Annotated in this window: 201 protein-coding genes, 1 riboswitch and 1 other annotated feature (2 of these 203 cut by a window edge); of the genes, 121 read left to right on the top strand and 80 right to left on the bottom strand. The window is 44.6% G+C overall.

The window, feature by feature from the left end:
• The 7 genes from KI743_RS16770 to KI743_RS16740 form a co-directional block, all read right to left on the bottom strand.
• Nucleotides 1-1,460: the beginning of an error-prone DNA polymerase gene (locus tag KI743_RS16770; protein ID WP_285467351.1), read on the bottom strand. It extends 1,615 nt beyond the left edge of the window; only the first 1,460 of its 3,075 coding nucleotides appear in the window; it begins with the start codon at nucleotides 1,458-1,460; its stop codon lies beyond the left edge, outside the window.
• A 99-nt stretch (nucleotides 1,461-1,559) separates the two neighbouring features.
• Nucleotides 1,560-2,999, bottom strand: coding sequence for a DNA polymerase Y family protein (locus KI743_RS16765; protein WP_285467350.1), 1,440 nt, complete (start codon nucleotides 2,997-2,999; stop codon nucleotides 1,560-1,562).
• 3 nt (nucleotides 3,000-3,002) lie between these two features.
• A complete protein-coding gene (gene imuA / locus KI743_RS16760; RefSeq protein WP_285467349.1) occupies nucleotides 3,003-3,695 on the bottom strand; it encodes a translesion DNA synthesis-associated protein ImuA in 693 nt (230 codons plus the stop codon).
• 160 nt (nucleotides 3,696-3,855) lie between these two features.
• Nucleotides 3,856-4,401, bottom strand: a complete 546-nt coding sequence (locus tag KI743_RS16755; protein WP_150868961.1) for a GNAT family N-acetyltransferase — start codon at nucleotides 4,399-4,401, stop codon at nucleotides 3,856-3,858.
• 80 nt (nucleotides 4,402-4,481) lie between these two features.
• Entirely contained in the window at nucleotides 4,482-5,249 is a 768-nt protein-coding gene (locus KI743_RS16750; RefSeq protein WP_150893998.1) for a peptidoglycan binding protein CsiV, read from the bottom strand.
• A 65-nt stretch (nucleotides 5,250-5,314) separates the two neighbouring features.
• Complete coding sequence (mfd, locus tag KI743_RS16745) at nucleotides 5,315-8,776, bottom strand: transcription-repair coupling factor (RefSeq protein ID WP_285467348.1); 3,462 nt, start codon at nucleotides 8,774-8,776, stop codon at nucleotides 5,315-5,317.
• A 5-nt stretch (nucleotides 8,777-8,781) separates the two neighbouring features.
• On the bottom strand, nucleotides 8,782-9,351 hold the full coding sequence (locus tag KI743_RS16740) for a PilZ domain-containing protein (protein ID WP_285467347.1): 570 nt from the start codon (nucleotides 9,349-9,351) through the stop codon (nucleotides 8,782-8,784).
• A gap of 226 nt (nucleotides 9,352-9,577) precedes the next feature.
• Here KI743_RS16740 and lolC point away from each other — a divergent pair, with 226 nt between their 5' ends.
• Genes lolC through lolE form a run of 3 tightly spaced genes read left to right on the top strand, consistent with a single transcriptional unit; the run spans nucleotide 9,578 to nucleotide 12,715 of the window.
• The gene (gene lolC, locus KI743_RS16735) at nucleotides 9,578-10,786 is read left to right on the top strand and encodes a lipoprotein-releasing ABC transporter permease subunit LolC (protein WP_285467346.1); all 1,209 of its coding nucleotides are present in this window, start codon (nucleotides 9,578-9,580) and stop codon (nucleotides 10,784-10,786) included.
• On the top strand, nucleotides 10,779-11,471 hold the full coding sequence (gene lolD, locus KI743_RS16730) for a lipoprotein-releasing ABC transporter ATP-binding protein LolD (RefSeq protein WP_285467345.1): 693 nt from the start codon (nucleotides 10,779-10,781) through the stop codon (nucleotides 11,469-11,471). Before lolC ends, lolD begins: the two co-directional genes overlap by 8 nt.
• Entirely contained in the window at nucleotides 11,471-12,715 is a 1,245-nt protein-coding gene (gene lolE / locus KI743_RS16725) for a lipoprotein-releasing ABC transporter permease subunit LolE (RefSeq protein ID WP_285467344.1), read from the top strand. Before lolD ends, lolE begins: the two co-directional genes overlap by 1 nt.
• Before the next feature lie 175 nt (nucleotides 12,716-12,890).
• Here lolE and KI743_RS16720 read toward each other — a convergent pair whose 3' ends face one another.
• Entirely contained in the window at nucleotides 12,891-13,400 is a 510-nt protein-coding gene (locus KI743_RS16720; RefSeq protein ID WP_032552060.1) for a DUF2062 domain-containing protein, read from the bottom strand.
• A 16-nt stretch (nucleotides 13,401-13,416) separates the two neighbouring features.
• On the opposite strand from KI743_RS16720, the gene KI743_RS16715 reads away from it, so the two are divergent.
• The 18 genes from KI743_RS16715 to KI743_RS16630 all read left to right on the top strand — a co-directional run bounded on the left by KI743_RS16715 (nucleotide 13,417) and on the right by KI743_RS16630 (nucleotide 36,207).
• A complete protein-coding gene (locus KI743_RS16715) occupies nucleotides 13,417-15,690 on the top strand; it encodes a DNA internalization-related competence protein ComEC/Rec2 (protein WP_285467343.1) in 2,274 nt (757 codons plus the stop codon).
• Between the two features lie 32 nt (nucleotides 15,691-15,722).
• Nucleotides 15,723-17,471, top strand: a complete 1,749-nt coding sequence (gene msbA, locus KI743_RS16710) for a lipid A ABC transporter ATP-binding protein/permease MsbA (protein WP_285467342.1) — start codon at nucleotides 15,723-15,725, stop codon at nucleotides 17,469-17,471.
• A 13-nt stretch (nucleotides 17,472-17,484) separates the two neighbouring features.
• A complete protein-coding gene (gene lpxK / locus KI743_RS16705) occupies nucleotides 17,485-18,492 on the top strand; it encodes a tetraacyldisaccharide 4'-kinase (RefSeq protein ID WP_285467381.1) in 1,008 nt (335 codons plus the stop codon).
• Entirely contained in the window at nucleotides 18,473-18,652 is a 180-nt protein-coding gene (locus KI743_RS16700) for a Trm112 family protein (RefSeq protein ID WP_032552063.1), read from the top strand. The genes lpxK and KI743_RS16700 overlap by 20 nt, the downstream gene beginning before the upstream one ends.
• Nucleotides 18,652-19,398 (top strand): 3-deoxy-manno-octulosonate cytidylyltransferase, encoded by a 747-nt coding sequence (gene kdsB, locus KI743_RS16695; protein ID WP_152469018.1) that lies wholly within the window; start codon nucleotides 18,652-18,654, stop codon nucleotides 19,396-19,398. The genes KI743_RS16700 and kdsB overlap by 1 nt, the downstream gene beginning before the upstream one ends.
• Nucleotides 19,399-19,651: 253 nt before the next feature.
• A complete protein-coding gene (gene cmk, locus KI743_RS16690) occupies nucleotides 19,652-20,332 on the top strand; it encodes a (d)CMP kinase (protein WP_032552065.1) in 681 nt (226 codons plus the stop codon).
• A gap of 107 nt (nucleotides 20,333-20,439) precedes the next feature.
• Nucleotides 20,440-22,110 (top strand): 30S ribosomal protein S1, encoded by a 1,671-nt coding sequence (gene rpsA / locus KI743_RS16685; protein ID WP_032552066.1) that lies wholly within the window; start codon nucleotides 20,440-20,442, stop codon nucleotides 22,108-22,110.
• A 100-nt stretch (nucleotides 22,111-22,210) separates the two neighbouring features.
• The gene (gene ihfB / locus KI743_RS16680; RefSeq protein ID WP_032552067.1) at nucleotides 22,211-22,495 is read left to right on the top strand and encodes an integration host factor subunit beta; all 285 of its coding nucleotides are present in this window, start codon (nucleotides 22,211-22,213) and stop codon (nucleotides 22,493-22,495) included.
• A gap of 128 nt (nucleotides 22,496-22,623) precedes the next feature.
• Nucleotides 22,624-22,896: a LapA family protein gene (locus tag KI743_RS16675; RefSeq protein ID WP_032552068.1), complete on the top strand. Its 273-nt coding sequence runs from the start codon at nucleotides 22,624-22,626 to the stop codon at nucleotides 22,894-22,896.
• 23 nt (nucleotides 22,897-22,919) lie between these two features.
• Nucleotides 22,920-24,095 carry a lipopolysaccharide assembly protein LapB gene (lapB, locus tag KI743_RS16670; RefSeq protein WP_150894012.1) on the top strand — a complete coding sequence of 392 codons (1,176 nt, stop codon included), beginning with the start codon at nucleotides 22,920-22,922 and terminating at the stop codon, nucleotides 24,093-24,095.
• 96 nt (nucleotides 24,096-24,191) lie between these two features.
• On the top strand, nucleotides 24,192-24,902 hold the full coding sequence (pyrF, locus tag KI743_RS16665) for an orotidine-5'-phosphate decarboxylase (RefSeq protein WP_152469017.1): 711 nt from the start codon (nucleotides 24,192-24,194) through the stop codon (nucleotides 24,900-24,902).
• Nucleotides 24,903-25,300: 398 nt separating this feature from the next.
• The gene (locus tag KI743_RS16660; RefSeq protein ID WP_285467336.1) at nucleotides 25,301-26,323 is read left to right on the top strand and encodes an ABC transporter permease subunit; all 1,023 of its coding nucleotides are present in this window, start codon (nucleotides 25,301-25,303) and stop codon (nucleotides 26,321-26,323) included.
• Nucleotides 26,320-27,363 (top strand): ABC transporter permease, encoded by a 1,044-nt coding sequence (locus KI743_RS16655; RefSeq protein ID WP_285467334.1) that lies wholly within the window; start codon nucleotides 26,320-26,322, stop codon nucleotides 27,361-27,363. Before KI743_RS16660 ends, KI743_RS16655 begins: the two co-directional genes overlap by 4 nt.
• An 84-nt stretch (nucleotides 27,364-27,447) precedes the next feature.
• Nucleotides 27,448-29,256, top strand: coding sequence for an extracellular solute-binding protein (locus KI743_RS16650; protein WP_373417844.1), 1,809 nt, complete (start codon nucleotides 27,448-27,450; stop codon nucleotides 29,254-29,256).
• 17 nt (nucleotides 29,257-29,273) lie between these two features.
• Nucleotides 29,274-30,158, top strand: a complete 885-nt coding sequence (locus KI743_RS16645) for an ABC transporter ATP-binding protein (protein ID WP_285467380.1) — start codon at nucleotides 29,274-29,276, stop codon at nucleotides 30,156-30,158.
• Nucleotides 30,159-30,162: 4 nt separating this feature from the next.
• On the top strand, nucleotides 30,163-30,978 hold the full coding sequence (locus KI743_RS16640; protein ID WP_285467332.1) for an ABC transporter ATP-binding protein: 816 nt from the start codon (nucleotides 30,163-30,165) through the stop codon (nucleotides 30,976-30,978).
• A gap of 197 nt (nucleotides 30,979-31,175) precedes the next feature.
• Complete coding sequence (locus KI743_RS16635) at nucleotides 31,176-32,048, top strand: hypothetical protein (RefSeq protein WP_285467331.1); 873 nt, start codon at nucleotides 31,176-31,178, stop codon at nucleotides 32,046-32,048.
• A 28-nt stretch (nucleotides 32,049-32,076) separates the two neighbouring features.
• Nucleotides 32,077-36,207, top strand: coding sequence for a M66 family metalloprotease (locus KI743_RS16630; protein WP_285467329.1), 4,131 nt, complete (start codon nucleotides 32,077-32,079; stop codon nucleotides 36,205-36,207).
• An 83-nt stretch (nucleotides 36,208-36,290) separates the two neighbouring features.
• Here the strand turns inward: KI743_RS16630 and KI743_RS16625 are convergent, their stop codons facing one another.
• Entirely contained in the window at nucleotides 36,291-37,055 is a 765-nt protein-coding gene (locus KI743_RS16625) for a tRNA-(ms[2]io[6]A)-hydroxylase (protein ID WP_285467328.1), read from the bottom strand.
• 128 nt (nucleotides 37,056-37,183) lie between these two features.
• Nucleotides 37,184-37,948, bottom strand: coding sequence for a DNA repair protein (locus tag KI743_RS16620; RefSeq protein WP_150868945.1), 765 nt, complete (start codon nucleotides 37,946-37,948; stop codon nucleotides 37,184-37,186).
• Nucleotides 37,949-38,290: 342 nt separating this feature from the next.
• On the opposite strand from KI743_RS16620, the gene cysB reads away from it, so the two are divergent.
• Together cysB and KI743_RS16610 are read left to right on the top strand one after the other, a co-directional pair.
• A complete protein-coding gene (gene cysB / locus KI743_RS16615; RefSeq protein ID WP_032552078.1) occupies nucleotides 38,291-39,265 on the top strand; it encodes an HTH-type transcriptional regulator CysB in 975 nt (324 codons plus the stop codon).
• Nucleotides 39,266-39,377: 112 nt separating this feature from the next.
• Complete coding sequence (locus KI743_RS16610) at nucleotides 39,378-40,580, top strand: methyltransferase (RefSeq protein WP_285467327.1); 1,203 nt, start codon at nucleotides 39,378-39,380, stop codon at nucleotides 40,578-40,580.
• 108 nt (nucleotides 40,581-40,688) lie between these two features.
• On the opposite strand, the gene ald is transcribed toward KI743_RS16610, so the two are convergent.
• Nucleotides 40,689-41,813: an alanine dehydrogenase gene (gene ald / locus KI743_RS16605; RefSeq protein ID WP_032552080.1), complete on the bottom strand. Its 1,125-nt coding sequence runs from the start codon at nucleotides 41,811-41,813 to the stop codon at nucleotides 40,689-40,691.
• Nucleotides 41,814-41,987: 174 nt separating this feature from the next.
• On the opposite strand from ald, the gene lrp reads away from it, so the two are divergent.
• The 6 genes from lrp to KI743_RS16575 all read left to right on the top strand — a co-directional run bounded on the left by lrp (nucleotide 41,988) and on the right by KI743_RS16575 (nucleotide 49,681).
• Nucleotides 41,988-42,482: a leucine-responsive transcriptional regulator Lrp gene (lrp, locus tag KI743_RS16600; RefSeq protein WP_004734558.1), complete on the top strand. Its 495-nt coding sequence runs from the start codon at nucleotides 41,988-41,990 to the stop codon at nucleotides 42,480-42,482.
• 129 nt (nucleotides 42,483-42,611) lie between these two features.
• Nucleotides 42,612-45,701: a DNA translocase FtsK 4TM domain-containing protein gene (locus tag KI743_RS16595; protein WP_285467326.1), complete on the top strand. Its 3,090-nt coding sequence runs from the start codon at nucleotides 42,612-42,614 to the stop codon at nucleotides 45,699-45,701.
• A gap of 83 nt (nucleotides 45,702-45,784) precedes the next feature.
• On the top strand, nucleotides 45,785-46,381 hold the full coding sequence (gene lolA / locus KI743_RS16590) for an outer membrane lipoprotein chaperone LolA (RefSeq protein ID WP_150894081.1): 597 nt from the start codon (nucleotides 45,785-45,787) through the stop codon (nucleotides 46,379-46,381).
• 104 nt (nucleotides 46,382-46,485) lie between these two features.
• Complete coding sequence (locus KI743_RS16585) at nucleotides 46,486-47,775, top strand: replication-associated recombination protein A (RefSeq protein ID WP_285467379.1); 1,290 nt, start codon at nucleotides 46,486-46,488, stop codon at nucleotides 47,773-47,775.
• A 143-nt stretch (nucleotides 47,776-47,918) separates the two neighbouring features.
• The gene (serS, locus tag KI743_RS16580; protein ID WP_032552084.1) at nucleotides 47,919-49,226 is read left to right on the top strand and encodes a serine--tRNA ligase; all 1,308 of its coding nucleotides are present in this window, start codon (nucleotides 47,919-47,921) and stop codon (nucleotides 49,224-49,226) included.
• 188 nt (nucleotides 49,227-49,414) lie between these two features.
• Nucleotides 49,415-49,681, top strand: a complete 267-nt coding sequence (locus KI743_RS16575) for a DksA/TraR family C4-type zinc finger protein (protein WP_152469006.1) — start codon at nucleotides 49,415-49,417, stop codon at nucleotides 49,679-49,681.
• Nucleotides 49,682-49,788: 107 nt separating this feature from the next.
• On the opposite strand, the gene bioA is transcribed toward KI743_RS16575, so the two are convergent.
• Complete coding sequence (bioA, locus tag KI743_RS16570) at nucleotides 49,789-51,066, bottom strand: adenosylmethionine--8-amino-7-oxononanoate transaminase (protein ID WP_285467324.1); 1,278 nt, start codon at nucleotides 51,064-51,066, stop codon at nucleotides 49,789-49,791.
• Nucleotides 51,067-51,227: 161 nt separating this feature from the next.
• Between bioA and bioB the strand changes: the two genes are divergently transcribed.
• The 4 genes from bioB to bioD are packed head-to-tail and all read left to right on the top strand — an operon-like array spanning nucleotide 51,228 to nucleotide 54,914.
• Nucleotides 51,228-52,280, top strand: a complete 1,053-nt coding sequence (gene bioB, locus KI743_RS16565) for a biotin synthase BioB (protein ID WP_032552087.1) — start codon at nucleotides 51,228-51,230, stop codon at nucleotides 52,278-52,280.
• The gene (gene bioF, locus KI743_RS16560) at nucleotides 52,267-53,430 is read left to right on the top strand and encodes an 8-amino-7-oxononanoate synthase (RefSeq protein ID WP_285467378.1); all 1,164 of its coding nucleotides are present in this window, start codon (nucleotides 52,267-52,269) and stop codon (nucleotides 53,428-53,430) included. The genes bioB and bioF overlap by 14 nt, the downstream gene beginning before the upstream one ends.
• Complete coding sequence (bioC, locus tag KI743_RS16555; RefSeq protein ID WP_285467323.1) at nucleotides 53,431-54,234, top strand: malonyl-ACP O-methyltransferase BioC; 804 nt, start codon at nucleotides 53,431-53,433, stop codon at nucleotides 54,232-54,234.
• On the top strand, nucleotides 54,231-54,914 hold the full coding sequence (bioD, locus tag KI743_RS16550) for a dethiobiotin synthase (RefSeq protein WP_285467322.1): 684 nt from the start codon (nucleotides 54,231-54,233) through the stop codon (nucleotides 54,912-54,914). Before bioC ends, bioD begins: the two co-directional genes overlap by 4 nt.
• 96 nt (nucleotides 54,915-55,010) lie before the next feature.
• On the opposite strand, the gene KI743_RS16545 is transcribed toward bioD, so the two are convergent.
• Complete coding sequence (locus KI743_RS16545) at nucleotides 55,011-55,178, bottom strand: hypothetical protein (protein ID WP_285467321.1); 168 nt, start codon at nucleotides 55,176-55,178, stop codon at nucleotides 55,011-55,013.
• 276 nt (nucleotides 55,179-55,454) lie between these two features.
• Here KI743_RS16545 and htpX point away from each other — a divergent pair, with 276 nt between their 5' ends.
• A complete protein-coding gene (gene htpX / locus KI743_RS16540; RefSeq protein ID WP_032552091.1) occupies nucleotides 55,455-56,318 on the top strand; it encodes a protease HtpX in 864 nt (287 codons plus the stop codon).
• Between the two features lie 245 nt (nucleotides 56,319-56,563).
• Here htpX and purB read toward each other — a convergent pair whose 3' ends face one another.
• The 3 genes from purB to mnmA all read right to left on the bottom strand — a co-directional run bounded on the left by purB (nucleotide 56,564) and on the right by mnmA (nucleotide 59,854).
• Nucleotides 56,564-57,934, bottom strand: a complete 1,371-nt coding sequence (purB, locus tag KI743_RS16535) for an adenylosuccinate lyase (RefSeq protein WP_150894097.1) — start codon at nucleotides 57,932-57,934, stop codon at nucleotides 56,564-56,566.
• 142 nt (nucleotides 57,935-58,076) lie between these two features.
• Nucleotides 58,077-58,694 (bottom strand): high frequency lysogenization protein HflD, encoded by a 618-nt coding sequence (gene hflD / locus KI743_RS16530; protein ID WP_032552093.1) that lies wholly within the window; start codon nucleotides 58,692-58,694, stop codon nucleotides 58,077-58,079.
• 23 nt (nucleotides 58,695-58,717) lie between these two features.
• A complete protein-coding gene (mnmA, locus tag KI743_RS16525) occupies nucleotides 58,718-59,854 on the bottom strand; it encodes a tRNA 2-thiouridine(34) synthase MnmA (RefSeq protein ID WP_285467319.1) in 1,137 nt (378 codons plus the stop codon).
• A 204-nt stretch (nucleotides 59,855-60,058) separates the two neighbouring features.
• On the opposite strand from mnmA, the gene KI743_RS16520 reads away from it, so the two are divergent.
• Nucleotides 60,059-60,328, top strand: a complete 270-nt coding sequence (locus KI743_RS16520; protein ID WP_032552095.1) for a hypothetical protein — start codon at nucleotides 60,059-60,061, stop codon at nucleotides 60,326-60,328.
• Nucleotides 60,329-60,430: 102 nt separating this feature from the next.
• The gene (locus KI743_RS16515; RefSeq protein ID WP_032552096.1) at nucleotides 60,431-61,735 is read left to right on the top strand and encodes an inosine/guanosine kinase; all 1,305 of its coding nucleotides are present in this window, start codon (nucleotides 60,431-60,433) and stop codon (nucleotides 61,733-61,735) included.
• Between the two features lie 674 nt (nucleotides 61,736-62,409).
• Here KI743_RS16515 and KI743_RS16510 read toward each other — a convergent pair.
• On the bottom strand, nucleotides 62,410-62,820 hold the full coding sequence (locus KI743_RS16510; RefSeq protein WP_032552097.1) for an H-NS family nucleoid-associated regulatory protein: 411 nt from the start codon (nucleotides 62,818-62,820) through the stop codon (nucleotides 62,410-62,412).
• 364 nt (nucleotides 62,821-63,184) lie between these two features.
• Nucleotides 63,185-63,362: riboswitch (Lysine riboswitch) on the top strand.
• A gap of 115 nt (nucleotides 63,363-63,477) precedes the next feature.
• Here KI743_RS16510 and KI743_RS16505 point away from each other — a divergent pair.
• From KI743_RS16505 to hisIE, 9 genes are all read left to right on the top strand, one after another.
• Nucleotides 63,478-65,070, top strand: a complete 1,593-nt coding sequence (locus KI743_RS16505; RefSeq protein WP_032552098.1) for a Na+/H+ antiporter NhaC family protein — start codon at nucleotides 63,478-63,480, stop codon at nucleotides 65,068-65,070.
• A gap of 187 nt (nucleotides 65,071-65,257) precedes the next feature.
• Nucleotides 65,258-65,394: a sequence feature (His leader region), on the top strand.
• Nucleotides 65,395-65,447: 53 nt separating this feature from the next.
• Nucleotides 65,448-66,344 carry an ATP phosphoribosyltransferase gene (gene hisG, locus KI743_RS16500; RefSeq protein ID WP_032552099.1) on the top strand — a complete coding sequence of 299 codons (897 nt, stop codon included), beginning with the start codon at nucleotides 65,448-65,450 and terminating at the stop codon, nucleotides 66,342-66,344.
• The gene (hisD, locus tag KI743_RS16495) at nucleotides 66,344-67,648 is read left to right on the top strand and encodes a histidinol dehydrogenase (RefSeq protein ID WP_285467377.1); all 1,305 of its coding nucleotides are present in this window, start codon (nucleotides 66,344-66,346) and stop codon (nucleotides 67,646-67,648) included. The genes hisG and hisD overlap by 1 nt, the downstream gene beginning before the upstream one ends.
• Before the next feature lie 22 nt (nucleotides 67,649-67,670).
• Nucleotides 67,671-68,711, top strand: a complete 1,041-nt coding sequence (gene hisC / locus KI743_RS16490; protein WP_285467318.1) for a histidinol-phosphate transaminase — start codon at nucleotides 67,671-67,673, stop codon at nucleotides 68,709-68,711.
• 91 nt (nucleotides 68,712-68,802) lie between these two features.
• The gene (hisB, locus tag KI743_RS16485; protein WP_032552102.1) at nucleotides 68,803-69,891 is read left to right on the top strand and encodes a bifunctional histidinol-phosphatase/imidazoleglycerol-phosphate dehydratase HisB; all 1,089 of its coding nucleotides are present in this window, start codon (nucleotides 68,803-68,805) and stop codon (nucleotides 69,889-69,891) included.
• A 9-nt stretch (nucleotides 69,892-69,900) separates the two neighbouring features.
• Nucleotides 69,901-70,515, top strand: a complete 615-nt coding sequence (gene hisH, locus KI743_RS16480; protein WP_285467317.1) for an imidazole glycerol phosphate synthase subunit HisH — start codon at nucleotides 69,901-69,903, stop codon at nucleotides 70,513-70,515.
• Between the two features lie 44 nt (nucleotides 70,516-70,559).
• Complete coding sequence (gene hisA, locus KI743_RS16475; protein WP_285467316.1) at nucleotides 70,560-71,297, top strand: 1-(5-phosphoribosyl)-5-[(5-phosphoribosylamino)methylideneamino]imidazole-4-carboxamide isomerase; 738 nt, start codon at nucleotides 70,560-70,562, stop codon at nucleotides 71,295-71,297.
• The gene (gene hisF / locus KI743_RS16470) at nucleotides 71,279-72,052 is read left to right on the top strand and encodes an imidazole glycerol phosphate synthase subunit HisF (RefSeq protein ID WP_032552105.1); all 774 of its coding nucleotides are present in this window, start codon (nucleotides 71,279-71,281) and stop codon (nucleotides 72,050-72,052) included. Before hisA ends, hisF begins: the two co-directional genes overlap by 19 nt.
• Complete coding sequence (hisIE, locus tag KI743_RS16465) at nucleotides 72,049-72,684, top strand: bifunctional phosphoribosyl-AMP cyclohydrolase/phosphoribosyl-ATP diphosphatase HisIE (protein ID WP_032552106.1); 636 nt, start codon at nucleotides 72,049-72,051, stop codon at nucleotides 72,682-72,684. Before hisF ends, hisIE begins: the two co-directional genes overlap by 4 nt.
• Nucleotides 72,685-72,866: 182 nt before the next feature.
• Here hisIE and KI743_RS16460 read toward each other — a convergent pair whose 3' ends face one another.
• From KI743_RS16460 to KI743_RS16445, 4 genes are all read right to left on the bottom strand, one after another.
• Nucleotides 72,867-73,376 carry a YchJ family protein gene (locus tag KI743_RS16460; protein WP_285467315.1) on the bottom strand — a complete coding sequence of 170 codons (510 nt, stop codon included), beginning with the start codon at nucleotides 73,374-73,376 and terminating at the stop codon, nucleotides 72,867-72,869.
• A 100-nt stretch (nucleotides 73,377-73,476) separates the two neighbouring features.
• Nucleotides 73,477-74,694 carry an EAL and HDOD domain-containing protein gene (locus KI743_RS16455; RefSeq protein ID WP_032552108.1) on the bottom strand — a complete coding sequence of 406 codons (1,218 nt, stop codon included), beginning with the start codon at nucleotides 74,692-74,694 and terminating at the stop codon, nucleotides 73,477-73,479.
• A 116-nt stretch (nucleotides 74,695-74,810) separates the two neighbouring features.
• Nucleotides 74,811-75,554, bottom strand: a complete 744-nt coding sequence (lpxH, locus tag KI743_RS16450; protein WP_285467314.1) for a UDP-2,3-diacylglucosamine diphosphatase — start codon at nucleotides 75,552-75,554, stop codon at nucleotides 74,811-74,813.
• A gap of 80 nt (nucleotides 75,555-75,634) precedes the next feature.
• Entirely contained in the window at nucleotides 75,635-76,129 is a 495-nt protein-coding gene (locus KI743_RS16445; RefSeq protein ID WP_032552110.1) for a peptidylprolyl isomerase, read from the bottom strand.
• 191 nt (nucleotides 76,130-76,320) lie between these two features.
• On the opposite strand from KI743_RS16445, the gene cysS reads away from it, so the two are divergent.
• Complete coding sequence (gene cysS, locus KI743_RS16440; protein WP_032552111.1) at nucleotides 76,321-77,703, top strand: cysteine--tRNA ligase; 1,383 nt, start codon at nucleotides 76,321-76,323, stop codon at nucleotides 77,701-77,703.
• A 98-nt stretch (nucleotides 77,704-77,801) separates the two neighbouring features.
• Nucleotides 77,802-78,380 carry a thymidine kinase gene (locus tag KI743_RS16435; protein WP_032552112.1) on the top strand — a complete coding sequence of 193 codons (579 nt, stop codon included), beginning with the start codon at nucleotides 77,802-77,804 and terminating at the stop codon, nucleotides 78,378-78,380.
• 114 nt (nucleotides 78,381-78,494) lie between these two features.
• Here the strand turns inward: KI743_RS16435 and KI743_RS16430 are convergent, their stop codons facing one another.
• From KI743_RS16430 to KI743_RS16420, 3 genes are all read right to left on the bottom strand, one after another.
• Nucleotides 78,495-79,130, bottom strand: a complete 636-nt coding sequence (locus KI743_RS16430; protein WP_285467312.1) for a YdcF family protein — start codon at nucleotides 79,128-79,130, stop codon at nucleotides 78,495-78,497.
• A complete protein-coding gene (locus tag KI743_RS16425; RefSeq protein ID WP_285467311.1) occupies nucleotides 79,123-79,965 on the bottom strand; it encodes an NAD-dependent epimerase/dehydratase family protein in 843 nt (280 codons plus the stop codon). The genes KI743_RS16430 and KI743_RS16425 overlap by 8 nt, the downstream gene beginning before the upstream one ends.
• Nucleotides 79,966-80,141: 176 nt before the next feature.
• Nucleotides 80,142-80,372 (bottom strand): TIGR02647 family protein, encoded by a 231-nt coding sequence (locus KI743_RS16420; RefSeq protein WP_032552115.1) that lies wholly within the window; start codon nucleotides 80,370-80,372, stop codon nucleotides 80,142-80,144.
• A 262-nt stretch (nucleotides 80,373-80,634) separates the two neighbouring features.
• Here KI743_RS16420 and KI743_RS16415 point away from each other — a divergent pair, with 262 nt between their 5' ends.
• Nucleotides 80,635-81,942: an ATPase gene (locus KI743_RS16415; protein WP_285467310.1), complete on the top strand. Its 1,308-nt coding sequence runs from the start codon at nucleotides 80,635-80,637 to the stop codon at nucleotides 81,940-81,942.
• A gap of 362 nt (nucleotides 81,943-82,304) precedes the next feature.
• On the top strand, nucleotides 82,305-83,147 hold the full coding sequence (focA, locus tag KI743_RS16410) for a formate transporter FocA (protein ID WP_285467309.1): 843 nt from the start codon (nucleotides 82,305-82,307) through the stop codon (nucleotides 83,145-83,147).
• A gap of 283 nt (nucleotides 83,148-83,430) precedes the next feature.
• On the opposite strand, the gene KI743_RS16405 is transcribed toward focA, so the two are convergent.
• Entirely contained in the window at nucleotides 83,431-84,225 is a 795-nt protein-coding gene (locus KI743_RS16405; protein WP_152468994.1) for an ABC transporter permease, read from the bottom strand.
• 437 nt (nucleotides 84,226-84,662) lie between these two features.
• Between KI743_RS16405 and torE the strand changes: the two genes are divergently transcribed.
• From torE to torA, 3 genes are read left to right on the top strand one after another with little or no spacing between them, the layout of a single operon-like run.
• A complete protein-coding gene (gene torE / locus KI743_RS16400) occupies nucleotides 84,663-84,845 on the top strand; it encodes a trimethylamine N-oxide reductase system protein TorE (protein WP_032552119.1) in 183 nt (60 codons plus the stop codon).
• 49 nt (nucleotides 84,846-84,894) lie between these two features.
• Nucleotides 84,895-86,076 carry a pentaheme c-type cytochrome TorC gene (gene torC, locus KI743_RS16395; protein WP_032552120.1) on the top strand — a complete coding sequence of 394 codons (1,182 nt, stop codon included), beginning with the start codon at nucleotides 84,895-84,897 and terminating at the stop codon, nucleotides 86,074-86,076.
• 24 nt (nucleotides 86,077-86,100) lie between these two features.
• Nucleotides 86,101-88,563 carry a trimethylamine-N-oxide reductase TorA gene (torA, locus tag KI743_RS16390; protein ID WP_150868913.1) on the top strand — a complete coding sequence of 821 codons (2,463 nt, stop codon included), beginning with the start codon at nucleotides 86,101-86,103 and terminating at the stop codon, nucleotides 88,561-88,563.
• 246 nt (nucleotides 88,564-88,809) lie between these two features.
• On the opposite strand, the gene KI743_RS16385 is transcribed toward torA, so the two are convergent.
• Nucleotides 88,810-89,340 carry a putative manganese transporter gene (locus KI743_RS16385; protein WP_285467308.1) on the bottom strand — a complete coding sequence of 177 codons (531 nt, stop codon included), beginning with the start codon at nucleotides 89,338-89,340 and terminating at the stop codon, nucleotides 88,810-88,812.
• Nucleotides 89,341-89,556: 216 nt separating this feature from the next.
• Here KI743_RS16385 and KI743_RS16380 point away from each other — a divergent pair, with 216 nt between their 5' ends.
• Nucleotides 89,557-90,462 (top strand): manganese-dependent inorganic pyrophosphatase, encoded by a 906-nt coding sequence (locus KI743_RS16380; RefSeq protein WP_150894142.1) that lies wholly within the window; start codon nucleotides 89,557-89,559, stop codon nucleotides 90,460-90,462.
• Between the two features lie 162 nt (nucleotides 90,463-90,624).
• Nucleotides 90,625-91,014, top strand: a complete 390-nt coding sequence (locus tag KI743_RS16375) for a DUF2750 domain-containing protein (RefSeq protein ID WP_285467307.1) — start codon at nucleotides 90,625-90,627, stop codon at nucleotides 91,012-91,014.
• A gap of 6 nt (nucleotides 91,015-91,020) precedes the next feature.
• Here the strand turns inward: KI743_RS16375 and KI743_RS16370 are convergent, their stop codons facing one another.
• The 7 genes from KI743_RS16370 to pspF form a co-directional block, all read right to left on the bottom strand.
• Nucleotides 91,021-91,800, bottom strand: coding sequence for a DUF2927 domain-containing protein (locus KI743_RS16370; RefSeq protein ID WP_285467306.1), 780 nt, complete (start codon nucleotides 91,798-91,800; stop codon nucleotides 91,021-91,023).
• Nucleotides 91,801-91,839: 39 nt separating this feature from the next.
• Nucleotides 91,840-92,622 (bottom strand): ATP-binding cassette domain-containing protein, encoded by a 783-nt coding sequence (locus KI743_RS16365; protein WP_032552125.1) that lies wholly within the window; start codon nucleotides 92,620-92,622, stop codon nucleotides 91,840-91,842.
• A complete protein-coding gene (locus tag KI743_RS16360; RefSeq protein WP_032552126.1) occupies nucleotides 92,619-93,620 on the bottom strand; it encodes an oligopeptide/dipeptide ABC transporter ATP-binding protein in 1,002 nt (333 codons plus the stop codon). The genes KI743_RS16365 and KI743_RS16360 overlap by 4 nt, the downstream gene beginning before the upstream one ends.
• Nucleotides 93,620-94,507, bottom strand: a complete 888-nt coding sequence (sapC, locus tag KI743_RS16355) for a putrescine export ABC transporter permease SapC (protein WP_032552127.1) — start codon at nucleotides 94,505-94,507, stop codon at nucleotides 93,620-93,622. The genes KI743_RS16360 and sapC overlap by 1 nt, the downstream gene beginning before the upstream one ends.
• Complete coding sequence (locus KI743_RS16350) at nucleotides 94,494-95,456, bottom strand: ABC transporter permease subunit (RefSeq protein WP_150894146.1); 963 nt, start codon at nucleotides 95,454-95,456, stop codon at nucleotides 94,494-94,496. Before KI743_RS16350 ends, sapC begins: the two co-directional genes overlap by 14 nt.
• Entirely contained in the window at nucleotides 95,456-97,081 is a 1,626-nt protein-coding gene (gene sapA, locus KI743_RS16345) for an ABC transporter substrate-binding protein SapA (RefSeq protein ID WP_285467305.1), read from the bottom strand. The genes KI743_RS16350 and sapA overlap by 1 nt, the downstream gene beginning before the upstream one ends.
• Nucleotides 97,082-97,183: 102 nt before the next feature.
• On the bottom strand, nucleotides 97,184-98,197 hold the full coding sequence (pspF, locus tag KI743_RS16340) for a phage shock protein operon transcriptional activator (RefSeq protein WP_032552130.1): 1,014 nt from the start codon (nucleotides 98,195-98,197) through the stop codon (nucleotides 97,184-97,186).
• A gap of 241 nt (nucleotides 98,198-98,438) precedes the next feature.
• Here pspF and pspA point away from each other — a divergent pair, with 241 nt between their 5' ends.
• The 9 genes from pspA (at nucleotide 98,439) to KI743_RS16295 (ending at nucleotide 107,206) form a co-directional block, all read left to right on the top strand.
• The gene (pspA, locus tag KI743_RS16335; protein WP_032552131.1) at nucleotides 98,439-99,110 is read left to right on the top strand and encodes a phage shock protein PspA; all 672 of its coding nucleotides are present in this window, start codon (nucleotides 98,439-98,441) and stop codon (nucleotides 99,108-99,110) included.
• A gap of 14 nt (nucleotides 99,111-99,124) precedes the next feature.
• Complete coding sequence (pspB, locus tag KI743_RS16330) at nucleotides 99,125-99,358, top strand: envelope stress response membrane protein PspB (RefSeq protein ID WP_285467304.1); 234 nt, start codon at nucleotides 99,125-99,127, stop codon at nucleotides 99,356-99,358.
• On the top strand, nucleotides 99,351-99,737 hold the full coding sequence (gene pspC / locus KI743_RS16325; protein ID WP_285467303.1) for an envelope stress response membrane protein PspC: 387 nt from the start codon (nucleotides 99,351-99,353) through the stop codon (nucleotides 99,735-99,737). Before pspB ends, pspC begins: the two co-directional genes overlap by 8 nt.
• A 158-nt stretch (nucleotides 99,738-99,895) precedes the next feature.
• Nucleotides 99,896-100,930 carry an efflux RND transporter periplasmic adaptor subunit gene (locus KI743_RS16320; RefSeq protein ID WP_285467302.1) on the top strand — a complete coding sequence of 345 codons (1,035 nt, stop codon included), beginning with the start codon at nucleotides 99,896-99,898 and terminating at the stop codon, nucleotides 100,928-100,930.
• Nucleotide 100,931: 1 nt separating this feature from the next.
• Nucleotides 100,932-102,017, top strand: a complete 1,086-nt coding sequence (locus KI743_RS16315) for an efflux RND transporter periplasmic adaptor subunit (protein WP_152468985.1) — start codon at nucleotides 100,932-100,934, stop codon at nucleotides 102,015-102,017.
• On the top strand, nucleotides 102,010-105,105 hold the full coding sequence (locus tag KI743_RS16310) for an efflux RND transporter permease subunit (protein ID WP_285467301.1): 3,096 nt from the start codon (nucleotides 102,010-102,012) through the stop codon (nucleotides 105,103-105,105). The genes KI743_RS16315 and KI743_RS16310 overlap by 8 nt, the downstream gene beginning before the upstream one ends.
• An 87-nt stretch (nucleotides 105,106-105,192) precedes the next feature.
• Nucleotides 105,193-105,759 carry a DNA-3-methyladenine glycosylase I gene (locus tag KI743_RS16305; protein WP_150894159.1) on the top strand — a complete coding sequence of 189 codons (567 nt, stop codon included), beginning with the start codon at nucleotides 105,193-105,195 and terminating at the stop codon, nucleotides 105,757-105,759.
• Between the two features lie 101 nt (nucleotides 105,760-105,860).
• Complete coding sequence (locus KI743_RS16300) at nucleotides 105,861-106,745, top strand: winged helix-turn-helix domain-containing protein (protein ID WP_285467300.1); 885 nt, start codon at nucleotides 105,861-105,863, stop codon at nucleotides 106,743-106,745.
• Nucleotides 106,736-107,206, top strand: a complete 471-nt coding sequence (locus KI743_RS16295) for a hypothetical protein (RefSeq protein WP_285467299.1) — start codon at nucleotides 106,736-106,738, stop codon at nucleotides 107,204-107,206. Before KI743_RS16300 ends, KI743_RS16295 begins: the two co-directional genes overlap by 10 nt.
• 82 nt (nucleotides 107,207-107,288) lie before the next feature.
• On the opposite strand, the gene KI743_RS16290 is transcribed toward KI743_RS16295, so the two are convergent.
• The gene (locus KI743_RS16290; protein ID WP_285467298.1) at nucleotides 107,289-108,473 is read right to left on the bottom strand and encodes a cystathionine beta-lyase; all 1,185 of its coding nucleotides are present in this window, start codon (nucleotides 108,471-108,473) and stop codon (nucleotides 107,289-107,291) included.
• A 147-nt stretch (nucleotides 108,474-108,620) separates the two neighbouring features.
• Nucleotides 108,621-110,075: a cardiolipin synthase gene (gene cls, locus KI743_RS16285; protein WP_032552141.1), complete on the bottom strand. Its 1,455-nt coding sequence runs from the start codon at nucleotides 110,073-110,075 to the stop codon at nucleotides 108,621-108,623.
• A gap of 366 nt (nucleotides 110,076-110,441) precedes the next feature.
• On the opposite strand from cls, the gene KI743_RS16280 reads away from it, so the two are divergent.
• The 4 genes from KI743_RS16280 to KI743_RS16265 all read left to right on the top strand — a co-directional run bounded on the left by KI743_RS16280 (nucleotide 110,442) and on the right by KI743_RS16265 (nucleotide 115,472).
• Entirely contained in the window at nucleotides 110,442-111,875 is a 1,434-nt protein-coding gene (locus KI743_RS16280) for a sodium-dependent transporter (RefSeq protein WP_032552142.1), read from the top strand.
• A 194-nt stretch (nucleotides 111,876-112,069) separates the two neighbouring features.
• On the top strand, nucleotides 112,070-113,686 hold the full coding sequence (locus KI743_RS16275) for a methyl-accepting chemotaxis protein (protein WP_285467297.1): 1,617 nt from the start codon (nucleotides 112,070-112,072) through the stop codon (nucleotides 113,684-113,686).
• A 131-nt stretch (nucleotides 113,687-113,817) separates the two neighbouring features.
• Complete coding sequence (locus KI743_RS16270; protein WP_285467296.1) at nucleotides 113,818-114,516, top strand: TIGR01621 family pseudouridine synthase; 699 nt, start codon at nucleotides 113,818-113,820, stop codon at nucleotides 114,514-114,516.
• 8 nt (nucleotides 114,517-114,524) lie between these two features.
• Nucleotides 114,525-115,472 carry a class I SAM-dependent methyltransferase gene (locus KI743_RS16265; RefSeq protein WP_032552146.1) on the top strand — a complete coding sequence of 316 codons (948 nt, stop codon included), beginning with the start codon at nucleotides 114,525-114,527 and terminating at the stop codon, nucleotides 115,470-115,472.
• Nucleotides 115,473-115,562: 90 nt separating this feature from the next.
• Here the strand turns inward: KI743_RS16265 and KI743_RS16260 are convergent, their stop codons facing one another.
• The 5 genes from KI743_RS16260 to KI743_RS16240 all read right to left on the bottom strand — a co-directional run bounded on the left by KI743_RS16260 (nucleotide 115,563) and on the right by KI743_RS16240 (nucleotide 120,371).
• Entirely contained in the window at nucleotides 115,563-116,180 is a 618-nt protein-coding gene (locus KI743_RS16260; protein WP_032552147.1) for a CDP-alcohol phosphatidyltransferase family protein, read from the bottom strand.
• Nucleotides 116,170-116,820, bottom strand: coding sequence for an ATP-binding cassette domain-containing protein (locus KI743_RS16255; RefSeq protein ID WP_152468976.1), 651 nt, complete (start codon nucleotides 116,818-116,820; stop codon nucleotides 116,170-116,172). Before KI743_RS16255 ends, KI743_RS16260 begins: the two co-directional genes overlap by 11 nt.
• The gene (locus KI743_RS16250) at nucleotides 116,786-118,486 is read right to left on the bottom strand and encodes a thiamine ABC transporter permease (RefSeq protein WP_285467376.1); all 1,701 of its coding nucleotides are present in this window, start codon (nucleotides 118,484-118,486) and stop codon (nucleotides 116,786-116,788) included. The genes KI743_RS16255 and KI743_RS16250 overlap by 35 nt, the downstream gene beginning before the upstream one ends.
• Before the next feature lie 5 nt (nucleotides 118,487-118,491).
• Nucleotides 118,492-119,655, bottom strand: coding sequence for an ABC transporter substrate-binding protein (locus KI743_RS16245; protein ID WP_285467295.1), 1,164 nt, complete (start codon nucleotides 119,653-119,655; stop codon nucleotides 118,492-118,494).
• Between the two features lie 269 nt (nucleotides 119,656-119,924).
• Nucleotides 119,925-120,371: an META domain-containing protein gene (locus KI743_RS16240; RefSeq protein WP_285467294.1), complete on the bottom strand. Its 447-nt coding sequence runs from the start codon at nucleotides 120,369-120,371 to the stop codon at nucleotides 119,925-119,927.
• A gap of 177 nt (nucleotides 120,372-120,548) precedes the next feature.
• Between KI743_RS16240 and KI743_RS16235 the strand changes: the two genes are divergently transcribed.
• Both KI743_RS16235 and KI743_RS16230 read left to right on the top strand, forming a co-directional pair.
• Nucleotides 120,549-120,812 carry a DUF1289 domain-containing protein gene (locus tag KI743_RS16235; protein ID WP_084181885.1) on the top strand — a complete coding sequence of 88 codons (264 nt, stop codon included), beginning with the start codon at nucleotides 120,549-120,551 and terminating at the stop codon, nucleotides 120,810-120,812.
• A 95-nt stretch (nucleotides 120,813-120,907) separates the two neighbouring features.
• On the top strand, nucleotides 120,908-121,075 hold the full coding sequence (locus tag KI743_RS16230) for a hypothetical protein (RefSeq protein WP_167332348.1): 168 nt from the start codon (nucleotides 120,908-120,910) through the stop codon (nucleotides 121,073-121,075).
• Between the two features lie 106 nt (nucleotides 121,076-121,181).
• Here the strand turns inward: KI743_RS16230 and KI743_RS16225 are convergent, their stop codons facing one another.
• Nucleotides 121,182-121,403, bottom strand: a complete 222-nt coding sequence (locus KI743_RS16225) for a hypothetical protein (RefSeq protein WP_032552151.1) — start codon at nucleotides 121,401-121,403, stop codon at nucleotides 121,182-121,184.
• 306 nt (nucleotides 121,404-121,709) lie between these two features.
• Nucleotides 121,710-122,942 (bottom strand): DEAD/DEAH box helicase, encoded by a 1,233-nt coding sequence (locus tag KI743_RS16220; protein WP_285467293.1) that lies wholly within the window; start codon nucleotides 122,940-122,942, stop codon nucleotides 121,710-121,712.
• 276 nt (nucleotides 122,943-123,218) lie between these two features.
• Between KI743_RS16220 and KI743_RS16215 the strand changes: the two genes are divergently transcribed.
• Nucleotides 123,219-123,575, top strand: a complete 357-nt coding sequence (locus KI743_RS16215) for a hypothetical protein (RefSeq protein WP_032552154.1) — start codon at nucleotides 123,219-123,221, stop codon at nucleotides 123,573-123,575.
• A 118-nt stretch (nucleotides 123,576-123,693) separates the two neighbouring features.
• Here the strand turns inward: KI743_RS16215 and KI743_RS16210 are convergent, their stop codons facing one another.
• Together KI743_RS16210 and KI743_RS16205 are read right to left on the bottom strand one after the other, a co-directional pair.
• Complete coding sequence (locus KI743_RS16210; protein ID WP_285467292.1) at nucleotides 123,694-124,818, bottom strand: M14-type cytosolic carboxypeptidase; 1,125 nt, start codon at nucleotides 124,816-124,818, stop codon at nucleotides 123,694-123,696.
• 73 nt (nucleotides 124,819-124,891) lie between these two features.
• Nucleotides 124,892-125,167, bottom strand: a complete 276-nt coding sequence (locus tag KI743_RS16205) for a nitrogenase-stabilizing/protective protein NifW (protein WP_285467291.1) — start codon at nucleotides 125,165-125,167, stop codon at nucleotides 124,892-124,894.
• A 317-nt stretch (nucleotides 125,168-125,484) separates the two neighbouring features.
• Here KI743_RS16205 and KI743_RS16200 point away from each other — a divergent pair, with 317 nt between their 5' ends.
• The 4 genes from KI743_RS16200 (at nucleotide 125,485) to KI743_RS16185 (ending at nucleotide 131,897) form a co-directional block, all read left to right on the top strand.
• Nucleotides 125,485-126,579 (top strand): NapC/NirT family cytochrome c, encoded by a 1,095-nt coding sequence (locus KI743_RS16200; protein WP_285467290.1) that lies wholly within the window; start codon nucleotides 125,485-125,487, stop codon nucleotides 126,577-126,579.
• A gap of 24 nt (nucleotides 126,580-126,603) precedes the next feature.
• Complete coding sequence (locus KI743_RS16195; RefSeq protein WP_285467289.1) at nucleotides 126,604-129,051, top strand: molybdopterin guanine dinucleotide-containing S/N-oxide reductase; 2,448 nt, start codon at nucleotides 126,604-126,606, stop codon at nucleotides 129,049-129,051.
• 282 nt (nucleotides 129,052-129,333) lie between these two features.
• On the top strand, nucleotides 129,334-131,559 hold the full coding sequence (locus KI743_RS16190; protein ID WP_285467288.1) for a TonB-dependent siderophore receptor: 2,226 nt from the start codon (nucleotides 129,334-129,336) through the stop codon (nucleotides 131,557-131,559).
• 125 nt (nucleotides 131,560-131,684) lie between these two features.
• A complete protein-coding gene (locus KI743_RS16185; protein ID WP_150868887.1) occupies nucleotides 131,685-131,897 on the top strand; it encodes a TIGR02450 family Trp-rich protein in 213 nt (70 codons plus the stop codon).
• 35 nt (nucleotides 131,898-131,932) lie between these two features.
• Here KI743_RS16185 and KI743_RS16180 read toward each other — a convergent pair whose 3' ends face one another.
• Nucleotides 131,933-132,664, bottom strand: coding sequence for an HAD-IIB family hydrolase (locus tag KI743_RS16180; RefSeq protein ID WP_285467287.1), 732 nt, complete (start codon nucleotides 132,662-132,664; stop codon nucleotides 131,933-131,935).
• Between the two features lie 290 nt (nucleotides 132,665-132,954).
• Nucleotides 132,955-133,326 (bottom strand): nuclear transport factor 2 family protein, encoded by a 372-nt coding sequence (locus tag KI743_RS16175; protein WP_285467286.1) that lies wholly within the window; start codon nucleotides 133,324-133,326, stop codon nucleotides 132,955-132,957.
• 110 nt (nucleotides 133,327-133,436) lie between these two features.
• Here KI743_RS16175 and KI743_RS16170 point away from each other — a divergent pair, with 110 nt between their 5' ends.
• Complete coding sequence (locus KI743_RS16170; RefSeq protein ID WP_285467285.1) at nucleotides 133,437-134,306, top strand: LysR family transcriptional regulator; 870 nt, start codon at nucleotides 133,437-133,439, stop codon at nucleotides 134,304-134,306.
• Nucleotides 134,307-134,522: 216 nt separating this feature from the next.
• Nucleotides 134,523-135,872, top strand: a complete 1,350-nt coding sequence (locus tag KI743_RS16165; RefSeq protein ID WP_285467284.1) for a polysaccharide lyase family 7 protein — start codon at nucleotides 134,523-134,525, stop codon at nucleotides 135,870-135,872.
• Between the two features lie 239 nt (nucleotides 135,873-136,111).
• Here KI743_RS16165 and KI743_RS16160 read toward each other — a convergent pair whose 3' ends face one another.
• Together KI743_RS16160 and KI743_RS16155 are read right to left on the bottom strand one after the other, a co-directional pair.
• Nucleotides 136,112-136,675, bottom strand: coding sequence for a hypothetical protein (locus KI743_RS16160; protein ID WP_285467283.1), 564 nt, complete (start codon nucleotides 136,673-136,675; stop codon nucleotides 136,112-136,114).
• 174 nt (nucleotides 136,676-136,849) lie between these two features.
• Nucleotides 136,850-137,734 carry a LysR family transcriptional regulator gene (locus tag KI743_RS16155; protein ID WP_285467282.1) on the bottom strand — a complete coding sequence of 295 codons (885 nt, stop codon included), beginning with the start codon at nucleotides 137,732-137,734 and terminating at the stop codon, nucleotides 136,850-136,852.
• Nucleotides 137,735-138,000: 266 nt separating this feature from the next.
• Between KI743_RS16155 and KI743_RS16150 the strand changes: the two genes are divergently transcribed.
• The 11 genes from KI743_RS16150 (at nucleotide 138,001) to KI743_RS16100 (ending at nucleotide 149,166) form a co-directional block, all read left to right on the top strand.
• The gene (locus KI743_RS16150) at nucleotides 138,001-138,237 is read left to right on the top strand and encodes a hypothetical protein (protein WP_285467281.1); all 237 of its coding nucleotides are present in this window, start codon (nucleotides 138,001-138,003) and stop codon (nucleotides 138,235-138,237) included.
• A gap of 185 nt (nucleotides 138,238-138,422) precedes the next feature.
• Nucleotides 138,423-141,698: a mechanosensitive ion channel domain-containing protein gene (locus KI743_RS16145; RefSeq protein WP_285467280.1), complete on the top strand. Its 3,276-nt coding sequence runs from the start codon at nucleotides 138,423-138,425 to the stop codon at nucleotides 141,696-141,698.
• A gap of 92 nt (nucleotides 141,699-141,790) precedes the next feature.
• The gene (locus KI743_RS16140; protein WP_285467279.1) at nucleotides 141,791-142,387 is read left to right on the top strand and encodes a hypothetical protein; all 597 of its coding nucleotides are present in this window, start codon (nucleotides 141,791-141,793) and stop codon (nucleotides 142,385-142,387) included.
• A 115-nt stretch (nucleotides 142,388-142,502) separates the two neighbouring features.
• Nucleotides 142,503-143,003, top strand: coding sequence for a GNAT family N-acetyltransferase (locus KI743_RS16135; RefSeq protein ID WP_285467278.1), 501 nt, complete (start codon nucleotides 142,503-142,505; stop codon nucleotides 143,001-143,003).
• A 54-nt stretch (nucleotides 143,004-143,057) separates the two neighbouring features.
• The gene (locus KI743_RS16130) at nucleotides 143,058-143,858 is read left to right on the top strand and encodes a PhzF family phenazine biosynthesis protein (RefSeq protein ID WP_285467277.1); all 801 of its coding nucleotides are present in this window, start codon (nucleotides 143,058-143,060) and stop codon (nucleotides 143,856-143,858) included.
• Between the two features lie 277 nt (nucleotides 143,859-144,135).
• Nucleotides 144,136-145,014 carry a 6-carboxytetrahydropterin synthase gene (locus KI743_RS16125; protein ID WP_285467276.1) on the top strand — a complete coding sequence of 293 codons (879 nt, stop codon included), beginning with the start codon at nucleotides 144,136-144,138 and terminating at the stop codon, nucleotides 145,012-145,014.
• A 445-nt stretch (nucleotides 145,015-145,459) separates the two neighbouring features.
• Nucleotides 145,460-145,681 (top strand): antibiotic biosynthesis monooxygenase, encoded by a 222-nt coding sequence (locus KI743_RS16120; protein WP_373417841.1) that lies wholly within the window; start codon nucleotides 145,460-145,462, stop codon nucleotides 145,679-145,681.
• 51 nt (nucleotides 145,682-145,732) lie between these two features.
• On the top strand, nucleotides 145,733-146,098 hold the full coding sequence (locus KI743_RS16115; RefSeq protein WP_285467275.1) for a VOC family protein: 366 nt from the start codon (nucleotides 145,733-145,735) through the stop codon (nucleotides 146,096-146,098).
• 294 nt (nucleotides 146,099-146,392) lie between these two features.
• A complete protein-coding gene (locus tag KI743_RS16110) occupies nucleotides 146,393-147,910 on the top strand; it encodes a hypothetical protein (protein WP_285467274.1) in 1,518 nt (505 codons plus the stop codon).
• A 154-nt stretch (nucleotides 147,911-148,064) separates the two neighbouring features.
• The gene (locus KI743_RS16105; protein WP_285467273.1) at nucleotides 148,065-148,688 is read left to right on the top strand and encodes a DUF4272 domain-containing protein; all 624 of its coding nucleotides are present in this window, start codon (nucleotides 148,065-148,067) and stop codon (nucleotides 148,686-148,688) included.
• A gap of 130 nt (nucleotides 148,689-148,818) precedes the next feature.
• The gene (locus KI743_RS16100; RefSeq protein WP_285467272.1) at nucleotides 148,819-149,166 is read left to right on the top strand and encodes a lipoprotein; all 348 of its coding nucleotides are present in this window, start codon (nucleotides 148,819-148,821) and stop codon (nucleotides 149,164-149,166) included.
• Between the two features lie 384 nt (nucleotides 149,167-149,550).
• On the opposite strand, the gene KI743_RS16095 is transcribed toward KI743_RS16100, so the two are convergent.
• Nucleotides 149,551-149,970, bottom strand: a complete 420-nt coding sequence (locus tag KI743_RS16095; RefSeq protein WP_032552181.1) for a BLUF domain-containing protein — start codon at nucleotides 149,968-149,970, stop codon at nucleotides 149,551-149,553.
• 555 nt (nucleotides 149,971-150,525) lie between these two features.
• Here KI743_RS16095 and KI743_RS16090 point away from each other — a divergent pair.
• The 5 genes from KI743_RS16090 to KI743_RS16070 all read left to right on the top strand — a co-directional run bounded on the left by KI743_RS16090 (nucleotide 150,526) and on the right by KI743_RS16070 (nucleotide 153,384).
• Nucleotides 150,526-150,960, top strand: a complete 435-nt coding sequence (locus KI743_RS16090; RefSeq protein ID WP_285467271.1) for a hypothetical protein — start codon at nucleotides 150,526-150,528, stop codon at nucleotides 150,958-150,960.
• A gap of 39 nt (nucleotides 150,961-150,999) precedes the next feature.
• Nucleotides 151,000-151,476 (top strand): hypothetical protein, encoded by a 477-nt coding sequence (locus KI743_RS16085; RefSeq protein WP_285467270.1) that lies wholly within the window; start codon nucleotides 151,000-151,002, stop codon nucleotides 151,474-151,476.
• Between the two features lie 51 nt (nucleotides 151,477-151,527).
• Nucleotides 151,528-151,860, top strand: a complete 333-nt coding sequence (locus KI743_RS16080; RefSeq protein ID WP_285467269.1) for a hypothetical protein — start codon at nucleotides 151,528-151,530, stop codon at nucleotides 151,858-151,860.
• Between the two features lie 145 nt (nucleotides 151,861-152,005).
• Nucleotides 152,006-152,473: a DUF4476 domain-containing protein gene (locus KI743_RS16075; RefSeq protein WP_285467268.1), complete on the top strand. Its 468-nt coding sequence runs from the start codon at nucleotides 152,006-152,008 to the stop codon at nucleotides 152,471-152,473.
• 590 nt (nucleotides 152,474-153,063) lie between these two features.
• The gene (locus KI743_RS16070) at nucleotides 153,064-153,384 is read left to right on the top strand and encodes a hypothetical protein (protein ID WP_285467267.1); all 321 of its coding nucleotides are present in this window, start codon (nucleotides 153,064-153,066) and stop codon (nucleotides 153,382-153,384) included.
• Between the two features lie 35 nt (nucleotides 153,385-153,419).
• Here KI743_RS16070 and KI743_RS16065 read toward each other — a convergent pair whose 3' ends face one another.
• Nucleotides 153,420-154,388, bottom strand: a complete 969-nt coding sequence (locus KI743_RS16065; RefSeq protein ID WP_285467266.1) for an IS30-like element ISVa6 family transposase — start codon at nucleotides 154,386-154,388, stop codon at nucleotides 153,420-153,422.
• A 234-nt stretch (nucleotides 154,389-154,622) separates the two neighbouring features.
• Here KI743_RS16065 and KI743_RS16055 point away from each other — a divergent pair, with 234 nt between their 5' ends.
• Both KI743_RS16055 and KI743_RS16050 read left to right on the top strand, forming a co-directional pair.
• Nucleotides 154,623-155,054, top strand: a complete 432-nt coding sequence (locus tag KI743_RS16055; protein ID WP_285467264.1) for a hypothetical protein — start codon at nucleotides 154,623-154,625, stop codon at nucleotides 155,052-155,054.
• 56 nt (nucleotides 155,055-155,110) lie between these two features.
• Complete coding sequence (locus KI743_RS16050; RefSeq protein ID WP_285467263.1) at nucleotides 155,111-155,437, top strand: hypothetical protein; 327 nt, start codon at nucleotides 155,111-155,113, stop codon at nucleotides 155,435-155,437.
• A gap of 334 nt (nucleotides 155,438-155,771) precedes the next feature.
• Here KI743_RS16050 and rplY read toward each other — a convergent pair whose 3' ends face one another.
• Nucleotides 155,772-156,050, bottom strand: a complete 279-nt coding sequence (gene rplY, locus KI743_RS16045; protein WP_285407245.1) for a 50S ribosomal protein L25 — start codon at nucleotides 156,048-156,050, stop codon at nucleotides 155,772-155,774.
• Nucleotides 156,051-156,420: 370 nt separating this feature from the next.
• Here rplY and KI743_RS16040 point away from each other — a divergent pair, with 370 nt between their 5' ends.
• On the top strand, nucleotides 156,421-157,149 hold the full coding sequence (locus KI743_RS16040; RefSeq protein WP_032552190.1) for a glycosyltransferase: 729 nt from the start codon (nucleotides 156,421-156,423) through the stop codon (nucleotides 157,147-157,149).
• A 16-nt stretch (nucleotides 157,150-157,165) separates the two neighbouring features.
• On the top strand, nucleotides 157,166-158,422 hold the full coding sequence (locus KI743_RS16035; RefSeq protein ID WP_285467262.1) for an LssY C-terminal domain-containing protein: 1,257 nt from the start codon (nucleotides 157,166-157,168) through the stop codon (nucleotides 158,420-158,422).
• A 7-nt stretch (nucleotides 158,423-158,429) separates the two neighbouring features.
• Here the strand turns inward: KI743_RS16035 and KI743_RS16030 are convergent, their stop codons facing one another.
• The 6 genes from KI743_RS16030 to KI743_RS16005 are packed head-to-tail and all read right to left on the bottom strand — an operon-like array spanning nucleotide 158,430 to nucleotide 163,304.
• Nucleotides 158,430-159,608 carry a tetratricopeptide repeat protein gene (locus KI743_RS16030; protein WP_285467261.1) on the bottom strand — a complete coding sequence of 393 codons (1,179 nt, stop codon included), beginning with the start codon at nucleotides 159,606-159,608 and terminating at the stop codon, nucleotides 158,430-158,432.
• A gap of 3 nt (nucleotides 159,609-159,611) precedes the next feature.
• Nucleotides 159,612-160,271, bottom strand: coding sequence for an energy transducer TonB (locus tag KI743_RS16025; RefSeq protein ID WP_285467260.1), 660 nt, complete (start codon nucleotides 160,269-160,271; stop codon nucleotides 159,612-159,614).
• On the bottom strand, nucleotides 160,243-160,650 hold the full coding sequence (locus KI743_RS16020) for a biopolymer transporter ExbD (RefSeq protein ID WP_285467259.1): 408 nt from the start codon (nucleotides 160,648-160,650) through the stop codon (nucleotides 160,243-160,245). The genes KI743_RS16025 and KI743_RS16020 overlap by 29 nt, the downstream gene beginning before the upstream one ends.
• Entirely contained in the window at nucleotides 160,640-161,152 is a 513-nt protein-coding gene (locus KI743_RS16015) for a MotA/TolQ/ExbB proton channel family protein (protein ID WP_373417840.1), read from the bottom strand. The genes KI743_RS16020 and KI743_RS16015 overlap by 11 nt, the downstream gene beginning before the upstream one ends.
• Nucleotides 161,152-162,558, bottom strand: a complete 1,407-nt coding sequence (locus KI743_RS16010; protein WP_285467257.1) for a MotA/TolQ/ExbB proton channel family protein — start codon at nucleotides 162,556-162,558, stop codon at nucleotides 161,152-161,154. Before KI743_RS16010 ends, KI743_RS16015 begins: the two co-directional genes overlap by 1 nt.
• 2 nt (nucleotides 162,559-162,560) lie before the next feature.
• A complete protein-coding gene (locus KI743_RS16005) occupies nucleotides 162,561-163,304 on the bottom strand; it encodes a DUF3450 domain-containing protein (RefSeq protein ID WP_285467256.1) in 744 nt (247 codons plus the stop codon).
• 518 nt (nucleotides 163,305-163,822) lie between these two features.
• On the opposite strand from KI743_RS16005, the gene KI743_RS16000 reads away from it, so the two are divergent.
• The 4 genes from KI743_RS16000 (at nucleotide 163,823) to KI743_RS15985 (ending at nucleotide 171,328) form a co-directional block, all read left to right on the top strand.
• Nucleotides 163,823-166,153 (top strand): TonB-dependent siderophore receptor, encoded by a 2,331-nt coding sequence (locus KI743_RS16000; protein WP_285467255.1) that lies wholly within the window; start codon nucleotides 163,823-163,825, stop codon nucleotides 166,151-166,153.
• A 77-nt stretch (nucleotides 166,154-166,230) separates the two neighbouring features.
• Complete coding sequence (locus tag KI743_RS15995) at nucleotides 166,231-167,934, top strand: ABC transporter ATP-binding protein/permease (protein WP_285467254.1); 1,704 nt, start codon at nucleotides 166,231-166,233, stop codon at nucleotides 167,932-167,934.
• Nucleotides 167,931-170,753, top strand: a complete 2,823-nt coding sequence (locus KI743_RS15990) for a M16 family metallopeptidase (protein WP_285467253.1) — start codon at nucleotides 167,931-167,933, stop codon at nucleotides 170,751-170,753. Before KI743_RS15995 ends, KI743_RS15990 begins: the two co-directional genes overlap by 4 nt.
• Nucleotides 170,754-170,851: 98 nt before the next feature.
• Nucleotides 170,852-171,328, top strand: coding sequence for a hypothetical protein (locus KI743_RS15985; RefSeq protein WP_285467252.1), 477 nt, complete (start codon nucleotides 170,852-170,854; stop codon nucleotides 171,326-171,328).
• Between the two features lie 84 nt (nucleotides 171,329-171,412).
• On the opposite strand, the gene KI743_RS15980 is transcribed toward KI743_RS15985, so the two are convergent.
• From KI743_RS15980 to KI743_RS15965, 4 genes are all read right to left on the bottom strand, one after another.
• On the bottom strand, nucleotides 171,413-172,759 hold the full coding sequence (locus KI743_RS15980; protein WP_285467251.1) for an ATP-binding protein: 1,347 nt from the start codon (nucleotides 172,757-172,759) through the stop codon (nucleotides 171,413-171,415).
• Between the two features lie 60 nt (nucleotides 172,760-172,819).
• Nucleotides 172,820-173,479, bottom strand: coding sequence for a response regulator transcription factor (locus KI743_RS15975; RefSeq protein ID WP_032552202.1), 660 nt, complete (start codon nucleotides 173,477-173,479; stop codon nucleotides 172,820-172,822).
• 104 nt (nucleotides 173,480-173,583) lie between these two features.
• Nucleotides 173,584-173,985, bottom strand: a complete 402-nt coding sequence (locus KI743_RS15970) for a PepSY domain-containing protein (RefSeq protein ID WP_285467250.1) — start codon at nucleotides 173,983-173,985, stop codon at nucleotides 173,584-173,586.
• Nucleotides 173,986-174,116: 131 nt separating this feature from the next.
• Nucleotides 174,117-175,859, bottom strand: coding sequence for a DEAD/DEAH box helicase (locus KI743_RS15965; protein WP_285467249.1), 1,743 nt, complete (start codon nucleotides 175,857-175,859; stop codon nucleotides 174,117-174,119).
• A gap of 95 nt (nucleotides 175,860-175,954) precedes the next feature.
• Between KI743_RS15965 and rsuA the strand changes: the two genes are divergently transcribed.
• The 3 genes from rsuA to KI743_RS15950 all read left to right on the top strand — a co-directional run bounded on the left by rsuA (nucleotide 175,955) and on the right by KI743_RS15950 (nucleotide 178,649).
• Nucleotides 175,955-176,650 carry a 16S rRNA pseudouridine(516) synthase RsuA gene (gene rsuA, locus KI743_RS15960; RefSeq protein ID WP_032552205.1) on the top strand — a complete coding sequence of 232 codons (696 nt, stop codon included), beginning with the start codon at nucleotides 175,955-175,957 and terminating at the stop codon, nucleotides 176,648-176,650.
• A gap of 125 nt (nucleotides 176,651-176,775) precedes the next feature.
• Complete coding sequence (locus KI743_RS15955; protein ID WP_285467248.1) at nucleotides 176,776-177,987, top strand: Bcr/CflA family multidrug efflux MFS transporter; 1,212 nt, start codon at nucleotides 176,776-176,778, stop codon at nucleotides 177,985-177,987.
• Nucleotides 177,987-178,649, top strand: coding sequence for a DUF2913 family protein (locus KI743_RS15950; RefSeq protein ID WP_285467247.1), 663 nt, complete (start codon nucleotides 177,987-177,989; stop codon nucleotides 178,647-178,649). Before KI743_RS15955 ends, KI743_RS15950 begins: the two co-directional genes overlap by 1 nt.
• A gap of 249 nt (nucleotides 178,650-178,898) precedes the next feature.
• On the opposite strand, the gene KI743_RS15945 is transcribed toward KI743_RS15950, so the two are convergent.
• Together KI743_RS15945 and KI743_RS15940 are read right to left on the bottom strand one after the other, a co-directional pair.
• Entirely contained in the window at nucleotides 178,899-180,377 is a 1,479-nt protein-coding gene (locus tag KI743_RS15945; RefSeq protein ID WP_285467246.1) for a DUF2867 domain-containing protein, read from the bottom strand.
• A gap of 131 nt (nucleotides 180,378-180,508) precedes the next feature.
• Nucleotides 180,509-181,951 carry a cytochrome c peroxidase gene (locus KI743_RS15940; RefSeq protein WP_285467244.1) on the bottom strand — a complete coding sequence of 481 codons (1,443 nt, stop codon included), beginning with the start codon at nucleotides 181,949-181,951 and terminating at the stop codon, nucleotides 180,509-180,511.
• Between the two features lie 449 nt (nucleotides 181,952-182,400).
• On the opposite strand from KI743_RS15940, the gene KI743_RS15935 reads away from it, so the two are divergent.
• The 5 genes from KI743_RS15935 (at nucleotide 182,401) to nhaA (ending at nucleotide 189,578) form a co-directional block, all read left to right on the top strand.
• A complete protein-coding gene (locus tag KI743_RS15935) occupies nucleotides 182,401-183,774 on the top strand; it encodes an MATE family efflux transporter (RefSeq protein ID WP_285467242.1) in 1,374 nt (457 codons plus the stop codon).
• Between the two features lie 122 nt (nucleotides 183,775-183,896).
• Nucleotides 183,897-184,568, top strand: coding sequence for an ABC transporter ATP-binding protein (locus tag KI743_RS15930; protein WP_255230528.1), 672 nt, complete (start codon nucleotides 183,897-183,899; stop codon nucleotides 184,566-184,568).
• Nucleotides 184,549-187,002 (top strand): ABC transporter permease, encoded by a 2,454-nt coding sequence (locus KI743_RS15925; protein WP_285467241.1) that lies wholly within the window; start codon nucleotides 184,549-184,551, stop codon nucleotides 187,000-187,002. Before KI743_RS15930 ends, KI743_RS15925 begins: the two co-directional genes overlap by 20 nt.
• Entirely contained in the window at nucleotides 187,003-188,139 is a 1,137-nt protein-coding gene (locus tag KI743_RS15920) for a lipocalin-like domain-containing protein (RefSeq protein WP_285467240.1), read from the top strand.
• A gap of 275 nt (nucleotides 188,140-188,414) precedes the next feature.
• Nucleotides 188,415-189,578 (top strand): Na+/H+ antiporter NhaA, encoded by a 1,164-nt coding sequence (gene nhaA, locus KI743_RS15915; RefSeq protein ID WP_032548694.1) that lies wholly within the window; start codon nucleotides 188,415-188,417, stop codon nucleotides 189,576-189,578.
• A 158-nt stretch (nucleotides 189,579-189,736) separates the two neighbouring features.
• Here nhaA and KI743_RS15910 read toward each other — a convergent pair whose 3' ends face one another.
• Together KI743_RS15910 and KI743_RS15905 are read right to left on the bottom strand one after the other, a co-directional pair.
• Entirely contained in the window at nucleotides 189,737-190,345 is a 609-nt protein-coding gene (locus KI743_RS15910) for an OmpA family protein (protein ID WP_032548696.1), read from the bottom strand.
• On the bottom strand, nucleotides 190,345-191,652 hold the full coding sequence (locus KI743_RS15905; RefSeq protein WP_285467238.1) for a TolC family outer membrane protein: 1,308 nt from the start codon (nucleotides 191,650-191,652) through the stop codon (nucleotides 190,345-190,347). Before KI743_RS15905 ends, KI743_RS15910 begins: the two co-directional genes overlap by 1 nt.
• 286 nt (nucleotides 191,653-191,938) lie before the next feature.
• On the opposite strand from KI743_RS15905, the gene KI743_RS15900 reads away from it, so the two are divergent.
• The 4 genes from KI743_RS15900 to fabV all read left to right on the top strand — a co-directional run bounded on the left by KI743_RS15900 (nucleotide 191,939) and on the right by fabV (nucleotide 201,600).
• Nucleotides 191,939-196,804, top strand: a complete 4,866-nt coding sequence (locus KI743_RS15900; RefSeq protein ID WP_285467237.1) for a VCBS domain-containing protein — start codon at nucleotides 191,939-191,941, stop codon at nucleotides 196,802-196,804.
• 414 nt (nucleotides 196,805-197,218) lie between these two features.
• Nucleotides 197,219-197,848, top strand: coding sequence for a TetR/AcrR family transcriptional regulator (locus tag KI743_RS15895; protein ID WP_032548700.1), 630 nt, complete (start codon nucleotides 197,219-197,221; stop codon nucleotides 197,846-197,848).
• A gap of 57 nt (nucleotides 197,849-197,905) precedes the next feature.
• On the top strand, nucleotides 197,906-200,188 hold the full coding sequence (locus KI743_RS15890) for an acyl-CoA dehydrogenase (RefSeq protein WP_285467236.1): 2,283 nt from the start codon (nucleotides 197,906-197,908) through the stop codon (nucleotides 200,186-200,188).
• Between the two features lie 209 nt (nucleotides 200,189-200,397).
• Nucleotides 200,398-201,600: an enoyl-ACP reductase FabV gene (fabV, locus tag KI743_RS15885; protein WP_032548703.1), complete on the top strand. Its 1,203-nt coding sequence runs from the start codon at nucleotides 200,398-200,400 to the stop codon at nucleotides 201,598-201,600.
• A 318-nt stretch (nucleotides 201,601-201,918) separates the two neighbouring features.
• Here the strand turns inward: fabV and KI743_RS15880 are convergent, their stop codons facing one another.
• Nucleotides 201,919-203,601 (bottom strand): aspartate:alanine antiporter, encoded by a 1,683-nt coding sequence (locus KI743_RS15880; protein WP_285467235.1) that lies wholly within the window; start codon nucleotides 203,599-203,601, stop codon nucleotides 201,919-201,921.
• A gap of 234 nt (nucleotides 203,602-203,835) precedes the next feature.
• A complete protein-coding gene (locus KI743_RS15875) occupies nucleotides 203,836-204,099 on the bottom strand; it encodes a GrxA family glutaredoxin (protein ID WP_032548707.1) in 264 nt (87 codons plus the stop codon).
• Nucleotides 204,100-204,535: 436 nt separating this feature from the next.
• Here KI743_RS15875 and KI743_RS15870 point away from each other — a divergent pair, with 436 nt between their 5' ends.
• Nucleotides 204,536-205,816, top strand: a complete 1,281-nt coding sequence (locus KI743_RS15870; protein WP_285467233.1) for an iron-containing alcohol dehydrogenase — start codon at nucleotides 204,536-204,538, stop codon at nucleotides 205,814-205,816.
• A 69-nt stretch (nucleotides 205,817-205,885) separates the two neighbouring features.
• Here the strand turns inward: KI743_RS15870 and KI743_RS15865 are convergent, their stop codons facing one another.
• From KI743_RS15865 to KI743_RS15845, 5 genes are all read right to left on the bottom strand, one after another.
• A complete protein-coding gene (locus tag KI743_RS15865) occupies nucleotides 205,886-206,740 on the bottom strand; it encodes a MurR/RpiR family transcriptional regulator (protein ID WP_285467231.1) in 855 nt (284 codons plus the stop codon).
• Nucleotides 206,741-207,110: 370 nt separating this feature from the next.
• Nucleotides 207,111-208,754 carry a pyridoxal-dependent aspartate 1-decarboxylase PanP gene (gene panP, locus KI743_RS15860; protein WP_285467230.1) on the bottom strand — a complete coding sequence of 548 codons (1,644 nt, stop codon included), beginning with the start codon at nucleotides 208,752-208,754 and terminating at the stop codon, nucleotides 207,111-207,113.
• Nucleotides 208,755-208,887: 133 nt separating this feature from the next.
• The gene (locus KI743_RS15855; RefSeq protein WP_032548712.1) at nucleotides 208,888-209,415 is read right to left on the bottom strand and encodes a hypothetical protein; all 528 of its coding nucleotides are present in this window, start codon (nucleotides 209,413-209,415) and stop codon (nucleotides 208,888-208,890) included.
• 207 nt (nucleotides 209,416-209,622) lie between these two features.
• Entirely contained in the window at nucleotides 209,623-210,528 is a 906-nt protein-coding gene (locus tag KI743_RS15850; RefSeq protein WP_285467229.1) for a lysine exporter LysO family protein, read from the bottom strand.
• A 34-nt stretch (nucleotides 210,529-210,562) separates the two neighbouring features.
• Entirely contained in the window at nucleotides 210,563-211,483 is a 921-nt protein-coding gene (locus tag KI743_RS15845; RefSeq protein ID WP_285467228.1) for an HDOD domain-containing protein, read from the bottom strand.
• A 364-nt stretch (nucleotides 211,484-211,847) separates the two neighbouring features.
• Between KI743_RS15845 and KI743_RS15840 the strand changes: the two genes are divergently transcribed.
• Nucleotides 211,848-212,429 (top strand): TfoX/Sxy family DNA transformation protein, encoded by a 582-nt coding sequence (locus tag KI743_RS15840; RefSeq protein WP_150868835.1) that lies wholly within the window; start codon nucleotides 211,848-211,850, stop codon nucleotides 212,427-212,429.
• 118 nt (nucleotides 212,430-212,547) lie between these two features.
• Here the strand turns inward: KI743_RS15840 and KI743_RS15835 are convergent, their stop codons facing one another.
• From KI743_RS15835 to KI743_RS15825, 3 genes are all read right to left on the bottom strand, one after another.
• Nucleotides 212,548-213,090 (bottom strand): hypothetical protein, encoded by a 543-nt coding sequence (locus KI743_RS15835; protein WP_032548717.1) that lies wholly within the window; start codon nucleotides 213,088-213,090, stop codon nucleotides 212,548-212,550.
• Nucleotides 213,091-213,277: 187 nt separating this feature from the next.
• Nucleotides 213,278-213,775 (bottom strand): response regulator, encoded by a 498-nt coding sequence (locus KI743_RS15830; RefSeq protein ID WP_285467226.1) that lies wholly within the window; start codon nucleotides 213,773-213,775, stop codon nucleotides 213,278-213,280.
• Nucleotides 213,768-215,711, bottom strand: a complete 1,944-nt coding sequence (locus KI743_RS15825) for an ATP-binding protein (RefSeq protein WP_285467225.1) — start codon at nucleotides 215,709-215,711, stop codon at nucleotides 213,768-213,770. Before KI743_RS15825 ends, KI743_RS15830 begins: the two co-directional genes overlap by 8 nt.
• Before the next feature lie 185 nt (nucleotides 215,712-215,896).
• Here KI743_RS15825 and KI743_RS15820 point away from each other — a divergent pair, with 185 nt between their 5' ends.
• From KI743_RS15820 to KI743_RS15805, 4 genes are all read left to right on the top strand, one after another.
• Entirely contained in the window at nucleotides 215,897-217,159 is a 1,263-nt protein-coding gene (locus tag KI743_RS15820; RefSeq protein WP_285467224.1) for a DUF945 family protein, read from the top strand.
• A gap of 195 nt (nucleotides 217,160-217,354) precedes the next feature.
• Complete coding sequence (serC, locus tag KI743_RS15815; protein WP_285467223.1) at nucleotides 217,355-218,449, top strand: 3-phosphoserine/phosphohydroxythreonine transaminase; 1,095 nt, start codon at nucleotides 217,355-217,357, stop codon at nucleotides 218,447-218,449.
• A 302-nt stretch (nucleotides 218,450-218,751) separates the two neighbouring features.
• Nucleotides 218,752-219,897, top strand: coding sequence for an extracellular solute-binding protein (locus KI743_RS15810; RefSeq protein ID WP_285467221.1), 1,146 nt, complete (start codon nucleotides 218,752-218,754; stop codon nucleotides 219,895-219,897).
• A 23-nt stretch (nucleotides 219,898-219,920) separates the two neighbouring features.
• Nucleotides 219,921-221,858 carry a GGDEF domain-containing protein gene (locus tag KI743_RS15805; protein WP_285467374.1) on the top strand — a complete coding sequence of 646 codons (1,938 nt, stop codon included), beginning with the start codon at nucleotides 219,921-219,923 and terminating at the stop codon, nucleotides 221,856-221,858.
• Nucleotides 221,859-221,966: 108 nt separating this feature from the next.
• Here the strand turns inward: KI743_RS15805 and KI743_RS15800 are convergent, their stop codons facing one another.
• Both KI743_RS15800 and KI743_RS15795 read right to left on the bottom strand, forming a co-directional pair.
• Complete coding sequence (locus KI743_RS15800; RefSeq protein ID WP_285467219.1) at nucleotides 221,967-222,683, bottom strand: 3'-5' exonuclease; 717 nt, start codon at nucleotides 222,681-222,683, stop codon at nucleotides 221,967-221,969.
• 5 nt (nucleotides 222,684-222,688) lie between these two features.
• On the bottom strand, nucleotides 222,689-224,578 hold the full coding sequence (locus KI743_RS15795; protein ID WP_150868830.1) for a DUF294 nucleotidyltransferase-like domain-containing protein: 1,890 nt from the start codon (nucleotides 224,576-224,578) through the stop codon (nucleotides 222,689-222,691).
• Between the two features lie 149 nt (nucleotides 224,579-224,727).
• Between KI743_RS15795 and KI743_RS15790 the strand changes: the two genes are divergently transcribed.
• A complete protein-coding gene (locus KI743_RS15790) occupies nucleotides 224,728-225,369 on the top strand; it encodes an outer membrane beta-barrel protein (RefSeq protein WP_150868829.1) in 642 nt (213 codons plus the stop codon).
• Nucleotides 225,370-225,475: 106 nt separating this feature from the next.
• On the opposite strand, the gene KI743_RS15785 is transcribed toward KI743_RS15790, so the two are convergent.
• The 3 genes from KI743_RS15785 to KI743_RS15775 form a co-directional block, all read right to left on the bottom strand.
• Complete coding sequence (locus KI743_RS15785) at nucleotides 225,476-226,666, bottom strand: amino acid aminotransferase (RefSeq protein ID WP_285467218.1); 1,191 nt, start codon at nucleotides 226,664-226,666, stop codon at nucleotides 225,476-225,478.
• Between the two features lie 202 nt (nucleotides 226,667-226,868).
• Nucleotides 226,869-228,371, bottom strand: a complete 1,503-nt coding sequence (locus KI743_RS15780; RefSeq protein WP_285467217.1) for an HD-GYP domain-containing protein — start codon at nucleotides 228,369-228,371, stop codon at nucleotides 226,869-226,871.
• Nucleotides 228,372-228,609: 238 nt separating this feature from the next.
• A complete protein-coding gene (locus tag KI743_RS15775) occupies nucleotides 228,610-228,909 on the bottom strand; it encodes a hypothetical protein (RefSeq protein ID WP_032548730.1) in 300 nt (99 codons plus the stop codon).
• Between the two features lie 211 nt (nucleotides 228,910-229,120).
• Between KI743_RS15775 and KI743_RS15770 the strand changes: the two genes are divergently transcribed.
• Both KI743_RS15770 and KI743_RS15765 read left to right on the top strand, forming a co-directional pair.
• Nucleotides 229,121-230,527: a PLP-dependent aminotransferase family protein gene (locus KI743_RS15770; RefSeq protein WP_285467215.1), complete on the top strand. Its 1,407-nt coding sequence runs from the start codon at nucleotides 229,121-229,123 to the stop codon at nucleotides 230,525-230,527.
• A 106-nt stretch (nucleotides 230,528-230,633) separates the two neighbouring features.
• Nucleotides 230,634-230,686 carry the 5' end (the start) of a hypothetical protein gene (locus tag KI743_RS15765; protein WP_285467214.1) on the top strand. Its footprint extends 154 nt past the window's final position, so the window shows 53 of its 207 coding nt (coding positions 1-53); its start codon is at nucleotides 230,634-230,636; its stop codon lies beyond the right edge, outside the window.

Below are 230,686 nucleotides of genomic sequence, written 5' to 3'. Positions count from 1 at the left end.
GAAGAGATCACAAAGCCGCCCACATGTTGAGATAAGTGGCGTGGGAATCCGATGATCTCATCGACCAAATGGATAAACTGTTTCCCTTTGAGAGAATCTGGCTGTAATCCAAGCAGTGTCAGTTGCGCCTGCCAACCTTGATGCTTATCTCGACGGTTGGTGTTTTTAATGAAGTAATCTAGCTGTGTCTCTTGCAGCCCTAGCACTTTTCCTACATCTCGTACTGCACTCTTAAAACGATAGGAGATCACGGTAGCCGCTAATGCTGCACGCTCTCGACCATATTTTTGATAGATATATTGGATAACTTCTTCGCGACGCTCATGCTCAAAATCCACATCGATATCAGGTGGCTCATTACGCTCTTTACTGATGAAGCGTTCAAAGAGTACTGATATCTGACGCGGGTCGACCGACGTTATCTCAAGGCAATAGCACACAACAGAGTTTGCTGCAGAGCCTCTGCCTTGGTAAAGAATGCCTTGTTGTTTGGCAAACATTACGATGTCGTGAATGGTTAAAAAGAAGAAGGGGTAATCGAGTTCTTCAATTAAGTTCAGCTCCTTCTCGATGATCTGTTCAATATCACGGGGTATCCCGTCAGGGAAGCGGCTTTTCTTGCCTTGTTCAACCAAGTTTCTGAGGTATTGGTTTGGCGTTTGCCCTGCAGGAATCAGTTCACTTGGGTACTCGTAACGCAGGCTATCAAGGTCAAACTGGCATAAACTCGCAATGTGGTTGCTCTCATCCAGCCAGGACTTTTGGAATATATGGCTGAGCTTATTAATGCTACGTAAACAGCGCTCTGCATTAGCCAGTAAGTGACTGCCAACTTCGGGCACGGAGCATTGATGCTTTATTGCCGTAAGAGAGTGTTGTAGTGGTAGGCGATTGGCATTATGCATCAGTACGCCACCACAGGCCGTGATAGGAAGTTGGAGGTGCCGAGCAAGTGTCGAGCAGTGAGCTACATACTCTTGATCACCCTGTTTAAGGTGACGCTGAACCCCTATCCAAAGTCGACCTGAGTGATGCTGATTGAGCCAGCTTCCCCAGTGATTATCTTGAGCAGTTTGTTGAGGGAGCCATATCACTAAACAGTGCTTGGCAGACATGATGTCCCACTCAGAGAGTTGGTAATGCCCTTTTTCACTGCGTCTACGAGCGTTGGTAATGATTCGGCATAGCTCTGCATAAGCTTGTCGATCCGGGCATAGTAATAGGAGTTGGCACTCTTCATTGAGCCAAAACATACTGCCGACAATCTGTTTGAGTGCTAACTGGTGCTGTTTTATTGCTGCATGTACTTTCACGATACCAGCAACAGAGCATTCATCGGTGACAGCTAAAGCGTGGTAACGCAAAAAATCCGCTTGAAGAACCAACTCTTCAGCATGGGACGCTCCTTCTAGGAAAGAGTAATTGCTTTGACAAAATAGTTCAGAATAGTGCTGTGCCATAGCGTATTAAGTCCTAATGAAAATGTGTAAGCGGCGGTTGGTCAGTTTTGATTGCTAATGGATAGGTGCGACCGAAAGCGACCCGCTTGTTGAATTCGCTTAACTAAATAATCCATGGATAAACCATGCTTTGCTTGGGGTGCGGAATACCCATAGCCACCGTCCGGTCTCGCAACGGGCGATGAAATAGTCTCGAATCACTTTCTCGCCATCCCACCAACCTGAAATAATACGCTCAGGGCCTTGAGACAACGTCACAGGCGTTGTTAAAGGCTCTGGGGTAGGTAACAAGATGCTTGGCCTTAAGCGCTTGTGTGATGATGAGGAAGTGCCATTAATCATTGAAGTTTCTGTCCCCTTAGCTTGAGGCGCTAAGTTAGGCAATGAGTATTGATTGGCTTTCTCTGGCCTTGGGTCCTGATGCGTGAAAGGCGAGTGAATGGCTGCTTGCCCCAGTTTAGCTTGCAGGAGTGAAAGCAAGTCTAGCGATGCTAGAGTGCCTGTGTTGCCATCAAATAGATCGTGATAAGCCGCCTGAGGCTCTCCATGGCGAACTAAGGTTAAGGTTAACCCCTGCACCGGAGCATTAATTGTGACAGACTCTAAGCTGAGGTGAGTAAGCTGTGCCCATTTAGTGGCAAGGTAGTCTCCCTGTGCAGAGAAAAAAGGCACGCAGTGATCCTCACAGTCTCTCAGGTGCAAAGTGAGTTTGATTTCAAAAGCGACACGGTCACGGAGTTTCAAAAAGGCTTCAAGCTGTGTGAGTAATTTGGTCAGTGGTTTCTCAATAAACTGCAGGTTCTCTATATCAAACAGCAACTCTAGATATTGTTCGAATTTTTCGGGTGGATGATAAAAATCAATAGGATGCTTAAATTGTCCGTTTAGACGTCCAACGTAGTTCACTAGATCAATATCAAATCGGCGCGCAACATCTTGGATCGATAGTTTCAATAAGTCTCCAACCGTATCCATACCAACACGCTGTAAACGCTCGACCTGTTTAAATGGTAGTTCGGTGCTGGTTAAGTACTGCTGTTGAACACGGTGCTTCATTGTCTCTATGTCACTCGTGATTAAGTTAAGTGACTTTTTTCCGAGCAAAATAGCTGCTAGTGGTGAGTAGCCAGTGGCGAAATGGAATTGGACATTTAATGTAGAAAGGTGCTGTTTTAATGTGCTCCAGTAGTTGTCGAGCCCATCATAGAGCGACAACATGTTTGAAGTCTTAATTAAAAGTCCATTTGGTGGCAAGAGAGCCATATCCGAGGTGACTAGATAGGCCCAATGTGCGATCTCCTTGAGGCGATTTTCTTCAAGCTCAGCGCGATGAGGCAGAACTTGGAGTTCATGATTGAGAGCGGCAGCCGAACCAAGCCCCATACCAAGCGTTATTCCTGAGTCCAAAGCTAAGTTATTGGCCTGAATCACCTTATGCGTTTTTTCATCAACGATAATCAACGGGTGTTCGTTTTGCTTGTCACCACTGAATAAGCTATCCAGCTGTAATGATGGAAAATGCAGATAGAGCCACAACATAGATCACCCTTGTTTCGCGATTGGGAAAGGGATGATGGTTGAATTGTCGTGCAGCTCTGCAGGTGCTTGCTCTGTTAAAAGTGGCCACTGTTGCTGCATGTTTATGACCAAGCTGCCGTACGACCAACTGCCTTTGCGCTTGATAACTTCCACTTTTAAACCAAGATGATGCGGTGATAATTTCATGCTCAGTGATACGGGCAAAGAGAGTTGATTATGGCTACCGCTCTTAAAGTGAAACTGCAGGCAACGACCCGTTTCGCTCGCTGCTTGTAAGCGCTTGGTTTGATGAATCTCAAGTTCCGTTCCCCATAAAAGCACAGAGTGACAGGCACCACTTTTTAGACACTGCTCAGCAGCCCATAACGCTTCGATATCACTACTTGGCGTGATCACAAGAATGTTATGAAGGGATAGCCCTTGAGCATCAAAGAACTCACCACATACATGACCTGGAGGATTAATAAATACAGCAAGGCGCTGGGCGTTTTGTTGCGCTAGGTAAGGCGTCAGTAAGCGTATCTCTCCTAAACCAGATTGGGATTCGACCTCTATGACACCGTGCGTAGGAAAGCCCCCATTAAGCTGATTGTCGAGCTCAGGGTATCCTGTAGAGTGAGTTTGCCCTTGTGTACTAGGCTGCAGACCTTTCCAGATAAGTTGGCGGTCTTGTAGATTTTTGATCAGTTCATGCATAGTTAAGTACCTGTATATATATACAGTATATTTGACTCTGAGAATTATGGGAAGAAAAATGAGATAAAGAAGTAAGGCTCGCTCTTAGTTGGTTGTTTTAAAGACAAAAAAAGCCGCATTTAATGCGACTTGATTCGAAAGAGGCTTGGTGGAGGAAACTCTAGTACCCAGGAGGTAGCACAGCGTACACCACACCGTCCTTGGGCTCACCATTGAAGATAAACCGGTTTCGAGCAATGGTCTCACGCTCTGCACCGCATGCTTCGATCAGGTGTTGGCTTGGTAAATTATCAAGATCACATACAACTTCTAGACGAGTGAGTTTGAGCTGAGCAAAACAGAATTCAAACAGCGCTAACATGGCCTCTTTTGCGATGCCGCGTCTTTGGTATTGATCTGCGACCCAATACCCTAAGCTTGCCATATTGAAGGTGTGATAAAGCTCGTTGATGGCCACCATCCCCATTAATTTGTCACTCTCTCGGTCAAATATTCCAAAACCGAACGCATCTGCTTTGACCCAGTTGAGTCGAGTGGCGAGGATGAACTTTTCTGCTTCTTGTTGTGAGTACTCGGTATGACACCAATCAATCCAACGCGATAGGCTCGGTGATTGCTGGATACATTGAGCAAACTCTGGTGCATCAGATGCTTCTATGATTCTGAGGACTAAGTTGCGGGTCACTATGTGAAAATCAGGACTCATATTGCCCTCCTAATAACAAAACGCCCTCACTAGGAGGGCGTATCGATAACATATTAAGTGTAGCTTATTGACAGTTTTGGCTACTGCGCGACGCGACGAACCTGAATGATCATGCCTAGCAGCGGGTGATCTAGGTAGTGGGTTTCGGTACTGCGCATACGACGTTTTTGGTCCATACGGTAGCTCTTTAGGAACTCTTCAACTTTTACTGTTGGAGAGATCTCAGTCAAATTGCCTACCTGGATAGTACTGTCGCCGCCACTGACTGGCGAGTCTAGTTCGATTTGCTGTTCTTGAAGTGTGACTTCACGAACACTTGGTGCTTTCAGATCTAGAGTTGTTTCTGCGTATAGATAGTGCTGAACGTAGATTTGCAGCTTACCATCCAGTTCATACAGAGGCTTATCGATAGTCTCTTCTTTAATGCCTTCCGCATTGGCTGCAACAACGGCACTCTTCTCTGAACCATCAGCGTTAAAAGATTGCGAGTAATCTTTGCCTGCTTGAATACGGAACACTGGCGCTGCATTACGACCTTCGTCACCTTGGCGCCAAGCGGTATGCATTAAGACTTCAAAGCCTGCGTGTTTACGCAGCTTTTCTTTCTCATCGTTTAGCTCATATGCTGAGTAAGGCAACATCTCTACGCCTTTTTGAGCACGAAACTGAGAGTTTTGGAAAGAGCCTGCACGCTCAAGAGAGATTTCAGGAAGGCTGTTTGGCCATGATTCATTGACCTGTTCAGCATCAACAGCACGCTTGAAAATGATCACTTCTATATCAAATTGTCTTTGTGCCAAGCTTGGCATAGAGACTAACAATAGTAGTAGTGGGATCAGTCGTTTCATTTTTACTCCGTATCCCAGCCGGAGATCCGGCTGGATAAATTAAATGCTCAGTGAAAAGAGTGGAATTAGCTTGCAGGTAGCAAGTTTTGTCTAAATTCGCCCAAAAGATCACCGACAAATTGAATTCGCTTCCGTCTGTCTACCAATGGTACCGTAAACTTGAACTTAGTTGGCCCTTCCATTGAAAACTTTTGCGGTTGAGATTGCAATAGTTTAACAAGGTACGCTGGGTTTATGTCAGCGTCTGGGTAGAATTCTAAGAAACCACCTTTATCGTGAGCTTCAATCTTCTTAGCTTTGATTGCCGCCGCCGCCAGTTTCAGTTCAGATACTGACAGTAAGTTCTTGGTCGCATCTGGTAGTGCACCAAAGCGATCGATAAGTTCGACTTTTAGTTCAGCCAATTCGTCATTGTTGGCCACACTAGCGATGCGTTTGTATGTCGACAGGCGAGTGTTGATGTCTGGGATGTAGTCGTCTGGCAGTAGCGCAGGTAGACGCATCTCAATCTCTGTTTGCTCGCGAAGAAGATCATCAAGTGACGGATCTTTACCTTCCTTAAGTGCTTCAACCGCTTGCTCTAACATCTCCATGTACAAACTAAAGCCGACCGATTGGATTTGACCACTCTGCTCATCACCAAGCAGTTCACCGGCACCACGGATCTCTAAATCATGAGTTGCTAGAGTGAAACCAGCGCCAAGATCTTCGAGTGAAGCAATGGCATCAAGTCGCTTAATCGCATCTTTGGTCATCGCTTTAGGATGCGGCGTTAGTAGGTATGCATACGCTTGGTGGTGTGAACGACCTACACGGCCACGTAACTGGTGTAGTTGCGCTAAGCCTAGATTGTCCGCTCTATCCATTAGAATGGTGTTAGCCGTTGGTACGTCGATACCGGTTTCAATGATGGTCGTACACACCAGTAGATTAAAGCGCTGGTGGTAGAAATCATTCATGATGCGCTCTAACTCGCGTTCACGCATTTGACCATGAGCGACCGTTACGCGGGCTTCTGGAATCAGTTTTTGTAGCGACTCTGCGGTCTTTTCTATGGTGTCGACTTGATTATGTAAGAAGTAGACCTGACCACCACGCATGATTTCACGCAGTACCGCTTCCCTTATCACTGCATCATCACTTTGACGGACAAAGGTTTTAATAGCCAATCGTCGAGCCGGTGGTGTCGCGATGATGGAAAGGTCACGCATGCCACTCATCGCCATATTCAATGTTCTTGGAATTGGCGTTGCAGTTAGGGTGAGGATATCTACATCAGCACGCATCGCTTTAACTTTTTCTTTTTGTCGAACGCCGAAACGGTGTTCTTCGTCGACAATCAGCAAGCCAAGGTCGTGGAATTTGATATCACTTGAAAGCAGTTTGTGCGTACCCACCACAATATCGACTTTGCCTTCAGCAACGTCGGCAAGGATCTGTTTCTGCTCTTTCGCTGACTTAAAGCGCGAAAGTACTTCGACACGAATCGGCAAATTAGCGAAGCGATCTCTGAAGTTCTCGAAATGCTGTTGTGCTAGCAGGGTAGTGGGTACCAGCACCGCAACTTGTTTTTCGTTATCGGTACAGACAAATGCTGCGCGCATTGCCACTTCTGTTTTACCGAAGCCCACATCACCACACACCAATCTATCCATAGCCTTTGGTTGACACATGTCAGACATAACAGCATTAATGGCCATCGATTGGTCATCGGTTTCTTCGAATGGGAAGCCCGCTTTAAAGGTGGCGTATTGGCCGCGGTCTAATACAAATTTATAGCCCGGCTTTAGCTCACGTTTGGCGTATACATCAAGAAGCTCTGCAGCAACGTCTCGTACTTTCTCTGCGGCACGCTTGCGCGCTTTCTGCCACGCTTCGCCACCGAGTTTGTGTAGAGGGGCTGTCTCTTCAGCGCCACCTGAGTAGCGACCAATAAGGTTTAGTGAAGCAACCGGAACGTAAAGCTTGGCATCGTTTTGATACTCAAGTGTGACGTATTCGGTTTTCATACCACCGGCTTCGAGAGTTTGTAAGCCAATATAACGGCCGATGCCATGGTCGATGTGAACCACAGGTTGCCCAGGTTTTAGCTCTGCGAGATGGCGAATAACCGTGTCGCTGTTAACGCTCTTTTTGTCTTTCTTGCGGCGCTGAATGACTCGGTCACCAAGGAGATCACTTTCACAGATGAAGGCAAGCTCACGTTGATTATCGATAAAGCCATGCTCAGCAGAACCCAGAACGAGGTTGAATTTGTCTTTCTCTGATAATGATTGCAGTAGTGTCTCGACTTCGACAGGGCGAATCTTGATGCCTTGCAATAGTTCACATAATGCTTCTCGTCGACCTTGAGACTCTACCGAGAATACGATCTTGCCAGAGAATGATTCTGTGAATTTGCGTAGGTTAGCAAGCGGCTCTTTGTTCTGATGTTGGACACTAAGATCTGGCAGTGCTGAAACGGGTAGGTTTGTACGTCCCGCTTTCTCCTCTAAGCTTTCAATGCTAAGCACCACTTGTGCTTTTTGCTTAAAGTGACTGAATAGCTCATCTTTTTTCAGCCAAAGCTGGTCAGGCGATAACAGTGGACGCAATGGATCGACACCGCGCTGCTCGTAGCGATGTTCTACGTCAGATAGGAAGGTATCGACAGCTTGTTCGATATCACCCAGTGCCAAGATTTGTGTGTCGTCGGCGACATAGTCAAACAAGGTTTCGGTTTGATCAAAGAAAAGCGGCTGCCAATATTCAATACCCGCAGGCCATGTACCTTTAGATACCTGCATATAAACAGATTCAGGCTCGCGACGCGCTTCGAATTGCTGGCGCCAGCGAATGCGAAAGTCTTCGATAGCCGAATCTGATGTTGGAAACTCATGAGCAGGAAGAAGGCGAATCTCATCGATATCGGCGATTGAGCGCTGATTTTCCGGGTCAAAGGTACGAATGGTATCGATCTCATCATCAAAAAAGTCGATACGATATGGGTCTTTACTGCCCATTGGGAACAGATCTAAGATCGAGCCTCGACTGGCGTATTCACCCGGACCAAATACCTGATCAACATAACGATAGCCAGATTTTTCAAGCTGTAGGCGCAGTTTTTCTAGTGAGTAAAGATCGCCTGTTTTTACCATCAGGGTGTGTTGAAGCAGGAACTCTCTTGGCGACTGGCGTTGCAATAGCGTGCTGATCGGTACAATCGTGATCCCGTTTTTTAGAGTCGGCAACGCATACAGGTGAGCAATACGGTCAGAAATGATCTCTTGGTGAGGAGAGAAGCTATCGTAGGGCAGAGTTTCCCAATCAGGAAATAGGTTTACTGAATGCTGGGTAAACTGCTCGATCTCGGACTGTAATTTGAGAGCAATTTGTGGGTCGGGTACCGCGAGCAATGTATGGCTGTTATGTTGTTCAGCTAGGCCAGCGATAGAGGCTGCCAGTGAAGAGCCAATTAGATTACCTAAATGTTTTTTGTCCCCTGCGCCGCTTGGCGTCGGTAACGTAAAAATCGATGTATCGGTCATGGGATTTACTTGTTATCTCGATCGAGTGAGCGTTGACGAAGCAGTTTCTGTTGTTGATGCAAGGCTGCTTTGATCAATAGATCTTGGTCTGTGTCGCGCAGGTGCGCATATTTAAATAGAACTTCAAATCCGCCGTCTCTTGGTACTGAACTGCTTACTTGAGCGTAGCAATATACAGCGGCGGCCGGATGTTCAAGGAACAACTTAGCTTTTACATAGCTTCCCTGAGCGATATCCGACTGAGTAAAGCAAGAAAACTGGCTCGCACCAAAACTGTATGTATGTGTACGATAATCGGCTTGGTCTTGTTGAGAGAGCATAAAACTGAGCAGTAAGTTGAGCTTAGAGTTTTGAGCATCAAGCAAGCTAATGACGTTTTTGAGATCGCTGTTTTTCAACTCTTTACGCGCACTGTCTGCCATTAGATCAAGTTGGCTGAATTCACTTGCCACCACAAACGGAGCTGGAATCTCAGATTCGAACTGGATTTGCGATGGGAGAACAAAATCTTCAGCCATCGGCTCGATGTTGGCGGTAAGGCTATGGTGGACGGTGAAAAATTCTTGCTCTGTCATGCTTTAGTTCCTTGAAGTGATCTATTGATTATCGCTATGTGGCTACAGTAATCAAGGTTGGTATTGGCAAAGTAGCAAATAGTTTGTTTTTGAAGCGAAAATGGTGCCTTACAGTGCGTCATCGCCCACTAATTCGGTGAATTCACTCTATATTTGCAGTTGACCCCTACACACCGAAAGTAATTCCCGTTACATTAACCCGCAACTCTACTCGATGGTTCAAAGTATGTTTCATCCTATTTCAATGTTTATCGGTCTGCGTTATCTAAAAGGCCGTTCAGGGGATCGCTTTAGCCGTTTTGTCTCTTATATGTCAACGGCAGGAATCACTATAGGTGTGTTGTCGTTAGTTACTGTTTTGTCAGTAATGAATGGATTCGAAGCGCAGCTCAAAGACCGTATCCTTGGTGTCTTACCTCAAGCGGTAGTCTATGAAAGTGATGCGAAAACACAGCTCACAGATACGCCTCCAGCCTTCGCTCAACAACTTTCGTTGAACGGGCATGTTGAACCTTTAGTCCGCAGCGAGGCAGTGATTCAAAGCCCTGCTCAATTGGCGGCGGGTTTGTTGATTGGTATTGAACCTGCTTCTGATGATCCATTGCAAAACCATCTTATTGCTGGGCGTTTGTCTTCATTGAAGGCAGGCGAGTATCAGTTATTCCTCGGCCATACATTAGCGCGAAACCTCAAAGTCTCGTTGGGTGACAAAGTGCGCCTAATGGTGACTTCAGCCAGCCAATATACGCCATTAGGTCGAATTCCAAGTCAGCGCAATTTTACCGTCGCTGGTATTTTTAATACGGGTTCGGATATCGATGCTCAATTAATGGTGACTCACATTGAAGATGCTGGCCGTTTAATGCGATTTAAGTCGGATACTATCTCGGGATGGAGACTGTTTTTTGAAGACCCATTTGTAGTCGCAGATTTGGCTGACCAGCCTCTACCTGAAGGTTGGGAATGGAGTGACTGGCGTGACCAACGTGGTGAGTTGTTTCAAGCCGTTCGCATGGAAAAAAACATGATGGGCCTGATGCTTGGCTTGATCATCGGAGTGGCCGCTTTCAATATTATCTCTGCCTTGATTATGGTGGTAATGGAGAAGCAATCTGAAGTGGCGATTCTTAAAACACAAGGTATGTCTGATGGACAAGTGATGGGGATATTCATGGTTCAAGGGGCGAGTAGTGGAGTGATTGGTGCTCTCTCTGGCGGTATCTTGGGCGTTGTATTGGCGATGAACCTCAATACTGTTCTAGAAGTTATGGGAGTCGCCCTGTTTTCGTTTGGTGGCAGTTTGCCAATCTTGATTAATCCTATTCAAATTGTCGTGGTCGTTGTTTTAGCGATCGCACTTAGTCTAATTGCGACGGTATTCCCATCTTATCGCGCATCTTCTGTTAAACCTGCTGAGGCTCTTCGTTATGAGTAATTTTCTTCAATGTCGCGACATCCGTAAAACATATCGCGAAGGCTCACTCGATACTGAAGTGCTTAAAGGCGTGAGCTTTGATATTGAGCAGGGTGAACTGGTGTCGATTATCGGAACGTCGGGCTCGGGCAAAAGTACCTTGCTACACATCTTGGGTGCACTGGATGATGCTTCAGCGGGAAGTGTGCACTTTCTAGAGCAGGATCTAGCGGCGCTTAGCTCGAACAAGCAAGCTAAGTTACGTAACAAACATTTAGGTTTCGTCTATCAATTTCATCACTTACTTGCGGACTTCTCTGCCCTAGAAAACGTTGCTATGCCGCTTCTTATTGGTGGCGTAAAACCGAGCCAAGCTAAAAAAGAGGCGGCTGCTTTGTTAGATAAGGTTGGGCTGAGTCATCGAGTCGATCATCGCCCATCGGAATTGTCTGGTGGTGAAAGACAGCGTGTAGCGATTGCTCGAGCTTTAGTGAACAAGCCTTCGCTAGTACTGGCAGATGAACCTACCGGTAACCTTGACCACGCGACGGCACTCTCTATTTACGATTTAATGCGAGAGCTAAATCGTGAATATAATACGGCCTTTTTAGTTGTCACTCATGATGGCGAACTAGCAGCTAAAATGGATCGCCAGCTACATATGCAAGATGGACTGCTGGTGGATGTGAATGAGGAGGTGAATTAGTGTTTGCCTCTTTATCTCTTTTGATTGGTGGACGATTTAGCCGTGCTAAACAGCGCGATAAAATGGTCTCCTTTATTTCACTCTCTTCAACCGTGGGTATCGCAGTGGGTGTTGCGGTGATCATTATTGGTTTATCGGCGATGAACGGCTTTGAGCGCGAGCTTGAATCTCGAGTGCTCTCGGTTATATCACACGGTGAATTTGAAGGCGTTAATGAACCGATTGAGCGCTGGCAGCATGTGATTGACGAATCCGTGAATCATGAAAAAGTATTGGCTGCGGCACCTTACGTAAAAATTACAGCTCTAGCGGAGCGCGGAAAAGAGCTAAAGGCGATTGAAGTTCGTGGTATTGATCCAGAGCTTGAATCACAGGTATCGAGCCTAGGCAACTTTATCGACAAGTCGGTTTGGCAATCATTTAACAGCGGTGAACAAAAAGTCATTCTTGGTTCGGGAGTAGCGGATACGATTGGGGCTAAAGTCGGAGACTACTTAACCTTGATGATTCCAACGGCGAACGGTTCTGTTAAGGTTCAAGCGCCAAAGCGTGTACGAGTAAAAGTAGCGGGGCTATTAACCCTTAATGGACAGATAGACCATAACTTAGCGCTTGTGCCGTTAAAGGATGCACAGAGCTACGCCAAGTTGGGCAATGCTGTAACTGGCGTTTCACTTAAGGTAAATGACGTTCTCAACGCGAATAACATTGTGCGCGAAGTCGGTAACCAATTGGATGTGTATGTATATCTAAGAAGTTGGCAGCAAAAGTATGGCTTCTTGTACCGAGATATTCAGTTAGTACGTACCATCATGTACTTGGTTATGGTCTTGGTTATTGGTGTGGCTTGTTTCAATATCGTATCAACACTGATGATGGCGGTGAAAGACCGAGCTTCAGAGATTGCCATTTTAAGAACCATGGGGGCTTCCGATGGGTTGGTGAAACGTATTTTTGTTTGGCAGGGTGCATTCTCAGGTGTGTTGGGTAGCTTAGTCGGTAGTGTTATTGGTGTATTAGTGGCACTCAATCTCACTCACTTGATAAAAGGCTTAGAGGCGCTTATTGACCACCAGTTTTTGTCTGGGAATATCTATTTTGTGGACTTCTTGCCTTCACAACTAGATATGGTGGATGTGTTAGTGGTGTCTGGCACAGCGATAGTCTTGAGTCTATTGGCGACCCTTTATCCCGCCTCTCGAGCTGCGAAGCTAAATCCAGCAGCAGTGCTAAGTTCAAAGTAATTACTTACTAACGGTATAAAAAAAGGATCCCAATTGGGATCCTTTTTCGTTTTCTTTACTTATTGCTAGCGCTATTACTGAAAAAGCATGCAACAGAGTTTTAATTCTTGCTTCACAGCTCTGCTTTCATTGTTTTATTAACACTGAAGCGAAGCTTATCGTGACAGTCTTATACCTATCTAACTTGTCTTTTCTTCCAGCTTCTAACAACGGAATATCGCCACAGCCCACGGATTCCGAAGTAGCCGATCATTGCGGAAACGATGCCACAGATTAGGCAGCCAAGCAGGAACGGAGGACCAATAGTACTCATTTGAGCAAGAATGAAGTCCCAAGAAAGTTCAAAGTGGAATGGTTGAGGTGGGACATGCATGACGAACGCACCGACCTTGTAAGCAAAATAAAACAGGACTGGCATGGTAACTGGGTTACTTACCCAAACCAAGGCAACTGCCAGTGGCAGGTTTACGCCACACATAACGGCAAGGCCTGCAGACATGATCATTTGGCTTGGTAGCGGAACAAACGCCATAAATAAACCCACTGCAAACGCCCCTGCGGCTGAACGTCGATTTAAGCACCATAAATTGGGGTTATATAGCACGTTGCCAAAAACTTTTAATGCTTTCTGACGCTTGATGAGCTCATGGTCAGGCATAAAACGCTTAATAAACTTTCTTGGCATATAGGAAGTAACTCTTTTGTTTAATACTTGGTTTTTATTGTCTTTTGCTTTGACATTAATGTCAGCAAGCCTATGGCCTGTCATGCCCCATTGGAACTGGGCTTGGGTGATATTGCTCGTTCTATTAGCATCAACCAAGTATAGCGTTTCCCAACCTTTAAGAGGTGTTCTCTGTGGGGTAATGGTGGTTTTAATGGTCAGTGATTTGGTAAAACAGCAAACAACTGTACTCTTTAAGTCCGGGCAGGATATTACCATAAATGCATCGGTTGTTAGCCTTTTTAGTGAAAATAGCCGAGGTTATGAAAGCGTAATTGTAGTTAGATCAATTAACGGTGATAAATTAGACAGGTGGCAATGGGTAAAGGTTAGGCTGTTTACCCCTTTTCGTGTCACTCAAGGCGAAACAATTGAACTGAGTGTCAGGATCAAACCTATTATAGGTAAGCTCAATGAGGCTGGCTTTGATTTAGAAACCTACTCTTTCAGTCAAAAAATAGTGGCTCATGCATCTTACCAGTCCGGCACGCGATATCGTATTCAATCTACTTCATCTTGGCGCGCGATTTGGTTTGATCAAATAACGCGAAACCTTGACTCATTATCGAACCGAGATTTAATCGTCGCGTTAACTTTTGGATATCGAGACTTTATTTCACAACAAAGGTGGTCAGAGCTTAAAAGCAGTGGCTTGATTCACTTAGTCGCGATTTCGGGCTTGCATATTGGTATGGCCTTTGGCATCGGCTATCAATTAGGGCGTGGTATACGATGCTTAACACCGATGATGACTTGGACTCCTTTTGTCGCAGGCTTAACGATAGCGCTTGCCTATAGTTGGTTTTCTGGCTTTACATTACCAACGGTAAGAGCGCTAGTGATGTGTTGTTTAGGAAGTTATTTTATTTGGCAGGGGAGAAGCATTAGCAGTCTCAACTTTATTCTGGTGAGTGTTTGTATTGTTCTCGTTATCTGGCCATATTCGGCACTGACTGGAAGCTTCTGGCTTTCTTTTGGCTCATTAGCGGCCGTTCTATATGCAATTTCAATGTCGAGTTCTGAACATTCTCACATTGGTTTTGTCAGCAAGCTAATCTTGGCTGTCAAAGTTCAGTGTGTGCTTACACTCTTGTTGTTACCCATGACTCTTTATTTTTACCAAGGCTTAAGTGTTGTTTCGATTTTCTATAACTTACTGATGCTGCCTTGGGTAACTTTTCTAGTTATGCCGATGCTTTTTCTAGCCTTATTTGTCCATATCTTTGTATCAGAGCATGTGCAGGTTCTATGGGAATTTATTGATGCTCTACTCGAAGTTATTTCTATTTCGTCTTCTTGGGCGATACCCTTTTGGTGGGAGCTTGATGTACAGATAGCTCAATGGTTGAGCTTGGCTGTAATCATCAGTTTGTTCATCTATCGTTATTTCAGACCTTGGGTGAGCATGTTGCTACTTGTACTGGTCAGTCTTCGAGAAACAGCACCGGAGATGGCGTCTAATGAGTGGAGGATTGATGTACTGGATGTGGGGCATGGATTAGCCGTTATTATCGAAAAAGGTGGGCGAACGCTTCTCTACGATTTAGGTAATCATTGGCAAGGTGGCTCAGTTGTCGCTTCAACATTATTGCCAATATTGCATCAAAGGTCTAATCCGCCTGTTGATGGTGTCATATTAAGTCATCTAGATTCAGATCATGCCGGAGGCTTGGATGACCTCATGGTGTCGAAGTCAGGTTTTTGGGTGCGAAGTAGCCAGGGATTGAGTGAGCAGGTTTCACCTCAAGTGTATACCTGCATAGCTGGTGATGTTTGGCATTGGCAAGGCTTGGAGTTTTATGCTCTTTGGCCGCCCAAGCTGACAAAGCGCGCATATAACCCGCATTCCTGTGTCATACGACTGTTCGACCCGCGTAGTCAATTTTCTATGCTGCTGACGGGTGATATCGAATTAGTCAGTGAGTGGATGTTGTCGAGAAAAGGTTCTGCCTTACAAAGTGACGTCATGCTTGTTCCTCATCATGGCAGCAAAACCTCATCGAGCCGCCGTTTCATTGAATCTGTTTCACCTACATTGGCGGTAGCATCGTTAGCAAAAGGTAATCGATGGGGAATGCCTAATGAAGAGGTTGTTAAAAGATATCAGTCGATTAATGCGAAATGGTTAGATACTGGTGAAAGTGGTCAAATTACCATCAGGGTTAGTGCTGAAGACTGGAATTATCATTCGATTAGACAAGATAGAGCACAGCCATGGTATAGGCAGATGCTCAGGAAGGGAGTAGAATAGATAGATTATTGTGAGAAAAATTAAGCGATTCCATGTCTATAGAAAAAGATGAAAATACTTGGGCTACCTTCAAGCGACTTTGGACTTATATTCGATTGTATAAATCAGGGCTGGCAGTCGCGGTTGTTGCTCTAATTATTAACGCGGTTTCTGACACATATATGATCTCATTATTGAAGCCTTTACTGGATGAAGGTTTCGGTAGCGCAGAATCAGACTTCTTACGAACTCTTCCACTTATTATTTTCGCCATGATGTTCATTCGTGGCGTCAGTGGCTTTGTATCTACCTACTGTTTGAGCTGGGTTTCTGGCAATGTGGTGATGCAAATCCGACGCAAGATATTCAATCACTTTATGCATATGCCGGTGTCGTTCTTTGATAAAGAGCAAACGGGCTCGCTGCTGTCTCGTATTACTTACGACTCTGAACAGGTATCTGCTGCAACAAGCAGAGCTCTAGTTAGTATCGTTCGTGAGGGCGCTAGTATTATTGGCTTATTGGTGCTGATGTTTTGGAACAGTTGGCAGCTTTCGTTGGTGTTATTTGCTGTAGCTCCTGTTGTTGCGTGGGCGATCAGTGTTGTCTCCAAACGATTTAGAAAAATATCAAAAAATATGCAGACCAGTATGGGACATGTTACATCTTCTTCTGAGCAAATGCTCAAAGGACATAGAGTCGTTCTTACATATGGTGGTCAAGGCGTTGAAAAAGAGCGTTTTGATAAAGTAAGTAATCACATGCGACAACAGACGATGAAATTAGTCACGGCACAAGCTGCAGCTAACCCAATTATTCAAATGATTGCGTCGGTAGCTATCGTTGTAGTCTTATTTTTAGCAAGTGTTGACTCAATTAAAGCAGAACTTACCCCGGGTACTTTTACCGTTGTATTCTCAGCAATGTTTGGTCTGATGCGTCCTTTAAAAGCTCTTACAGGAGTAACTGCACAGTTTCAGCGTGGTATGGCGGCAAGCCAAACTCTATTCAGCCTGATGGATTTGGAAACTGAGAAAAACACTGGAACACTGCAGCCTCAAACTGTGAAAGGGGACGTTGAAGTGAAAAGCGTTACTTTTACGTATGAAGGGGCAGAAAAGTCAGCACTTGAAAATGTCAGCTTTGCAATACCAAGAGGTAATACTGTTGCTCTCGTTGGTCGCTCTGGATCGGGCAAAAGTACCATTGCCAACCTTTTCACCCGTTTCTACGATGTTGACTCCGGTACTATCGAGCTTGATGGTCATGACATTCGTGACTACGAACTGAAAAACCTTCGTCAGCACTTTGCATTGGTTTCGCAAAATGTTCATTTGTTCAATGATACCGTGGCGAACAACATTGCCTATGCTGCAGAAGAAGAGTATACCCGTGAACAGATCGAACATGCGGCAAAACTGGCCCATGCAACTGAATTTATCGAGGACATGGAAAATGGTTTTGATACTGTTATTGGTGAAAACGGTGCAAGCTTGTCAGGTGGTCAGCGTCAACGTCTAGCTATTGCTCGAGCACTGTTGAGAGATGCCCCTGTACTCATCTTAGATGAGGCAACCTCGGCTCTAGATACCGAGTCTGAGCGTGCAATTCAATCTGCGTTAGATGAGCTACAGAAAGATAAGACTGTTCTAGTGATTGCGCACCGACTATCAACCATTGAGCAAGCAGATGAGATTCTGGTAGTAGACGGTGGTCATATCGTCGAGCGTGGTGCTCATGCTGAGCTAATTCAGCATGACGGAGCCTATGCTCAACTTCACCGTATTCAGTTTGGTGAATAGGGACGAGTTAACCGTGGTCGAAAAGATTTGGTTTGATAATCACCCTTTAAAGTATCTGCTTTGGCCACTGTTGTGGCCATTGAGTTTACTCTTTAGTTTGATCAGTAAAAGACGTCGCCAAGCGTATCAGCAAGGTACTAAAGCGAGTTATCGAGCACCTGTACCAGTGATAGTCGTAGGAAACATTACGGCGGGTGGCAACGGTAAAACGCCAGTGGTTGTTTGGCTAGTTGAGATGCTGCAATCTCAAGGATATAAGCCGGGTGTTGTTTCACGTGGTTATGGTGCAAAAGCGCCGAGTTATCCACTGGTGTTATCTGAAGATACACCTGCAGCTCACTGTGGTGATGAACCTCGTTTGATTATGAAAAGAACGGGCGCACCTGTCGCTGTAGATCCAGTTAGAGCCAATGCGGTTAAAGCTCTGTTAGATTCTAAAGTCGACGTTATTGTCACTGATGATGGCCTTCAGCATTATGCTTTAGAAAGAGATATTGAGTTTGTGGTGGTTGATGGTGTTCGCCGTTTTGGTAATGAACAAGCGATTCCGTTGGGGCCATTACGCGAGCCAGTATCACGTTTAAGTGAAGTCGATTTTATAGTGACGAACGGTGGACAACCAGAGTTTAATGAAATGGCGATGTCTTTGGTGCCCAGCCAAGTGGTTAACCTGAAGACTGGAGAAAGGACTTCTTTAGAAGCACTGATAAAATTGGTCGCATTTGCAGGAATTGGCCATCCACCACGCTTCTTCAAAACGCTGGAAGACCTTGGTGCTGATGTGGTTCATACTCAAGGTTTCGCTGATCATAAAGATTTTGACCAAGATGAGTTATTCGCTCTTGCTGAAAAGGGTGAGAACATCATAATGACAGAAAAAGATGCTGTGAAATGTGAAGGTTATGCGCAAGATAATTGGTGGTATCTGCCTGTTTCTGCGCAATTTGACCAAGCATCACAAAACAAAGTTATGCAAAAAATTAAAGAGGTTATGGAATACTATGGATCACCGTCTACTTGAAATCGTTGCTTGCCCTGTGTGTAAAGGTAAATTAACTTTTGATAAAGATAAGCAAGAACTGATTTGTAAACTTGATCGCCTTGCATACCCAATAAAAGAGGGTATTCCTGTGCTTCTTGAGCCAGAAGCACGCACAATCTCAATGGATGAGGGCAAATAATGTCATTTACGGTTGTCATCCCAGCTCGTTATCAATCGAGCCGCTTACCTGGAAAGCCTTTAGCTGATATTGGCGGCAAGCCAATGATTCAATGGGTTTATGAACAATCCGTGAAAGCTGGTGCAGATAAAGTCATTATCGCGACCGACGATGCTCGAGTTGAAAAGGCAGCAAAAGCATTTGGTGCAGACGTTTGCATGACATCGCCTAAGCATGAGTCTGGAACAGAGCGTCTTGCTGAAGTGATCGAAGTGATGAATATCCCAGATGATCATATCATTGTAAACGTGCAGGGTGACGAACCTCTTATCCCACCGAGCATCATAAACCAAGTGGCGAATAACCTCGCGGGTAGTGAAGCGCCAATGGCAACATTAGGGGTAGAAATCACTCATGTTGATGAAGTGTTTAACCCTAATGCTGTAAAAGTCGTGACGGATAAAGATGGCTATGCACTGTACTTTAGCCGTGCCACGATTCCTTGGGATCGCGATGCGTACGCTAATAATGGAACAAATGCAGAGTCTCCATTGTTAAGGCACATCGGAATTTACGCGTACCGCGCAGGCTTTATAAATACCTACATTAATTGGGAACCAAGTACACTTGAGCGTATAGAGTGTTTAGAACAGCTACGTGTGCTTTGGTATGGAGAAAAAATCCATGTTGATATTGCAGCAGAAGCGCCTGCTGCTGGTGTAGACACGCCCGAGGACCTCGAAGCGGTCAGAGCAATTATTGGATAATGTGTCCCCTTTAAAACGCAATTTTAAGCCTTATAAAAGCCTCGCAGATTCGCGAGGCTTTTTCATTAAAGCTGCTACAAACATACGAGTTAAACAGAGGGATTTATAAATACTTCGTTATATCAGGCTCACAGGGATTAATGTGAGATTTACCTCGCCCCGACACTGATTTTTCTCTATAATGTGCCGCCTGTTAACGCAGTTGTATTATGCGAGTGCGGAATAAAACTTACGAAGAAACGTGGAGTAAAACATGCCTTCTCAAAGCCCAGTGATTACGGTTGATGGCCCAAGTGGTGCAGGTAAAGGTACCCTATGTATGTTACTAGCTGAAAAGTTAGGTTTTCACTTACTAGACTCGGGTGCTATCTATCGCGTGCTTGCACTAGCTGCAATCCATCATGGTGTAGACACAGAGTCTGAAGATGCTTTAGTTCCTTTAGCAACGCATTTAGACGTTCAGTTTATTGCTGAGGGTGAATTGGTAAAAGTGATTCTTGAAGGCGAAGATGTCTCTGGCGAGCTTCGTAAAGAAGAGACAGGTATGGCGGCTTCAAAAGTTGCTGCACTGCCTCGCGTACGTGAAGCACTGCTGCGTCGTCAACGTGCCTTCAGCGCAGCGCCGGGACTTGTTGCAGACGGTCGTGACATGGGTACTGTCGTATTCACCAATGCTGAAGCGAAAATTTTCCTTGATGCGAGTGCTGAAGAGCGTGCGAATCGCCGCCTTAAACAGTTGCAAGGCAAGGGCTTAGATGTTAAATTTGACGACCTTTTGAGCGAGATCCAAGAGCGAGACGACCGAGATCGTAATCGCCCAGTAGCGCCACTGCGCCCTGCTGAGGATGCGCTTGTGCTGGATTCCACCTCAATGAATATTGAGCAGGTGGTAGAAAAAGCACTACACTATATTGAATCGAAACTGGCTGGGTAACTTTTACCGAGCTGGCAAGAACGTTGGTTGCAAGGATGATAACCGGCGAATTTATCAACCCCATGCGGTAGGATACCCATGGACGTTTAATTATTGAAGATTAAATAATGACTGAATCTTTTGCTCAACTCTTTGAAGAGTTTCTAAACGAAACAGAATTCCAACAAGGCAGCATCGTTAAAGGTACTGTAGTAGCTATCGAGAACGGTTTCGTTCTTGTTGACGCTGGTCTTAAGTCTGAATCTGCTATCCCTGCTGAACAGTTCAAGAACGCTGCTGGCGAACTTGAAGTTGAAGTTGGCGCTGAAGTAGACGTAGCTCTAGACGCTGTTGAAGACGGTTTCGGTGAGACTCAACTTTCTCGTGAGAAAGCTAAGCGTCACGAAGCTTGGATCGTTCTTGAGAAAGCTTGCGAAGAAGCTGAAACTGTTGTTGGTATCATCAACGGTAAAGTTAAAGGCGGTTTCACTGTTGAACTAAACGGTATCCGTGCTTTCCTTCCAGGTTCTCTAGTAGACGTACGTCCTATCCGTGACACTGCTCACCTAGAAAACAAAGAGCTAGAGTTCAAAGTAATCAAGCTAGACCAGAAGCGTAACAACGTTGTTGTTTCTCGTCGTGCTGTTATCGAATCTGAGAACAGCGTTGAGCGTGACGAACTTCTTGAAACTCTACAAGAAGGTACTGAAGTTAAAGGTATCGTTAAGAACCTTACTGACTACGGTGCATTCGTTGACCTTGGTGGTGTTGACGGTCTTCTACATATCACAGATATGGCTTGGAAGCGCGTTAAGCACCCATCTGAGATCGTTAACGTTGGTGACGAAATCCTAGTTAAAGTTCTTAAGTTCGACCGTGAGCGTACTCGCGTATCACTAGGTCTTAAGCAACTAGGCGAAGATCCATGGGTAGCAATCGCTAAGCGTTACCCAGAAGGTCACAAGCTTTCTGGTCGTGTTACTAACCTAACTGACTACGGCTGCTTCGTTGAAATCGAAGAAGGCGTTGAAGGTCTAGTACACGTTTCTGAAATGGATTGGACTAACAAGAACATCCACCCATCTAAAGTTGTTAATGTTGGCGACGAAGTTGAGGTTATGGTTCTTGATATCGACGAAGAACGTCGTCGTATCTCTCTAGGTCTGAAACAGTGTAAAGCTAACCCATGGCAGTCATTTGCAGAAATGCAAGCTAAGGGCGACAAAGTTACTGGTAAGATCAAGTCTATCACTGACTTTGGTATCTTCATCGGTCTTGAAGGCGGTATCGACGGTCTAGTACACCTATCTGACATTTCTTGGAATGTTGCTGGTGAAGAAGCTGTACGTGAGTACAAGAAAGGCGACGAAATCTCAGCAGTTGTTCTTGCAGTAGATGCAGAGCGTGAGCGTATTTCTCTTGGCGTTAAGCAAATGGAAAACGACCCGTTCAACGCATACGTTGCTGACAACAAGAAAGGCGTTCTAGTAAACGGTACTGTAACTGCAGTAGACGCGAAAGGTGCAACTATCGAGCTTGTTGAAGGCGTAGAAGGTTACATCCGTGCTTCTGAAGTTTCTCGTGACCGCGTTGAAGATGCGTCTCTAATCCTAAGCGTTGGTGACAGCGTTGAAGCGAAGTTCACAGGTGTTGACCGTAAGAACCGCGTAATCAACCTATCTATCAAAGCTAAAGATGAAGCTGAAGAGCAAGAAGCAATGGCTTCACTGAACAAGTCTGACGAAGGCGCGTTCGGTAACGCAATGGCAGATGCATTCAAAGCTGCTAAAGGCGAATAATTTAATTTTTCGCTAAGAAAGGGACCTTTGGGTCCCTTTTTTTTTGCTTATTTTTCCGATAGGTCTATAATTTCTAAAAAGAAAACCAACGAGGGTAACTATGACTAAGTCTGAATTAATTGAAAGACTATGCGCTGAGCAAACGCATCTTTCTGCAAAAGAAATTGAAGACGCTGTAAAAGACATTTTAGAGCACATGGCTTCAACATTGGAAAGTGGTGATCGAATCGAAATCCGTGGTTTTGGTAGCTTCTCGCTCCACTACCGTGAGCCTCGCGTTGGCCGTAATCCAAAAACCGGTGACAAAGTAGAGCTGGATGGTAAATACGTTCCTCACTTTAAACCAGGTAAAGAGCTACGCGAACGAGTAAATACAGGAATGTAGATTACTTATCGGAATTTTGAAAAGCGGCATACTACAATGTATGCCGCTTTTTTATGACCATAATATGGTGGTCTGATAAGTAATTTTCCTGCATAATCGTACTGCTAATTAACCAATGAGTGATGAATATGAAAATTATAAAAATAGTCGCTGTTATTGCACTTTTCCTAATTGCACTGGCTTTAGGCTCTCAAAACCAAACTATCGTGAACTTCAATTACCTGCTTGCCCAAGGTGACTTCCACCTATCTACATTACTTGGTGTAGTGTTTGTATCGGGTTTTGTTCTAGCATGGATTGTGTTTGGTAGTATGCACATGAAATCTCAGCTACAGATCCACCGTTTAAAGAAAAAGCTAAACAAGCAATCAAAGCAAGTCGCTGTCGAATCAAAAGCTTGATAGCTGAGAAAGGCTAATACTGAATGTTAGAGTTACTGTTCTTACTTTTACCCATTGCTGCTGCTTACGGCTGGTATATGGGTAATCGTAATGCTCAGCAAGAAAAGCAAAAGCAATCTCATCAGATATCTCGTCAGTATGTGACAGGTCTGAACCTACTTTTGTCAGATCAGTCGGATAAAGCGGTTGACCACTTTATTGAACTGCTTCAAGTTGATAACGAAACGATAGATACACACCTCGCGTTAGGTAACCTATTTCGTTCTCGAGGAGAGGTTGATCGCGCTATTCGTATCCACCAAAATCTTATTTCCCGTTCTGGTCTTACGATTGACCAAAAAAACCTCGCACTGCAGCAACTCGCAAAAGACTATATGGCATCGGGCTTTTTAGACCGAGCAGAGAAAATCTTTGAACAACTCGTCGATGAGCCAGACCATAAAGAGAGTGCACTTCAACAACTGGTTTCTATCTATCAACAGACCCGCGAATGGAACAAAGCCATTCAGTACGGTAATGTGCTAATCAAAATCAGTAAGAAGAAGCTTAAGATGCGTGCCACGGTTGCTCATTTCTGGTGTGAAATGGCAATGCAGGAGCAAGCCGAAGGTAACAAGTCCAAAGCGATACAACACTTTAAGAAAGCACTCAGTGAAGATCCTAAGTGCGTCAGAGCCAGCATAGCATTGTCCAAAATTCATCTGGCAAATGAAGAGTACAAGAAGGCGATAGAGTACCTTGAATCTGTTGTTGATCAAGACATCGACTTTATTAGTGAAGTACTTCCAACTTTAGCTGACTGTTATCACCACTTGGGACAGGAAGCTCAGCTTGTCGAATTCCTTAAAGTTTGTATTCAGAAAAAAGCAGGCGTATCTGCTGAGTTAATGTTGGCCCAGCTAGTTGCACAGCATGAAGATATCGGCTCTGCTCAGGAACTTTTGACCAAACAACTTTTGAAAAACCCAACGATGAAAGGCTTTTATCGATTGATTGATTATCATATTGCAGAAGCTGAAGAGGGGCGAGCTAAGAACAGCTTAACCACGTTACAATCTATGGTTGGTGAACAACTGAAAATGAAGCCTCACTACCGTTGTAGGAAGTGTGGTTTCTCGACCCACTCGCTATATTGGCACTGTCCTTCGTGTAAGGGGTGGGGGACGATCAAGCCGATCCGTGGCCTTGATGGTGAATAAATTTATGGTCAATGTTAGACCAAATTAAATAGTGCAGCTTTCGGGCTGCATTTTTATGAGTAAAATTTAAGACAATAAACTGCGTTAGGAGATGAAATGAACGATCAAAAAATCATTGTAGCCCTGGATTACGACAACCAAGCAGATGCTTTGGCCTTTGTCGATCGAATCGATCCAGCATCTTGTCGCCTAAAAGTAGGTAAAGAGATGTTTACTTTATTCGGACCAGAGTTTGTACGTGAGCTACACAAGCGTGGTTTCTCGGTTTTCTTAGATTTGAAATTCCACGACATTCCAAACACATGTTCTAAAGCAGTTCGTGCAGCAGCGGAAATGGGTGTTTGGATGGTGAACGTTCATGCTGGTGGTGGTGAGCGTATGATGACGGCATCACGCGAGATTCTTGAACCTTACGGTAAAGATCGTCCATTGCTGATTGGTGTGACTGTACTGACAAGCATGGAGCAACAAGATCTTGCTGGTATTGGTCTTGATATTGAGCCACAGAAGCAGGTGATGCGTCTCGCTAACCTAACTAAAAATGCAGGCTTAGATGGTGTTGTTTGCTCTGCGCAAGAAGCGTCATTACTAAAAGGTGAGTTGGGCCAAGAGTTCAAATTGGTGACTCCGGGCATTCGCCCTGTAGGTGCCGATGTTGGTGACCAGAAGCGTATCATGACGCCTTCTAAAGCGATTGAATCAGGTTCTGACTACTTAGTTATTGGCCGCCCAATAACTCAGGCTGCTGATCCAGCTGAAGTGTTAAAGAATATTAACAATGAATTGTTACATATGAATAACAACTAATTATTCTGTAGGTGCATGGTTTATCTCGTTTAATAAAATTAGCAAACGATTAAACTGTGCACCTTGTAGTGATATTCACTATATAACTCCCTTTCTATAACTTTCCTTTCTAAAATATATACTTATCAACATATTCCTTCGATTTTATATTTACTTATTCTAATTATGGTCTAAATAAACCGACACATATTGTGGTTTTACATAACGATTTTCTCAAATTAACTATAATAATATGACTTGAGTCGATTATTTTTAATGTTAATTGGATGTAATTGTTTAATTCAATATTCTTATGAACTAGAGTTTACGAACTAAAATCTCATCGGACCAGTGTACGGGTTGGTGATTGTCCACAGGATGTGGTTTAAATGTAATTAATTGGTATGGAGTACTTCCAATTGTTAGCTTATATATTGAGGCGTTTATTGCTTGTCATTCCAACATTTATAGGAATAACAATCTTGATTTTTGCCATTACTCGATTCGTCCCGGGTGGTCCGGTAGAAAGAATGCTGTCAAAAATGCATTCAGGAACTGACAGTGCGGCAGTAAGCGTTGTGGGTAATAATTCATCACTATCAGATGATCAGATTGCAGAACTCAATGCCTTCTATGGATTAGATAAACCTATATTAGAATCTTATGTTAATTGGCTGTCTAAGATTGTCGTATTAGATTTTGGTGAATCAACTCGTTATTACGAACCAGTGAGTGACATGATTGCTGAACGTTTACCAATCTCGTTGTTTTATGGAGGCATGACGTTCTTTATTAGTTACTTTATATCAATTCCACTTGGATATTATAAAGCGATCAAACATGGTTCAGTATTTGATTCTACGTCTTCAATTTTAATATTTATTGGTTACGCGTTACCCGGATATGTTGTTGGCGTTTTTCTAATCACATTGTTTGCCTATAACCTTGATTGGTTTCCTATGGGAGGATTCGTCGGGGATGATTTTGAGGACTATGAAAATTGGGTAGACCAAGTCAAGGACATCATGTGGCATGCCGTGCTTCCTCTCATTTGTTATTTGATTGGTGATTTTGCGACGCTCACGATGACAATGAAAAATAACCTTATGGAGAACCTCTCTGCTGATTATATTAGAACAGCCATAGCGAAGGGGTTACCGTTCAAGCAAGCGGTTAAAAAACATGCATTACAAAATAGCCTAATTCCGATAGCGAGTCATTTTGGTAACTCATTATTATTCTTTATGTCCGGTTCTTTCTTGATTGAAGTTATCTTTAATATCGATGGTATTGGCTTATTAGGTTATGAATCAATAATGGAGCGAGATTATCCGGTTGTTATGGGAATTGTCGCTATTAACGCTGCGATGTTGATGCTTGGTAATATTGTCTCTGATCTATGTGTTGCTGCTGTCGACCCAAGGGTGAGGTTTGGCGCATGATAAGACTAACCCCACTAACACAGAAAAAGATTAAACACTTTAAAGAGATAAAACGTGGATATTGGTCACTTTTGATCCTGAGTTTCCTACTTATTTTTTCAATCTTCGCTGAGTTTTTTATTAACAGTAAAGCACTACTCGTTAGCTACAAAGGCGAATGGTCATTTCCTGTTGTCTCAGACGTAAGGCCAGGGACGGACTTCGGGCTAAGCTATGCGAGTGAGGCTGATTATAGATATTTGAAACAGATTTTTGAGGATGAAGGCGAGGGTAACTTTGTTATCATGCCCATCGTGCCTTGGAACCCTTATGAGCAGGACTTTTCTGGCGATTTCCCACCACTAGCACCGAGTATTGAGAGTAAACATTATTTAGGCACCGACGCGATCGGGCGAGATATTTTAGCGCGTTTAGTTTATGGCTTTCGTATAGCGATGGGGTTTGCCTTAATGACCATGGCCATCTCTTATGCGATTGGTACTGTGGTCGGGTGTTGTATGGGCTTCTTTGGTGGCAAGTTTGATTTGTTTGTTCAGAGGCTAATAGAGATTTGGTCGATGGTGCCGTTTCTGTACGTGATTATGATCTTAGTATCGATAACCCAGCCAACATTTACCTTGTTTGTCGCAATTAATGTTTTGTTCGGCTGGATGGGAATCACTTGGTATATGAGGACTATGACATATAAAGAGTCTGCTCGCGAATATGTGATGGCAGCCCGAGCGTTAGGTGCTTCGACAACGCGTATTCTAGTGCATCATATCTTGCCCAATACTATGGTTATGATAGTGACTTTAGCGCCATTTACGATTGCCGCTAACATTACCGCACTGACGGCACTCGATTATCTAGGGCTTGGCCTCATGCCTCCTACGCCTAGTTGGGGTGAATTACTACAGCAAGGGAAATCGAATCTAGATGCTCCTTGGATTGTGATCTCAGTTGTCGGAGCCATCGTTGCAGTTTTAGTCATGGTGACATTTATAGGTGAAGCGATACGCTCGGCATTTGATCCCAAAAAGTTCACACGTTACGTATAAGCCTACATTCAGACATTTACAGGAAGTATCCAATTACAGGATGTAATTATGAATAGAACACTCTCAATATGTATTTCAGCGTTGATGGCTGGTTTATCCACATCAGCTTTCTCGCAAACCACTGCTTTACCACAGGGCGTGGAATGGTTGTCTAACAACAATGAACCACTTTTTGCTTCACAAGACGCGATACGCGGCGGCACCTTACGTACATTCATGGCCAGCTTCCCTCAGACCTTGCGTAGCGTTGGGCCAGACGCAAATTCAGGGCTACGTCATTACTTTATGGATGGTGCACCAAAGCTTGCTCAGCGACACCCTAATACGGGTAAGTGGATTCCACAGTTAGCGACTGATTGGGCGTTCTCTGAAGACAACAAAACGGTCTACTTTAAGCTTGATCCCAATGCGACATGGTCTGATGGAGAGAAAATAACGGCAGATGACTATCTGTTTATGCTCACTTATTATCGCTCTAAAGATATCGTTGACCCTTGGTATAACGATTTCTTTTCAACGTCCATTATTGATGTGATTAAAGTAGATGAATACACCATTGCCGTAGAAACCGCTGTTGAGCAGAGCCAAGACGCTCTAATGGTGTTGATCAATATGCCAAGTAACGGCTTTCAACCAAGGCCAAAACACTATTTTGCGGATGAGAAAGATGCAAATAATGACGGTATGGTCGATAACTTTGTCCGTAAATATAACTTCAAGAGTGAACCCACAGCAGGCCCGTATTACTTAGATAAAGTTAAAAAAGGCAAGAGTGTTACCTTCAAACATGTCGGTGAAAAGTGGTGGGGCTATTCAAATCGATATTATCAGAATCGCTACAATGTCGATAAGGTGCGTATTACGGTTATTCGTGACTTTGATATCGCTCTAAAGCACTTTGAAAAAGGTAAATTGGATTATTTCGATTTCGTACTCCCTGAATATTGGCATGGGAAATCTGACTCCCAAGGCTTTAAAGATGGTTACATCCAGAAGTTTTGGGGGTTCAATCAAACACCGCAAGGTGCCGGTGGTTTATGGATGAATACTGCGCAACCATTGCTCGATGATATCAATGTTCGTAAGGGCATAATGCACGCTACCGACTATGACGGAATGATTAAAAACATCATGCGTGGTGACTATTCTCGTAAGCCACATGGGCTCGGGTTTGGACATGGACAGTACGATAACCCAACAAATAAAGCGCCAGAATTTGACCCTCAGGTAGCGGCTGAGCACTTTGCAAAAGCTGGCTTTGACACCATTGGATCTGATGGTATCCGTATCAATAAACAAGGTCAGAGGCTTTCGTTTGCTATCACCTACGGTTACAACGCATGGACGCCAAGAATTGCCTTTCTCCGAGAGCAAGCAAAGTTAGCGGGTCTCGACTTTACTCTTAACTTGGTCGATGGGTCATCGGCGTTTAAATACATTCTAGAGAAAAAGCATCAATTGGCTTTTCTCAATATGGGCTCGGGTGAAATCCCTTCTTACTGGGAGTATTTGCACTCAGACAACGCCAATAAACCGCAAACCAATGCACACACTAACTACAGTAGTCCTGAACTGGATAAATTGATAGAAGCGTATGATGCTGAGTTTGACCAAGCTAAGCGTTATCAACTCTCGTATCAGATTCAAGATTACGTTACACAGGCTAATATCATCGTTCCAGGCTATATGGTGCCGTATTCACGCGCTGCGCATTGGCGCTGGGTCCAGTATCCAGAGAATCCAATGACTAAGCAGACAGAGTCTATCTTCCACCCGATGGATATTGGTAGTTTCTGGATAGATCCTTCACTGAAGAAAGAGACGCAAGCATCGATGAAGTCAGAGAAAACCTATACTCCGGTTTCATTTGTTGATGACCGTTTTAAGTTGTGACGGATGCTTGTATGACTATGGAATATAAACAAGATCCTAATTGCGATGTGGTGTTGGAAGTAAAAGATCTAGAAGTTACTTTTGATACTGACTCGGAAGTCGTTCAGGTACTGCATGGCGTCAGCTTCAAAGTTAAAAAAGGCAAAACTCTAGGTCTGGTTGGAGAGTCTGGTTGTGGTAAAAGCGTCACATCCATGTCGATTATGGGTCTGCTACCTAAGCCTTATGGTCAGATTGTCGGTGGGGAGATTCTTTATAACAATCAGGATCTCGTTACCTTGCCACCCGATTCTATGTATGAAATGCGAGGTAACTCGATCTCTATCATCTTCCAAGATCCAATGACGGCACTTAACCCGGTACATAGTATCGGTAAGCAGCTAATGGAGGTGCTAGCGCTTCATCGACCTGAGTTGAAGAAAGCTGATAGAAGACAATATGCGATCAAGATGTTGGAAAAGGTCAAAATTCCAATGCCAGAGAAACGTATCGACGAATATCCGCATAACCTATCTGGTGGGATGAGACAGCGCGTAATGATAGCTATGGCTCTTGCATGCAAACCAGACGTGTTGATTTGTGACGAACCAACCACGGCTCTAGATGTTACGGTTCAAGCCTCTATTTTAGAGCTGATGAGAGATCTACAACAAGAGACCGGCATGGCGATGTTGTTTATTACTCACGATTTAGGTGTTGTTGCAGAGGTGTGTGATGACGTAGCTGTCATGTATGGAGGGCGAATTGTTGAGTATGCAGATGTATTCGAGCTGTTCGATTACCCGAAACACCCTTATACAAAGCGTTTACTGGGTTTAATGCCAAGTTTGGATCATCCGCCAAAGCAACAAATAGAGATAAAACCTATTGATACTTCATTGTTCCCAGAGTTTAAGGGGTAGCTTAATGTCAGAAGTATTAAGAATCGAAAACGTAACTCAGCATTTTGTCTCTGGAAAAAGGTTGTTCTCAAAAGGGTATGTGATTAAGGCCGTTGACGGCGTCTCTTTTTCTCTGCACCAAGGGCAAACCTTGGGGCTAGTTGGGGAATCAGGGTGTGGAAAGAGCACATTGGGACGAACAATATTGAAGTTGTTTGAACCAACATCTGGACGAATTTTCTTTGAAGGAAAAGACATCACTCATTGGAAAGCTCGGGAGATGAGACCACTTCGTAAAGAGATGCAGATTGTCTTTCAAGATCCGATGGAGTCTCTCAATCAACGACATACCATCGGTATGATTTTGGAAGAGCCCTACATTATCCATAATGTCGGTACCAATAAAGAGCGCAAGCAGTGGGTATTAGAGTTGTTGGATAAGGTGGGTTTGGCCAGAGAGTCGGTTGATCGTTACCCTCATGAGTTTTCTGGTGGACAACGTCAACGTATCGGAATCGCTCGGGCCATCGCTCTAAAACCTAAATTGCTTATTTGTGATGAGTCCGTCTCAGCGTTAGACGTGTCGGTACAAGCACAGATTATTAACTTGCTATTAAATTTACAGAAGGAGATGAATCTAGCAATTATTTTTATTTCTCACGATCTTTCTGTTGTTAAACAGGTTTCGGATGACGTCGCTGTAATGTATTTTGGTAAGATTGTGGAATATAGCTCTGCAATGGAGATATATAATAACCCTAAAAATGAATATACAAAGAAACTACTTTCAGCAATACCAATAACACACCCTAATCGTAGGAAGCGTACAAAGAGAAAATAGCATTAATACAATTCTGTACAAAATAATACAAAGAAAATTTGTAATTCAATTGTAAAGTAATTTGGCAGCAAGGTTCTGTTGCTAAAAAGTCTATCGATATTTAGTGATAAATATTGAGGTGTTTGTTCACTCAAAATTTGATGGATTATTTAAATAAGTTCAATGACTGAACTTAACATTCATGGAAGTTAAAAAGCATGCATAACACAATAAAGTGGAAGGTGAAGCCGATCGCAATATTGTTAAGCACTATGTTTACTTTTTCTGTTTACGCAGAAGGCGATAATAGTGTTGATAATATTAACGATAAAGCTGAATCAACACAAAATGAAAACGATGCATCTTGTATAACTTGTAATATCAGCGGATCCGTTACTGCTGGTTATTCGACAAATATATACAACAAAGATGACTATCGAGCAGATCGAAGCTTCTCATGGGATGGCACACTGAAATATAAACTCTCCGAAAACATGAAGGCATATATATCTTCGGGTGGATATCGAGCACTAGACGATGAAGTAGGGACATACGCTACTGATTCGGTTATAGGGCTAAGCCACTCTAAGTTATATGAGTTTGGGGAGAGTGGAAAAATAGGTGCAAGTGGGCAATTTACTATTCCCACCTCTGAAGCGTCTCGTAACGATAAGTTACAAACCGCATTCAGATTAGCTGTTCCAATCAGTTTCGAACACTGGGGAGTGAATTTTAATATATCGCCCCGACTTAGAAAGAATTTTCATAAATATAAAACTTATGGTGGTAAGTCTCTGACTGAATGGACGTACTCGCTATTTACTGGTGCGAGTTACAGCTGGGACAAATTAACTTTGGGAATTGATGCCTTAGGCGGAAATACCATTAGTTACAAAGGAACTAGACGTGATTCGGTCGACTATGGCGGTTCTATCTATGGAGCGTATGACTTTAACGACAATTGGTCATTTACGCTAGCTGCCGCAACGTCAGGCGCATATGCAGATGCAGAACGAGGCACACTGGGCAATATCGATCTATTCGATGCAGACAAAGCCTCTTACTCAGCAGATATAACATTCTCATTTTAGGGAAATAAAAATAATAAAAGGATTCAATATGGACTTTAAAAAGATTGCATTAAGCTCCGCAATTACGGCTATTTTGGCTGGGTGTGGTGCTGATGACCAAGCATACGAGCTTCAAGAGCGAGATTCTAAGGAAGTTGCAGTACAAGACCTTAAAGACGGTCGTTGGTTTTATGTTCCAACGACAGGTGCTGCTCCGAGATTTGCACTCAACCAATTTCCATTCCTACAAGGTATGGGACGTTATGTAGAACTCTGTTATACCGAACACGGTCTAGAGGTTCGTGCGTTTGACAAGGACTACCCTGAGACTTCGTTACCAAAAGACGAAAACAACTATTGTGAAAACGTAAACGAAGATAATATTGCCAGTGATGATCCTCTCAACTTCGCACAAGTGTTACAAATTCCGGGTGACTTTGCCGCTTACCGCTGTAAGGAAGATGCATACGACGACTGTACTAATACCGAAGAGATAAATGACGATAAAAGCTTAGACTATCGCAAGAAGACTCACTTCACACCTAAACCAGAAGAGCTGATCGTATCTGAGTTTAACTGGGAAGATCTTTATGGCTTGAAGGATGGGATTACTGAGCAAGGTACTGCACAAGTTATATCCTGGGATTTTGACCCTGAAAACGGCATTCTCAATTTCGAGTTAGAGCGCACTTTCCAAGTCGATTTAGATAACCTTTCGGACTACATTAATTTTTCAACTAAGTCTGGCTTAGAAGAAGCATTGGTTGATGGTGCCTTTAAGGCGCGTTTCTACTACTCATTGGTTCATGAAAGCGTGGTTGCTTCTGACAACTACCAACCTGTGATGTATCCGGTCGGTGATGAAAACGATATAGGCTTCTTCACTACACAAACGAAAAAGCTTAACCCGATCACCAACAAGTATGATCGTGATGTTGTTTATCTGAATCGATTTAACCCAGACAACGGTACGATCAAATACTATCTGACGGACAACTTCTTCGAAGATAAGAATAAGCTTTTCTTAGACTCGACTATTCAAACCATCGACAAAATGAACAAAGCGCTGTCTTTGTTTGGTAATGATGCCGGTAAACCAGCGATTGAAATCGTCAACTCATCGGCACCTGCAGGCATCCATCCAGGCGATCTGCGCTATAACATTATTAACTTGGTTGATGAGCCACTAGCGAATGGCCTGCTAGGTTATGGCCCTTCAGTGGCTAACCCGGTGACAGGTGAAATCATAAAAGCACATGTTAACCAATATGCAGGTGTGGCCAGAACAGGTGTGCCTTATTATTGGGATAACCTAGCACGTTTTTACAACCGAAGTGAGTTGTCGCTGAATGGTTTACCAGCACTGCCGACTGAAGATGATTCAGCTCCTGCCGTTGCTGAAGTAGAAAGCCGTATTCAACAGCTATCGACTATGGCAGCAATGTCTAAGTTACCTAAAGTTGATGACGTAGCGCCAGCCTTGACTAAAAAAGAGCTCACGGGTGACCGAACACCTTCGCAAGCTCCGACTATTCTTACCAAAAACTTCAGTGACGATATGGACTTTGAAGATGTCGTAGCGGCTGAAGAGAACCGTCTGGCATTCTGGTCTGAAAACAATGCATACCCAATTGAAGCGTCGTGGGTCTCTTCAACCAGTAAAGCGATGCTTGATAACCTTAAGTTCGATGACGACCGCTACTTTAACATCAAGGTTGATGATAATGGCGTTGAAACATCACGAGAACTACGACGTTGGAAGTACTTACCAAAAGATCTTCAACAAGAGGCTGCTGATGCGATAACCGTTGCAACATACAGCAATACACTTGTTCATGAATTGGGTCATAACGTTGGTTTACGTCATAACTTCAAAGGTTCGAACGACAAGGAAAATTACTACACCCTAGAACAGGCTCATGCTCTTGGTCTAAATAATATTCCAGCTTACAGCTCAACCATGGACTATGCACCAAGCATGTTGGATGAAACGCCAACATGGGGTCTATATGATATTGCAGCGTTTAAGTTTGGTTATGGGCGTAAAGTAGAAACCATTCAAGACTCTTCATCTGCCATGCCAACGGCGGTTGCAAATCCAGGTGATGAAGGTACTGACGAAGAGAAAGCAGCTTATCAACAATACCTTGCGGATCTACAGGCGTATCAGCAAAGCTTTGCCAACCGTTTTGGCAACAATGTGGACAATGACTCATTGATGGTATGTAGCGAAATCATGGCGTTATCGGGCGATCAAGCTGGCAAGTCTCTTTATAACTGTGACTTCAGTCGTTTCGATATTGCCGCGTTAAGTGATGATCCTGAAGATTATGCAAAAACGCGATATGGTGTACTTTACTACTTAGATAATGTACACAATATCGAACGTAAGAGTTACGGTTTCTGTACCGATGGTAACGTTTCTCTTAACAGTGATTGTAACCGTTTTGATGAAGGTACAAGTCTTAACGAGATCGTTGCATATGAATGGCAGAGCTACTTAGACAGCTATGATCGCCGTAACCTTGCAGAATACAGCACCAATGGTTTGTATTCTTCGGATTACCCTGGCTACATTGTTCGTCGTTATCGTGAGATGACATCAATCCGTGACAAGATGGAAGATCTAGAACGCATTGATGATCTATACAATAACCTTGGTTACACATCTTCCACGGATAAGCCGGGTGATTTCTTACTGCGATTAGCTTCTAACGAGACTTACTGTACAACACCAGGCGCTGAAGCAAACTATTGGTTCTGTGACTATGCAGATGGCGCTAAGAACGCAGCAGCATACTTCTTGGATGTGTTAGCGACGCCAGAACATCAGTGTGTGATTCAAAATGCCAGCGGTGATCAAAAAGTAATTTCATTTGGTCAGCTTCTTAACAACAACTCTCACTTGTTACCTGCAAACTACGATTTGATTGATGCGAACTGTTTTGATGAGCAAGCCGCTAAATTCATCGAAGATGCAGATAGTGGTTATGTTGCTGTAGCAGAGACGAAAAATGGTCGCTTCTTGACTTCGATTGGTAGCTTTGATCCTGATTACCCTTGGTCAAATGCAGTATCTGTACTAGGTAGCTGGCCAGACAAAGCGTTAGCAAGCTATTTCCTAGCTCGTCGTTACTCAAATCGTTATACCGATGAAGTGAGTTTCGCATCGCTATTAGATCTTCCTGGAGTGCAAGAGCAATACGAAGATATCATCTCAAACATGATCTCAAACGAAGGTTTAAATACACCGGTAGAGTTGGTTGATGCTGAGGGTAAAGCCTACAACAACCTAAATGGCGTTGATGTAAACCTGCACATTACGGAGAAGATGGAATCACTCCCTCCAATGCCGCGAGGTATTGAGCGATTCTTTGGAATCTCTGGTCGAGACCGTCAACGTATTGGTGACTTGATTTTGAGCATGGGTGTCGATGAAATGCAATCGAATGACTACACGGTGAAATCTTTAGGTAAGGCTCAGTTGGATGCATTCACTAAACAACAAGACCGTTACGGCTTGATTGCTGGAGAAAAAGTTGAGTTTGTGATTGATGGTGAAACTTACGTGGCGACCAAGGCAAACAAGCTGGCTTATGAATATGCCAACCAGCTAGTCAGCTCTGATGGCTACGCTTTGAAAGTCTACCTAGATAACTATGATTCTACGGAACTTGCAACGATTGTGACCAATGTTGAAACAGCATGGGGTCCTTTCAGAACCGATATCCTGCCTCAATATCATGATGCCGTTTTGTTACTTGATGCACCGATGGTGAATGCTATGAAGACGAACATTGATGTTGATATCGCAGCAGGAGTCTTAAGCTTTGCAACGTCGTTTAACAACTTTGTCGACGCAGGTATTGCTTCGGGCGACGTTGTCTACGACGCATCAGCAGGTACTGTTCAGTATAAAGGTGGTGAAGCTCAGCCGGTTTCAAAAGCATATGCTGCATACTCTGATGCGATGATTCTAATCTTTAATGACTTAGGTGATTCTATGATGTCGGCTGTAGATAACCTATATGCGGGCTATGTTGCGGCTTCAGATGCAGACAAAGACCTGTGGGCGAAAGATCTTAATATGATCAAAGCCTACCAGAGTGGTGACATTGCGAGCGTTGCAGGTAAGTATTACGAATTGCTTGATCGCTTGCCAAATGCTGAAGATTTTTAACGGGTAAATTTCCATTAGAAATAACAAAAGGCTCGCATTTGCGAGCCTTTTCTTTTGTACGTTAATATTCCAGTTGAACGTCACTAAGCAGCGATAACTGGAGCGCCACTATGGAATTTAAAGTCGCAGTCTTCTGATGTAATGAGCTCCGCTTCTACACGTGCGAAGTGAGCGACACGCTCGGAAATATCTTTACCTGCAATTTGTTCGGCAAGATCTAGATAATCTTGGTAGTGACGAGCCTCTGAACGAAGAAGAGAAACATAGAATTTTTCCATATCTTCTTCTAAGAAAGGTGCGAGCTTGGCAAATCGCTCACACGAGCGCGCTTCAATAAACGCACCGATAATCAATTTGTCCACTAAGGTGTCTGGCTCATACGTCTTCACATGTTTGATTAGCCCTTTGGCATAGCGACCCGCTTCGATAGGTTGATATGTGACACCTTTCTTTTCCATTAGCTCCATCACTTGGTAAAAGTGGTGCAGTTCTTCTTTGATCAGCAGTACCATTTTGTCGATGAGATCGTCGCCATAAGCACAACCTTCTTTGGCTGTGATCTGCTTTGATGCGTTGCTCTTACCACGCAGCGATTCCAAATCTCCCTTGCGACGGTAGGCGAACTCTTCGTATGGCTTAATCCACTCATTTAGCTGAATTGCACTTTCTTTATCAACCGCATATTTGCGAATCAGAAATAGGGCACTCTGAGCAGCTTTTAGCTCACACAACATGTGATCGCGCAAAATAATATGCAGGTTTTCTGGCTTTTTGGCTTCGTCGATCCAAGAGTCTGGCGTCTCGGCTTTAAGGAAGGAGTGAATAGGAGCTAATAGTTCTTGATACATGCTAGAGCTTGAGTAGTTTTGGAAAAACGAGATATTACCACAGGAACATTAAGGTTAGGAGGGGCTTTCTTGGTGTAAAAAAGGCCGCCAGTGAGGCAGCCTTAGGGAGTTGTATTAGATGAGAGGGATTACCACTTCTTCTTCTGACCAAATAGCGCATCCATATCGTCTTCGCGTTCTTTGGACTCCATTTGTTGAAGCTCTTGTGCGTTGCGATCTTGGCGCTTTTGATCAAGTTCGTTCAGCATCTCTTGTAACTTCTCACGAGCCTGGTTCGAATATGGGTCATTTTTCGTGGTCAGTGCGTCAATACCCTTACGAAGCAGTTGAATAGCTGTACCGGGTTGGCCGCGAGCAATTGAGTCGTTAGCACGTTTAATTACGTTCTCAATGTTGATTCGAATCTGGATAGTCTCTAGGCGAGCATTCTCTGCAACGTAAGCTTGAGTTTCAAAACGACCCTTATTGTGTTCACTGCGAATGGTATCACGTAGGCGTTTAACCAACTTCAACATCATAATGGCTTGCTTGTCACTACTAGGGACGCGGAAAGCAGTGCTTTCACCACCTTGATAGTTCTCTTTTAGCTGAGTGATCTGTTGTTTCACACTCTCAATGCGTTGGGCAAGTTGTTTGTTTTTGGGATCCAACTCATACATGTTTTCAAGCGAATCGAGGATACGTGTGTTTAAGCACACCAGCAGGTCTTGGCTAAACGGCATGTGATGCGCGTTACCAATCAGCTCTTCCGTTCCATCGATAATGGTCAAATAACGAGAAGATTCCTGTTTCTTCGCTGTTTCCACCTTAACTTTGTACTGAAGCATGATGTTGTAGCCCAATACCAACACCAAAAGAATGGCTACTAAGGCAATAATTAAACCAATATTCATATAATTGCGTCTGCTTGTTGTGTTCTATCGCTAACTTCAGAGGATACACGATTCCATAGAGTATCTACACCCGTAAATCGCTTATCTGCCTTGTAAATTTTGATTTGCTATTATCTCTTGTTCATGTTGCTACGTAATCAAAAAGTGAAAACTATTTACTGATAATGAGGGATTGATTACAAAGGAGTGGCGACGGTTTCATATCAGGCTCTATAAAAACTCAATTTTCCTATCATTTTTGCCAGTAAGGCGTTATAACTATTTATTATATTCACTAAGTTTAACTCGCTTACTTTCTTAATAAGTTAGCACTGAAATGAGTAAAGGATTACGAGGTCACCGATGAAGTTACAACAGCTGAAGTACATTGTTGAAGTAGTCAACCATAACCTGAATGTCTCTGCGACAGCTGAGAGTCTTTATACGTCTCAGCCGGGCATCAGTAAGCAAGTTCGTTTGCTTGAAGACGAATTAGGCATTCAGATCTTCGAGCGTAGTGGCAAGCACTTGACTCAAGTGACGCAAGCGGGTGAAGACATTGTTCGAATCTCGCAGGAAATTCTTGCTCGCGTTGAGAGTATCAAAGCGGTAGCTGGCGAACATACTCACCCAGAAATGGGTACTTTGAACATTTCAACTACTCATACTCAAGCTCGCTATGCGTTGCCTGACGTGATTAAAGGCTTCACCGCTCGTTATCCAAAAGTATCACTTCACATGCACCAAGGCACGCCAAGCCAGATGTCTGAAGCTGTGGCGAAGGGTACTGCGAACTTTGCAATTGCAACAGAAGCTCTTCATCTCTATCAAGACGCGATCATGTTGCCGTGTTATCACTGGAATCGTTCAATAGTAGTGACGAAAGACCATCCGTTGGCGCAAAAACAGAACGTAACCATCGAAGACTTAGCCGCATACTCGCTAGTGACCTATGTATTCGGTTTTACTGGTCGTTCAGAACTCGACACTGCGTTTAACAAAGTCGGATTAACACCACGTGTTGTGTTTACTGCAACCGATGCCGATGTAATTAAAACTTACGTGCGTATGGGGATTGGTGTGGGTGTTATTGCGAGTATGGCGATTGATGCGGAGCAAGATACAGACCTAGTGGCGATTGATGCGAGCCACCTATTTGGTGCGAGCACGACCAGTATCGGCTTCCGTCGTGGTACCTTCTTACGTTCGTACATGTTCGATTTTATGGAGCGTTTTGCACCACACTTAACGCGCCCTGTCGTTGAACAAGCGATTTCGTTGAAATCAAATGAAGAAATTGAAGAGATGTTTAAAGACATCGAACTTCCGGTAAGATAGATACTATGACATTCAGGCCTGCTTTTTGAGTGGGCCTGATTACTTCAGATGTCCACCAGTACTTTCTATTTGCATGGCTTCCACCTACAATCCCTCCATTATAGGGGGCCGCATGCAATCCAAATTCCAAATTCTTGATTCCTTTCTTCATCAACACCAGGTTTATTGGCGTTCTGAGCCGTTCCATCTCTGCCAGCAAGATGAGCTTCCTTGGCGTAGCCACAATGAACCTCTGTTTACTTGGTTACAATCGCTTAGTAATGACCAGGTCTTGGCTTTCAAAGAGCAGCCAGCATCTTTAATAGAAGAGTTGAACGCATTTTTCCCAAAATTATCTCAAGTTGTTGAAGCTGTTGAGCTATCGACATTGGAGAGAAAAGGGCTAGATCTCCCTAAAGGGACGGACACTGGAATCCCTGGGCGTAAACTCGATCAGATCATGTCGATGAGTGAAGCAGTATTGGACCATCATAAAGGAACCGAGTGGCTTGAATGGTGCTCTGGTAAAGGGTTTCTTGGAAGAATCTTATCGCAGCAATCACAGCAACAAGTGACCAGCTTTGAATGGCAGCAATCGCTGTGTGACAGTGGTCAAGCGATTGCTGATGCGCAGAAGCTGCCGATGCAATTCGTGCAAGGGGACGCTTTTTCTGAGGACTCCGATAAGGTGTTTAACCACAATCAACATGCGGTCGCACTTCACGCTTGTGGTGATTTGCACGTCACCTTGCTTAATAAGGCGGTGAGCCACTCGCTTCCTGCGGTTACGGTCTCACCATGTTGTTACCACTTGATTCAGTCCGAACGCTATCAAGCCATGTCAAAATTGGCGCAGTCTGCACAACTTTCTCTTTCGAAATCTGACCTGCGAATTCCATTGCAGGAAACTGTCACTGGAGGAGAGCGTGTTAAGAGGCATCGTCAATTGGAGATGAGCTTTCGATTGGGCTTTGGTCAACTGATTAAGCGTGAGCTTGGAGTTGTAGAGTATTTACCAGTTCCGAGCATCAAAAAGTCAGAATTGTCTCAGGGGTTTGAAGCATTTTGCTGGTGGGCAGTGAATCAGAAAGAGATCGTTTTACCTAGCGAGCTAGATTTCGAGTTATATGAAAGGTTAGGTGAGCAGCTTTTCTGGGATATGGAGCGACTGAGTTTGGTACAGCAAGTGTTTAGAAGACCATTAGAGATATGGCTAACTTTGGATAGGGCGCTCTACCTAGAGGAGCAGGGCTACCAAACGTCGATTGAGCAGTTTTGCGAAAGACACATCACGCCACGTAATATTCTGATTCGAGGCTGGAAGTCGGATAGCTAAAGTAGACGCCAACTAGTGTTGCCAGCTATAAGATATAAAAAAGCCAGCTTGAAAAGAATCAAGCTGGCTTTTACATTTCTAGTCAGTCAAAACTGTCTAGCAATCTTCTTAGTTGAACATTGCGATAGCTTCAGCTGGATCTACGTATTCTAGGTCAAAGCTCTCTGCAACTTCTTTGCAAGTTACTTTACCGTGGATAACGTTTAGACCTTCTAGGAAACCTTTGTCTTCTAGAAGTGCTTCACGGTAGCCTTTGTTCGCTAGTTTAACAATGTAAGGAAGTGTTGCATTGTTTAGTGCGAATGTTGAAGTGCGAGCAACGGCACCTGGCATGTTAGCAACACAGTAGTGAACTACGTCGTCAACGATGTAAGTTGGTTCTGCGTGTGTTGTTGCGTGAGAAGTCTCGAAACAACCGCCTTGGTCGATTGCAACGTCAACTACTGCTGCGCCTGGCTTCATCTTAGCGATGTGCTCTTTAGTCACTAGTTTAGGAGCAGCTGCGCCTGGGATTAGTACAGCGCCGATAACTAGGTCAGCCTCAAGAACGTGCTTCTCGATAGCGTCTTCAGTCGAGTAAACCACTTTAGCGCGGCCTTGGAACTCTTCATCTAGGCGACGAAGTGTATCAACGTTACGGTCTAGGATAGTTACGTCTGCACGTAGGCCAACAGCCATACGAGCTGCGTTAGCACCTACTACGCCGCCGCCGACAACAACAACTTTTGCTGGCTCAACACCTGGAACGCCGCCAAGTAGAAGACCACGACCGCCGTGAGATTTCTCAAGAGTTTGTGCACCCGCTTGAATAGACATGCGACCTGCAACTTCAGACATTGGCGCTAATAGTGGCAAGCGACCCATATTATCTGTTACAGTCTCATAGGCTACGCAGACAGCTTTGCTCTTGATAAGCTCTTCAGTTTGTGGAAAATCTGGTGCAAGGTGTAAATAAGTAAATAATATTTGCCCTTCACGAAGCATAGCTCGCTCGACAGCTTGAGGTTCTTTAACCTTTACAATCATATCTGCTTTCGCGAATACGTCAGCAGCAGTAGGAAGAATGGATGCGCCTACAGCGATGTAATCATCGTCTGAAAAGCCGATACCGTTGCCGGCATTGGTTTCAACAAAAACTTGGTGACCATGTGAGATTAGTTCTCTCACGCTAGCTGGGATCATACCAACACGGTACTCGTGGTTTTTGATTTCCTTAGGTACGCCAATAATCATCCTGAATCCTCATTTTATTTTGGTTGTATAATCTATAGTAGTTGTATTAACTGTGTGTAGGGTAATTCTGTCGAATTAATATCTAGTATAGATATGTTGAGATAAAATTTGATACTGAATATTAAAAAGTTGTAGTATATTTTTTTGCAAGGAAGTAATAAGGTGGAATAAAAAATGGCAGACAACTATAAGAAGCCGTCCAAGGAACTAGACCGTATCGACCGCAACATTCTTAATGAGTTGCAAAAAGACGGTCGTATTTCGAACGTTGAACTCTCAAAACGTGTGGGTCTTTCTCCGACTCCGTGTCTTGAACGTGTTCGTCGTTTGGAGCGTCAAGGGTACATTACAGGGTATACAGCGCTGCTTAATCCTCAGTACTTAGATGCATCACTATTGGTGTTTGTTGAAATCACATTGAACCGCGGTGCGCCAGATGTGTTTGAACAATTTAACACTGCCGTTCAAAAACTAGACGACATCCAAGAGTGTCATTTAGTGTCGGGTGACTTTGACTATCTTTTAAAAACACGTGTATCGGATATGGGTGCTTACCGTAAACTTCTAGGTGATACGCTATTGCGTCTACCTGGTGTTAACGACACTCGTACTTACGTGGTAATGGAAGAAGTGAAACAAACCAACCAGCTGGTGATTAAAACTCGTTAATCATCAATGGTCGAACAGCAAGAAAGCGGAACTTAGTTTCCGCTTTCTTGCTTTCTGGAATTGGGTTTTTCCGTTTGATATGGTTAAATCAACAGTAGTTTTTATCAAACACATTTATAAAGCTGGTTTATGTTCAAAGAGAGCGGCAACAAAGTCGAAACAATCATCAAAACGAGTGAAGAGCCTCAGTCTTCTCGTTTGACGGGTACGCAACGCTTAAAAGAGTGCAGCCTGATTCTAGGCGTACTGTTTTCAATTCTTCTTGCCGTCGCACTGCTGACTTTTAATCCAGCAGATCCATCTTGGTCTCAAACGGCTTGGGGTGGCGACATTCAAAACGCAGGTGGCTATGTTGGTGCTTGGTTAGCGGATACCCTGTTTTTTGTCTTTGGTTCTCTAGCTTACCCTCTCCCTATTCTTATTACGTTGGCGGCATGGGTTCTTTTCCGCAAGCGCGACGAAGATGAAACCATCGATTTCATGTTATGGGGTACTCGCTTACTTGGCCTCACGATTCTTCTATTAACTAGTTGTGGTTTGGCAGATATCAACTTTGACGATATCTGGTACTTCTCATCAGGTGGTGTGATTGGTGACGTTCTAACAAGCTTAGCGTTGCCAACGTTAAACATCTTAGGCTCTACATTAGTACTGCTCTTTTTGTGGGGAGCGGGCTTCACTCTGTTAACGGGCATCTCTTGGTTAAGTATAGTTGAGTGGTTAGGTGATTCTGCAATCCGCCTATTTACCGCGCTTGTGAATAAAGTGCGTGGCCACGACCAAGAGGTTATGGAGCCGGAACTGAGAGAAACAGAGCAGCACGACGAGTTACAACTTGAGGCGTCGAATCCGCCAATTGAGGGTGTTGCTGAAGAGATTGAAGAAGCAAATGACCCACTGACGAGCGATCCTAGCCTACACTTCTCGGCAACCGCTGAACCAGAAGTTGAAATGCCTGTGGCAGAAGAGCCTAAGCGCCACTTCAATATTCATATGCCTGAAAAAGCGCCTGAAGCTGCAGTTAAAACATCTCCTACAGAATCAGCTGCGTTTATGCAAGAGATCGTTGAGCCGCAACCAATAGAAGCACCTAAGCCAGTTGAAAGACCTGAGCCAGTTTATCATGCACCGGAAGAGCCATTGGAAGAAAGTGTAGAGCGCTCTAAGCAGCTGAATGCAACAATAGAGCAGCTAGAGCATGCTGCGATGGATGAGGATGACTTAGCCGAGCAGGCGCAAGCAGAAGCTCATCATTCGCAAACAGCTTATCAAGAATATATGCAAGAGCAGCCTGCGGAGCCTCAGGTTACGCCAGAGCCTGTTGTTGAACAAGAACCTGAGCATAGTGTAGATCCGGCACAGAATCTTGAATCAGTAGAACAAGTCTCGTTTACCTCGGACCCAGAGCCAGAAGTTGTTCCAGAACCTATGTTCATTGAGCAACCTGCTGTTGAAAATGAGATTGTTGAAGAAACGGCTTTTGAAGAGACACCTCGTCAAGAATCTGGTATTGACGAAAGTCATTGGAACGAAACGGATACTGAAGTAGATAAAGTTGAAGAGCAGGCGATTGACTTGCCTTGGGAAGATGTAACGGAAGAAGAACCAGCACACCCAGACCAAGATGTTGCAGCGTTCCAGAATATTGTTTCTGAAGCTCAGGCGAATATGGCGGCGGCGCAAAATCCGTTCTTGGTTCAAAAAGAGCCTAATCTGCCTAAGCCGACGTCTCCGATGCCGACTTTAGAGCTACTCTATCACCCTGAGAAGCGTGACAACTTTATTGACCGCGATGCTCTAGAAGATATCGCTCGTCTGGTTGAGTCAAAGCTCGCTGACTACAAGATTAAAGCTGAGGTGGTGGATATTTTCCCTGGTCCAGTTATTACTCGATTTGAACTTGATCTTGCACCGGGTGTGAAAGTGAGTCGAATCTCAAGCCTATCTATGGACTTAGCACGTTCATTGTCTGCGATGGCAGTCCGTGTTGTAGAGGTTATTCCGGGTAAACCATACGTAGGTTTAGAGCTGCCCAACATGAGTCGACAAACAGTCTTCTTCTCTGATGTGGTAGGTAGTCAGCAGTTTATTGATGCTAAATCACCAACAACTGTCGTGATGGGGCAAGACATCGCGGGTGAAGCGGTTATTGCTGATATCGCAAAAATGCCTCACGTGCTGGTGGCAGGTACCACGGGTTCGGGTAAATCGGTGGGTGTGAACGTAATGATTCTGAGTATGTTGTATAAAGCAACGCCTGAAGATCTGCGCTTCATTATGATCGACCCGAAAATGCTTGAGCTATCTATCTATGAAGGTATCCCACATCTGTTGTCAGAAGTGGTTACCGATATGAAAGATGCTTCTAACGCGCTGCGCTGGTGTGTGGGCGAAATGGAGCGACGTTATAAGCTAATGTCAGCGTTGGGCGTACGTAACATTAAAGGTTACAACGATAAGCTGAAAATGGCGGCGGAAGCGGGACATCCAATTCATGATCCATTATGGCAAGCAGGCGACAGTATGGATCCTGAGCCGCCATTGCTTGAAAAACTGCCTTATATCGTTGTGGTTGTCGACGAATTTGCCGACTTAATGATGGTGGTGGGTAAGAAAGTTGAAGAACTCATTGCTCGTTTAGCTCAGAAAGCACGTGCAGCAGGTATTCACTTGATTCTTGCTACGCAGCGCCCATCGGTTGATGTTATCACTGGTTTGATCAAAGCAAACATTCCGACTCGTGTGGCGTTTACTGTATCGACGAAAACTGACTCTCGTACTATCTTGGATCAAGGTGGTGCTGAATCACTACTCGGTATGGGTGACATGCTGTATCTACCACCGGGTTCAAGTCATACCATTCGTGTTCACGGTGCATTCGCATCAGATGATGATGTACATGCTGTCGTTAACGATTGGAAAGCACGTGGTAAGCCGAACTACATCGATGAAATCACCAACGGTGAACAGACTCCAGAAACTCTGCTTCCGGGAGAGAAGATGGAAGGCGATGAAGACGTGGATCCATTGTTTGATCAGGTTGTTGAGCATGTAGTTCAGTCACGTCGCGGTTCCGTGTCGGGTGTTCAGCGTCGATTTAAGATCGGTTATAACCGTGCAGCTCGTATTGTGGAGCAGTTAGAAGCTCAAGGTATTGTGAGCCCACCGGGGCACAATGGTAACCGTGAGGTATTAGCGCCAGCACCGCCGAAAGAGTAATCGCTTAATTGCGTAGATAGGAACTCAACTCTTAATAATCGGTCATAGCTTTATGACCGATTTACCTTGTAACAGGATAATTAATGAAAAAAGCACTCGCACTTCTATTTATGAGTTTTTCCGTTTTCGCTTCACCGAAGGAAGAACTGAGCAACCGACTGGCGCTAAACGCAGGTTTTAGTGCTGATTTCAAACAGGTTGTCACAAGCCCTGATGGCGATGTTGTCATGGAAGGAGAGGGTACAGTAGAAATTGCACGTCCAAGCTTATTCCGCTGGGAAACAACGTTCCCAGATGAAAATCTATTGGTCTCTGATGGTCAAAGTCTCTGGTACTACAGCCCATTCATTGAGCAAGTCAGTATCTACTGGCAAGAACAAGCAACGGCGCAAACTCCATTTGTATTGCTTACTCGCAACCAACAGAGTGATTGGGATAACTACGATGTAACCCAATCGGGTAACCAATTTACACTCAAGCCAACGGCTGTTGATTCGAATCAAGGAGATTTCCAAATTCAGATCAACGACAAAGGCATCGTTCAAGGCTTTAATGTCATTGAGCAGGACGGTCAAAAAGGTGAGTTCACATTCAGTAATGTTGAACTGGGCAAGCCAAGCAGCGATCGTTTTACTTTCGTCGCCCCAGAGGGTGTCGAAGTTGACGACCAAAGAAACTGATTCTTTAGTGTTGTCCAATTTAATAGCGAATCAAGAGATAGCCATTGAGTAACTACAGTTTAGACTTTTCGGGGGACGAAGATTTTCGTCCCCTTGCTGCTCGTATGAGACCAGAAACGGTTGAGCAATACATCGGTCAACAGCATATTTTGGGACCGGGTAAACCACTGCGTCGAGCGCTCGAAGCTGGGCATATTCACTCCATGATCTTATGGGGGCCACCGGGTACCGGAAAGACGACTTTAGCTGAGGTGGCTGCGAATTATGCTAATGCTGAAGTCGAGCGCGTGTCAGCGGTTACTTCGGGTGTGAAAGACATTCGCGTAGCGATTGATAAAGCTCGTGAGAACAAGCAAGCGGGCCGTCGAACTATTTTGTTTGTGGATGAGGTGCACAGGTTCAACAAAAGCCAACAAGATGCGTTTTTACCACATATCGAAGATGGCACCGTTACCTTTATTGGAGCGACAACCGAAAACCCGTCTTTCGAACTCAATAACGCTTTGCTCTCGAGAGCGCGTGTCTACAAACTGACTTCTCTCAACACTGATGATATCTCTCTAGTGATCCGCCAAGCCATTGAAGATAAAAAGCGTGGCCTAGGTGATGTGAGTGCCCACTTTGCAGACAATGTATTAGATCGTTTAGCTGAGTTAGTGAATGGCGATGCTCGCATGTCACTGAACTATCTTGAGCTACTTTACGATATGGCTGAGGATGACGAGCAGGGCCGCAAGTCAATTACGCTTCAATTGCTAGCAGAAGTCGCTGGTGAGAAAGTGGCTCGTTTTGATAACAAAGGCGATATTTGGTACGACTTGATTTCAGCAGTACATAAGTCCATTCGTGGTTCAAACCCAGATGCTGCGTTGTATTGGTCGGCACGTATGATTGCTGCTGGCTGTGATCCCTTGTATATCGTGAGACGTCTGTTGGCGATTGCATCAGAAGATATCGGTAACGCAGACCCAAGAGCTATGCAAGTTGCGATTTCCGCATGGGATTGCTTTACTCGTGTTGGCCCTGCAGAAGGTGAACGCGCAATTGCACAAGCGGTTGTCTACTTGGCCTGTGCACCAAAGAGTAATGCTGTTTACACTGCTTGGAAGCAGGCGCTTACCGATGCACATAACTTACCTGAGTACGAAGTGCCTCATCATTTAAGAAATGCGCCAACAAGTTTGATGAAGGACATGGGCTATGGGCAAGAATACCGTTATGCTCATGACGAACCTGGGGCTTACGCGGCAGGGGAAAAGTATCTGCCACCAGAAATGGGTGAGCGTCAGTACTATTTCCCAACAAAACGAGGCTTAGAGACCAAGATTGGCGAGAAGCTAGATTATCTGGCGGATTTGGACGCAAAAAGCCCACAAAAACGCTATGAAAACTAGCCTTTTTTGGATATCTTAACCTAGTCATAAAATTCAGATTAAATCGTTAAAAAATGGTGAAATAATCATCAATTTTGGCGGTTTAGTGGTGTTTCAGTGGTCAAGCTACTGAATATTCAAATAACTAAAGCATAGGATTAGCAATGCTGGATTCTAAATTACTTCGAGCTGAGCTGGATGAAACAGCGGCAAAATTAGCACGTCGAGGCTTTGACCTTGATGTAGAGACAATTCGTGAACTTGAAGAAAAACGTAAGTCCCTTCAAATGAAAACTGAAGAACTGCAAGCGTTACGTAACTCTCGCTCGAAGTCCATTGGCCAAGCAAAAGCGAAAGGCGATCACGAAGAAGCTGAGCGCATCCTTGCAGAAGTAGGTAACCTAGGTTCTGAACTAGACGCAGCTAAAGTTGCACTAGCAGATCTTCAAGGTGAGCTTGAAGCGATCACAATGGCAATCCCTAACCTGCCAGACGAGTCAGTACCAGCAGGTAAAGACGAAGACGACAACGTAGAGATCTCTCGTTGGGGCGAGCCAAAGACTTACGACTTTGAAGTAAAAGATCACGTTGATCTTGGTGAGCTTTCTGGTGGTCTTGATTTCGCAAGCGCGGTTAAGATTTCTGGCTCTCGCTTCATCGTAATGAAGGGTAAATTCGCGCGTCTACACCGTGCAATTGCTCAGTTCATGCTAGATCTTCACACTGATGAGCACGGTTACACAGAGATGTACGTACCGTACCTAGTGAACCACGACAGCCTATACGGCACTGGTCAACTACCTAAGTTCGGTGAAGACCTGTTCCATACAAGTCCACTAACAGAGCAAGTAAGTGACGTTCCTCTTAAGAAACTATCGCTTATCCCTACTGCAGAAGTTCCAGTAACGAACTTAGTGCGCGATACCATTACGGAAGAAGCGGAACTGCCACTTAAGATGACAGCTCACACGCCTTGTTTCCGTTCTGAAGCAGGTTCTTACGGTCGTGATACTCGTGGTCTTATTCGTATGCACCAGTTCGACAAAGTTGAACTTGTACAGATCACTAAGCCTGAAGATTCAATGGCTGCACTAGAAGAACTAACGGGTCACGCTGAGAAAGTTCTACAACTTCTAGAGCTTCCTTACCGTAAAGTGGTTCTATGTACAGGTGACATGGGCTTCGGCGCTGCGAAAACTTACGACTTAGAAGTTTGGGTTCCAGCTCAAGAGACTTACCGTGAAATCTCATCTTGTTCAAACATGTGGGACTTCCAAGCTCGTCGTATGCAAGCGCGTTTCCGTCGTAAAGGTGAGAAGAAACCTGAGCTTGTACACACACTAAACGGTTCTGGTCTTGCTGTAGGTCGCACCATGGTAGCGATTCTAGAGAACAACCAAGAAGCAGATGGCCGTATCGCAATCCCAACAGTACTTCAGAAGTACATGGGCGGCGTAACGCACATCGGTTAATGAGTTAACCTTTGATATTGAAACCCAGCCACTGCGCTGGGTTTTTTATTGCCTGAATTTGGCTATTGTTACAAAGAGGTAATAGTTATTTGCTCATACACTAGATTATATCCATTAGATGTTGCTCGTATAATGGTCGCCTACCGCGGTAGGAATTGATTTTCTCATAACGATATTGAGGAGGGCATATGGCTGTAGGATGGGCTGGCGACGACAGTGTTAGCCAGCAAATTCAAGATACCATTTCCGATGAGATCTCTCGTGTGAGAGGTAACATCAAGACTGGAGAAAGTGCTCATTATTGCGATGAGTGTGGTGACGAGATCCCAGAGAAAAGACGATTGGCGATGCAGGGGATACGCTTGTGTATTGAGTGTCAGTCAATGTTGGAGCATACCTCTCACCAACACGCCTTGTTTAATCGCCGAGCGAGTAAAGATAGCCAGTTGCGATGAATTGTTTCGAAAAAACAATGAGCTAACAGAAACGAGTTAGCAGTTGATATGAACGGTTGTTTTGACGGACAACCGTTCATACTTTAATGCATGAGTGCATTGCTCGCTTATTGAAAACACTCTGGTCGTTGAAGTGCACTATCTATGGCGGAGACCAATTTCTCGATATGATGCGATTCACTGATAAATGGAGGCATCATATAAATCAGCTTTCCGAAAGGTCGGATCCATACCCCTTGTTCAACAAAGTGAGCTTGTATTGCTTCCATATCAACGGGCGTGTGAGTTTCCACTACACCAATCGCGCCCAACCAACGAACGTCTTTGACCAACTCATGTTGTTTGAGCTTTGGAAGCAGGTCTGAGAAAAGCGATTCGATTTGTTTTGTCTGTAACTGCCAATCACCTTGTTCGATTAATCCAAGACTTGCTGCACCAACGGCACATGCGAGTGGGTTGCCCATGAAGGTAGGACCGTGCATAAAACATCCGGCTTCACCGCCACACACAGTATCAGCAACATCTTTGCTTGCTAGCGTCGCCGAAAGGGTCATATACCCCCCAGTCAATGCTTTACCGACACATAGAATGTCCGGTTGAATATCTGCGTGCTCACAGGCAAACAGCTTACCCGTGCGGCCAAAGCCTGTGGCAATTTCGTCAAGAATTAACAGCACATTAAATTCATCACACAGTGCTCTCACCTGTTTTAGATACTCTGGATGATAGATACGCATTCCGCCGGCACCCTGTACGATGGGCTCTAAGATCACTGCTGCAATTTCTTGATGATGGATGCTGAGTTTTTCTCTGAAGCTGTTGATGTCGCCCGGGTTCCATTTATCCCAGAAACCAGTTTTTGGAGAAGCTGCAAAGATATGTTCCGGCAGGAATCCTTTGTACAGACTATGCATTGAGTTCTCTGGGTCTGTCACTGACATCGCAGCGAAGGTATCGCCATGATAGCCATCTCTTAGCGTTAAAAACTTGGAGCGCGGTTGCCCTTTTGCATGCCAGTACTGCAAGGCCATCTTTAAACTCACCTCAACAGCGACTGAGCCCGAGTCAGCCAAAAATACATGTTCCAAATTATTAGGTGCGAGCTTCAGCAGCTTCTTACATAGGTCGATTGCAGGCTGGTGAGTAATACCACCGAACATAACATGTGAAACCTTATCAATTTGACTGTGCGCAGCTTCATTTAGCACCGGGTGGTTGTATCCATGGATGGTGGACCACCAAGAAGACATACCATCAATTACTCGCTTCCCATCTTCCATTTCTAGTAAAACCCCTTTGGCTCCAACAACCGGATAGCAGGTCAGAGGTGTGAGGGTCGAAGTGTAGGGATGCCAGATGTGCTGGCGATCAAAGGCGAGATCCATAGCGATTTCCATGTTTGATTTGGTTGAAAATTAACCGGTTGTAAACTTTTGTTTTTATCAATGTGTTGACAGTCTAAAGCTTGTCGGTAGACTAGCCAAGCATAAATGCAAAACCTCAAAGTGGATTTGCGCAAAATAAGATAAAAGAAAAGGATCGACACGTGGAAGTTCGTCATAACTGGACAGTAGCTGAAGTAAAGGCTCTGCTTGAAAAACCGTTTATGGATTTGATGTTTGAAGCTCAACTCGTTCATAGACAGTACCAACTGCACAACCACGTGCAGGTGAGTACACTTCTTTCTATTAAAACCGGTGCTTGTCCAGAAGATTGTAAATACTGTCCACAAAGTGCTCACTACCGCACTGATGTTGATAAAGAGCGTTTGATGGAAGTTGAACGCGTGCTCGACGCAGCTCAAAAAGCAAAAAACGCAGGCTCTACGCGTTTCTGTATGGGTGCTGCATGGAAGAACCCGAAAGAGCGTGATATGCCTCATCTAACAGAGATGATCAAAGGCGTGAAAGGCATGGGTCTAGAGACTTGTATGACGCTGGGCATGTTGACGCCGGAGCAGGCGGGTGAATTGGCTGATGCAGGTTTGGATTACTACAACCACAACCTGGATACCTCTCCTGAGTTCTACGGCAGCATCATTACGACTCGTACTTACCAAGACCGTCTAGATACCTTATCTCACGTTCGTGATGCAGGTATGAAGATCTGCTCTGGCGGTATCATTGGTATGGGTGAGAGCACCAATGACCGTGCTGGCTTACTTGTTGAGCTTGCTAACCTCCCTGTTCACCCTGAGAGTGTGCCAATCAACATGCTAGTAAAAGTGAAAGGTACACCGATGGAAAACGTTGATGACGTTGAATCTTTCGACTTCATCAAGCTTATCGCAATTGCTCGTATCATGATGCCGAAATCGGCGGTTCGCCTGTCTGCAGGTCGTGAAAACATGAATGAACAGATGCAAGCGATGTGCTTTATGGCGGGTGCGAACTCTATCTTCTACGGTTGCAAACTGCTGACAACACCAAACCCAGACGAAGATACAGATATGCAGCTATTCAAAAAGCTGGGTATCAATAGCCAAGAAGTGGCTCAAAAGCCAGACGAAATCCAAGAAAACGAACTGTTAGATCAAGTGGTTGAGCGCGTTGCGGCTCGTCCGACGAAAGATGACATGTTCTACGATGCCAGCGTTTAACTCTCGTATTCAAAAAGCCCTTACTGACCGTGTTCAGCAAGGGCTTAACCGCCAGCTAAACGTTCTTAAATCGGTAAGTCGTTCTGAAATTGAGTTCGACTCTAAGATTTACAGCAATTTTTCTAGCAACGATTATTTAGGCTTAGCGAATGATCCGGAGCTGGTTTCTGCTTGGCAAGATGGGTTAAGTCAATATGGGGCTGGTAGTGGTGCTTCACCATTGGTGACAGGCTTTAGCGCTGCACACCAAAATCTAGAGTCCCAGCTATGCGAATGGTTAGGCTATGAGCGTGCAATTCTGTTCAGCTCAGGCTTCAGCGCAAATCAAGCGTTGTTGTTCTCCCTTCTCGACAAAAATGACACTCTCATTCAAGACCGCTTAAATCACGCTTCGCTTATGGAAGCGGGGGCGTTGTCTCCTGCGAAAATGAAGCGCTTCAAGCACAATGATGTTGCTCATTTGGCTTCGCAGCTTTCTGTTTCAGAAAATGCATTAGTGGTCACTGAAGGTGTCTTTAGTATGGATGGTGACCAAGCGCCATTGAATGAAGTCGCTAGAGTGACTGAGCAGGGCGATGCTTGGTTAGCCGTCGATGATGCTCATGGTATTGGCATATTGGGCGAATACGGAGCAGGGAGCTGTGTGGCTGCAGGAGTAAAACCGGAGTTACTCGTAGTGACATTTGGTAAGGCTTTTGGCTTGTCTGGAGCAGCGATTCTTTGTAGCAAAGAGGTCGGGGACTACTTAACTCAGTTCGCAAGGCATCACGTTTACTCAACGGCGATTCCACCGGCTCAAGCTTTCGCGTTAAGTACCGCGTGTCAAATGATACAGACCCAGCAATGGCGCAGAGATAAATTGAATGAGCTACAGGCGATTTATCATGAAGGTGTAAAAGGGCTAACGGGCTACATCGAAACCAATACGCCGATAAAGCCAATTATGGTTGGCCAGTCAGAGCATGCCATTAACATTGCAAACCGAATGAAAGAGAGCGGTATCTGGATGACCGCAATTCGTCCACCGACAGTGCCAGTAGGGACTGCTCGTCTCAGAATTACATTGACGGCCAATCATAGCCCAGAGCAAGTGTCCCAGCTGACTCATTCGTTAAAAAGTGCGTTAGAAACGCAACGTGAGGTAGAGTAAATGTCACAGCAAGCCGTCGTAGATAATTACACTGTCCAAGATAAAAAGGCGATTGCAGATGCCTTCGGAAAAGCTGCTAAAAATTACGACAAACATGCTGAGTTCCAGCGTGACGTAGGTCAGCGCCTTCTCGATAAGTTGCCTAACGATCTAACTGGTTACCAGGCATTAGATCTAGGGTGTGGGACAGGCTATTTCTCCAAACGACTTATTGAGCGAGGAGCTACGGTTGTCTGCGCCGATTTGTCATTAGGTATGTTAGAACAAGCCAAACAGAGATGTGGAGATGGCGTAGCTGTTTATCAGCAAGCGGATGCTGAAGCCTTACCATTTGAGGATGACCGTTTTGATTTGGTGTTCTCTAGCTTGGCTCTACAGTGGTGTGATGATCTCTCCATGCCATTGCGAGAAATGAAGAGAGTGACGCGCCAAGGTGGCTCTATTGCTTTTTCCACCTTGCTAGATGGTTCTCTGATTGAGCTGAAAAAGGCATGGAGTAAAATTGACTCACATCAACACGTCAACCACTTTATTACCGCCAATCAGGTAAAAATTGCGTTAGCGCAATCTAGCTGTGTCCACCATCTACTAGACTTGCCCTCCATCACAGTATGGTACGATTCAGCGTTTGAATTAATGCGCGACCTTAAGGGGATTGGTGCCAACCACGTAAGTGGGCGCTCACAAGGTCTGACCAGTAGAAGAATGCTGCAGCTTGTCGAGCAAGAGTATCGAACATTTCAAAACCATCAAGGTTTCTTACCAGCAACATATCAAGTTTGTTTAGGGGTTATTCAATTATGATTGATGCATTATTTATTGCAGGTACGGATACCGAAGTGGGCAAAACCGTGGTTTCAAAAGCGATCCTACAAGCTTTTGCCGCGAAAGAACTTTCAACGATTGGCTACAAACCAGTCGCTGCGGGTTGTGAGCAATACCCAGAAGGCGCGCGTAATAGCGACGCTCTTCATCTTCAAGAAGCGGCAACTCAAGACATCGAGTACGATGATGTTAATCCATACGCATTGATGCTTCCGGCTTCTCCTCACATCGCAGCTAAGCGTGATGGTGTTGTAATTGATGAAGCGGTGCTTTCTGAAAAACTAGAGCAACATAAGCAGAACTCTGACTTTGTGCTAGTTGAAGGCGCTGGTGGCTGGCGCGTACCGGTATCTGATGACGTGTGCTTGTCTAATTGGGTTAAGAAAGAGCAGCTTCCAGTTGTATTGACTGTGGGTATTAAGCTGGGATGTCTAAGCCATGCTCTATTAACCGCAGAAGCCATTCGTGCAGATGGCCTGAACCTAGTTGGTTGGGTTGCAAACCGAATTAACCCAGGTACTGAGCATTACGCTGACATCATCGCAATGTTAGAAGATAAGTTAGGTGCTCCGAAATTGGGTGAGATCCCATATGTACCAAAAGCGAAATCGAAGAACATTGGTAAATACATTGATGTTCAGCCTCTAATGGCTCTATAAGTCATTCGCTGAAGACTAAAAATTGAAAAGGGCTGCACAATTGCAGCCCTTTCGTTTATCTGTCGATCTCTTAAGCCAGAAGATCGCTAAGCGGTATTAGTGGTCTTTAGTTAGACCCATCAACGCTTGTTGTGTCTCTGTAACATTATTTTGCGCAGCCTCTGGCGTCACGATACCAATCTGTTTCTTTGCTTCTTCTTCAGTGATACCTAAGTGACAACACAGTAAATCAATAGCCATTTGAGTGTTAGTACCTTCAACCATGATCCTTTCCTTTTGTTACTCGGACTAGCCAATAAATCATCTAGGCACACTGTAAACGGATCAGTCGATGTTCTCTATACGACTTAGGTCTAATACCCAAGTCTAAATCGAATACGGTCTAGTAATTAAATGTTGCAATTTAATGCTTAACCTTGTTTTCTAATTCTTAGACTATATGTATAAGTAAATAGAAGTGTTCAAAGCGCGACATTCATCCTGTTGGCTTTGTCTATAATGATAAGTTTTTATAAAACAGCTTTCATGCGGAGATAAGTAATGAAGCGAGTAATGTTGTTCCTTGCAACCAACTTAGCGGTTGTATTGGTACTAAGTGTTGTTCTTAATATTGTATACGCTGTAACGGGGATGCAGCCTGGCAGCCTTTCAGGATTGCTCGTGATGGCTGCCGTATTCGGTTTCGGTGGTTCTTTTATTTCTTTGATGATGTCAAAAGGAATGGCTCTACGTTCTGTTGGCGGTATGGTGATTGAGAGCCCTCGCAATGAAACAGAACATTGGCTGATGGAAACAGTAAGCCGCCAAGCTCAACAAGTAGGTATCGGCATGCCAACCGTCGCTATCTATGATTCACCAGACATCAACGCATTTGCTACAGGCGCTAAACGCGATGATTCACTGGTTGCGGTATCAACAGGTCTACTGCACAGCATGACTCGTGACGAAGCTGAAGCGGTACTTGCTCACGAAGTTAGCCACATCGCAAACGGTGATATGGTGACAATGACTTTAATGCAAGGTGTTGTGAACACGTTCGTTATCTTCCTGTCTCGCTTCATCGCGAACATCGTTGCTTCTAATGACAACGAAGAAGAGGGTGGCAGCAACATGATGGTGTACTTCGGCGTATCTATGGTTCTTGAGCTAATCTTTGGCTTCCTAGCGAGCTTCATCACAATGTGGTACAGCCGTCACCGTGAGTTCCACGCCGATGCAGGTGCAGCGCGCCTAGTGGGTAAAGAGAAGATGATTGCTGCTCTAGAGCGTCTAAAGGTAAGTCACGAGCCACAGCTTGAAGGTTCGATGATGGCATTTGGTATCAATGGCAAGAAGTCTCTGAGTGAGCTGCTAATGAGCCACCCACCACTAGACAAGCGTATTGCATCTCTACGTAACATGTAATCTTAAAGAGATTTGTGATTGAAAGGCTTCCTTCGGGAGGCCTTTTTTATTACTGAAATAAGGAGTTTATTTATTGGTGAATGCACTGCTTTAACGCGCCCGGTTGGTGGTTGTTTAGGCTTACGTCTGTATTAATAGATTAATTCAGTTTAGGTTTGCCACTCACGTCGTTAGCAACTGCTAACAGATACAAAAAAGGCTTCCACAAGGGAAGCCTTCTCATATCATTGTATTCGAATCTTGAATTACAGCTTGTCAGTCAGCTCGATTGCTTGACCGATGTAGTTAGCTGGCGTCATTTCTTTCAGACGTGCTTTCTCGTGCTCTGGAAGCTCAAGACCGTCGATGAAGTTACGCATTGCTTCGCCATCTACACGCTTACCGCGAGTTAGCTCTTTTAGCTTCTCGTATGGTTTTTCGATACCGTAGCGACGCATTACTGTTTGTACTGGTTCTGCAAGAACTTCCCAGTTTTGGTCTAGCTCTGCAAGCAGTGCTTCACGGTTAACTTCTAGCTTGCTGATACCTTTCAGAGTAGAAGTGTATGCGATGATCGCGTAGCCAACACCAACACCTAGGTTACGAAGAACCGTAGAGTCAGTTAGGTCACGCTGCCAGCGAGAGATAGGCAGTTTTTGTGCTAGGTGGCCGAATACAGCATTAGCTAGACCTAGGTTACCTTCAGAGTTCTCAAAGTCGATTGGGTTAACTTTGTGAGGCATAGTTGAAGAACCGATCTCACCAGCAATAGTCTTCTGCTTGAAGTGACCTAGAGCGATGTAGCCCCAAACGTCACGGTCGAAGTCGATTAGGATTGTGTTGAAACGTGCAACTGCATCGAATAGTTCAGCGATGTAATCGTGTGGTTCGATTTGAGTTGTGTACGGGTTCCAAGTTACGCCTAGAGACTCAGTGATGAACTCTTCAGAGAACTGGTGCCAATCAACTTCTGGGTAAGCAGAAAGGTGCGCGTTGTAGTTACCTACAGCACCGTTGATCTTACCAAGGATTTCAACGTTCGCGATTTGCTTGTATTGACGCTCCATACGGTACGCCACGTTTGCCATCTCTTTACCCATTGTTGATGGAGAAGCAGGCTGACCGTGTGTACGAGATAGAAGAGGGATGTCGCGGTACTCAACAGCAAGTGCTTTGATAGCATCGATGATGTTTTGGATTTCAGGAAGAATCACTTCGTCACGAGCTTCTTTTAGCATTAGAGCGTGAGAGGTGTTGTTGATGTCTTCTGAAGTACATGCGAAGTGGATGAACTCGTTTACAGCGTGAAGCTCAGGAACACCAGCTACTTTCTCTTTTAGGAAGTACTCAACCGCTTTAACGTCGTGGTTAGTCGTACGCTCGATCTCTTTGATGCGTGCTGCATCTTCTTCAGAGAAGTTTGCTGCCAGTTCATCTAGAAACTTGTTTGCTTCTGCACTGAATGCCGGTACTTCTGCGATTGCGTCTGTTGCCGCAAGCTTTTGTAGCCAACGAATTTCAACGATAGAGCGGTACTTTAGTAGACCAAACTCACTAAAGATGCTGCGAAGTGCAGTTGTCTTGCTTCCGTAACGGCCGTCTACTGGTGAAACAGCAGTCAATGCTGACAGTTCCATGGTGTTCTCCTGAATTGAGTTTCTAAATTTTGTGAGCTTTATACCAGTAACTTTGCAGTTTGTCACGCATATTGCGCAAACGTTTGCGTGAGGATTGTTTTGGTACAAAGAATAAGCTCGCGACAGTGCGCGAGCTGGTGTATTACATTCTTGCTAAGAGGATTTGAGCTTGCTCAACCATCTTCTTGCGTCCGAAGATTAGGTGGCGACGTTTGCCTCCTACTTGACGCCAAAGAACGGCACTGCGGATCCCAGAAAGAAGCAGGGCACGTACTTTGTGTTGATTTGATGTCTGTTGAAGAACTGAAGGTGTACCTGAGACCTGAATACGTGGGCCAATCGGGCTTACCACGTCAAGATAGATACTCGCTAGGTTGCTTACCATCTGCTCATCAAAAAGATCAAAGTGCTCAGCTTGGCGCTCTGCGGTTTGGATGCGGTCGCCTAGCTGAGACATTGCATCATTGCGACCTGACAGCTTACGCTCAAGTGCCATCAAACTAATGATGTAACGCGTGATGTCGCTGCCTGCAGGAGTACTATCGATACCTTTTACTAGGCACTCTAAACCAAGCTTTAAGTTGGATTCGCGACCAAATACGCCAACAGTATTCGCTGGGTTGGTATTTAAAATCGCACTGAGTGAAGCTTCAAAGGCATCTTTATCACAATAGCCGTCTTTTGCTACCTGTTGAACCAAAGCGACTGCTTGGCAGATTCCAGCGAAAGCGATTGTACGGTCATAAAGTGTGTTGGCCACGTAGTAACTCCTAGTTCTTTTTATTAGATGCGTTTTTCGATGATGCCGCCACCAAGACAAACTTCGCCTTGGTAGAATACTGCTGACTGACCTGGAGTCACTGCAATTTGAGGCTCGTCAAAGATAACCTTGATGTTCTCATCGTCAATTGGAATGATTGTACAAGGAATATCTGTTTGGCGGTAACGAGTTTTTACTGTGCACTTCAAAACATCAGTAATTGGTGCGCGGTCTACCCAGTGCAGTTGCGACGCAACTAAACCCTCAGATTTTAGAAGAGGGTGGTCTTTACCTTGTACCGCAATCAATACGTTACGCTTAAGATCTTTTTCGCCAACGAACCATGGTGCTTCGTTGCCACCGCCGCCTTTAGTGCCACCGATATGCAGGCCTTTACGTTGACCTAGTGTGTGGTACATCAGACCGTTGTGCTTACCAATCACTTTGCCTTCTGGTGTTTCAATATCACCTGGTTGTGCTGGTAGGTACTTGCCTAAGAATTCTGTAAATTTACGTTCACCGATGAAACAGATACCTGTTGAATCTTTCTTCTTTGCAGTGATCAGATCTTGCTCTTCAGCGATCTTACGTACTTCTGGCTTCTCTAACTCACCTACTGGGAATAGGCTGCGCGCAACTTGGTCTGAGCTCAGCGTGTATAGGAAGTAGCTTTGGTCTTTATTGCTATCTAGACCACGAAGCATTTCTGGCTTTTTACCTGCATCTAGCTCTTCTTGAGTTGGGAAAGTACGACGAACATAGTGACCCATTGCAATGTAGTCTGCGTCTAGTACTTCATCCGCAAATTCAAGGAAGGCTTTGAATTTGATTTCTTTGTTACAAAGAATGTCTGGGTTTGGCGTACGACCTGCTTTGTATTCTGCAAGGAAGTATTCGAATACGTTGTCCCAGTACTCTGCTGCAAAGTTAATGGTGTGAAGGTGGATACCTAGCTTGTCACAAACCGCTTGTGCATCCGCAAGATCTTCAGCTGCCGTACAGTACTCTTCGTTATCGTCTTCTTCCCAGTTTTTCATGAAAAGGCCTTCTACCTGATAGCCTTGTTGCTGGAGAAGATACGCCGAAACTGACGAATCTACACCGCCGGACATACCGACAATTACTTTCTTTTGGCTGTTTCCAGAGCTGATATCTGACATGTCTAAACACCGTTACTATTACTTGGTCGCAGATTCTAACAGAAAGAGAAACAACGTGACAGATCCGAGACCGGAATCACAGTTTCTTTTGCACAAGAAGTGCGCTGTATTTCATTAGGAATCTGATGAAAGCGAAGCGAGTCGCTAGGATGTCAGACCTATATGTGGCATAGTCGCTGAAAATCCAAGACCTGAGATGAAAAAATGTCTGAACAAGATGAATTTATGCAAGAAGAGCAGTTGATTGAGATTATTGAGAATCAGCTAGAAGACGGGCAACCGATTAAGGTCAAAGAGACTTTAATGCGTTTGATGATGACCGGGCACTCTCGTGAAGATGCGATTGCAGCGATGGCATGTGCACTTGCTATCGAAGTATTTGATGTCATGAAGAACAACGCTGAATTCAACCAGAAGCGTTACGCAGAACATCTGGATATGCTGCCAGATCTAAGCTTTATGGAAGGCGAATAAAAAAATACCCATGCAAACGTTTGCTATAGTTTGAGTGATTGCCGCGCTAAATATAGCGCGGTAGAATCCGCCCCCTATTTCCCCTTGACTTAGACTAGCCTTATGAAATTTCCTGGACAACGTAAATCAAAGCACTATTTTCCGGTTCATGCTCGTGACCCATTAGTGAGCCAATCTCAGAACAGCAAGAAGATGTCTCGCACTCATATTATTGGTATTGACCAAACTTTGGTGGATATTGAAGCGAAAGTGAGTTCAGAATTAATTGAAAAGTACGGTTTAAGTAAAGGTCATTCTCTAGTTATCAATGACGAAGCAGCAGAGTCTTTATACCAAGAGTTAAAAGAGCAGTGTCTGATTACTAATGAATACGCTGGTGGCACCATTGGTAACACGCTACACAACTACTCAGTGTTAGCGGATGATCGCTCAACATTATTAGGTGTAATGAGCCAAGATATCAAAATCGGCAGCTACGGTTACCGTTACCTATGTAACACATCAAGCAGAATGGATCTGAATCATTTACAAGGGGTAGATGGCGCAATCGGTCGTTGCTTTGCTTTGATCACTGAAGATGGTGAACGCACCTTTGCAATCAGCGAAGGTCAAATGAACCAGCTAAATCCAGACAGCATTCCAGAGAAAATCTTCAAGAGTGCATCTGCTTTAGTTCTAACTGCATACCTTGTTCGTTGTAAGCCGGGCGATCCGATGCCTGAAGCGACAATGAAAGCGATTGAGTACGCAAAGAAATACGATGTACCAGTGGTACTGACTCTAGGTACTAAGTTTGTTATTCAAGACGATCCTGAATTCTGGAAAGACTTCTTAAAGCAGCACGTGACTGTGGTCGCGATGAATGAAGATGAAGCAGAAGCACTAACTGGTGAAAGCGATCCTCTAGCTGCATCAGATAAGACTCTGGATTGGGTAGATTTGGTTCTATGTACAGCAGGTCCAGTAGGTCTATTTATGGCGGGTTACACTGAAGAGGCTGCGAAGCGCGAAACAACACTGCCGTTGCTACCGGGTTCTATTGCCGAGTTCAACCGTTTTGAATTTAGCCGCCCAGCGCATAAAGCGTTGTGTGAATCTCCTATCAAAGTTTACTCGCATATTGCACCTTACATGGGCGGCCCTGAGAAAATTAAGAACACCAACGGTGCGGGTGATGCCGCGTTATCTGCGTTGCTACATGATATGGCTGCAAATAAGTACCATAAAGAGAATGTGCCGAATTCAAGCAAGCATCAGCACTCATTTTTAACTTACTCTTCGTTCTCACAAGTATGTAAATATTCAAACCGTGCAAGTTACGAAGTATTAGTTCAGCACTCTCCACGTTTATCTCGCGGTCTTCCGGAACGCGAAGACAGCTTAGAAGAAGCATACTGGGAACGTTAATCTCTCACTATTGAAAAGCTGATTGTCTAAAAACCTCAAACCTAGTTTGAGGTTTTTTTATTTCTATTAATACTAGATTCGCACATTCAGATTTCGAATAGTCGGTAGTCAAGTAAGTAATAGTAAGGGAGTTTCATCGTAATTTATTTACGTAACACCTTGCCAAAAGGCGCTTGATAAGAGTGTCTCATTATATGGCATGTATAATGTCTCGATGATTATCATGTGCGTGTATATACATAATAATAATGAGACAATTACGCAATAGCGTGGGTTATTGACGCGCTTATTATTCAATATGTTCCCAAATGGAACAGCCTTCACAGGTATATATACTTTAGTATAACGATCGACAAGTTTTAGAGTTTGAGATAATTAGTCGGGTTATCGTGAGTCTGCGGATTTTCCGCTTAGCACTACCACAAAATGTCGTGGTTATCTTTCTATTGAACGGCGTGGCATTACAATATCGTAAAGCGTTAAGGGCGTTGATTTGACTGAAGTACCTGATAACTACAATAGGTGGATGTTATCTATTAAGGAAGGGGAACGTGAAGGAAAGGCCGAAGTGTAACTGCTTAGTTCAAGATTGGTAAGACACAAATAGTTTTGCTCAGATAAAAATAAAGGCCTATCGAAATAGGCCTTTATTATATGAATTTGATTGCTAACTATTAGATAGCGAAATCTTCTAGAGATTTACCAGCGTCAAGCTGTTGTTGGATTGCTGAAGGTGTACGACCTTGACCAGTCCAAGTTTTCTCTTCGCCGTTTGCATCAACGTATTTGTATTTAGCAGGACGTGGTGCACGCTTAGACTTAGTGCCTTTTGCTTTTGACTCACCAGAAAGAGCAGCAATTAGATCAGCAACATCGATGCCGTCTTTAGCAATTTGATCTGCGATTGCAGCTAGTTTTGCTTCTTGTTCTGCACGAGCAGCACGTTCTTCAGCTTCAGCTTCTTGACGCTCTTGTACAACAATAGTCAGTTTATCTAGTGCTTCTTCTAGTTGCTCAAGAGTTAATTCACGTGAGAATGCACGAAGGCTACGGATATTTAATAGAGTTTTTGTTAATTCAGACATGATATTTCCCATCAAGATAAATTAATTAATCCTCCTAATAATAAACAGAGGTATTAAAGAAAACAAACAGTATTTTTTATTAGAACTTAGTTAAATATTGAAAAAGAGGGGAACTTTCAGAAAAACCGATGGAGTCCCAAGTTTAAGATATAATAATTCTAATACTACTCTATAAATGTGATATGTGACTGATGGAGTAGGTGTGGCGATGTTGTGAGCACCTTGATTACTTTACTAACAAAAAAGTTAGTTTTCTCGGAATGATATGTTGCATTGTTGCTTTTGTTGAGTACAATTGCGGCTACCTGATGCGGTACGCTGGTTAAATTGTTGTTAAAACAAACTAACAATAGTTAAAAGTGTTATCGCACGTAGAGGTGCAATTGCAAAGAGTAACTCTCATTGGGGTGATGCCAATGAATGGGAGCAAAAGGTGTAATTGCCGAAGTAAATTGTATATCTAAGCAATTTGCTGGGGTTGTGCTAAATAGGTACAACACTGCCATAGTCTTAATTTTAAACTATGGAGCGCTACTGTAGGGTTGGGTGAAGTGTTCACTTCCCTTTCGCTTAGTTCAACATGAACTTGGTCGTCTGTACCGAGTTTGTCTGCAGTAGATCTCTAGCCAAATAAAAATAAACTGGTTTTTGAAGATCATGAATTTAATAGATTTTGCAACATCGCCTTTATCATTGCTCCCGCCACTGGTGGCATTGAGCCTTGCTATTGTGACTCGTCGTGTTTTAGTTTCTCTTGGTGTCGGTATTGTAATGGGCGCTATTCTACTGGCTGATTATTCAGTTGGTAATGCCGCGAGCTATGTTGCTACTAAGGTATCGGGTGTTTTCATTGAAGACGGCGGTATTAACACTTGGAACATGAGTATTGTCGGGTTCCTTCTTCTTTTGGGTATGATGACGGCGTTGCTAACGCTATCTGGCGGTACTCGTGCGTTTGCTGAATGGGCACAGTCTCGTGTTAAGAGCAAACGTGGTTCTAAACTATTAGCTGCATTCTTGGGTGTATTCATCTTTGTTGATGATTACTTCAACAGCCTAGCCGTTGGTGCGATCTCTCGTCCTGTAACAGACCGTTTCTATGTATCTCGCGCTAAGCTTGCTTATATCCTAGATTCAACTGCTGCTCCAATGTGTGTGATCATGCCAGCATCAAGCTGGGGTGCGTACATCATGACTATCATCGGTGGCATTCTTGTGACTCATGGTATGACAGAGTACTCGGCACTAGGCGCATACATCCGTCTTATCCCAATGAACTTCTACGCAGTGTTTGCACTACTAATGGTATTTGCAGTGGCGTGGTTTGGTCTTGATGTAGGCAAAATGCGTGACCACGAAATTGAAGCATCTCAAGGTCGTGGTTTTGAAGGCGACAATGACAGCCAACAAGCTCACGACCTAAATGAAGAGCTAGACATTGAAGAGAGCCAAAATGGTTCAGTGTCTGATCTAATTATGCCTATCGTATCGCTTATCGTGGCGACAGTAGCAGCGATGCTATACACCGGCGGCGCGGCACTGGCTGCTGACGGCCAAGCGTTCAACTTACTGGGTGCGTTTGAAAACACAGATGTAGGTAAGTCTCTTGTTTACGGTGGTATCTTAGGTCTACTTGTTGCTCTAGCAACCGTGTTTAAGCAAAAACTGCCTATGGCGGAAATCGTTCGTACTATGTGGATCGGTGCTCGCTCAATGTTTGGCGCAATCCTGATCCTTGTATTCGCATGGACAATCGGTTCAGTTATTGGCGACATGAAAACAGGTACCTACCTATCTTCGCTAGCAACGGGCAACATTGATTACCACTGGCTACCAGTGATTCTATTCCTACTTGCTGGTCTGATGGCATTCTCTACTGGTACATCATGGGGTACCTTCGGCATCATGCTACCAATCGCTGGTGACATGGCTGGCGCGACAGACCTTGCACTTATGCTGCCAATGTTGAGTGCGGTACTAGCAGGCTCTGTATTTGGTGACCACTGTTCTCCAATCTCAGATACAACCATTCTGTCTTCAACCGGTGCACGTTGTAACCACATCGACCACGTAGCTACGCAGCTTCCTTACGCGCTGTCTGTGGCTCTAGTATCATGTGTAGGCTTCATCGTTCTGGGTATGACAGCTTCTGTAGCGCTTTCGTTCTCAGCAGCAGCGCTAACATTCGTTGGTGTGTGTTTCGCACTGGGTTACTTCTCGCGTTGCAAAATGGCAACTTGCAAGAGCTAATCAGTGAAATAACCACACTAAAGAGGGAGGCTACGGCTTCCCTTTTTTATTGGCGTTAAATTAATTTTAAAAATCGTGAAAAAAGTTCGAATAAATGGTTGAAAAAGACCACCACCTTAGTTAGTGTGGAGATAAGACAGCAAACAACATAAGAGCTGATAAGTATGCGTAAATTAGTAATGAACATTCATCACCATCATCACCCTATCTAGTCTTTCGGGGAGATATACGCGTACCCGGGAGCAAGATTACTCCCGGAGGTTAAGTCAAAAGAATTTAGATTTAAACCCTCGGGATGACAGAGTCTTCCGAGGGTTTTTTAGTTTTAGCGCTTTAAATTAATTAATAAATTCAAATATTTGCACAGGGATACAGCAATGCAGACACAACGCCTAAGAATCGCAATTCAAAAGAAAGGTCGCCTAAGTAAAGAGTGCCAAGACCTACTAAAAAAATGTGGTGTTAAATTCAACATCATGGGTGAGCGCCTAGTTGTACATTCACTAAATATGCCAATCGACCTATTACTGGTTCGTGATGATGACATCCCAGGTTTGATCATGGACGGTGTCGTTGACCTTGGTTTCATTGGTGAAAATGAACTGGAAGAAGTTCGCCTAGATCGCCTTGCTCTTAAAGAGCCTGCAGAGTTCCAAACACTACGTCGTCTAGATTTCGGTGGTTGCCGTTTATCTATCGCAATCAATAAAGACGAAGAGTACAACGGACCGCAAGACCTAGCGGGCAAGCGTATCGCAACCACTTACCCTCAACTTCTAAAAGCTTACATGGACGAGCAAGGTGTTGATTTCAGCACTTGTATGTTAACTGGCTCTGTAGAAGTGGCTCCTCGTGCTGGACTTGCAGATGCGATTGCTGATTTAGTTTCTACAGGCGCAACACTGGAAGCAAATGGTCTAAAAGAAGCTGAAATCATCTTCCAATCTAAAGCGACACTGATTCAACGTACTGGCGAATTTGACGCAGATAAGACAGCACTGATTGAAAAGCTACTGACGCGTATGCAAGGCGTACAACAGGCGAAAGAGTCTAAGTACATCATGTTACACGCTCCAACTGCTCAGCTTGAACAGATCAAAGCGTTGCTACCAGGTGCTGAAGATCCAACGGTTCTTCCTCTTTCAACGGACAAAGACAAAGTTGCAGTTCACCTAGTAAGTACAGAGAACTTGTTCTGGGAAACGATGGAACAACTGAAAGAGCTAGGTGCGAGTTCAATCCTAGTATTACCAATCGAAAAAATGATGGGGTAATCCGCATGAGAACCGTTGTTTGGCAATCTTTAAGTGAATCTCAGCAAGATTCTGTACTAGAGCGTCCCGCGATTAGTGAGGGCGCAAACATCACCGCGGCTGTTTCTGAGGTTATCGTCAAAGTGCGAAGTGAGGGCGACGCTGCACTGACTGAACTGACCGAAAAGTTTGACCGAGTAACGCCAAAGTCTATCCGCGTTTCGGCGGATGAGATTGAAGAAGCAAGTGCTCGTCTAACAGCAGAAATGAAGCAAGCACTAGAGCAAGCTTACAGTAACATTGCTAAGTTTCACGAAGCGCAAAAACCGCAACCTATTAAGGTCGAGACTCAACCTGGCGTCGTATGTGAGCAGGTGACTCGCGCTATCAATACGGTTGGTCTTTACATTCCGGGTGGTAGTGCTCCGCTTCCTTCAACGGTTCTAATGCTTGGTGTTCCGGCTCAGATTGCCGGTTGTCGTAAAGTGGTGCTTTGTTCACCACCACCGATTGCAGACGAGATTCTATACGTCGCTAAGCTTTGTAAAATTGATGAAGTATACAATGTAGGTGGCGGTCAGGCTGTTGCTGCTATGGCTTACGGCACTGAGACGGTATCAAAGGTAGATAAGATCTTTGGCCCTGGAAACGCTTACGTTACCGAGGCAAAGCGTCAAGTGAGCAACGATTTCCGTGGCGCGGCGATTGATATGCCTGCGGGTCCTTCTGAAGTACTTGTTATCGCAGACGAAACAGCAGATGCCGACTTCATTGCTGCGGACTTGTTGAGCCAAGCTGAACACGGCCCTGACTCTCAAGTGGTATTAGTAACGCCATCACCAGTGATTGCAGACCAAGTAACGGAAGCGGTTCAGAAGCAACTCAAAGAATTGTCTCGTGCAGATATCGCGCAACAAGCGTTGGCGTCGAGCTTAATCATCATTGCAGAATCGATTACGCAAGCGGTCGCTATCTCTAACTTCTATGGCCCTGAGCACTTGATCGTACAAACTAAGAGCGCACGCGAACTTCTACCTCTACTTGATAATGCAGGTTCAATCTTCTTAGGTGACTGGTCACCCGAGTCAGCAGGTGATTACGCATCGGGTACCAACCACGTTCTTCCAACTTATGGTTATACCAAAACCTACTCTAGCTTAGGTTTGGCGGATTTCTCTAAGAGAATGACAGTTCAAGAGCTATCAGCAGATGGCTTGAAAGGTCTCGCGCCAACGGTTGTTACCATGGCAGAAGCCGAAGGTCTTGATGCACACAAACGTGCTGTAACCATCCGAGTTGAAAAACTCAATCGCGCCGAAGTATAGAATTAAAGAGAGTAAGTTGTTCATGGAAAAGCTAGCAAGAAAACAAGTTCAAGCCTTAACTCCTTATTTGTCGGCAAGACGAATCGGTGGCTCTGGTGACGTATGGCTTAATGCCAATGAATCTCCATTTGATAACGAATACACGCTGAATCTTGCGCGTCTAAATCGTTATAGTGAGTGTCAGCCAAAAGAGATGATTGAGGCGTACGCTCAATACGCGGGTGTTAAAGCTGAACAGACCATCACAACTCGTGGTGCGGACGAAGGTATTGAGCTATTGATTCGCGCTTTCTGTGAGCCGGGTGAAGATGCAATCCTGTATTGTCCACCGACCTATGGAATGTACGCGATTAGCGCGGAAACGATCGGTGTTGAGCGAAAGGTTGTTCCATTAACCGCCGATTGGCAACTCGATCTCCCTGCGATCGAAGCGCAGCTTGATAACGTTAAAGTTGTATTTGTATGTAGCCCAAACAATCCGACGGGTAACCTGGTTGAGCGCAAAGACATCATTAAGTTGTTGGAAATGACGCAAGACAAAGCGATTGTAGTGATGGATGAAGCGTACATCGACTTCTGCCCAGAGGCCTCGACGGTGGATCTTTTGGATCAGTACCCAAACCTTGCGATCTTAAGAACGCTTTCTAAGGCGTTTGCTTTGGCTGGTTTGCGCTGCGGCTTCACGTTGGCGAACAAAGAGTTGATTGATGTGCTTCTTAAAGTTATCGCACCTTACCCAGTACCAGTTCCAGTAGCGGAGATCGCCACTCAAGCGCTGTCTCAAGAAGGGCTAGCTCGTGCGAAGTTCCAAGTGCTTGACCTTAACGCAAACCGTGCTTATCTACAGGCAGGTTTAATGGGGATGCCACAACTGACGGTGTTCGATGGTTGGGGTAACTACTTGCTCGTTAAATTCCCTGATGGTGATGCACTGTTTAAAGCTGCGTGGGACAACGGCATCATTTTACGCAATTCGCCGATCGAAGATTGTGTTCGTATCAGTGTTGGTAATCGAGAAGAGTGCGAAAAGACACTTGGTTTTATTCGAAACTTTTACCAATAGAAACAGCGATTGATTACGCGAAGTAAACAGATTGATTTGGCTTAGATGCTATTGTCTGAGCCACAAGATTTAAAATTAAAAGGAAGTTCCAGTGAGTAAACAACAGAAAATTCTATTTATTGACCGTGACGGTACTCTGATCGTTGAGCCGCCTGTCGATTTTCAAGTTGACCGCCTAGACAAGCTTAAGTTTGAGCCGTTAGTGATTCCTAGTTTGCTTGCGCTGCAAGATGCTGGTTATCGTCTAGTGATGGTTACTAACCAAGATGGGCTTGGCACGGATAGCTACCCTCAAGAAGACTTCGATGCGCCACACAACATGATGATGGAGTTTTTCGAATCTCAAGGTGTGAAGTTTGACGATGTACTGATTTGTCCTCACTTTGACGAAGACAACTGCTCTTGCCGCAAACCAAAACTGGGTTTGGTGAAAGAGTACCTGCAAGCGGGTAAAGTCGATTTCCAGAATTCTGTTGTGATTGGCGACCGTGTTACTGACCTGCAGTTGGCCGAGAACATGGCTATTCGTGGCATTCAGTACAACCCAGATCCAAATGCAGAAGGCATGATGAACTGGCCGCAAATCCTAAAAGATTTAACTGTAAAAGCCCGCGTTGCAGAAGTGGTTCGTACTACCAAAGAGACTGACATCAAGGTTGCTGTAAATCTTGATGAAACAGGCGGTAATAAGATTGATACAGGGATGGGTTTCTTCGACCACATGCTGGATCAAATTGCGACACACGGCGGCTTCCAAATGAATCTGTCGGTAAAAGGCGACCTGCACATTGATGATCACCACACGGTAGAAGACACAGCACTGGCTCTTGGCCAAGCACTAAAAGATGCGCTGGGTGACAAGCGTGGCATTGGTCGATTTGGCTTTAGCTTGCCAATGGATGAGTGTCTGGCACAGTGTGCATTAGACCTATCTGGTCGTCCGTACCTAAAGTTCGATGCGAAGTTCAGCCGTGAGCAAGTAGGCGATCTTTCTACTGAGATGGTGGTTCACTTTTTCCGCTCACTAACCGATACGTTAGCGTGTACGCTGCACCTATCTTCAGCAGGTGATAACGATCACCACATCATCGAGAGTTTGTTTAAAGCATTCGGTCGTACTCTACGCCAAGCTATTAAAGTTGAAGGCAACGAGTTACCAAGTAGCAAAGGCGTACTGTAAGGAATGAGCATGAAAGAGCAGAAAGTCGTCATCATCGATACGGGCTGTGCCAATGTTTCGTCGGTAAAGTTTGCCATTGAACGCCTTGGTTATGCCGTTGAGATCTCGAAAGATCCTGCTGTCGTTCTGGCGGCAGATAAACTGTTTTTACCGGGCGTGGGTACCGCAAGTGAAGCGATGAAAAACCTTGCTGAGCGTGATCTAATTTCACTGGTTAAACAGGTTGAGAAACCACTGCTTGGTATCTGTTTGGGTATGCAGTTGCTAGGTAAACTTTCGCAAGAGAAAGGCCAAAAAGCCGATGAGCTAGTCGAATGTTTGGGTCTATGTGACGGTGAAGTTCGCCTAATGGATACTGGTGATTTGCCGCTTCCTCACATGGGTTGGAATACCGTGAAATCAACGCCGGAACACCCACTGTTTAAAGACATCGAAGAGGGGGAGTACTTCTACTTCGTACACAGTTTTGCAATGCCGGTTGGTGATTACACTATCGCACAGTGTGAATATGGAAATCCATTTACCGCAGCGGTTCAAAGCGGTAACTACTTCGGTGTTCAGTTCCACCCAGAGCGTTCTTCTAAAGCAGGTTCTAAACTGATTCAGAATTTCTTGGAATTGTAATAAAGGATTAGGCAGTGGCTAACACTGCCATAAAAGGAATGTAAATGATTATTCCCGCATTAGATTTAATTGAAGGCCAAGTTGTTCGCTTATTCCAAGGCGACTACGGCCAAGTAACAGAATACAAAGTTGACCCAGCTGAACAGTTCAATCTGTATCACCAAGCGGGTGCTAACTGGCTCCACCTTGTTGATCTTACCGGCGCTAAAGACACAACAGCGCGCCAACTTGACCTGATTGCTAAGTTGCTGGCTAGCACACCGGCCAACATCCAGATTGGCGGTGGTGTTCGCAATGAGCAAGATGTTGTCGACCTACTGGATGCTGGTGCTCAACGCGTTGTTGTTGGTTCAACGGCAGTAAAACAGCCTGAACTTGTTAAAGGCTGGATGGAAAAGTATGGTGCCGAAAAAATCGTACTTGCATTGGATATCAACATTGATGAAAACGGCACTCGTAAAGTAGCGATTTCAGGTTGGCAAGAAGACTCAGGTGTGACAATTGAAGCACTGATTGAAGACTACCTGACGGTCGGCCTAAAACACGTTCTATGTACTGACATCTCACGTGACGGTACGTTAGAAGGATCAAACGTAGAACTTTACGTTGATCTTTGTAAGCAGTACCCACAGGTTCAGTTCCAATCATCAGGTGGCATTGGCAGCCTAGCTGATATCGAAGCTCTTAAGGGAAGTGGTGTAGCCGGCGTCATTGTTGGCCGCGCACTTCTTGATGGCAAGTTCACCGCAGAGGAGGCGTTTGCATGCTGGCAAAGCGAATAATCCCTTGTTTAGACGTTCGTGATGGACAAGTAGTAAAAGGCGTTCAGTTCCGTAACCACGAGATCATTGGTGACATTGTCCCTCTAGCACAACGTTATGCGGAAGAAGGCGCAGATGAACTGGTTTTTTACGATATCACCGCATCGAGTGATGGACGTGTAGTTGATAAAAGTTGGGTAAAGCGTGTTGCAGAAGTGATTGATATTCCTTTCTGTGTTGCTGGTGGTATTAAATCGGCTGAAGATGCAGCACGTATTCTTGAGTTTGGCGCAGACAAAGTATCGATTAACTCACCTGCACTGGCTAACCCACAACTCATCACTGATTTAGCGGATAAATTTGGTGTTCAATGTATCGTTGTAGGCATCGACTCTTACTACGATAAAGAGACGGGTAAGTACCAGGTTTATCAATTCACAGGCGACGAAGCACGTACTAAGGCGACTCAATGGGAAACCAAAGATTGGGTTCAGGAAGTGCAGAAGCGTGGCGCAGGTGAAATCGTACTAAACATGATGAACCAAGATGGTGTGCGCAACGGTTACGACCTAGAGCAGCTGAATATGGTTCGTGAAGTGTGTAAGGTACCGCTGATTGCGTCTGGTGGCGCAGGTGCTATGGAGCACTTTGCAGAAGCGTACAACAAAACAAACGTGGATGGAGCTCTTGCAGCTTCTGTATTCCATAAACAAGTCATCAATATTGGTGAACTGAAGCAATATCTAAAACAACAAGGTGTAGAGGTGCGTCTATGAGTTTCGCAGCGACAGAAGTAAATACGCTGGCTGAACGTATCAATTGGGATAAGGTGGACGGTCTCGTTCCTGCAATCGTGCAAGATTTTCAGTCAAGCCAAGTACTAATGATGGGCTACATGAACCAAGACGCCCTGGCTAAAACGGGTGAAACGGGTCAAGTTACCTTCTTCTCACGCACTAAAGAGCGTCTGTGGACTAAAGGCGAGACGTCAGGCAATGTTCTGCAACTGGTGAACATGTCATTGGATTGTGACAACGATACCTTGCTGGTAAAAGTGAACCCAATCGGTCCAACTTGTCACCTTGGGAACACCACCTGCTGGGATGTGGATCCGCAAGAAGAGACACAGATGGTGTGGCTTCATCAACTTGAGCAGCTACTGGCTGCCCGCAAGGACGCGGACCCTGACTCTTCTTACACTGCCAGCCTATATGCCCGTGGCACCAAGCGTATTTCGCAAAAAGTGGGCGAAGAAGGCGTTGAAGTCGCGCTTGCGGCGACGTCGGGCGATAAGGCGGAGCTAGTTTGTGAATCAGCAGACCTTATCTATCACCTAATGGTTCTATTGCAAGACCAAGGTCTATCAATGAACGATGTGGTGAATAAGCTAAAAGAGCGCCACAAGTAAGCTCTTATTAGATTTATTCAACCCAATAAAAGATAGTAAAAAGCCCCGTAAGCAACTATGTTTACGGGGCTTTTTTAGCGTTCTATCCTGTGTATCTCTCTCACCTTTAGGCCTCGTCATTCCGAGGAGCCTAAGTGACATCAGGAATCTCTTCTTCTAATCTGACTTCCTATACGTACGAGTTAGCCACAGCACTTCTTGTATTTCTTCCCACTTCCACAGATACACGGATCATTACGACCGATCTTAAAGCTTTCTACGGTTTGGTTGAGACGAGGGTCGAGCGCCGGCTCAGGTTGGCTCTGTTCTGGAAACTCACCATCGATATAAAACCAAAGGCCATTTTCTCGTACGAAGCGCGAGCGTTCTTGCATGCAATACTGCGCGCCTTCTTCATTGAAATAGGCTTTGAACTCAACGAAACCTTCATCGATATTAGTTCCAGGTTGCGCACTAACCACTTCAAGTCCTGCCCAATCACTGTCAATGGATTCGGCAATACCTTCACGCTGCGCCTCAGCATTGCAGCTAGGGTGATAGGTATTCACTACATAATCCACTAGGCCGAGTACATGAGCGCTGTATCGCGAACGCATTAGCTGTTCTGGAGTTGTAACGTTATGATGGTCTTTATGCGCAACTTCACAGCACATAGCGTAGCTCTGTTTGCTACCGCAAGGGCATTGAGACATTTATCTTATCCTATAAAAATGGCCTCAATTATGAGGCCATTAATCTTGTCTGAATGAACATTGTCGTAAGTCTAACAAAACTCAAGGTGGTGATACACACTTATGTCGTTACTGGCGAAAGTAGCTCTTGTGCCCAGTTGGTTGCTTCGTCATAGGTTTGACCTAATTGAGCTTCGGTTAGCTTCAATAGGTTTCGGATACGTGTTGCTTCATCCCAGCGAGCTTGTTCATAGGCAACAACCATAGCGAGTACCGCGCCAAGCACGCCTTTGCGGTTTACTAAGGCCTGCTTGATCTCTTCGTCGATTGGGACTGCGTTCAGTACTTCTTGTAGCGGTTGATCAAGTAGGGAGTCTAGAAGCGAGAACATGCCTGTTAGGAAGGCTTGTCCGGGTTCCTCTTTAACACGCATTTTTTCGATCAGCAGCTCGCATTGTCGAGCTCGAATTACGGCTAGACCGTATAGGGAATCAGGCTTATCTTCTTTAGCTGATGCAATCGCGACTAATGAGACGAACTTACGCAGTTTTTGTTCACCCAAATACACTAACGCTTGTCGGAAGGAGCGAATGGTCGTGGTCGCACCGCCAGCAGAGTTTACGTAGGTCAATAACTTATAAGATAAGGTCACATCCAAGGTGATCAGTCGCTCGACCTCATTGAAGTCGATCGGCTCGTTGGCGATCTCTTTGCACAATTGAATCGTGGTCAAAAATGCAGGGTTCAACGCGCGCGTTTGAATCATTTCAGGCTTGCTAAAAAAATAACCTTGGAAGTAACTGAAGCCAGCCGCTTTTGCTTGCTCATACTCTTCGTGTGTTTCGACTTTTTCAGCAAGGAATTTAATGTCGAGATCTCGCATCGTGCTCATGAACATTGAAGCCTTGGCGATCGGCACAAGTCGGATATCAAACTTGATGATCGAGACGTAAGGAAGGAAGCGTTTCCAAGCTTTACTTGGTACAAAGTCATCCAGAGCGATGGTGTAGCCCGCGTCGTAGATGGTCTTGATAGCCTCTAGCAGCTCATCAGTCGGCTCACAGTCTTCAAGTATCTCAACAACCAAGCTCTCTTTCGGGAAAAGCGTTGGTACAAGGTTAATTAAGCTGGCATATGGGAAATTAACAAAACCGAGCTTGTCTCCTAACGTATTGTAGTGAGTCGACAAGAAATGGTCTGACAGTAAGCGACTGGTAGCAAGCTCAGGTTCGACTTCTGGAAACGTATTCTTAGGACCGTCTCTAAAAAGTAACTCGTAACCTAAGGTTTTTTTATCAATATCAAGTATTGGCTGGCGTGCTACGTATGAATATTTCACTTAGTATTGCGTTCGGTTTAGTTTTAATAGACTGATGATAGCTAATTCTGAGGAAATTACCATATACAATCATAGAAAGTCTGACGCATCATAATAATCCGTATGAAACGACGGATTTAGTTATGAAATCGGTTGCTAAACTTTCTCGATTGCAGCTCAACCCCGTCTGGTGTCACGACCAAAACAGATCCTTGAGTATACCAATCACCAAGCACTACTCGAGTTTGTTCTTGGTTTTCGGCATTGGTAAAACGATGAACATTTGGTCGATGAGTGTGACCGTGAATCATCAGATCGACCTGATTATCTTTCATCACTTTCTCGACTTCAGATTGGGTGACATCCATGATGTCGAGTGACTTTGTTTGTTTATCGTCTTTAATATCAGACTGCACTTTGGAAACAATCTTCTTCTTAATGAAGAAAGGAATTCGATTGAATACCCACTGTAGCCATGGCTGGTGGACTTTTTCTCTGAATGCAAGGTACTTAACATCCTCAGTGCAAAGTGTATCTCCATGGAGAACCACCGCCTTCTGCCCATAGATGTCGATCACTTCCACTTCGTCGAGAAGCTTTACACCCGTTTGCTTGGCGAATCGCTTGCCAACCAAGAAATCGCGATTACCTTGGGTAAAGTAGCAAGGAACACCTTGAGCAACTAAGTCGATAAATGTCTGGCGAATTGATTTTGCAAAGTCGCTAGTGTCATCATCTCCAATCCAAAACTCAAAAAGGTCACCTAATACATAGAGTGCATCGGCTTCGACGGCTTCATTCTTCATGAATGTAAAAAAGCACTCGGTAATGTCTGGTCGAGAAGGGGTGAGGTGCAGGTCTGAGATAAAATATGTTTTCATACAGTTTTAAAAAAAGGGAGCGAGTGCTCCCTTGTCCTAATTATTGATGTATCAATGGTGAATACGAATCGAAGGCTAGATTAAGCTTCGATTGTTGTACCAGTGATGATCACTTCTTCTAGTGGTACGTCTTGGTGCATACCCATAGAGCCAGTGCTAACACCTTTAATTTGGTTTACTACGTCCATGCCTTCAACTACTTCAGCGAATACACAGTAACCCCAACCGTCTAGGCTTTCGCTACGGAAATCTAGGAATTTGTTGTCATTAACGTTGATGAAGAACTGAGAGCTTGCAGAGTGCGGTTCCATCGTACGAGCCATTGCTAGCGTGCCTACTTTGTTGCTTAGGCCGTTGTTTGCTTCGTTTTTGATAGTCGCGCGAGTTGCTTTTTCTTTAAGGCCAGAAGTCATGCCGCCGCCTTGAATCATGAAACCATCGATAACACGGTGGAATAGTGTGTTGTCGTAGAAACCGTCACGGCAATACTGTAGGAAGTTTGCGCTTGTTTCTGGTGCTTTTTCTTCGTTTAGTTGAACTTTGATGTCACCAAAATTTGTGTGAAGGATGATCATGATTGTTACCTTACTGTCTTTTTTAATATGAAAGGCGATTCTAGCCTAGTTTGATTGAGTTTCAAAATACGAAATCGTCAATAGATAACAAGGAGTTTAGCCGATTTGGCGGTGAAAGGTATTACCTAATAACTAATGACTTGTTATACTGCGAGTCTTATTTCGATTCATCCACAATATAGATAGAGATCATGTTGAAGATATATAACACACTCACAAGACAGAAAGAGGAATTCAAACCAATTACAGCTGGCAAAGTCGGCATGTATGTCTGTGGGGTAACCATTTACGATCTCTGTCACATCGGTCATGGCCGTACCTTCGTCTCTTTTGACGTTGTGTCTCGTTACTTACGTTACCTTGGCTATGACCTAACATTTGTTCGTAACATCACAGACATCGATGACAAAATCATCAAGCGTGCAAACGAAAATGGCGAATCTTGTGACTCGTTAACAGAACGTCTAATCGGCGAAATGCACGCAGACTTTGATGCGCTAAACATGAAGCGTCCAGATGTTGAGCCTCGCGCGACAGAATTCATCACTGAAATCATCGAGTTGGTTGAAACCTTGATTGCTCGTGGTTTCGCGTACGTAGCAAGCAACGGCGACGTAATGTTTGAGGTTAAGAAGTTTGACGAATACGGCAAGCTTTCTAAGCAAGACCTTGATCAGCTGCAAGCGGGTGCTCGTGTTGATGTTGAGTCAGCGAAACGCAGCCCACTAGACTTTGTTCTTTGGAAGATGTCTAAGCCGGGCGAACCAACATGGGAATCTCCATGGGGTCCAGGCCGTCCAGGTTGGCACATTGAGTGTTCAGCAATGAACTCTTCAATCCTAGGCAACCACTTTGACATTCACGGTGGCGGTTCTGACCTTCAGTTCCCACACCATGAGAACGAAATTGCGCAATCTTGTTGTGCACATGGTACAGACTATGTAAACACATGGATGCACAGTGGCATGGTAATGGTCGACAAAGAGAAGATGTCTAAATCTCTAGGTAACTTCTTTACGATTCGTGACGTACTGGGTCACTACGATGCCGAAACGGTTCGTTACTTCCTAATGTCTGGTCACTACCGTAGCCAGTTAAACTACAGTGAAGATAACCTGAACCAAGCACGCTCTGCACTTGAGCGTCTATACACGTCTCTGCGTGGTCTTGACCTAACTGTTGCACCAGCTGGTGGCGAAGAGTACGTTTCACGCTTTACCGCAGCGATGAATGACGACTTCAACACACCAGAAGCTTACTCTGTACTGTTTGATATGGCGCGTGAAGTGAACCGCTTGAAGACAGAAAGCCTTGAGAAAGCAAGCGAGCTTGGTGCTCTAATGCGTGAACTGGCTGATGTTATTGGTATTCTTCACCAAGAGCCTGAAGCTTTCCTTCAAGGTGGTGCGGGCGATGACGATGAAGTGGCTGAAATCGAAGCGCTGATCAAACTGCGTAACGATTCTCGCGCTTCTAAAGATTGGGCTAATGCCGACCTTGCTCGTGATAAGCTGAATGAGCTAGGTATTATCTTAGAAGACGGCCCTGAAGGCACAACTTGGCGTCGTAAGTAATCTTATAAAAAGGGCTGATTTTCAGCCCTTTTTTCTAGCATAAATTCTAGTTTCACCCTTATTTTTATACTCAATTTATATTTAACAGGAATATTTCTGTGGCTCAGATGTATTTTTATTACTCTGCGATGAACGCGGGTAAATCAACAACGCTCTTACAGTCTTCTTTTAATTACCAAGAGCGTGGGATGACTCCCGTAATCTTCACTGCGGCGTTAGATGATCGCTACGGCGTTGGTAAAGTAAGTTCACGTATCGGTCTTCAATCGGAAGCACAGTTGTTCAAAGCGGATACGAACCTATTTCAAGCTATTGCTGCATTGAACGAAGAGGAAAAGCGCCACTGTGTTCTAATTGACGAGTGTCAGTTCCTATCGAAAGAGCAGGTTTATCAACTAACTGAAGTAGTCGATAAGCTGAACATTCCTGTACTGTGTTATGGTTTGAGAACCGACTTCCTTGGTGAGCTATTTGAAGGTAGCAAATACCTGTTGTCGTGGGCAGATAAATTGGTTGAGCTTAAAACTATTTGTCACTGTGGCCGCAAAGCGAACATGGTGATTCGTACCGATGAACATGGTGTGGCGATTGCAGAAGGGGATCAGGTTGCGATTGGTGGCAACGATAAATATGTCTCTGTATGCCGACTGCACTACAAAGAAGCATTGGGCAAATAATCCCGGTTGAACAAATAAAAACGGTGGCTATCGAAAGCCACCGTTTTTTATATCCGAAGGATATTAATCCTATAACGTAATTAGAATGTCTACTTAGGCCTTGAACCCAACGTCTTAAGCTTCAAATCCAACACTCTTAAGCTGTTGATAGGCTGATTCCACATCTTCTGGGACGGGAAGGGCAATCTGGAACCCTAATCTTGGGTACTCTTTGATACGCTCGAAATCCGCTATTAATGCACTTAACACCATCTCCAAGGGCAACTCTTCATTGTAGTAATCAACCCAGTGTTGCCATTGAGAAGTAACCGTAATCTGTGCGTCTTTATCCGGCCACTGTTGTTTGAAGGTGGCGTAGGTTCGCTTCTCCATAAATGGCTTTTGAACTAGGGTCAGTCGCTGAGGGATATCACCTCTATTTTTCAGCAAGTCATAGGTAAAACGTACATTTTCACCGGTATTACTTGCTTGCGTCTCGAGAACAATTGCTGAATCGGGAACACCACAGTCACGGGCTATCGCGGCAAATGTCTCGGCTTCGCTGCGACTGAATTGACCTTCTGTAAATCGCCCAACGCCACCAGAAAAAACGATGTAGGGAGCGATCCCTTGCTTGTACAGTTGTGCAGCGTATTCAGCCACACGAGTGTCGTTGCTACACAAAACAAAGATACAATCGGAGGGTGCTGGTGTATCGCCGACCCTCATATAATCCCACAGAGTGTCAATAGCTCGGTGTAATTTAGTCATCGAGGGCATCCAAGGTAGAGTTGTATTTGAATGAGAAACCTAAGCTAATGATCTTTTCTGAAGAGACTCGTTTATCTGGCGTATCGACAATTGGCGGAAGAGGTTCTTTGCTGTTCGCGCTCTTTAACGCAGCGGCATAGAATTCGGCTTTGCTCACCGTGTTAGGCGTTGTGACATTGACAACTTGGTTGTGGAGTTGTGTGATGGCGAAATCAACACTGCGAATCGCGTCATCTAGGTGCAGCATATTGGCCGGTGCTTGAGAGCTCACTTGTTTTAGCTTGCTTGCAAAACGAGAAGGGTGGCGATTAGGGCCAATCAGTCCACTAAAACGCAGCACAGTGTAATCAATGCCAGAGTCGATAACAGATTGCTCAGCTGTAAGCATGATCTTGGCGTTGTCAGAAAACGAATAAGTTGATGATGTATTTGCGACCGCTAGCGATGCGTCACTTTCATCAATGGTTCCGGGCTTTTCTGGATACACAGTAGTAGAGCTCACCATAATCAGTTTTTTGATATTCGCTTTTTGGCTCGCTTCTACTAACTGCTGCCATTGCTGTGCATACGCTTTCCCTGAGCCCTTTCTAAATCCAGGTGGGAAGCTGCCAATCACGATCTCAATGTTGTTCTCAAGTAACAGTGAATAGAGTTGAGAAACGGTATCTGCATTTTCACTAAAACAAAATTCCAATCCGTGTATTTGTTGCTGTTTAAGTTCTTCCACACCTTGCGAGCTTGTTTTCGTTGCGACAACGTTGTGTCCGTGGCGGGCTAAATGGTCCGCTAAAGGTGCGCCAACCCAACCAGCCCCTAGGACTAATATAGATGCCATAATTTCCTCACTTACTTACTGTAGTTGGTCTTAGCAATATTGATTGGTGATTTGACCTTACAGGAAGTCAAAATCTTTCTTTTAAGCCTAACAAACCTTTGTAAAAAAATGAAAAGTCCATAAACGAAAAAACTCCATTGCCGAAGCGAATGGAGTCTGAATCTGGAAATGTGAACTTATTTTAAAATGCGTAATAGTTTGTCGGCACGCTCTGCGGTTTCAATACCTTCGTCAGTGAGATAACCGCCGTCTGGTTGAGTACAAAGGCCCTTGTCGAACAAACGTTGTACCGCTTCTTTCATTTCAGAAGAAGCTTCTTGATGCACCTTAATGCCGGTCGCGGCACTGCTTACATCAAACTGAAGAAGAAGGTTTAAATCTGCAATGTGTTCAGTGGTGTACTTCATAATTGACCTATTAATTTTAATGTCTTCTGGTTTCACAATAGTGCGCAATGATATTGCAGGCAATAGGAAATCAAGAGAATTGATAACTGATACCAAATTGGGTGTTTAATCAACGAATAGCTTGGTGTCTCTAATTAAATTGGCTGAATTATATTCATTTGGGTAATGGGTGATGTTCATTTTGAGACGCTTGTAATATATTGGACTGACAAAAATCTAATGACACCGAGATGGTGCGAATTATATAAAAAGGAAAAGGTCAGTGAGAGCCAAGAAGATAGCTTTAGTGGTGGGTATGCTATTGGGTGTTGCTGGGTGTCAAAGTACGCCAGCAGATCAAAGTGGTACGAGCCAAGCAACGAATAAGGATGTTCAAGCGTCCAGTGAAGTACGTTCGTTTGATTCAATTCAAACAACCTACACAGAATGGGAAACTAAGCTAGAAGCGCACTCACAATACGCACTGTATGCACCTGAAAACTACAAAGAGTTGTTGGGTGCGTGGGCAGACGCGCAAGAGATTTACGCGGATATCGCAAAAGACCAGACATTGATTACAGATAGCTACTCTATCTTCTCAAGCCAAACATACGCACAGGCGTTTGATGAGAAAATAGAGACGGTGAAATCAAACTACGAAGCGATTCTGGTGCTAAAAGATAAAGCAGACCAAGTACTAGCTGACTCTATAGCCCAAATGGATTACTTGAAGCTATTGGGTGCAGATACGATGTTTAAGTCAAACTACAAACGTCTGTACTCAGAGTACAAAGAGCTATTTAACTATGTGCTAGTGGATGAGTTGGAAGATGCTCAAGAAGCGCAAGTTGAGTTTTTGAATAATGCTCGCGTGCTTGAAGTGAAAGTGGCTCATAAGAAATACATTGTCCCACTAAAAGAGAAGTTAGAGCTGCTTGAAGATGAAGACTTCCATGAGGTGGTGCCACTGACTTTTGCTAAAGCGACTTCACAAATTGAACTCGCTGAAAGCAAGGTTAAGGCAACTCCACGTGAAAAGTCGATCATCCAAGATGCGATTGCAGCAGCAGAGTTTGAGCTGAACCACGTGCGTAGTGTTGCTCACGAAGTAAAACTACTCGCAAGCATTAAAGATGATAAGTTTGAGCAAGCGGTACTGAACGCAGAAAATCAGTTACTTAACATCTCTAAAGCGGTTAATGAGCAAGATTACCGCGATGTTGGACTACGTCTTCAGTCAGAAAAGATTGTTGCTAGCATTAAAAAGCTAAAGAGTTCAGATTTAACTTCAGAGCTTACTCAAGAAATTGAAGCTTTAACGGCGAAGTTAGCGAAACTAGAAACGGAAAACCAACAGCAGGCACAACAGCTTGTGGATACTAATAAGCAGACTGAGTTGCTGACCGAACAGATTTCAAAAAGTGATGCTCACATCAAGAGCCTCGAAGATTTGGTATCGAGCTTGAAGGTGCAGGCGAGTGGAGCTGCAGCTGAGCCAGTGGCACAACCAGCGGTTGAAGCTGTAACTGCGCCGGCAGCCGACGAAGCTGCATCAAAGGTTGAAACTGTCGCAGAAGTTGAAAACTCGTAGCGACCAACAAATACAGTTATATCCAATCCTAAAAGCGCCCTCGGGCGCTTTTTTACTTTCTGTTGATCTGCGTCAAAATTTTCCTTTTGGAGGAGGTTAGGTAGCGAATTAGCGCATGGTATTTTTGTCCAGAATCTCATAAGTTATTGAATTTAATTAATTTATTGTGTTGTTGAGGTTTTTGAGATAATTGAGTGATGACTTCCGGCTAATCCTAAAGTCGTATGTTTTTAGCCAAATTCTATGCATTTTTTGAATGAGATCTGGATCACGATAAATAGCGTGAAAATTAGCACTTGAAATAAAAAATAAAAGAGAGGATTATCGCGCTCCCGATGACATGTTTCAAAATGTAAACAACCATGAACCTAAATCAATTTGACTCATTATTACCGCCTCAAATGGCTGAGCGCGCTGCAGATATCGGCGTAGGTAAAGCAACTAAAGATCCCATTAAATCTTTCTTATTGGCTATCTCTGCTGGTATTCATATTGGTATCGCTTTTGTTTTCTATACCATAGTGACGACAGGGGCTGGTGACTTGCCTTGGGGCATTACTCGTTTAATTGGTGGTCTTGCCTTCAGTCTTGGTCTTATTCTAGTGGTTGTGACTGGTGGTGAACTGTTTACCAGCTCGGTACTGACGTTGGTAGCGAGAGCAAGTGGTAAGATTTCATGGAAAACCCTAGTCAAAAACTGGGCGACAGTTTACATCGGTAACCTGATTGGTGCTCTGTTGTTGGTGGCTTGTATGCTTTTGACCAAACAATACATGTTTGATCATGGCCAAGTGGGTTTGAATGCCATGGCTATTTCTCAACACAAGCTTCACCATGACTTTATTCAAGCCGTTGCGTTGGGCATCATGTGTAATGTGCTTGTGTGTATTGCAGTATGGATGACATTCAGTGGCCGCACTCTCACAGATAAAATTGCGGTTATGATTCTACCTGTTGCGATGTTTGTGTCGGCGGGTTTTGAGCACAGCATTGCCAACATGTTCCAAGTACCATTAGCTATCGGTATTAAGACGTTTGCCCCAGCTGAGTTCTGGAGCATGACTGGAGCCAATCCAGCAGATTACGTTGACCTAAATATGATGGACTTTTTGATCAATAACCTACTGCCTGTGACACTAGGCAACATCATTGGCGGCGGTATCTTTGTCGGCATGTGGTACTGGTTGATCTATCTGCGTGACTGATTTTGACATACTTAATCACAGTTTCTAGCGGCTCACTTCGGTGGGCCGTTTTTAATTGTGGACAAACAACCTCGTAAAGGGCACACAGAAGTCGTCTAAAAAATCATCTGTTCGGTAACGCATCTCTATATATCCTTGAAAAGGGGAGAGATGCACTAATTTGGGTTGTTGATAACTTAAATATGGCAGAGCCACAGGTGTTGCATTTGGTTATCCACAGTTTCTGTGGATAACCTGTCTTAAATTCCGTGAGTAACCCTATCTATAAGGATCAAAATGGTGATCAAGTATTATTTTTGATCTTTGCTTTCACTCGCCCCTCTTTGGTCAGAGCGGCTTTAAGTGAAAGGTTCAAAGCTACCGCAAGCGATGTACTCATCATGATGAAGATGGCGAGCATGATCATTAACTGATATTTAATGGCAATCATAGGGGAGGCGCCCCCTAAAATTTGGCCTGTCATCATACCGGGAAGTGTCACAAGACCTGTCGTCGCCATAGAGGCCATTATAGGAGACATCGCCTTCTGCATTGCATTTCGAACAAACGGCGCTGACGCGTAGGTTGGAGATGCTCCTAGTGCTATTGCCGCTTCATACTCCGACTTTTGAGTTTCAAAGGAACCAAATAAGTTTTGTAGCGCCACAATATTACTACTCAAACTATTACCAAGCAGCATGCCAGCGATAGGTATCAAATACTGCGCGCCAAATAAGGGCGTTGGTTTGATGATATAGAAGCAGATGAAAAGCACGATAGGAATGCAGGTAATGGACAATCCGGTTGCGATGGGTAACAAGAGCAATTTTCTTGGCAGCTTTGCTTTTTCAATAATCGAACTTGCACCCACGACGATCATGATGCTTAGCCAAAGAAGGTTAATCCATACACTGTCGAGCTCAAAGAGGTACTCGAGGTACAAACCTACGAGGAATAGCTGAACAGCCATTCGAACAATGCTGATACTAGCTTCTCTCGCGAGACCGAGTTTGAAGTGGTGATTAATGCCGATGGGAAGAATCAGTAGTGAACTAAAAAGTAATAACTGCCACCACGAAATATCAATAACGTCTTGCATAAAGCTTCCTTATTTAGTCCTCCCATACTATCTGAAACGACGCTCAAATTCATTTTCTCCTGATGAAATTACAGCGTGTTTTTGCAGCAAATATTTAACAAAATTTGCACATAAATCTCGCTGTTTGCGTCTAATTTGGCTACTACTTAGTAGGTAAAAAGTTACAATTGGTTACTGGTTTGTTGGGTTTTTGTGTCAATTTAACAACTGATTAATCTACTTAATTCTTCACATTTGTTAATACTTTTTAATATGTTTCTTTAACTGAAAACAACTCTGGATGAGCTCAAAAAAGTATTGATTAGCAAGGGTTAAGAGCGGTGATTTGATTGAACCCTACTTTGAGTATGGTCTAAAATTTGTTGCTAGATACTGATGAACTTTAGCCCCTTAGAATGGGCTTATCGAAATTACTAAATACAAAATAGGCAAAATGTATGAGTGATGTTAATAAAATTGAAACTGGCGAAAAGCGCTCGTTGGAGTGGAAGTCATTCCTCTTCATCGCAGTGGTTCTCTTTCCTGTGTTGAGTGTTGCTTTTGTAGGTGGTTACGGCTTCCTAGTTTGGGCGCTTCAAGTGTTCGTATTTGGACCTCCAGGTGCTCACGGCGGCATGTAATGCCTCACACAACAACATTTTTTAGAACAGATATTTAAGAGAGCTAATCATGAAGTCATTTTTAGTTAAACTGTGGCGCACTATGACACGCCCTGCAGTACACATCAGCCTTGGTGTACTAACCATGGGTGGTTTTATCGCGGGTGTTATCTTCTGGGGTGGTTTCAACACTGCTTTAGAAGCAACTAACACGGAAGAATTTTGTATCAGCTGTCACACCATGCGTGACAACGTATACGTAGAACTGCAAGACACGGTTCACTGGAAAAACACATCTGGTGTTCGTGCAACTTGTCCAGACTGTCACGTTCCTCACGAATGGACAGCTAAAATCGCGCGTAAGATGCAAGCATCTAAAGAAGTATTCGCACAAGTTTTCGGTGACCTAGATACACCTGAAAAATTCGAAGCACGTCGTATCGAGTTGGCAAAACACGAATGGGATCGTTTCTCTGCAAACAAATCTCTAGAGTGTAAAAACTGTCACAACTACGACTCAATGGATTTCGAAAACATGCGTCCAACTGCTCGTATTCAAATGAAGAATGCAGCAGAGCGTGACCAAAGCTGTGTTGACTGTCACAAAGGCATCGCGCACAACCTTCCACTTGATATGGAATCAGCGAGCGGTATCGTTGGTGAGCTTGAGCAAGTTGCAGGTAGCACTTCTTATGCGAACGGTTCTGACGTGATCTCAATCCGCCACCTACCAATGTACACAGACGAAACAGCGACAGTCGAAGCGGGTCTACTAAGCCCTGCAAGTAAAGTTGCAGTGATCGACGAAAAAGGCGACATGATCAAGGTTCAGATCGACGGCTGGCGTAAAGCGAAAGGCTTCGGTCGTGTAATCCAAGAAGATTTCGGTATGAACATCTCTACTGCAATCTTGACCAAAGAAGTGTCTCAAAGCGACGTTATCACTGTTGGTGAGAAGAAAGAAGATGAGCTAACGGGTCTTCCATGGGAAGAAGTTAACCTAGCACTATGGATGAAGAAAGAGTCTATGGTTGATAACTTCGATCCAATCTGGAATGCAGCAGGTCAGGCTTACCAGTCTAACTGTTCAACGTGTCACTCTCAGCCAGACGAAGCACACTTCAGTGCTAACGGTTGGGTAGGCATGCTAGACGGTATGATCGCATTCGTTAACTTCGACACTGATACAGAAGCACTTGTTCTTAAGTATCTACAGAAGCACTCATCAGATTTTTCTGAAGGCCATCACTAATAAGACGTCAATTGGAGTAACACAATGGCAATTACAAGAAGAAGTTTTCTGAAAGGTGTCGCGACAACAGGTGCGGCATCAGTTATGGGCCCAAGCCTATTAGTGTCGGCTTCTGCATCTGCAGCAGAAACAGACGGCACGTGGAAAGTCTCAGGTTCTCACTGGGGTGCATTCCGTGCACGTGTTTACGCTGGTAAGGTTCAAGAGATCAAACCATTAGAAATTGATAAACACCCAACAGAGATGTTGAAGGGTATCAAAGGCATCATCTACAGCCCATCACGTGTGCGTTACCCTATGGTTCGCCTAGACTGGCTGAAAAAACACAAGTACAGCGCAGATACACGTGGTAACAACCGCTTTATCCGTGTGACTTGGGATGAGGCACTAGATCTTGTTTACCGCGAGCTTGAGCGCGTACAGAAAGATTACGGCCCATGGGCGCTGCACACAGGTCAAACTGGTTGGAGACAAACAGGTCAGTTCCACAGCTGTACTAACCACATGCAACGTGCAATGGCACTTCACGGCTACTCTGTGAAGAAGATTGGTGACTACTCAACAGGTGCTGGTCAAACAATCATGCCTTACGTGCTAGGTTCTACAGAAGTTTATGCACAAGGTACATCTTGGGAACTTATCCTAGAAAACAGTGACAACATTATCCTTTGGGGTAACGATCCAGTTAAGAACCTTCAAGTAGGTTGGACGTGTGAGACTCACGAGTCGTTCGCATACCTAGAACAACTGAAAGAAAAAGTAGCTAACAAAGAGATCAACGTTGTTTCTGTTGACCCTGTGAAAAACAAAACAGGTCGTTACCTAGAAAACGAGCAGTTCTACATCAACCCACAAACTGACGTGGCGTTTATGTTGGGTGTTGCTCACGTGCTTTACAATGAAGGCTTATACGACAAGAAGTTCATCGAGACTTACTGTCTAGGTTTTGAAGACTTCATTAAGTACGTTCAAGGTGAGACGAAAGACAAAGTTGAGAAGACACCTGAGTGGGCTTCTGCTATCTGTGGCGCAAGCGCGGACTCAATCCGTGACTTTGCTAAGATGCTTGTTAACGGTCGTACACAGATTCTTGTTGGTTGGAGTATTCAGCGTCAACAACACGGTGAACAGCCTTACTGGATGTGTGCAGTTATCGCAGCAATGGTTGGTCAAATTGGTCTACCTGGCGGTGGTATCTCTTACGGCCATCACTACTCTGGTATCGGTGTATCTTCAACTGGTTTCTCAGCTCCGGGTTCATTCCCACTGAACATCGACCAAGGTCAGAAGCCGAAACACACGAACACAGATTACAACGGTTACAGCCGTGTAATCCCAGTTGCTCGTTGGGTTGATAGCCTGCTAGAGCCAGGTAAGAAGATCAAGGCAAATGGCGCAACGGTAACACTGCCAGACATCAAGATGATGGTATTTAGTGGTAACAACCCGTGGCACCACCACCAAGATCGCAACAAGATGCGTAAAGCGTTCAAGAGCCTACAAACTGTTGTCGCAGTAGACTTCACTTGGACAGCGACGTGTCGTCACTCTGATATCGTGCTTCCAGCATGTACTCAGTGGGAACGTAACGATATTGATGGTTACGGCGCATACTCTGGTCGTGGTCTGATCGCGATGCACAAACTGGTGGATCCTCTGTTCCAATCTAAGACTGACTTCGAGATTATGTCTAGCCTAACTAAGCGTTGGGGTCGTTACGACGATTACACGCGTGGTATGGATGAAATGCAGTGGATTAAGTCTTTGTACGATGAGTGTCGTGCTTCAAACGAAGGCAGCTTCGAAATGCCAGAGTTTGCTGAGTTCTGGGAGAAAGGTTTCCTAGACTTCGGTAAAGGTAAGCCATGGACTCGTCACGCTTCATTCCGTGAAGACCCAGAGATAAATGCACTAGGTACACCTTCTGGTTTCATCGAAATCACAAGCCGTACTGTGGGCAACATGGGCTACGAGCACTGTCAAGAACACCCAATGTGGTTCGAGAAATCTGAACGTTCACACGGTGGTCCAGGCTCTGACAAACACCCGTACTGGCTACAATCTTGTCACCCAGACAAGCGCCTGCACTCTCAGATGTGTGATTCTGAAGAGTTCCGTGCGACTTACGCGGTACAAGGTCGTGAGCCAATCTACATCAACCCAACAGATGCTAAGAAGAAAGGCATCAAAGATGGCGATGTGGTACGCGTATTCAACGATCGTGGTCAACTACTGGCTGGTGCTGTTCTTATGGATAGCTACGCTCCAGGTGTTGTTCGTATCGAAGAAGGTGCTTGGTACGGTCCAATGAACGAGAAAGTAGGCGCGCTAGATACATACGGCGATCCAAACACACTGACTCAAGATATTGGCTCTTCTGAGCTAGCTCAAGCGACATCGGCAAACACATGTCTTGTCGACTTTGAGAAGTTCACTGGTAAGCTACCTCCAGTTACTTCATTCGGTGGTCCAATCGAAGTCGCTTAATGCACTCGATGTAAACACTGAAAGATAGTTAAAAGCCCCTGTAAGCGATGCTTACAGGGGCTTTTTTACATTTTGAAGTCAGTTGAGCTTACATTATTTGAAATCGTCTACGAGCCTGTGTGGGCATCCTATGAGAAAAAGCAGGCTCTATGGAGAACGCTCCAAGGCCACCAGTAATCCTGACAGGTGACCTCGGAACGAACGGAAACTCGGAAATGGATGATTGATAAGAGAGATTAATTGATTTTAAAGCTTTGTTGGGCGCAGTAAGTCATCAACATGGGACAGATTAATAATTTTTCCCAAAGCGCTGCCCACAATAACACTCAATGCGATCACGGCGATGCCGGTGCTTACGTCGCTGGCAATGAACAAAAAAGCCGCGTTGCCAAGTGTGCTGATTAGGGCTGCGATAAGTGCGCCAATGCCTAGCCTCCCAGAAACAAACTGAGACATAACCGATACCATACCCCCGAAGCCAGGGATTGCGGCCATTACAGAAACACAGACGATTTGATTGGAGCGACATTGATGTGTGAGTAAGTGTTCATTATCGGCGTTAAGCGTTAGCCATTGGTAGCCCACTAAGCTCAATAACGTGTAGAGTGCAGAAGCAAAAGCGAAGTCTGTATAAGTCGTGACCGTAAGATCCACTAGCGATACAGTCACAATCAGAGTGGCAAGCGCGACAGTAAGAAATATTCGCTTACGAAATAGGGATGACGGTATTGATTCTGAATTGTGATGTTCTGATGCGAATTGGATTCTTCGATTCATAGCGATATACCCAGTATATAAAGGCTTAGGTATAACTATATACGAATAAGAATGATTATCAATTGTATTTTGTGGTTTTTATAGCAACTTACCATAGGCAAATAGTCTAACAGGCAGCAACGAAGCGATGATCATTGTCAAAAAATAGGGTAAAGTAAGCGAAATAAAGAGATGCTCTATAGGTAGAGCTGTAATTTTAGTGTAATAGGAAGAAACATGATTTTAGTTGTTGGTCACAAAAACCCTGATAGTGACAGTATTTGTAGCGCGCTAGTTGCAACTGAGCTTCTTAAAGCTCGTGGCGAAGAAGCGACACCAATTCGCCAAGGCGAGATCAACCGCGAAACTCAACACATTCTAGAAGTTGCTGGCGCAGATATGCCAGAGCTTCGTACTTCTGTTGCTGGCGAAAAAATTTGGCTAGTAGACTACTCAGATCTAGCTCAAGCACCTGATGACGTTGCTGACGCAGAAATCCTAGGTATCGTTGACCACCACCGTCTTGGTGATGTGATGACAGTAAACCCAATGGAAGCGTGGATCTGGCCTGTTGGTTGTACAAACACTGTACTATTCAACATGTTCAAGATTGAAGGTCACGAAATCACTCCACAAATCGCTAAGCTAATGATGTCTGCTATCCTGTCAGACACGGTAGGTTTTGCATCTCCGACTTGTACTCAAAAAGACAAAGACGCAGTTGCTGAACTGGCAGAGATCGCTGGTGTAACTGACGTAGACGCGTTCATCAAAGCACTACTAATCGCGAAAACAAACATCGAAGGCCTATCTGCTGCTGAGCTAGTAGAAAAAGACCTTAAAGGTTACCCGTTCAACGGTCGCGACGTAGTAGTTGGCCAAGTTGAGCTAGCAACTCTTGAGCAAGTTGATGGCATGATTGAAGCACTTGAAGCTGACCTAGAAACTCGTTGCGAGAAAGACGGTCTAGCGTTCGCTGCAGTAATGTTAACTGATATCACAACAGCTCAAACTCGTCTTCTTTACAAAGGTGAGTGGGCTGAGAAGCTAGTTAAGCACGAGCAAGATGGTGTATTGATGATGGAAAATACACTAAGCCGTAAGAAGCAAGGCTGGCCTTGGCTTCAAGGTGAGCTTGCTTAATTAAGCTGCTAACGAATTAAACGCCTGCTTTTAGCAGGCGTTTTTCTTTGGCATTAAATTGCACCTTGTTAGACTATTTCTTTGAATAGAAGTATTTGCAGTTCAAAAAGCTCGGCATACACTGTATGAGAGCGAACGCACTGACAAAAGTAGGAAAAGACAATGACTACACCGCTAGACGAGCAAAAAATCGCAGAAGTTAACAAATACACAGGTGAGCAACGCTTTAAATACTGTGTAAAAGAGATCGTGGCTAATCGTGAAGTATGGATCCTAACCGACGAGCACGGTTGTGTGATGCTAAATACTGAAGATGAAGATTGTGTACCAGTTTGGCCAAACAAAGAGTTCGCAGAGTCTTGGGCAACAGGCGAGTGGGCAGAATGTAAAGCTGAAGCGATCTCATTGAATAAGTGGCACAGTCGTTGGACCGTGGGTCTAGAAGACGATGAACTCGCTGTTGTAGTGTTCCCAAATGAGCAGGAAGAGGGCGTAGTACTTTTCCCTGACGAGTTCGATTTCGAACTCAAGAAGCAAGCGGCTAAGCGCTAACTCTTGTTAACGAAACAGTTTATATAAGGGAGCCTGCCTGGCTTCCTTTGTTGCACCTTTCAGTATCCCTTCTCTTTGATATTTCTTTACTAACCGTTTTACAACAGGCTTCACTTCTGAGAGCGTCATCCCTGCTTTTAACTCTGGCTCATAGAGTAGCTTTAACAAAACCACGTCTAAAGGCGCTAGAAGCTCCTCTGGTGTGTGATCATTAAAGATAGAAGGGTAGGCATGCTCCGAATCATTGGGCAGCCCTAACGCTTGTGTGATTTCTTCTACGACGCATGCTAATAACTTGCCTCGACTCCTTGCCAAGTCTACAGGTATTACGATAGCCGCAGAGACAATATGACCAGTGGCATTGGTCTTATAACCTGCGGTGCATATTGCCGTGTTTAAATGTTGAGTTGACCTTAGGTTAAGTGCTGACTTGGCTTCTTTAATCCACTTTGATTCACGTGTGTAAATCCAATGCACGTTGGCTTGTGATTGTTTACTAACAAACTCGATAGATAGGCCGGTGATTTGAGCCAAGTGCTGAACGTGTAATTCGGCAAGTTCTTGATGGAGATCAGCATCGCCGACGCGGTGATCTAACCAAATTCTTATTGGTTGGTTCCATTTCGCCAACGGGTGATTGCCACTTGTATATTCATGCTCCAGAGCAACGCTGTAGAAAGCGCGTTCCACGAAGCTAGGGTCAAGCCAGGTAAGCCCGGTAGCTTGCGTGGGGTTTGAAAATAGAGCAATAAAAAGGGAATAAATGTAGAACAGATACAGTTTCATTTATTCCCTCATCTTCTGACATTAACGCAGCTTCAGTGACTAATAGTTTGGTGCTTTAAAGAAGTGACTCTCAACCAAACGCTGAGTGATTTGGTGAGAAGGGTTAGAGAGCACCTCGTGGGTTTCTCCCGCTTCTACGACATCCCCCTCATGCATTACGATGATTTTATCGGTGATGTGCTTAACGATGCCAATGTGTTGTGAAACGTACACAAACGATACGCCCATCTCTTCCTGAAGCTCCAAGAACAGGTTGATGATCTGAGAGCGCATCGCCATGTCCAAACCATTGAGCGCTTCGTCGGCTACAATGATGGATGGCTGAAGTATCAAGGCACGAGCCAGACAAACCCTCTGCTTTTGTCCAGCTGCTAGCATTTGAGGGTAGAAGTAGGCGTGTTCAGGGAGCAAGCCAACTCGAAGTAGCGTGTCTTTCACTCGCTTCATACGCGCTTCAGGCGGCATGTTGGTGTTTCGTTTAAGTGGCCCTTCAAGAATGCGACCGATCTGAATACGAGGGTTTAACGACGTATTTGGATCTTGGAAGATCATGCGAATTAGCTTACAACGCGTCGAGTAGTCTTTGTGTTCAAGCCTTTCACCATTAACTCGAATCTCACCAGACGTAGGTTCAACCATGCCTGCTAACATGCGAGCAAGCGTTGACTTACCAGAGCCATTTTGTCCAATAAATCCAATGGTTTGTCCCGCTTCTAGAGTGAAGCTCACCGGTTTCACTGCCTGATGAATCTTCTTACGAAAAAGCCCAGAGCGTGTCGTAAAGTCTTTGGAAAGATCACTGACTTCTAATAGTGCACTCATGATTTCTTTTTCTTCTCCATGTTCAGTGGGAAGTGACAGTTAAACTTATGATTCTTTACGCGACTAGTGTGGGGTATTTCCACACATTGCCTTTGTGCGTATGGACATCTCGGACCCAAACGACAACCAATTGGCAAATGCTGAAGAGGAGGAATGGAGCCCGGTAGCGACTGCAATTTCTCTTTATGTGGTATCCAATCATTAAAGTCTGGCATAGCTTTAAGTAGCGCCACGGTATAAGGGTGCTTAGGTGCATCCAAGAGTTTCGGTGTGTCTGCAGATTCAACTGACTGACCGCAATACATAACCGTAATTCGTGTTGCCCATTGGGTAATGGTTGTTAAGTCATGCCCAATCAAAATAATGGTGGTGTTATGCAGCTGATTCATGCGGCTCAGCAGACGCAGAATCTGCGACTGAGTGATTGGGTCCAAGTCATTGGTTGGCTCGTCGGCAATCAATACTTTTGGCTTGGCAGCAATCGCCATCGCAATCATCACTTTTTGACACTCACCATCGGTCAGCTCATACGAGTAACTGTCCATCAGGCGTGAGTGGTCTTTAATACCGACTTTATGAAGTAGGGCAATCGCCTGTTTCTTTCGCCATTTAAAGCGTTGCCACCATTTACCTTCAAAGGCATGAGATGGAATGGCTTCGATCAGTTGGTGTCCCACTTTTTCTGATGGATCGAGACAAGTCGAAGGCTCTTGAAAGATCATCGCGATATCGCGGGCGATGACTCTACGGCGCTCTTTAGGTGTCAGTTGAAGTAGATCGATGTTCCCGAGACGCATTCGGTCTGCAGAAACCTTCCAGTTTTCCTTACATACACCAACGATCGCTTTGGCTACCAAGCTTTTTCCTGAACCTGATTCACCCACTAAGCCGCGAATTTCCCCTTCATTAAGGGTAATACTCATGCGGTCTACTGCTTTAACTAAGCCTTGGGGTGTTTCGATTTCAATGGTCAGATGTCGAATATCAAGTAACGGCATTATTCGATTCCTGCGTTAAGTGCTTGGCGTACGCCTTCACCGACTAAGTTGATGACGATAACGGTAAACATGATTGCCAGACCAGGTAGGGTCACTGTCCAAGGCGCTAAGTAGATTAGCTCTACAGAGTCACCCAGAATGGATCCCCACTCCGTACTTGGTGCTTGAGCGCCCAAGCCTAAGAAGCCTAGTGCGGTAATGTCGAGAATCGCAACAGATAGCGCTAGAGTTACCTCTAGGGCAATAACCGTAAGAATATTAGGAACGATAGAGTTCCAAAGTAGGTAAAAATCGTTCGCACCATCCAAACGTGATGCCATGATGTAATCTTTCTCTACCTCCGCGTGAACCGCGATATAGACAGAACGAATAAAGCGCGGAATCAAGGCAAGACAGATCGCCAGCAAGATGTTGAATTCCCCAAAGCCTAGGAAAGCAACAAAGATAATTGCTAGCAGCAATGATGGGATAGACATGACCGTATCGAGCAGGTGGTTTAGGGTACTTGATAGCAGACCACGAGTCATACCTGCTAATACTCCAATCAAACAACCAATGACAGCCGCAATGAAGGTAATCACCACCGCTGCACCAAAGGTGAGCTGAGAGCCAATAATCAGGCGCGAAAGGATATCTCGACCTAAATCGTCGGTTCCTAGAAAGTATTCAACTGTACCAGCTGGATCCCACGATGGTGGCGTCAACAAGTGGCCCGTTTGCTCTTGAGCATCATGAGGCGCTAGCCAAGGTGCGGTGATAGTGACGAAGATGATTAATACTAAGCACCACAGACCAAACATCGCTAGGTTGTTATTGCGGAAACTGCGCCAAAAACGCTCAAATTGAGTCGGGATGCGCTCTTCTTGGTAAACGTTACTTGTTAGCATACCACTCTTTCCTTACTAGAGGATTGATCATCGCGCCGATCAGATCCGATAGGATATTAGCTGTCAGAACGAGCGTTGCCACCACGATCACACCAGCTTGGATTGATACATAATCTTGGTTCGATAGCGCATCAAGCAGCCAGCGACCGATACCTGGCCAGTTAAAAATAGATTCGGTAATGATGGCAAGCGTCAACATACTTGAAAGCTGTACACCGACCTTAGGAACGATAGGTGGAATCGCATTACGTAGCACGTGTTGAGTGACGATCTCGTGAGTTGAAAGACCTTTAATACGTGCCGCACGGATGTAGTTCTGCGTCATCACTTCAGCAACTGATGCTCGCATAAGACGGATAACTTGTGTAGTTGGCGCTAAAGCCAGTACCAAACAAGGCAGGGCCATATGCTCAATCACACTCTGTAAAGCATGTGCTTTGTAGCGGCCTTCAGCAAAAAATGCATCAATGATTGCAAAGCCAGTGACATGTTCAATCTCGTACAGTAAATCGTAGCGACCGCCAACAGGGAACATCTCAAAATGCAGAGAGAAGACCATGATCATCAGCAGGGCGACCCAGAATATAGGGGCAGAGTACCCTGACATCGATGTAAACGAGATTGTGGTATCTATGAACTTGCCTTGGCGCATACCTGCAATAGTACCCAGCGGGATCCCGATAAGGAGCGCAAGTAGGAAGGCGAAGAAACACAACTCTAGCGTCGCTGGGAAGACAACGGCCAATTCATCATAGATAGGCGCACCATGTTTACTGATACCGAAGTTTAGTGTTGATAATTCGCCAATGTAGCTCAACCAGCCCGGCCAAAACTCTTGAATAGCCCACGGTGACGTTTGGTCTAATCGTAGCAATGAGAAACCAACAATAGTCAGTATCGCGAGCGTGATGACAAATAAATTAACGCGTCTTAACGTATACCAAAACATTACGGCTGTACCTCTCTCGTCACTTGGTCGAAAGGCTGCGCATTAAATGGACTTTGCTTAAAGCCTGTTAATGAGCGGTCGTGTACACGGAATTGCACACCATGAGCCAGAGGGATCACTGGGAACTCTTCGTTAAGAATATTCTGGGCTTGGTGATACAAGTTCACTCGGTGCCTCTGCTGATTGATCTCTAGCGCGAGATCAAGAAGAAAATCGAAATCTGAATTACACCACATCGATACGTTCAATCCTGCGCGTTCTGACTGACAAGAGAGCAGTGGGCGCAAGAAGTTGTCTGGGTCTCCAGTGTGGCCAATCCAGCCTGTAAGCAATAGATCCGTCGACGCGATGGAAGAGAGTTGAGTACGATCGAATCGGTCGTCCGTGTAGAGCTTTAAGCTAATACCGATATCAGCAAGGTTAGCTTGGATAAGCTCCGCCGTCTTACGCGGACTTGGGTTGTAGGCCCTCGGTTCAAGTGGTACCCACATAGAGAGTTCTAACCCGGGCTCAACGCCGGCATCTTTAAGAAGTGCAACAGCATAGTTTCGGTCGTAGCGAACCTGAACTTGGTCTTTTTGATAGGCCCAAGAGGTTGGTGGTAACAGGGTATAAGCCTTGCTGCCTGTCCCGTAATACACCGAATCCAATATATTTTGGCGGTTGATCGCAAGGTTTAGCGCCTTACGTACACGCGCGTCACGCAGTGCGGGATGCTCTGTATTTAGAGCAATGAACGACACGTTTACGGCAGGTGTCGCGGTAATCTCAAGCTCTTCTTGAGCCTGAATGATTGGAATCTGGCTCGAGATAGGCGAATTCAGCACGTCACATTCGTTACGCAGTAGTTTTGCGAGTGTGCCAGTACCACGTTGTGATGTATCAAACACAACTTGGTCCATTTTCACCTTGCTCTTCCAGTAATTCTTGTGTTTTTTCAATCGAACTAAGTCGTTGATTTGAAAATCATCGAGGTAGAATGGGCCTGTACCGACTGGGTGTGAGTCTAAGCGGTTTTTCTCATCTAACTGAATCAGCTGATTGGCGTACTCTTTTGAGTGGATCACTGCATAACTGGTGGCAATGTTGGTCAAAAATGAGTTGTCTGGACGAGTGAGCGTAAACTTAACCGTTAGGTCATCAATCGCTTCAATGCTGTCAATTAGATTCGGGAAATCGATACCCGCAAACCAAGGGTAAAGACCGCCACCCACATAGTGAAATGGGTGAGTGCTGTTGGTGATACGCTCGAAGCTAAAAACAATATCTTGTGCGTTTAGAGCACGTGTTGGCTTGAACCAATCGGTCGTTTGGAACTGCACATTTGGGCGCAATTTGAAGGTATATTCGGTACCCGCTTTGTTCACCGTCCATTCGGATGCGATGTTAGGCTGTGGGCGATATGTCTCAGGGTCGAGCTGCAGCAGAGTATCGAAAATCTGAGGGCTTAGCGACTCCGCAGTAATACCGCTGTCCACCAATTGTGGATTAAAGGTACTCGGGTTTCCTTGGCCGCAATAAATAAAGCCTTTTTCTCGGATCTGGTCGTGATCGACGCTCTCTCCACAGCCAGCTAAAAAGCCTAGCGTGAAGATACCTAGTGACAGTCTTAATAGTGCTTTCATAAAAAGAAATACTTTTCGAAACGAGGCGGAAGAGGGGCCTCAAGATCCGGATAATTTAACATTTTATTTATTGCGCTCCAAATAATAATCCTGTGCTAGCAGCTATTTATCGCTGTTTTGACCAACTATCGAATATTTCCTCACCATGCCTCTTAATTGGTTGTAGGTAAGCCCAAGCAGTTCAGCGGCCTGTTTTTGATTGTATTTGCTTGTTTTCAGGGCCTGATTGAGGAGTGCAATGTCTTGCTCCTCTTGCCACGCCTTGTAATCGAGAGGAAGCGAAAAGCTGCGCTCATTAGAAGTATGGTCGCTTGGTGCAGGATTGTCAGTTTCAGCCTGAGCTTCACTCCATGCTGGCTCGAACGGATTAAATACAAGAGATTCAATCGGCTCTGGATTACGGCCATGTTGGTAGATAGCTCGTTCAATCACGTTTTTCAGTTCACGAACGTTGCCCGGCCACGGGTAATCGATCAATGACTGTTTTGCTTCAGGTGAGAAGCCGACAAACAGCTCTAGTTCAAGTTCGCGGCACATCTTAATCGCGTAATATTCGGCAAGCAGTATGATGTCTTCTTTTCGTTCACGCAGGGGCGGCAGTGTAATCACGTCAAACGCTAAGCGGTCGAGTAGATCCGCCCTAAACTCACCTTTACTCGCCATATCGGGCAGATCGGCGTTGGTCGCACAAACCAGCCTTACATTGGCACTAAGGGCTTTTTGGCCACCAACGCGCTCGTACTGTCCATATTCGATTACGCGAAGTAGCTTTTCTTGAACAGCAAGAGGAGTGGTTGCTAGTTCATCGAGAAACAAAGTGCCGCCTTCTGCACGCTCAAATCGACCCTGATGACGACCCTTTGAGCCTGTAAAGGAGCCTGACTCGTGACCGAAGAGTTCGGAATCGATCAAGCCTTCGCTGAGTGTGGAGCAGTTCAATGAAATTAGGGGTTGGTCCCAGCGCTTTGAGAGGTAATGAAGACGCTGCGCAATCAACTCTTTACCGGTACCGCGTTCACCAATGATGAGGACTGGCCTTTCAATTGGAGCCAATTGAGAGACTTTATCTAGAACAGAGAGAAAACTTGGGGATTCGCCAATTAAATTTTGCTGCATAGGTGGCCTTATCAGTACGATTGTGTGACGCTGGTGGTGAAAAATACCAACACTTGGTTAATTTCATCATAGCATCTGTTGTTATAATCACCACCTAATATTAAGTTGTTGATTTTTAATGAGTATAAAATTGGCATGCAATTTGGATTACTAAGAATAAGTTTATCCGCGAGTGATAACACCATTCGCACAGTATCCATGGTTTAACCATTGGCTAAGTTGATTATTTAAGGAGTTCCTTATGGGTATTTTTTCTCGCTTTGCAGACATCGTAAATTCAAACATCAGCGCATTACTCGATAAGGCTGAAGATCCTGAAAAAATGATTCGTCTTATCATCCAAGAGATGGAAGACACATTGGTAGAAGTTCGCACCAATTCAGCGAAAGCTATCGCTGACAAAAAAGAACTGGCTCGTAAGGTTGAGTCTATCGAAGACCAAATTGCAGATTGGCAACAAAAAGCGACACTTGCACTGACTAAGCAACGTGAAGATCTAGCGAGAGCTGCTCTGATTGAGAAGCAAAAGCTAGAAGACATTATCAAGAGTCTTCACACTGAACAAACTCTAGTTGAAGAGACAATAGAAAAGCTAACCAGCGAAATCGGTAAGCTTGAAACGAAGATCGCTGAGACGCGTGCAAAGCAACAAGCGCTAGCGATTCGTAACAACGCAGCAAGCAACCGTCGTGATGTTCAAAAACATCTTCATTCAAGTAAAACAGATGAAGCGATGGCGAAATTCCAGCAAATGTCACGTAAAGTAGATGAACTTGAGGCGGAAGCGGATCTGTATGCTAAAACAGGTAACGCTAAATCCCTTGACCAAGAATTTGCTGAACTGCAAGCTCAAGATGAAATCGAGAAAGAGTTGGCGAAACTGAAACAGCAAGTTGAAAATCGCGATAAATAACCTAGGAGTTATCTATGTCATCATTTCTAATAGCTGTTCCACTTATTGTCTTTCTGATTTTTGTTGCTCCGCTATGGTTATTTTTGCACTACCGCAGTAAAAAGAAGTCGAGCAACGGTTTGTCTGAGACGGATCTTCAAAGGTTGCACCACCTTTCGCAACAAGCGGAGTCGATGCAAGATCGTGTTAAAACCTTAGAAAAGATCTTAGATGCGGAGTCCCCTAATTGGAGACGAAACTATGAGTAGAGAACTGTATCGCGACCCTATTAATGGCAAGTTATCAGGTGTTTGTGCCGGCCTAGCGAATTTCTTTGGTTTAGAAGTATGGTTAGTACGCATTATGGTTATCTCTGCGGCGCTACTGGGCGGCAGCTTCTTAGTGATTCTTGCTTATTTGGCTATGACGTTCATGATTGAAAAACAGCCAAGACGCTATGTCGATGAACTTAGGTCAAAACAGGAACACACTTTAAAGCAAAAGCCATGGGAGCAAGGTCAAACACCAGAATTCCTGCTCAACACTTTAGAGAGTGATTTCGAGAAGATAGAGCGCGATGTACGCAACATTGAAGCTTATGTCACATCGGATACTTTCAAAGTGAATCGTGAGTTTAAAAATATGTAGCACGTTAACTTGTTAACTTCCTATAACGGCTTGGATGATTATCGTCCAAGCCGTTATTTTTTTTGGATATTTTCTCAAAATAATTCAGGACATTAACTGGTAAGTTAGATGTGATTAATCTATGTTAATAAAATATTTATAGATATGGATGATCTCAAATGTATAAAGCCTCCCTTGTCCTTATGACAGCACTAGCAGGGCTGTCTGGGTGTGGTAAGGAGCTGCCTCCTGTCCCCGAACCTGAATCTCGACCTGCCAAACTCTTCACTGTTTCTGTCGGCAACAACACTTTTAAACGCGACTTTCCAGCCACAACAGAAGCCGGTGATAAAGCAGTCCTCGCATTCCGTGTACCGGGGCTCCTTCAAAGTATTGAGGTCACTGCAGGGCAAGTGGTCACAAAAGGCGACACACTCGCCATTCTCAACCCCGACGAGTATCAACTACTAGAAAAGCAGGCACGAGCTAACTATCTGTTGGCGGATGTTCAGTTCGAACGAGCTAAAAAGCTGCGCAAAGACCGCGTAGTTTCAGAGCAAGATTACGATCAAGCCAAAGCAAACCATAACTCGGCAAGAGCGGTATTAGACCAAGCTAAAGCTAACCTTCGATACACTAACCTTGTCGCTCCTTACGACGGTACCATCTCGATTATTCCTGCCGAAAATCATGAATATGTGGCTGCCAAAGAAGGGATTATGAACATTCAAACCAATCAGATTATGAAGGTTGTGTTCTTGCTTCCGGATCAGTTAATCACGCGCTACTCAGCAGGTTTTGAAACAGAAGCGAACATGGTGTTTGATGCCTTCCCGGATTATTCCTATCCGCTGACGTTCCAAGAGGTCGATACCGAAGCGGACCCTAAAACCGGTTCTTATAAAGTGACTATGGTAATGGAGCGTCCAACGGACATCGGTATCTTACCGGGCATGTCTGGTAACGTATTCCTCTCTTCAAATCGCGGTGCTGCAACCAAGATTCCAACCGCAGCAATGATTACAGAAAACGACGATACCTATGTATGGCGCGTGAACAGCGACGGCATTGTTGAGAAAGTCGCGATAGTGACGGATGAAAAGCGTCATATCGTTTCTGGGTTGAATGATGGTGACCGCATCGTGACATCTGGCGTTAATGAGTTGAAGTCAGGTGAAAAAGTCCGCGAGTGGATTAAAGAGAGAGGGCTCTAATATGAAGAATATTAAAAGAGCTATTGGGCTCTCCTGTCTAGCGTTACTTGCTGGTTGTGAACGACCAGAGGTGACGTCTGAAGTCAATGTGCCTTTGGTTCGAGCTATGGAAGTACAGGTTCTTGATTTTCATGACAAGCTCTACTTCCCAGCAGTCGCCAATGCGGCAGAGAAAGCGCACCTTAGCTTTCGAGTTGCAGGCGAAATTAACCGACTGACGGTAAAAGAGGGTGAGCGTGTCAAAGAAGGTGACGTGATTGCCGAACTCGATCCAACTGACTATCAATTAGAAGTCGATAACGCTCAGGCTCGATATACGGTGGTAAACAGCCAGTACAAACGTTCAAGTCCATTGGTTAAAAAAGGCCTATTGGCCAAGTCCCAATTTGATGAAATTGCAGCGCAGCGTCAAATCGCTTATGCCGAGTTGGAGTTGGCGAAACTGCGTCTTTCATTTACTAAATTGCGTGCCCCTGTAGATGGCATCATTTCTCGCGTAAGCGTCGACCAGTTCGAGAACATTCAGGTTGGCCAACAGATCGTCAATATTCACAGTGTTGAAGACGTTGAGGTGGTGATTCAGCTACCAGATCGTATTTATGTGAATCAACCTACTGAGACACTGGTCTCGGATATTCGAGCTTTGGTTCGTGTCCCTAGCGGCAATGAATATGAATCTCGAATTAAGGAGTTCACCACAGAGCCGGATCCGAGTACTGGTACGTTTACTGTGACTCTTGCGCTACCAATGCCAAAGGATGACCTGATCCTCGATGGTATGGCGGTTGAGGTGACTTCATACGGTCGCGATATTGGCTTAGAGCTCAAAGCAGGGGTGCTGATCCCAATTGAGTCGGTATTCAATGCTGACGGCGATCCTTTAGATAATAAAGACTCTTATGTCTGGGTTGTGAATGATGATAAGACCGTGACCAAACAACAGATCGTTTTAGGCAAAGCCAACCAAACAACCCTGCAAGTAATCAAAGGGTTAGAAATTGGCCAAACCATTGTGACAGCAGGTGTGTCGAAGTTAAGAGATGGGATGACAGTGGAAGTATTGTCTCAGGAGACGAATAATGAGTGAAGTGAATAACAAGCCTCAAAGCGATGATGAAGTAACAGGAGTTGCGGCATATTTCATTCGTAATAAGGTGATCAGTTGGATGCTATCACTTATCTTCTTGATTGGTGGTGTCTCAGCGTTCTTTGGACTAGGTCGGCTAGAAGACCCAGCGTTCACCATTAAAGACGCAATGGTTGTCACTTCCTATCCGGGAGCGACACCTCAACAAGTTGAGGAAGAGGTGACATACCCGCTTGAGAAAGCGATCCAACAACTTACTTATGTTGATGAAGTCAATTCTATTTCAAGTCGAGGACTGTCTCAGGTCACTGTGACCATGAAGAACAACTACGGCCCTGATGACCTTCCACAGATCTGGGATGAATTACGTCGTAAAGTGAACGATCTCAAAGGACAGCTACCTCCGGGGGTGAATGACCCGCAGGTGATCGATGACTTTGGTGATGTGTACGGGATTCTTCTTGCCGTCACTGGTGAGGGTTATTCTTACAAAGAGCTACTGGATTATATTGACTACCTCCGCCGTGAATTAGAACTGGTGGATGGAGTGAGTAAAGTCTCGGTCTCGGGGGCGCAGCAAGAGCAAGTTTTCATTGAAATCTCGATGAAGAAAATCAGCTCTTTAGGTCTTTCTCCAAACACAGTCTTTAATCTCCTTTCGACACAAAACGTGGTCTCAGACGCTGGTGCGGTGCGTATCGGTAACGAATATATTCGTATACACCCGACGGGGGAATTCCAGAATGTTGAGCAGCTCGGAGACTTGATTCTTACCGAAGGTGGCGCACAAGGCCTCATCTACTTGAAAGATGTGGCAGACGTTAAGCGTGGTTACATTGAAGTACCGACCAATATCATCGGTTACAACGGTAAGTTAGCACTTAACCTCGGGATTTCGTTTGCTCAAGGGGTGAACGTCGTGGCTGTTGGAGAGGCGTTTGACCGACGCTTAGCCGAGCTGAAATACCAGCAACCTGTAGGTATCGACATCTCTGAGGTATACAACCAACCGAAAGAGGTAGACAAGTCGGTTAGTGGCTTTGTGGTCAGTTTAGGACAAGCCGTTGCTATCGTTATCGTCGTCCTGCTGTTCTTCATGGGGCTGCGCTCGGGTCTGCTGATTGGATTGATTTTGTTGTTGACGGTACTGGGTACCTTCATCTTCATGCAGTACTTCAAGATCGATTTGCAACGTATCTCACTGGGGGCTCTGGTTATTGCGCTGGGGATGCTGGTGGATAATGCCATTGTGGTGGTCGAGGGCATACTCATAGGCACGCAAAAAGGCCGAACGCGTATGCAGGCCGCCACCGACATTGTTACTCAAACCAAGTGGCCTCTGTTAGGTGCGACTGTGATTGCGGTAACAGCCTTTGCGCCTATTGGGCTTTCAGAAGATTCGACGGGCGAATATTGTGGTACCTTGTTTACGGTGCTGCTTATCTCGTTGATGTTGAGTTGGTTCACTGCAATCTCAATCACGCCGTTCTTTGCTGACTTGTTCTTCAAAGGTCAGAAGGTGGATCCGGATAACGAAGGTAAAGACCCATACAACGGGATGGTTTTTGTTATCTACAAAAAGTTCCTTGAATTCTGTATGAAGCGCGCGTGGCTAACCATGCTCGTTTTGGTGATTGGTCTAGGTGCGAGTGTTTACGGCTTCGGTTTCGTGAAACAAGCCTTCTTCCCATCATCTACTACACCAATGTTCCAAGTGGATGTGTGGATGCCAGAAGGGACAGACATCCGTGCGACAAATACCAAGCTGAAAGTGCTGGAAAACTGGTTATCTGAGCAAGAGGAAGTTGAGCATATTACGACGACCGCAGGTAAGGGTTTACAACGTTTCATGCTGACGTATGCCCCAGAGAAGAGCTACAGTGCTTATGGTGAAATCACAACACGTGTAAAGAGTTATGAAGTCCTTGCTCCACTTATGAAGCGCTTTAGAGACTATGTTGATGCTAGCTTCCCTGAAATTGACTACAAGTTAAAGCAGATTGAATTGGGTCCAGGTGGCGGTGCGAAAATTGAAGCGCGTATCGTAGGTTCTGATCCAACAGTGCTGCGTTCAATTGCTGCTCAAGTGATTGATATTATGCATGCTGATCCGGGTGCATTTAACGTTCGTCATGATTGGCGTAACCGTACTAAGGTTCTTGAACCTCAATTTAACGAAAGTCAGGCTCGTCGTTACGGCATCACTAAGTCTGATGTGGATGATTTCTTGGCAATGTCGTTTTCTGGTAAAGCGATCGGTGTATATCGTGATGGTACGACACTGATGCCTATCGTGGCACGCCTGCCAGAAGATGAGCGTATCGACATCCGAAACATCGAAGGGATGAAGATCTGGAGTCCAGCATTGAGTGAATTCATTCCACTGCAACAAGTGACCCTAGGTTACAAGATGCAATGGGAAGACCCACTCATCATTCGTAAGAACCGTAAGCGTATGCTGACGGTGTTTGCTGACCCTGACTTACTGGGTGAAGAGACCGCTGCAACGCTTCAAAAGCGTCTACAACCACAGATTGAAGCGATTGAGCTTCCATCGGGTTATTCACTCGAGTGGGGTGGTGAATATGAGTCTTCAGCCGATGCACAAGCGTCGCTGTTTACTACGATGCCTCTCGGTTACCTGTTTATGTTCTTGATCACTGTGTTCTTGTTTAACTCAGTGAAAGAGCCGCTGATTGTTTGGTTGACTGTGCCATTGGCATTGATTGGTGTAACCACAGGCTTGCTCGCGCTCAACACTCCGTTTGGCTTTATGGCATTGCTTGGCTTCTTGAGTCTGTCGGGAATGCTGCTCAAGAACGGTATTGTACTGCTCGACCAAATCGATATTGAGATGAAGTCGGGTAAGGAGCCATACATCGCGGTAGTGGACGCTGCATTGAGTCGTGTTAGACCTGTTTGTATGGCGGCGATTACGACCATTCTGGGTATGATTCCGCTTCTACCGGACATCTTCTTTAAGCCGATGGCGGTAACCATCATGTTCGGTCTAGGCTTTGCGACAGTATTAACCTTGATTGTGGTTCCGGTGTTGTACCGCATGTTCCACAAAATCAAAGTTGTCTAACATTTTCATTATTATTTAAAGACTATAGTGCCCCATCAAGGGGCACTATTTTTTGGTCGCTGTATTGACCGTTAGGGAGAATCACAAATGACGACACAACAAGTCGAACAAACCTGTGCATGGGCATTGAAGCACGAGTTGGAAAGGGAGTATCACGATAAGGAATGGGGTATCCCGGTTCATGATGATCAGGTTCTGTTTGAGTTTATTACGCTTGAAGGTGCGCAAGCTGGCTTAAGTTGGATCACAATTTTGAAGAAGCGAGAAGGCTATCGAGCGGCATTTAAAGAGTATGACTTAGAGGCTTTAGCTGCAATGGATGAATCACATGTCGCTGAGATCATTGAAACGTATGATGTGGTCAAACACAAAGGCAAAATTGCTTCAGTATTTAATAATGCGCGTGCCGCAATAGAGTTACAGAAAGAATTTGGTTCAATCTCTAATGCGCTTTGGCAGTTCGTTGACCACCAAGTCGTCATGAACAACTGGCAAGAAATGTCTCAGGTTCCTGCGTCAACTGAACAATCAAAAGCCATGAGTAAATTCCTTAAAAAGCGTGGATTTAAGTTTGTCGGAGAGACGATCTGCTACGCATTTATGCAAGCGGTCGGCATGGTGAACGACCACCTGGTTGATTGCCCAAAAAAGTAGCGATAAAGCGATGGTAATTTAGTCGTTAGTGGAAATTAGACTAGTCTTTTCTATACTTTTCAATATTATATGCGGCCAGTAACATAGATTTATAAAAGAATGTGAAAAGACAGAATTATCAAATATGTGAGGCAACCTATGATCCACTACGTAGGCAGTTTCACTTCAATGATGGTGACATCGAAACGCTCTCTCCGCTTGAAGGCAAAGTCTTTGTTTTCTTATTGCAAAACGTAGGTGATTGCGTTGAGCGCAGTGTGATCTTCAAAGAGTGCTGGGGAGATGTCATTGTTTCTGAGCAAGCGCTGACCAACGTAGTATCAAAGCTGCGAAAAACACTCGCAAAAGTGACATGTGACTGTGCCTCTATTCGAACGGTGAGTAAAACAGGTTATTCACTCGAAGTCTCTTCACTGACTGCTATCGAAACTCAACACGCATCTGAGATGGTTGTTGAAAGCAATTCTGAGCAGGAGACAGAGATGTCTTCTGATGAAGACGCTCAACAAGTGCTCAAAGCGAAGCAAGACAAATTGAGTTCTAACGCCAAGCCTTCATTGATTGAAGGTGGACGAGCCTTCAACGTCGGCTTCTATTTCATTGTCGCGCTTTGTGCCGTTGTTATCGCGTTTAACGTATATCGAGTATTTGATTCTTCACTGCCTTACTTTGCCGACCAAGCAGAGTATTCGTCCAGTTATGTTGATAACAGCAACCACCATTACCTTCATGTCGTGAGAAAGGAACGTTACTCGATTGATGAACTTGAGCTCGCTCTCACAACAATGTTACCTAAGCACTGCCAACTGAGTGTTTTTGTCCGAATCTACCCTTCGGTTGACGAGCCAGAAAATGATGCTTTGAGTATGTTCGTACAGAAAGGAAACGGACAATCATTCAATTACATCGTATCGGTATTCGATCTTAAAACATCGTTTGATTCGTTCAAAAAGTATGTAGCAACGAGAGATTACCTATGCGGATAATATTTTTAGCAGTATTGATATTTGCCGCGGGTATGAGCTTTACGTTGGAGAAAGAGTCGCTTTCTGGTAGTCGCTGGCACTGTAAAACCATGAAAACCGATTTTCTTTCTAGAGCCTTTGAGCCTTATCAGTCACTCTATGAACGGATGATCTTCACGTTCCAGTCGGATGAGACATTCAGTATCAAAGAGTTCGTCACCATAACGGGAAAAGATGATTCAAGCCATGTGGTAGAGAATCTGTATAACGGATATTACAAGCAACAGGGCGACCGCTTATCAATGACCATTGCTGATGTTCGCACTGCGACGAAGCACCCTGACCCAGTAATCAACGCCGAATACAGTGAGTATCAAGGCATCACTATCGATTACAACTATCAAGTGGTGGATGATTACCTTTATCTGTTTAATGATAACCGCTCAGAGATCTTCAATTCGATTTGCTACCAAGTGAATTAATCAAGTGATTGAAAAGTAATTAGATAGAAAACGAAAAAGGCAGCCTGGTGGCTGCCTTTTAGTTAATGTTTGTATCAGTAATCTAAAGAAGCGCGTTGTAGCGCTCAAAGCCAGCTTCAAGATCTGCAATCAAGTCATCGACGTCTTCAAGGCCAATGTGCAGACGAACCAGTGTTCCTTCAAATTTCGGGTTCGCAACGGTACGCAGGCTATCAAAGCTCTTTGGCTCGTTCGCTAGAATCAAGCTTTCAAAACCACCCCATGAGTAACCCATACTGAAGTGTTCCATGCCATCTAACAACGCAGTTGTAGCGCGTGGGTAGCTAGTTTTAAGTACAAACGAAAACAGTCCATTACCACCGGTGAAATCACGCTTGAAGAACTCATGGCCTGGGCAACTTTCTAGTGCAGGGTGACGTACATGGTCCACCTCTGGGCGACTTTGTAGCCACTGAGCGACTTTTAAGCTGTTCTCGGCGTGCTGACGCAGGCGCACATCCAATGTTCGGATACCACGTAAACCTAGGTAAGCATCATCCGGAGATACACATTGCCCCATTAGGTAGCTTTGCTCACGCAGTTGGTCCCAATGTTTTTCATTGGCAACAGCAGTGCCTAGCATCACATCTGAGTGGCCGACAATGTATTTGGTTGCAGCTTGAATTGAGATGTCGACACCATACTCAAATGGCGAGAAGTTAACACCCGCAGCCCAAGTGTTGTCGAGCATAACGATGATATCGTGTTGATGAGCAATACGAGCCAGAGTTGGAATATCTTGAACTTCCATGGTGATGGAACCCGGAGACTCGGTAAATAGTATCTTAGTATTTGGCTGAATAAGATCTTTAATACCCTCACCGATGGTTGGCTCGTAGTAAGTGGTCTCTACACCCATCTTTTTCATGATGGTGTCACAAAAGTCACGCGTTGGCTCGTAACAAGTATCGACCATTAGAATGTGATCGCCCGTTTCTACGAATGAGAGGATGGCATTAGAAATTGCCGCAGTACCACAAGGATAAAGCGCACAGCCAGCGCCGCCTTCAAGCTCGACCATCGCGTCTTGGAAAGCAAAGTGGGTATTAGTGCCTCTACGGCCATAGAATAGAGTTTTGTTGGCACGGTTTACGGTTGCTTTGTGTTTTTCTGCAACCGTATCAAATACAACAGTTGATGCACGTTGAACGGGTGGGTTAACCACACCGTTGGTCCACTTTTTATCGCGGCCCGCTGTGATCAGTTTTGTTGTTTTGCTTTCGGACATACTCTGAATTCCTTATCAATCTATTATCCTTTATTTAAAACATGCCATTGGGTACGAAAGCAAGGGAAGTTAAAGAGTTTTTAGGAATTAACTAGACCCTTTAGTGAAAAAGGGTCTACAAAAGAAATTATCGAGAGGAATCAAAACCTAGAGTAATGGATTGAAGAGGTAAAATAGACGCTCAAAGAAGCGCGATTGAAGGCTTCGTTCTTGCCATTTATCGAGGCTGACTGGATGAGACGTCTCGATGTATGACTCTTGAAGGTCGGCAAGTTGACGCGTAAAGCTCACATCATCGACGGCAAGCGTTACTTCGAAGTTAAGCCAGAAACTGCGCATATCGATGTTCACCGTACCGATTAAGCAGAACTCCTCATCAATTACTACGGACTTGGTATGCAGCAAGCCACCGTAGAACTCGTAGATCTTCACACCCGCTTCAAGCAACTCGGTATAAAAAGCGCGAGATGCCCATTTAACCATGAGTGAGTCGTTGCTGTGTGGGATCACGAGCTCGACATTGACTCCTCGTTGCGCCGTCATTTTGAGGGTTTCTAGTAAATCTGCACTCGGTACAAAGTAAGGCGTTGTTATACGCACTGAGCGATTTGCTTGGTTAATGGCAATGCTCAGCACCTGTAGAATGAGATACTCTGGCATACCGGGACCAGACGGCACCACTTGAACCGGATGTCTGACTTCAGATTCATCAACTTTGCATTCAGGTAAGGCAGGCAAAATGCGTTCACCTGTCTCTACCTCCCAATCCCAACCGTGGATAGCAGACAATACGTTCACTGTTGGACCTGTAACTCGTACCATGACGTCAATCCACTGTCCAACACCTGCACCTTGTTTGAAATGGGCAGGATCGACCATGTTCATTGAACCGGTGTAGGCCACAGTTTCATCAATCACGATGATTTTACGATGCTGTCTAAGGTCTAGGCGTCTTAGGAACATACGCCAAGGGCTTACCTCAAGCGCTTGCACGACTTGCACGCCAGCATCACGCATCATAGAAAGCCAGTGGCTTTTGAAGAATCGCGGAGAACCTGCGGAATCGAGTAGAACCTTCACATCGACGCCGCGCTTTGCCGCACGGATTAACGCTGAAGCGACGGAATCGGTTAGGCCGCCCGGATGCCAGATATAGAAGACCATTTTGATACTGGTTTGAGCGTTTTCGATGTCTTCAATGATCGAATGCAAGATCTCATTGGGAGACGATTGCAAAGAGAGCGTATTGCCACTTAATGCAGGAATACCCATACGGTTGTTACACAGTTCATCGATTTTATGGATTGGCGAACCCACTTTGCCAGGCAGGTGCACTTGGCAGTGGTCCAATTGACGGAACCAATCACCGAAAGGGGTAAACATACGCTGGGCACGTTCTGCTCTTTTTCTTCCCAGATTCAACTCGCCGAAAAGGAAATAGCAGGCAACGCCCACAATTGGGACGATATAGATAACGAGTAGCCATGACAAAGATACGCTCACCGAGCGCCTTTTCAGCACCACTCGAAGCGTTACACCCGCAACCAGCACCCAGTAGAGCACAACGGCGGCCAAAGTTAAGAAATGATAGAGCTTTTCCACATCTAATACTCGAAAAAAGAGACACTTAGATAGTAATGCTATTTTGACAATTTGGGAATTTTACAGAACAACTATTTACAAAATAGAGTAAAGGCTGTAAATAGAGTAAAGTTGTTAAGTTTTAGTTAACTTAAGACGAAAACGATTGTTTTGTATGAAAAGTCGGCATTTAACCATAATATTTTACATTGGTAACGAAATATGTACGGTTCGGGCTTCCAATTTTAATCTTAAACTGGTTTACTTGCTATACAACGAGCGTCAATCAAATTTTTTAGGATGTAAACGAAGATTTACACCTTCTTTTTATAAGACGCCACCCAAAGCAAACACAACATTACACAACATACAAATTTTGGAGTTAAAGTGGCTACTAGTAATACAACCACAACACCTCGTGATACCTGGGGTTCGAAATTAGGATTCGTAATGGCTGCAGCAGGTTCTGCTGTTGGTCTAGGTAATATTTGGAAGTTCCCATACACAGCAGGTGAGAGCGGCGGCGGTGCCTTCGTTGCAATCTACCTATTCTTCGTAATTTTCATCGGTTTCAGTGTGATGCTGACTGAATTTGCTATTGGCCGTCATACGCAAAAATCAGCAGTAGGTGCATTTAAATCAACTGACCGTCGTTGGACGTTCGCTGGTGTTATCGGCGTAGTGAGTGGTCTACTTATCATGGGTTTCTACCCTGTAGTAGGCGGCTGGTCTATTGCTTACATCGGTAAAATTGCTGGTGGTCTTCTAGACGCACCTGAAGCAATCGGTGACAGCTTCGGTGGTTTCATCTCTAACCCAGTTCAACCACTAATGTGGATGGGTCTATACCTTCTTCTTAACGTTGTTATCGTTATGAAAGGTATCTCGGGCGGTATCGAGAAAGCGGGTAAGGTCCTAATGCCACTGCTATTCCTGATCCTTATCGTGGTATCGATCAAAGGTCTGACTCTTCCAGGTTCTATGGCTGGTCTTGAGTTCCTATTTAGCCCTGATTTTTCTAAGGTAGACAGCAACGTAATCCTAGCTGCACTTGGTCAAGCATTCTTCTCACTATCTCTAGGTATGGGTTGTATGTTGACTTACGGTTCTTACCTTAAGAAGAAAGAAAACCTAGTTCAAACTACCGCTATGGTTACAGCAATGGATACGGGTGTTGCTATCCTAGCTGGTGTTGCAATGTTCCCAGCAATGTTCGCATTCGGCATGGAACCAGCAGCAGGTCCTGGTCTAGTATTCGTAGTTGTTCCTCAGCTATTTGCTGAAATGGGCGGCGTAATTGGTCTTCTATTTGCACTTATGTTCTTCATTGGTCTAAGTGTTGCGGCTCTAACATCTTCTGTTTCTCTACTTGAGGTTGTGGTTTCTTACCTAATCGATGAGAAAGGCATGAAGCGTGTAACAGCGGTTATCTCTGCAAGTGTTGTAATGGCTGCACTATGTATCTTCGCTTCTCTATCTCTAGGTGGCGTTGGTCCAACACTGTTCGACACAGGTGCATTTGATATCTTCGATCTACTAACAGATAAGATCTTCCTAGCTGTTGGCGGTATGTTGGTATGTATCTTCGCTGGTTGGAGACTAAACCGTGCAGACCTAGAGAAAGAAATCACTAACGACGGTGAAGTATCTTTCCCACTATTCGGTCTATGGTACACACTAGTTAAGTTTGTAATCCCAGTAGCAATCGCAATCGTTGCATTCATGGGTATCTCTTCTGGCTTCGACAGCGGTAAGGGTGCAATCATGCTATTAGGTATCGGTATCATTGCAGGCTCAGCGTTAATTTCTAAGAAATTGTAATCGCGGTCTTCAAAGCCAAAACCAATAGAAAGCGAGAGTCTTAGGACTCTCGTTTTTTTTGCTTTATTTTTAACCTTTTCTTATTTATAGGGTTTTTCGTACGGTTTTTTCTAAAGTTATTCGTATGTCAGTCGATATATATTCAAGCATAACAATATGTGAAGTGAATATTGACTCCCTTAGGAAGGTGAAATGTGAAACTGTCTGTAAGAAAAAAATTGTATGCAGGCTTTAGCTCTATATTGGCGCTAATGATTGTATTGGTAGCGTTTGTTTGGATCGAGGTAACGGGCTCCCATCGAGTGGCTGACGAGATCCGCATGGATGACGTGCCTGAGCTAGTGAACTATCTTGTATTGGTCGATGAGACAGCAGACGTTTACCGAGATGCAATGGGTGCTGTGACACATGTTAATGGTGCACTTAATGACTACCGTGCAAACAAAGGGCAGTTCTTCGAAGCGGTTAATAAGGTTAAAGCACTAGAGAGCGTGGGTACACCTGACTACCGTCGAATTGAACGCGTTGAGAACCTGATGAAAGAGTTCAATTCTGCGTTTGAAAATCAAATTGCACCTAAGGTGAATCAGGAAGCTGCGTTCTTGGATAATATCCGTGATTTGCGTGCGCTCTATGAACAATATTTAGTGTCGATTGAAGCTCTGCTTGATGAAGCTTCGATGGCCGAAGAAGTGCAAACTGACAAAGCGCTGCTTGCTTTGACAGACTCATTTACAGCAATGGAACGTATGATCATAATCCTAACTGCCATTTCCATTGCGGCGGGTGCAGTGATTGCTTACCTATTGTCGAACTCGATTACCAGTCGCCTAACCAAAGTGGAACAGGTGGCACGTAAAGTTGCGAGTGGCGATTTAACAGCAGAAGACATTGTTGACGATTCGGATGACGAATTGGCACACCTTGGACAGTCGATTAACCAGATGCAGAAGTCACTTGTTGGCTTGATTGGCTCTATTTCGTCTGTAACGAATCAAGTGCAATCAGCAAGTGGTGAGCTTTCGTCGATTAGCCAAGACATTGTTTCAGGTGCGTCCGCACAAGCAGAGAAAGCGACTTTGATTGCCACCGCGGCGGAAGAGCTTAGCTTGACGATTTCAGAAGTTGCTCAGCAGGGTACATCCACCTATGAAGAAGCACGTCGTTCAGAGACTTCAGCAGAAGACGGTCGCTCTGTGATTGTGGAAATGGTGGCGAGCATTCAGCAAGTGTCTGCTCAAATGGGAGATATGTCGGAGCAAATGAACACGCTTGGCTCTCATGGTGAACAGATTGGCAGTGTCATCAAAGTGATTGAAGACATCGCAGAACAGACTAATTTATTGGCATTGAACGCAGCGATCGAAGCGGCGCGTGCTGGCGAATTTGGTCGTGGCTTTGCGGTTGTTGCGGACGAGGTACGAGCGCTTGCTGAACGTACTACTAAAGCGACGCAAGAAGTGTCAGGTATCATTCAAGCGATTCAATCAGGCACACAAGAAGCGGTTACATACACCCAAGACAACTGTCGTTTAGTAGATATTGGCGTTGAGCAAAGCTCTGGTGCGGTTCAAGCACTGGAAGCGATTGTGAACGGAGCAGCCAATGTACAAAGTATGGTTAACTCAATTGCGACAGCGGCGGAAGAGCAGACTGCAGTGACCAAAGAGATCGCAGCGGATATTACAGCGATCAGCGATATCTCAGAGTCTTCTCTACAGCTTGCGACACGCAGCTCTGAGAGTACGATGAGCCTAAACGCTAAGGTTAAAGAGCTGGAAACTTTACTTGGTCAGTTTAAACTTGCTTAAACCATGGTAAAGATGCGGTAAGGCATTATTGAGCCCACGACTGTTGAACATTCAGTCGTGGGCTTTTTCATTACTGGTATCTAGTGTGGGACAAGGTATACTTCTAGCTCGATTACGGAGTAAGCCTTTTCATGTTCGACATTCTTGTAAACCACTCAGATTTTTTACTTATCAATAAACATCCAGGCGTCAGCGTCCATAAAGATGATGGTGATACCATGCTTCTTCAAGAGGTCGCGACATCATTAGACATTGAAAAGCTTTATCTGGTGCACCGCTTAGACAAAATGACCTCTGGAATACTGTTGTTAGCAAAAAACGCGGCTGCGGCGAGTGAGTTGTCTCAGTTGTTTGCTAACCGAGAGGTTGAAAAGTACTACCTTGCGATCGGTTCAAAGAAGCCTAAAAAGAAGCAAGGCCTGATCGTGGGTGATATGGAGCGTTCTCGACGTTCGAGCTGGAAGCTGATTAACAGTAAAGAAAACCCAGCGGTGACTCAGTTTTTATCGGCAGCGGCCGAGCCGGGTGAAAGGCTCCTGCTTTGTAAGCCATACACAGGGCGCACTCATCAAATTCGTGTAGCGATGAAGTCGATAGGTTCGGCGATCGTTGGCGACCCAATTTATAATTCTTCAAGTCAATCTGATCGCGGCTACCTGCATGCGTTTGCGATTCGATTTACCTATCAATCTCAAGCATATCAATACGTGTGTGACCCGAGATCACACCTGTCTCTTGGTCAAAAATGGTCACAAGAGACGGTATCGACAGGTTTGGATACTTGGCTTGAACCTTGGTCACTGGCGTGGCCAAAGCTAAACATTAAGTGAGAGATATAATGGAAGCATCTGCTTTACCGGTATTTTTTGAACATATCGAACAACAGCTAAACGAAGTACCTAACGAGCTACGTCGTATTTTTCATGGCCGTGGTAAATTTTGGCCAGGCCTAGAGCAATTAACGTGTGATTGGGTTGATGGTCAGCTTTTAGTGAACATTTTCAAACAGGTTGATGAAGAGTTTTTATCAAGCTTGAAAGATGGGCTTCTTAAATTGACGGAGCAGCCAATTTGGCAACAGAAGCAGGGCACGAGTGTTGTGCTTCAACATCGCTATGCTGAAGGCAGCCCATCAGAAGTGATTTGGGGAGAGCTAGATTCATCGCCAGTGGTTGTTGAGCACGGTCTTAAGTATCAGTTGAATATCGGTCGCAACCAGAACTTCGGTCTGTTCTTGGACATGCGTAACGGCCGTCAGTGGGTTCAAGAGAACTCTAAAGGTAAGAACGTATTAAACCTGTTTGCTTACACCTGTGGCTTCTCTGTAGCCGCTCTAGCGGGTGGTGCGCGTCAATGCCTTAACGTAGATATGTCACGCGGTTCGTTGAGCAAAGGTCGTGACAACCATCGCCTCAATGAACATGACATGCGCTCAGTGAACTTCCTTGGATACGATATCTTCAAATGCTGGGGAAAAATCAAGAAAGGTGGCCCGTACGAATTAGTGATTATTGATCCACCATCTTTCCAAAAGGGCAGCTTTGCACTGACAAAAGACTATAAGAGAATTCTGCGTCGTCTGCCTGAGCTTCTTAAAGAGGGCGGAGAAGTGATTGCTTGTGTGAACTCTCCAATGGTTTCACCAAACTTCTTGATTGATACCATGGCGGAAGAAGCGCCAAATGTTAAATATCTAGAACGTTTACCGAACCCACCTGAGTTTGTGGATGTTGATGCTGATTCAAGCCTGAAAGTACTCCGTTTCAAGTTAGAATCTGCAGAATAATCATTAGGCATGATCAATTGAAAGCGCCGCATTACTTCATAGTAACGCGGCGCTTTTTTATGAATTCGATATTAGTCGAATCGAAGTGCCTTAGGCTTTGACGTTGTTAAGAGTTTGAAAGCCGAAGTAGATTCGCATAAATGTGGTGAGCCAACACGCCGCGCCAAACGCATAAGCAATGACGGCAAAGTGTTGTGGCCAAATACAAAACGCAATGAAACAAGCGATGGTTTCTGTTCCCTCAGTCAATCCAGACATGTAGTACAAAGATTTATGCTTATAGACAGGGTTCTCGATCCCTTGCTTACCCGCCATAACCGCGAAGGCTAAGAAACTGCTGCCTGTGCCGATGAAAGAGAAAATGAGAAAGGCGCCTGCGACGGCATTGGCGTCTGGGTTAGCAATCACAAAGCCAAACGGTATTAAGGAGTAGAACAAGAAATCGAGGCTGATGTCGAGAAACCCACCGGCATCGGTAATACCCTGGATACGAGCAAGTGCGCCATCAAGCCCATCGCAGATACGATTTAACACCACAAATAGCAGTGCCAAATCATACTGTTGAAAAGCAAGCGACGGGAAGGCTAAACAGCCAATCAAAAAGCCGAAAAACGTAGTTTGATTCGCAGTGACGCCAGCGCTGTTTAGAACTTTAGCGGATTGAGTTAACGGCCAGCGAATGACCTTGATGGAATATTTATCTAGCATTCTCGGTGCTCCATGGCCAATTCAGTACTCGCGCTGCCGGTGGAATATCCGCTTCATCATGGGTCACCATTAATGTCGGAATGTTCGCTTTGCTGAGTTGCTCAAATACCCAATCACGAAATTGAACACGTAGCTCAGGATCGAGTTTACTGAAGGGTTCGTCCAACAATGCAACTTTCGGTTTAGCGAGTAACATTCTCGTCAGACTTACTCGGGCTCGCTGGCCCCCAGAAATTTGGTCTGGGAAAGAGTCGGCAAGTCGTGTCAGTTCGATGTCTTTTAGCGCATCTAACGCTCTCTGTTGGCGCTCTTTTCCTTTGATACTGTTTGGTAGTGCAAAGGCCAGATTTTCCCAAACCTTTAGGTGAGGGAAGAGCAGATCGTCTTGAAACAGGATTCCCACCTCACGTTGGTGCGGAGCGATTTGATCAATTCGCATGTCGTTGACGTGGACTTGTCCTGTGTATTCAAACTCGTTGCTAAGGTGACCTGCGATCACGTCGAGCAGAGTCGACTTGCCACAGCCACTTGGCCCCATTAATGCCAGCACTTCGCCGGATTCTAAATGAAGACTGAGCGATGAGAATAACTCGCTTCCATCGAGCTTATGGATGGCGAGGTCGTTGAGAGATAGACTCATTAGGCAATAAACCTTTGAATGAAAGACGGCGATACTTCACCTGTAAGCGGCTGATAAGAATCGCAAAAGAGAAAAAGAACAGAGGCAACAAGGCTTGCCAAATGGCGTAAATCGCAGTGACCCGACGATCAAATCCGCTGGTTAGTGCAACCGCTTCTGTGGTGATGGTACTGATTCTACCTGCACCTAACATCAAGGTTGGTAAATACTGAGCAAGGCTAACACTAATGCCGACAGCCCATGCAAAAACCATTGCTGGTAACAGAATCGGTAATTTAACCGTGAGCCAGCTTTGAAGTGGCGATTTTCCAAGGCTGAGCGCCGCTTTGATCAAGCCAGGTTCGAAACTGCGCCAAGGGCCGTCCAATGACAGGTAGACGAAGGGAAAAGCAAAAAACACATGCGACCAAATTACCCAAAACTCATAAGCGGTGCTATTGAGGTAGAGAGTGGTAACCTGCAATCCAAATAGTACAGATAGTTGAGGGATAAGCATTGGAATCGCGATAATATATCCCGGAACCTGCCAGCGATGCTTAATACGATATTCATGAGCAATAAGGGCAAGTACTAAGGCGATAGTCGCAGAAATAATTGCAATCCAGAGGCTGGTGCTAATGGTTCCAGTGATCGCATCCCACTCGTATTCCCAAAAGCGGGTACTGTAGCGGCTTGGCAGAAGGTCAGGAAAGCGCCAACGTTGAGCGACACTCCATAGCAACATCAATGGAAACATGACGGCTGTTAGCACTGCCAAGAAAGAGAACAGGCTACGTCCAGGTAGAGCGACACCACGACGACCTGATACCTGCCAGCTTCGGAAATACTTAAGAACGGCCCATTCAACTAATCGAGCAAACGCAATAAGTAGGCTTGCTAAACCAAAGAGAACAATCGCCCCAGCCGCCGCTCTTGGTAGCAAGTTGAGGTCTGGGTCGTTAAACCATTGCCACACTAATACCGCAAAAGTTGGTGGGTTTGTTGGACCGATAATGAGCGCGATATCAACCACTGACAAGCTGTAAGCAAGCACTGCCAGCATAGGGAAGCGCAATTTGTTGAACCATTGTGGGAAAACACATTTCCACCAAATCTGTGAACGACTGTAGCCTAGCGAAGCACTCACTTTGGTGATTTTAGGAACATCTAATTGCTGCAGAATAGAGATACTCATTAACAATAAGAATGGAATCTCCTTCAATGCCAACATCACGATCAATCCAAGTGCATACGGGTCTTTCACCAGTAACGCCAGCTCAGTATTCGTTGATGGTTCCCCTAAGAAACCTTGCAGGGCACGCATGCCAAGACCGCTTGGGCTAAACAGAAAGGCGAATCCGATGGCAAAGGCGACATGAGGAATCGCTAACATAGGTGACAACGTGAGTTCTATTTTACGCCAGAACGGTTTGTCCCACGTTGCTTGGAGAATACAGATGGTCAGAAAGCAGGCAAGGTAGCTACTGATCACTGCTGAACTCAGAGTGAGCCCGATAGAGTGGTAAACGCCTTCCCACGCAAAAACTTGCTGGAAACCTACGATTGAAAACTGTTCTAAACCCAATGGAGGGATATAACTGAGAGATGAAGCAATAACCCCAACTACCCCAGGGATAGTTGGGATGATGCACACCGCTATAACAACAAAATATAGAGCGTGAAGAATCAAACTTAGTTACCGTAGCGTTTTAACCACTCAGACTCGAGTGCGGTTTGCCAGCTTGGGTGTGGCTCGTCTACCGACTTGAACTGCTGAGTATTACGCGCGCTTCCTGTTAGGTATTTGCTGCTTAATACTGATGGGTCGCCCCAGATGTTAAGGTCGCCTTTGCGCGATTGTGCTTCTGGGCTCAGTAGGTAGTTGATTGCGACTTGAGCACCCGCCGATGAATTGGCATTCCATGGGATGGCCAAGAAGTGAATGTTAGATAATGCGCCACTTTCGAAAGCAAACGCTTTGGTGGTTTCCGCCAGTGTGCCATTAGCTTGAGCAGAGAAAACCGCATTCGGGTTAAAGGTGATCGCTAAGTCGATCTGACCATCATCAAGAAGCTGGATGCTTTCAGAAGTACCCGCAGGGAACTGTTTACCACCTCGCCACGCGACTTTATGGAATTCATCAAGGTACGCCCATAGTGGCTGAGTGATAGCCTGGAAGGTTTTCTCATCAACAGGTTTAGACAGTGCTGGGTCGTTTTTAGTCAGTTCAATAAGAAGCGACTTCACGAAGCTGGTGCCATGAAACTCTGGTGGACGAGGGTAGCTTAAGCGGTTTGGATACGCTTGTGCGTAGCTCAACATTTCAGAGAAAGAGTGCGGTGGGTTGTTGAGTGTTTCTTGGTCGTGAATAAAGACCAGTTGTCCAACACCCCAAGGTGCTTCTAAACCCTCAGTCGGTTCTGAGAAATCAACATCGATTGGTAGAGATTTATCGACATATTGCCAATTCGGCAGCGTTTCAGTGAACGGGCCAAACAGTAGAGCGTTGTCTTTCATTGAACGGAAGTTTTCACCGTTGATCCAGACCATATCGACGCTACCACCGCTGTTTTTACCCGCGGCTTTTTCTGCGATTAGGCGTGTGGTCGTCTCTGCGATGTCGGTTACCTTAACGTGCTTAAGTGTCACACCATGGTTTTGTTGCAGTTGTTTGCCTGCCCATTGGATATAGCGATTGATCTCTTGGCTACCACCCCAAGCGTGAAAATAGACAGTTTGTCCTTCGGCTTCACGTTCAATTTGGCTCCACTCTTGAGAGTTCGTGCTGTCTGCATAAAGTGTTGCGCTGTAGGCTGTTGTGGCCAGTAATCCAATCGTACTAACTAATTTGTTCATAAACTTTTCCATATCTTTGTGAACGGGCGAGGGCAGTGCATTTGTTACTTCCTTAAGGTTATTCTATCTGTTTCTGAAATAATTTCTAATTCAATAGTAAATTCAAAGGATTACTCATCGAATTATGTGACCTTATCTATGACCGTGTTTTTGGCTAAATAATTACAGAATAAATCGTGAATTTTTCAAATGATTTAGAAATACCCCTCAGATACGAAAAAAGGAGCCAAATGGCTCCTTTAGAAAACTTGTTCATCACATTGTTAGGATTAGTTTTTCCAATCACTTAGTGTGTAAGTCAGAGTGTGTACGTCGTTCTTAAGTACTAACGTATCTTTAGTTAGAGTTACGTCGCTCCATTCAGCAAGTGTTGCAGATACAGACTGCTCAATGTCCATTGTTGCACCGTGACACATCTTCATTGTCATGCCCATCTGTTTGATGCGGAATTGACCGTCTTTCAGTTCACCCTGACCAAAGAAATTATTACAGCCAGCAATACCGTTAGCTGTTAGCTTCTCACCAATCTCTAGGCGAGGTGCTGCTTGATGTTCGCTTTTCTCAATGTCTTTGCCGTCGATTTGTGCCAGTTCCCAATTATGGTGCTGTAGGTCGGTAGCTGTTACTTGCATTGCGTCATCACCTGTTGTTGTACATGCAGCAAGCATGATAGGTAAAGCGGTTACTGCTAGTAATTTTTTTGAACTAAACTTCATATAATATGGCTCCAAAGGAATAAACGAAGTTACCAAAGATGCGTAACTTGATTGGTGAAAAGTATAGTTAACAAAACGCTATATGTGTCAGTATACGGTCATAGTTTAGTATGTTTTCGTTGGGTTCGATGATTTAATAATCATAGTATCAGGCACATAGAGTACTCAGGAGGAGTCGTGGAGCAGTTAGAGTTTTTTCAAGTTCCAAGCCCCTGTGTGGGAGTATGTTCAACGGATGAAAAAGGCTATTGCAATGGCTGTATGCGAAAACGGGAAGAGCGGTTTAATTGGATGTCGATGACACCCGCTCAGCAGTTACACGTGATCAAACTATGTCGACAGAGATATAGAAGAAAACGCCTTGCACAGTTGAACAATGGATCTAAACCAGAACAATCATCAGAAGAGTCTGTGAGTCCGCAACAAGATCTTTTTGGATAATTGCGACTCATACAGTCTGTTTTTAACAAACTCTTTACATCGGCCGGCAGGTGTAATATTAAAGAGACTACGATGCCAGAAGGGATGATGTTGGTATGAGTAAGAAAGAGAGCAAAATTAAGAGCAAGCCAATAAAATCGCTCGACAAAGAACGCCTAGAAGATAAAGACGACCCAGAAAGAGTCGCGCGTGATTGGCACAGTATGACCGAAGAAGAGCAAATGGAAGTGTTATCTCATCTATCGGATATGCCCTTCCAGTAGTCCTTAAATGAAAGCCAAAGGCAAAGATTATGATTAAGTACTAAAAAGCCACCCAGCGGTGGCTTTTATGCATTTAGGCTCGAGATTATCGCTTTTCGGGTTAAATCTACTTAGATCCCCAGTGATCGCTTACCCATCCACCAATATGCTCATCAAAGTGATTACCACTGAATCGGTGATTACGTTCAACAGAACTATCACTCTCATCTTTATTGTCTAATAGCGTTTGAATGTAGTTAGCCATCGGGTCATTAGAACGTTGACGATCGCGTCGGGTTGCTACTTCTTTAATCAGTTGTAATCGGTATGCAGAGCTAGCACGTTTCATTTCAATGACCTCCTGGTTATAGACACTAATAGAAAAATTTAGTTGGTGGTTTTGTGACCGTCAACGCGATTTTTAAGTATTTTTTTTGACCAACGAGGAATCAATCAGTTGAGTGCTTTATTCATAAAAATGTAATTTAAAACAGCTCTTCGTTAAGCGTCAAAATAAGATGTTTTATATGAGTGGAGGTGACTATTTCTAGAGATTCAGATGTAAAAAAGCCCAGTTCGAAACCAGGCTTTGGGTGAAAGTTCTATTTTTGTTAAAAGTGCGATTTACCGAATCTGGCAGTAACGACTGATCTGTTTAACGTGAGCTCTTACTTTTAAATTGCTTAATACTCTTTTTCTTGGCAGTGCGACGGTTGGCTTGTTTGTCTTTCGGTGGGCGTTTACGTTGTGTCCCTTCAGCTGCAGGCCTGTCTGTTACTGGGAAGCCTTCTAATGATTGAACTGGTAAGGTTCGCTCAGTCAACTGACGAATTGCATTCAAAGCATCCGTTTCGCTGTGGCTTACTAACGAAATAGCATGGCCATTGGCTCCAGCACGAGCGGTACGGCCAACACGATGGACATAACTTGCTGAATGCATCGGTAGCTCAAAGTTGATGACTAGAGGTAGAGCGTCAATATGAATACCACGCGCCATTACATCGGTCGCAACAAGCGTTTCAATTTTCCCGTGTTTGAAATCGTCAAGGATCTGGCTAAGCTCTTCTTGAGTCCTGTTGCCGTGTAGCGCTTCAACGTTGAGTTTGGCTTTTTTGAGCTTCTTCGTTAGAGCATCGGCGTTGTCCTTGGCTCCAATGAAAACCAAAGCCTGGGTGTTTGTGTGCTGTTGCAATAGGCTGATAAGCGCTTGTGGCTTACTGCCTTTGTTGACTAAGTACAGTGTCTCTTGGATGTTCTCGGCCACGCTGTTTTTTGGGTGCACGCTCACTTTCAATGGCTTGAACAGCAGCGTATCAGCTTGTTTCTCGAGTTCTGTCGGTAGTGTTGCCGAGAAAAGTAGAGTCTGATGTTTTGCTGACAAAGATTTCTTGATCGTTTGAACGTCAGGCCAAAACCCCATGTCTAATAGGCGGTCCGCTTCATCCAGCACAAATGTTTGGCACTGCGACAGTGATAGTGAACCCTGTTCAATCAGAGACACTAAACGGCCAGGCGTCGCCACGATCAACTGTGGTCTGCTGTTTAGAGTATCATTGACACTCTCTTCACTCATGCCACCAATTAAAGTTGCAATACGAATGGAGACTGCTCGCGCAAATGGCTCTAAAGAAGAAGTAACTTGGTTGGCGAGTTCACGCGTTGGCACCACAATGAGGCTTTGAACTGTTTCGACGTTACTGTCTAGGTTGTGTAAACCACCTAAGCCAAATGCAAGTGTTTTGCCGCTGCCAGTTTGAGCCAACGCCAGTAAATCTTTTTTCTGCATGATCGCTGGGATTGTTTTCGTTTGGATTTCTGTTGGCTGTTGAAGCGTTTTAGGCAGAGCATCAATAAGCTCAGAGCACAGGTTTAGTGATTTGAACGTCATAGTGTGAACCAGTTGAAAGTGGATGGGGAGTCTAACAGCGGACATTGTCTGAGTGAATCATTTTAGCGAATCAAAGCAACTTGGGTTTGCCTTTGCGTGCAAATAGATGTTGATGAACGGAATGCGAACTCTGTCTCAACACTTGTCGATGTTTTAACTAAAGGTCTGACGAGCGCTGCCGATAATTAATTCTAATGATGATTTGTGCTATGTTCATTTATTAAGTGGATATTGATTTAAGTGCTTGATTGGCACCACGTGTAGGGAGACAGATAAATGAGTGACGGGTCTTTTACCCAAAAGCGCCAGTACTATCGCTTGAAGTACCCAAAAGGTGCGAGGCCGATAATGCGTATCAAAGATGAGCTCTTTCAAGTGAGTGAGGTATCTGAGAAAGGCGTGCGTGTTATGACACGAAATGTCAGTCACTTTTATCGTGGGCTTTCCATGGCGGGTACACTCGATCTGCATGATGAAAAGCGCGTTGATGTATCGGGTGCGGTTTTACGCTTTGATGGCAATGAAGTGATCATTCAGTTGTCTCGTGGCCCGAGCTTTAAAGACATGGTCTCGGAGCAGAGACACATCCGCCAACGCTATCCCGCATTTTTCGCAAGTTTAAGAGCGGCATAGTTGAGTAGATTAAAGTAGTTGAGAACATTAAAAAGCCCGAGAGTGAAATAACTCTCGGGCTTTTTGTCTTTATAACGGCAATAACTTTATAGAGTTATCCGCAAATAGACTAAACGGATTACAGTTTTGGTACTGTTGCCCATACCGCAGCAAGCATATCGTGACCAAATGCCACACTGCGGTCTGGTGACCAGCCGTAAAGCTCATCTGCGTGGCTAATATGATCTTTAAATGGCATTTCAACCGTGTAAGAAAGACACTTGAATTGCTCACCAACCCAATTTGAGCCGACAGTTAGGTTTGCTTTGCCCGGTTCATCTTTATCGTAACCAACTTCGTCTTGGAATTCTGGTGTGATAGTGGACAGTGCTTGTTTGAAGTGCTCTTCTAAACCTTGTAAACGAGCATCATAAGAAGGTATACCTTCACTACCCGCAACAAAGTTGTAAGGGATGGCTTCATCACCGTGAATATCCAAGAACATATCAACGCCGGTCTCTAACATGCGTTCACGAACGAGGTAAACCTCTGGGCTGCGCTCCATTGATGGTGTTTGCCATTCGCGGTTTAGGTTTACACCCAAGCCATTAGTACGTAAGTGGCCACGGATACTGCCGTCTGGATTCATGTTTGGCACCGCGCGAATCACAACCTTGTCGAGTAGGGCACGGCCAACCGTGTCTGTTTCATCAAGCAGGCGCTGCAAGAAGCCCTCAATGAACCATTCAGCCATCGTCTCACCAGGGTGTTGACGACCAATGATCCAGATATTCTTCTTCTCTGGGCTTGGTTCGCCAATAGTCAGTAGGCTAATGTCGTTGTTGTCATTAGTCACACCTAGCGTTTCAAGCTTACAAGCAGGATGCGTTTGAGCACTGTGCAGCAAATCTTGGTGGCGATCATAAGAGTAAGGTGCAAAGTAGGCAAAGAACATGGATTCATGCTCTGGGATGATGTCGAATTTAACTGTATCGCCATCAAACGTTGCTGGAATACGGAACCATTCTTCGCGATCGTAAGAAGCAACAACGTCGTAGTCTTTCCAACCCTCAGGGTAGGCTGACTTTGCTAAGCCTTGGATTTCAAAATGGTGAGAAACTTGTGCTTCACTCTCTAAACGGAAGTGAAACCACTGTGCAATGTCAGTGTGCTTATCTGCTGGGATAGTCAGTTGGATGTTTTGTGGAGCATCTGCGTTAACGACATTGATATTGCCGCTTTCGAAATTACTGAAAATTTTCATTGTAGTTATTATCTCGTGGTTGAGTTGCACTAAGATTAGCACACTTCATTTCAAGCAAACTACTCAGAAAGGCTCAGCGGCGCTGGCAAGATGTACAACCGCGACAAGCGGAGCGTGTATGTTTGTCTAGTTTACTGCGTTGAACCTTACAATACGCATTTTTGAGTGCTCTTCGTCCTGAAAACCAATCATCCGGCTTGGTCAAAATTAGATAGCCGTTAAAGCGTTTCACTAACTCTGTTCGGTTCTCTTCAATGAATCGACTGTCAAATCCGATCTCAAAATACTTCAGCGCTTGCTCAATACGATCAAAACTAGCTATTTTCTGCAAAAGTTCAGGGTGGCTCATGGTCTTCTCATACTATTTCACTGACCGTGAACTCTAGCTCATTTAACGGCTTTTTAACTTGATATCACTACGTGAGTAAGTCGCTTTTTTATGAGGTATGAGTCTAATGTCATTTTGAAATTTTATAGGATGTGAGGGCTTCTATTGATAAATGTGTTGGGTGCGAATTCATGAGGGTGGAAATGTTGAACTTAGCTCTCACTGTACGCCATCTTTATTATCAATAATGATAATTTATGACGCAAATCAATAAGTGTTACCCCTAAAGTATTAGTCTGATCGCAATTGCAACCAATTGTTAAAGATGATTACTAAATATGTCTATTAAAAAACGTTATATCGCTGTTATCGCGGCGATAGGCATAGGAATTGGGTGGTTGACGTTAGGTGGCACGGCTGCGGTCATGCACTACACATCGAGCACAGAATTCTGCGTTTCTTGTCACACCATGCAGATCCCATACGAAGAGTATGAAGGTTCAATTCACTTCAGTAACGCCAAAGGTATCCGCGCTGAATGTTCAGATTGCCACATTCCGTCGGACCCAATTGACTACGTAATCACAAAAATTCGAGCGTCTAAGGACATTTATCACGAATTTGTCACTGGAAAGATCGATACCGAAGAAAAGTACGAAGAGCACCGTATGGCGATGGCCGAAACGGTATGGGCGCAACTGCGTGAAAGTGATTCAGCAACGTGCCGCTCTTGTCACACGTTTGATGCGATGGATAGCTATGAGCAGTCGGAAGATGCAGCCAAAATGCACGCATACGCTCAAGAAAACAATCAAACCTGTATCGATTGCCACAAAGGTGTTGCTCACTTTGCACCGGAACCAGAAATGGACAGCGAAGCGTTCGATAACCTAATGGCGTTCACTGAGAAAACCGACCCTTCAGCGAAGGTGGTTTACCCAGTAAAAACCATTGAGATGGGTGACCTAGGTACTATCAATCCAACTGCAAAACTAGACGTTGTATCAGTTGAAGGCAATGAGCGAACAGTTGAGCTTCACGCTTACCAAATGAAAGGTGCAGAGCAAGTGCTTTACTACGGCGAAGGTCAACGCGCTATCGTCGCAATGCTAACCGAAGCGGGACAAAACGCGGTTGATGCAGGTGAGTTTCATGCTGATGAGTACGGCAATGAGTGGCGTACCGCTGTGATCACCGCGCAGATTGATGCAGATGTATTGGATTCACTTGAACCTATCTGGGATTACGCAGAAGAGCTCGACAACGTCTACTGCTCAACTTGTCACGCGAAGATTCCAGCGGGTCACTTTACTGTCAATGCTTGGGGACCTGTAGCGAAAGGCATGGGCGATCGTACCGATATTTCATCTGAAGACTTAGAACTTCTTACTAAATTCTTCCAGAACCACGCAAAAGATGTGGCTGGCCACTAAATAAGAAACGAAAGGATAACAACAATGACTGATATTACTCGTCGCGGATTCCTTAAAGGAACAGGTATGGCAGCCGGAGCTCTTGCTTTCACGTCGCTAACACCGATGACAGCAGCAGCGGCTAATAAGCGTGGTAAAGGGGTTCTTACTGCTGGTCGCATGGGTCCGATGATCTGTGAAGTGAAAGATGGCAAGCTGGTTTCAACGACCAACGCGCTCGCTCAAACGGTGCCAAACAGCCTACAAACCACAGGCCCAGATCAAGTACATACTAAGGCTCGAATCAAGTACCCAATGGTTCGTAAAGGATTCTTAGAAAACCCTTCAGCACCAACAGGCAAGCGTGGTGATGATGAGTTCGTACGCGTTTCTTGGGATGAGGCTTACAAGCTCATTCATGAGCAACACATGCGTATTCGTAAAGAGAGCGGTGCAGAATCTGTATTTGCTGGTTCTTACGGCTGGCGTTCAAGTGGTGTCCTACACAAAGCGCAAACACTGCTTCAACGTTATATGAGCATGGCAGGTGGTTATTCAGGCCACTTAGGTGACTACTCAACGGGTGCTGCACAAGTGATCATGCCACACGTTATGGGTTCTATCGAAGTATACGAACAACAAACGACACACCCAGTTGTGCTAGAGAGCTCTGATGTTGTGGTTCTTTGGGGTATGAACCCATTGAACACATTGAAGATTGCATGGAGTTCAACGGACTGCTCTGGTCTTGAATTCTTTAACCAACTGAAGAAATCTGGCAAGACGATCATTGCTATCGACCCAATGAAATCAGAGACAATCGAATTCTTTGGTGATGCGGTACAGTGGATTGCACCGCGCCCAATGACCGACGTGGCGATGATGCTGGGTATTGCACACTCACTGGTTAAGAAAGGCAAACACGACGTTGAGTTCTTGAACACTTACACCACTGGCTACGATAAGTTCGAAGCCTACCTAATGGGTAAAGAAGACGGCGTAGAAAAGACACCACAATGGGCAGAAGAGATCACGGGTGTTCCAGCGAAACAGATGGAAGTGCTCGCCGACATCTTCAGCCAAAATCGCACCATGCTAATGGCGGGTTGGGGTATCCAACGTCAACAATTCGGTGAGCAACGCCACTGGATGATCGTAACGCTTGCAGCAATGCTGGGTCAGATTGGTTTGCCAGGTGGTGGTTTTGGCCTTTCTTACCACTACTCTAACGGCGGTAACCCAACGCGCGATGCTGGTGTACTTCCTGCAATCTCTGCTTCTATTGGCGGTGGCTCTTCAGCGGGCAACGACTGGGCAGTATCAGGCGCGGTGAATGCGTTCCCTGTTGCACGTATTGTGGAAGCGTTGGAAAACCCAGGTGCTAAATTTATGCACAATGGTCACGAGTTAACATTCCCAGACATCAAGATGATTTGGTGGGCAGGCGGCGGTAACTTTACTCACCACCAAGACACCAACCGTTTGATTGATGCATGGCAAAAACCTGAGCTGGTGGTTATCTCCGAGATTTACTGGACGGCTGCGGCGAAGCACGGTGATATTGTTCTACCGATCACGACTTCGTTCGAGCGTAACGACATGACCATGACTGGTGACTATTCTAACCAACACTTAGTGCCGATGAAGAAAGTTGTTGAGCCTCAAGGTGAAGCGCGTAATGACTTTGATGTATTTGCTGATATGGCAGAAATGATTAAGGCGGGTGGTCGTGATGTGTTTACCGAGGGTAAAGACGAGATGGCTTGGCTGAAAGGTTTCTACGACGACGCTCAGAAAGCGGGTAAGAAAGCGCGTGTTCGTATGCCGAAGTTCGGTAAGTTCTGGGACGATAACCAGCTGATCGAAATGAAGTTCAACAAGAAAGCAGCTCAGTTCGTACGTCACGCTGATTTCCGTAAAGATCCTGTGATGAATCCACTGGGTACACCTTCAGGTAAGATCGAGATTTATTCGAAAACGATTGAGGGCTACAAACTAGAAGATTGTCCGGCGCACCCAACGTGGATGGAACCGACAGAGTTCTTTGGTAAAGCTAAGGGTGACGAGTTGCAGTTAATGACTGCGCACGCGGCACATCGCCTACACAGCCAGTTCAACTATGCGAAGATCCGTGACGAGTACGCAATTGCTAACCGTGAGCCAATCTCAATTAATACCGAAGATGCAAAAGCGCGAGGTATTAAAACGGGTGACTTAGTTCGTGCATTTAACGACCGTGGTCAAGTTCTTGTTGGCGCACTCGTAACTGATGGTATTAAGCAAGGTGCTGTGTGTATCCACGAAGGTGGTTGGCCAGACTTAGATAAAGAGACTGGTTTGTGTAAGAACGGCGGTGCAAACGTACTAACGCTTGATATTCCAACTTCGCGTCTAGCAAACGGCTGTGCAGCGAACTCTGCACTCGTGAAGATTGAGAAGTACACAGGACCGGCTCTTGAGCTTACAGCATTTGTTCCACCTAAGAACGGTTAGTTGAAATAACTCAATCTGTTGAATCTAAGCCAGCTTAATGCTGGCTTTTTTCTTGTTTTATCTACGGTACTTTTCAAATTTCTTCGCTTGTTTGTGTTGAACCACGCGTAACCTTTAACAGCATAGTCAACTCATTATACGTGCTGTTGATCACTTGTTTCATATCATATTGATTTATAAATTCACATTAATTTTTCTCCTGTTACAATTCGCGATGTGAATATTAATGATAATAATTTGTATTTGCTCGTTGTTTGTATGGATTTAGTTAAGGAGAGAATGATGAAGTGGCAGTTTAAGCTCACCCCACTTTCAATTGCAGTGACTGCATTACTTGGTGGAGGAGCTGTTCATGCAGAAGAGGATGAAACGGTTGTAGTGATAGGTCAGCAGGTCGATGACAATGCGGTAGGACCGGACTTCAGTTATGTTGGTGAGAAAAGTCAAACCGCAACTAAAACGCCGCTTGCCCTGCATGAAACCCCTAGAGCAGTTTCTGTGGTGACACGTGAGCAGATGGATGACCGTGCCTCTATCAGTATCTCTGATGCACTTCAGTATACACCGGGTATTCAGACTAACTATTACGGTGAAGATAATAAACAAGACTGGTTTGTCGTACGTGGCTTCCAACAAGCAGGGACAGGCTTGTATCAAGATGGTACGCGACTGTATTCTGCAGGCTTTTACAGTTGGCAAATTGACCCATTTGGTTTGGAGCGTGTAGAAGTACTCCGTGGCCCTGCATCTGTGCTGTATGGGCAAAACCCACCAGGTGGTCTGATTAATGTTGTTAGCAAGCGCCCACAATTTGATGGTGGTTCAGGTCAAGTAGGCATAGACGTTGGTTCATTTGACCGCACTCAAGTGACACTCGATGTGAACACCGAGGTGAATGATGATGTGGCATTTCGCTTAGTGGCGCTTGGTCGAAAGAATGGCACCAAGGTCGATGACGTTGAGGCGGAACGCTTTATGGTTGCGCCATCGCTGACGTGGAAGATGGGCGATAAAACCGACATCACGTTCTTAGCGAGTTACCAAGAAGATGACTCCGACCCCTATTTGCAGTTCTTACCAATGGAAGGCACGTTAACAGATAATCCAAATGGCAAAATCTCAGACAGTACCGCGGTAGGTAATCCAGATTGGGAAACCTTTGAACGTGAGCAACTCTCGTTAGGGTATGAATTTAATCATGAGTTTAATTCAGCGCTGAGTTTTGGTCAGTCAGCGCGTTACAGTCGTATGGATATCAACTTAAAGCAGATTTACTCGCTAATGTATGCGGCTGATCACCCGACATTTGGTGCCGCTTTAGATCCTACAGGGTCGAGACAAACCGTACTTCGTCAAGCGTCTACAGAAGAGGGGCATTCAGATGCCTTTAACATCGACAATCGATTAGTATTCAACTTTAGAACTGGGGCCATAGAGCACACCTTACTAACTGGTGTTGATTACCAAATGATTGACATTGACAGTAATGATTACGCTGCGGATCCGATTGTCGCTGATGGTAATGTTCTAACTGGTTTAGGTGTTTATGATCCAACGTTCAATGTTTATAACCCAAGCTATACCAACAATATCATCTTGCTTGACCCAAGTTCACCGACCCTTTCTCCTGTGTCTGATGCTGACCTACAAAACTCTGTCACCAAGAACCGCCAGCTAGGCTTATACGTTCAAGACCAAATTCGATTCAATGATTTGATTGTCCAAGCAGGGCTTCGCTACGACGATACCTCTAATGAACAGTCCAACAAGACAACAGGTAGTAATCACAAAGCGGATTACGAGGAATGGACAACTAATTTAGGTGTCGCGTATGTAACGTCGTTAGGGTTTACACCTTACTTTAGTTATGCGCAATCTTTTGAGCCTATCATTAAGACCTCTGTTGCGAATCAGGCGGCGAAACCAGAACGTGGTGAAAGCTACGAAGCGGGTGTGAAATACCTGCCTAAGAGTTTTGAAGGCCAGTTCAACGTTGCGGTGTATGAAGCGACTAAGAAAGACGTGGTGGATGTCATCACTGGTAGTAACCAGGTCAACCAGATTGGTGAAATTCGTAACCGAGGTGTGGAATTGGGTGCTGTGGCTAATGTAACCGAGTCACTTACTCTAATTGGTAACTTAGCGTTCTTAGATTCTGAGATCACCAAAGACCAAGATCAGAATCAAGTGGGTAAAACGCCAGCACAAGTGGCAGACATGATTGGTTCCGCTTGGGCGAAATACCAGTTCTTTGATGGTACGTTAGATGGGTTGAGTATCGGTGGTGGTGTTCGATACATTGGCGAAACTTACGGCGATAACCTCGAGCAAAATAAGGTTCCGTCTTATACCCTCTACGACGCAACGGTAAGCTACCGATTCGCGGATTACAAACTGCAAGTCGCGGCGAAAAACCTGTTTGATAAAGAGTACGTCGCTACCTGTAATTATTACTGTTACTACGGCGACCGTCGCAACGTTATCGCGAGCTTAACTTACGATTGGTAATTTGGGCTTAAAATCTAGCAGGTAATAAAGCATGGTGATGATTGGTCACCATGCTTTTTTTATTTCTAAGTGATCCGAATAACTCCTTGAAGCTTATAGATAAAACTAGAAGAAAGGAGAGTTTTATGAACAGAATCAACCCTAAGAAGCTACTGCACAGTAAGTGGACAGCCGTAACCCCCGTCAATCGTGAAAAGCACTTCATGATTACTGAAATGGAATTTGAAGAAGATGTGGTTGTAAGGTGTGTTCTTGAAGCAGTGATGACAAAGCGTGCTCGTGATATCGACTGGCATGACCTTACCGACAATAGTTTGTGGAAAATGGGTTGGAAGTAACCTTTTTGCTCCGTTTAATTCAGTGCATCTGAGCGTTATCTAGGTTGGTTTTGCCAGTATTGAAGCCCTTCCAATACCCCTGCTGCATGAGTCGCTTTGCTGGTATAAACATTGTCCCTTTGCGAGAGGTGAGCGACTTCTGGGTAGTGGTTGGCCACCAGAATTGAGTTAACGCCATCGATGGTCAGCATTGAGGTATCGTTCGCGGAATCACCCGCCACACACACTTCATCAATAGTTAGGTCGTGTTGTTTCAATAGGTGGTGAATAGCAGAGGCTTTGTTGACGTTCTTCGGGGTGACATCCAAGTACCAATCGTGAGAGTAGGTTAGATCTACCTGTGCACCATGAGCTATGAGCGCACTCGAAATAAGCTGTCTTTGGTGGTCAGTTAATGATCCCTCAAATGTGATTTTATAGTCGCCTTGATGGTTGGGATCCAATTTCCCCATAAAGTCGAAGCCAGACAACGCTTGTTCAACTTTATGTTTATCCCACGTTGCTTTTAGTCGTTGGTGCCAATGTGTATCAGGTTGCTGGATTGGTTGATGATGGTGAATCTGGGTTCCGACGTCGCTGATAATACTGTGTGGTGTTGGGTAGTTATCCGAGGCTAAGCCAACTTTTATGGAAGGTAACGTACGCCCTGTAGCGATAACAAATCGAATGCTAGGCTGATCGCTTAAGTAGTCAAACAATTGGTTGACTCCGTCAGATGAACCACCGTCTAAGGTACCATCAAAATCACACACTAACATCTTAATCATTGTTTTTACTCCATTAAAAATTGCTTTCCTATTAGTTAAGGTTGGCTTACTAAGTTACGAATAACAAGGTCAGATTACGCCACTTTAGAGCAAAAAGATCAGTTTGCCGCGAGTGTCACACTCGGCGAGAGATTAGTCTGCAAGGGACGTAATAGGAAATGGAACAATTGGGAGGAGCGCATTTCACCTAGAAAACATGATGTGAAAAAGGCCGACCACTATATAAGTGATCGGCCTCTTAAACGATTTTGGTCGTTACGCCTATTTTCGTTAGCTCTACCTATTTAAGGTTAGCGCTCGCCTTGTACTTCAAAGTCATCGCTGATCAAGCGTGCGTGACCGTCTTCTTCCACAACCCAATGTTCGCGGTGCACTACGCCAAACGCTTTATTCATTGTCCAGCTCGAAGTCAGAATGTATCCGCCATCTTGGTGCTCTTCCCATTTTACGTCGGTGTAATCGACATCTTTGAAACCTTGGTCAATGATGCCCTGCCAGAAAGCCTGAATTGCTTCGCGACCTTCGAATGTACCAAATGGGCGAGCGTGCATCACGCAATCTTCATTATATTGAGCGGCACAACCTTGCGCGTCTTGGTTGTTGAATGCTGTTTGCCAAGCCGCGATGCCTTTCTTACACGCTTCTAATACTTGATTGCTCATTTTTCTCTCCGATGTGTCGTGTTGGTTAACTAAGACAAAGTTTAGAGCTACTCTTTAATTTGAAAAACAGAGATAATAGAAATAACTGTTTATAAAAAGAGAACAATAAAGTGAATAAGCTAAGACAGATGTCGATCTTTGCTCATATTGTTGAACAAGGGTCGGTTTCCGCTGCTGCCGAGAAGCTCGGCCTTTCAAAATCTGTAGTGAGTCAACATCTAAAAAAGCTTGAGCAAGAGCTCGGTTCTTCACTACTAAAGCGGACAACGCGCAGACAAACCCTTACTCCAATGGGAGAACGGTTTTATTTAAGCTGTAAAGATCTTAATAGCTTAGCGGATTCAGCTTGGGAAATGGCGCAAGCAGAGCAAGAGGAACCACAAGGACGTATTCGCATTACCGCACCTAACGCCTTGATGGACGTGCTGGTGGCTCCAGTGATTGCGGATCTAATGAAACGTTATCCTAAACTGCAGCCAGAGCTAATCAGTGATGATAAACGACTCGATTTCATGAGCAATGATATCGACCTAGCCATTCGTGTCGGCAACTCTCCAGATAGTACGTTAAAGCAAAAACGACTCGGAGGATTTCGAGATCAATTGTGTGGTGTGGCTTCTCTGCAGAGTCAACCCATCGATGAACTACCGTATATCGCTAATGTCTGGCAGGGTAGGCATATCGAGCATAGTTTTACTTCCGATTTTGAAGCGTCAGTGGGTTTCAGCAAACAAGCAAGCTGCGTGACGAACTCCATTCATAGTTGTCTCGCTCTAATAAAAGCGGGGGCGGGAATCGGTGTATTGCCAGATTTCTATTTAAAACAAATAGAACCTGAGCTGGTTAATCTTATGCCGAATCATCAGTTACCCATGAACACGGTTTATGCTCTAAATCCATATACCCACCATACTCCACCATCTGTCTCCCTATGTATTCACTCACTGGAAGAACGTTTGTCACAAGAGCTGTTTAACTGAGGTATCTCAACTTCTAAGTGCAAACATACATGATCTGCTGAGTATAAAGATGAGTGATATCACACATTATAATATTTGTAATACAATAATTCATTATTGTGATGTTTAACCAACTTGTCGTACAAATCTTCATCTATATTATCTTCCGTTGCACAGAGGAAGCTGTGCAATCTATGGAATAAAATAATAAACGTGAAACAAATCATGGAGACTTGTATGATTTTTAAACCCTGCAAACCACTATCTTGTGCTGTCATGTTTGCGCTGCTTTCAGGCTCTGTTGCTGCGGAGCAGCTAAATATTCAATCGGCATCGGACTGGGGTGGGGCACACTCTTCTTATCCTGCTTCAAACGCTATCGATGGTGACACCGATTGGTCGTCACGCTGGGCTGCGCAAAACGCTCCGGTTAATCTGGTACTCGATCTTGGGTCTGTTCAAAATGTTCAAGACGTTAAGATCGCTTGGGGCAAAGGCGAACAACAGACCTATAAATTCGAGATTCGTGCATTGGCTGACGAAAGCTCTAGCAGTTGGGATAAGGTCTACTCCGGGTACAGCGGTGGTAATACATCCGATTTTGAGAGTTATGACGTGCAAGACGTTCAAGCACGTTGGGTTCGCATCAAGGTATTCTCAAACAGTGCTGAGAGTGTGTGGACTAACATTACCGAAGTACAAGTTCATGGCAACGATGGACAAGATTTTGGGTTAGATCCCAATGCACCACCTTCAGACAACTTTGACCTATTGGATTGGTACGTAAGTATCCCGGTCGATGAGGGTGATGGTTATGCGACGTCGATTAAAGAGAACACGCTGGACGCCGGCTACGAAGATGAGTTTTTCTACACCGGAAGTGATGGTGGCTTGGTCTTCTACACGCCAGTTGAAGGGGTAACTACATCAAGCGGTACTAAGTATGTGCGAACTGAGCTACGTGAAATGCTACGTCGCGGTGATACGTCTTACTCAACATCTGGCAAAGAGAATAACTGGGCGTTCTCTTCTATCCCATCCAGTGAGCAAGCGGCATTTGGCGGAATTGATGGACGTTTAAACGCAACGCTAGCAGTCAATCATGTTACGACAACGACTTCTAATACTGAGCAAGTAGGCCGAATCGTGGTCGGTCAAATCCACGCCGAGAAAAATGAACCGATTCGCCTGTACTACCATAAGTTGCCTAATAACGATAAAGGTGCCATCTACTTTGCACATGAAACGTCGAAGTCTACAGGTGGTGATGAAACTTGGTACAACTTATTAGGTAACATGGTTACGTCTGATGGTGATTTGAATAGTCTAAGTGATCCGAGTGATGGTATTGCCTTGGATGAGACTTTCTCATACTCGATTGTGGTGGAAGGCGACAAACTGATCACAACCATCAGTCAGAATGGGACTGAGCTTGCAGCCAAAGAAGTCGATATGAAAAACAGCGGTTACGATGATGCTGATAACTACATGTATTTCAAAGCGGGTATCTACCTGCAAGATAACACCAGTAATGACAGCGATTATGCCCAAGTGACTTTCTATCAGCTTGATAATAGCCACAACTAATCCTCGCACAAGAACGTAAATAGAGGTGATGACACGGCGTCATCACCTCATATTTTAGTATTGGCCTGATGGAAAAGTTGGGGTGTACACTGGGTAGAGTACATTTAACTCGTCTTTAGTCAGATATACCCTTTGTGTATGCGTAACGGTTCCGTCTGTTCGATACACCGCCATTGTGTGTGAAGATACACCAGTTCGAACATTGCAGTATCGAAGTCGGAACAGAACACATGGTCACATTAACGAGGCGAGTGTGTCGTCCAATTGTCAAAGCCCGTTTTCCACCCCAGGAGGGTCGAATCTCTCTTTGCGACTTGGTCGTCTTCAACATAGCTAAACTGGGAAGATAAGCTTTCAATGTCGACATTGGAATGCTGCAACGTTTCGCTATAGAACACATAACTTGGCCAAAAGTCAGGGCGGTTCTCTGACAGAGTGAAAGTGATACGAGCTTTACCTTCAGTCAGTTGTGTTTCACGCTCAATCGTAAAGGTCATTCTTTCTTGGATAGCTCCTAGGTTACAAGTCCAAAGTTGGCACGCATCATACATCTCTTCATAAGTTGTGCCCCAGCGCTGAGCAGCCTCGATGATCAACGGATCTTTAGAAGGGTTCAGGTCGTGATCGCCATCTGGGTCAGTTTGGTCTCCACCTTGATTACCACCGTCATCACCTCCACCAGGAAAAGCGGGTATGCCTGGGTTACCTGGTGTGGTATCACGATCAGGCGATGAGTTGTCTGAACTGTTACATCCAGCTAATAAAGCAACGACAATAGCGGTCAATAAAGCATTCTTTCTCATGTGACTGCACTCTCTGAATTATTTGGCGTCCTTAATCGTGTGAATGAGTGTGTGAAATCAAACTCATTGCTGACGTCCTTTTGATGCGGTCATATTATTGATAAGCTTTATTCGTTACTAAGTAGCTATATGTATATCAGTCATTAGTCATGCTTATTGCTGGTGGTTGAAACTTCATCTCCGATTGTCGGCAATAGTCTCTTTGAGCACTCTGAATAACCATTGGTTCAACGGGTCTTGTTGTTGCGAACGACGACAACTCATCACGTAGCTGATTTCGATATTCAGCGCTTGAGGCAAGTGAATACTCCGACAACCTTCCGGAACGCTGCCGTTGGTTGTGACTCCGAAGTGGTCTGTCTGTAGAACGATATCGTGGACATTTTGTGGATGTGTTACTTCTGCCTTGGGTGTGAACTGAAATCCGATATTACTCAGGCGTTCGATGAGCGGGTACTTATTGTCGTTCCAACCTGCGGTTTTGTGCAGAACAACAGGGTAGTCCGTTAAGCTGTGAACATCAGTGGCAGGGTGGTTGTTACGAACAAAGAAGACCACAGAACCACGACCAAACTCAGTTTGAGCAATAGACTGAGGAAGTGTTTCATCAAAGTAGTGTGCTGCGACGGCATCTTCACCATCAATGATGCGATTTCTCGCATTGGTATCCCAGTGAAGAAATGAAGCCTTAGCGTTGGGCGCCTCTTTCAATAGCTTTAAGTACAACTTATCACCCAGCTGTTGCCAGAAATGGTTGTTGGCGTAAATCTTTATTGAGCCTTGATAGGTTTCAGGGGCAAACCCTTCAGGCTTGATTAAACCTATGCTGCTAATGATACTCTCAAAGTGCTGAATATTCGCTTCTACGAATGAGGTCGGTTCAAACCCTTGCTTGGTCTGAATAAACAATGGGTCGTTTAACTGGGTCTTGAGCTTTGATAGGTTTTTACTGATGGCGCTTGATGTTTTCCCCAAAGCGTCGGCAACCAAACCAACGTGGCGAAGCTCGTACATTTTCTTTAAGACTAAGATATTTTGAATATCGAGGTTGGTGTTCATGTCCTTCTCCGAATACGCATCCATGCGCTCATCTTAATCATAAGTATTAGTCGGAAAGACAAGAGAAGGTCAAAATCTAATTTGGTTAAATCGTTACACAGGGGATAGGGAGTTTCTATTTTGGAAATCTTGGTTTTCCTCGTGACAGCAAAGGGTTAGCGCTAAAGTTCTTTTATCCAAAACGAAGGCATCGAAACGAAATGCATAATTGAAATAACTACTGATGCCGATAGAACGAACCATAGTTAAGAATAATGAGGTGATGTATGAAAAAGCTAATCGCACTAGGTCTAATGGCAATCTCAATGAACACAGCTTTTGCTGCTGACGGTAACTACACGGGTACTATCGATATGACAGCGACCTCAAATAACCAAGTTCAGTCTGAACGCATTACTCCTGAGCCGAAGTTGCAAGGCCGTAATGAAGCATCTGACGGCGGAGTACGCTTTGTATCGCACGCAGATCAACATGAGCCCGTGCTAAATGGTCGTCGTGACTAATAAATGTGTTATTGGGTTAACTGAAAACACCAATCTGTTTGTTAATTCATAGTCTTATCCAGCAGCCTGCACTGAAAATGTGCGGGCTGTTTTATTTTTAGGTAATTAATTGAATTACAAAGCAGAATCGACAAATTATTCCTACACTTAGGTAAGTTTCATTTGCCTAATATAGGGAGAAAGATGTGTTCAATTGGAGGCTAAGTCGACCATTAAACCTCTTGATGTTGTGGATACTGACTTTGTTTATCACGATGGCATCGGTGAATGTTCTGGCGCAAGCACTGCCGGAGCTGGATTACATCGACAGTGAAATCACTAAGCTGAGTGCTGAAAACCCCAAAAATGAAGTGCTCATCGGTCAATATGAGACTCTGAAAGCGCGGGTGGCGAGCCTTGATGAAAAACGCAACAAGCGTGATGAATATTTAAAAGCTATTACCCAGTTTCCGGTGCAGCGCGAACGCTTGATGAAAAGTATTGATAGCGTTGAGTCGCTGGATATATTCAAAACCGATCAACTGGTTAAGTTTAGTGACCTTTCTCAATCTATCGCATCGCTGCAAGCTGCGCTTGTGGAGTGGCGAACCTCTTTTCAAACTAAATCTGAGCAAGCTAAACAACTGGGCACAGCTCGAACAGAGTTGCCGCGCAGTTTGGCTCAGCTTGATAGGCAGATTGAAAAAGCCAACTTGGCGAAGAGCGACAAAGGAGAGGTTATTGATCAGTGGCTGGAGTTAAGTGATTTAACGAGTTTGAAGTTGGATCGTGAAGTCCTTGCCGCTGAGCTGCAAAGCTTAGATGAGCGAACCGAAATCGTTCGTCTGGAGCGCCAGCTACTGGATCGTAAGATCAAGCTTGCTACGCCCTTGGTTATTGATCTTCAAGAACGACTTACCCAAGTAGAGCAGGCTTCGGTGCGCGAGCTTATCGATCAAACCAATAAGCTAAGAGATCAAAGAGATAGCCTAACACTGCCCGAGCAACAAAGATTGCATCGATTAACGACTTTCGCCGAAGAGTTAGAACAAGTTCTGGTTGAGATAGACCAAGCGAGAATCACGGTTCATGAGGTCGATTCAGAGCGAAGAAGTTTAACTAGCGAACTTCGTTTAATTAAAGATAACCTGAATTGGCTGCGTGATAGCACCGCTTTTGGTGATTCGATTCGTGCGCAACTGCAACGCTTGCCCACTGTCGTCGATAGCAGTGAGATCCCGAATAGCATTGCTAATGCCCACATCAGAAAGTACGAAATAGGGCAGACTTTGGACGACTTTGCTGTGGACAAGTCGGTGTCTGAGATTCAGCAAAGCACTGAACCTGTAGATGAGTTGAGCCAGTTGACTCAATTGGTTTTAAAACAACTCACCGATAGTTACGACAAACTGATCGTCGCACTCAGTAAGCTTCAGACTTCCAAAAGCCAGTATGTGTTAGAAGTGAATGGCGCTCGCACCTTCTTACAACAACAGCAACTTTGGAGTCGCAGCAATGTTCCATTGTGGCAACACCTGACCAGCTTTGAGCATGAGGTGTGGTTCGGGGATCAACGTCCGTTTATCGAAAGGTTTCAACAGCTAAGCAAAGAACAGCTTATTACTGTTGGCTCGTTAGTCGCATTTTACAGTGCAACATTGTTTGTTCTTTATATCCGTTTCTCTAAGCGAGCAATTAGTCGCCGATTGGAATATCAAAAAATATTTGGACATCCGCTTAAGGATAAATTCCGATTTACTCTGATTTTGTCTCTTATGGCTTCTCTTCGGGCGATAGCTTTACCGCTTTGGTTTGGGATGACGGCGTATATCGTCCATTGGCTATGGCCGATCTCCAGTTCAGAAGAGATTAAAACCATCACTTTTGCGGCGATGACGGGATTGTTTGTGGTTGAGGTGATATTTTCACTGAGCTCTCCTAAAGGCGTGCTCGACCTACACCTTAGTTGGCCAAGTTACATTTGTGAATATCTGCATGCGGGTGCTAAGCGCGTCCGCTGGCCATTGATTTTGTTGTTAGTCGCGATTTACGCAGCAGAACTCGCAGCGGGTTCAAAAGAAGCTGAAATTTCCCGTGTCTTGTTTTTGGTACTTATCGGCTCTATGTTGGCGGTATACAGCTCTTTGCTTAAAAAGCAGCACCTGCCTTCCACGTTCCCTTCGCCCTTCAACCAAGGTGTATCGTTGTTTGTGATTCGTGCTGTGGTATTGGGTTCGTTCGTTGGGATTCTTGCAATGGCGATTGTCGGTTTATATGTCGCATCTTGGGTACTGTTGATCTATCAGCAATTGACGATTTTCGTGATTCTAGGTGGTTTGTTTATCTATCAGCTTGCCGAGCGCTTCCTCAAGCTTGAGCATCGACAGTTAACCTATCAGCGACTACTGGAACGCCGAGAAGAATTGATTGCACAACAACAAGAGCAAGCTGACGAGCCACCGGAATTGGCAGAGCTCCGAGAATCCATGCCTGATGTTGAAGAACGTGCTTTGGACAGTGAGCAAGTCAGTGAACAGTCGATTACTTTGCTTCGAGGGTTATCTTTAATTGGGCTCGTGATTGCGTTGTTAACTTTGTGGTCGAGCGCTCTAGAGATGACGAGCCAACTCAACAATGTTGTCGTTTGGCAGGTAAGCGAAACCACTGAAGCCGGAGCAAGGCTGGTGGACATTACCATTCAGTCGTTGATTTATGCGGTGATTACGCTGCTAGTGACTATGGTCGGCGTTCGCAACTTACCTGGTGTGTTAGAGCTGCTTATCTTAAGGCGTCTCGACCTTGCTCCGGGTTCGGGTTATGCCATTACCACGCTGCTTAGGTATCTGATTTTGGTGGGCGGTGTGCTGACGGTGTTTGCGATGCTGGGTTTCCAATGGTCTCGTTTGCAGTGGCTGGTGGCGGCGTTTGGTGTCGGTTTGGGTTTTGGTCTACAAGAAATTTTCGCCAACTTCATCTCCGGTTTGATTCTCCTGTTTGAGCGCCCAATCCGGATTGGTGACATCGTGACGATTAACGAGCTATCAGGAACGGTCAGTAAGATACAGACCCGTGCAACGACGATCATCGATTGGGATAACAAAGAGATAGTGGTGCCCAATAAGGTGTTTATCACCGAGAAGTTGATCAATTGGTCTTTAACCGATCCCGTTACACGAGTCGTGATCCCAATTGGTGTCGCGTATGGTACTGATGTCGAAAAAGTAGAGTCGCTTCTTTACCAAATCGCGAGTGAAAACCCACTGGTTCTTGAAGAGCCATCTCCATACGTGGTGTTCCTTGCCTTTGGTGCTAGCAGTTTAGACTTTGAACTACGTGTGCACATTACTGCGATTGAACACCGTTTGAGTACAATTCACTTGATTAACAAGAACATTGATAAGCTATTTAGAGAAAACGACATCGAGATTGCTTTCCCACAAATGGACATTCATGTTCGTGATTGGCCAAATCAGCCAAGTTAATCTGATTATGTTTTCAAGATGAAGGTTGCCGCTTCGAATGAGGCGGTACTTTAATTACTGCCCAACGTTTATGAAAGGAGTCTATCAAGTCCATGTTTGAACCCATTGAGATGGAATTAGATGAGCTCAAAATCGCTGCTTATGCGCCGATCAATAAGTTCTCAGAAGGTGTTAATCACTTGTCGGAATCGGAGCTATCTGAGTCGATACTGAGAAGCATAAAGTTGGACGCGCTATTGGTATCTTCGAATGTCCTAAACCAAACCAAACAACTGATTACCTTATGTCGACAATCAGATACTTTGTTGTTGGTATTTGATAACCCGTCAAATGATATGAGTGCGGTGTCTCGGGTTATCGAGAACTTAATGGCAAAGCTGTTATCACATGAAATGCCGAATAACCTCGATATTGTAGACCTACGAAACTTGTCAGACAGCAGCGACTTTCTGTTTGCTTTTGATAACCACAGTGCAGCATGCGACTTTCTCGACGCCCAAAACTTAGGAAAAGTGGTTGGCGGTGTTCACCTCGCTCATAAAGTGACTGAACTATCGCAATACGAGAATGCAACCAACCAGCTTTTAGATAGATTTCCTGATACTGCATATCTGTGTGCCAGCATTTATAGTGATGGTGTCGGTGAGTCTACAACGGTAATAGGTATTAAATCAGCACCGTCTAGATAGTGATCAGTTGAGTCTGTTCACGAGAAAAAAATATCGCATATTCAATTCATTAGATTGCTGTAGCCATGTAACTGATGTACAACAAGTCTCTTGATAATAATAAGAGAGTAATTGCATGAGCTTAGTAATTAGACAAGTCGCCGTTGAAGATGCGCAAGGCATTACTGAAGTACTTAATCCGATTATCGAAGAAGGTTTGTATACCATTCTTGATACCACTTTTTCTGTAGAGGAAGAGAAGGGCTTTATCGCGAACTTCCCAAAACAAGGCGTGTTTACTGTTGCGGTTGACGAAGAGCAAAACAAAGTCATCGCCTTTCAAAACATCGAACCTTTTGCTTCATACACCAAAGCCTTTGATCATGTGGGTATCATCGGTACCTTTGTTGATGATGAAAGCCGTGGTAAAGGCGTATCGAAGCAGCTGTTCCAATCAACTTTTGAAGTGGCAAAACAGAAAGGCTATGAAAAGCTGTTTGCCTATGTTCGTGCAGACAACGAGCGCGCACTAGCTGCTTATGTGCGCCAAGGCTTTGAAGTGGTAGGCACTGCCAAAAAGCACGCTAAAGTAGGTGGTGTTTATATTGATGAAGTCTTGATCGAGAAATTCTTGTAAGCCCCTCCGCCACCAATAATCACAACTGAACCATTTCAAGGAAAAGAAATTTATATGAATCTAGATATTTACCAAGTCGATGCGTTCACGTCGGCACCTTTCAAGGGCAACCCTGCTGGTGTTTGTATTACCGAGCAGCCATTGAGTGAAGACTTGATGTTTGCTATCGCACAAGAGATGGCGGTATCGGAAACGGCGTTTCTTACATTGCATGATATGAATCTGCGCTGGTTTACGCCTGAGATTGAAGTGAAGTTGTGCGGTCACGGCACACTCGCGATGACTCATGTTTTAGTTGAACGTGGAGATTTGCGTGTAGGAGAGCAGGTCACCTTTGACACATTATCTGGTCCATTAACAGCAGCTGTTTTTGAAGATGGTATTGAGTTGGATTTCCCTCAAACTGAGCTTCATCTCGATCTAGAGTTCAATGAGCCGTTAATCAAAGCGTTAGGAATTGATGCCCAAAATATTGAAGCTTATGGTGGATTTGATTCGAAGGTCTTTATCCAGCTTATAAGTGAAACAGCGGTACACGAGCTAACACCCAATTTTGATGCAATGACGCAACTTCAAGGGCGAGGAGTTGTGGTAACAGCGCTATCAGATGACGAGAACTTGGATTTTATCTCGCGTTACTTTGCCCCTTGGGTTGGGGTAAACGAAGATCCAGTAACGGGTTCTGCGCACTGTGCCTTAGGCCAGTTCTGGAGCGAGAAGTTGGGTAAAAGCACGTTGAGGGCATATCAAGCATCCAAGCGGGGAGGCGATGTTCATGTAGAAGTGTTACCTAATCATCGTATTAAGCTCAAAGGGAGCGCGAAGACGGTGATCAAGGGCGTAATGAGCGTTTAACCATTATCGCGTCAATGCTATGAATCCTTACTAAAAATGGTGATAAGTCGCGAGATTATGCTTATTGTCAGACGCTAGACTAGGCTTTAATCGACGGTTTCTTGAAAATCGTACAGAGATTGGCCTTTTCTTATGAGAGGCGCATTAAAAAGGTGGACTTTACAAAGCGGTTGTACCATCCTGCGTCTCCAATTTCATTCAACCTAAGCAATGAGACGAAGTGTCTGCTGAAACGTTAATCAGCCTCCCGTATCTCATTAATAGTAAGGAGTTCAACTTGAACCTATTTGTAAGAGATCTTACCGTTATCGATTCTTCATACATCTGTGAACACAGAGGGGTCGTGGGAGATAGTTGGATTTTAGATGTCATCATGTCTGGCGAGCTCAATGAAATGAGCATGGTGCTAGATTTCAGCAGGGTTAAGAAGCAGATCAAACACCTTGTTGATGAGTATGTTGATCATCGCTTACTGGTTCCAATGAAAAACTCAGCTATCGTCCATAAGGCTACTAAGCCGGGCTACTCAACGCTTGACGTAATGCGTGGTGATAAGAGTATCCATCTACAATGCCCAGATGAAGCATACTGCCTGATTGATGCAGACGCGATCACTATCGAAAGTATCACAGCGCATGTTTATGACATTCTGCGCGACAACCTACCGAGCAATGTTTCTGGTCTAGAAATTACCCTGCGCCACGAGAAAATTGACGGTGCGTTCTATCACTACACTCATGGCCTCAAGAAGCACGATGGTAACTGCCAGCGCATTGCTCACGGGCACCGTTCGCCTGTTGAAATCCTTGTCGATGGTAATAGAGATGCAGAGCGAGAAGGGGCATTTGCTAAACGTTGGGAAGATATTTACTTGGGTTCGCAAGAAGATGTGACAACGCTAGATGCGCTTAACTTGAGTGAGCATGCACAAGCAGTGACAGACGAAAGCCACTATGCGTTCCGTTACACAGCGCCACAAGGTGAGTTCGAATTAGCCATTGCCAAGAGTGAGACTGAAATCTTACCAACGGACACGACGGTTGAGTTATTGGCGGGCTATATCGCTGACCAAGTAAAACCAAGTCTCAACGATGGCCAGTCACTTCAGATTGTTGCTTACGAAGGTGTCGGCAAGGGCGCAATGGCGTCTCGCTAATCTAACCCAAAAATCATTCATGCACTGGTAATGCAAACGCAAGTTACCAGTGCATTTTTGTTTTCAGCTCCCTACTTAATTGGCTGTTTCAATTTAGCCACTTGCTGCGGCCAAGGGTCTTCAAAATTCGCCCCGTTTTTCCACTGCACCAATTCATAATCACTTAAAAAACACTTCTCTAGTGCGGTTATAAAGCTGTCCACTTCATCTAGCTGTCCAATCACTGTAAGACGACAACGACGATCTCCGAATCGACTGTCAACGCTGTCTATCTTCTCTTGGAGTATCTTTCTATGTTCGAGTGAACGTTAGGTATTTAGGCGGACCATCGCAATTTTTATAAGTCTATCTAGAAAATGGTCGAACAGCATTGAACGCAGGACGCGACTGTGTAGTGTATTTGACAAATAGAAGAGGTCATTCAACCTACTTTAAGGAAAATACGATGCTTGAGTTGGCAGAGTCACATGACGGATTCTTGGGTGTTGAATCTGCTCGTGAAGAAGTCGGAATCACTGTGTCCTACTGGCAAGATTTAGCTTCTATCAAAAAGTGGAAGCAAAACTCGGAACATATGGAAGCTCAGGGATTAGGTCGAAAGTTATGGTATGAGTCGTTTAAGGTGCGTATTGCGTTAGTAGAACGTGACTATGAGTTTGACTTATAGTGTATTTTCTTGGCAGCTAACTCTAGACTCAATACAGGGAATTAATCTGATATGGAAAATCTTAACGCTGTAGAAATCAAATCATTCGTGCCAGCGAAGGACTTTGAACTGTCGAAACGCTTTTACCAGCGTCTAGGATTCGAGATGGCCTCGGAGTTTGACGGTATCGCTTATTTTAAACTTGGTTCATGTGCATTTCTGCTTCAAGACTTCTACGAGCCTGCCCATTGCAACAACTCAATGATGCACCTACTGGTGGAAGATGCGAATAGTTGGTACCAGCACGTTCTGAAACTAAATATCGCCGAAGAGTTTGGTGTCAAAGTTACCGAGCTAGTAGATCAACCTTGGGGAATGTTAGATTTCTGTATCATCGATCCAAGCGGCGTTTTATGGCGCATTGGTGAGAATAGATAAGATGATAAATCAGTAAAAATGCATATCTCCCGAAAGCCTTCTAGCTTTTGGAATCTATTCCTACCCTTGAATATCAATTCCTTGCGCTTGATGGGTTATAAGAACGAACCCTTTCACATCGGGCGCTGCAAGCCTCTAAATCGTTTCTATGTAGGTTGTTCTAAACCTATGACGCATAGATACATAATCGTACATTAAGTTACTGTAAATTAGAGTCAAAATTCGTATGGTTTCTTGTGGGAACGAGATGAAAAAATCTGAGCGATTATGATCAGTGGTAATACAAGGAATGACATGAAAACTACACTACTTCATTTGGGCATTATTTTATTTAGTTTAATATCTAATGTTAGTTTTGCTGCTGATATCTTGCCAATCGAAAAAATATGTAGTTCTGAAATTGTTGAGCACTTGGAAGAGCCTGTAACCAAAGATAAAAAACTATTTTATTATTACCTAAGCTTGCAAGAAGGTAGCTGTTACCCTCAAGTAGATCGAAACAAAATTGATTCTGAAAAAGTAATTAACCATTTTGCTCGCCTTGGAGAGCCATACGCGCAGTATGTCTTAGATAAGGATATCAATAAGCTGCTAACTAAAGCTAGAGAAGGTGATATCGCCGCACAAATTTATTTTGTGGTTAATAACACTGAATATTTGAGTGTTGCTCAAGCTAATACAGCTGAAATAACAATTACTATCCCTGATGAAGAGTTTCAAAAGTACTTGTCGACTATGTTCGATTTGGCTGATAAAGGAGATGCTAGAGCGATCCTTCCCACTATTACATACATGATTGATGCCGCCAATTCTCCTTTGAACGTGCATGGAAGATACAGAGTTGCACATGATCTAGTCGATCGCTTTGGTGAGTTCAATGTGATGTATGCAGCTGTGCTTAATATTTGGAAAGTCTATAACTATGATTATGAGATTTGTGTTTCAAAAGACGAGGCTAAACTAGTCGAAAGACAAAACATGTCCGTGTTATGTAGTTTTGCTTTTGACAGGGAACTATACGAAGAGCTTTCGGCGATGACCGTTGAAGAAAGGTTAATACACTATAGAGACTACATAGCAACAATTAATCACGCTGATGAAGATGTTGAATCCGATGATACCGCCATAGCTTGGCTGGAAGAAATAACAACTGTAGCTGTATACTCTTTGCTTGATGTACCTTACTCAAGGACATTAGTTCCATATATGCGTTATAAGCCAGGTGGCAAGTATAGACATGAGGCACTGCTCTCTCAATATTGGTTTAAAAGTGATGATCATATAAAAGATGATGATGAGTATTACTTTCGATGGTTGCTTATCCTTTCTAGCCATATATATAAAATAAGTGAATCCATCTCGTTAGAAACAAAGAATTATTTCTCTGATACTATTCCATACATCAATAATGCTTATATATATAACATTGCAATGCTTGGTGAGCCCGATAAAGCTGAAGAACTGTATCTAAAAGAGCTCTTTGAGAATGGTGATATTGATTCTTTACGGAATCTAATTTCAATCTATGGACTAAGGAAAAAGGACCCTGTTAAGTTAAAAGCAACGATAGATATTTACTCTGAATATAGACCTGAACTTGCGAAGTACCTACTGAATGGATATAGTCATCATTTTAAAAATGATCTTCCAGAATTTGAATCAAAGGTTAGAGAACATAAAAACTGGGTTAAAGAAAATATTCCCCAAGATGCTGAGACCACACACTTTTACCTCACTTGGAACGATTTAGTTAAACCATATGTAATTGGCCAACTCGATAGATTGATCGCCGAGGAAGGCAGTAAGCCATAAGATTGGCTCACATTAAATTGGCTGTCATAATATTATCTTTGAATCATAACACGCGGCATTTGTCATTCCATCTTTGCTTCGTGTTCATGGTGCAATGTTTGGAAACGCAGTCGTGTTGTGTGCACAGTACTGCGCCAACAAGGCTCTTTTGAAAATGAATATGGACGCTGTAAAACAGAAAAGTATCAAGTATCTCAAAGCGATTGGAGTTGATACTCCTGAGCACTTACCACAAATTGAAAGTTTGGAAGATGTAAGCCCTAGAACGGCACAAGATATTGCATCAAGGTTAAGTGCTTTAGCTTATGTAATCGGATTAGCTTATGATGCCAAAGGGCAAGACTTGCTCGATTTATTAAATCAATATGAACTTTTACCATATGTTAGTGAATATGAACGCCAACTGCTTTCTCAAACAGTAATCGATGAGCAAGACAAAATAAATATTTCTTGGCTGGTTGAAAGTATTCAAGCTTTGGCTTGGTGTATTGGTATTGCAGGCTTAGATCACTTCAGGTGTTGCGATGATGATCTCGCAAGCAAAATACCCTTTAAAAGTGATCCGATTGACTTTATTCGAAATGCACGACTACGCCCAATTCATGAGATCCAAGCGCTGTCGGATTTGCTATATCGTTTGCATTGGTATGTTCGTGAGTGTGCACTTACGAAGCAAAAATGCAGGTTTGATGAAAGCGTGGTATCACAACGACGAAAAGCAATTGATTGGGCTTATGGGGTAGAGGAACATTGGGATGATATCTCACTGGACACATAATTCATTTTACGTGTTTAGGACGAGTTATCGTTAGTGGCATTTTGTCCGTCGAAGTGCAGCACTTTTCTTAGTTTTATCCATGAAGTGGTGATTCGGAACTTACTCAGGCCTTAGACTATCGAGACAAGCGATGAAAAAATTATTTGTTATCTTATTGTCGTTGTTTGCACTTGCAGGGTGTAGTGACTCGCTACCCCAGAATAAGTTGTCATATGTCGGCGAGTGGCAAAGTGTAGACATGTATTTACTAATACTTTCAGATGGCACGATATCTTATAAGCGAACACATAAAGGTGGAACAACTACGATCAATGCACCGATAAAAGAGTTTATCGATGACGACTTTGTTGTTGGTTTTGCCTTTTTGACGACGACTTTTGTCGTGTCTCAGCCTCCCTATTTATCAGATGGGCAGTGGGTTATGGAAGTGGATGGTGTGACATTAATAAAGACTGATGAAATAGGGTTAGGCAAGTAGGTAATCAACTGTTGTGTGTATATGCCTTGATGATATTCGTTGGGTACATTCCATGGGTGGGTGGTGTTATTAGTATCATCAACATTCTGATGATATTTGGAAAGCAAAAGCGCCCGCTTCATGACCGTATCGCGAATACGAAAGTGGTCGTCAGCCAATAGTCGGCGGGTGTGATGGCTGATATGGAGTGGCCTTAGCTGCTAGAACGTCTAAAGCTTTTAATGTCTCTTTACGTTGCACCTGTCAACATATCATTGTGTGAGGGGCTAAGTAAATCTCCCAGCAGAGTGTAAGGAAAGGCCGTCCTTGAAATTCTACGTTTGACAGGCTTTAAGTATTAATCAAGTTCAGACCTCTCGTCTAGCTTAACAGGTTAAAACACAACTATTCAGATGGTAGATGCTGTTTTAACTCTAAGAGCATGAGATAGGCACTTTTTCCGCTTAGCTCATAAGGTTTGAATTCTGTCGAACCCGAAAATTGAAGGTTGAGTAATGAGGTTAGATGGGTTTGTGGGACGTCCCCCATAGACCAATCACCAAATTGTCTCGAATGGATTTCTTTGTAGTAGATGATGGTTACTTTTGAGTGGCGTGGGTCATTTACGATGTGATTGTATGTGTGGTTCAACTCTTCGCGAGAGCCTTCCAAGCATTGTAGAAAGTAGTCGCTGTTATGACTTAACAACCCTGTGATTTTTCGCTCCTCGTTATATTCACGAGACTTTGTAAAAATATCTTGTAGGTCTTGGGCATCACAGTTCTGGGATATCGTACTTACGTAAATTAGTCTAGCAAGAGGCATAAACATCTCTCAATTTTTGCTTAGAGTAATAGTAAATATAATCTATATCACTGGAATTGCTAATTGGCTGATTAGTGGTAAGTAATGTTAGGGAGGACTTGGATGAATCAGGGTAACATTTGTTCTCGCGATAGGAATATCTTTGAGAGTGGGCTAACAACGCCATTGGCACTTCTATCGATAATGTGAGTATAGAGGTGCGTTGTTTTTAAATCAGCATCTTGTATCCACAGAGCAAGCACGAACCATACATTGATTGATAGGATAATTTTTAGTTAAGTGAATATTGATGACTAGACAGTCTTGCAGTGTCTCATGGAGTTATGACTGTTGGCAATTTTCTCGATTTATCTGAACTTTGAAACTGCATGTCTTTACTGTGCGGAGGACGTAGCGACGTTCGGGCATATATTCACGTATATATGACGAAATGGTGGTTTGTGCATCGAGTTTTATTGTCTATGTGCGCATAAAAGTTAGTTTCTTACATCAATTCATGTTAGACAGAACTTCTCTGACTAATAAAGCTGACAAACATCAAATAGGAAGAGTCACATGTCCGAAAAGAAAGGTAATCCAAAAATATTTTTGTTCTCGTTATTACTACCATTTTTTTGGGTTTCTGTTGGTGTGATAATGGATTATCTTTTTCCGGATAAACGCTTGGGTGTTGCGGGGCTGGTTTTAATTGTCTACTTGTCAATTACTCCGATCAGCCTATATATGGCTAAGTGTTATCACAGATATTTCCATACCAATGAAAAAATCAGATTGGTTGTGTATTTTACCGTGTGGGCCCTAATATGTGAGTTTTGGGCACTCTGGTACTATGTTTCATTTGAATCAAACGGTAGCTTAGAAGGCGGCGCTTTATATGTTACCTTAGCAATCACAGCTGGCATCAATTTATTGTTTATGTTTTTAGGCGTGGGGTTCGCTGGAAAAAAGATATTTAGTTACTTTTATGGTAAGCAAGAGCAAGTCAATTAGGCGTTAGGCAAATTAAGAGAATACATTGGAACAGAATTTATGTATAAAACAGCATCTTTTCTTACTGCAAGTCTTCTAGTCGGGTGTTCGTCAACTACGAATGTTGAAAATAAAATACCTGCAACATATGAAATTTCGGGTTCTTGGGAATGTGAAGCCGTAGGTGACAAAATAATAGAACTCTCGTACCGTGATGATGTCGTGTATAAGAACGATAGCTCGTTTAGTAAGCTCTCAAAAATGAACTTTAGATTGCCAAATAGTGATGGTATTTATTGGGTTAAAGTTAGTTCAAATGGTACCTGGGAAAAAAATAGAAATAACCTCACAGAGAAAAATATGCAATTTACAGTGGTGGTTGATGATAAGTTTCCTGAGGCATATGTAGAACAGTTTAAATCTGAAGTAACTCTGCCGGAAAAATCTATATGGGCGCTCAAGTTGTTAGAAGATGGCACTATTCGTAAGAAGAGTCGCCATGGACAAGAGTTGATTTGCCACAGTGTCTTAAGGTGACTTTAATTTGCCTAATAAGGCCTTATATATTTTGAAGGTATGTTAATAAAAGTGAAAACATCAATATCCCCTTTGGAATTCGTTGGTGAGTTCTCATATCTAAAGCGCCAGTTACTCGAAGGCTATTTTTCGGAAGACTCAGATACATCTGTTTTGACTGTTTTGAAAGAAGCTGGCATTGAAGCACAGCAATTGGACGTTGTAAGAGGAATCTTAGATGATTCATTGAATGACGCTCTATATACTATTTTACTCGGCTTAGATGGTTGCGCTTCAATAGGAAAACATCAAATTGACTATAAATTACAAGATGAGTCGGGGCGCGAGTTAACTGGTGAACTTGAAGGGCTAGCTTACGAAGCGTTGTATGAAAAACACATATAAAAAGTGTTTAGGAATGATTTGCAACACGCGGTACTTTTACTATATGTATGCTGTATTGATTAAAGTGGTATGAGCCGGTAGCGGTATGCGAGCCTCTCATCTTAATTGATAGTTATATAAATCGAACAAAAGGAGGAGTTTGAAGTTGTATAAGATCATTATGTCAGGATTATTTTGCTTAATTTGCTCTTTAGGTGTTCAGGCTATGGAGCCCGAAGACCTGTTGAGAAATGTAGGCTTTTTTGATTTTGACTCAACAAAAAACAGATTTGTTTCTGAGAATGTAAGCGATCTAAATCGAGAGCTGACATTTAAAGAGTTAATAACACTCGTAGAGTCTTTCGATTTCGATTCCTCCAAAGTGGAAGTTGTTCAAACACTGCGAGGTCACCACGAAGAATATTCTGATTCAGAATTGTTAGAGTTGATGGGTATTTTAGACTTTGACTCGACCAAGGAAGAAATGCTAGCAGTGCTTGATGCGGAACCAGTCGAGCTCCCAGACACTACTAGCTCCAAAACAGCCACAAATTCAGTTACAACGACAAAGAGTACAACTATTACTGTTCGATGTGTCGGAATCGATTGTAAAACGGAATACGTAAGTAAATAGTCTGAACTCTATTCTAAACCAGAGACTTTATCGAATGGCTGGTTTCGAAATGGCTTTCGTATAAGTAAGCAAAGTACTTAAGCGGTGAGCGTTTGGCCAGTTGGCTTTCACCTAATAGCTGTGGAGTATATGTTGCTTTCGAACATCCGCTCAATCAACCAGAACCACGGGAAAAGAATTAGCAAGGGTAGTAAAGGAAGCATGCCATTTATATATGGACTCTTTTTCATGGTGCAGATTGCGATTACCAAGTAATCGGTCGATACGTTTGATGGCATTTTTCACGGTGGTATCAGTGTCTAGAGCTCGTCCAATTTGGGTGAGTGTTAGATCAGAGCTATCAAGAACCGTTTGGTCGTAAGTGGCAGATATATAAGCCTTTTTTGTGAATTTAAGGGCATTGATTCTCAATAGTTTGCTGTGGAATTTGAATGTCGCGCACCGTTAGGGCTCCCTATTAAATCCATTTAATCAGGTGTGTTTCTGGCGAAATTCATTAGATCAGAATGAGCAATGTGCCTCTACTTATTGTTTTATATAGAAATTATGAGGGGATTCGTAAGAACAGGGCGATATGTGGCTGGAGAAAAATGAAGTTTAAAGCACCAATTTTCTTTTTAATTGCACCTCCAGTCCTTTTTGGACTGATTTGGGCATATGAAAGTTTTCAAACTGGTCAAACGATCAACCAAATTTTCATGTTGCGTACCGATAATAACAGCCTGCTGGTATGGATAGGGAAAATGTCCATAGCAGGTTTTTTTAATAGCTTTGCTTTAGAGAATTTCTACCCTAACTATCAAAATAAAAGTGTTTCGGTTCAGAGGCTTATTAATATTATAGGTTTTGCACTTTTTCTTGCCGTAGTTAGCACAATAATTTGGGTACTATTTCCAGGCGTGCAGCTATGAAGCCACTTAGTATCAAGTTTGAAGTGCGACACTTTTTACAGATGCGCATGAATATACTCCGTTGGTGTTCTATACCCAAGCCTTTTGCGTGGGCGCGTATTTAATTTGTGTGCAATTTCATTGCAGAGCTTCTGTGTCACGTGTGACATAGAAGTTCGTTTTGGTAAGTATTGTCGTATCAAGCCATTGGTGTTTTCATTAGTGCCTCGCTCCCATGAATGGTATGGATTTGCAAAGTAAAACAGGCAGTTATGATGTTTTTCTAATTGTGCATAACCATGAAATTCAGTGCCGTTATCCGCAGTTATCGTCTTAAAAGGTAAGTCGGAGCGGGTCATGATTTTGCTCATTCTTACGTTGAGCGACTCGCTTGTTCTATCGTCCATTTGCCCAATAAAAGTGTAGCCAGTCATTCTGTCGACTAAAGTCACGATACAGTGCTTGGTTCCACGGCCAACGACGGTATCAATTTCCCAGTGACCAGGCTCTTTTCGATGCTCAGCTTTTGCAGGTCTTTCGGTAATATGACGCTTTGCTGCCAGTCGACCTCGGCTGTCTTTTGAGTTATACCTTTTACGCCTTTTCTTAGTTGATTGGCGTAGGTGTTTCCATAGGGTTCCACCGAGAGTTTTGTCATTCCAAATATGCTGATAAATGAGCTCGTGACTCATTGTTGGATAGCCTCTTACCCTTAGGTATCCGACGATTTGGTCAGGGCTCCAATCCAGTCGTAGCAAGGCTTCAGGTAACCTGAAGTCGATTTCGCTGTAACGCTGATTTCTCCGCGACCGGCTCAGCCGGTTGCGAGCCATTTGTTGGGCTCTCCATGCCTGATAGGAGTACCTTTTAAAGTGTCTGTTGTATCGGGAGTTGCGTTCAATTTCTCGATAGATAGTGGCTTTGTGACGCCCCAGTTGTTTAGCTATTTTAGCGGTACTAATTCCTTGCTTTCTGAGCGCAGAAATCATATACCTTTCGTTCTCAGTGAGGTGCGTGTATTTCATGTTTTTTACTTCTTGGCGGGAGCAAACTTCATGATTATCGCATCTCACTGTTTTTATGTTCAGAGGTGTCGCACTTCGTACTTGAATCCAAGCCACATAACAATTGTTCAAGAGTGATTCGGCACGCGTGGCAATTTTAGTATGCGTTATTTTCAGCGGTTAAGGTGGTATGCGGAAGCTTAGGCATTGCGTGCCTCACATCTTTACAAGGAGTTAGCTTTCTAGGGAGAAACAATGAGAATCAGACAAATTAAGGCGTACCGAGTAACGTCAATTATTTCTTTGCTGTTAGGCATTACCGCACTACAGGAATTATATATAAGCGAAAACCTATTAATTATTGGTTTTTCTGCCGGTGTGCTTGGTACTTTGTTGCTAGGTAGTGCTGGGCTTTTTACGGTATTTCGATTTGTTTCTGCGTTTGTGAAGGGAACAAGTTTAAGCCTGTCTAGTCGTGTTCTAGGGTGTATTTATTCGGCCCTACCAGTTTTACTTTGGTACTTATGCAACGTTAAGTTCATATTGGTGCCTGCGGTGAATGCTAAGGAGCTTTCAACCTTCTTTATTCCATCGGCTTTAGCTGTGTTAAATGGAGTTACAGGGGTAATCTTATTCTTCGGAGTCGTTAAAATAAATAACAAACTTCTAGGGAAAGTAACGGGCTAACAAGTATTTACGGCGCCGTGTTCTATCCTAAAAAGTAACGCTTTATGGAGGTCAGCATGAATATCAAAGAGTCTGATTGGAAAATCTTTTGTGAGATAAAGAGGGAAGCGACGCAGGTGTTTTGTACTCGACAGCTAGATGAAGCCATCAAAACGATTACTGATGAGTCTGAGCCTGTAGGTGAAAGGTTCAACTTTATGTGCCAGCACTCCAAAGAATCTCAAAAGAAAATGAAGTTTATTTTTGATGGTCACTCTCGAAGTCGTGCATTTATTCAACTTATGCAAATGTGTGAGGACGGTTTGGTTGCACCAGAACAATTTGAACGCCTTTCAGAGGAACTCAAAAAAGACATTTTAAGCATTCTAGAAAGAAGAGCCTAAGAAGATAACTAGGCTACTTTCTTTTTTGTAGAACCACCATATCTCTTTGGGTCTTTGTCAATGCACAGTAATCTGCTGAGGCAAACAGCGACAACCATCTCAACATTCCCCTCTCTCTGTTTACTAATTCTGATCTCTTCCAAAACAGTGTTATCTAGAGTGTCCTCATTCAGTGGATTGCGCGAGATTTACGACGTTTTTGAGGGCTTAGAAACGGTGAAACCCCGATGTTGGTAGCATCGGGGTTTCGAATTTTTAGATTTATCGATTGGTAAGGTCGATTTATCTTTTATGCAAAAGGTTGGATTTATCCAATTAATTCCTTGGTAGGGAATTAGATGCGGATGAAGTCCATGTGCTCAACTTTTGGCTTGTAAGCGTGACGTTGAACGTCTTGTGGCTTAACCTTAACTTCTGCGCCGTCGATCACTAGAGTGATTGCTTCGTAGAATTCAGGCTTGTCCATTTGGTTGATCACGTCGTCGTGTGCTAGCGCGATAGAAACTGGCGCTGCTTCACCACCGTAAACAACTGCTGGGAATTGACCAGCGTGACGTAGGCGGCGGCTCGCACCTTTACCTAGTTCAGTACGTACTACTGCTTCGAATTTCATAGTTTTACTCTCAAATTAGTAAAAATTAAGTTCACACCTCAATGCGACCTTGAGTGTGTGGTAATGCTCAAACATAAACAAGTTCATGTTTGAGCGAGCGCGGATACTAACACTCTATTCTAGATTGAGCAAGCAAGATCCCCACTTGGAAATAAAATAAACGAGCAAATTGGTGCGTTTGTAGATAAAACCACCGGAAGTGCTCGTTTTTGCCATTTTATCTGTTTTCCGCACTGTCACCAAATCCATTTTAACCTTCATCAAATCATCACGTTAATGAACGGAATATGAATGCCAAACTAAGGATTGGTTAAGGCGTACCTAGTTAATCTTATTGCAACTTAAACAGCAGAACGTAATAGGTGGATTTATGGAACCGATCAGCATTGTGGTTATCACGTTAAACGAAGAGAAGCGCATTGGGCGTCTAATGGAAGAACTGAGTGTTCAGACACACCAAGAGTTTGAAGTTATCGTTGTTGATTCAAATAGTGACGATAAAACCCGAGAGGTAGCACAAGCGTATGAGAGTGCGTTGCCTTCGCTCACTGTACATCATATGCAAGAGCGAGGCGTGAGTTTAGGTCGTAATACCGGCGCTTCGCTAGCGAAATACAATCGCATTCTTTTCTTAGATGCCGATGTAGCGCTGCCAAGAAACTTCTTAGCTAAAGCTCTATATGAATTAGATGAGCGTAAGCTTGAAGTGGCTGGCGTCTATATGAGCTCTAAAGGTTTACCTTTGGTGCATAAGTTTGGATACGGCTTATTTAACGTTGGGTTGTTTGCAACTCAGTTCTTCTTCCCAACTGCAGTAGGTGCTTGCATTTTCTCTACTAAACGCGCACATCAAGAAATCGGTGGTTTCGATGAAGAGATAGTACTGTGCGAAGATTGTGACTACGTGAAAAGAGCCAGCAAAACATGGCGTTTCCGTTTCCTCAATATGACATTTGGTTTTGACCCAAGACGTTTAGACCAAGATGGCGTCGTTGAAACAGGCATGACTTACCTTAAGGCGAACGTGCGTCGATTCTTCAAAGGCGAAATGCGTAACAACGAAATGAACTACCAGTTCGGCCACTACAGAGAGCAATAATTAGAAAGGTATCGCTATGTTTGAGGGAGTAGGACTGTTTCTAGGCGCATTAGGTGATGCGCTGATCGGCCCCAACCTTTTTGTACCGGGGGAGCCATTTTTCATTGCTGCAGGGTATCAAGCTTATTCTGGCGTATGGTCGGCCTTGGTATGGGTAATGTTGGGCGGCTTTATCGGTGATCAACTTAGCTACTTCATTGGCTCGAAATGGGGTTTTCAGGCACAGAGAAAGTTGATGACTTATCGACCTAAAACAAGGCGACTGATAGCACGCTGTCGATACCTTATCGCCAGAAAGGGAACTTACATAATTCTGTTTGCACGCTTGCTGGGCCCCATTGCTTGGGTTGTGCCAGTTATCGCTGGATCGCACCGGGTCTCTTGGCATAAGTTTTCACTGCTGGCGACCATTGGTCTGATACTGGGTGGTGGTCAGTTTATCTTTTGGGGAGCGCTACTGGCTCATGGCCTAGAGCATTTCCCGATGTTGCAAGGGGTTCAAACCTTTATCGCAGAGCACCAGAGCTTATTGATTGGCCTGTTTGTCGTCGGTGTGTTTGCCATTATTGCTCGCCGCCTTAAGTGGCGAAAAGTGATGCTTAAATCGAGTGCACTGCTGGTGGCTTGGGTGCTTTACGCAAATTATGCCCATTTCTTCTGGAAGGCTGATGACTTTAATACGCAACCTTCAGAGTTAGCGGCGCAGTCAATACATTTAGATGCAGTTACATACAAGGCGTTTCCAGGGAAGTCTTCTTTCTATGACGCACAAGCAATCAACGTTGTGTATATAGGTGAGAGTCCGCGAGAACTGATGAGAGAGCTTGGTTGGATAGAGAATCAAACCTTCTCTCGCAATGAGATTGAATGGGCGGGTTATCTAACACTGCTAAAAGAAAATACGCCGCCCGTTTCCGACTTGTATTGGCGAGGTGAGCCACAAGATATGGCATTTCAGTTACCTGGTAATCTGATGAAACGCAGCCATATTAGATGGTGGCGAGCGGGATTGGATCCAGTGACCCAACAGACCAAGTGGCTAGGTGCGATCAGTTATGACAACGGCTTAAAGCTAACGCCATACTCAGGCATTGTGACGATTTTGCATAACATTGATCCGAACGTTGATGCAGAGCGTGATAGCTTAGAGCTGCAGGTGAAACAAAACCTTCCTCAGATATCGATAGAACAACAGCCCTTAGCGAGAGCCGAGGTTCTAAACGATGACCATGATTACTTTACCGACGGCAATATCTTGGTGATAGGAGGGTAACGCCTGATTAGCTCGCATCGCTCAGATATTCGATTTGAGCGAGCCATTGTTGTGCTGAGCGATCAAGCTTGCCGCCAACCAGAGTTGTCAATATAGGCTTTGCTTGGTCGTACTGACTTAACTCGAAATGCGCGATCGCTTTCAATAACTTCCATCTTGGGTTATCGGGCTGCTGTTTGATTTGTTGATCTAGAAGCGTGATGACTTTATCCCACTCTTGTTCGTTGTAGCTGAGTTGAATTTTAGTCGCGAGTTGAGTGTCGCTCGGTAACAAATGCAGCAGCTGCAGAGCTTGTTCACGCTGACGAGATTTGAGTAGAGCATGTAGCTTCAGTTTGTTGAATTTATCTTGGTACTGAGTTGATGGGCGATGTTCATCCAAAGTTTGATAGGCACTTGCAGGTGCTCCTTGAGTTAATTGTAGCTGTGCCAAGAGTAGCCTTTGTGGTTCCGTCAGTTGGTTTAGTTCTCGCACCACTGAAAGCGCAGCAATAGCGCGAGCTGGCTGCTTAAAATAAAGGCTAGATTGAGCCAAGCGCGCCCAAAGCTTCACTTCATTCGGATAAAGGTGAGTAACTTTGAGCAGTGTCTCTCGCTCTTTTTCATGCGCGTTCAAACGTTGGTAGCTTGCTAATAGGAGCTGGTAGCGCTGCTTTGTTGGATTGAGTTCAATCGCTGTTTTTATCGCCTCTACACTCGCTAACCATTTCTCGATTTGATAAGCACTGTGCGCAGCCAGGGTATAAACCTCAGCTTTCAATGTGTTAGGTAGCTTTGATTGCTCAGTACTTGATAATGATGCTCGGTTTAAATTCCATTCATTAAAACGCGATAGGGCGTCTAAATTGCGGCCATTCTGATAGTTTAACTGTACTGCAAGGCGCAATAGCTGCTCTTGGTTAGCGCTGTTTTCGGTTAATTCCAACAGTTCATTGTTTCTGTTTAGTGCGCATTTGAGTTTTTCAAGCTTCAAGCAAGCTTGTAAATAAAGGCTTTTGGTGAGCTCTAACGTCTCTTTATTGTCACCCAGATGATTGTGATGAAAGCGTTCAAACGCTTGGATATCAATATCATCACGTTCTAGAAATTGGCTTAGCTTTTGGTAGCGCTCAAAGGTTTGAATGTCGACCTGAGCGAAAGCAGCAGTGCTCACTAGCATGGCTATAAGTAGCGAAACTATTCTCATCCTTTAATCTTCCAAGTTGTAACTTATAGTGACTTGTTGCCATTGCTCACCTGATTGTGGTGGTACAAACTTCCAGCGCATGACGGAACGTAGTGATGAACGCAAGAACACCCCAGGAGGCGACTCTTCTACAACTTTATGTTGCACAGCTTCACCTTGCTGGTTTATCAACAATGAAAAAGTGATATGTCCTTCAATGCCATTACGTTTCGCTTTGGCCGGGTATTTTGGCGGAATTTGGTAAGTTGGTTTTGCCATTACCACTTGAGAACGGAAATTGCTCCCTTGTTGTAAACCTTCGCCCGAAAATGAAAAATCAAAGTTGAGATGAACGTTTAACTCATCACTCGGCTTAAACGTCACCTTTGGGAGAGTTACTAGGCTTTCCATGTTGGGTATCTCAAAGTTAACTAGGGCCGGGCGACTTGGCGCAGAGTTGGGGGCGCTAGTTGCAACAATAGGCTTCATTGTTTCCGGGTCTTGTGGCTTTTTCTGAGAGGTGATGGTTTGGACATATGTCGGGTAGGCGGAACTATCTCGCGTCAACGTTGGCGTTGAAACAAGCAAGTGCAGCACCAAAACTAGGATTAGATTGACGCCCACAGCCAACCCAAGAATACCGAACTGCTTGGGTTTACTGGTCTTGGGTAGCGATAGCAACATTGGTAAGCCCTGATAAACGCAGTGTGTCGATAACAGAAATAAGAGTACCGGTGTCTAAAGAGCGATCGGCATTAACGATGGCGTTAGTGGTCTGTTTTTCGGTGATGTTAACCTTAATTTGGAATTGAAGTTGGCTGAGGTTTACGGTCTGCCCGTTAAACCAGATGTTTTTGTCACGATCGACGCTCACAGTCAGAGTTTCCGATTGTGGTGTGAGAGTCGAGCTTGATGCACTAGGCCTATCAACGTTTAAGGTCGACTCTTTTTGAAAGTTGGCCGACAAGATGAAAAAGATCAAAAGGATAAACACCACGTCAATCAATGGAGTTAGGTCAACTTGAGGGGAATCTTCTCTGTCAGTGAACGTTTTAATTTTCATCGGTTTTCCATTGTTTGATGCAGAGTTCTACTAGCTTTTGTTGTTGTCGCTTTAGGTTATAGGCTAAGTACATGCCGGATATGGCCGCGAGCAGGCCGGCCAGAGTAGTCAACATGGCTTGGCTGATACCATTAGAAACCGCGTTCAACACATCGTCATTGTTCAACTGTGCAAAACACTCCATCATGCCATCGACTGTACCTAGCAAACCGAGCATGGGAAGAATGCGAACACAGAGCCTAATTTCGTTTAACCCTAGATTAAGGTGCTGATTAATTTGGCTAATCCAACCTTGTTGAATGTGCTTTAGCTCACTACTGGTAATACTTGAGTATCGCGCACTCACGTGGTGAATTTGCGAGGTAAGATTCAACTGCTTCAGACTGTGAAAACGGAAATAGCATTGGATGATTAACCCCCACATGACCAAAGACACCAAACCAATGGCCCACATAATGGGGTGGTCCATGGGTAAGCGTGCGCTTAATATTTGCTCTAGCATTACGCTTGTTTACCGTGTCTGATGTCCACGACTAAACTGGTGACCTGATGCTCCAAAATCTCCGATAATTGCTGTGCTTGTGTTTTAACCAGACAGTGCAATATCAATAGGGGAATTGCGACTAGTAGCCCCAACTTTGTGGTCAGTAACGCTTCTGCAATGCCACCTGAAAGTAGCTCACCATCAGTAGCACCTTGCGCGGTAATGACACTAAATGTTTCGATCATTCCACCAACGGTGCCTAAAAGTCCCATTAATGGCGCTATTGCTGCTAAAACTGCTAATGTACCTATACCTTTGTTTAGCCATGGCATCTCTCGGCTAATGTTGGCGTCTACAACATCTTCCATCTGTTGGTCTGTTGTACATCCCTTAAGTTGAAGGAGCACGCGACCTAACATGTTTTTTTCGGATAATTTACTGAGCTCTAAGGCTTGCTGCTTCACTGCTTTTTTCTCTCTGGTTACACTGAATAAGCGTGCTAAACCGATAGAAAAACCGATGACAGCAAGAACACCGATGAGCAGCCCAATAATGCCGGCAGGTAAGTAAGCCTCATACCATTTAGGTTGCTTCGCGTTGGCCAAGAAGCCAAAACCAAAGGCAGGATCGATGAACCATTGCTCGTTGCTGTGAACTAATTGAGGTTGTGGAGTGAGCTGAATCCACTGTTGGCGTGCACCATCAAAACTAAGCCAGCCATAGCCTTCAGCAAACTGGCTAAATGCACCAACTTGTTGAATTGAAGCTTGCTTGACCTCTCCATTAGGCAGCAATATCTCACCCGCATGTTCGTTTGGTGCACTCGATGTAGAGATTTGTTGCACCATTGCCAACCAAAGCTGATGGATGGTTGCGATACTGAAGTCATTTTCATCGACAGGTTGCGGTTCTTTCACGTTTGCCCAAGTCGCTAAAGGGCGATTGTTCGAGAGGAAATTTCTCTGTTGAGCAGAAGTGAGATCAATGACCTCAACGATGTCAGCTTTAGCGGCTTTGACCTGTTTCTGTTTATCCTGCAGCTTTTGCTGTAGCTGAAGAATCTGTTCCTCTAACTGAGCATTGCGAGTGTTGAGCGCTTGTAGCTTGGTTTGCTGCGCGGTGACTCGCGCGTTTGCTTCAATGAGTTGTTCTTGTTTGCGAACTTTAAGCTCTTGGTAGCGCTGAATATCGGCTTGGCTCGCTTTCTCAACACGTTCAAAGATGGATTGCAGTGAATCGCTAGTTGTTGATCGCTCTGACTTCTCACTTGCCGAAACAGGTGAACGAACTGGTTCTTCTGCAGCGTGAGATTGGTTAGCGCCCAACATTGTGGCTAGGCTGACTATCAACATCGCACTGTTACGGGATTTCCAAAGGCTCTTTTTCATCATGTAAGTGCTGTTATTAGCTGTTAGGTTCTTCATGACTATTGCGCCTTTGGAAGAGTGAGGAGTGGGTATGTATTACCGCTGTTCAGTGCTGTAATAGCTTGGTTGACCTGCTTGGTTTGTTCGCTTGAGAGCGTTGCCCATACCTGTTGTTTCGGACGCCACACACCAGCCAGTGATGAATCAAGTGATAGATAGTAGTAACCCAAACGTCCAACCCTTAAATATTGAACTTCTTGATCAGCTGTTAGCCTGCCAAACCATGTTTTTACTTCGGTGCCGAATTGGATTTCTGTTTGATAGGCAATCAAGATTCGTTCGAGTTTTTCAGCATCGCTCAGTTGAGGATCGAGCAAGTTGTCGTTTAGTTGGTTGATTCGTTTTAGTCGCGTTTGTCGATCGAATGGGAGATCGGCCAACACTAGTTCTGTCAGTGTTTCGGTCATTTGCTCTAGTAGTGGGTATAAGCTGACCTTAGTTTGGCGGATGTTATCCATCTCAACGTCTAGCCCGTCAATAACATTCTGTAGTTGAATCAGTTGATTAGTGAGCTGCGCTTGATAGCGGCTTTGCAACCTTATTTCATGATCTAGGGATCTTGCCGTTTCACGTTGCAACTGAGCTTGGTCGTCGATCGACTCAATACGATCTTGGATTGCAGATGTTGATTCGATATGCCCAACTTGTTCTTGTATCTTTTGATTAGTGATTGATTCTGCAAATGCATTATTTTGCAGACATAATGAGCATATCGCTAAGAGTGTAAAACGGAGTTGAATCATCAGTATGAGCGCTTGTGTTGGTTGGAAATATTCGGTGAAGCAATCACAAAAGATCGGGAATGATAATTGTTTTTATTTATATGTGAAGCATTATTTTTCGTGTTACATTGTGATTTTTAGTTTAAATGATTGATTTTATTTGATTTAAATTTATTTCAAGATGCTGGTTATTCCTTGTCTGTCTTGTTTTTGTATGAATTGTCATTGATTTGTATTTTATCGATTGCCTTAACAAAACTGCATTTCTTATAATAATTATTTTGTTAACAGTTTGTGTGAGTAAATGTGGTGAGCGACATTTTATTCCAAATGATATTTATTTTCATTAAGCCTTGTGGTTAAAGGGTTCTATAAGATTTGGGTATAATTTATAACAGTAATGAATGTTGCATTTTCATTAACTAAAATCAGGTATTGGTAGATTATTCTGCCGTTATTGGTAATGGGTGAGGGATTTACTTGTTGAATGTCTTATTGTTAGCATTAATGATAATTATTATCACCTAGACCTTTTTAACATGCACCCTTTTAACAAAACTCTTCTTGCAGCGACCATTGCGTCGCTCTGTTCTGTGTCTAGCGTTTACGCAAAAACAGAAAAACCATCTGAGGCTGAAGCTGAACTTAGTGTTAATGTTACTGACACGAGAGATGATGAGCTTTCAACAAAACAAACTCTGGATGCGGATGACATCAAAGATACCCCTTCTTCAAACGGTAACTTAACCGATTATCTAAAAGACAACCCAAATGTACGATTTGCTGGTGGTGATTTAGATGGCCTACAAGGCGGCGAGATTAAGCCGAGCTCAATCTCAATTAATGGTGCAGATCCTGAGCAAACGGCATACTTGGTCGATGGAATTAACATCAACAACGACATTGACCCAAAGGGGCAAGTTCTTGATGGCTCTATGGCAGTAAATCCATATAAGAGTTCAGAGCAAGCTTACTATTTTGACGCTAATCTTTTGGGAGGCATCACGTCTTATACTAGTGATATTCCTGCTAAGTTTGGTGGATTTACTGGGGGGGCTGTTAATGCAGAAACTCGTCAATACAGTGGCGAAAATCGCGTCAAGCTTCGTTATCGTGGCACCCAATCCGATTGGGCCTCAGTTCATATTGATGACAGTGTTAAGGCAGCGGCGGAAGCTACGGTACCAAATGGCGTTGAGACACCGTATCAGCCGAAATATAAAAAGAACTTCTTTAGCCTAATGGCAGAGCAATCTATTACTGACAATATTGGTATGGTACTTGGTTTTAGCCGACGAGACTCAGACATCAAGCAGACACGTTTGCTTAATCCGACAGGAAAGAGGGATGTAGAAGATCATACCCGTCGTTCAGACAATTTCCTTGCAAACTTCAACTGGGTTCCAGATACAACTCGCTCGCTAGAGTTCGGTTTGCGTTTGTCTGATTACAGCGAAGGTAAGTACTACGCTACCAACACAGAAGGCGATGTTACGGATACTCACCTTGCTTACGGCTCTACCATTAAGTGGACGCAAAGATTAGGTTCGGGAGCGTTTTCTGCAACAGCAGCATACGACAAGTTTAAAGATGAGCGCGACTCGTCTTCAAATGTGGCTAATGTGTATATTGAGTTTGATCCTCCATTCGAATATTACGAAGGTGGGTATGGTGATAGTGATATGACGCAGGAAAACATCAATCTGATGTTAGCGTACGATTTTGATCGCTTTGTACTAGGACCGACTTCTCATCTAATTTCTATGGGTATGGATTACCGCAAGACTACGTATGAGTTTAATCGTGATAGCGATGTCACAGTTAATACGTCGATGACTTGGAATGGTGTTGACCTTGGCACAAGTGTCGAGACGGTAAACGCAGGAAACGTAAACACAGATCACCAAGATTACGCAGCATATATGGAAGACCAAATTCAAATTGGTAATCTAAAACTTCGACCTGGTGTTCGTGTTGATCGCGATGACTTCTTAGATAATACGAATGTTGCGTATCGCTTCGCTTCGTCGTTACAGGTCCTTCGTGACACAAACGTTAGTTTTGGTATGAACCGCTACTATGGTCGCTCTTTTGGCTCCATGAAACTAGCGGGTGAAATACTGGAACTGAATAAAGACACTACTCGTGATTACGCATCAATTGAAAACTTGAAAACGCCTTATTCTGATGAGATCTCGCTAGGTGTTACACAGAATGTGTCGAACTTTGTTCTTTCTGCTCATTATGTAGGTCGTAAATACGAAGACAGAATTAAAGCTAAAGACACAGGGGGCGTGGTGACTTATAGAAATACAGAAAGTTACAACGTCGATGTGTACACCATTCAAGCTTCAAACATTAAGCCATGGGTGTTAGGTCCAACATATTGGACAACGACCCTTGCCGCAGACTGGACAACAACGGATGCGTCTAACTTAGGCACTGGTTATAACGACAATGAACTTATTTACCTTGATGGAAAACTGATGACCCGCGCAGAAGCGCAGGAAGAAGTAAACAGCAGTGGTGAAGAGTGGATAGTACGCCTTGGCCTTGATATGGAAGTACCAAACTACAACATCGCGTGGTCAAACAAAGTTTACATAAAAGCACCAGTGAAAGACACGGAATATTCAACGGATGCAGCTGACGGTACAGAGATGTACTACACCTATGACCATGGTACGCATACGCAGTGGGATACACGAGTTCGCTACCAACCTAGTTTCTATGGCACTCATTCTGCTTACGTACAAGTTGATGTTCTTAACGTCCTAGATGATGTGCGCCAAAAGGGTATCAGCACAGGTAGCAACTTTACCTTCTCCCCAGGCCGTGAGTTCTGGCTTGAGCTAGGTTACGAATTCTAATAATCACATTTCTTTTATTTTGGTAAAGGGTAACCAGTTGCTTTGGCTGCTGGTTGCCTTGTCGTTTTTGGTGAACTATGTCTAACCCATCTCCGTTGTCTCTCAAAGACAAACCTTTCCTTTCGCAAGTATGGTCGCTAGCACATCCATACTGGCGTAGCGACGAGAAGCGTATTGCTTGGTTGTTGTTAGGGCTTGTAGTCGGATTGAATTATCTGATCGTTGAAGTCGCAGTGCTTTACAGCAACTGGAACCGCGACTTTTTCAATTTAATGCAGAATGAGGAGTGGAATAACTTCTGGAATATGCTCGGTCAGTTCGTATTGATCATGGTGGTTTACACCGTGGTTGATCTTGCGGAAGAGTACTTGAGAAGAACATTGAGAATCCGTTGGCGTCGTTGGCTTACCCATACTTTTCTGCAGAAGTGGTTGGGTGGTAAGCGCCTATATCGTCATCAATTGAGTTATCCAGATAGCGATAACCCAGACCAGCGTATCTCACAGGATGTTAAAGATTTCTGTGACAAAACACTGTCGATGGGCTTAGGTCTACTGCGCACTATCACAAGCTTGTTCTCATTTGTTGTGATTCTATGGAACCTGTCTGGCAGCCTTACTTTTGAGTTTGCAGGCAGTGAATGGGTAATTCCGGGTTACATGGTATGGGTGGCCATCGTGTACTCAATCATCGGTACATGGCTGACGCACAAAATTGCAAAACGCTTAGTGCCATTGAACTTTGAACAGGAGAAAAGTGAAGCAGATTTTCGTTTCCACTTGATGCGAGTTCGTGAACATGCGGAATCTATTGCGCTACAACGCGGTGAATCAGCAGAGAACCATCGAACACAAAACCTATTCGGCAAGGTATGGGATAACTGGCAGCAACTCACTGGCATGAAGCTAAAATACGGAGCGTTTACCAGTGGCTACAATGAAGTTGCTCGTATCTTCCCATACTTGGTGGCGTCTCCACGGCTAATGAGTGGTGCGTTGCAGCTTGGTGACATGATGCAAACTGCGACCGGTTTCTACCGTGTTCAAGAGGCCTTCAGTTGGTTCGTTGATTCCTATGAGTCACTTGCTGATTGGCGTGCGGTGACTGACCGTTTGATCACGTTCCACACACAACTAGAGGCATTGCCTACCGCGAATGCTATGCCACGTTCGAGTCAACCAGAGTGGCGTGACCTCAATCTGTATTCACCACAACAGCAACCACTGCTATCTGAACAGAGTGGGGCGATCTCACAGAGTATCACCATCAAAGGTGTCTCGGGCGGCGGTAAGAGTACGTTCATTCGTTCGTTGGCGGGTTTGTGGCCATACCAAAATGGCGAAGTGAGCATGCCAGATGATAGCGAGTGTATGTTTATTCCTCAGAAGCCGTACTTGCCTAATGCAAGCTTACGCGAGATTTTACTGTATCCAAACGGCGAATCGACGTCTGATTTGGAGTTAGTGGATGCCTTAACTCTCGCTGGTATTCGTAAATTCAGTGAGCAGCTCGATCTAAATAGTAACTGGCAACAGAGTGTGTCAGGCGGTGAGTTACAAAAAATCATGCTGGCTCGCAGTTTGGTTCAAAAACCGCAATGGCTGTTCTTAGATGAAGCAATGTCTGCTCTTGATCCTGAGAGCTATCGTTCGATCAGAGAGATCATGGCGCAGCAACTTCCAGATACACATGTTGTTGAGGTTTCTCATCGCGAAACACACGAAGAAGAACAAAACCAGATCACCTTATGTACTCAAACACAGTCATTTAAATATTCATGAAAATTAACAAGATACTGATCTTGGCAAGTGCCGCACTTTTGGGTGCTTGTCAGGTAACAACTCCAACAAACAGTGAAGATACGTCTTTAGACTTAGCGCAGACATTAAGCTTCGATAGCAGTGTCGAAGTCGGCAAGCTCGAGAATGGTCTTAGCTACTATATTGCTGAAAATACCAACCCAGAATCGCGAGTTTACGTTCGTTTGGTCGTTAATGCAGGTTCAATGAACGAGGACGACGACCAAAGAGGTGTTGCTCACATCGTTGAGCACATGGCTTTTAATGGTACCAAGCACTATCCGGGGAACGACGTGATTAAGGTGCTCGAAGAGGCGGGTATGAAGTTTGGTGTGGATATCAATGCATTCACCGACTTTGAAAATACCGTGTATACCTTGAACCTACCGAGTAATGATCCTGAGACACTTGAGTTAGTTATGGGCATTCTTTCCGATTGGGCGAGTAATGTGACTATGCTGAAGGGCGACCTTGATGCTGAGCGTGGTATCGTGCTTGAAGAGTGGCGTGCTCGCTTAGGACCAATGTTGCGCTTGGGTGATAAGAAAAGTGCCATCGAAATGGCGGGCTCACGCTATGTCACTCGAGACCCTATTGGTGACCCGCATACGATTCAAAATGTATCCAAATATCGTGTCGCGGATTTCTACAACAGATGGTATCGCCCAGATAACATGTCAGTCGTGGTGGTCGGCGACGTTCAAACAGAACAGGTTAAACAGCTGATTACCCAGAAAATGGGAGATGCAAATGCGTCTGGATCTGAACTTGAGAAGATCGATTACAGCATTCCTCTCTTGGATGGCTGGCGCAGCGAAGTGGTCTCTGAAGAGGGTTATTCATCACCTTCGGTTGAAGTGAGCTTTTTCTCTACATTTGAACCGGACCTGAGTTACGCACGTTATCAGCAAGATCTCGCGCATCAAATTGCAACACGATTACTTAATGTACGCTTGCAGCGTTGGGAGCAAGATGAAGATAACGTGGTTAACGCCGCGAACTTCTACTCATCAAATGTCGGCAGAGAAACAACACAGGCTGTGTTTTCTCTACAGTTAGTCGAGGGTGAGTACCAACAAGCAACACAAGGGCTGTTCCAGTTTGTCTCTCAGTTGGCGCAACAAGGTTTTTCGGAGGCCGAAGTTAATGGAGAGATTAGCCGTTTACAAGGTGTCATCAAGAGAGGCCAAGACAAGAAGAACTACAGTATTGATCTTGCGGGAGATTTGATGGTTGCTGCGGCAAGTGGTCAGATTCTGGTAAGTAAAGATCAAGCTTATGAGCTGAATAAGTACTTTCTGGACCGTATTACATTGCAGCAGGTGAACGAGGCATTTCTCGATATCATTGAGCCTAAATCTCGCTTGGTTCTGCTCACTCAACCTACCGATAAGCGTAAGCCAAAACTTGCATCTGAATGGGTGGAGAGTGAGTGGCAAATGAGTATGCGTACTAAGCAGCAGCCTTGGGTCGTCGATGACAGCAACGCTGTACTACCTGTGGTTGATCCAAAACCGGGGACGCTCAAGCAAGAGAAAAAATGGGCAGAGCACCGAATTACGGAATACCGATTGAGTAATGGCAGCAAACTTGTTTACCGCTATAGCGATAGCAACCCGGGCCAAGTGCATTTTAAGGCGCTGACGGAAGGTGGACTTCGCTCTATTCCTCAGAGTGATTATCAAGCATTGAGAACCGCTGTAAGCCTCGTCGATGATACCGGTGTTGGTGAGGTGTCTCAGGCTGATATCCAGACCATCTTTCGAGGCAACCCAGTAGTGATGTCGACATTGGTTGGCGATTATCAACAGGGTTTTTCAGGTTGGGCAAAAACTGACAGCTTTGAAAAAATGCTCAAGCTGTTTCATTTGAAACTGGCGTCGAGTCCGGTATCAGAGAAATCCTTGAAAGAGTATCAAGTTGAGATGGAGCAGCGCTTAAATGGCAGCCAGTTCGATGGTGCAGATCGCTTTGTGCGAAAAGTCTCTGAACTACGCTTCCCAGGTATTCCAACCGTATATAGCGATAATGGCGAACAAGCTCCAAGCTACACCACGGAGAAGCTAAGCGACGTTTATCAAACGTACATCGCGGGTAAAACCGACTACACCTATTTTGTTGTCGGGGATATCTCTGCCAATGAGCTTGAGCAACTCGCTGCCCGCTACTTGTCGTCAATCGAAGTGAAAGAGCCAAAACGCACTTTCTACGATGTGAAAGCTTTTTCTCCAATGATTCGTTACAGCACAGCCGATTCGAAAGAGCCGAGAGCAGAGGTCGAGATCTATTTAACTCAATACTCTCAATGGCGACCAGATAACGCATATTACTTGGAGTTAAGCGGTGAGTTAGTTCAAGAGCAACTGCGACTTAAGCTTCGTGAGCAAGCATCAGGCGTTTATGGCGTCGCGAGCTGGTTCTGGCAAGACGTACACAGCCCACAAGCCGAAGGCCGAATTCTGTTTACCTGTGCGCCAGAGCGTGTTGACGAGCTGATTTCTCTGACGCACTCAGTGTTGAGCTCCGTGGCAAAACAAGGAGCGGATGAACAGATACTGGAGAACAAGTTGGTGCAACGCGATGACCAAATTGATCGCTACTTGCGGTCTGATTTGGGGATGCTGAACGCAATGGAACAGTCTTACTTACTAACGGATAGCCCGCGTTTGATTCAGTCCCAGCGTCGTGCAAATAGCGAAGGTAATAAAGCGAAAGTGGATGCAATCATGCGCCAGTTCTTGAGCGAAGCGGAGCGTTTTGAAGCTGTGTTACTTCCAGAATTATCGGCGAAAACCAAGTAATTTAGTCATTGTTTAGCCGCGTACTGAGTAGTGTTTTGTCTTAATGAATGACAGGCTAAGGCGAACGAAAAGGCGTGGCCTAATTATTGGGAAAAGAGATGAAAAAACACTTAATTGTAGGCTTACTATTACTGTTTGCTTTTAAAGCGAGTGCTGGTTTGGAACTTACAGACACTTATCAAGACTGGGAGCATTACGAGTCGAAAAGTTTCGATACTGGTGAAGCGGTTATCCTTGGCGTGTCGAGTGTGAAAAGTGATGGTAATGTCGATACGGTTGCCCTGCGATGCACCACTGAAGGCGTCAATTTACTGTTCTTTAATGGCTTGTTGAGAGAGGAATTGGGTTATCCAGCGAAAACTGTGCTGGATGATGGAACTCGCTTTACCATGGATGTTTGGATTAAAGGCAAGACTCACTGGGCAACTGTTCCTCTGACTCAGCTTGAATCGTTCTACAGCGCTAAGTCATTGCAGGTCGAGCTTCAAGGTGATGGTTCAAAAGTAGAACTTGCAACGGTATCTCTGAAAGGTTTTAAAACCATGTATCAGACGTTACTGCCGAGCTGCAAGTAGGTTTGATTACCTAGATAATAGAGATAAGCATACCAATGCGTTTGGTATGCTTATTAACTTTTCTCAGTATCTAGCTCTAAGCTTCTAGTTTTGAGAAAGCTGCAGGATAAGCGTTGCTTTTAAGCCTCCCATCGAGCTTTTTTCTAAATTGAGTTGCCCGCGATAGCTATGGGCCATCTCGTTTACGATATTGAGTCCTAAACCTGTGCCCGGCGTTGTTTCGTCAAGGCGCACGCCACGTTTAACCGCTTGGCTCATTTTCTCTTCCGGGATACCCGGTCCATCATCCTCAATAATTAGCTCAATTCGGCCTTTGCTCAGCTCGTTGGAGTGAACTCGGATAATGCTGGCAGCCCATTTATAGCTATTTTCCAGTAGGTTACCAACCATCTCATCAAGATCGGTTTTCTCTACGGCGACCTCAATCTCTGAATCCAGCTCATTGATCATGGTGACTTCATTGGCAGCATAGACTTTATCAAAGGCCATCGAGATAGCTTCTACGCGCTCACAAGGCGATGACTTCACCGATAAGATGTTCATTGCACCCGCCATACGAGCACGGCCTAGGTGATAATCAATCTGGCTCTGAATCTGGTCAATCGGCTGCTGCAGTAGGTGTTGGTTCTCTTTAGGTAGTGAGTTCACTTCATTTTTGAGTACTGATAGTGGCGTTTTTAAGGCGTGAGATAGGTTGCCAGCATGGTGTCGAGCGCGCTCCAACAACTCTTGATAGTGGAAGAGTAGGGCGTTCAAGTCAGAGACTAGTGGGGAAACCTCTTTTGGATAGCTATCGCTGAGACCTTGCTGCTCCCCTTTACGTAGCATCGCCAGTTCGCGCTGCATTTTGTTAAGAGGAAGGAGCGACCAGCTAACTTGAATACCAATCAAAAGCAGAACGCCAACAAACAACAAGCCCAAGATAATCCACACTTGGCCAGTAAGGTCATGGAGGGTAGATTCAAGTGGGTCTTCATCAACACCTATGGTTATAGTGACAGGGTCACTTAGCTCGGGTAGGTAGATGAGTTGCTCGATATAAATCAGTTGTTCTTTGTCCGGGCCTTTAATCGAGGTATGGATAGGAGAGCGCTTGATATCCATATCTTTATCCCACAGTGAACGTGAACGAATCACTTGTCCTTGGCTTTCTGCTCGCCAATAGACGCCACTATATGGTTGATTAAACCTTGGGTCCGACAATCGCTCCAACATCATCAGCATGCCCGCATCGTTGGTTTCGATGTTGGCCGTGAGTTCGTCCATAGTTAGGCTGAGCTGCTGTTTAAGATCATCAACCAAATAGTCGTTAACCAGTTTTGGAATACCAATACCAGCGGCAAGAATCATGGCACCTAACCAAAAAGCCGCAGCGAGGAGCAAGCGGCTTTTTAGACTGATCTTTTTGAGGGATTTTTTATTTAGATTCATCGCTATTTTGGCTCACTTTTATCTAGGGTCAAAGTGAGCCACCCACAGAGAGAAGGGAGATTAGTCAGCGTTAAGCTGATAGCCTAAACCGCGCACAGTCTTAATGATCTTAGGTGCGATCTTCTTGCGAATGCGGCCAATGAATACCTCGACGGTATTAGAATCGCGGTCGAAGTCTTGCTTATATATGTGCTCAACCAACTCAGTACGTGAGATAACCTTGTCCTTGTTATGCATGAAGTAGGCAACCACTTTGTACTCAAGCGCTGTTAAGCTTACCGCTTGGCCTTGCCAAAGCACTTTCGAACTACGAGTATCCAGGCTTAAGTCACCGATTTGTTGGATTGGCGATGCAGAACCAGAGGCTCGGCGAAGTTGGGCACGAATACGAGCGATCAATTCAACCATCTCAAAGGGTTTAGTGAGGTAGTCGTCGGCACCTGCATTCAAGCCTTCTACACGCTGAGTTAAGGTATCGCGCGCACTAAGAATGATCACTGGCGTGTTGATATTCTCATCTCGAATACCTTTCAATACCGTTAACCCGTCGAGCTTTGGCAAGCCAAGGTCTAGAACAATCGCATCCCACTCTTCTGAAGTTGCGCGATAAAGTGCATCAATACCGTCTTGTGACAGTTCAGGAACCCAGTCGGCTCCTTCGAGAGTTTCAATAATCTGTTCGCCTAAACGCGGTTCATCTTCAACGACGAGAATTTTCATGATTGGCTCTTTTTGCTTATTGTTATTCGATATTAGGTGTTGTTATTCGTTATTGTTTGTTGTCGGTCGTTATTCGCAGCGGGAAATATTTTTATTGTGGCTATTTATTCGCTGTCAGTTTTGATCGCATCTTTAAAGTTTCGACCTTTGATCATCAACATCTCTAACGTCTCAGCGTTGTATTCGACCTTGATGATGTTGTTGTTGTAGTTGATCTTTAGCTCGTAGACCCAGATGTCATCGTCTTCTTCAAGTTCAACCTTGATGATGCGACCGTGCAGGTCATTTTCTACTGCAGCGTACATCTCAGAAAACGGGCGAATGTAGCCTTCTCTAACCGCTTCATAAACTTCATCTTGGTCTTCTTCGAACTCGATGCGAGTTCCTTCCTTGTGAACGTCTTGAACGAGGTCGTGCCCATTAGGGTGTGAGTCCGCCCATGCAGAGCCGGAAACCACTAAGCCAAGGTTCAAAGACATCAAAGAAATCATTGCTTTACTAAACATAGCGAATCCTAGGTAATGTTGATAGTAAGTAGTATAAAAAAGTGAAGATGAACAGAAAGTGAATCGCACCCACAATGAGACTTTAGCAGCCTTTGTTATGGGTTTAGTGACACAAGAGCGGTGAACTAGGGTTAACGCTCCTGAAGCTCATCATCAAATATCTTGTCACGCATCTTCCAGAAACGACCTACCTTACGTGCAATAACGAATTGTGGTGGCCTGAATCTATGTTGGTGAGCGACCACTTTGCTTGGAGATGCTTCCTCGAAAGGGCGGTGTCTGTCGGCCAAATGAGGGCGAACAAATTGGTCTTTAAAGGTTTGCTTTTGCTTCTTGGTAGTTAACGACCAAAACTCATGAACCTGAGCTCGGTTTTCACCTCGATACGTCACTTTAAGCTGAGATTTACCTTTATCGTCTTTAAAGACGTTGAGGTCCATCTCTAGGCACTCAAATACAAGTGCATCTTTAAGGTTCAGTGCATCTTTTAGTTTTTTGTCTGGGTCAACTAGGGTCGCATCACACTCGTGGCAAATTCGCGCGGCGATATCGTTGTCGGCGCCACATTCACCACAATACTTGGCTCGGAATCGGTAGCCACAATGCTCACGCTCGCCAGTATCTTCATCGGTGAAATAACCTTGGCATTTACGACCAAAATGTTCTAGCAAGAAACCATTACTATCGAGCTTGCCCCAGAAGTTGTTATTGAAACCGCAAGCAGGGCAGGGAATGGTGATGATTTCGCTGTCAGAGTCTGGTTTTGGATCGCCAACCTCTGGCTGATAAAGATCGTAGCTATTACCTGCGTAGTCCAATACCAGACACTCTTCTTTGCCCGGAGACAGACGAAGACCACGACCGACGATTTGTTGATAAAGACTAATCGACTCAGTAGGACGCAGAATCGCAATCAGATCCACGTGTGGGGCATCGAAGCCAGTGGTCAGTACGGATACGTTTACTAGGTACTTGGTTTTGCGCTGCTTAAAGTCATTGATGATCTGATCACGCTCTAAGGTTGGGGTATCACCAATCACAATTGCCGCTTCACCCTCTGGCAGTAAACCAAGAATCTCTTGAGCGTGGCGCACAGTGGCGGCAAACACCATGATGCCTTGCTTGTCTTTCGCTAGGTGAATGATTTGCTCAACGATTTGTGGTGTTGCGCGTTTTGATTGTTCGATCACCATATCTAGTTCGGCCTCTTTGTAGCGGCCTGTGTTGGCAGGCTTTAACTGTGAGAAGTCGTAACTTAGTACCGGTGCATCAATCATGCGGGCAGGGGTTAAGAAGCCTTCGTCGAGAAGATAACGAATAGGTAATTCAAAGATACAGTCGCGGAAGAATCTTGGCTCTTCAGAACGCACTTGGCCGCGAGTATGGTATTGGTAGATCCAACCCATACCCAATCGATATGGTGTTGCTGTTAGGCCAAGTACTTTAATGCCTGGGTTATTTTCACGTAGGTGAGCAATCACTTTCTGATAGCTACTATTTTTCTCATCAGGTACTCGGTGACACTCGTCAATAACTAAGAGTGAGAACTGATTGGAAAAGGCATCAAGGTTACGCACTACCGACTGTACAGAGGCAAACACCACTTGCTGGTCGGTCTCTTTTCGACCCAAACCTGCCGAGAAAATCGACCCTTTCAAACCATAGCCTTCGTACTTCTCGTGGTTTTGTTCAACCAGTTCTTTTACGTGCGCCATGACAAGAACTCGCCCTTTTGCTAGCCGCGCTAATTCGGCAATGACCAAGCTTTTACCTGCGCCAGTTGGTAGCACCAAAACGGCGGGCGTTTGGTGTTTGCGAAAGTAATGGATAACAGATTTTACGGAGTCGGCTTGATATGGGCGGAGTGTATACATACTGCGTCTTGTAAAGTGGCAAAAATAGTGTGAAATCGCTCAACTAATTGAGCAAAGGTGACTATAATACCTGACTTAGATTAGTTGAGGTATTCATGCGTTTAGATAAATTTCTATGTGACTCATTAGGCGTCACTCGAAAAGAAGCAACACAGATTTTAAAATCAAAAACAGTGACAGTGAACGACGTTATGCAAAAGAGCGGTGCCACTAAGGTTACCGAAGAGTGCGTTGTTGAATGGCAAGGCAATGAACTGCGTGTTCAAGGCCCTCGTTACATCATGGTTTACAAGCCTGAAGGTTTTGTTTGCTCGCATGAAGACAGCTCTAATCGCACGGTTTTCGACCTGCTTGATGAGATCAAGATGGACAAGCTTCACTTTGCTGGCCGTCTAGATGTGGATACCACAGGTCTAGTGCTTGTGACGGATGATGGTCAATGGTCTCACCGTATCACTTCACCAAAACACAAGTGTGAAAAAATGTATCGCGTTTGGCTGGTGGATCCAGTTGAAGACGATTACGTAGAGAAATTCAAAGAGGGCATCCAGCTAAAAAGCGAAGATGGTCTTACTCTTCCTGCACACCTTGAAGTGCGTGCCGAGCGTGAAGTGCTTCTTACTATCCATGAAGGCAAGTACCATCAAGTTAAGCGTATGTTCGCTGCACTAGGTAACAAAGTAGAAGCGCTACACCGCGAACGTATTGGTGAAATTGAGATGGATGAATCTTTGGAGCTAGGTGAATACCGTTACCTGACTCAAGAAGAGATCGACTCTATCTGGAAGTAATATTCCTCTCTGTTTAGTGCCGACCAAGGACAGCGTCGGCTATTCATTTTGACTGGTACTAGGAAAGTCTCAGCCAATATTCTGTCTGCGTGTAAGCGCAGCTCTTAGTACTTAGTCGGAGATTTATGCAAACCCAAACTGCCCCCAGTTCCCAACCTGAAACACCCCAGCTAGGTTTAATGCTGTTTTTGATTCTTGGTGCAATTGGTGCGTTGACGCCACTTGCCATTGACATGTACCTGCCTGCGATGCCAACGATCGCCAAAGACCTTGGTGTGACTGCCGGTGAAGTTCAAATTACGCTTACGGCTTACACCGCTGGTTTTGCACTGGGACAGCTGCTTCATGGTCCATTGGCAGATAGCTATGGTCGTAAACCCGTTCTACTGATTGGTGTGGTTCTGTTTGCGATTGCGTCGATGGTTAGTGCAACAACGCATGGCATTGAAGCGCTGACTTATGTTCGTACCGCGCAAGGTTTTGCAGGCGCAGCGGCAGCAGTAATTATTCAAGCTGTTGTGCGAGACATGTTTGATCGCGAAGATTTCGCAAGAACCATGTCGTTCGTTACTTTGGTAATGACAGTTGCGCCGCTGGTGGCACCAATGATTGGTGGTTACTTGGCGCTGTGGTTTGGCTGGCGTTCGATTTTCTGGGTATTGGCAATTTTCGCTGTAATTGTGATTCTAGCAGTATCGTTTAAGATCCCTGAGACATTGCCAGTTGAGAAGCGTCAACCGTTGCGTTTTAAAACGACGATGCGTAACTACTTCCGCTTATGCAAAAACAAAACAGCAATGGGACTCATCTTCTCGGGTGCGTTTTCGTTTTCAGGTATGTTCGCGTTCTTAACGGCAGGCTCTTTTGTTTACATTGATATCTACGGCGTACGTCCAGACCTGTTCGGTTACCTGTTCGGCTTAAACATTGTTGCCATGATTCTGATGACCAGCATTAATGGTCGTATGGTGAAAAAGGTAGGCTCTCATACTATGTTGAGAGTGGGACTGGCGATTCAACTGCTCGCGGGGGTTGGCTTGTTCATCGGCTGGACTTTAGACCTGGGTTTGTGGGGAATTGTGCCGTTTGTGATGTTATTCATTGGTACTCTATCCACCATCGGCAGTAATACCATGGGTTTACTGCTTAGCGGTTACCCAAATATGGCAGGCACGGCTTCGTCGCTCGCGGGTACATTACGTTTTGGTACAGGCTCTGTAGTGGGTGCAATTGTTGCGTTCCTACCGAGTGACAGTGCTGGCTCTATGGTCATTGTGATGGCACTGTGTGCCGTACTTTCAGCGCTACTTTATTGGACATTAGGAAAGAAGGCATAATGTCAAAATACTATATTGAAATTCAAAATCTGGTTAACACAGCACTCGATGAGTTAACGGCTCTACACAAATCTGGCAAAGCGGTAGACGCGCCGATTGCTAATAACCTTTACTTGGTGCGCTGGGTTACTAAGGCTATTAAATCGCAAGCTTATGACCGCTGTGTCGCTGCGGATCTGATTCGCTGGCAGAAGCAGGGGCGTTCTAAGGGTAATAACTCGGATCTAACATTTACGTTCCGTCGAATCTCGGCGTTTTATGCTCAATTCTTCCCACAGGGTGAAGAGCCAAAGCCGCTTAAAGACAGTGACGTTGAAGCCTTCATGGACAAGATGTACGACATGGGTTGGAGCGTTTCAAGCGAAGACGAACTGACCACAGGTGGCAAAATTCAATTTTTCACTGATGGCGAGCACTCATTCGCACTTTGTGGCAAGCAGTGTGACGACTCGTTTGATGGCGAGTTGATGGTGAAACCGATGAACTGGTTTGTTCGTGGTAACCACGCTGAGTTTGTTCAAGCTGCTATGGAGTCCGGCTTTATGCTTCATAAAGTGACCGACTATAAATCAGCAGTGAAATATCACGGCGAATACATAGTTTACCCAGCTAACCAAGGTAACCAACTGGCTGAGATCCCAATTAGCTTTGTTGCTGAGTAGTAGATACGAGATGAGAGATACGAAGAGCGGAATTATCCGCTCTTTTTTATTTAGTCACTCGAACCCCGAATCTGCTTTTAAGTCTTTTCGCATCTTGCCACTCGAATCTCGTATCCGCTTTTGAGTCTTCTCGCATCCCGCCACTCGAATCTCGTATCCGCTTTTGAGTCTTCTCGCATCTCGCCACTCGAACCTCGAATCTGCTTTTAAGTCTTTTCGCATCTCTCGACTCGAATCTCGTATCCGCTCTTAGTCTTTTCGCATCTCGCCACCCGAATCCCTTATCTGCTCCTTCGCCTGCTTCTCTATCGCCTTCACCATACCCTTAAATATAAATAGGTGTGCTGGCATCATGGCAAACCAATACAGTAATCCCAGAAAGCCTTTAGGATGCCACCAAGCGGTAATATTGAGTTCGCTTTGATTGTTTGTTTGGTCATTATCGGCAAGGTCGGAAACTGTTATCTCGAGGCGACCAAGGCCGGGGCCTTTCATACCGAATAGCAGTGATAGGAACTGATTCTCTTCACAGCGAATCACTTTCCATGAATCGATATGATCGCCAACTTTGAGCGTTGGGCCTTCTGGTTCTTGCCTTTTGGGCACTCCACCACCGAAGAAAAGATCCAGCCATTCACGGGTCCGCCATAGAGCATTAGCAAAGAAATACCCTTGTTTTGGGCTACCTATCTGTTGAGCCACCTGCCAGAGTTCTTCTTTGGAAACGGTAGATTGGATGGTAGCCCCAGTCTGTTTAGGGTAGTAACCGTAGCCGGCTTGCCAGCGCTTGAATGCGGCCTTGTCGAAGCCCCAAACGTTACTCTTAACGAATTCACCTTCTGCTCGAATCGCTTGTTCAACCATGGTTTGGAATGAAATCAGTCGTTGTGGATAACGCTCCTGAATTGCAGTGGAGTTAGCAATAAAGTCATGCTTTAAGCCCGCAAGGAGGGCGCGTCCTATATTCGAAGGTACAGACGTCACGACACCAAGCCAGTATGAGGCAATAGTTGGAGTTAACAAAGATGTCGCCAATAACCTTAGGGGTCTATCTGCGGTTTTAGCGATGTGAGCAAATTGATTGCGGTAACTGACAATATCTGGGCCGCCCACTTCAAAGGTTTGGTGAGCTTCTGGATTTTCCTCGGCAAGCTTTAACAAATAATAGTTAAGGTTCTTTAAGGCAATTGGGTTGGCTTTGGAGTCGACCCATTTTGGCGCGATCATTATTGGCAGGTTATAAACAAAGTCGCGCATTATCTCAAAGGCTGCGGAGCCTGGGCCAATGATCACGCCAGCTTGCAGTTCAGTGATAGGAACTGGGCCAGATCTTAACAGATCGCCAGTTTTCTTCCGTGCTTGAAGGTGATCCGAATCTGCCGTTTGTGGTTGCAGTGAGCTTAGGTAGATCACATGTTGATTGCGAGGGCCAAGCGCATTGACAAAGTTTCTTGCCAACGTGAGCTCGTAATCAATAAAGTCATGTCCCTCTGCCATACCGTGCACGAGGAAGAAAATGAGGTCAAACTGAGGTACTAGCTTTTTAGTCGCCTTAGCATCAGCAAGATCTAAGTACTCTAGTGAGAGGTTTGGATGAGAGTCGGTTCGAGCTTGCAAATAGTCAATATGACGAGCGGCTGCCGTTACCTGATAACCTTGATTGAGGAGTTGGGGCAATAGCTGAGAGCCAACATAACCAGAAGCGCCTAACACCAGTACTTTCTTCATAAAGACTCCATTCGTTGATATGAAGTAGGGACGTCACTAGTTGTTAATTTACCAGTGTCATATGCAAAAAAGCCAATAGTATCTTGCTATTGGCTTAATTGTGTCTCAGATTGTTTTAACGATAGTCGTGTTTATACATCGTTCGCTTGCTGAACATTGTCGGCTTTGGTGCTTAATGTCTTGCCTTTGTACTCACCGGTTAAGGTTTTCAAAAACGACTTAATCGCTTTGACTTCGCTGTCTGACATCTCAACGCCTACCTGATACTTGCCCATATCGTAGATAGCTTGCTCAAGCGTTTCAGCTTGCCCGTCATGGAAGTATGGCGCGGTAAGTTCAACGTTGCGTAGTGTAGGTACTTTGAACTTATGCTTGTCGCTTGCTTGCCCAGTTACATTAAATCGTCCCATATCTTCAGCCGTGATAGGCGCACTACGGTCAGCAAAATAGTCTGCTTTGATGCCCATAGTTTCAAACGTTTCACCACCCATAGCTTCACCAGCATGACAGGTATGGCAGCTGTATTGTTTAAACAGATCTAAACCGTGCTGTTCTGTCTCGCTCAGCGCTTGCTTATCTCCCATTAAATACTGGTCAAAACGACTATTTGGTGTCGTGAGCGTTTTTTCAAATTCTGCAATGGCGTGGGTGATGGTGTCGCCAGTCATTTCACCTTGGTAAGCGTATTCGAACATCGTGACCATTTCGTCATCGTCGCTTAGCTTCTCAATCACCTGAGCCCAGTCGTGAGAGCCCATTTCAATTGGGTTGAATGGAGGGCCGCCAGCTTGAGCCTGCAGATCGTGAGCACGCCCATCCCAGAACTGCAGTTTGTTGTAGACTGAATTGAATACCGTTGGAGCATTGATACCACCAACTTGACCATCGATACCCACTGAACCCACTAGGTTATCCACGCCACCAGTATCTAAGCTGTGGCATGACGCACACGAGACAGTATCGTCGCCAGAAAGTCGGGTATCGTGATAAAGCACTTTGCCAAGCTCAGCTTTACCTTCGTCAAATTCGAAAGTGGTGTAGATAGGCTGCAATGCACGCTGTTTGCGTTCAGCGGTAACAGGGGAGTCCTGATGGCGTTCAGCGCGGCTTTCACGAATCCACTTTAATAAGGTGTGCTTCTCGTCTTTTGAGATTCCAGCTGCCCAGTGCATTGATTGATAGATCTTTGGTGGCATAGAGTCGTCATATAAGACTTTTTCGATACGTGCGAGCGCCACTTCAGAGACAGGCTCTTCGTTCTGGAGGTTGCGGTAAAGCTTATTGATATCGAAGTGACGCAGGCCGACTTGTACATCTGCGTCCATTAGATTCTTAGCGATTGGCCACTCTGAGTAGAAAGGCATCTCACTGTCTGAGGTATGGCAGTATCCACACCCTTTGTCAGCCATAATCTTCATGGCTTGGAAATTCAGTGATTGTGGGTCTAAGTGTGAGTATTGGGCAATTTGACGCGCTGCGAGATCTCTATCGTCCTTATTTACAATGTAGACTGAGCCTAAATAAGCCGCGACACCTAAACCCACTAACCCTAGTGCTATTTTTTTATTATTCATGCTTAACTCCCTAATGATTTGCTTTGGAAGTTATTGAATTAGTTAGACTTAATGAAATGGTAAAAAGGAATTGATATTAATCGATTTTCTAGATTGTAAGCTTTTTAACATTTAAATTTGTTGTAAAACATGTATTTATTTGTTTATGTTATTTTTAATAACAATTTCAGTAATTTAGATATCGAACTTAACTTTGATTTTAATCAAAAATCGGAATTTACTCTGATAAAAGCGCTATAAATGATTTGGTGGGTTATATTTTATCTGTATATGCCTGTTTTTCATTCATTGTTTGAATTGATTGTGCTTTAATGGCTCTTCACTTGGTTTCATAGCAGTCTTTTTATCACCTCCTGATTCTCGGCTTATCACCGCGGGTGAAAACATACGACTGTTATACTGTTTCGATGTTCCTCTTTTTCTTCAATATGTTCCGTTGAGGTGACCTTATGCTTCTTGCTTCAATAATACGTCATACCAAAGGTGACTTTGTTCGTCAGCTGATTGCCATTGCACTGCCTATTACTCTGCAGAGCATTATGTTTTCAAGTAGAGGTTTGGTTGACGTCTTGATGCTGGGGCAGCTAGGAGAAGCTGATATTGCCGCTGTGGGCGTGGCAAGTCGTGCCATGTTCGTGACTACGATTATGTTGGTTGGGGTAACAACGGGTGGTGCTCTGCTAACGGCTCAATATTGGGGGGCCGGCGATAAACAAGGTGTGCGAGAGAGTACCGCGCTGACTTGGCTGGTTTCGATGTTGTTCGCAGCGTTAACCGTCGTGTTCTTTGTTTCTTTCCCAACGCAAGTTATGGGCGTTACCACAGATTCACATGAAGTTATTGGTTTAGGAACTGAATACATCGTGATTAGCGCGTTCAGTATGTTTGCCGTTGCTTGTGTGAGTAGTATGGCGGTTGGGCTTCGCGCGATGCACCGACCGGGGCTAAGTACCTTTTTCAGCGGTATTGGGATTCTCTCTAATATCTTTCTTAACTGGGTACTTATTTTCGGTAATCTCGGTATGCCTGCAATGGGCATCAAAGGTGCAGCGATTGCAACTGTGTTGAGCGGTGCGATCGAGGTGGTGACGCTTTATGGATACCTTTACTGGAAGAAGCACTTGTTGGCTTTTAAAGGCGCTGACGTTATAGCTGCTGCAACAGTCCAGAAAGTCGTTAGGTTTCTCAAGCTTTCTTTGCCAACCACCTTTAACTTCTTAGCTTGGGCGGGGGGATTGTTTGCCTATCACGCGATCATGGGGCAATCGGGCGTTCAGGGCTTAGCTGCACTCTCGGTGATGACTCCGGTTGAATCTATCTCTTTGGCACTTCTAATTGGTATGTCGACCGCTGCTGCCGTGCTGGTGGGTAATCAGTTAGGAGCCAAAAACAATGAAGCGGTTTATTACCAAGCATTGGGCATCAGCATCATTGCGTTTTTCACCAGCATTGTGGTCGCGTTGGTGCTCTATTTTGTTCAAGCACCAATCTTAGATTCCTTCAGCGCACTGACTCCAGAAACGCGTGAGTTATCCGAAAAATTCATCTTGATTTTGAGCTTAGGCATTGTGGTTCGTTCTATCCCAATGACGGTGATTGTTGGCGTTTTACGAGCGGGTGGAGATGTGAAATTCTGCCTCTACCAAGATCTGATTGCTCAGTGGCTCATTAGTATCCCTTTAGCGGCTTTTGCGGCTATCTATTTTGGTGTCGAACCTGAATGGATCTATTTGATGTTCCTAACAGAAGAGGTGATCAAATGGGGTGGGTCGCTCTATCGTATGAAGAGTAAGAAATGGATAAAAAATCTTATAGGAAGTTGAAGTCAGACGTAAGATTTATGTGACTTTATACTTAGCATGTGATCTATCTTTCAAATTACTTCCTACAACCTTAGATTTAGTGTAGATTCTCATTCCAAATTCTAACTAATGTGAGCTGTTTAATGTTAAAGCTATCAGACCTATGTAAGGGCTATGTCGACGGGGGAGAGTTCCATCCCGTTTTACAAGGTGCTGAATTAACATTAAATCAAGGGGACCAGCTTGCATTAATGGGTGAAAGTGGCTCAGGTAAGAGTACACTGCTTAACCTCATTGCAGGGCTCGACCTTGCTGACTCCGGGGAAATCCTATTCCCGAACTTTGATATGCACGTGGCAAAGGAGCGCGATCGCACTGCTTACCGTCGTAATAACATCGGGCATATCTTTCAACAGTTCAATTTGCTACCAACACTGAACATTGCCGATAACATTCGCTTTTGCCGTCAATTGAAGGGTTTACCTGAAGATAAAGGCTTATGGCGTCAAATTTTGTCTGCGCTCGATCTTATGCCTTTATTGGGACGCTACCCTGAAGAGGTGTCTGGTGGTCAGCAACAGCGTGCCGCGATTGCTCGTGCTCTCTACATGGAGCCAAAGATCCTACTTGCCGATGAGCCTACTGGTAGCCTAGACGAGCGCAACGCAGAAGCGGTAATGCGTTTGCTGACGTCATTAGCTCGTGAGCTTGAGTGTACGCTATTGTTAGTGACACACAGTGAAAAGGTTGCCCAGCATATGGATGGTTGCATCCGTCTACAAGGAGGGCAGCTTCATGTTATGGCCCGTAGTTAAAGCGCTACTCGGTCATTATCGACGCTACCCACTTCAAATCATTCTTGTTTGGCTCGGTCTAACACTGGGTGTCTCTCTTTTGGTTGGTGTTACTGCCATCAACCAGCATGCTAAGCAGAGCTATGCTCATGGCGAAAAGCTATTTTCCAATCCGCTCCCTTACCGTATTCGCCCAAAACATAGCGCCAATAAGATCCCGCAAGGTTTCTATATTCAACTGCGCCGTGAAGGCTTTCAGCAGTGCGCCCCTTTCGATAACCATCGCGTAACTGACGAAAACGGCTCCAACTTCATGCTGATAGGCTTAGATCCTGTCTCGATGCTTCAGTTGCAACCTGGCGTTGCGCTTCAAGACCTCACAACGCTCAACCTGATGAAGCCGCCATACCCAATCTTAGTGAGTGATGATCTGGCCAAGCATATGGAGTGGCGTGACGGTGACTATATTCACCTTGCAGACGGCTCTGAGCTTGGTCCTTTAGTTGTCGACCAGAATAAGATGATTAACGGCACGCGTTTGATTGCGGACATCTCTCTTCTGAGAATGTTGAAGCGCAGTTCTGGCCTATCCGTTATCGCCTGTTCAGATATGTCGGAAGCGAAGTTTGAGCGTCTTAAGAGTATGCTGCCGAATGGTTTAACCATCTCTCGAAGCTCTAAAGCTGAGTTGGAGTCGCTAACCAGTGCATTCCATTTGAACTTGACGGCGATGGGAATGCTTTCGTTTGTTGTAGGCCTGTTCATCTTCTATCAAGCAATGTCGCTCTCTTTTATACAGAGACAGCCTTTGGTTGGGGTTCTTAGACAAACTGGTGTATCAGGCTGGCAGTTAACCAAAGCACTCTGTTTTGAGTTGCTAGCGCTGGTTGTGGTCAGCTGGATCTGCGGTAACGTCTTTGGTGTGATGTTGGCAAACCAATTGCTGCCAGCTGTATCTTCAAGTCTCGGCGATCTTTATGACGCTAATGTTGGCTTAAGTATCGACTGGAGCTGGAGAGCGAGCGCCTACAGTTTTTCTATGGCATTAATCGGCGCATTTTTAGCGTGTGCTTGGCCTTTGATTCGTTTGCTAAAGTCGCAGCCAATTCGACTCTCATCTCGTTTGTCTCTGATGCGTTTCGCAGGTACTGAGTTTACATGGCAAGCGTTGATTGGTTGTGGTTTCTGTGTAGCTGCGGTGGCGGTATATCAAGCTCCTCAGACGCAAGAATCTGGCTTTGCCATCATTGCATTGATGCTAGTGAGTGTTGCGCTGTTTACACCTTTCTTAATGTGGAAACTGTTCAATAGCTTCTCATACTCTCTGCGTTGGGTCCGCGCGCGTTGGTTCTTTGCCGATGCAGCTGCAAGCATGAGTTACCGCGGCGTTGCAACTATGGCATTTATGCTAGCGATGACGGCAAATATCGGCGTTGAGACCATGGTTGGTAGCTTCCGAGATACCACTGATAAATGGCTGTCTCAGCGTCTTGCGGCAGACTTGTATATCTACCCAACCAATAACTCTGCAGCACGCATGAGCAACTGGCTATCAGAACAGCCAGAAGTTGACTCGGTATGGTGGCGCTGGGAGAAAGATATTCCTTCTCCAGTAGGCAGTATCCAAGTTGTGAGTACTGGTCCTTCTGAAGGGGAGTTAGAAGCGCTGACCATTAAGCTGGGTATCCCGAACTACTGGTATCACTTACACCACTCTAAGGGCGTCCTTATTAGTGAGTCGATGTCGCTCAAGCTGGGCATTCGTCCGGGAGACTATATCGATATGTACGATAGCCTTGGCTCTGGATGGCAAGTTGTCGGTGTGTATTACGACTACGGTAATCCTTATCATCAAGTCATGATGTCGCATCGTAACTGGCTATACGGCTTTGCGGGGCGGGGCAACGTTGGATTAGGTGTCATACTTAAAGAAGATGTGAATCCAACCGGACTGCGTAACAGGCTAGAATCGGTATTTAGATTGAGCTCTGAGCGCATCTTTGACAATAACAATATTCATAGCCAGGCGATGCGTGTCTTTGACCGTACTTTTGCGATTGCAGATACCTTGGGCAACATTACGTTGGTTATTGCTGTGTTTGGTATCTTCTTCGCGACCGTTGCGGGTGAGGTATCAAGGCAACGTCATATTTCGCTGCAGCGCTGCTTAGGCGTGTCGGCAAAAGAGCTGATCTTCACAGGAAGCCTGCAGTTGTTTGTTTTTGGTCTGATATCGTCACTGATAGCGATACCACTTGGTTTGGCGTTGGCTAACCTGATTGTAGATATCGTGATTAAGCAGTCTTTCGGTTGGTCTTTAGAACTGCAAGTCATACCTTGGGACTACTTCATGACTTTTGCATGGTCGATGGCGGCGTTGATGATCGCTGGAGCCTTGCCAGTATTACGTATGATAGGTAATACACCGATGAAATCACTTAGGGATGCGCTGTAAATGGGTCAAAGAAAAGGCGTGAAAAAGCCGAGAAATAAAGTCCTCTCTGCTGTTCTACTGGTCGGCTTCTTTGGTCTGTTTGTTGGTATTTGGTCTTATTACTCTTACTTCGCTGATGTAGGTGAAGAGGGTATCAATGAAGTCAATTCTGTGTTGGTGAGTGAGCAATTTAAGGTGTTTGAACCAGTATTGCCTGACCGTACCGTTTCACTGCCGAAAGATTTCCAATTCCATCCTGAGTTCCAACATGAGTGGTGGCATTACTTCGCGACTTTAGAAGATGCCAATGGTAAAGACTACTCCGTTCAATGGAGCTTCTTCAGAATCGCGACCGATGAACGAGAGGCACGCGGCTGGCAAAGCCCACAAATCTATATCTCAAATGTGGTTGTGACCTCAGCCACTCAAGTGTGGAAAGAACAAAGACTCGCACGTGGCGGTATTGGTCAAGCAGGAATGACTAACCGTCCATTCCGAATTTGGATTGATAATTGGAACTGGCGTGCGCTTGGTGCGACCCCGTTTCCAGGGCGTTTGAGCATTGAGACCGACACATTTGGTTTAGAGCTTGATTCAGTGACCAAAGGCCCTTACGTGCTGAATGGCGAAAACGGCTATCAGAAGAAACACGATTTACTTCCTATTGCTTCATACAACTTTAGTGCGCCGTTTTTGGCTCTGAATGGCAAACTGATGCTTGATGGTAAAGAAATTGAAGTATCTGGTAACGCCTGGCTTCATAAAGAGTGGGGCAGCGGTCTACTTGGTGAAGGGCAGCAAGGTTGGGATTGGTTTGTCTTTAACTTAGATGATGGTTCTGCTCTGAGTGTGAGTCGTTACCGGAGCAATGAGCAGATGCCATATGTGTTTGGTACGCTAGCAACTCGCTCAGGAAAGGTTTATCAGCTCTCTGATTCTGATATCGACATTACACCATTACCTAATAGTACCCTGCTCAACGGGCGCAGAATGCCGCTTCAGTGGATCATCAACGTGCCTAAATATGAGATCAACCTCACAACTCGGATTCAACGTAGGGACATGTGGCTACCGTTTGTTATCCCTTATTGGGAGGGACCCATTATGGCCAGTGGAAGCCATGAGGCGTCAGGGTTTATGCAACTGACTGGGTATTGATTTTTATATAAGGCTATCATTTGATAGCCTTTTTTATGCACGTTAACTCACTTTATGGAGGGTTCGTCTAGCTTACACTTATAATATTGGTCATCTATACTTAATTTAGTGTGAGTAACAACATTATGGAATATACGACGTATTGTTTAGTATTTGTAGGAAAAACCGAAGTTAAACATCCAAAGAAGTGATTATGTATCGTCGAAAGTTGGCTATACACTCGTGTCTATTCTTTGTTATTCGTTTATTTAAATAATAAATATAAGGGCGAAATCATGAACGACGTCATCCGTGACTTCTTTAAAATGGAATCTGCTGGCGGCATCATTTTGGTAATTGCTGCGGCAGTTGCAATGTTCGTAGCGAACTCACCTCTGAACGAAATGTATCAGGGTATGCTACACACATACGTATTTGGTATGTCCGTGTCTCACTGGATCAACGACGGCCTAATGGCAGTCTTCTTCCTACTTATCGGCCTTGAAGTAAAGCGTGAGCTTTTAGAAGGCGCATTAAAATCTAAAGAGACAGCAATCTTCCCAGCTATCGCTGCGGTAGGTGGTATGCTAGCTCCTGCACTAATTTATGTGCTATTCAACTCAAGTAACCCTGAAGCGCTTCAAGGTTGGGCTATCCCAGCAGCTACAGATATCGCATTTGCATTGGGTATCATGGCACTTCTGGGTAACCGTGTACCGGTAAGCTTGAAGGTGTTCCTGTTGGCACTAGCAATCATCGATGACCTAGGTGTTGTTGTTATCATTGCACTGTTCTACTCAGGTGACCTATCGACGCTAGCGCTAACAGTTGGCTTCATCGCGACAGGTGTGCTGTTCATGCTAAACAATAAGCATGTGACTAAACTGAGCGCTTATCTGATTGTTGGTGCAATTCTGTGGTTCGCAGTATTGAAGTCTGGTGTTCACGCAACACTTGCTGGTGTGGTTATCGGCTTTGCGATCCCACTCAAAGGCAACAAAGGGGAGCACTCTCCGCTGAAACACCTAGAGCATGCTCTGCACCCGTACGTAGCTTTTGCAATCTTGCCAATCTTCGCATTTGCAAACGCAGGTATTTCACTGGAAGGCATCTCAATTTCAAACCTGACAGGCATGCTACCGCTTGGTATTGCGCTTGGTCTATTGATTGGTAAGCCACTGGGTATCTTCCTATTCAGCTGGGGCGCAGTGAAAACAGGCGTAGCTAAGCTTCCTGAGGGTGTGAACTTCATGAACATCTTCGCGGTGTCTGTGCTATGTGGTATCGGCTTTACGATGTCTATCTTCATCTCTTCATTGGCGTTTGGCCCAACAAACGCAGATTTTGATACGCTGGCTCGACTAGGTATCTTGATGGGCTCAACGACAGCGGCAATCCTAGGTTACGTGCTACTGAGTGTCTCGTTACCTAAGACAAAGCATCAAGAAGTTAAGCTGTAATCATTACAAACATGTTTGAAAGGGTTGGCTGGTTAGGACAGTAGCCACCAACACTTTTAAAAACATAATGACAAAGAAACGAAAAAGCCGTGATGAGTATTCATCACGGCTTTATTGTTTTACTTGTCTTATAGTGACAAGCTTTCACGTCTTATAAGCTATTTTTCTAGGGTGGTGAAAATAGTCCATTCTTCGACGATTTGTTCTTCCAAGCCTACTACCGTTGCCGTTACTCTTCGGTTTAAAGCATGCGAAGTCGGGTCATCGCCTTCTTTTTCAAGACGCGATTCACCAAACCCTACGATACGTACGCGATCGGCAGCGATACCATTCTGTAGAATTTCGCTTTGAACTTCATTAGCTCGTTTCTTCGATAGCTCTAAGTTGTATTCATTAGAACCAACTTTACTCGCGTAACCTTGAATCTCAATAGAAGCTGTTTTGTACTTCTTCAGAAATTCTGCCATTGTCGTTATCTGATCGGAGAAGATTGGATTTATCTCAAAAGAGTCGTGAGCGAACAGGATTCTTAGCTGCCTAACTTCTTGAGAACGAACCGTCTCACCGCACCCATCGTTATCAACTTGCGATGCTGTAGGGGTGCCTGGGCAGAGGTCTCTCGCATTGACGACACCATCTTTGTCATCATCTCTCAAATCGGATATCTGTTCCGCTTCAGGAGTATCAATGTAATCCTCTTCTTGGTAGTCCGCTGCATTGACAGAAAGGGCTACGATGGGAAGTAATAAATAGAAAGCTTTCATCATTAATACTCCACGGGTTGTGTCCACTCTTCAGGAATGTCTACGAGTAGAGCATTGAGAAGTGAACCTGTTGCGTTCAATACACGATACTTTGCGTACTGCTCGGCATAGTGAGCATCGAGGTAATCTTTACGCGCCTCAAATAGCTCATTTTCTGTATTCAATAAATCAAGTAAGGTACGTTGGCCGATTCGATATTGCTTCTCGTAAGCGATGACTGTTTCCGAAGCGGAATCAACATGATCAGAAAGAAAGTTCTTTTGTTGTAGCGTTAAGTCTAATGCACTCCAAGAGAGTCTTAATCCTTCTTCTACTTGTCGATAAGCTCGGTCTCTCAAGTCCTTCGATTTATTTAGTTGGTAAGCTGCTGCTTCCGTTCTGTCGCTGTCGGAGCCGCCGTTATACAAGTTATAACGCATGCGCAGCATAGCCAGGGTTTCATCACTAGAGCCTTCATCACCACCTGCATCATCTCGCCAAGTTTGTGATGCTTCAATAGAGAAGGTAGGGTAGTTAACCCCTTTAGACTGTTTATATTGGAAGTGAGCCGAATCAACATCAGCCGCTGAAATTTTGATAACAGGGTGATTATCGAACGCATAAACAATCGCATCATTCAGAGATAAAGGCAGTTTGGAGATGTCGGCTCTTGGGTAAATCAACCCCAGAGGTTCCTGTCCTACCACTCTTCTAAATTGAGTATGTGTATCAACTAGATTGTTTTGGGCTGCAAGTAGGTTACCGTGCGCCTTTGCGATACGTGCTTCTACTTGGGAGACATCCGCGGTAGAGCCGATTCCAGACTCTGCTCTTCGTTTAATGTCTTTATAGATCTTTTTATGAACCGCTAGGTTACTCTCCGATAACGCTAATACCTCGGTCGCTTTCACGGCATCCAAGTAAATTTGTGTTACTTCCAACGCTTTGTCTTCGGCATCCGCGATCAATTGAAGTCTTACCGACTCGGCTTCTGCTGCCGTACGATCCATATCGTATAACGTAGCAGAGCCATCCCAAATGAGTTGGGTAAGGGAAATTGTTGCTTCTTTTCTAGTTAGGTCGGTATCTGGGCCATTATTGGGGGCAGGATTGATCCCCTCATAACCGATTCCCGCATCTAAATCTATGCTCGGTAAATAAGCTCCTCCAGAGGCGTCGTTTTGTTTTTTGACGCTCACGAATTCGTTAAAAATACTTTTTATCTCGGGATTGGTAGCCAAAGTAATGGCTACTGCCTGCTCAAGGGTCTGACTGTAAGCCGGAGCCCCAGTCATGAAGCAGCAAATAATAGATAGTTTAAACAGTTTCAAAGTAGGTCTCCTTCTACTTCTAGATGTCCTATTTGTCACTCTCGTTATTGCTCTTGGCGGAACAAAAGTCTTAAACGAAGCTTAGGACATTTGAACCAAAACGCGAAGTTTACCTAATTTTTTTTCGAATCTAAGTAACTAGCTATGTTGACATAATTGTCATTATGAATTAGCCAAGCCCTCTGGTGAGTGGATTATCAATAACATTGCAACTAAATTTAAGTGGGTGTTATAGCGAAGTTCGGTCGAGTGGGAAGGCTGGCTGAACTATGCAAGGAAGTGAGTTATGGGAACTATCAATGTTGGCTTACTCAGTGGAGTGAGCGGCGCGTTGGTTGTCGATGCACAAGGGCAAATAAGACGGTTAGCAGAAGGAGAGACACTGCGTACCGGTGATGTTGTTGTGAGTGTCGATAATAGCAGTGGAAGTGAACCGACTATCAATGCTCGGTATTACGAAGACGAAACAGTTAATAGAGTCGTTGATACTGATGATGCCATCGCACAAGTAATAAGAGCTGTGGAGGAGGGCTTTGACCCTACGGCTGATTTAGGAGACGAATTTGATACCGCCAGTGGCGAACCTGACGGGTCAAGTTTAGTTAATAGCGGAACCATATCGCGAACAGCGGCTGAAGTACAAGCAACAACCCATTTTGAAACAGAAGGGCTTGAGAGTCAGGGGTTATCTGAAACTCAAAGTCTAGAGCTCTTTGACATTATTGCTTTTGCGTTGGTATCTGGAGTATCAGATGTTATTGAGTTTGAGGAAGATGTTCCGATCGAAACTGGGGGCAATCTAGTTACAGATGATCCTGAAGTAACCTTTGTCGCTGATGAAGGCGAAGGCGATAATGGCTACGGCGACTTTGTCATTAATGAAGACGGTACTTGGACCTTTGTTGCTAATAGTCCGTTTGATGAGTTGGCGGACGGTGAGCAGATACAAGATAGCTTTACTGTTGAAACATCAGATGGTACCGAAGAAGTTATAACAGTAACTATTATTGGTACTGATGATGCAGCGGTAGCCACGACAGGTTCCGGTAGCGTAACAGAAGATGTTGATGTTGCCCTTGAAGGTAACCTTCTGGAAACTTCCGGTCAAATCTCCATTTCAGATGTCGACAGTGATACGCCTACTTTTGAGCCCAACGGAGCCTTTAATCCAGTCGGTTCTACCAACGATAGTGCTCTGGGTTCGCTTACAATTACTCCTGATGGAGCTTGGAGCTATGAGGTCAATAATGACTTAGTTCAATATCTGGATGACGATGAAAGTGTGGTTGAGGTGTATACCGTCACTGCGACAGACGGAACCACCAGTGAGGTGACCATAACCATTAATGGTGCCGATGACCCATCTGAAATCACCGTAGGTGAGGGCGACTCAGATATGGGTGAAGTCACTGAGGATGTTGATGTCTCATCAGACAACGAACTAACCACCTCAGGTACTTTAACTATCACTGATGTGGATACCAGTGACGACCCTGCCTTTGAACCTAACGGAACCTTTAACCCTGTTGGATCTAGTAATGGCAGCGCGCTTGGCTCGTTGACCATTACGCCAGATGGCGCGTGGACTTACGTGGTGAATAACGACCTAGTTCAATATCTGGATGACGATGAAAGTGTGGTTGAGGTGTATACCGTCACAGCGACAGACGGAACCACCAGTGAGGTGACCATTACCATTAATGGTGCCGATGACCCATCTGAAATCACTGTGGGTGAGGGCGAGTCAGATATGGGCGAAGTCACTGAAGATGTGGATGTCTCATTAGACAACGAACTGACCACGTCAGGTACGCTCACCATCACGGATGTGGATACCAGCGACGACCCTGCCTTTGAGCCAAACGGTACCTTTAACCCTGTTGGATCCACCAATGGCAGCGCGCTTGGCTCGTTGACCATTACGCCAGACGGTGCGTGGACCTACGTGGTGAATAACGACCTAGTTCAATATCTGGATGATGATGAAAGCGTGGTTGAGGTCTATACCGTCACTGCCACAGACGGCACCACCAGTGAGGTGACCATAACCATTAATGGTGCGGATGACCCATCTGAAATCACTGTAGGTGAGGGCGACTCAGATATGGGCGAAGTCACTGAGGATGTCGATGTTTCATTAGATAACGAACTGACCACTTCAGGTATGCTCACCATCACGGATGTGGATACCAATGATGACCCTGCCTTTGAACCGAACGGTACCTTTAATCCTGTTGGATCCACCAATGGTAGCGCGCTTGGCTCGTTGACCATCACGCCAGACGGTGCATGGACTTATGTAGTTAACAACGACTTGGTTCAATATCTGGATGACGATGAAAGCGTGGTTGAGGTGTATACCGTCACTGCGACAGACGGGACCACCAGTGAAGTGACCATTACCATTAATGGTGCCGATGACCCATCTGAAATCACTGTAGGTGAGGGAGACTCAGATATGGGTGAAGTCACCGAGGATGTCGATGTCTCATTAGACAACGAACTAACCACCTCAGGTACTTTAACTATCACTGATGTGGATACCAGTGACGACCCTGCCTTTGAACCTAACGGAACCTTTAACCCTGTTGGATCTACCAATGGCAGCGCACTCGGTATGCTGACTATTACGCCAGACGGTGCGTGGACCTACGTGGTTAACAATGACCTAGTGCAATATCTGGATGACGATGAAAGTGTGGTTGAGGTGTATACCGTCACCGCGACAGACGGCACCACCAGTGAGGTGACCATTACTATTAATGGTGCGGATGACCCATCTGAAATCACCGTGGGTGAAGGTGACTCAGATATGGGTGAAGTCACTGAGGATGTGGATGTCTCATTAGACAACGAACTGACCACCTCAGGTACGCTCACCATTAGTGATGTCGATACCAGTGACGACCCTGCCTTTGAGCCGAACGGTACATTTAACCCTGTTGGATCCACCAATGGCAGCGCACTCGGTATGCTGACTATTACGCCAGACGGTGCGTGGACCTACGTGGTGAATAATGACTTGGTTCAATATCTGGATGACGATGAAAGCGTGGTTGAGGTGTATACCGTCGCCGCCACAGACGGCACCACCAGTGAAGTGACCATAACCATTAATGGTGCCGATGACCCATCTGAAATCACCGTAGGTGAGGGCGACTCAGATATGGGTGAGGTGACTGAGGATGTGGATGTCTCATTAGACAATGAACTGACTACTTCTGGTACGCTCACCATCACGGATGTCGACACCAGTGACGACCCTGCTTTTGAACCCAACGGAACCTTTAACCCTGTTGGGTCCACCAATGGCAGCGCGCTTGGCTCGTTGACCATCACACCAGACGGTGCGTGGACCTATGTGGTTAATAACGACCTAGTGCAATATCTGGATGACGATGAAAGCGTGGTTGAGGTGTACACCGTCACCGCGACAGACGGAACCACCAGTGAAGTGACCATAACCATTAATGGTGCCGATGACCCATCTGAAATCACCGTAGGTGAGGGCGACTCAGATATGGGTGAAGTCACTGAGGATGTGGATGTGAGTCAAGACAACGAACTCACCGCTTCGGGCACCTTAACCATCACTGATGTCGATGCTAGTGACACTCCGGCTTTCTTGCCTAATGGGACTTTTAACTCTGTTGGTTCTACTTTGGCAATGGCTATGGGTATGCTAACCATAACCCCAGATGGTGCATGGACCTACACGCTCGATAATAGTGCGATTCAATATCTAAACGATGATGATACGATCATTGAGAACTACATTGTTACTTCAACAGATGGGGTGACTCATGAGATTCAAATAACCATCAATGGTGCCAATGATGCGCCTGTGGCTGAGAGTTTCGTTGTGGTTGATAACGATAATACCGTCATCCCAATCATATTCGACAGTGATAGCGAGGGTATTCCAGACTATATCTCTGATTTAGAGGATGACCATGACGATATTCCTCTCAACATCAGAATTGTCGATTTACCAAGCAATGGCACCTTGCTCTATACCGACGAGAATGGTGTCAGTCGAGAAGTTACACAAGAGGATATTGATAATGAAACCTTGTTTGTGCCTAACAACATCAGCTTCGTTGCCGGCCCTGGTGAAGAATTTGAGTTAGGGTACAGCGGGTCAAGTGACGACTTCCCTGAACTGGTCGATGGTTTCTACAACTGGGGTGAAGAGGTTTCTCCGACAGAGCGCTTGATCACTTTATCTAATGGTAAAACCATAACCATCTCCATTGAAGACAACAATGACAAGCCTTTGAAGCAGTACCAAGGTGAGCAACCACATGTTGGTTATGGTATCGGTGATACTGATGGTCGAGGCATGAATATGCAAGAGACCTTAATCGTTGATCTCAATGACAACCCGTTGGATACCGTTACATTTGGCTTAGATGGCATGGGTGCTGAATTCAACACTAATAGTAACGTCTATATTGAAGTCGTTTATACCTTCTTAGATGGAACCCAACACACGGAACAGTACCAAAAAGATGAGGGGGACGTAGGTAATGAACAAATCCTATATGAGTTCAGCTACTCTTCTCCATCCAATCCGATTGTATCAATGGAGTTGTCATCGACCGGGGGCAACTGGGAGCTTCGTTATATCCAAGGTAATGAAGTGGTAACTGAAGATGCAACCTTCGATTATGTGGCCGTAGATTCAAACGGGGCGGAAAGTACGGTTGAAACTGTAACGCTCGATATCGAGGATCCACAATCATACAACGTAATTAGTGCGGAGAATGATGAGGCGTTGGTTGCTGATTACGGCAATGATCTGCTTATTGGTAATGCCGAAGATAACATCTTTGCTTGGTTGGATGATGCATTAGATAATGGAACTGACGTTATCAAAGACTTCGAGTTGTACAGTAATGGTTCGGGTGATCTGATTGACCTCAGCGATCTTCTAGAAGACCCGCAAGACGAGGATCAAATGGAAGCTCTACTAAGTATGATTGATGTGACCATCAATGGTGATGACATTGAATTGAGTATACCACTTGAAAACGGCAGTGACGCTCAAACAATTGTTGTTCAAGATGTCGCGCCTGAACTAGGAATGTCTATCGATATTAATGATGACCTAGCGGTGTTGGGCGAGCTGATTAAAAACGATGCAGCTTAGTACTGATCTTAAATCGCAAAACTTCAATACAAAACGTCCTTCGATTTCGTAGGGCGTTTTTTTGCGTTTAATGCAGGCAAAAAAAAAAGCCCAAACAAACTCGGTTTGGGCGGATACAAGTATAGGAGTTAATAAGGAAATTGCAGTGAGTAACAAGAGAGTGAAACAAGTCTGACGGCCAGAAAGACTTAAAAATGCGCTTCTTGTTACCCTTTTTATGACCCGCCAACTTCCAATCAGTTCCAAGAAAATTTGTTCTTTTTTTCTGTTTTTCTAAAACACAGGTAATTCAGGGTGTTACCAAACTATTTTTAAAACTGGTACGACCAATGGGTGAAAATGTGATGTTGCTTACTTGTTAAATAAATGTTCTATGGGTATATTTCAAACAGTTGTTTAATACGAGTGATTGAAATGGCACCAAGAAGTTCGACCAAAGAGAAGATACTGGATGTAGCAGAGGGATTGTTTGCTGAGCATGGCTTTAACGACACTTCGTTACGTACCATAACAAGTAAAGCAAATGTGAACCTAGCTTCGGTAAATTACCACTTCGGCGATAAAAAGACCTTGGTTCGAGCAGTAATCAATCGTTACTTAGAAGCGTTCATGCCTGCACTTCAAGATGCACTAGTGAACCTTAATTTGAACGAAACGTATACGATGAGTGACGTGTTCGAATCTTTGAGATCGCCACTACGCTCGCTTAACGATGTGAGACCAGACGGCACAAGCCGCTTCATGTTGTTAATTGGACGTGGTTATACCGATGTGCAAGGTCACCTGCGTTGGTTCATTACTACACGTTACAGTGACGTTTTGGGGCTATTTACCAGCTCGGTAATGAAGGCCAATCCAGACCTCACTCAAGAACAGTTATTTTGGCGACTGCACTTCACCCTTGGGACATGTGTATTCACCATGGCGTCAAGCCAAGCACTGATGGAAATATCAGAAAATGATTATGGAAGAGAGGTTGATGCGAAAGCTGTCGTCGATATCTTGATTCCTTATTTAGCGGCAGGCATGTCAGCTAAAGAGTAAGAACAATAAGAAGCATAAATTCACACCAAAAAAATAGTGAACAAAAGGATCTGAACTATGAGCTCTCTAAGACAAAAATGGGTAAGCGACCCAGCCTTTAAACTCTTCAAAAAAGTCCTGCCGCCGCTTTCTAGCACTGAGAAAGAAGCGATGGAAGCCGGTAGTGTTTGGTGGGATGGAGAGCTTTTTTCTGGTAAGCCAGACTTCCAAAAACTGCATCAATATCCAAAACCGGAGCTGACAGCAGAAGAGAAGTCGTTCATGGACAACGAGCTTGAAACTCTTCTAGAGATGCTTGATGACCACAAGATCGTTAAAGAAGACCGTGACCTTCCAAAAGAAGTGTGGGATTTCTTACGAAAAGAGCGTTTCTTCTCACTGATCATCTCGAAAGAGTATGGTGGTCGAAACTTCTCGTCGCTTGCGAACTCAACAATCGTAACCAAGATCGCTACTCGCAGTATCAGTGCGGCTGTATCGGTAATGGTTCCAAACTCTCTTGGCCCGGGTGAGCTACTATCTCACTATGGTACTCAAGAGCAAAAAGATTACTGGCTACCTCGTTTAGCTGACGGTACAGATATTCCATGTTTCGCTCTAACGGGCCCTGAAGCTGGTTCTGATGCAGGCGGTATCCCAGATGTTGGTACTGTGTGCATGGGCATGCACGAAGGCAAAGAGACTTTAGGTATTCGTCTTAACTGGAACAAGCGTTACATCACGCTAGCGCCGGTTGCTACCGTACTTGGTCTTGCATTCAAACTGCACGATCCAGAAAAGCTTCTAGGCGACAAAGAAGATATCGGCATTACGTGTGCTCTTATCCCAGCTGATCACGAAGGTGTAGTGATTGGTGAGCGTCATGACCCACTTGGTCTTGCGTTCATGAATGGTCCTACACGTGGTCACGATGTGTTTATCCCAATGGAATGGCTAATCGGTGGTGCAGACTACGCAGGTAAAGGCTGGCGTATGCTGGTGGAATGTCTGTCTGCGGGCCGTGGTATCTCGCTACCGGCTCTAGGTACAGCAATGGGCCACCTAACAGCGCGTACAACTGGTGCATACGCATACGTTCGTAAGCAATTTGGTATGTCGATTGGTAAGTTTGAAGGTGTCGCAGAAAGCCTAGGTCGCATTGGTGGCTTAACTTATCTACTTGAAGCAACGCGTACACTGACGACGACTTCTCTCGACCTAAAAGAGAAACCGGGTATCGTAACTGCGATTGCTAAATACCACATGACAGAGATGGCGCGTACCATTCTGAACGATTCAATGGACATCCACTCTGGTCGTGCAATTCAAGACGGTCCGATGAACTATCTGGCTGCACCGTACCTAGGTATTCCAGTTGCGATTACGGTGGAAGGGGCAAACATCCTGACACGTAACCTGATGATCTTTGGTCAAGGTGCAACGCGTTGTCACCCTTACGTACTGCGTGAGATGGAAGCAGCGGCAAACCCAGATGAGAAGCAAGGTGCGAAAGAGTTTGATGATCTACTGTTCAAACACATCTCTCATGCAACTAAGAACACGTTTGGTGCCTTTGGTGCTGCACTAACAGGCTCTAAGTTCATCAAAGCGGATATGAGCGGTCCAACGAAACCATACTACCAAGACTTAACTCGTCTAAGCCGTGCTCTTGCAGTGAGTGCTGACTTTGCAATGCTAACTCTTGGTGGTGAACTGAAACGTAAAGAGCTGATCTCTGCTCGTCTAGGTGATGGTCTAAGTTACCTATACATGGCATCTGCAGCGCTTAAGAAGTATGAAGATGAAGGTCGTCAGCAAGCGGACCTAGATTACTTGCACTACGCAGTACAGCACTGTTTGCACCACGCGGCTAAGTCACTACAGGAAGCGTACCGTAACTTCCCTAACAAGGTAGTCGGTAAGGTTCTGAAAGGGCTAATCTTCCCAGTGGGTAACCACTTCGAGAAGCCAAGCGATACGCTAACAGTGAAACTTGCTGAAAGTCTAATGACTCCAGGAGCGCACCGTGAGCGTCTCACCCACCTTTGCTACATTGGCCAAGATGAAGATGACAGCGTTGGTCTAATGGAAAATGCGTTTGTGGCAATGTATGACATCAAACCACTAGAGCGTAAGATCTTCAAAGCAGTGAAAGAAGGTAAGGTAGCACGCAAAGGTCTGTTGGCTGACCGTCTAGCGCAAGCACTGGCAGCAGACGTACTGACACAAGCTGAAGTTGACCAAATCTTGGCAGCAGACAAACTGCGCTACGCTGCCATTCAAGTTGACCACTTTAGCCACGACTATAGTGAAACTTTGACGCGAAAAGAGCTGAAACCTAAGCTAAATAGCGTTGCTTGATAGAAATATCATCAAAAGGCACCTTTCGAGGTGCCTTTTTTGTATTTGTACGGCACACAACCAGAACTTTGCTAGAATTTTGAACAAATGTCTGCAAATACAACCCGAGTGCTCCAACCACTTGCATTTTAGCCACATTTTTGAAGAAATTAGATGCCATTTGTAGACGAAACTTTTATCCTAACAGGGATTTTTTAAGGAAGTTGAATATGATCATCAAACCTCGAATTCGCGGATTCATCTGTACTACAACACACCCAGTTGGTTGTGAAGCTAACGTAAAAGAACAAATCGCTTACACCAAAGCTCAAGGCCCAATTGCAAATGCACCAAAACGTGTACTTGTTGTGGGTTCTTCAAGTGGCTATGGCTTGTCTTCTCGTATCGCAGCTGCATTTGGTGGCGGCGCTTCAACTATCGGTGTTTTCTTCGAAAAAGCTGGTACTGAGAAAAAGCCGGGCACAGCTGGCTACTACAACTCAGCAGCATTCGACAAGCTAGCAAAAGAAGAAGGCCTATACTCGAAAAGCCTAAATGGCGATGCTTTCTCTAATGAAGCCAAGCAAAAGACGATCGACCTAATTAAAGAAGACCTAGGTCAAGTTGACATGGTGGTTTACTCTCTGGCTTCTCCAGTACGTAAAATGCCTGAGACTGGCGAAGTTGTTCGTTCTTCTCTAAAGCCTATCGGTGAGACTTACACTTCAACAGCCGTTGATACAAACAAAGACACGATCATTGAAGCAAGCGTTGAGCCTGCAACAGAAGAAGAGATCAAAGATACAGTAACCGTAATGGGCGGTGAAGACTGGGAACTTTGGATCAACGCTCTTTCTGAAGCTGGTGTTCTTGCTGACGGCTGTAAGACAGTTGCCTACAGCTACATCGGTACTGAGCTAACGTGGCCAATCTACTGGGATGGCGCGCTAGGTAAAGCGAAGATGGACCTAGACCGTGCTGCAGCGGCTCTTAACGAGAAACTAGGTCAAACTGGCGGTACTGCGAACGTTGCTGTTCTTAAGTCTGTTGTGACTCAAGCAAGCTCTGCAATTCCAGTAATGCCACTGTACATCGCGATGGTATTCAAGAAAATGCGTGAAGAAGGCGTACACGAAGGTTGTATGGAACAGATCTTCCGTATGTTCAGCCAACGTCTATACAAAGAAGATGGCAGCGCAGCAGAAGTGGATGAGAAGAACCGTCTACGTCTAGATGACTGGGAACTTCGTGAAGATATCCAAGAACACTGTCGCAACCTATGGCCACAGATCACGACTGAAAACCTAAAAGAGCTGACTGACTACGTAGAGTACAAAGAAGAGTTCTTGAAACTATTCGGTTTCGGCGTTGAAGGCGTAGACTACGATGCAGACGTTAACCCAGCTGTTGAGTTTGATGTAGCAGACATCTAATCTAATTAGCTAGGTCTAAATACTAAAAGGCGCTCATTGAGCGCCTTTTTTTGATCTAGGGGCAGATTAAAAAGCAGATGAAGGATTCGAGTTTCGAGATGAGAAGAGATTAAAAGCAGATGCGGGATGCGAGTGCCGAGATGCGAAGGGATTTGAAAAAGCAGATGAGAGATTCGAAAGGACTCAGGAGCGGATGCGAGATACGAATTTCGAGATGAGAAAAGATAGAAGAGCGGGTAAGACAAGCTCTTGGAGCGATAAAAAATGCACTAACTCTTGCGAATTAGTGCATTGGAAAATTCCGAACGAATCTAGTTGTTAGCTGATAATGATGATGAAAGTACCGGCTAGAGTCATCAATATGTTGGCTATTGCGTACGTACCGGCGTAACCCAGAGCAGGGATCGTAGAACGTGCGTGGTCGTTTACGATGTCCATCGCGGGTGCACAGGTTCTTGCACCGATGATGGCACCAAATAGCAGTGCGCGGTTCATTTTAAGAATGTAAGCACCGACTAAGTACGCGAATATTACCGGCAACACACTGACTATCAACGCAATCCCTATGACTTGAGGGCCGACTTGAGTTAAGTGCTCGAATATCTTGCCACCGGCACTTAAGCCGATACCAACCATGAAGAACATTAAACCTAGGTCTTTGACCATGTTCAGAGCGCCCTGAGGTACATAACCAAAGGTAGGGTGGTTTGCGCGTAAGAAGCCCAGCATAATGCCTGAAAGCAGTAGGCCAACCGCATTACCCAGACCAAACGAAACTTGGCCGAATGTCATTGTAATTAGACCGAACAGAATCCCCAGAATGAAGAAGCTACAGAAAGCCATTAAGTCTGCCATTTGGCTGTGAATCGAGATGAAACCGATTTTCTCAGCTAGGCCATGAACACGGCTCTTCTCACCACTGACTTGTAGAACGTCACCCTTGGCTAATACGATGTTCAAATCCATCGGCATTTCGATTTGAGCACGCACTACACGGTTCAAGAAACAGCCATATTCAGACAGGTTGAGGTCTGAAAGGCGTTTACCCGCGATACTGTCACTTTTTACGACGATCTCTTCTTCTACGATACGAAGGTCAAGAAGGTTACGGTCGAATACCTCTTTACCGTTTCTAAAGCTAGGATCAAGACGAGCATGGCTATCTGGGAAGCCCACTAGCGCGATCTCATCACCTTCTTGCAGAATGGCATCACCATCTGGGTGGGCAAGAATGCCGTTACGACGGATACGTTCAATGTAACAACCTGTTTGACGGTAGATACCAAGTTCACGTAGGTTCTTGCCGTCAGTCCAGTCAATGAGCTCTTGTCCAACGCGGTATGCGCGAATGATTGGCAGGTAAACTTTACGCTGACCAGATGCACCTAAGCCACGCTCTTGAGCTATCTGCTCTGCAGAATCATGCAGGTTGACCTTTTGCAGTTTTGGAATTAAACGTGCGAACATGATCATACTGATCAAGCCGACTAAGTATGCCATCGCATAGCCAACCGACAGGTTTTCAATAACTAAGGCAATGTCCATGTTGCGTGGCACTTCTGCGAGTCCAGAGTTGAGGGCATCTTGTGCGCCTACAAGAATTGGCGTTGCCGTGAGTGCACCAGCCATCATACCCGCTGACAAACCAAACCCTAGCCCCAAGTATTCACTACAGAAGTAGGTGAGGGCGATAGCGGTTGAGAGCACAACTAAGCTCAAGATGAGGTAGTGTTTGCCATCTCTAAAAAAGATACCAAAGAAGTTAGGTCCAGCCTCAATACCAACGCAGTAGATAAACAGCATGAAGCCGATGGTTAGCGCTTCTGCGTTGAACGAGAAGCCAAGGTGACCCATTACTAATGAGGTGATTAAGACACCAATAGAGTTACCTAGTTGAAGATTTCCAAAGCGGATTTTACCAATGGCAAGGCCAATCGCTAATACGACAAAGATGAGAAGAATAGGGTTTTGCTCAAGCAAAAGTACAACGTCGATATTCACAGCAGCAGCTCAGTATAAGGCGTGAAACATAAGATAGTGTAGAGATGTGAATTGTATCTAATTATAGATAAATTATAAGCGCTAATTTGCTATTTCACTTGATTTTAACGTGATTCATTTTTGTTCTAGGTATTAAAAAAGCTCACGTGAATCACGTGAGCTTTAGAAAGGGGTTTCTTCAATGATTTGATAGGCTTTGCGTCAGGCTTAACCTATTTTAATCAACGCTTTCGATTAATCGAAAAGACCTAGGTTTGCTTTTGCGTATGCTTCGAAGTCATCACAGCCACCGATGTGCTCTTGGTCTACGAAGATTTGAGGAACAGTTTCAACAGGCTTACCTACAGTTTTCTCTAGGTCAGCTTTGCTGATGCCTTCTGCGTGAATGTCAACATAACGGTAGTTGAAGTCATCGCGCTTAGCTTTAAGAGTCTCAGCGTGCTCTTTAGCACGAACACAGAATGGACAAGCAGGGCGACCAAAGATTACTACAAACATTTCATTTCTCCTAAATACGGGATGAGGCTCGTTAACCCAAATATGTTAACTATTCTTAAAGGGATACGACTCAAAATTCTTAAAACCAACTATGCCTCAATGCTATGGGGAAATAAAGATGGAATTGCCTGTTAATGCGATAGGTTTTACCTATCAGCTTAAATAATATTCACCAACACCTCCGCTTCCCTCTAATGCCCTCGCTAGACGCAAGGAGATAGGGTACAGAATGTGAATCAGCGCTAATAATCTGACTTTGAGGCGTTTTTAATGCGACAAGTTGCACCGAGTCAAAAAAAATCGATTCAGTTACGGGCATCTTGTAGTTAGATAAATCATATAGCATTCAAATAAACAGATAACCGCATAGAAGTTTTAGCAAACCACAACAACAAAGAGTTCGTAGTATTGTTTGGTCATAGGCGCAGGAGGCACCATGTTTCAATTTATGACATCTACAAAGATCATCTTTGGTGAAGGAGCATTACCGTCTTCACTGTCTCAGTTTAATCAGTATGGCTACAGTGTGTTACTGGTGACTGGGAGTAACCTAGACAGAACCACGATTGTTACCGAATATCTCGACGCACAGAGTATGCGTTATCAGCACATCGCCGTGTCGGGTGAGCCGAATATAACCATGGTCGAAGAGGCCGCCACTTCTGCACGCCGCTTTAAGCCCGATATGGTGATTGCCATGGGCGGTGGCAGCGCAATTGATATGGGGAAAGCCTTGGCGGCGATTTTGCCCAATCAGGGCAATGTGTATGACTATGTAGAAGTCGTTGGACGCAATGTGCCTTTGAAGACGAAGCCATTACCTTTCATTGCGATCCCAACCACGGCAAGTACCGGGGCTGAAGTCACCAAAAATGCAGTACTAAAGTCTGGACAAGATCAGGTCAAAATCAGTTTACGCAGTCCGGATATGCTTGCAGACGTGGCTATTGTCGACCCAACACTTACCTATGGTACTAGCTTGTATCTGTCTGGCCGCGGGGCAATGGATGCCTTTACTCACTTAATGGAAGCCTATGTTTGTGGCGATCCAAATCCACTCACCGATATGATTTGTGAAGAAGGGCTAAGAAAGTTGAGTGCGTCGGTGGTGAAAGCGTGTGTAGAAGACCAACCCCAAGCTCGCGCTGATCTGGCGTTTGCGTCGATGCTAGGTGGCATGGCAATTACTAATGCTAAATTGGGCGCAGCACATGGCTTGGCATCGGCATTAGGCGGAAAGATACACGCGCCACACAGCATCATTACTGGTCGTTTGGCGCCTTTGGTGATGCTTGAGAATATAGAAGTCGCTAGAGAGCAGGATCGCGACGATATCTTGGCTCGCTATCAGCGTATCGCTGCAATCGTAACAGGCGATGAGAACGCAATTGAGGAGCAGTCAGTCAGTTGGCTTTCAGAGTTACTCGAGACACTTGAAATACCGAGCCTTCTTCACTTTGGTGTGTGCAAAACGCCGTTTGAAGATGTTGCTGAGGATGCAATGAAGTCGGTAGCGATCAAGGGAAATCCCCTGCCACTTAATAAGGCGCGACTGGTACACATCTTAGAGAAGGTTTGTCGCGACTGCAGTTGTGATTCTTCACAGATACAGCATAAGAGCTACCGTGAAAGCGGAACGGAATCGAGTTTTACGATAATCAACTCTTTAGCTTCGGAAAACAGCGTCGTCGAAAAGGGCAATAGCTGGACGATATAAAAATTAATAAGTTTGATAAAACAAAAACGGAGCCTTGAGGCTCCGTTTTTTAATATGTCTACAGACAGTTTAGAACTGAGAGTATTTCTCGTAGCGTGAATCACGCAGTGACTCTTTAACGCGTTTTAGGTTTTCGCGGAAACCAGTGCCACGACGAAGCGTGAAGCCTGTCGCTAGAACATCGATAACTGTCATCTGAACTACGCGACTTGCCATTGGCATGTAAACGTCAGTGTCCTCAGGCACGTCCAGGGAAATAGACAGTGAGCTTGCCTTATCCAGTGGAGATTCTTTAGCCGTGATGGCGATAACTGTTGCGCCATTTTCACGAGCTAGGTTCGCAATTTCAACTTGGCTCTTAGTACGGCCTGTGTGTGAAATCAGAACGATAACGTCGTTGTCGCTACAGTTAATGCAGCTCATACGTTGCATCACGATGTCTTCAAAACAGGTGATTGGGATATTGAAACGGATGAACTTGTTTTGAGCATCTCTTGCAACAGACGAAGACGCACCCAAACCAAAGAAAGAGATGCGCTTAGCTTGCGTTAGCAGGTCAACCGCACGGTTTACTTGCATTGAATCTAGGCTATTTTTAGCCACATCTAGGCATGCCATTGTCGATTCGAAAATCTTGTGCGTGTAAGCATCTGGGCCATCATCTTCTTCAACGTTACGGTTCACATAAGGTGTTCCGTTTGCCAAGCTCTGCGCTAGGTGCAATTTGAAGTCAGGAAAGCCTTTCGTATCTAAACGACGACAGAAGCGATTAACAGTAGGCTCACTCACATCGGCCATTTTTGCCAATGTAGCGATACTAGAATGAATAGCAGTTTGAGGGGAGGCCATAATGACTTCGGCGACTTTACGCTCAGACTTGCTGAAATTTTCCAGGTTTTTTTGTATTTTTTCTAATGTATTCATAGTGTTCACGAGGGTATAGAGAACAACTTGCTAGTTAATATCCGCTGACCAGGGGAGTGGCTGAAACAAATAGCAGTGAAGAGTTATCAAGCAAAAAAAAGCTACAACGATAATGCTCTTTAGTACTGCCGTTTCAAATAGATATACTTTTAACTAGCACCATAGGATAAGTATAAACCTAACACACTATTTACTAATACAAAAACACGGGATGAATGCTTCAGAATATGACAAACCTCAACAAAATTTTAGAAAACTACAAAACTGGAAGAGGATTTGAGTGAAAAAAGTGCAAATAGGCGTGGAAATGACGTGTTAGTTACATCAAAAAGAAATAAATTTTCAATCTGATGCAACTAAATTTGAATAACTATGAGTTAATCTTACTGACTAGTGCTGTGATCTTACCCATTAGGTTCGGAGCTAGCTTAGCGATTTCGCGCTGCTCCTCTAACACTGAGGTTAGGATCTCATTACCCGTTAGCGGGTTGGCAAGAACTACACGGAACACGATGATGTGTTGGTGTGACCAAGCTTCAGGGTTAAGACGTGTACGAGACACAAAAGACTTACCCGTTTCACGCTGTTTCTTCTGAATGAACTTCGTCAATTCGTTGAGCAGTTCGTTAAGTTCTGTACGGTCAGCGTCATCAGCTTTTTCTAGAGCTAGTTTAACGCTTTCAGGCACATAACGGTAAGTCAGAAGGCATAATTCAGGCTCAGAAACGAGCTCGAAGTCACTTTGCTGTTTAATAAGGTCGGCAAAATAGCGTGCCTTATTAATGCTTTGGTCGATCAGTAGCTCGTAACCTGGACGACTAATGATGTGCATGGCTGCGTACACAAGCATCGCCATACCAGAGCGAGAGCCTTCTAAAGTATGGCTTCCTAGGTCTTTTGAACCTTTACGTAGAATGTACTGCGCGTGGTGTTCAATGGCCGTCATAGCGTCAGGCTTCTTGAATAGCACCATACCCGCACCCATAGGGATGTAGAGCTGTTTATGCGCATCAATCGTCACTGAGTCTGCCAATTCAATACCATCTAACAGATGACGATGGTTGTTCGACATAAGCGTTGCACCTCCCCAAGCAGCATCTACGTGGAAGTGACACGCTTCTTCGGCACAAATTTCAGCCATTCTCTTCAGTGGGTCAATGTTGCCGGTTTCTGTTGTACCCGCAACACCGATTACTGCAAACGGCTTGATGTTTTTACTTTTTAGCTCAGTGATCTTACGCTTCAGATCTTCGGTACAAATCTTATTGTCGTTATTAGTTTTAACCGACACAAGACCTTCTTGACCGATACCCAGTACGTCTGCGGCTTTTTTCAGAGAGTAGTGGCCACGTTCAGAAACCAAAATCGCTAGACCTTCATAGCCGTAGTGCTTCATAGCCTTAAACAGGCCTTCTTTCTCAACGCCCTTAAACTCGCCTTGTGCCTTAAGTGCATTGTTACGTGCAACCCAAAGTGCGGTGATATTAGCAATCGTCCCGCCGGAGCAGAAAGCGCCCAATGAATGGTTAGCACTGTGCATCCAGCGAGAGTAGAAGGTGTCGTCTTGCTGGTAGATAAGGCGGTGCAGCATCCCCAGCACTTGACGCTCAAGTGGTGTGAATGCTTTTGAAGTTTCGATCTTCACTAAGTTCTGATTGAGCGCAATCATGATCTTTGAAAGCGGCATCAAGAAGTACGGCAGAGCCGACGTCATATGACCAATAAAGCTTGGCGCTGATGTGTGAACTGAGTGAGAAACGAGTGAATCGAGTAGGTGCTCGGTATGTTCAGAAACAAACTCTGGCTGCTCTGGGATATGAGCATTAGAAAAGTCCTTCTCAATCTCACGGAGCGGCTTCTCTTCAGCCACGATGTGCTCTCGTAGAAATTGATTCAGGTTTTGTGACAGTTTGTCTTCGATTTGTGTAAGTGTTGAGTCTGGACCTTCTGGTACCGTGAAGATACGCAGTAGGCTGTCAAAGCTTACATCTGCTGTTTTTTGTTCCGTAACCATAGCAAGCGAGTTATTTTTCTAATATTGACGCGAGCGGGACAATCTAAACGAAAACGGGCACAAAGTCCCGTCTTAATTATGAAATCCCACTTCCCATAAACGTAACTTTCTAGAAGAAGTCACGTTTATGTCGCTATTTACACTGAGTATTTTCTACTTTAGCGATAGATTGGTTGTAACGTTGAAGGGCAGTATCGATCTGTTTCGGGTGGCTCAACAGCTCTGCAAATGCAGAACGTAGCTCGTAGTTTTGAGCGTGTGGCTTAGACTGACGATCATCGAAGGTTGTCTTTGCAATTTTGCCTAGCTCATCATCACGCTGTGATAGTGCTTTGATGTCATGCTGTTCCAGCTTCAGCCAACCTTCAACAGATCGCTCCGTAGCGACTTTGCTTGAATCGTTTACTAGGTAGTAGCGAACAGCAGCACGGTTTAATTCAAAGTGGTGCTTACGGCCTTCAAGGAACCACTGACTCACTTCTTTAAGCTCTGGGTATTGAGCTGAAGTTAGATCAGCAAGATCTGAGTACCAGTTTAGAGATGCGTCGATGTACGCATCGTATTTTTCAGCAAGACATTGTTGGTTTCCAGTTAAGCTCTCTGCTGCAAAAGAGAAAGTAGAAGTTGATGCTAGCAGTAGCGCGACACAAAGGCGTTTCATAGTGGTTCCTTTTTGGGTTTATTCTTTTTAGAACTAATTTTTATGTAGAACTATGTCTTCACAGATTACCGTGGTTAGTATTTGTTGAGCAACGACACTTAATGTCTTTTTATTTCGGTAACTGTTTCAGTATCTTGGGCAATTTCAGTGTATCGAGTACAGAGACACCGACGCATTCTAATGGAAAATAGGTGCCATTCCTGCGATCTAGTTAGCAAGAGATACAAAGAATAGCATCAATACCGGAACTAACAGGCTCAAAATGAAGCCACTGACAATCGCAATAGGTACACAACGTACACCGCCGGTTGTCTGTATCACGGGAAGGGTGAAGTCCATCGCTGTCGCGCCCGCATATCCAATAGAAGTACAAGGGTAGCTTCGTATCAACATCGGGATCACAACCAGAGCGACCAATTCACGTAGTAACTCCAACATAAAAGAGGCGCCGCCATAAACAGGACCAAAGGCGTCCCCCATTAAAATTCCGGCAAGTGAATACCAACCAAAGCCAGATGACATTGCTAAAGCACGAAACAGCGGGATATCTAATAGGTAGGCTGCAATCACCCCTCCTAGCATGGAGGTAACGATAATAGTGGCGGCAATCACCATACCATGTTTGTTCAAGAGAATTTGGCGTAGTGTTAGGCCACTGTTTCGAAGTTGAATACCAATAAAGAACAGCAGTGCGAACAGAATCCACTCGCTGGCTGTATCCACCCAGCTCAAGCCGATTGGCAGTAGCAGGCCAGCAATAAGACCGGTACCAACCACTAGAATCAATTTGGCAGATTCGAGAGCCATAGAAGAGAGTGGTAGTTTCTTCTGACTACTGTCTGTTTGAAGTGGAAGGGCCTTATCAATTAAAGGCAACGCCAGCAGATTGCACGCGCTTAGGCAGACGAAGAATGTTGCAGTGTAGAGCAAAATCGTTTGTAGGTTGCTACCTAGGTTGTCGAGTGCGGCGAGGCTTAATCCCATTAAACCAAGAATGACGTATATCAGAGAAGACGTAGCACGATTAATCGTATCCAGTGTCTTTTCATTAGAAATAGAAAATAGGTACCCCACCACAAGTGGGGCAAAAATGAAGATCATCCCTGTAAACATGATTCCCTCGATGCTGACTTAGCGGTCTATCGCCTTATAAACCGCTGGCACTGATAACGTCGTTAAGCTGTCCGTGGAACTCATTGTCATTTAAGTTACTGAGTTGATAGAGAACTTCAGCACCAGTGACGTTAAGTTCGACTTCGTGAGAGTCGATGTTTTCATCATTGTTTCTAAACATCAAGAGATGATTAGCAATTCGTGCAATATCGAGGTAAGAAACGTCTTTCTCACTGTTTATAGAGGACTTATTCGAGGAGACATCAATAAAATCACTATCAAATCCCCACTGTTTCAAGACCAATTGACTGGTAGCAGAACATTGGGTCTGGAAGATTTGCAAGGCGATGTCTTGGTCGAGGTAATTACCTCTCTCTAAGTAATTGTGATACTCGCTAACCAAACAGAACAGGCCAATATCAGCAAGTAAGCCGACCAATAGGGCTTTTTCTTGCTCTAGGTAGCTGTACTCTTGTGGCTCGTACTCTTTAAACTGGTTTGTAACCAACACCATAGTTGCGCCAAGCTCTTTTGAAATCGACGCACTTTGTCTTAGCAACTGATTACAATCTTGGCTTAGATTGACGCTGTGTTTGAGTTGTTCAATCGCTTGTGCGGTCACAATGTCGCGAACGCGCAGAATCCCGAGACGAGAAACGGCAGTCATGATATCGACACAGGTGATGTTGCGGCGGTTGAACACCACGGAATTGGCAACACGAATCACTATGGCTGTTAACCCTGGATCCTCTAGCAAACATTTTGCTACATCGGCGATTCCTGTTGATTCGAGGGTACAAAGTTTCTGAATTTTCAAAACCACATCTGGGATGGGAGGTAAGTTGATTTTACCAGAGGCAATAGAGCTACTAACCAGTTGTGCGAACTCAGTTTCAAGTCCTTTGAGTAGAAGTGCTTTGTTCTCAGGAAGCCAATAGAAGGATAAATGATTCATATAGAGAGAGTAAATTGTAAGACGGTTCCAGTTTACAAGCCGCAATGCTGCCGTGCAATAGTACAAAAGCAAAAATCAGCTTTGGCTAAAAACAACTAAATTTGAACCGGGATAACACTAGGCGTCAAAATGAAAGCGCCAAATAATGGCGTAATGTGATACCAGTCATGAAATTTTGTGATAATCAATTGATTGCTGTGAGCTAAGTCCAGACTTAATTTTCTTTTCGAAGTATGATTTATTTCAAAGGTGGAAAGCAACTCATAATATCCACCTATATTTAGAACATTTTATTTTCGCATACAAAAAGCTGCTTATCTGGTGATCGTACTAATCGGGGTAATTTGATTAAGGATCAATGGATATGACCGAGACAGCATTTATTAATTACGTAAGTAAGTTTGGTGAGCACCAAAAACGTTCAATGTTTGGAGGTACTGGCCTCTTTCAGAGCGATGCGATGTTTGCATTGATTAGCGAAGGTTGTTTATTTATTCGCGGTGGTGAATCGTTAGATGAAAAATTGACGGATCTAGACTGTGAAAAATATCGCCATGTCAAAAAGCAGACAACAGCCACTGTAAATTACTACGATATTACCGATCTGTTTACGTGTGAGCACCCTGAGCTGGATAGCATTATTCGAACTTCTATCGATAATTCAGTTCAACAACGTAGTTTCAAAAAATCGACTGCTAGCCGCCGTTTACGCGACCTACCTAACATGCAACTCACGTTAGAGCGTATGGTTAAAAAAGCGGGCGTTGAAGATGTCTCTATGTTCATGCAATTAGGCGCATCCGAAGTTTTTAGTAAGGTTCGTAAAACTTACGGTAACGATGTAGACCTAAAGTTACTTTGGAAATTTGCTGGTGCAATTGATGGTATTCACTGGAAACTGCTTCAAGAACCTCGCAAACAACAGCTATTGAAGAGCTGCCACTAGAATCCACCTATATGCTTAAGATTATTCAATACAAATAAAAACCGAGGACATAATCCTCGGTTTTTGTTTATCTATTCAATCGCTTACTTAGTTAACCTTGAGGGAAGCCTAAAGTTTATTAGAACTTGAAGCGAGTAGTGAACATGATTTGATCACCGTAGAAGTCGTTGATACGAGCTTCAGCACCTAGAGAGAATAGTTCTGTAGAGTGGAAACGAGCGTAAACAGAACCGATCCAATCATCGTTGTCATCGATAGATACGTAACCCGCTTTACCACCAACCTCAAGTTGTGGACCTAACCATTGACGGACACCTAGGTTCAGCTCCATACCCAGATCAGTAGAGCTAGAGTCTTCTGGCTGTACGATACGCATTAGCATTTCACCAGTAAGGTCTGCCCAGTTGTTGATTGGAGAGTGGAAACCAAGACCAACGCCAGAATCGAAATCGCCTTCAAACTCAGAGTCGATACGTGCTACAGCGTGAGCATTTGGGTGGATTGACTTACTGAACGCGCCACCGAAAGTAACTGGGCTTGCGCCGATACGAGCTTCAAAGTAATCGTAGCTAAAGTTGCTCATTACTTGTGGTTGGTCATCGGCTGCAAATGCTTGGCTAGATGCCAGAAGCATAGCGGTAGTCAGTAGAATTTTACGCATAACGACAGTAAACCTTTATTAATGTTAATTCCCTGTGTCTGCACCCAGTGGCACAAACAATAAATATCGAGACATTCTAGTCTAACTTGTAGAAAAGTAATCCTTTTAAATGTCATTCATTTGTCATTTAGCTAAAAAGTAAGCAAATTGAGTGCCATTGTGCAACTTTGATTGCTAGATTTGCAGTCTACTCGCCAAAACTGGTGCGTTTATTCGCCATAGTTGTAAGAATTCTTTCGGTATCGAGGATCGCTGTCCATTGCAATAAATTGTCGTCTTCTTGAATCACATAGTCGGTCAGTTGTTGGGTAATGGTGGCTCTGAGTTCGTTACCACGCCAAGGTTTCGAGATGTAGAAGTCGAGCGCTGCGTTATTGATTGCCGTTACCGTGTCTTCCAAACCCGCTTGCCCAGTCAAAAGAAGTTTACGAGTGGGTTGAGTTGAAGGCTCTTGGTTCAACTCAATCAGAAAATCGATGCCGGTTTTGTCAGGCATGATGTGGTCGCAGAGTATCAGCGCCAATTTCACGCCGTCTTGTTGCATCTCTTTGATCACTTCTTTTGCCTCGTCGACTGACTCTGCGCCTTCAACCACAAAATCGTCTTCAAATGGTGCAAGGTCTTGAAGGACACTATTGAGCACTTCTGGCTCGTCATCAACACATAGTATTAGGTACTTATTCATTTGAGGCTCCTTGTGAATCGAGAGGTAACCATACCTGCATTGAGGTATAGCTGCCCGGCTCTGAGTCAACAGTAATGAATCCGCTGTGCGCAGTCACAATTTGTTGGGAAATAGAAAGTCCAATTCCTAGACCGAAGTTTCCTTCCTTCTTGGTTGTGAAATTGGGGCTAAAAATGGTTTCAAGATTGGCGTTGTCGATACCATGTCCGTTGTCCTTTATTTCGACAACCCAGTAAGCTTGTTGGTCACGGTGTTTTTGAGACGTTGTAATCTCAATTGTGCCGCGCTCAGGTAAGGCATCCAATGCATTAGACAAGAGATTGGTCCAAACTTGCTGCAACGCCAATGGCTGGCAAAGCAGTCGAGGTAGGCTACTGTCGTAGTGTTTTTCTACGTTGTGAACCTTCAGCCTGTTTTCAAAAATTACCAGCGTATCTTCAAGTCCTTCATGAAGGTCAGCATGCAGTTTGGCCTCGTCGTCTTGCCTTGCGTAACCTTTAAGGCTTTTGACCATATCCGCAATTCGCTTGCTGCAAACATGGATCGAGCGAATAGAGTTTCCAACCAAATGGTAATGCTCTAAATCGTTGAGCAACTCTTTGGCTGCTGTAGGCGACTGTTGTAGTGTCTCAATCACCTGCGGTTGGTCGGTTAGATTCAATTTCACCGCTTTCTTCGCCATTGCGCGGTCGCTAATTGTTGAAGAGAGGGCTTTGACTAAGTCTCTCTCTTGAGCGGTCGAAAGTGGTTTAGATTGCTTGGCTGTGTCGAGTACTTGAGTGGCCAATGATGAATTCGGCAGGGTTGAATTCAAGAGAATCGAGTCAAGATTATCAGCAAGTGTTTCGATACTACGTAGTATTGCGGCTATAGGGTTATTCAACTCATGGGCAACACCTGCAACTAGTTGGCCAAGCATCGCCATCTTCTCTTTTTCAATCAGTTGCTGGTGGGCAGACTCAAGTGACTCCAGTGTCTCTTGCAGGCGAAGCTTGGTGGTAATACTGCGCTGCAGACGACGGTTGAAATGGCGCAGTAGTAGATTGGTGAACAGTGGTAATAGGGTGCTGTTCGAATGCATCACTTGTGAGAATACATCCCGGTCTAACTTGATAACGTGCGTTGGCGTTAGCGTAATCGCGGTAGAAAAAGAGGGCTCACCAGTCACAAAAGACATACCGCCTACAATGTTCCCTTTGGTGTGTCTTACTACTTCACGTTGCTGACCTAGCTCATCTTTTTTGTATAGAGCAACTTCACCCTCAGTGATAAACCACAAGAAACGGTTGTCTTCTCCCTCCTTGGTCAACAAGTGATCAGAAGAGTAGGCGCGGATAGCTTTGGTTTTATCATCTTGAGAGAAGAAATCTTGCAGCGCGTTAACGACTTTCTCTGCCAAAGCGGCATCGGAAAGTTGATGGAAGTCGTGAATAAAGCCAGATTGGAATGAACGTATTTTCTGTTCGATGTGAGCACGCAAGATTCGCTGCTGATCTAGCACTTGGCTATAAGTGAGTAGGTCGTCTGCCGCGTGTTTGATGATAAAAGACGTGAGCTCCTTTTGGGCAGACTTGAACAGCACTTGGTCTGGAACGGGTTTGGTCAAACAGTGATTCAAGCGTCCTTCATTGACAGCCGTTAAGATAATTTGGATATCTGACGATGCGCTAACCAAAATCGTACGCGCCGTATTAGTATGAGGCAGTTGCTCGAGCTCGATAAGGAACTGAACGCCATCGAACTGAGAGTGATGATGGGTAATCACCAAAGCGACGGTTTGGTGGTTGTCGTGAATGTCTTTTAAAGCCTGATGAGCTTCGTCAAGATCTTCGGCCGTGTAGATATCGAACGTCGCGGAAAGTGGCGCGAGTTCAATCCTTATTCGCTCAATGCTAATTGGATTATTATCTAAACAAATAACAGCGTATTGATTCACGTTTTTCCCTCTATAACTTCCCTAGCCATAGAGTACCAATATGCGTCAGTAAAGGATGAGAGCTAGTTGGTAATTTGTTGAGCTGATTGAAGTATTCAGCAATAGACTGATTTAACTCAATGTTTCCTGATTGCTATTGTTAGGTTAGACTGAGTATTACAAACGATCGTAATTAAAGAGAACACATGGAACAGCTTAGAAAAATCGGTGCCATTGGTGGCGCCATTTCATTAGCACTCTGTTGGCCACTAGCCGTTGGCCAGATTGGGCAGAATGCGATTACAGATGGTATCGCAACATTGAACAGTTCTAGCATTCAGGCTGAAATTGTTGATTACGACCGCGGCTACTTCTCATCAAATGTAAAAACACGCATCACGATTATCGATGAGAGCCTAAAAGAGCAACTAGCCATTGATGGCTTGCCAACTGAATATGTTGTTAACAGTGACGTTAGCCATGGCCTGATTGGTCTTGATGCGCTATCGACTCTGGAAGACCAACCGGATCTACCATTGACTCTGACTACGAGCACTGAGTTGAATGGTAACACCAGCTTTAACTTAGAACTAAGCCAGTTGAACCATCAAGGTACAGCTGAGAATGAAACCTCAGTTTCTATTACTAAGTCGACAATATCTGGCCATGCAACTGTACTGGGACAGATTGATTACAAGCTTGATATTCCTTCTATTCAGATTGATTTCCCATCTGGCGAAGAGATGACGTTATCTAACCTGAAAGGTGTGGGAGAAGGTAAACAAGCAAAGGGCTACTGGTTAGGTACTCAGAACTTCACCATTGATTCGTTTGCTGTAACGGATGCGCAAATGCAGCCGTATGTGTCTATTCAAAACTCTCAATACGATTTTGAATCACACCTTGATGAGGCAACGAAACGCCTGCGCAGTAATCTGAAACTGAACATTGCATCGATTCAAACCAGCGACGGTGAGGTGAACAACCTTAATGTTGATTTTGAGATGGATAAGCTAGATAGCCAATCTTTCGAGAAAGTGTTTGAGATTTATCAGTCAAACCCTGTGCTCACGCAGGAAGATATTGAGCAGATCATTCCTTACATTGATACCCTGTTCGCAAAAGGTTTTGACCTTTCGATGAAGAACATCTCGTTGGATTTGGGCGAGGGTGAGTTTCACTCTAAGTGGCTAGTCAGTGTTCCAGAAGGCACCGAAAACATTAGCAGCGATCCAAGCCTTATCATCCCAGCTCTAAAGGGTGACATTAGCTCGAGCTTTTCTAATGAACTGGTACAAGAGTACCCATTTATTCAGGAAGGCATCGACGAATTGATCGTTATGGAGATGATTGAGCAAACGGAAACTGGCTACGAAATTCACGCTGCACTAGAAAATGGAAATTTAGTCTTTGAAAATGGGCAAGAAATTCCATTAATTGCGCTGTTAATGCCTGCTTTAATGCAGTAATTTGAAGCACAAGCATCGTGAATACGCCTATTAGCTAGCCAAAGCTAAGGTTTTTAATCGATACACAACAAAAGAGGTCTGTAGACCTCTTTTGTTGCTTTTTATGTTGAGTAAAACGTGGTATTACTTGCATAGATATATCGATTTACAGTTTCATCGAGCCACAGTTATTATCGAGCAGGAGCATCACCCCCCATGGAAAACACTTTAGATAACGTTTTTAATTTCAGTGCAGGTCCAGCAGCATTACCAAAACCAGTAATGAAGCAAGCGCAAGCGGATTTTATTGACTGGAATGGCCTAGGCACATCCGTGATGGAAATCAGCCATCGCAGCAAAGAATTTATTCAAGTCGCGGATGAGTCGGAGCAAGACTTACGTGATCTTCTGAACATCCCAGACAACTACAAAGTTCTGTTTTGTCAGGGCGGCGCGCGTGCTCAATTTGCAGCAGTTCCACTAAACCTACTGGGTGACAAAACAAAAGCAACTTACGTTGATGCTGGCTACTGGGCTGAGAGTGCAGTAAAAGAGGCGAGCAAATACGCAGAGATTGACGTGTTCAACGCTAAGACAACCGTCGATGGTAAAGCTGCTGTAGTTCCAGCAAGTGAGTGGGAGATTGACCCAGAAGCGGCTTACGTTCATTTCTGCCCGAATGAAACCATTGATGGCATCGAAATCAACGAACTGCCTGTAACGGACAAGCCAATTGTTGCGGACATGTCTTCAAATATTCTTTCTCGTAAAATTGACGTATCAAAATACGGTGTAATTTACGCGGGTGCTCAGAAGAACATTGGCCCTGCTGGTATCTGTATCGTGATTGTTCGTGATGACCTTCTAGAACTGGCCAACTCAGTTCTACCAAGCATCTTGAACTACAAGGTATTGGCTGAGAAAGATTCTATGTTCAATACTCCACCTACGTTTGCTTGGTACTTGTCTGGCCTAGTATTTAAGTGGTTGAAAGCAGAAGGTGGTGTAGAAGCCGTTGAGCAAGTGAACCAAGAGAAAGCTCAGCTTCTTTACAACGCAATTGATGAATCAGACTTCTATCGTAACGAAGTTCACCCAGCAAACCGTTCTCGCATGAACGTACCTTTCCAATTGGCTAAACCAGAGCTTGATGGCAAGTTCCTAGAGCTAGCGGACAAAGCGGGTCTTAAGTCTCTAAAAGGTCACCGAGCTGTGGGTGGTATGCGCGCATCTATCTACAATGCGATGACGCTTGAAGGTGTACAAGCGTTGGTGAACTTTATGAAAGAGTTCGAGCAAGAGAACGCGTAGTCGTTAAATAGACAATACTTATCAGTTAGGGTGTCGCAGTGTGACACCCTTTTTTGTATCTTTTATAAAATTTTTATTTTGAAGGTCTACATATGATGAGCTAGCTCAAGCCCTGATGACAATTCGCTCGCCAATTATAACCGTACGGGTTATTGTAAATGACTTTGGGTTTTCTCCTCGTATCGAACTTTGAAAGGGGAGGAGCCATAGTGAATTTTCTTCTTTTTAATGGACAAATACTGTATAACGTATCGCCGCAAATTTGCGGTATTCACAGTGTTTGATTTGGTGATGAGGCAGGTTTGAGAATACTAGCGGGGCTCGTAGCGTTTTTCCCTTTGATAGCATATGCGGCGACCATTGAAATATGGGCTGGCATTGAGTTTGAAACAGCTCAGAAAGTAAAGCAGCATATCGAAACCTTAACTGAACATACGGTCGAAGTTCGCCGTTTTGATATCAATTCAATTCGTGCTGAGCTTGTGGTCGCAGACCCTCGAGATACCGCTTTCCCTGACGCAATTTGGGTGCCTTCCGATTTTCTCGGCTTGTCAGATTATATTGATATTTCGACCATTCCTGACACTTGGGTTGATGAAAGCCGTTATGAGGAAAAAGCCCTTGAAGTGGTCGAATTCAATGGTCAGCTTAAGGCACTTCCAGTGGCTATTGGTAACCAACTGGTTCTTTATTCTCGTCATCAAAGTAGTACCCAGATGTCATGGGAGCAGCTTACTCATTTATCGCATGAGTCATCACGTGAAGCTATCGCCTTTCCAAACCCCAATATGTACTTCTATCTGGCTTTTCATCAGCTTTTTTCAAACCAACAATTGTCATCACGAAGCATAGATGGCGAGAGCGTTGTCGCGATATTTCGTTTTATTGAACAGTTAGAACAGCAGGGTGTTATTGCTCGCGAGTGCGATAATGTATGCGCGCGTCAACGCTTTCTTAGTGATCGAGTAGATTACCTAATCGATGGTGATTGGGCCTACAGCGAACTCATTGAATCGGAACCTAACCTTACCATTAATGCGTTACCAACTTATCAAGGTAAAGGTATGGCTTCATTCAGCGGCGCCAAGGTGTTCGCGATAACGGAAAAGGGCATGCAAGATATTGATAAACAGATGGTATTGCGTGAAATGGTCAGTTTTCTACAGTCAAATAGATTCAGCTACTTAGCGCGAAGTGATGCGATGATGTCACCATTCAAGGATGTGAATCAAAAGCGAATGACATCAAATCAAGGCAGTTTTGCTCAGATGTATCAACAGTTTCAAGCAGCACAAATGATGTCGAGTGACTATTATATGGCGATCGTTTGGGAGGCGGCTGCACGTGCCCTAGAGCGTTACAAGTTGGGCATGCCTAAAGAAGAGATTCCTGCATTCTATGATGATTTTGTTGCGCGTTATGCCGAACGAATCGGAGAGCGTCAATAATGAAGTTTTCTCTCAAATACACAATGGGGCTAGTGCTTTTCTGCTGTGCGATTCTTCCAGTCTATTTTGCTGGTCAGCTGATATTGAACAAGCAGTCTGAAACGCTACTAGAGCAGAAGACAATTAAGCTCAATAACTCGACCCAAGGTATTACCCAGACGGTGAAGAGTGAGCTCGATCTAACCTTACGTCTTACTGAATGGTACGCCCAAGACCGATCGCTATTAAAGGCGGGTAGCAACGTGTTCTTCTCGAGCGTGGTATGGGAAAAAATGGCTCGTTTCAATGAGCTTGCTGATAGTGTGTCAGCAACATACATCTTGGACAAAGATTGGCGCCCAATCTATGACAGCAAAGGCAGTCTATATCATTTTGAAAACAGCCAGTTATTGAGTGAGATAAAGCGCCCCAAATCCACCTATATTCAAGGAAAGATCTTTCATCGCGAGTTCGCAGAACCGTCGCTGGCGAACGACTCGAAATCTGGCATCGCAATTGTGGCGCCAATTCTGCCTTATCGATTGGTGGAAGGGTCTGAATATTCCCCGCAAGGTTATCTAGTTGTGTTGATGGGCTACGACAGGTTGGAGACAAAGATTGCGCCGTTTCTTTTTGAAAAAGAGTCGGTTGAATTTCATTACTCCCATTCAGTCGATTTGAATTCGGGTAGTGAGCACGAACACCTAGTAAAAATAGCCAACCCATTGTTCTTAGACCCGCTTTCCATTGCTGTGAAGCACAATGTGTCTGATGAAGCGCGACAGCAAGAGATGCAGCAAGCGCAAGTGGTCTTTGTGCGGATTCTATTTGCTACATTTGTGCTCGCCGTGGTGTTTGCTTTAGTGCTCAATCACTGGTTCTCACGTCAATTGAATCTGTTGTCGGAATCGGTTGAATCATACTCTAAAGAGAAGCTGCCCACTATTAAACCTGAACAGCATAAGTTTACAGAGTTTTACGCATTCAGTGTGTTACTCGACAAGATGTGGCGGCGTATCGGGTACCAGCTAGATGAACTCACGATACGCAATGATAAGCTCAAATCCGCCTATCAACAGATAAAGGTCAACAACGCGCAACTTGAAAACTTCAATGTTCAGCTTGAGCAAACTGTTGAGGAGAAGACGTATCGCTTGACGCACTCGCTGCAAAGAGAGGCTGACCAAAAGCGTAATATTATGCGGATTGTTGAGTTTGCTTCGATGCGACAAGGTGTTGAGTATCGGTTAATACCGAACTTGGTCGAAACCCAATTAGCGGCGTTGCTTTCGGGTAAGAGTATTCAGTTCTCGTTTACTAAACCGACTTTAGATGTCTCGAATGCTAACCGAGTGCAATCTCTACTGGATTCGAAGGGGCAGGTCATCGGCTACTTTAATCACAATAGTGAACACCTAACGTTGAACGATGAAGATCAACTCATCTTTGATCTTTACCAGAAACAGCTCGCAGCTTGGATTGAGCTAGAAAACATGACGCGAGTAGACCTTGCTTCGGGGTGTTTTAATCGCAAAGCATTTGATGATGATTTAAGTTATTGCGAGCGTAAGGTCATTGAGAAAGGTTGGGTGCTGTCTTTGCTGGTTATCGACGTCAATGGGTTGAAACAGACCAATGATGTCCATGGCCATCAGGCGGGTGATAGGTTGATTAAAGCCTGTGTGGACGTTGTTCAGGAGCGCCTACAAGCTCATAGCAATATGTATCGATTGGGGGGCGATGAGTTTGCGGTATTGACTTTGACTCCGAGCGCTGTCCCTGAGGTCGAGACACTCAAAGAGCAGTTATACACCGACCAAGCGCAGTCTCATATCTTAATAAAGGGTCATCCTATTCCAGTGCTGTTTTCCATCGGCTTCTCTCAGAGTGACAGTTCGGCATTGAGAGACATGTTCAGTAATGCCGATCAAGATATGTATACAGAGAAACGTCGGTTTTACGAAGCTCAGGGCGACTCTTAATTACTCTAGAACGTACGGTACTAAAAAGGAGCAATGTTGCTCCTTTTTAGTTTGGGGCTCTTTAGCTGGAGCTCTTTGGTACAGGCGGTTCAAAAACTGACTAGCCGATTACAACCAGAACTCTTTTAGTGGTCTACTTGCATCATAGTGGTGTGCAATCTGTGCTTGAAGCAGCTCTGCTGTCGCAATGGCATCCGTCAACGCATGGTGTGGTGTGTAGTCGGGGAGGTGATAACGGCGACGACTTTGGCCTAATCTAACCGAGCCCGGCTTCTTACCTTTCAGTTTGTTCCACAAACCGCCAGCAAGCTTATGCTGCACTTGAGATTCAATTTCCAAGGTATCTAATACAGGGAACTCAATACCTTCACCTAGACGTGAACGCAGAGCGTTATCTAGGAAGTTACGCTCTATGCGTCGATAGTGAACAACTGGGATATGTCCCGCCATTGCTTTAAGCACTTCATCGAGCACCTCGTTTAAATCTGGGGCGTTAAGGATGTCGTTGTGCGTAATGCCATGGATAACCACCGACTCTTCTTCCAGCTTTTGTCTTGGCCTTAACGTCCAGTGACGTGCTTGTTTCAGGTAGACTCGGTTTAGCGTAAATGGCACTAACCCAATGGTGATAATTCCATCTTTAGACGGGTTAAGTCCTGTGGTCTCAAAGTCCAATGCCAAGAAGGTCACTTCAGAAATCGGAGTGTCAGCCGCTGGTAGCGGTTTGCTGTAGTACTCTTTGAGACGCTCATCCTTGACACGGTCAAGCTTCTGGGCAAATTTGAAATGCCAATCTACAGAGGGTGACTTAAATATTCTCGTCATCGTATCTACTTAAAGTTGTTGTTGGCTTGGTAACGGAACTTGAGGAAGTTCTGAGCGTTACTGAGAATCTGGAATGCATCTTTTAAGTTACGACGTTCAAAGTCTGATAGATTCTCTGGTTCGATGTTGTTATCTGGTTCAATATTATTATCAACGTCCAGAGCTTGATGTCGGATACGTACCATAGAGATAAACTCCATCGCATCTTTAAGATCCTGAGCCCGCCCTTTCGGTAATATACCAGCGTCAAGAATGTCGTCGAGACGCTCAAATGAGTTTTTAGAGCGTGACGCGACCGCGAGTGAGTGTACACGGATTAAGTCAGCCAGTGGCGCGGTACCGCGTCGTTTGAGGTTGATGGAGTTGTTATGGCGTCCATCCTTCTCCATCACGAAATCTTTAAAGAAACCAAGTGGCGGTGTGCGGTTGAGCGCATTGCGAGCCAAACACGCCAAGAATCGGTTGTTCTTGCGAGAACGTCGTACAATGAAACTATTGAGTTGTTCTGCCCACTTTAATCGGCCGTAAACACCATCAAGATCGAAGAAGATTGAGGCGTTCAATAGCGCTTTCGGGTTCGGATTATCAATCCAATCTGCGAAGCACTCTTCCCATTCAGTGCGCGTCATGCGCCAAGTCGGGTTGGTCGCCATAATGTCGCCTGTACAGTAGCTGTAACCGCACTGATCTAAGCCGTCGCAGATGAACTTAGAGAATGCTTCAAAGTAAGCACCATGCTTTGCTTCGTCGTAAGTATCATCGAGAATAATCGCGTTATCTTGGTCTGTAACGAGTAATTGCTCATCGCGGCCCATAGAGCCTAAAGCAAGGAAGCAGTATGGAATAGGCGCGTTGCCCAGAGTTTCCTCAGCGAGTTCAATAATGCGTTGCTTAAAGCTTCGGCCAATTACCGACATAGCACTGCCCACCATGTGAGCGTTCGCATCCTCGTTAACTAGGCGAACAAAGCTGTCTTTAACCTGTTCTGACAGGACTTTGAGGTCTTCAATACTCTGCTGCTGGAAGATACTGCTCACCAATAGCAGCGAGTTTTGTGATTCGTAACGAACGATGTCTGTCGCTTCAATAATACCTATTGGCTTTTTGTCTTTGAGCACGGGTAGGTGATGAACGTTATAGCGCAGCATGGTGAGCATGGCTTCATAGACGTAGGCGTTGTGATCGAGAGAGATAACCTCTGCAGTCATTACGCTAGAAACCTCATCAGAAGGGTCTAAGCCTTCAGCAAGCACACGAGTACATAGGTCTCGGTCGGTAATGATACCGATAACTGGTGTTGAATCGTCTTCGTCATCTTCCACGATGTCAGGATCAATAATCAGCAGTGAAGAGACATTCTCTTCTGCCATCATGGTCGCCGCTTGTTGAATAGTTCGCGAACGCTCTATCATTGGTGCGCTGCTGGTAAGCAGAGTCTTTACCTTTGAGGTCGTGAGATCGTTGGCATCATTGTTGTTCGAGATGGCTTGACGTAAACGCGCGTTATCTTCAACCTCAACAAAGTCGGCAAACGAGTCGTAATTGTCGTAGAGTTCTTGAAAGATGGATTCTGGGATACAGTAAAGCAGGGTATCTTCGATCGCTTTAACTGGGAAACGTACCTTGTTATTGGTCAGAAGGCCCATCTGCCCAAACAGATCGCCTTGATCTAAACGGTTATAGAGTTCTCCTTTACGTCGGTAGACTTCCACCTCACCACTGCGTACCACATATAAGTCGTGGATTTGGTCGCCGAAGTGAATTATCGGTGTGTCCTGACGATAATAGGAAATTTCCACGCTGCTCGTGACTTTTGTAAGCATCTCTTCCGGTAATTCGCTGAAAGGAGGGTATTGTGCGAGGAAATTTTGAATCTCTAATAACTCAGCATCCATAATGTTCATCCGTAAGTTAATATGAATTCATGGTACATCATTTGATAATAATTTGCCGGGACAAATCATTCTGTGAGGTAAAACCTTTTTAAAGTCTGATGGATAGACTAACCTTTGATAAAAAGAAGACAGTGTTAAGGAAGAGTTAAATGTCGATATGGAAGCTGGGCTTAATCTCTGTATGTACTGCTTTCTCAGTAGGGGCTATGGCCCAAGATAATGAGCCAACAATTCTTGATTATAATTATGTCACCGCTTCGGTTTATTCAGGCAGTCTAAATGCAGATGCAGGCGGCAATAACAATGCTTCTGTGTTTGGATTGGGTGTTAGCTATGAAATGACGGATGAGTGGTTGCTTATTGGCGATTACACCGCGCGCTTTATTCATCCAGATGAGAGTACGACTCGAATTGATACTCTGATGGGCGGCGCGGGCTACCGTTTCAATATCCGCAAAGATCTCGATATCGTGGCATCCTATTTGTTGGGGATAACCAAGGGTGAAATCGAGCTCAATTCAAATAATCAGACGCTCGAATCGGATACCGAATTTATCCATGGTGGTAAGGTCGAGTTGAATTATGGTTTCGCGAAAAGATGGATTGCTAACGGTAGTATTCAGGCCAATCGAAGCGATCTGTTTGATGAAGAGGTTTACCACTTAGGTTTACGTTACAAGGTTACGTCTAAATTCTCTATTGAGGGAGCGTACCAGCACCGAGACGGCGAAGGAAATAACGGTGGAGAGCGAACTAACGAGCTTGGTCTAGAGTTTAGATTAGAGTACTAACCGTTTAGATAAGTTTCTAAAATAGCCGGTAAGGCAACTAAAAGTGTCGAAATAATAAAAAGCCAGCATATACGCTGGCTTTTTTGATACTTAAAAGAGCTAAAGCTTATAGTACTGCAGCGATGCCTTTACATAGAGGTAGCATGTTTGACTTAGTCATGCCTGCAACACTGATACGGCCAGAACCTACGATGTAGATAGCAAATTCTTCTTTCAGGCGAGTTACTTGCTCTTTAGTTAGACCAGAGAAAGAGAACATGCCGTTTTGACGTTCGATGAACGTGAAGTCTGCATCAACGCCTTGTTCTTTCAGAGTTGCAACGAATAGCTCACGCATCTCTTGGATACGGTCACGCATTTCAGCTACTTCTGCTTCCCATTCTGCACGCAGTTCAGCATCACCTAGGATGTGCGTAACAACAGCACTACCGTGCGCTGGTGGGTTAGAGTAGATAGAACGGATGATGCTCTTAACTTGAGAGAATGCAGTGTTTGCAACGTCTGCTGATTCAGCTACTAGCGTGAATGCACCTACACGCTCGTTGTATAGACCAAAGTTCTTGGAGAATGAGCTCGCGACTAGGATCTCTTTGTTGTACTTAGCGAAAGTACGAAGGCCAGCTGCATCTTCTTCAACGCCTTTTGCAAAACCTTGGTAAGCAAAGTCGAATAGTGGAAGAAGCTTCTTCTCAGCAACTAGTTTAGCCAGTACTTCCCACTCTTCCGCTGTTGGGTCGATACCTGTAGGGTTGTGACAGCAGCCGTGTAGTAGAACGATATCGCCTTCAGATGCTTTCTCTAGGTCAGCAACCATGCCCGCGAAGTCTTTGTCTTTAGTCTCAGCGTTGTAGTAGCTGTATTGAGCTGTTTCAATACCTGCAGCAGAGAATACGCCATTGTGGTTTGCCCACGTTGGGTTGCTGATCCAGATTTTTACGTCGCCAAGTTGACGTTTAATGAATTCGCCAGCAACACGTAGAGCACCAGTACCACCTGGAGCTTGTGCTGTTTTTGCACGTTGAGCAGTAACGATTTCAGCGTCTGCGCCGAATAGCAGCTTCTGTACCGCTAGACCGTATTCCGCAGTACCTTCAATTGTTAGGTAAGATTTAGTTTTCTCGTTTTCTAAAAGAGCGGCTTCCGCTTTTTTAACGGTAGCTAGAACTGGTGTTTGGCCATCTTCGTTTTTGTAAATACCAACACCAAGGTTGATTTTTTCTGCACGAGTGTCTTTTTTAAACTCTTCAGTCAGGCCAAGAATAGGGTCTGCTGGTGCTGCGAGTACTTTTTCAAACATAATCTTCATCCATGTCAATTGAGAGGGGATTGTATCTAGTGGTATTTATACCTGTATGAAATTTTGAAGACAATATGAATTGGGAAGAAAGCGGAAAAAAAATCTATTTCGATGGAATTTATGAGTAAAGCTCGAATATATCTAATAAAACACCCTACGGATAAACCAATAGGGTGTAAGAAGTTAGCGAGTTTTATATCAGCTACGCAGGCTGTAAAGTCAGGTTTTCTCGTTCGAGTTCGCTGATGTCGTGCTTGCCATCTTTGTGTGTTGCGGCAATCTCAACAAATTGATGTTCTACCGCTAAGAAAGCTTCAACAACCTCAGGGTCAAAGTGCTGACCTTTACCCTCAATAATGATGCCTTTGGCTTTATCGTGACTAAAAGCGGGTTTGTATACACGTTTTGATATCAAGGCGTCGTACACATCAGCCAATGCCATTAAGCGGCCAGACAATGGAATGTCTTCACCTGCCAATTGATTCGGATAACCTTGACCGTTCCACTTTTCATGGTGAGTCAGTGATATCTCTTTAGCTACTCTTAGGAATGAGCTACTACCCAGTTGACCTTCAGCAATAGACAGTGCCTCAGCACCAATCTCTGGGTGCTTTTTCATGATGTCGAACTCTTCATCTGTCAATTTACCTGGCTTGAGCAGCACATTGTCAGGAACACCTACTTTGCCGACATCATGCAGTGGTGCCGATTTGTAGAGCAGTTCAATGTATTCAGGTGTGAGCAATGATGAGTGTTTTGGTGATAGGCTCATTTGCTCCGCCAATGCTTTTACGTACTCCTGCGTTCGTAAAATATGAGCGCCAGTTTCGTTGTCACGAGATTCCGCTAAGGCAGACAAGCTGACGATTGCCACGTCACGGGTCGTTTTGACCTCTTGCTGAACGGATTGCAGGCTATCGAGCATGTTATTGGTCAATGATGCCATCGAGCCAAGTTCATCGTGATTGAATACAGGCAGACGAGATTGAATGTTCCCCTTGGTTACTTCAACCAGTGCGCATTCATGACTTAACAGAATTTTCTTAATCAGTTTGCTCCACATCGTCATGATCACCACGGCATAACCACCTAGTACTAAGGATAAGTAGGCAAACTCTTTCATTATGCTGATTTTGCCCGTGCCGTCTAAGATGCGCTCTGGATTATGCTCGAGCCAAAATACGTCTTTGATTGCGACCATACTTAGCATCAGGGTCAACGATGTTAGAAGTACCATTACTAAGCCTATCAGCTGCTTAACCAAAGATTGGCGAACACCGCTAAGTTGAACGTTGCTGACACCTTGTACATGGTAGGTATCCATCTGCTTGAGCTTGGAGTCGAGCTCTAGAATGCTACCAGTAAAGAATCCAAACAGCGCCAATCCGAATAAAACCTTCAGGTTGCTATCTAGGGGAAACTCGTAACTTAGGTTGTAATAGGTCGCGAGTGGGATACTAATCGCGAAGAATAGGCTCGTATCTAGCTTAATATATTGCCCTTGTTGGTAAACAGACCAGCGAGGGGCAATGACAAAACGAATCATAAATAGAATAGCAAACACTATGCTGACGTGCGTGATCGTTTCCATAGCCGTTAATGTTTCTAACATCGGACAAACTCGACTGCCATATGTCCCAAAAAGAACACCGGCGAGAACGTACAGCTTGGCGGTTAGATTGGTATTGTGGTGTGAAGAATCCATCAATTAATCCTTGTTATTATCCTAGTCTGCTTCCAATGACTTATTAGTAGAACGAGACAGGCTAAAAAATATTTCTTCTGTATGGATTTTGATAATTCTATCGGTGAGAAAGAGCAATTGATATAACTAAGTGAAAGCTTTTATAGAATTGTTAAGTGTAGCGTTTGTCTGGGAGTTGTTATGGGTAGAGGAAATTGGGTTCACTGACTTCTCTAATAGTCAGTGAACCATGGAGGCGTCATTTCTTAAGGTGAATTTCTGCTTCAACCGAACCCGCTTCGATTTCTGGGTGTGAAGCTAGCTTGTCCGCTGCCCACTGGTTGATGTGTTTTAGAATGGCCGATACGGCATGTTTTTGAGTAGCTGGTTGGTCATCAACAACATCAAGCTTCTCTTTTGGATGTGAGCCGGTTGCGTCTTCAGCAATGTGCAGCCAATCTGGGTGCCAGTAGTAAGGTTGTCCACTTGGCGCTGTCCAACTGTGGACACCATTTGATTCACCTTTGTACTCTAAGTGTTCTGCTTCTATCTTTTTCATTATGGTCTCGCATTATTATTGTGAACATCTGTATAAGTTTAGAGCGATATGAATATCTCGCTATGCATCAAAGTTAGCAGAGCAGCTCATTAGTTCTGTGAAGTTTTTCACACAATTATATAAATGACGCTGAATCAGTGGGATAGCTACAATCTAAGCCCATGTTAATGCTAGAGTATTGGGTTTATTGATTCTTTAGGTAGTACAACTTATGGCACGTTACGAAGAGCTGGCAAAGGATATTCGCACACAGATAGCCAACAATACTTGGCGATCTGGCGAGAAGATCCCGTCTGTTCGTATGAGCTGCCGTAACTATAAGGTCAGTAACAGTACGGTTCTTCAGGCGTACCAACTGTTAGAGAGCGAAGGCTGGATCATTGCCAAGCCCCAATCTGGCTACTTTGTGGCACCTAAAATCGAGAGCCTGGTGACGTTACCTGAAGTATCAGAACCCAAACGTGCGATCAACGATAGGTTGTTCGACTTTCTAACCTCTAGCTCTGCTGAAGGCGTGGTGCCTTTTGGTTCAGCTTTCCCTGACCCGGACCTGTTCCCACTTCCGGTTTTGACCAGAAACCTTGCTAGTGCAGGGCGTAAGATGACGGGAGCGAGTGTTATTAATAACCTTCCTCCCGGGAGTGAATCTTTAAGGCGTCAAATCGCCCAGCGTTATCTACAGCAAGGGATTGTCGTTAGTCATCAAGATATCGTGATCACGTCCGGCGCTATGGAAGCTCTAAACCTTAGCCTGCAAACGGTGACCAAACCGGGTGACACAGTAGTTATAGAAGCGCCAGCGTTTTATGGCGCGCTGCAAGCTGTCGAGAGGCTCGGATTGAACGCAGTAGAGGTAGAGGTTTGCCCTAAGGATGGATTGAACATCACTGCGTTTAAACAAGCGTTGATTGATCATGATGTCAAAGCGTGTTGGTTGATGACAACATTCCAAAACCCAACCGGAACTTGCCTGTCAGATAAGAGCAAAAAAGAACTGGTTGCTATTGCTCGTGAACATCAAGCTTTGATAATCGAAGATGACGTTTATGCTGACCTCTATTACGATGGTGAGAAACCTAAGCCGCTTAAAGCCTACGATACTAATGACTCTGTGTTGCTCTGTGGTTCTTATTCGAAGAGTTTGTGTCCCGGCTATCGTGTGGGCTGGGTAGTCAATGCTCGTTATCATAACCAAATCCAAAAACAGCAACTTCTATCCACACTATCGAGCAGTGCTCCGGTACAGTTGGGCGTGGCACATTTCCTTACTCATGAAAGCTACGATAATCACCTGCGTAAACTACGTAAGCACCTACAATCGAGGAAGCAAGAGTTTATCGAGGCAGTAACAGAGTATTTCCCTATTTCAATTGAACTAGAAGAGCCGCAGGGTGGCTACTTTATTTGGATTCGTTTCCCTGAGTTATTCGACAGCCATAAGCTGTATAAACAAGCAATGGAGAAGGGGATTAGTATCGCTTCGGGCGACCTGTTCAGCGAGAGTGATATGGTCTCTCACGCGATTCGACTTAACTTCTCTCATGAGCTGACTCAAGATCGCCGTTCTGCGTTGAAAACGGTGGGCCAGCTCGCTCACCAACTGTTGCGTAAGTCATAAACCTCAACATTAAAAACTGTACGCCTTGAATCAGGCATAACTGTACGCCTTTCAACAAGATAATCTGTGTTTGAATAACGGTAGACCAAATATTGGAGAAACCGTTATGTTGAAACCACCTGCTGGAAATGAAATCAAACTTATCCTAGTCGCTATTGT

Source organism: Vibrio sp. D420a, from assembly GCF_030248625.1.
Taxonomy (GTDB): Bacteria; Pseudomonadota; Gammaproteobacteria; order Enterobacterales; family Vibrionaceae; genus Vibrio; species Vibrio fortis_A.
The sequence above is the reverse complement of the archived record's forward strand: the minus strand, read 5'-3'. Positions and strand labels throughout refer to the sequence as shown.

Excerpts from the sequence above, each read along its gene's own strand:
- KI743_RS16575 (WP_152469006.1), top strand. The coding sequence starts at position 49,415 with ATGGCTGTAGGATGGGCTGGCGACGACAGTGTTAGCCAGCAAATTCAA.
- KI743_RS16515 (WP_032552096.1), top strand. The coding sequence starts at position 60,431 with ATGAAATTTCCTGGACAACGTAAATCAAAGCACTATTTTCCGGTTCAT.
- KI743_RS16650 (WP_373417844.1), top strand. The coding sequence starts at position 27,448 with ATGGCTGGTTTATCCACATCAGCTTTCTCGCAAACCACTGCTTTACCA.
- KI743_RS16200 (WP_285467290.1), top strand. The coding sequence starts at position 125,485 with ATGTCTATTAAAAAACGTTATATCGCTGTTATCGCGGCGATAGGCATA.
- KI743_RS16130 (WP_285467277.1), top strand. The coding sequence starts at position 143,058 with ATGAATCTAGATATTTACCAAGTCGATGCGTTCACGTCGGCACCTTTC.
- KI743_RS16140 (WP_285467279.1), top strand. The coding sequence starts at position 141,791 with ATGTTTGAACCCATTGAGATGGAATTAGATGAGCTCAAAATCGCTGCT.
- KI743_RS16095 (WP_032552181.1), bottom strand. The coding sequence starts at position 149,970 with ATGCCTCTTGCTAGACTAATTTACGTAAGTACGATATCCCAGAACTGT.
- torA (WP_150868913.1), top strand. The coding sequence starts at position 86,101 with ATGGCAATTACAAGAAGAAGTTTTCTGAAAGGTGTCGCGACAACAGGT.
- KI743_RS16375 (WP_285467307.1), top strand. The coding sequence starts at position 90,625 with ATGACTACACCGCTAGACGAGCAAAAAATCGCAGAAGTTAACAAATAC.
- KI743_RS16270 (WP_285467296.1), top strand. The coding sequence starts at position 113,818 with ATGTTCGACATTCTTGTAAACCACTCAGATTTTTTACTTATCAATAAA.
- pyrF (WP_152469017.1), top strand. The coding sequence starts at position 24,192 with ATGAACGATCAAAAAATCATTGTAGCCCTGGATTACGACAACCAAGCA.
- bioA (WP_285467324.1), bottom strand. The coding sequence starts at position 51,066 with ATGGATCTCGCCTTTGATCGCCAGCACATCTGGCATCCCTACACTTCG.
- KI743_RS15850 (WP_285467229.1), bottom strand. The coding sequence starts at position 210,528 with ATGTTTACAGGGATGATCTTCATTTTTGCCCCACTTGTGGTGGGGTAC.
- torC (WP_032552120.1), top strand. The coding sequence starts at position 84,895 with ATGAAGTCATTTTTAGTTAAACTGTGGCGCACTATGACACGCCCTGCA.
- KI743_RS16740 (WP_285467347.1), bottom strand. The coding sequence starts at position 9,351 with ATGACAGAGCAAGAATTTTTCACCGTCCACCATAGCCTTACCGCCAAC.
- KI743_RS15795 (WP_150868830.1), bottom strand. The coding sequence starts at position 224,578 with ATGGATGCTGAGTTATTAGAGATTCAAAATTTCCTCGCACAATACCCT.
- KI743_RS16205 (WP_285467291.1), bottom strand. The coding sequence starts at position 125,167 with ATGAGCCACCCTGAACTTTTGCAGAAAATAGCTAGTTTTGATCGTATT.
- KI743_RS16160 (WP_285467283.1), bottom strand. The coding sequence starts at position 136,675 with ATGAGAAAGAATGCTTTATTGACCGCTATTGTCGTTGCTTTATTAGCT.
- KI743_RS16425 (WP_285467311.1), bottom strand. The coding sequence starts at position 79,965 with ATGGCATCTATATTAGTCCTAGGGGCTGGTTGGGTTGGCGCACCTTTA.
- KI743_RS15935 (WP_285467242.1), top strand. The coding sequence starts at position 182,401 with ATGCTTCTTGCTTCAATAATACGTCATACCAAAGGTGACTTTGTTCGT.
- KI743_RS15990 (WP_285467253.1), top strand. The coding sequence starts at position 167,931 with ATGAAAATTAACAAGATACTGATCTTGGCAAGTGCCGCACTTTTGGGT.
- rplY (WP_285407245.1), bottom strand. The coding sequence starts at position 156,050 with ATGAAATTCGAAGCAGTAGTACGTACTGAACTAGGTAAAGGTGCGAGC.
- KI743_RS16720 (WP_032552060.1), bottom strand. The coding sequence starts at position 13,400 with ATGCCAAGAAAGTTTATTAAGCGTTTTATGCCTGACCATGAGCTCATC.
- KI743_RS16675 (WP_032552068.1), top strand. The coding sequence starts at position 22,624 with ATGAAAATTATAAAAATAGTCGCTGTTATTGCACTTTTCCTAATTGCA.
- KI743_RS16305 (WP_150894159.1), top strand. The coding sequence starts at position 105,193 with ATGACGACACAACAAGTCGAACAAACCTGTGCATGGGCATTGAAGCAC.
- sapA (WP_285467305.1), bottom strand. The coding sequence starts at position 97,081 with ATGAAAGCACTATTAAGACTGTCACTAGGTATCTTCACGCTAGGCTTT.
- hisA (WP_285467316.1), top strand. The coding sequence starts at position 70,560 with ATGATTATTCCCGCATTAGATTTAATTGAAGGCCAAGTTGTTCGCTTA.
- KI743_RS15995 (WP_285467254.1), top strand. The coding sequence starts at position 166,231 with ATGTCTAACCCATCTCCGTTGTCTCTCAAAGACAAACCTTTCCTTTCG.
- fabV (WP_032548703.1), top strand. The coding sequence starts at position 200,398 with ATGATCATCAAACCTCGAATTCGCGGATTCATCTGTACTACAACACAC.
- KI743_RS16175 (WP_285467286.1), bottom strand. The coding sequence starts at position 133,326 with ATGAGCAATCAAGTATTAGAAGCGTGTAAGAAAGGCATCGCGGCTTGG.
- KI743_RS16090 (WP_285467271.1), top strand. The coding sequence starts at position 150,526 with ATGTCCGAAAAGAAAGGTAATCCAAAAATATTTTTGTTCTCGTTATTA.
- KI743_RS16320 (WP_285467302.1), top strand. The coding sequence starts at position 99,896 with ATGTATAAAGCCTCCCTTGTCCTTATGACAGCACTAGCAGGGCTGTCT.
- KI743_RS16055 (WP_285467264.1), top strand. The coding sequence starts at position 154,623 with ATGAGAATCAGACAAATTAAGGCGTACCGAGTAACGTCAATTATTTCT.
- KI743_RS15820 (WP_285467224.1), top strand. The coding sequence starts at position 215,897 with ATGGAACAGCTTAGAAAAATCGGTGCCATTGGTGGCGCCATTTCATTA.
- KI743_RS16630 (WP_285467329.1), top strand. The coding sequence starts at position 32,077 with ATGGACTTTAAAAAGATTGCATTAAGCTCCGCAATTACGGCTATTTTG.
- KI743_RS16005 (WP_285467256.1), bottom strand. The coding sequence starts at position 163,304 with ATGATTCAACTCCGTTTTACACTCTTAGCGATATGCTCATTATGTCTG.
- KI743_RS16505 (WP_032552098.1), top strand. The coding sequence starts at position 63,478 with ATGAATTTAATAGATTTTGCAACATCGCCTTTATCATTGCTCCCGCCA.
- torE (WP_032552119.1), top strand. The coding sequence starts at position 84,663 with ATGAGTGATGTTAATAAAATTGAAACTGGCGAAAAGCGCTCGTTGGAG.
- lolD (WP_285467345.1), top strand. The coding sequence starts at position 10,779 with ATGAGTAATTTTCTTCAATGTCGCGACATCCGTAAAACATATCGCGAA.
- KI743_RS16755 (WP_150868961.1), bottom strand. The coding sequence starts at position 4,401 with ATGAGTCCTGATTTTCACATAGTGACCCGCAACTTAGTCCTCAGAATC.
- KI743_RS16645 (WP_285467380.1), top strand. The coding sequence starts at position 29,274 with ATGGAATATAAACAAGATCCTAATTGCGATGTGGTGTTGGAAGTAAAA.
- KI743_RS15980 (WP_285467251.1), bottom strand. The coding sequence starts at position 172,759 with ATGAATCTAAATAAAAAATCCCTCAAAAAGATCAGTCTAAAAAGCCGC.
- rsuA (WP_032552205.1), top strand. The coding sequence starts at position 175,955 with ATGCGTTTAGATAAATTTCTATGTGACTCATTAGGCGTCACTCGAAAA.
- serC (WP_285467223.1), top strand. The coding sequence starts at position 217,355 with ATGGAAAACACTTTAGATAACGTTTTTAATTTCAGTGCAGGTCCAGCA.
- KI743_RS15955 (WP_285467248.1), top strand. The coding sequence starts at position 176,776 with ATGCAAACCCAAACTGCCCCCAGTTCCCAACCTGAAACACCCCAGCTA.
- KI743_RS16110 (WP_285467274.1), top strand. The coding sequence starts at position 146,393 with ATGAAAACTACACTACTTCATTTGGGCATTATTTTATTTAGTTTAATA.
- KI743_RS15785 (WP_285467218.1), bottom strand. The coding sequence starts at position 226,666 with ATGTTTGAAAAAGTACTCGCAGCACCAGCAGACCCTATTCTTGGCCTG.
- KI743_RS16545 (WP_285467321.1), bottom strand. The coding sequence starts at position 55,178 with ATGGTTGAAGGTACTAACACTCAAATGGCTATTGATTTACTGTGTTGT.
- KI743_RS16370 (WP_285467306.1), bottom strand. The coding sequence starts at position 91,800 with ATGAAACTGTATCTGTTCTACATTTATTCCCTTTTTATTGCTCTATTT.
- KI743_RS16295 (WP_285467299.1), top strand. The coding sequence starts at position 106,736 with ATGCGGATAATATTTTTAGCAGTATTGATATTTGCCGCGGGTATGAGC.
- KI743_RS16165 (WP_285467284.1), top strand. The coding sequence starts at position 134,523 with ATGATTTTTAAACCCTGCAAACCACTATCTTGTGCTGTCATGTTTGCG.
- KI743_RS16460 (WP_285467315.1), bottom strand. The coding sequence starts at position 73,376 with ATGTCTCAATGCCCTTGCGGTAGCAAACAGAGCTACGCTATGTGCTGT.
- cysS (WP_032552111.1), top strand. The coding sequence starts at position 76,321 with ATGTTGAAGATATATAACACACTCACAAGACAGAAAGAGGAATTCAAA.
- KI743_RS16015 (WP_373417840.1), bottom strand. The coding sequence starts at position 161,152 with ATGCTAGAGCAAATATTAAGCGCACGCTTACCCATGGACCACCCCATT.
- lolA (WP_150894081.1), top strand. The coding sequence starts at position 45,785 with ATGAAAAAAGCACTCGCACTTCTATTTATGAGTTTTTCCGTTTTCGCT.
- kdsB (WP_152469018.1), top strand. The coding sequence starts at position 18,652 with ATGTCATTTACGGTTGTCATCCCAGCTCGTTATCAATCGAGCCGCTTA.
- KI743_RS15870 (WP_285467233.1), top strand. The coding sequence starts at position 204,536 with ATGTTTCAATTTATGACATCTACAAAGATCATCTTTGGTGAAGGAGCA.
- KI743_RS16610 (WP_285467327.1), top strand. The coding sequence starts at position 39,378 with ATGCAATCCAAATTCCAAATTCTTGATTCCTTTCTTCATCAACACCAG.
- KI743_RS15920 (WP_285467240.1), top strand. The coding sequence starts at position 187,003 with ATGGGTCAAAGAAAAGGCGTGAAAAAGCCGAGAAATAAAGTCCTCTCT.
- KI743_RS16640 (WP_285467332.1), top strand. The coding sequence starts at position 30,163 with ATGTCAGAAGTATTAAGAATCGAAAACGTAACTCAGCATTTTGTCTCT.
- KI743_RS15800 (WP_285467219.1), bottom strand. The coding sequence starts at position 222,683 with ATGACGAGAATATTTAAGTCACCCTCTGTAGATTGGCATTTCAAATTT.
- KI743_RS16255 (WP_152468976.1), bottom strand. The coding sequence starts at position 116,820 with ATGAGTCTATCTCTCAACGACCTCGCCATCCATAAGCTCGATGGAAGC.
- KI743_RS16180 (WP_285467287.1), bottom strand. The coding sequence starts at position 132,664 with ATGATTAAGATGTTAGTGTGTGATTTTGATGGTACCTTAGACGGTGGT.
- KI743_RS16385 (WP_285467308.1), bottom strand. The coding sequence starts at position 89,340 with ATGAATCGAAGAATCCAATTCGCATCAGAACATCACAATTCAGAATCA.
- KI743_RS16190 (WP_285467288.1), top strand. The coding sequence starts at position 129,334 with ATGAAGTGGCAGTTTAAGCTCACCCCACTTTCAATTGCAGTGACTGCA.
- KI743_RS15900 (WP_285467237.1), top strand. The coding sequence starts at position 191,939 with ATGGGAACTATCAATGTTGGCTTACTCAGTGGAGTGAGCGGCGCGTTG.
- KI743_RS15945 (WP_285467246.1), bottom strand. The coding sequence starts at position 180,377 with ATGAAGAAAGTACTGGTGTTAGGCGCTTCTGGTTATGTTGGCTCTCAG.
- KI743_RS16135 (WP_285467278.1), top strand. The coding sequence starts at position 142,503 with ATGAGCTTAGTAATTAGACAAGTCGCCGTTGAAGATGCGCAAGGCATT.
- KI743_RS16100 (WP_285467272.1), top strand. The coding sequence starts at position 148,819 with ATGAAAAAATTATTTGTTATCTTATTGTCGTTGTTTGCACTTGCAGGG.
- hisF (WP_032552105.1), top strand. The coding sequence starts at position 71,279 with ATGCTGGCAAAGCGAATAATCCCTTGTTTAGACGTTCGTGATGGACAA.
- KI743_RS16310 (WP_285467301.1), top strand. The coding sequence starts at position 102,010 with ATGAGTGAAGTGAATAACAAGCCTCAAAGCGATGATGAAGTAACAGGA.
- KI743_RS16065 (WP_285467266.1), bottom strand. The coding sequence starts at position 154,388 with ATGAAATACACGCACCTCACTGAGAACGAAAGGTATATGATTTCTGCG.
- KI743_RS15985 (WP_285467252.1), top strand. The coding sequence starts at position 170,852 with ATGAAAAAACACTTAATTGTAGGCTTACTATTACTGTTTGCTTTTAAA.
- KI743_RS16030 (WP_285467261.1), bottom strand. The coding sequence starts at position 159,608 with ATGAGAATAGTTTCGCTACTTATAGCCATGCTAGTGAGCACTGCTGCT.
- bioC (WP_285467323.1), top strand. The coding sequence starts at position 53,431 with ATGTCACAGCAAGCCGTCGTAGATAATTACACTGTCCAAGATAAAAAG.
- KI743_RS16765 (WP_285467350.1), bottom strand. The coding sequence starts at position 2,999 with ATGTTGTGGCTCTATCTGCATTTTCCATCATTACAGCTGGATAGCTTA.
- ihfB (WP_032552067.1), top strand. The coding sequence starts at position 22,211 with ATGACTAAGTCTGAATTAATTGAAAGACTATGCGCTGAGCAAACGCAT.
- KI743_RS16445 (WP_032552110.1), bottom strand. The coding sequence starts at position 76,129 with ATGATCATCCTTCACACAAATTTTGGTGACATCAAAGTTCAACTAAAC.
- KI743_RS15965 (WP_285467249.1), bottom strand. The coding sequence starts at position 175,859 with ATGTATACACTCCGCCCATATCAAGCCGACTCCGTAAAATCTGTTATC.
- KI743_RS16120 (WP_373417841.1), top strand. The coding sequence starts at position 145,460 with ATGCTTGAGTTGGCAGAGTCACATGACGGATTCTTGGGTGTTGAATCT.
- KI743_RS16155 (WP_285467282.1), bottom strand. The coding sequence starts at position 137,734 with ATGAACACCAACCTCGATATTCAAAATATCTTAGTCTTAAAGAAAATG.
- KI743_RS15830 (WP_285467226.1), bottom strand. The coding sequence starts at position 213,775 with ATGAATAAGTACCTAATACTATGTGTTGATGACGAGCCAGAAGTGCTC.
- hisIE (WP_032552106.1), top strand. The coding sequence starts at position 72,049 with ATGAGTTTCGCAGCGACAGAAGTAAATACGCTGGCTGAACGTATCAAT.
- KI743_RS16700 (WP_032552063.1), top strand. The coding sequence starts at position 18,473 with ATGGATCACCGTCTACTTGAAATCGTTGCTTGCCCTGTGTGTAAAGGT.
- KI743_RS15865 (WP_285467231.1), bottom strand. The coding sequence starts at position 206,740 with ATGAATACATTAGAAAAAATACAAAAAAACCTGGAAAATTTCAGCAAG.
- KI743_RS16035 (WP_285467262.1), top strand. The coding sequence starts at position 157,166 with ATGTTTGAGGGAGTAGGACTGTTTCTAGGCGCATTAGGTGATGCGCTG.
- KI743_RS16350 (WP_150894146.1), bottom strand. The coding sequence starts at position 95,456 with ATGTTTTGGTATACGTTAAGACGCGTTAATTTATTTGTCATCACGCTC.
- pspF (WP_032552130.1), bottom strand. The coding sequence starts at position 98,197 with ATGCAGCAAAATTTAATTGGCGAATCCCCAAGTTTTCTCTCTGTTCTA.
- htpX (WP_032552091.1), top strand. The coding sequence starts at position 55,455 with ATGAAGCGAGTAATGTTGTTCCTTGCAACCAACTTAGCGGTTGTATTG.
- KI743_RS16010 (WP_285467257.1), bottom strand. The coding sequence starts at position 162,558 with ATGAAGAACCTAACAGCTAATAACAGCACTTACATGATGAAAAAGAGC.
- KI743_RS15770 (WP_285467215.1), top strand. The coding sequence starts at position 229,121 with ATGGCACGTTACGAAGAGCTGGCAAAGGATATTCGCACACAGATAGCC.
- KI743_RS16245 (WP_285467295.1), bottom strand. The coding sequence starts at position 119,655 with ATGAACAAATTAGTTAGTACGATTGGATTACTGGCCACAACAGCCTAC.
- KI743_RS16230 (WP_167332348.1), top strand. The coding sequence starts at position 120,908 with ATGAGTAAGAAAGAGAGCAAAATTAAGAGCAAGCCAATAAAATCGCTC.
- KI743_RS16240 (WP_285467294.1), bottom strand. The coding sequence starts at position 120,371 with ATGAAGTTTAGTTCAAAAAAATTACTAGCAGTAACCGCTTTACCTATC.
- KI743_RS15775 (WP_032548730.1), bottom strand. The coding sequence starts at position 228,909 with ATGAAAAAGATAGAAGCAGAACACTTAGAGTACAAAGGTGAATCAAAT.
- KI743_RS16150 (WP_285467281.1), top strand. The coding sequence starts at position 138,001 with ATGAAAAAGCTAATCGCACTAGGTCTAATGGCAATCTCAATGAACACA.
- sapC (WP_032552127.1), bottom strand. The coding sequence starts at position 94,507 with ATGCTAACAAGTAACGTTTACCAAGAAGAGCGCATCCCGACTCAATTT.
- KI743_RS16625 (WP_285467328.1), bottom strand. The coding sequence starts at position 37,055 with ATGTATCAAGAACTATTAGCTCCTATTCACTCCTTCCTTAAAGCCGAG.
- bioF (WP_285467378.1), top strand. The coding sequence starts at position 52,267 with ATGCCAGCGTTTAACTCTCGTATTCAAAAAGCCCTTACTGACCGTGTT.
- cysB (WP_032552078.1), top strand. The coding sequence starts at position 38,291 with ATGAAGTTACAACAGCTGAAGTACATTGTTGAAGTAGTCAACCATAAC.
- KI743_RS16635 (WP_285467331.1), top strand. The coding sequence starts at position 31,176 with ATGCATAACACAATAAAGTGGAAGGTGAAGCCGATCGCAATATTGTTA.
- cmk (WP_032552065.1), top strand. The coding sequence starts at position 19,652 with ATGCCTTCTCAAAGCCCAGTGATTACGGTTGATGGCCCAAGTGGTGCA.
- KI743_RS16000 (WP_285467255.1), top strand. The coding sequence starts at position 163,823 with ATGCACCCTTTTAACAAAACTCTTCTTGCAGCGACCATTGCGTCGCTC.
- KI743_RS16510 (WP_032552097.1), bottom strand. The coding sequence starts at position 62,820 with ATGTCTGAATTAACAAAAACTCTATTAAATATCCGTAGCCTTCGTGCA.
- lpxH (WP_285467314.1), bottom strand. The coding sequence starts at position 75,554 with ATGAAAACATATTTTATCTCAGACCTGCACCTCACCCCTTCTCGACCA.
- KI743_RS16620 (WP_150868945.1), bottom strand. The coding sequence starts at position 37,948 with ATGAATATTGGTTTAATTATTGCCTTAGTAGCCATTCTTTTGGTGTTG.
- pspB (WP_285467304.1), top strand. The coding sequence starts at position 99,125 with ATGTCATCATTTCTAATAGCTGTTCCACTTATTGTCTTTCTGATTTTT.
- KI743_RS16265 (WP_032552146.1), top strand. The coding sequence starts at position 114,525 with ATGGAAGCATCTGCTTTACCGGTATTTTTTGAACATATCGAACAACAG.
- focA (WP_285467309.1), top strand. The coding sequence starts at position 82,305 with ATGAACCTAAATCAATTTGACTCATTATTACCGCCTCAAATGGCTGAG.
- KI743_RS16220 (WP_285467293.1), bottom strand. The coding sequence starts at position 122,942 with ATGACGTTCAAATCACTAAACCTGTGCTCTGAGCTTATTGATGCTCTG.
- mnmA (WP_285467319.1), bottom strand. The coding sequence starts at position 59,854 with ATGTCAGATATCAGCTCTGGAAACAGCCAAAAGAAAGTAATTGTCGGT.
- bioD (WP_285467322.1), top strand. The coding sequence starts at position 54,231 with ATGATTGATGCATTATTTATTGCAGGTACGGATACCGAAGTGGGCAAA.
- KI743_RS16070 (WP_285467267.1), top strand. The coding sequence starts at position 153,064 with ATGAAGTTTAAAGCACCAATTTTCTTTTTAATTGCACCTCCAGTCCTT.
- KI743_RS15925 (WP_285467241.1), top strand. The coding sequence starts at position 184,549 with ATGTTATGGCCCGTAGTTAAAGCGCTACTCGGTCATTATCGACGCTAC.
- KI743_RS16105 (WP_285467273.1), top strand. The coding sequence starts at position 148,065 with ATGAATATGGACGCTGTAAAACAGAAAAGTATCAAGTATCTCAAAGCG.
- KI743_RS16115 (WP_285467275.1), top strand. The coding sequence starts at position 145,733 with ATGGAAAATCTTAACGCTGTAGAAATCAAATCATTCGTGCCAGCGAAG.
- KI743_RS15895 (WP_032548700.1), top strand. The coding sequence starts at position 197,219 with ATGGCACCAAGAAGTTCGACCAAAGAGAAGATACTGGATGTAGCAGAG.
- KI743_RS16050 (WP_285467263.1), top strand. The coding sequence starts at position 155,111 with ATGAATATCAAAGAGTCTGATTGGAAAATCTTTTGTGAGATAAAGAGG.
- KI743_RS16585 (WP_285467379.1), top strand. The coding sequence starts at position 46,486 with ATGAGACCAGAAACGGTTGAGCAATACATCGGTCAACAGCATATTTTG.
- KI743_RS15780 (WP_285467217.1), bottom strand. The coding sequence starts at position 228,371 with ATGGATTCTTCACACCACAATACCAATCTAACCGCCAAGCTGTACGTT.
- KI743_RS16025 (WP_285467260.1), bottom strand. The coding sequence starts at position 160,271 with ATGTTGCTATCGCTACCCAAGACCAGTAAACCCAAGCAGTTCGGTATT.
- panP (WP_285467230.1), bottom strand. The coding sequence starts at position 208,754 with ATGGTTACGGAACAAAAAACAGCAGATGTAAGCTTTGACAGCCTACTG.
- KI743_RS15790 (WP_150868829.1), top strand. The coding sequence starts at position 224,728 with ATGTCGATATGGAAGCTGGGCTTAATCTCTGTATGTACTGCTTTCTCA.
- msbA (WP_285467342.1), top strand. The coding sequence starts at position 15,723 with ATGTCTATAGAAAAAGATGAAAATACTTGGGCTACCTTCAAGCGACTT.
- KI743_RS15930 (WP_255230528.1), top strand. The coding sequence starts at position 183,897 with ATGTTAAAGCTATCAGACCTATGTAAGGGCTATGTCGACGGGGGAGAG.
- serS (WP_032552084.1), top strand. The coding sequence starts at position 47,919 with ATGCTGGATTCTAAATTACTTCGAGCTGAGCTGGATGAAACAGCGGCA.
- rpsA (WP_032552066.1), top strand. The coding sequence starts at position 20,440 with ATGACTGAATCTTTTGCTCAACTCTTTGAAGAGTTTCTAAACGAAACA.
- hisC (WP_285467318.1), top strand. The coding sequence starts at position 67,671 with ATGGAAAAGCTAGCAAGAAAACAAGTTCAAGCCTTAACTCCTTATTTG.
- KI743_RS16420 (WP_032552115.1), bottom strand. The coding sequence starts at position 80,372 with ATGAAGTACACCACTGAACACATTGCAGATTTAAACCTTCTTCTTCAG.
- KI743_RS16655 (WP_285467334.1), top strand. The coding sequence starts at position 26,320 with ATGATAAGACTAACCCCACTAACACAGAAAAAGATTAAACACTTTAAA.
- KI743_RS16365 (WP_032552125.1), bottom strand. The coding sequence starts at position 92,622 with ATGAGTGCACTATTAGAAGTCAGTGATCTTTCCAAAGACTTTACGACA.
- ald (WP_032552080.1), bottom strand. The coding sequence starts at position 41,813 with ATGATTATTGGCGTACCTAAGGAAATCAAAAACCACGAGTACCGTGTT.
- KI743_RS15890 (WP_285467236.1), top strand. The coding sequence starts at position 197,906 with ATGAGCTCTCTAAGACAAAAATGGGTAAGCGACCCAGCCTTTAAACTC.
- KI743_RS16195 (WP_285467289.1), top strand. The coding sequence starts at position 126,604 with ATGACTGATATTACTCGTCGCGGATTCCTTAAAGGAACAGGTATGGCA.
- KI743_RS15845 (WP_285467228.1), bottom strand. The coding sequence starts at position 211,483 with ATGAATCATTTATCCTTCTATTGGCTTCCTGAGAACAAAGCACTTCTA.
- KI743_RS16380 (WP_150894142.1), top strand. The coding sequence starts at position 89,557 with ATGATTTTAGTTGTTGGTCACAAAAACCCTGATAGTGACAGTATTTGT.
- KI743_RS16595 (WP_285467326.1), top strand. The coding sequence starts at position 42,612 with ATGTTCAAAGAGAGCGGCAACAAAGTCGAAACAATCATCAAAACGAGT.
- hisG (WP_032552099.1), top strand. The coding sequence starts at position 65,448 with ATGCAGACACAACGCCTAAGAATCGCAATTCAAAAGAAAGGTCGCCTA.
- KI743_RS16040 (WP_032552190.1), top strand. The coding sequence starts at position 156,421 with ATGGAACCGATCAGCATTGTGGTTATCACGTTAAACGAAGAGAAGCGC.
- lrp (WP_004734558.1), top strand. The coding sequence starts at position 41,988 with ATGGCAGACAACTATAAGAAGCCGTCCAAGGAACTAGACCGTATCGAC.
- KI743_RS16020 (WP_285467259.1), bottom strand. The coding sequence starts at position 160,650 with ATGAAAATTAAAACGTTCACTGACAGAGAAGATTCCCCTCAAGTTGAC.
- imuA (WP_285467349.1), bottom strand. The coding sequence starts at position 3,695 with ATGCATGAACTGATCAAAAATCTACAAGACCGCCAACTTATCTGGAAA.
- mfd (WP_285467348.1), bottom strand. The coding sequence starts at position 8,776 with ATGACCGATACATCGATTTTTACGTTACCGACGCCAAGCGGCGCAGGG.
- KI743_RS16260 (WP_032552147.1), bottom strand. The coding sequence starts at position 116,180 with ATGCTAGATAAATATTCCATCAAGGTCATTCGCTGGCCGTTAACTCAA.
- KI743_RS15840 (WP_150868835.1), top strand. The coding sequence starts at position 211,848 with ATGACCGAGACAGCATTTATTAATTACGTAAGTAAGTTTGGTGAGCAC.
- KI743_RS15950 (WP_285467247.1), top strand. The coding sequence starts at position 177,987 with ATGTCAAAATACTATATTGAAATTCAAAATCTGGTTAACACAGCACTC.
- purB (WP_150894097.1), bottom strand. The coding sequence starts at position 57,934 with ATGGAACTGTCAGCATTGACTGCTGTTTCACCAGTAGACGGCCGTTAC.
- KI743_RS16430 (WP_285467312.1), bottom strand. The coding sequence starts at position 79,130 with ATGACTAAATTACACCGAGCTATTGACACTCTGTGGGATTATATGAGG.
- KI743_RS15975 (WP_032552202.1), bottom strand. The coding sequence starts at position 173,479 with ATGAAAATTCTCGTCGTTGAAGATGAACCGCGTTTAGGCGAACAGATT.
- KI743_RS16405 (WP_152468994.1), bottom strand. The coding sequence starts at position 84,225 with ATGCAAGACGTTATTGATATTTCGTGGTGGCAGTTATTACTTTTTAGT.
- KI743_RS16315 (WP_152468985.1), top strand. The coding sequence starts at position 100,932 with ATGAAGAATATTAAAAGAGCTATTGGGCTCTCCTGTCTAGCGTTACTT.
- KI743_RS15970 (WP_285467250.1), bottom strand. The coding sequence starts at position 173,985 with ATGTTTAGTAAAGCAATGATTTCTTTGATGTCTTTGAACCTTGGCTTA.
- hisH (WP_285467317.1), top strand. The coding sequence starts at position 69,901 with ATGAAAGAGCAGAAAGTCGTCATCATCGATACGGGCTGTGCCAATGTT.
- KI743_RS16185 (WP_150868887.1), top strand. The coding sequence starts at position 131,685 with ATGAACAGAATCAACCCTAAGAAGCTACTGCACAGTAAGTGGACAGCC.
- KI743_RS16520 (WP_032552095.1), top strand. The coding sequence starts at position 60,059 with ATGTCTGAACAAGATGAATTTATGCAAGAAGAGCAGTTGATTGAGATT.
- pspC (WP_285467303.1), top strand. The coding sequence starts at position 99,351 with ATGAGTAGAGAACTGTATCGCGACCCTATTAATGGCAAGTTATCAGGT.
- KI743_RS16210 (WP_285467292.1), bottom strand. The coding sequence starts at position 124,818 with ATGAAAATTTTCAGTAATTTCGAAAGCGGCAATATCAATGTCGTTAAC.
- KI743_RS16290 (WP_285467298.1), bottom strand. The coding sequence starts at position 108,473 with ATGTCCGAAAGCAAAACAACAAAACTGATCACAGCGGGCCGCGATAAA.
- KI743_RS16085 (WP_285467270.1), top strand. The coding sequence starts at position 151,000 with ATGTATAAAACAGCATCTTTTCTTACTGCAAGTCTTCTAGTCGGGTGT.
- KI743_RS16360 (WP_032552126.1), bottom strand. The coding sequence starts at position 93,620 with ATGCCGTTACTTGATATTCGACATCTGACCATTGAAATCGAAACACCC.
- KI743_RS15805 (WP_285467374.1), top strand. The coding sequence starts at position 219,921 with ATGGGGCTAGTGCTTTTCTGCTGTGCGATTCTTCCAGTCTATTTTGCT.
- KI743_RS15855 (WP_032548712.1), bottom strand. The coding sequence starts at position 209,415 with ATGAAACGCCTTTGTGTCGCGCTACTGCTAGCATCAACTTCTACTTTC.
- nhaA (WP_032548694.1), top strand. The coding sequence starts at position 188,415 with ATGAACGACGTCATCCGTGACTTCTTTAAAATGGAATCTGCTGGCGGC.
- lolC (WP_285467346.1), top strand. The coding sequence starts at position 9,578 with ATGTTTCATCCTATTTCAATGTTTATCGGTCTGCGTTATCTAAAAGGC.
- KI743_RS16225 (WP_032552151.1), bottom strand. The coding sequence starts at position 121,403 with ATGAAACGTGCTAGCTCTGCATACCGATTACAACTGATTAAAGAAGTA.
- KI743_RS15910 (WP_032548696.1), bottom strand. The coding sequence starts at position 190,345 with ATGATGAAAGCTTTCTATTTATTACTTCCCATCGTAGCCCTTTCTGTC.
- lapB (WP_150894012.1), top strand. The coding sequence starts at position 22,920 with ATGTTAGAGTTACTGTTCTTACTTTTACCCATTGCTGCTGCTTACGGC.
- KI743_RS15940 (WP_285467244.1), bottom strand. The coding sequence starts at position 181,951 with ATGAATAATAAAAAAATAGCACTAGGGTTAGTGGGTTTAGGTGTCGCG.
- KI743_RS16215 (WP_032552154.1), top strand. The coding sequence starts at position 123,219 with ATGAGTGACGGGTCTTTTACCCAAAAGCGCCAGTACTATCGCTTGAAG.
- KI743_RS15875 (WP_032548707.1), bottom strand. The coding sequence starts at position 204,099 with ATGTTTGTAGTAATCTTTGGTCGCCCTGCTTGTCCATTCTGTGTTCGT.
- KI743_RS15835 (WP_032548717.1), bottom strand. The coding sequence starts at position 213,090 with ATGCGTAAAATTCTACTGACTACCGCTATGCTTCTGGCATCTAGCCAA.
- pspA (WP_032552131.1), top strand. The coding sequence starts at position 98,439 with ATGGGTATTTTTTCTCGCTTTGCAGACATCGTAAATTCAAACATCAGC.
- KI743_RS16750 (WP_150893998.1), bottom strand. The coding sequence starts at position 5,249 with ATGAAACGACTGATCCCACTACTACTATTGTTAGTCTCTATGCCAAGC.